A 162722-nucleotide genomic window follows, 5' to 3' on the forward strand; every position below is an offset into this window, starting at 1 on the left:
GGTAAACTCCGTACCGATCCCTGCACCAATGGCAGATACAATTGCTCGGTATTCATCATTCTTCAGGATGTCGGCCAGCTTCGATTTCTCCGGATTCATCGGTTTCCCTTTAAGAGGCAGTATAGCCTGGATTTTCGAATCCCGTCCCTGCTTCGCAGAACCGCCAGCGGAGTCCCCTTCGACTATAAACAATTCGGTTCTCGTAAAGTCCTTGGACTGCGCAGGTGTCAGCTTGCCGCCCAGATTGGAGCTTTCGCTTCGCTTCTTGCCGCTGCGCATCTCGTCCCTTGCTTTACGGGCCGCTTCACGCGCTTTGGAAGCCTGGATGGCCTTCTTCAGCAGCGTTTGTGCGATCTGCGGATTCTCCTCGAGGAAGATTTGCATCTTCTCGGTGACAATGCTGTCAACCGCACTGCGTGCAGAAGCACTTCCCAGCTGGTCCTTGGTCTGTCCGACAAATTCGACCTCAGCCATCTTGACGCTGATCACGGTCATCATGCCTTCCCGAAGATCATTGCCTTCCAGGTTCTTGTCCTTTTCCTTCAAAAGATTGTTCTTGCGGGCATAATCATTCATGACACGGGTGTAAGCTGTCTTAAAACCCGTCTCATGCGTACCACCCCCGCGCGTCGGGATGGAGTTAACGAAAGAAGCCAACGTTTCGGTATATCCCGCATTATATTGAAGGGCGATTTCAACTTCGATATCATCCTTCTCCGCGTAAAAATGGATCACATCATGCAGCACGTCCTTGCCTTCATTCAGGAACTGAACGAACTGGCTTGCGCCGCCTTCATAGAAAAACTCTTCCCCGTTGCCGCTGCGCTCGTCTTTCAATACAATCCGGAGTCCGGAGTTCAGGAAGGCAATTTCCTGTAAGCGCTCTGCAAGCGTGTCGTAGTTCAGATGCGTTCCCGCGGTAAACACGCGCGCATCCGGTTTAAACGTAATCTTCGTCCCTGTTTTGTTCGTATTGCCAAGCACCTCAAGACCCGTTACAGGTTCCCCGACATGCTCTTTTCCTTTTTTGTCCTGCCAGTATTCAAATCGTTGGCGATGAATTTTACCGTCACGGTAAATTTCAACCTCCAGCCACTCGGACAGCGCATTGGTTACGGATGCGCCAACGCCATGAAGACCGCCGGACTTCTTATATCCGGAACCACCGAATTTACCGCCGGCATGCAAAATCGTAAATACAACCTGCGGGGTGGGGATGCCTGTCTTGTGCATTCCGGTTGGAATACCGCGTCCGTTGTCGTATACCGTCGCGGATCCGTCTTTATGCAATGTAATTTCAATTCTCGAGCAGTACTTGGCCAAATGCTCGTCTACGGCGTTGTCCACAATTTCCCATACCAGATGATGCAAGCCTGACGAGCTTGTGCTCCCTATGTACATGCCTGGCCGTTTGCGCACCGCAACGAGGCCTTCGAGCACTTGAATGTCGTCAGCATCGTATCCTGAACGGTTGTTACCGCCGTTCTTCGATGACTCTGCAAACATATCGATCTGTTCGACCATTCATGCTCCTCCTTCAATTTCACGTATCTCGTGTATTTCTATTTCTACATTTCAATATTTTAGAAGAACGCTGTTCCCTAAAAAATGCAAACAAATGTTTCATGCTTTGTCCATTTTAATTCAAGATATCCCTTCTCGTAAAGACACTGAATGAAACAATAACCGCACAAGTGGCCCAGACGGCCAATACGGCAAGGGAAAAATTCAAAGTCATCCCCTCAATTGGCGGCAAATTGCCTGCTAAATAATTCGTTAAATTGAGGTTTACCATGAACAAATATTTCGCGCTGCTCCAGGCCGATGCCATATTCGTCAGAATATTTCCGGCAATCAATGCGGCCATCATGATCACAATGCTCGCCGCCGTGCTTCGAACCAATACGGACACCATAAAAGCCAGCATACCGACGCATACGCCGACAAACCACACCAATCCACCCTGCATCAGCAAATACTTCCACTGTGGAACAGCATGAACGCCGGACATATCCACATCAGACCCAACAATTTGGAATCCCGTGAATACCGGTATATCAAATCCCTTGTATCCGAAGGCTAGGCCGGAGATCAGATAGGCTATGACAAAGGTGGAAACGACAATAAGAGACGTAAACATGATCAAGGCGATCAGTTTGCTGAGCAGCACCTTCCATCGCTTCACAGGCCTTGTCAGCAGCATTTTGATGGTACCGGTCGTCCGTTCACCGGAGACGATATCCGAGGCGATAGCCATAATGAGCAGCGGGATAAACAGGGATATCGCATTATTCAAAAATTCCCGTGTAAACGTAACCCCGTTTGGTTGATTAGGATTCACATCATGCTGCAAATAATACTGCATTTGCTGAATAAAGATTTGCCTATATCGTTTCCATTCATCCGGCACCCTGTCACTGCTAAGCGAATTCTCATTATCCGTGATTCGCTGCTGAAGTTCAAGCCGCCAATCACTGTTGAACTTCTCCCGGCTCCGTTCAGCTGACTTCATCTGCGCATAAGTAAACATAGGAACCAGAACAAGAAGAACGAGAAGGACAACATAAAACCGCTTTCGTTTGATAATTTTGATGCACTCGTTTTTGATCAGGGGCAACAGGTTACTCAATACTCTCACCCTCCGTCATCTGCAGGAACAGCTGCTCCAGCGTAGGATTGATCCGATGAACCTCCCGGACCTGTACTCCTGCGGCCACCAGCCGTTCCACAGCTCTTGACGTGTATGTAGTGCTCATGCGGGTCACAACAGCGTCCGGAGACATGCCTGCGAGCAAATTATCGTCGAGCACGTCCTCGGGGCGTTCGACGATGTGGCAATAATCCAGCTTTTGCAATATCCGTTTCCCTTGCACGGCGGGATTCAGATCCCATATCACATGATCGCTGTTGCCGGCAATCAATTCTTCGACCTCGCCAACCGCAAGCACTCTTCCGCTGCTGATGATCGCCACGCGATCGCATAACAGCTGGATTTCGCTCAGCAGATGACTCGAGACAAAAACAGCCAACCCTTCCTCGGCTAACCGATGGATGAACTGCCGCATCTCTTTGATCCCTTTCGGATCAAGACCGTTTGTCGGCTCGTCAAGAATGAGCAGCCTCGGTCTGCCGAGCAGGGCTTGGGCTATCCCGAGCCGCTGCCGCATTCCCAGAGAATACGTGCTCACCTTGTCATGAATTCTTCGATCCAATCTCACCGTATCCACAACTTCCTGTATTCGCTGCTGGTCAATGCCGGGCTGCATTCGCGCAAAATGCTCAAGATTTTCCCACCCCGTCATATATGAATACATTTCAGGATTCTCCACGATGGAACCGATATAACGCAGCGCCTGCTCCTGCTGGCGGTTCACATCATAACCGCAGACCTCGATCTTGCCGGAGGTCGGTTTGATCAGATCAACCAGCATCCGGATCGTGGTCGTCTTTCCTGCCCCGTTCGGCCCCAAGAACCCGAAAATTTCGCCTGCGCGCACGTCGAACGACACATCATGTATAATCCATTTTCGACCGATTTTCTTTTTTACATGCTGGACAGATAACACGATTTCTTGAGCTTGTTCATTCATCGTTTTCCAACTCCCCATATGACATCCTCATCATGCCTAGAGCATACCCTCTACAATTCGATCCGCTATAGCCTGATATCCTTCCCCGTTCGGATGAAAATGGTCCGAGGACAGATACTCGCCCAGCTTGTGCTGAAACAGATCAAACGTAGGGACCAATGTCATATTGGGATCCCGGTTCACAATCTCCATGACCGAATGATTCCAGGCAGAGACCACGATATTGCCGGGTATGAGCAAATCCTCCAAATCGGAAAAAGGATGATAGAGACCGATATAAACGATTCGGGCATCCGGATTAATGGCGCGAATCTTCTCCAGAATCGCCTGCAGGCGTTCAGAGGCCTGCGGCAATGCGGCCATCAGCTTGGCAGGTTCAAGCTCCAGCTCATCGGAATCCGCCGCCCCGTCCATCAGCCCGCTGCCTTGAAATATATCATTGCCTCCGATCGAAAGCATAATCACATTGGCTTGCTTCAAGGCATACTGTATTCCCTTGTCATCCAGCTTGGGAAGCAGTGCTTCGGTAGTCATTCCGTTTATGGCCAGATTTGCCAGCAGGCTCGCTGTTCGTCCATCGCCATTTAATTGATCCACGCTTCGGCGGACAAAACCGCTCCCGGTGTTGTCCCCTGTTCCCTTGGCCAGTGAATCTCCAATCGCAGTTACCTTTAAATCATGGGGCAAAACCGGTTGTGACGGATCGCTCCCCGGCTGTTCCGGCGCTGTCTCTTCATCGGACGCCTCGGATCCGCCACCGGTCAGCAAGGGCTGTCCTTGCGGATCATTAATATCTTTGAACGCATACATAAAACCGATAATGAGCACAATCGTTACAATAACCGACACGGAGGCAGTGATTCGCCATATCCATGCAGATGATTTCATGACATTCCCCCTACAAAACTCCTCATTACATTACCTTAAGACTTCTATATAAAATTTGCAAATCAAAACACGCAAAGAAGACTGCCCCGGACGCAATCTTTCGATGCGTGACCGGGGCAGCCTCTTCATATGAAACAAGATAAGTGCTTATTGACTGATGAATTCTTGAACCCAATATCCGTTATAATATCCAACACCGATCATGGTGAAATTCGGAGACAGGATGTTTTCACGATGACCTTGGCTATTCATCCAGGAGTTCATTACTTCTTGAGGCGTACGTTGCCCTTTAGCAATATTCTCGCCGGCATAGCCGTAAGAAATACCGTAAGCTTTCATCATATCAAATGGCGAACCATGTGTCGGTGAAGTGTGGCTGAAGTAATTGTTATTACTCATATCCTTCGCTTTATCCAGCGCTACGGTTGTTAGCTTAGCATGGACCGTGAGCGGCTTCAGACCTGCATTCGCACGTTCTTTGTTCACCAATGTGACAACCTCGGAAGCAAAATTCGATTGTTCCGTTGTACCCGCCGGCTCGGAAGGCTGGGACGGTTTTGTAGTTGGAGTGCTAGTCTCAGGCTTGCTTGTTTCCGGTTTGCTGGTTTCAGGTTGCGTCGCTTCTGGTTTAGTGGTTTCTGGCTTGCTGGTTTGCGGAGTTTCAACAGGTTTGTCTGCCTGAGGTTTTTCCGTTTGCGGCTTCTGAACCACCCATTTAAACTGGGATTCAAAACCTTGGCTTTCCAGGAACTTCTGGATCTTTTGCTGCCAATTTACATAATTATTACTCTCAGCAGGTGCTGCGGATGCCGTAGTGGGCAGCATGATACCGACAGCCAGTACAGCAGCAATGCTGCCGCCTGCGATTTTCTTTATCCAATGGTTGTTCATAAATGCTCATCTCCTATGCTCATAGTTGTGAGTTTGCTTGACCGCCCGTTCTAAGATGAATTTCAAAGGTGCTGGACGATCAAACAATAGTTACATTTTTGTAATCTCGTACGAACACATTGTAACACATTTGATACCTTGAGCAATCCTACAATTGTTGGAAAAGCGCCCTTGAATTCCTACCTATACATAGGTGATCAAGTCGACATTAGTCCCAGATCATATGTAGTGATTAATGCCTGATTCAAGCGATGAATCTCTTTTTATATCGGTGGTCTTTCAATCGATTTTTAGGTCATAACAAGAAAAAACCCATCCCAAAAATGGGATGGGTTCATGAAAAGCCCCTGGATTACAGCTTTTTACTAAACTGATATCCAGCCTTTTCAAATCCAATATGCTCATAAAATGCATGTGCGGGAGCAAGTTCTTCCCGGTTGCCGCTTGTGAGAAACAAGAGGTGGCTACCATGCTGTCTTCCCCATGTCTCTGCACCGCGAATCAATCTTTTGCCAATTCCTTGGCCGCGGTAGCTTGAGGTTACAATAACCGAAGTAATTTGAGTGACCGGTTCGGTCATAGTGAAGGATTTGACTTGACGAAGCATGATCATACCAACAACAACACCATCAACTTCAGCAATCAGATTGCCGTACAAAGGATTGTCGTTCATCGCTTCCATCCGTTCACGCATGACATTCAGCGTGGTCGGATAATTCAGTTCGCGCATCAAGGATGTGACAGCTTCCAAATCATTCTTCTCAAAGTTTCGAATCAGCAGTGCAGGCGCAGATAATACGCTTTCGATGCTCATTATACCCTCATGCTTCCCTTCTTCTATGAATTCTGAGTAAACTCTACTTCTATTTTGTAAGTTTATGAAGAAGATTGCAAGTATCGAGCGACATTTTTTTTACATTTGTGTCGGTTTTGTTAAACCTTTGTTAAGCCGTTTTTACAAAAATCGGTATTGTGCTTCAATCAACCCATGGTACGTACCCTGCTTCTGCATAAGCTGGCTGTGATTTCCTTCTTCGATAATCTTACCGTGATCCAGCACAACGATATGATCGGCATGGCGGATCGTTGATAAACGGTGCGCCACGATGAAGGAGGTTCGGCCCTGAAGCAGCACTTTAAGAGCTTCCTGAATTTTTAACTCCGTCTCGGTATCGATACTCGCCGTTGCTTCATCCAGAATCAGAATCCGCGGATCGGCAAGGAGCGCCCTGGCAAAGGACAGCAGCTGCCGCTGACCCATAGACAGCATATTCCCGCGTTCTTCAACCTCGGTATCGTAACCGCCCGGCATCTGAACGATGAATTCATGGGCGCCGACCGCCTTGGCTACATCCTCAATCTCCTCATTGGTCGCATCCAGACGGCCAAACCGGATATTATCGCGAATCGTGCCGGAGAATATAAAGGTATCCTGCAGCACGATGCCAATCTGATTGCGGAGGCTTTCCACCGTCACCGATTGGATATCGTATCCGTCAATCGTTAGCTTACCTTCGGTAATATCATAGAATCGGCTGAGCAGATTAATGATAGTACTCTTGCCTGATCCGGTATGACCGACAAGCGCAATCGACTGGCCTGCCTTTACATTCAGATTGATCCCTTTGAGAGCCTGACGTCCTTTTTCGTATTCGAACACCACATTCTCCAGCTTGATGTCCCCTTTAATCGTTGGCAATTTCTTCGCCCCAGGCTGATCATCAATGCTCGGCTTCTCGTCAATAAACTCAAAAATACGTTCAGAGGAAGCCATGGCGACAAGCAATTGGTTATACATTTGGCCAAGCCGGTTGATCGGCTCCCAGAAGTTTCCGACATATTGGGTGAAGGCAATTAACAGACCGATGGTGAGCTCGCCTTGCTGGATCAACACGGCACCGAGCCAGAACAAGATCAATGAACCRAAACCGCCGGTAATTTCGATAAGAGGCCCAAACCCTTGGTTCATGGCAGACGCTTTATCCCAGGACTTTTTGCTGTCCATGTTCATGTTATCAAAGAACTTCATATTCTCTTCTTCTTGCGTGTAAGCTTGGGTTACGCGGATCCCCTGAATCGATTCATTCAAGTGAGAGTTAATCCGCGAGTTCCGAATCCGTACATCCTGCCATGCACGCCGGATGCGTACACGGAGTTTCGTCGAGATGAAGAACATGATCGGTACCGTGACAATAACAGCAAGACCGAGCTTCCAGTTTATTAACAAAAGAATAACGACAATACCTACTAACTGCACGCAGTCGATGATCAGGTTGACAACCCCGTTGGTAAACAAATCCTGCAGGGAGTTAACATCATTCGTAACCCGGACCAGCACAGATCCAGCCGGACGCTTGTCGAAGAAATTGAAGGATAAGCGCTGAATGTGCTGGAACAGATCTGCTCGCAGGTCATAAATGACCCGCTGACCGATGATATTCGTAAATCTGATACGAAATATTCCTGCAACCCATTGAATGATATACATCGCAAGAACCGCGATTGTAATCTGATACAATAGGGTTAAGCTCGGGTTGCCATCCCTCGGGTCTATGGCCTGGTCGATTGCCAAACTGGTCAAGAACGGAATGGCCAGCTTCGTTATGGTACCGATGACCATCATAAGGCCGATCAACGGGAGAATCTGTTTGGCGTAAGGTTTCATATACGAGATCAGACGCGTCAGCTGCGCCCAATTAAACGGCTTTTCAATCGCATCGTCGTCCTTGTATACAAAACGTTCATTCGTTTCTTCCGAAGGCTTCCGCGGCCTCGGAATCTTTTGCTTTTGATGCGGTTCAGTATTTACATTGGCGTTCATGCTTGCACCTGCCCTTGCGTGCCTCCTGCTTGAGCTTGCTTCGCAATAAGGTCCGCATATTGTATTTTGTATACATCCTGATAAGGCCCCGGCACTGCAATCAAATCGTTATGCTTGCCGCGCTGCACAACTCTTCCCTCATCCAGAACGAGAATTTCATCCGCATGACGCAAAGAAGAAATCCGGTGAGCGATAATAAATGTCGTTCTGCCGTTCATGACTTCCTGGAAGCCGGACTGAATTTCATGCTCGGTTTCCATATCTACAGCACTGGTGGCATCATCCAGGATCAGGATTTTCGGATCTTTCAGAAGGGCTCGTGCAATCGCAATCCGCTGCTTCTGTCCGCCGGAAAGTCCCATCCCCCGTTCGCCGACAATGGTATCGTAACCATCCTTCATTTCCATAATAAAGTCATGGGCTTTGGCCAGCTTTGCAACACGGATAATTTCTTCCATGCTAACGTCCTTCATGCCGTAAGAAATATTGTTGCGGATGCTGGACGAGAACAAGAAGGTCTCCTGAAAGACCGTGGCAATCTGGCTGCGCAGACTCCGGATCTTTATATCATTAATGTTCATGCCGTCTAGTTTGATGCTGCCCTGATTCACATTGTAGGCATGCATCAAGAGCTGGATAATGGTCGATTTACCAGACCCCGTTCCCCCAAGCAGTCCAATCACGGAGCCGGGACGAGCATCCAGATTAATATCTTTGACGGCCGCCATCTTGTTACCGTAAGCAAAGGTGACATTATCAAATACGACATGACCCTTCACCTCGCTTGGCACCAAATCTACCGCACGCTCACGGTCTTCGACATCGATCGGCTGATTCAGCAGCTCCAATACCCGTTCACCCGATGCCTTGGACTGCGTGTAGTTATTAATGTGAAACCCGATTCCCCAAAGCGGGCCGATTATGTACCAGATCAAAGTAAAGAAAGCTGCCAGTTCCCCTACCGTCATGGAACCTTGGATGACCATCGCTCCGCCGACGGCTAGCAAAATGACGACACTGATATTCGCGAAGAGCTCCATCATCGGGAAGTAACGGGCCCATAGGGAAGAGGCAAATATCTGGTTGGTTTTGTAACGCTCATTCCGTTCGGAGAATTTCTCCACTTCGTGAGGCTCGCGAGCAAAAGACTTTACGGTACGAACACCCGTGATATTCTCCTGAACCGCGGTCGTCAGCGAGCTTAGTGCCAGACGCATCTCCTGGAACGCCGGATGGATCTTGGATTCGAACTTTAGAGCCGCCACAACCAAAAATGGCATCGCTACCAAAGTTACGAGCGTCAATTTCCAGCTAATGGTAAACATCATAATGGAACCGAAAGTCACCATCAATACCAGATTGAGCAGCTGAGCAAAACCGAAGCCGATAAACATTCGAATCGCTTCCAAATCGCCCGTCAGCCGTGACATCAAATCCCCGGTCCGAGCCGTGTCATAGTAACGGAACGATAGAAATTGCAATTTTTCATAGCAGGCGTTTCGTAGCGCATAAGCCAGGTAGTTCCCCAGCCTCCCTCCAAAAAATCCGTGCAAAAACTGCATGAAAGCTTTAAGGATGACCACACCCAGTACAGTGAGTGCCAGCTGCGGTACGATACCGTAATTCTCCAGCTTGATTGCATCGTCAATCAGCACTTTTAACAGATGCGGATAGACAAGTCCTAAAGCGGTTGCAATCGCCAGACACAGCATGGAAAGAAAAAGATAACTTCGTTTCTCCCAAAAGAAGCCCTGCAGTTGCCTGAGAACATTCATGTTTATCCTCCTTTGGATTATTTTCGTTCAGGTTATGTAGCATTTATGAAGTTTATCATCGACCTGAACCCGCGGMAAAGAGGRAAAACCGCCATAAATGAGCCAAAAGGACCTAAAGGGGGCAAATAGTATAACTTATCTTTGTTTCATAATGAAATCATCGGAAATTCTCATTAATACTAGGGGATATAATCACATTGTCAGTCCCTTCAACCATCAGGCTTCATCCACGATTTCCGACTTTTTTGAACATGCTTGAAAAAGGGTAAAATCCTAAGCCGTTTTCACCCCAGTGCGAACGTTGTAACGGATTAAAATATGTCATACCATCCTCTTGACCTTATCCACCCGAACGAGCATAGGAAAAAAGGCGCCCCGCCAGGATGGCATTTGGGACGCCCTTTGATGGAAAAGTATGCGATTGGAGTTTAGACCTGCATAACATCGTTATTCGTATGGAAGCTTCAGACTCCAACATCTACACCTTTCGTTGTGTGCACATGTTATGGCATAAGATCCGCCATTACCGAGCCGCCTGAATCATAGCTTCCAGCTCATTCGCCAGCTTACTCCACAACAACGGAGACTGACCGTCCTGCAGCGAACCGAGGATGGCAGCCATGGATTCCTTCAGCTGTTCCTCCAACACCGATACATGATGCTGCAATGAACGTACACTCATCCGAACATAGTGGTCCGTCAGCTGCTCTTCCCGAATGCTCACCACACTCGCCACGGCTTCCTTCACCTTCGGCTCTGCCGCTTCTCGAAGCTTGGAGCTTCCGCTGCCCTCAAAGAAATGCTTCGGGTTCTTAAATGTCGACCAGAAGGCCAACCAATCCCCTTGTATTTGCAATTCCGTTTCTTCCAGCTCCGGCGATGACCAGTCCTTATCCCGCCGGATGGCAAGGGACAAGCCCTCGGCCATACCGTTGATATCCGCTGCTGCTTTAAGCGCTGCGTCTTCGGTTAATTTGCGGCCGGCCATCTCTAATCGAAGCGTTGTTGCCCATAACTCCTGATCCAGCTCCGTGGACATCGTCCGCATCAAATCACGCCCGCAAGCCGCAAAGGCCGATTTCAGGTGACCTGCGTCCTCCCGAAGCACGGAAGGATTAAACGACTCCTGAAAGAAACGGTTCATGGCATAATCCAGCCGCTGCCGTACATGAAACAGCAGCTCGCTGCTTTCCTGCGCGATATCACGGGACATGTTAATCTCCGTTAAAGCCGCAAGACGGGATAGGGCTCGTTTGTGAACCTCTTCCAGCTCCACGATTTTACGCTCACGCGTGGTCTCATCCTGGGCTGCCATATCGGCCCAAGCTCTGATTCGATCCCTCACCGAAGCCAGTTCATCATAACCGGCGCGCTCTGAAAGCCTTGGCAGCTCTTCAACCGCAAAACGGCTAAGCGCATCTTCGAATACCGGGAACCCCGATTCCTGCAATTTCGCTTCATCCCCATACAGCTTACTATCCAGCGCTGCCAAACTGGAAACAGGGAAGATATGCGGGCTGCCTACCCCGCTGGACGTCAGGTTGGTACGAACATGCTTCACCACCTCATCCAGTTCCTCTTCGGATTGTGCAAGATCTGCGGCATTGACGATAAAAAACATTTTATCCAGCGCAAAGCTGTCTTTAACCCTGCCCAGCTGGGACAGGAATTGCCGATCCGCTTTGGAGAAAGCATGGTTGTAATACGTTACGTATACGATAGCGTCCGCATTTTTAATATAATTGAACGTTACGCCGGTGTGCCGGGCATGAAGGGAATCGGCTCCAGGCGTATCCACCAGCACGATCCCCTGCTCTGTCATCGGACAGCTGTAATACAGATCTATCCCGTCAACAAAACAGGATTTGGTTTCGTCGGCCACATAGCCCCGATATTCCGCCAGCTCTACGGTTTCTGTCATACCCAGTTTGGTCTCCATCATGTCAAAGCCGGCTGCCGCAGCCTTCAGAAACCCATAATGCGGCAATCCTGCCGGATGAATACCGGCCGGATTCAATGCTTCTGCCGCGCTTCGCCAATTGCTCGGAGTTGGTTCTTGGAGACCCAGCACGCTGAAGGAGTACTTCAAATCGTCCCACCACATCTCGCGGCTCTTCATGCGCACGTCTGCGGTACCATGGGTTTTCCCTTCTGCTGGTGCCACAATCCGGTTCACCGCCGCCGTTGTCGGGTGCGGTGATACCGGCAATACCGACTCGCCAAGCAGAGCATTGGCGAAGGAGGACTTCCCGGCGCTGAACGCGCCGAACAGCGCCAAAGTGAACGAGCCGCCCGCAAGCGCATCCGCGCGGGCGGTTATATCCCGCGCGGCCGATGCCAGCGCGGGATGCGGCGCCAGCAGCGCGGCCGCCGCGCGCAGCTCGGCTGCCGCGGCATCCAGCCGCTGGCGCCGCTGCGGTGCCGCCGCCTGCGTCCCGGCGGCGCGGGGCGCCGTGCGCCCGTGCCCCGGCTGCGCCGCCGGGGCACCGCCCTGGGCAGCCGCTGGCGCGGGCTGCCCTTCCGGCTCCCTCACCTCCGGCAGGAGGCCGGGGGTGAGGGAGGTGCGCGGCGGGAGCAGCTGCGCCAGCTCGGCCGCACGGGCGGCTTCCGCCTGCTGCAGGGCTGCATAGCTGGCGGAAGCCGCAGATTGCGCCAGGAGCTCGGCACCCTGGCGCTCCAGGTCCTGCAGACGGACGGCCGCAGCGTCCGTCAATACCGCCTTCAGCCGGTCGGCCAGCACCAACACGGCCCTGCGGTAGCTGCCCTTGATTTCCTCGGCCAGCTCCCGGTTATAGTTCAGTACGTATTCGCCGGACACCGTCGCTTCCGGATTCACGATCCGCGTAATCATATCCTCCCGCACACCGGGAAGCTCAGCGTCCATCAGGCTCTCCCATTCGGTATTCCACTCCGTATGCTGTTCCACGCTTTTACGGAACAGCGAACGCAGATGCCAATCGATCTGCGATGCGGTCTGTTCCTCCAATCGATGATAGAAAGCCTCGAGACGGCGCCGACGCTCCTCTTCCGTCTTGCCGCCTGTGAACAGAAACCCGACTTTAAAACCGCTTTTGCGGCTTTCCAGAAAAGCCAGACTTAAATCCCGAACATCCGCCGGCGTCAGATTGGCGTTTGCCAGAAGGGCATCCGCTTCTTTGCGCAGCTCAGAGCGAACGGTCTCTGGCAGCAGCTGGACGGTTCTTTTTTGATCCTCCAGCTCCTGCAGCCGCGCTTTCATCGCCGCTGCGGCCTCCTCGCCGCCCATTTCCTCCAGCAGCCGCTCCTTCTCTTCCTGATGGCTTCTGGTATAGGCCTCCACATGCTGATCGGCAGCATGACGAATGGAGCAGGATACGCTGTAGCGCAGCAACGGCTCCTTATGAGATATCAGTTCACCGATCAAGGACTTTAGAAGCCCCCATTGATTATAGGGATGATCCTGAGCTTTAAGCGAAGTGCATAGCAGCCCCTTATACGTGATCTTCCACTGGGCGAACGCCTTCTTCACGTCATTCAGATAAGCAGAAAGCGTCAACTCGTCATCACGATGCTTGTCGATCTGATTGACGATCAGATACAGCGGTTTGCCCCAATCGGACAAACTCTTGGCAAACATCAGATTACTCTCGGACTGCACATGATTATAATCCATGACGTAAAAAACGATGTCAGCCATATGGAGGGCAGAATGCGTGGCAAGCCGGTGCCCGTCATCCGTTGAGTCAACCCCGGGGGTATCCATCAAGACGCCATCTTCTCCAAGCAGCGGCACATCATCCCACACTTCAATCGCGGAATACTCCCGGCCCTCCTTGCAGTATTCGGCAAGTTCGTCGATTGTTACCGTTAAAGGCTCTCCAGGCTCCGCAGCAGATCGGTGAATCAACGCCCGTGGCTCGCCGCTTCGGATTGTAACCACATTCGCACTTGTCGGTACCGGACCCGAGGGCAGTACCTTTTTGCCGCAAAGCGCATTAATCATGCTCGACTTCCCTGCGGAAAAATGTCCGCAGAAGGCCAGCGTCAGCTCACCACCTGTACCCTTGCGTATTAAATCCTCCGTCAAAGCAGAGGAAGATTCGTCATTCCACTCCAAAAAACGGTCCCGAACTCTGGTTAGTTCCGTAACACTGTATCCGATTTCATGCTCAGCCATCAACTTCAATGTCATTTCTCGCTCCTGTCCATTGATCTCTCAATTTCTGACACATTCTATTCACATCATTTTATTTTATCACCGCTTGCACTGTAAAGGAATCATTGCATTTCATTTTCGGCCGTTGTCTTGATATAACAGTCCTTTATCTATGCAAAATGGCAGGTCAAGGAAGTGATCTTCCTTGCCTGCCATGGGTCCAAACCTTCTTGATGCCGGCACATACAGGAGGTATGAGCTGATAATACACACTCGATTACCCTGTAAGAACCAGGTTTATCTCATATTTTAAAACATCAAATTTGAAGAACTTAAGATACAACGGTGTTTTCTTCTGCCGGAATTAAAATTTCGAAGACATTTCCGTGCTGCAGAATGGTTAACCCGCGTGATTTATCGCGCATGACCACCACTTCAGGCTTCTGCGACATACGCTCCAGATAATGCTCGGGAGCATCCCCGGAATGACTGAACGTCACGCCTTCGACTTCTTGCTCTTCATTCTCACTCAGCTGGCTTTGGCTCTCCACCACATGTTCAAAAATATCTGAGAACAATTCAAAATTGTCGGTGTAAACAGAGATGCATTTCATGTGTAATCCCATCCTCTTTTAAATTTAGCTCATGCCGATCCAGGATACCGTCTCTTTTACCTCGCGAAAAACCGACTTTTGATCACTGTTGTTTCCAGATTTCCATTCACCCATGCGGCTAAAGATAGAAATCCGGAGACAAAGGCAAGCATTGCGCTTGCTTGCAATTATGTCCATTTCGCTAGCTATTCATTAAAGTACCGTGTTCCCAACGAATCAGATGAACCTCTTTTTTGTCTATTTCTTGCTGTTTTACAGTTGTTCCTTATTCTTCCTGACTGCTAAGGTTTTCATACGTTTCTTTCCTTCACGGCAAACATCCAGCAATGGGCATACCGGGCATTGCGGATTTTGAGCCTTGCAGTGATACCGTCCGAAAAAAATGATCCGATGATGGGTCAGCGTCCATTCTTCACGCGGTACCCGCTTCATCAGCTTTTTCTCCACTTCCAGCACGGAATCTTTCCAGGCGGCCAGTCCAAGTCGCTTGGAAACCCGCTCCACATGCGTGTCTACCGCGATGGCAGGCACACCAAAGGCATTGGAAACGACGACATTGGCTGTCTTACGTCCAACCCCAGGTAATTTGACCAGCTCATCATGAGCTTCCGGTACCTCACCGCCATACTGTTCGATCAGAATCCTGCACAAATTCTGAATATGTTTGGCCTTATTCCGGTATAATCCGATCCGCCTAATATCCTGCTCAAGTTCCTCGATCGGTACCGATACATAATCCAGAGGCGTTTTGTATTTCTGAAACAGATCCCTTGTCACTTTATTAACCGTTTCATCCGTGCACTGGGCGGACAGCAGCACGGCGATGGTCAGCTCAAACGCATTGCTGTGATGCAGTTCGCAATGTGCATCCGGAAACATGCTCTCCATCGTGTCCAAAATATGCCGTACCGTTGCCGCATTCATATGATTTCCCTCCCGCAAAAAAAAATCTTGATGCGGAAATCCCCGCATCAAGACGGTGTTTCTCGAGCAATCCCAGGTCGATAATTTACTGTTTTACGATCTCAACAACGACACCGTTGTTTAAGTACAGTACAATATTATCATTTTCCTTAAGGGATTGCACGGACAAAGTAGTGTCACCTTGATGAACAAATACTTTATCCGATAATACATACCGGAAATTATCGTTAATCGATTTGCGTTTTACTTGAATTTCCGTATTGCTTGCCTGCCAGAATGCACGTTCAACCTTCTCCAGAACCTGGATAATGGTAACGCCCTGAATGTCTTTTCGAATCTCTACGCGATCTCCTGAGGTCAATGCGCTTAAATTCGAAGCCGTTGAACCATTCTTAACGACTTTAACTCCGCCGCTTACACCTAACGTCTGGCTATTGCCTGAATAATCCTTCGTGGTCAATGCATTTGCGGAAGCATCAACGCTTGTCACTTCGCCAAGCGTCAATTTAACTTCAGCTACCGCTACAGGCGTTAAGCCTTGGAACGTTATATTAACGAGTGCTCCCGGACGCAAATCAGCGAGCAGAATTACTTGTCCGGTTTCGCCGGTCAATATGGATTTATCGGTATAAATATCGCTTGTGGAGCCGTTTGCTTTCACTCGAATACGGTTCCTTGTGGGTTCCGTTGAAACAACCTCAAATTGTGCGGAAGTTTTGAGTTTTAAGCTCTGTAAGTAATCCTGATTGTTCGACAGCTGGGCTAACACTTCGTCACCAATCCGCAAATCTGCCAGGGATGCGCCTGATCTGCCGAAGATTTCCACAATCGGACTATTGTAGTAAGAGATTTCTTCCGCTTTACCGTTAGCGGTCATAATCGAAATCACTTGCTTGGATGTATTAATGCTGTTAATTTTACCTTCTACTTTGTATACCACTTCTAATGAGAGTACGCGGGTACCAATCAGGGAGACACTTACCTTGCGTCCCGAGACAAGCAGTGGTCCAACTTTATCCAGCGTGGTTCCGTAGCTCGAGTCCAGCTTCGTCTTGTCATCCAAGACGATTACACGAGGCTGGTTGTTCGCATCCTTGACGGTCAGCCAGTGCGTCTTCCCGTCGTAATTTACGACGGTAACGGCATCCAACTGCTCGATTTGACGACCCGTTACTTCGATTCTCGAAATTTTTTCCTCAGCGTTAATGGTCAGTGTTACCTGGTCACCGGATACGGCATCAGCGAGTAAATCGGACAGAACAGGTTTAGCCACGCCGTTAATAAAGATTTCCGGCTTCTCTGCCAGATACTTCGTTTCGAGCTGTGTACTTCCACTTCGCTTGTATGTGATGGTCTTCCCGTTCTCTTCAATGGAATAAAGCATTGCCTGCACGGTACGATCGACGCTTTGCGTAACTTCCATCGTCTGCAGAACGCTGTTTTCTACCGAAAAGTTCACGGTGTAGCCGCTCTTCAATTCAGCCGGAGCCAAAATCTGATTCTGATATCGAATGACGGTGGCATCATCCCACGTGTACGTATCCTCATAACCGGTGCTATCCTTAAGGGTTACTCTTTTGTTTACCGTATCCACGTTCTGAACGACGCCTGCTCCCGTCTTGTTAACCAAGCCGCTCTTCACCCGGATTGACACGATTTTCTTCTGCGGGCTGTATGTTTCGCGTTCAATCGTAAGCAGACTGCCGGCAGCAAGCGTCTTCGGATCGATCTTGGTTCCGTTCTGATCCAGGAACACCGTGCTTGGCTCGTAACTCAACTCTTCAAAGGTGCTGCCAGTATCCAGCCAAATGACGTTGTTCGGCGACAAACGTGCATATGTGCGGTCAAGCCGCTCCACTTGCTGGGTCGAATCCGTAATTTCTACGTAAGCAGCCGTTCCGTTATTCACGATGACCACTGCTTGTGTGTAAGGATTGATCTCCGAGAATTGCAATCTCTTCTCCGAATCCGAGGTGAAATACGCTGTCGAATTATCCAGCTTGAATGAATTCAGCTTGCCATCGGCATAAAGCTCCAGCTTGCCGTTCTCGATCGAAGCGATAGAACCTTTGTATTGGTTCTCGTAATTTGTGGTAATGTAGGCCTGGGCACGGCTGAGGAACGTTGCAAGCTGGGCACGGGTAACGGCCCCTTGCGGATCGAACTTGTTGCCGTTCAAGCCTTTTGCAAGACCTAACTCAACGGCTACATTGACATATCCCAGACGATCCGGGGATATCTTGGCGTTATCCGCAAAGCCTGTCGCTTTATTTTTAGCTGCATCAGCCTCCGCCGTACGTCCAATGGAACGGACAAGGACTTCGGTTATCCATTCCCGGGATGCTTTCTGCGCGCCCCAAATGACTTTCTCGTCCGTATATCCGGATTCTTTTTGCTTGTCGAGCAGGTTTTGCTGAAAAGCCAGTTCAACATACTTCGTAAAATAATCATTCACTTTAATATTTGTCGGTAATGTCGCAGCGCCGTTGCTTAATTGATCCTGCATGCTTAAGAACCGGATCGCCATCGTTACGGCTTCCTGCTGCGTTACGGGATCGTTCGGACGAAACTTTCCGTTATTCCCGGTCACGATCCCCTGTGCTGCTAACTGATAAATATACTTTTCTCCCCAATATCCGGCATTAACGTCACTGAATGCGTTTATGGCCGTTTGGGATGCATTTGCCGTTGTCGCATTTGACGCTTCTTCATCTGCCGAGACGATCGAAGCCCCGCCTCCGAATGCTATAAGTCCGGCCATGACGGCGGAGACCACTTTTTTGGAATGAACATGTTTGCTGTGTCTAAGTACCATTTTCTTTCCCCTCTCAATAACTACTGCTTCATCATATACTAATATTCGACAGCAGATCGTGATCTCCTTCAACCATCATTACCGAGTCATCGGATTTTCCATATCGACATGACCCATTAACGATTCGGTCTGCTGACCATCCACCAGAATTTGAAGTGATTTCACTTCGTCAAACTGGAAAAAGGTTTTTTTGATCGCATCGATGGCAAACGACTCGCCGCCTGCACCCAGGTTAGCTTCGTCCGGAACCGTCACATCGAGCGTCAGAGCTCCGTTTTCAAATTTCAACGAATTCAGTCCGATTTTCTCCCACAGGGGAACCATATCGGCCTTATCGCTCTTTTGCAATGCTTGATACGCCGCTTCGTATTTTTCTTGATCTTCCTTATACGAAATTTCGGCCGTACCTTCTACCAGCTCCATCAAATCTGGATCCGTGTAATAGGCTTTGATGCTCTCTGTTTTTGCTTCCGGCGTTGTCACTTCGCTGCCGCTGCCCGTAGACGATCCGCCTGATCCGTTCGACGCTCCACTATGATCCTGTCCTGTCTGATCATCAGGTGCAGGCGTTACTTGCCCAGGCGTATTGTCCGGAGCTGCTCCGGGTTTCTGCCCGCAACCGGCACCAATCAGCATTACGGCTGCCAGTAGGCCAGCCGACCATATTTTTTTATTCAAAAGTAGCCACCTCCTGCAATCACGATCCCTGTCGTATCGTTAATCAACCTTCAAATAATTTTTGATCCCTCTGACAATGGCCTCGGCTACCCGATCCTGCGTTGCCGGATCAAAAAGCTTGCTCTCATCGGTCTTGTTGCTCAGGAACCCGACTTCCAGCAGAGCGCCAGGCATTTTGGTCTCGCGAATGACATGGAAATTGCCGTATCTCACTCCGCGATCCTTTAAGCCCATAGCCTTTACGATCTCTTTATGGAGTGCATTCGCCAGCGCTTTGTCAGATTCATGGTAGTAATAGGTTTCGGTTCCGCTTGCAGTGGAAGGGCCGCTATTAGCATGTATCGATATGAAAACATCAGCCTTCAGATCATTCGCAATTTTTGCGCGATCCTTCAGCTCGAGGAAAGTATCGTTACTGCGAGTCAAAACGACTTCGATATTTTGTTCTTTGGCCAACAATTTCTCAACTTTCAGCGCCATCGCGAGGTTGAAATCCTTCTCCCTCTTCTTCGTTACCCCGATTGCTCCCGGATCGTGGTCTCCATGACCCGCATCTATGACCACAAGCTTCTTCCCGCCTGTACCAGGTGTAGGGTTGGAGCCCGTATTCAAATCCACAATGAATAGGCCCGATCCGTTCTCAAGGCCTGAAACGGTGTAATTTTTGCCATAGTTGAGATCAATGACAATGCGCACGGTCATCGGGTTGCTGTTGTACAAGGAATAACGTACGGATTTGACATCCGGATATCCCGTTACGTCCATCTGACCGGTCTTCATCACGTCATCAAAGCTGGCATTGCTGCTGAACGTATCCGAGAAATTCGTGTTCACCATATCGATGACGATACGGTCCGGATTACTAAGCTTTGATACATTCGGCTTGGCATTGCCCGTAACGGCGACCATCAGCCTGTTTTCACTGAAACTGATGCCGTCCACAGTCGACGTAGTTACGCCAGGCTCTTCACTAGGGTTACTCCCGTCGTAGGACGAGGTCAGATAGACTGACTTCTGCGCGTTATCCCATCTTACTTGAAGGCCCATCTGCTCACTTACAAACCGGATGGGAACCAGTGTTGTTCCACCGCGTAGAACAGGTGCCTTGGTCATTTGTACGCGCTGACCGTTGATGTCAGCTTGCTGACTTCCAATCACCATCGTTACTGTCTGCGAGCCGTCTTGGACAGTTACCGTCTTGGTCGCCTTGTTCCAGTACACGTCAAATCCCAGATTCTCGGATATGACACGGATCGGAACCATGACGGTGCCGTTATTGTTCTCGACCTTCACGCCAGATGACAGATTGATTTGTTGGCCATCCAGGTAAATCTTTGCGCTGTACGAACTCGCATCCGCCATTTTAGGAAACGCAATCATGATGACAACCAGAAACATTAAAAAACCGAACTTCTTCATCCTTCACCCCTACCATCCTATTATTTTGCCACAGATTGGCGTTTCTGCACTCAGCCTGTCCGACATTACCTGACAACCTATAGACGCAAAGTCACGATGAAAGTTGCGAAATTGTTCCCTTTTTACCAAAAAAACACCTATTTCAAAAACTGAAATAGGTGTTTAGTCCTTCATTTGAATTTCGTTAATAGTACCTTATAACTACTTCCGAGTCATTGGATGCTCCAGCTCAACATGTCCCATTAAACTTTCGATCTGATTACCATCTACTAGCAATTCCAGGGACTGCACCTCATCGAACTGGAAGAAGGTTTTCTGCAAGGCATCAATCGCAAACATTTCCCCTCCGGATCCGAGGTTGGCTTCGGCTGGTTTGGTGATATCCAGCGTCAAAGCTCCTTTATCAAACTTAAGTGACTTCAGCGTAATCTTATCCGACCATAGTGGACTTAGTTCGGCATCACTGCTCGTTTGAAGTCCTTCAAAGGCTTTCTTATATTTATCTTCTTCACCCGAGTACGTGATCTCTTTGCTTGCCTCTTTCAGATCGATCATCTCAGGGTCCGTATAATAGAGTTTAATATTGGCCTTCTTCGCTTGGTCCTCCGTTGCATTCACATCCTTTGTATCCACAGGGGTCCCAGTGCTTTCACCGGTTGTGCTCTGCGGTGGTGTGCTTGTTCCCTCGCCTGCGTTTACAGGTATTGCTTCATCTTCCTTATGATCATCAGCCGCCGTTTCTTCCGGATTATCCTGCGGCGTTTGTACTTCTTCTGTTGCGGTCTCCGGATTTGTCTCGGCAGGGGCTGCAGTCGGCTTCTGTCCACAGCCGGCACTAAATGCAAGCAGCAGCGCCAGCAATCCTGTCATCCAATATTTTTTGTTCATGACTTTCGTCCCCCTCTAAGTTCATCAAATCTTGTACACATTATTGTACTTGAAGATATTCTTTAATACCCGCTACAATACCTTGTGCAACACGATTCTGGAAATCGTCTTCAAACAACTGGGCTTCGTCACCCTTGTTGCTCAAAAAGCCAATCTCGAGCAGGACAGCCGGCATCGTCGTTTCTCTCGTCACATGAAGACTGCTATATTTGACTCCCCGATCCATGAGTTCAGTCGCCTTGACAAGATGTTTATGCATCACGTTCGCCAAAGGTTTGCTGGCATCTCTCGTGAAGTAAGTCTCTGTGCCGTGCGGACTGCTGGAATTGTTGCTGTTTCCGTGAATCGATACAAATATATCGGCCTTTATGGAATTCGCCACTTTCACGCGATCGCTAAGACCCAGCGTTGAATCGTCGCTCCGCGTCATCACAACATTAATGTTCTTTTCTGTTTTCAGCAAGGCTTCCACTTTCAAAGCAATATTAAGATTAAGAACCTTCTCTTGATTACCGTTTGCGCTGATCGCGCCCGGCTGACTGCCGCCGTGACCGGCATCAATAACAACCGTCTTCTTGCCGTTGCCGGTCACCGGGGGAACGGGCGGTACGAGGATTTCTCCCTCTGCGTTCAGGTCAACAATAATGAGCCCCGCTTCTTGGGTTACTCCATAATTTGTAGGTCCTGTCAGGTCGATGACAATACGCACAGTTGACGGATTGTCACTGAACATGGCATATCGTACTTTCATAACATCTGGATAATCCGTGATTTCCATCTCGCCGCCGCTTTGCGGATTCACAGCATGTCCAGCCAGGAATGCAGAAGAGAATACGGTATCGGGAAGATCGATAACAATCCGATCGGGTCCTGTCACTTTAAAGACATTTGGCGTAACCGCACCTTCTGTAGCAATCATCAACCGGTTGTCGCTAAAGCTGAGCCCCGTCATGGCTGCCTGGTTCCCTGTTTCGACAGGCGGAGGTGTTTGACTGCCCGGATTGTTTCCGGCACCTGAATCGACCTCTCCTTCAGAGACCGGTGGTAGGGAGCTGGAGAGGAACACTGCCTTCGTCTGGTTGTCCCATTTCACATCAAGCCCCATCTGTTCACTAACAAACCGAAGCGGCACAAGCGTGCTCTTCCCATTCAAGACAGGTGGTAAATTCAGATCAACCTGAGCACCATTCAATTCTGCCTGATGGCTGCCGACCACCATGCGGACCGTCTTCTCGCTGTTCTCAACGGTAACGGTTTGGCTGGCCTTCTCCCAACCTACCTTGAAGCCGAGATTCTCGGATACCACGCGGATCGGAATCATCACGTTACCTTTCATGTTGGCTACCTGGACGCCCGAAGACAAATTCAATGGTTCCCCGTCAAGAAAAATGGCCGCATTTGAAGAACTGGCTTCACCACTTTTCGGAAACGCCAGCAAGAAGACTATCAACATCATTACAAACCCTAACTTCTTCATGAATCCACCTCGATCATCCCATGATTAAATTTGAAAAGCAAATCTAGCAATAAAACTAAAAATATGTAAATCAGCACATTCCCGACAGACGCTGCCGGACAAATACTGACATAAAACAATGATTCCTCTTGGCTGCCGCTGCATATTAATTCCATAATACCAAAAAAAACTTCCATTTCCTACACAGGAAATGGAAGTTTAATAATCTTGTAACCTTTTGCAGTGGAATTACGAGATTAAGCGAACAGACGCTCCCCATGCTTCTTCTCGTATGCATCGATTGCACTTTCATGCTGCAGCGTCAAACCGATGTCATCCAGCCCTTGAAGCAGGAATTGACGGCGGTGCTCGTCAAGATCAAAGTCAATATGGAGTCCTTGATCATCCGTTATCGTTTTGCTCTCCAGATCGACGTTCAGCTTATATTCTTCATTACCTTCTGTGCGCTGGAACAATTCTTCCACCTGCTCCTCCGACAGTTTGATCGGAAGAATCCCGTTCTTAAAGCAGTTATTGTAGAAAATGTCAGCAAACGATGGAGCGATGACCACGCGGAATCCGTAATCGAGAATCGCCCAAGGGGCATGCTCACGGGAAGAACCACAGCCAAAGTTGGCACGGGAAATCAGAATGGTCGAGCCTTGGTAACGAGGCTGGTTCAGCGAGAAGGTGTCGATATTGCCTCCCTCTTCATCAAACCGCCACTCGTAAAACAGAAACTGTCCAAATCCTGTACGTTCAATCCGTTTCAAAAACTGTTTCGGAATAATGGCGTCCGTATCTACATTCACCCGGTCTACAGGTGCGACAATACCGTGTAATTTCGTAAATGCTTGCATAAACTTCTCCTCCGTCCTTCTTAGCTCACAACTTCTTCGGCTGCAAAGTTCCAGTCACGTACATCCACAAAGCGTCCTTTAACCGCAGCTGCCGCTGCCATTGCCGGCGACACGAGATGCGTTCTGCCGCCGCGGCCTTGGCGTCCTTCGAAGTTACGATTGGACGTGGATGCGCAGCGTTGTCCCGGCTTCAGTACATCCGGATTCATCGCGAGACACATACTGCAGCCTGCTTCACGCCATTCGAAACCCGCTTCAACAAAAATTTTGTCGAGCCCTTCTTGTTCAGCCTGGATCTTCACTCGGCCTGATCCGGGAACAACGATGGCTGTCACATTGCTGGACACTTTATGGCCCTTCGCTACGGCTGCTGCCGCACGCAAATCTTCAATGCGTCCATTCGTGCAAGAACCGATAAAGACATAATCGATCGGAATTTCGGACATTGGCGTCCCTGGCACAAGCGCCATATACTCCAGCGCTTTCTCCGCTGCCTTGCGCTCATTCTCGGTCTTGAAATCCGCAGGGTTAGGAACCGTCGAGGAAATGTCAGTACCCATACCCGGGCTCGTTCCCCAAGTTACTTGCGGGATCAGAGATTCTACATCGAACTCAACCACCACGTCGAACTCGGCGCCTTCGTCTGTCACAAGCTCTTTCCAAGCGGCTACTGCAGCATCAAAAGCTTCGCCTTGCGGAACATATTGACGTCCGCGCAAGTATTCAAACGTCGTTTCATCCGGAGCGATCATGCCCGCTCTGGCTCCGCCTTCGATGGACATGTTGCACACGGTCATGCGCTCTTCCATCGACAATTCGCGGATCGCTTCACCCGTATACTCAATAACATAGCCTGTTGCAAAATCCGTTCCGTATTTCGCAATTACGCCAAGGATCATATCCTTGGCCGTTACGCCCGGATTGCGGCGACCGACAAAGCGCACTTCCATGGTCTTTGCTTTGGCCTGCTGCAAACATTGGGTTGCCAGAACATGCTCAACCTCGCTTGTTCCGATACCGAACGCAAGGGCGCCGAATGCACCGTGTGTGGATGTATGGCTGTCGCCGCATACAATCGTTTTGCCCGGATGCGTTAAGCCAAGTTCCGGCCCCATGACGTGCACAACGCCTTGATCAATCGTATCGAGATCATACAGGGTAACGCCAAAATCCTGACAGTTCTTGGTCAGTGTATCGATTTGCTGCTTCGAAATCGGATCCGTAATGTTAAAACGGTCTTTCGTTGGAACGTTGTGATCCATCGTTGCGAAGGTCAGTTCAGGACGGCGTACTTTACGGCCGCTAAGACGCAAACCCTCAAATGCTTGCGGTGAAGTTACCTCGTGAACCAAATGCAGGTCAATGTACAAAATACCCGGCTTGCCTTCTTCTTGATGAATAACGTGGTTATCCCAAATTTTTTCGAACATTGTCTTCTTACTCATCATCATCACCCCATTGTTCTTTACGTCCATGAGAAGATATTTGCTTGTCATCTTCTTTAAATATAAGGAAGATCTACAACGCATCATCTTTACGTTGATAGTAATATATCATTTCCTTCTTCATTGTTCCAAGATATAATATCTATAAAAGTAATAGGATTCAGCTATAACGGAGTGATGCTTAAATGGAACTGAGACAACTGCAATATACGCTGCAAATTGCGGCGGATAAAAATTTTTCCCGAGCCGCGGAGAAGCTTCATATCGCCCAGCCTTCCTTGAGCCAGCAGCTCTCCAAGCTGGAGAAAGAGCTCGGCGTGCTGCTGTTCCAGCGCAATACGAGCAACGTTGAGCTTACCCATGCCGGAGCCAACTTCGTCGAGCATGCCCAGAAGATCATGGACGCCGTCGAGCAGCTGAAACAGGAGATGTCGGACATCTCCCAGCTTCGAAAGGGTAAAGTCGTAGTCGGCAGCATGCCGATTACAGGTTCTCACCTGCTGCCACGGGTTTTGCCTGCCTTTAAAAAGGGATATCCGGATATTGAGATCACCCTGTTGGAAGACTCCTCCATGAACCTGGAGAAGCTGACGGCCAGCGGCAAGGCCGATCTTAGCCTCCTGGCGCTGCCGCTGGCCGAGCCGTCGCTGTCCTGGATTCCCATCGGTGAGGAAATGATCGATTTGGCTGTTCCTCCGCAGCATCCGCTTGCGCTGCGGGCAGCCTCCGATCCCGTACGGCCCATCACAATCGATGAAATCCGGAACGAAGCGTTTGTTGTCCTCAAAAAAGGACAGGGCTTCCGGAAGCTCACCTTTGATATATGTCGGGAGGCAGGCTTTGAACCGAACGTTGTATTCGAGAGCAGCAACATCGAGACGCTCCAATCGCTGGTCGCAACCGGAATGGGCATAACGCTGGTGCCTCGTTTTATCGCCCGTGCGAAACGCAGCGAGTTTATTCCGGTCTACTTGCCGCTCGCTGATCCGGTTCCGAGCCGCACGCTGGTTGTGGCTTACCGCAACGGCCGCTATTTGTCCAAAGCGGCGGATGCGTTCATCGACACTTTTAAGCAGGTCATGGACAAGCTGGTTGTGGAGAGCGTTCAGGACTAGTGCACGCTGCCCCATGAATAAAGAGAAGAAGCTCAGCCAAGGTCAACGAACAAGACCAAGCTGAGCTTCTTCTCAACGTGAAATTATAGCACTCCCATTTCGTTTTAAACGGAATTTTATTTACGCAAATTATGCTGGTCAATCAATCGGTTCTGTTCATCCGCAGTACGGGACTGATCTTGAATCGACTCGTTCTTTCCGTTGCCGCCCCCGGCAACGTTTTCCACAAAGTTGCGGAACTGTTGTTTCTGCTCTTCTTCCTGCTCATGGTTTTGGCTGTCGAATTGGTTGTTGTCTGCCATCATTCAAAGCCTCCTCTCAGACGGATTACCCATAGTATACCCGCCTCTGCCCAGATGAAACTTCATTTTTTAGAGGAGTTTAACCATCATCACTTTTATTGAAAATACAAATTCGGACGGCGGTCTTCAAAAACCGGAATGCGTCCTCTCACTTCATCCGTAAGACCGCAATCCAGCGTACCGGTCAGGATCATTTCCTGCTCATCCCCTTCGGCAATGACCTCCCCCCATGGATCGATGATCATGGAGTGGCCGAAAAAGCCCGTTTCTCCGCTGGTTCCAACTCGATTACACGCAACGACGTACATTTGGTTCTCGATCGCTCTGGCCATGAGCAGCGTTCTCCAATGATGCAGTCGCGGATGCGGCCACTCCGCTGGCACAAACAGCACTTGAGCGCCGCCGAGTGCGAGGGTGCGGGACAGCTCGGGGAACCGTATATCGTAACAGATCGACGCGCCCGCTTTTAATTGTTCCAGCTCAAAGGTTACGGGCTGCTGCCCAGCTTGCAGAAACTTCTCTTCATCCATCAGGCGGAACAGGTGAATTTTGGAATATTTGGCGATCTGCTCCCCGCTCCGGTTAAATACATACATGCTGTTATAAATCCGATCTTCGATTCGTTCGGCTACAGACCCGCCTACGACTTGAATACGATGTTTTCGTGCAAATTCGCTCAGCATGCGAGAGGTTTCCTGTCCCATGGGATCGGCAAGCTCTTGAATTCGGTCCAGCGCATACCCCGTATTCCACATTTCCGGCAGCACGATGACGTCCGGCTTCCTATCAGCCGCTGCGGCCTGCTCCATCATGCCGAGCATTTTACTCATATTGGCCTTTACGTTTCCTATTTCAATATCGGCTTGGATAAGTGCGATATTCAATTGAGCCTTTGCTTCTCCAGTCATCTTGCAGCCTCCTGTTATTCCGGTTGAATCCAGCACCAGCGCCGATGTAATCATGAAATCCATGATCGGGCTCTTTTTCAGGAATTCATCCGTTCTCTATATGTCATCATCATAGCCTCCCCCGCCCTGTTGCTGCAACACCCAAGCACCATTTCCCTCTATACACCCCTGATAAATCGTGTTAAATTAATCCTAATTGTTTTCAATATCAGCTGTATTCGAGCGTAATTAGATAACGGAGTGATGAAACTGCAATGAACAACAAATTAAACGAATTCCAAATAGAGCTGGCCGAGATGATGTCCCAGCTGCCCACGCAATTTTTCGCGACCTTGGTCTCCAAGGTAAACCGCCAAGTGGCGCAGGGACATGATGTGATCAATCTCGGACAGGGAAATCCCGATCAGCCCACACCGCCTCATATCGTATCCAGCTTGAAGGAAGCGGCCGACAATCCGCAGTTTCACAAATATTCGCCTTTTACCGGCTTTTCCTTTCTTAAAGAAGCCATTGCGCATCGATATAAGGAAGACTACAACGTGGATCTGGATCCGGAGACGGAGGTAGCGATTCTGTTTGGAGGAAAAACAGGGCTTGTACAGCTTCCGCAAGTGCTTCTGAATCCGGGCGATGTATGTCTTGTCCCGGACCCCGGTTATCCGGATTACTGGTCCGGCGTTGCACTGGCCCGTGCCCAGATGAAATTCATGCCGTTAACCGCTGCGAACCGGTTTCTTCCCGACTATGGCGCGATCACACCAGCAGACAGAGAAAAAGCGAAGCTGATGTTCTTAAATTACCCGAATAATCCGACATCCGTCGTCGCTCCCCTGTCCTTCTACGAGGATACGGTAGCATTCGCCGCCGAACACGGGATCGTTGTAGCCAGCGATTTTGCTTATGGAGCGATCGGATTTGATGGAGATCGTCCAGTCAGCTTTTTGCAGGCAGAAGGAGCCAAAGAAGTTGGCGTGGAATTTTACACGCTCTCCAAAACCTATAATATGGCCGGATGGCGCGTTGGCTTTGCCCTGGGGAACAAAAAAATCATCTCGCTGATCAATATGCTGCAGGACCACATCTATGTCAGCCTGTTCGGCGGCATTCAGGCAGCAGCGGCCACGGCTCTCACCTCGCCGCAAGACTGCGTTGAGGAGTTGGTGGCACGCTACCAATCGAGAAGGGATGCCTTCTATGGCACCCTGTCCGAAATCGGCTGGGAAGCTCAAAAACCGGCTGGCTCCTTTTTCAGCTGGCTGCCGGTACCGAAGGGCTTTACTTCGGTATCCTTTGCCGATCTGCTGCTTGAGGAGGCCAAGGTCGCGGTTGCGCCTGGTGTCGGCTTTGGCGATCACGGCGAAGGATATGTCCGCGTCGGCCTGTTAAGCAGCGAAGAGCGAATGCAGGAAGCCGCCTACCGAATCGGCAAGCTGAACCTGTTCGGTTAACCTTTTTCCTTTTGAAAAAACAAAAACGATGTGCTATTCTTGCAATAACAATTGAATGCAGTTTTCACAAACGCAATGACGGGACCAGTACGAAAGCATATGGCACGATGACCAGAGAGCGAATTCCATGGGCTGAAAGAATTTGCCGTGACCCCCTTTCCGAAACCTACCCCCGAGCGGCCTGGCTTGCCAGGACAGTGCCTTCTGTTACAGGGTTAAAGCCGGATGAGCTGCGCTCATCAACAAAGGTGGTACCGCGGAAGTCAAACTTTCGTCCTTTTTCATACAGGACGAAAGTTTTTTTGTTTTCAGGAAATGGATTCGTTACAGCTATACCTACCCATCATAAATACAAGGAAGTGATCACGATGCTATCGCGCATCGTCGTAAAAATCGGAAGCAGCTCCCTTACGACAGACGAGGGCGGACTTAATCTTGATTCCATCGCCTTCTTTGCCGGAGAGCTTGCCGCTCTCCGCAAAGCCGGTCATGAGGTTCTGCTCGTGACATCCGGCGCCGTCGCAGCAGGGTTTCGAGAGATCGGCTACGAGAGCAGACCGAAGCTGCTGCATGAGAAGCAAGCATCCGCCGCACTGGGCCAAGCGCTGCTGATGCGTGCTTACCAGAATGCGCTGGCCACCCATCAATTGAAGGCCGCGCAAATTCTATTGACGAGAGGCGACTTCGCGAACCGCAAACGCATGAATAATGCCAACATGACGATTACGGAGCTTCTGAAGCAAGGCGTTATTCCGATTATTAATGAGAACGACACCGTTTCCATTGACGAACTGAAATTTGGCGATAACGATACGTTATCCGCTCTGGTTGCGAACTTGGTCCGCGCCCAGCAATTAATCATCCTGACCGATACGGATGGTTTGTACACGGCTGATCCACGCAAGTCGCCGGATGCAACGAAATATGAGGAAATTGATGAAATTACCGATGAGATTTACAGCATGGCAGGAGGCGCTGGTTCCAGCGTAGGTACAGGCGGCATGCGATCGAAAATCGATGCTGCCAAAATCGCCACCCGCGGCGGTGTCCCCGTCTTCGTTGGCAAAGCCAGCGAGACCGGCGATTTGCTTAAGGCGCTTGAGCATGCAGGTAAAGGCACCTATTTTGCTACCCACCTATCCTCTCTGCCGATGAAAAAGCAGTGGCTCGGCTTTATGTCCTCGCCGCTAGGCCGGATCGTTGTCGATCCGGGCGCCGAGAAGGCGCTGATTCACGGAGGCCACAGCCTCCTTCCCGTTGGCATTAAACGGATCGAAGGCAGCTTCCATGCCGGAGACGTGGTGGAAGTCGTTAATATGAACAACGAAAGGCTCGGCAGGGGGATCGTCAATTACGATGAGGACCAGTTGCAAGCCGTGCTCGGTTTGCCGAGCAGTCAAGTGATCGGCATCATCGGGGAAATCCATCGGCTTGAGGTCATTCACCGAGATGAATGGATCACGTTAAAATAATCTGGTTCCCATAACCAATAATGCTTTTCCTAATCATCCATTTAAGGAGGAATTATTATGAGTGAGGTTCGCAATAAAGCCAAGCTGGCCAAACAGGCCGCATTCGGTCTTGGCAGACTGAGCACCGAGGAGAAAAATCAGGCTCTGCTCATCATGGCAGACGCACTGATCCAACGGACAGCTGATATTATGGAAGCAAACGCGGAGGATCTACGTCGTGGGAAGGAGCTTGGCACCTCCGCCTCCCTCCTGGACCGATTGGCACTGAATGAAACCAGAATCGAGGGCATTGCCGAAGGCTTACGCCAAATCGTGAAGCTGCCGGACCCAATCGGCGACACCTTGGAAACGATCGATCGCCCGAACGGACTGAACATCGTCAAGAAACGTGTTCCCCTTGGCGTGATCGGCATCATTTATGAAGCACGTCCAAATGTGACGGTCGATGCAGCCGGACTGTGCTTGAAGACAGGCAACGCGGTCGTACTCCGCGGGGGTTCTTCCGCCCTCTCCTCCAACCGCAAAATCATCGAGGTGCTTCACGAAGCTATGGAACGCACCGCACTGCCTAAGGATGCGCTTCAGCTTATCGAGGACCCGAACCGTTCCTCCGTGGATGAAATGCTGAAGCTCAACGGACTGCTGGATGTCATTATCCCTCGCGGCGGGAGCTCGCTGATCCAGAACGTTGTGTTAAATGCCACGGTGCCCGTGATCGAAACCGGAGCCGGGATATGTCATACCTATATAGATGCATCGGCAGAGCCGGACATGGCAGTTGCCATCAGTCTCAATGCCAAGGTGCAGCGCCCTTCGGTCTGCAATTCCATGGAAACCCTGCTCGTCCATGCTGATTATGCCAAATCACATCTGACCGTGCTGGCTGAAGCATTCCGCGAGCGTAACGTCGAGCTGCGAGGATGTCAGCGTACCCTGGATTACGTTCCTTGGGCTGTAAAAGCGACGTCTGAGGATTACGCTACCGAGTACAACGACTATATCTTAAACATCAAAATCGTGGATCACCTGGATGAGGCCATTGAGCATATTTCGATTAATGGCACAAAGCATTCGGAATGTATCGTTACGGAGGATAAGGATCATGCGCAGCGCTTCTTGCAGGAAGTAGACGCAGCTGCTGTTTATCATAACGCTTCGACCCGTTTCACCGATGGCTTTGAATTTGGCTTCGGCGCCGAAATCGGGATCAGCACCCAGAAGCTGCATGCCAGAGGTCCTATGGGATTACCCGCGCTTACTTCCTCCAAATATGTTATTATCGGTAGTGGTCAAATACGCGAATAAATCATTCATCTAAAGCCATAAAGGAGGAAATAACGATGTGCCAATCCCCGCAGAACCGACCTTTAATAGATAAAGCAATCACCTTCTACGGCGCCGGCTCGATGGCCGAAGCGATCGTACGAGGATTAGTCAGCCGTTCTGTCGTGCTTCCTGAAAATATTACGATGCTTAATCGGAGCAATGTTCAGCGCCTTCAGGAACTGAGTGAGCGCTATGGTGTCCAGATCAATAACGACGATGCCGCTAAAATCGAAATTCTGAAAACTTCACCGGTGATCGTGCTTGCCATGAAACCGAAGGATGCTGCTAAAGCGTTAAAAGAACTGGGACCGAAGCTCTCAAGCGATCAATTGATCATCTCCGTGATTGCCGGACTTTCGATTTATACGACGCAGACGCTGCTTGGAACCCAGCAGCCCATTGCACGTACGATGCCGAATACATCCGCCTCCATCGGGCTTGGTTCCACAGGAATCGCGTTCTCGAAGGAAATCAGCGAAGAACAGCGCCAACTGGTCATGACCTTGTTCGAAGCTGTTGGTAATGTAACGGTCATTGAAGAAGAGAAGATGGATATCCTGACCGGTATATCCGGCAGTGGTCCGGCTTACTTCTATTACATGATGGAAGCCATGACTGCCGCAGGGATCCGCGGCGGCTTGACGCCGGAACAAAGCCGCGAGCTGACACTCCAAACCATTCTGGGCGCCGCCCGGATGGTGCAGCAGACCGGGGAACAGCCTTCATCGCTTCGTGCGAAAATTACATCGCCGAACGGATCAACGCAAGCGGCCCTCGAAACGCTCGATAAAGGCGATTTCTTCGAAACCATCATTGCCGCCGTGAACCGCTGTGCTGAGCGTTCCAAAGAAATGGGCGCCATGCTGAAGGAGCAGATCTCATGAGCCGCTGTATCGCAACGTACCGAATCTATGACGACCAGGCGGATTTTTGTAAGAAGGCGACTTCCATCGCAATTGGCATGACGGTCGGCAGCTGGACCGAGCTGCCGCAAGCCAAGCGTGAAGCGATGCAGAAGCATCTTGGCGAAGTTGTTGACATTCAGGTTCACGAGGGCTGGGAGCCAGGCAGCCGGTATGCGGACGTCAGCATTGCTTATCCGGACATTAATTTCAGCCGGGATATCCCAGCCCTGCTGGTGACCGTGTTCGGCAAAATTTCCATGGACGGGCGCATCAAACTGACTTCCCTGGATTTGTCTCCCGACTTCTTGAGTGCGTTTCCCGGACCGAAATATGGCATCGACGGAGTCCGCGATCTACTCGGCGTCCATGACCGCCCTCTGCTCATGAGCATATTCAAGTCAGTAATCGGACTGAATGCGGACGAGCTTAGAGCCCAATTTATCCGTCAGGCGCTTGGTGGGGTGGATCTTATCAAAGATGATGAAATCCTGTTCGAGAACGACCTCACCCCAATCGAAAAACGGGTCAGCATGTGCATCCAGGCTGCTGCCGACGTGGAACAACAGACAGGCAAAAAACTGCTGTATGCAGCCAATCTGACCGGACGGACGTCGAGGCTGCGTGAGCAAGCGCTGCGTGCGATTGATGCCGGCGCTAACGCCCTGCTCTTTAATGTGCTGTCCTATGGGTATGACGTTTTGCAAGAGTTAAGCAGTGATCCGGATATCACCGTGCCTATTGCGGCTCACCCTGCGCTTGCCGGGGCCATTTATCCTTCTCCGTACTATGGGATAACGGCTCCGCTGCTGCTCGGCCAGCTGATGCGGATTGCCGGCGCGGATCTGGTGCTCTTCCCTTCTCCTTACGGATCGGTAACGATGCCGAGAGAAGAGAATCTCGCGATACGCGACGAGCTGCACAGCGCTAAACTTGGCGTGAAACGAAGCATGCCGGTACCATCCGCAGGAATTCATCCTGGACTCGTTCCCCGCATCATCCGGGACTTTGGCACCGATGTGGTCGTTAACGCTGGCGGCGGAATCCACGGACATCCGATGGGAACCGAAGCGGGCGGCAAAGCCTTTGTACAAGCGATCGAGGCGACGATGAAATCCGTGCCACTCGCCCACTTTGCCGAGGAACACGAAGAGCTGAAAGCCGCATTGGACATCTGGGGAGGAGAAGTATGACATCAGGAGATAAACAGCCGATCATTTTTTGCGATTTCGACGGAACCATCACAAACAACGATAACATCGTCGCCATTATGAAGCACTTCAAACCGGAAGGCTTTGAGTCGATCATGCAGGACACGCTTGACCGCACCATTTCAATTCGGGAAGGCGTAGGCCGCATGTTCGCGCTCTTCCCTTCCTCCATGAGAGAAGAAATTACCGAATATGTTCTAAACCATGCAGGGATTCGGGAAGGCTTCAGTGCATTCCTGGATTATTTAAAATCCGAACAGATTGAATTCTACGTTACAAGCGGCGGCATCGATTTCTTTGTCGATCCTCTGCTGAAGCCTTTTGGCATCCCGGCAGACCATATCTTCTGCAACGGCTCCAATTTCGAAGGGGATCACATTGAGATTACCTGGCCTCATCCTTGCAAGGAATCCTGCCATAACGACTGCGGCATGTGCAAGGTCACGGTGATGGGCCGTTTTCCGGCCGACCGGTATTACCGCATTCTGATCGGTGACAGCCTGACCGATTTTGAAGGTGCCAAGCAAGCGGATCTGGTTTATTCCCGCTCCTCGCTCACCGAGCAATGCAGGAAGCTAGGCGTACATCATGTACCCTTCGAGACATTTACCGATATCCAGAACGACATGAAAGACAAGTTTAAACAGGAGGTGCTGTAAGTGGCATTTTCAGATATCCAGCTTGAACAGAAACAAGCTGCCCTGCAGGATCTTAGAGGGATCAAGGAACTGTTCGCTTCTAGAAACTGGTTCCCCGGCACCAGCGGTAATCTATCTGTCCGTGTTGGCGAGTTCAACCCGGAGCAGTTTTATTTTGCGGTGACAGCCAGCGGAAAAGACAAGTCGGTACATACGCCTGAAGATTATCTTTTTGTGGATCAGAACGGCGTGCCTTGCGAAGCAACCGGCTTAAAACCTAGCGCGGAAACCTTGATTCACTGCGAAATTTATCGCAAGACCGGCTGCGGTGCCATTTTCCATGTGCACACCATTGATAACAATCTGATCAGCGATTGGTATGGGGAACAAGGTTATGTCCCTGCCCAAGGAATCGAGCTGATCAAAGCCTTTAATATTTGGGAAGAGGACGCCGCGATTCGCATTCCGATCCTGCCGAACTACGCAGAGATTCCACGGATTGCAGAGCTCGTTCCGGATGCGCTCGATCCGGCGGTACCCGGCATATTGCTGCGTAACCACGGCATCTATGCCTGGGGCAAAAATGCATTCGAAGCCAAGAAACATCTGGAGGCATTTGAGTTTATATTCGAATACGCCTACCGTCGTCTGCTTCTGAATGCAGCCGGATCCAAGTAATATATTCATATTTGCAGATATAGGGCTTGAACAGCCGGATGCTCCCTTATCCAGCGTTCTTGGGGTGCATCCGGCGTTATATTTCCGTTAGGAGTGTGTAGGGATGCTCGAAAGTTTAGCCATTGGCATCGTATTTGTTTTGTATGGTTTGGTCCTCTTTTTGATTCCGCCCAAAAGTTCCAAGAGTTTTTATGCTTATAAAACTACGTCATCTCTCAAAAATGAACGGAACTTTAAAGTTGCCAACGCCTATGTCAGTCTGCTGCTGATGATTTTTGGAGTCATCCTGCTGCTGATCGCCAGGCTTACCGGCCATTTCATGACGACAGGCATTGCTACCGTGATCGTTTTTATCCTGATATACATACTCGTTGAACGAAAATTAAAAAACCTGTAAAACGATTCAAAATCGTTTACAGGTTTTTTCTTTATATAAACTATAGGCGATTCTGCTCATGCTCCGTTAAAGAGATCGAAGGCGCAGGTACCTGATCCGGTGATGCATAAGCATTGAAGATAAACAAACAAGTCACAACAAATAGAGCAATATACAACAGATAATACAGATTCTTGGCCACGATATCTCCCTCCATATCTCGTTCATATCTATTTTTGGTTCTGTGCAGAAGGTCAGAAACCCGATGAGAAGAATGCTGAATATATACCGGGTACGAGCAAGGATAGTCCCCTGGAGAGTGTACCTACTCGCCATTGCCGCTCAGACTTCGATGAATGTTTCCCAAATCATGAATGGACATCTCATTCGATGTCGGTATCATAATATGAGCGCTCTCCCCTTAACGAATCCTTATTCGAGCCAGTCATCAGCTTGATTCCTCCTCCGATAAGAAGAACGGCGATAATCGCGGTCTTCAAGTAGGAACGAATGCGGTAATCCAGCTGCAGATGAGGAAAATGTGTATCGATATAAGGCATCACAACACTGCTAAATACGAAATAGATTCCGAGTACAAGCAGTCCAAGTCCGAGCCAGCGCTGCTGATTCCCAAGTCCCGAGATGATTGGTCGATCGCGCAGCGGCTCCCTGCCGTAACGGCTTACTTGCTGCAGACCGTCAAAGAATGCATAAAACCAGATCAACGGAATCAAGAACAGGAACAGCGACAGCTTGAGTACATCCAACACATAAATGCTGCCAAGAAATAGGACCATGAGCTGCAGTCCGCGTTTTTGCAATCCCAAATACATTTGACCCGCTCCGGGAAACGCCGATAACAAGGTGGCAAACACTTTACTCCGGCGTCCGCTCTCTCTGCCACTCTCGAGCTCATCAAACAGCGTGCGATCGATAAGAAATTCTCCAGCTTGCTTACGGTGAACCAGCTGAACCACATCAAACATGCAGTAGAGCCAAATAATAGGCAGCATGCCCAGAAACAGCAGGAATACCGATTCGTGAGTCAAACCCGTCAAGAACAGCAGAATCGTTCCAAGTCCGAAGAATGCGATCAGGAATGACAACCCTCGCTGCATCAATCCCAGTTGAAAATGCCCCAAACCGGGTATGAAGGACAGCAATATGGTATAAAAGCGTTCTGACTCATCACTCTTTTCCTGACGAATCTCCATCGGACGTCCATATTCATCGTGGATAATCGTTACAGGCGTATACCGGATCAAAGCAATTAGCAGGTCAAGCATGCTGATTCCCCAGATCATTAAGGCTCCGATAATTCCCAGCGCAAAAACCGCGTCGGAAGCCGTCATGATCCCAAGCACAAATCCACCGAACAGGCTTCCGAAGAACAAGAACGGATATAGCAGGGCGCGTCCCTTTCTCCCCCAATAATAATGGCCGAGGCCCGGAAGGATATTTAATATAAAGGCAAACCCTTTACTTTTTTGCGGTTGCACTTGGCATCTTCCTTTCTTTTTCTTATCTGGACAATAGCTGGTCAAGCCAGCCCGTTGTTTTTTCTACCCATTGCTCACTGTAGGAAGGTGTTTCGGATAATGGAACATCATGATTCATTTCGCCGGGAAGAAGTCGGTCAAAAGCCCCGGTGAAGAGAAACAGCATGGTAATGGAGGCGGCAATGGTGTAGTGAACGATCGCGCGTTCGTACCATCGCTTCGGGCGTTCCTGAATCCGCAGAGGTGCTCTATGGTTGTATGGCTTAATTTGTTCGTGTTCCACCACCTGCTGCGTAAAAGCTTCCGGGTCTGACAGGCCAGGGAGTTCGGAATCCAGCTCCGCCAGTACCTGCATGTAGATCTCCAGCACGCTGTCATCCGATAACATGAGCTCTTCATAAGAAGACCGTTCTTCTGCCGAGCCTTCTCCTCTAACATATCGTGCCGTCAGCATCTTAAGCTCGTTATCCTTTACGTTCATTTCCATTCCTCCTCCTTCCATGATTTCCGAATCCACTGTCTGGCCCGGTATAATTTCGATTCCACCGTCTTGACCGTGACATCCAGCTCGGCTGCAATTTGTTCGTAGTTTTTCTCTTCCAAATAAAAAGCCGTTATAATGGCGCGGTGATTGTCCGGCAATTGTTTAATTTTCTCTCGAAGTTCCTCTCTTCTCTCCTTATGTACGAGCAGAGAAACCACGTCTTCGTCCCGGGAAGGGAGTTTATCCAGCACTTCATCATGTTCGCCATGCAGCTGCTCCGGCGGTTTACGGGAAAGCTTCCTCTTCATATCAATCGCTTTATTTAGCGTGATGCGTGTAATCCAGGTTTTAAAGCCTTCAGATCGGTACTGGGGGAGAGCTTTGTATACTTGAATAAACACTTCCTGCGACGCATCTTCCGCTTCCTTGGCATCCCGCAGGACCGAGTATGCCGTATGGAACACGTGCTGGCTGTAATGGTTCACCAGTTCCCGAAAGGCTTCTTGATCACCTTGCAGGATACGCGTGATTAACGTTTCAGCATCAATAACTCTCCCCTCCTTCCCAAATACATAGACGTCAGCTCTGAAAGCTGCCCCTGCACTTTTTTTAAAAAAATTTTTAATAAATATAAAGCAAGCGCAAAATTGCTCGTCCCATAGTCTACCCATACCGGTCAAAACAAAAAAAGAACGTCTATCGACGCCCTTCTTAGGAAGTTACAGGATCATGCCGCTAAGAACAAATAAAACATTCATCACAAAATGCATAACCATCACGGGAATCAACCCTTTGGAACGAATAGCCACGCCACCCATCATGATCCCAAAGATTGAAAACAGCAGACAAACCGGCCATGAAAAACCAAGGTGGTAGTGGTATAAACCAAAGGTAACTCCGGCGATGACGAGCCCTTTCAGCTCACCAAATCCACTTACAAAATGACTAAGTATGTATCCCCGCCACAGCAGCTCCTCAAGGACGGCATTGATCAGCGCAAATGATAGTGCATAACCGATAAGAACGAGAAAATGCGGCTGTCCCCAGTCAATAAAGAATGAAAAAATGGAACAGACGACAACCAGGAAAATGAGCATGAAACGCCAGATCGGGTCTTGTACCGGGCCTTTGAATATCCATGGAAAATAAATCGTTGTTCCCCATGAACCCGTGGCAAGGTATAACGGTTTTTTCTTCGTTAACATGGCCGCCAGTGCAAAGGGTAATCCAAATAATATCAGGCTTAACCTCGATAGGATGATGGCCCAGGCATCGTCCCCCGCTAATCCATGTTTGATGATTTCACCAGAAGAATGATAGAGCATATAACCTATCACCATGATAAGGGCCACGATGGCCGTGTCCTTTATCTGAGTCGATATCTTGCGTACGCTTCTTAGCTTGCACAATGTATATATTAACAGGATCAGTCCGATTCCCCACGCCGCGGATAGAAGGAATGATGTCCATTGAACCCATACGATGGTGGCAATCATGATGATCAAGCAGGTGATATGTTCACCTGGGCGGTTCGTAACTTGCAAGCAATTCTCTCCCATTCTGTAACACGTATTATGATATCATGATACCCTTCTATTATGGCCGGATCAACTAGAGATTGGTGCATCGTCTATTTCTATGGGCTCTACCACATTCAGCAGAAACGGGCGTCCGTGCAAATATTCATGAATATAAGCTAGCGCATAGATTTGCTCACCCTTTATACTTTCTGTCTCTCTTGGATTGGAGGCATGGTGGCTATAATTCTCCATCATGATCATGATGAAAAAACACTCCAGAGACTGAAAATAATCCGATCCCAACAATCGTATGCTTTCATATCCTTGAAGCACTTTAAATCTTTGGTACGGAACAAGTGATAACATAACCGCCGCCAGATCGTAAAGAAAAAAACCGTAGCCACATCTACCAAAATCAATCGGATGAGGAACTTCCCCTTCAAATACTACATTCCCCAAATGTAAATCGGCATGAATGAGACCGTAGTTGCAATCATCAGCCTTCATATGATCAAGCTGGGATATAACTTTTTCAGCTGCGAGTTGATACAGTGACCATGAGACTTCCGACAAAAAAGTTCCCGCATATCGTTCCAGCTTGGCGAGCGCTTCTTTATAACTGTTCATCCCCCATACGGGCTTACGAAGATCAGAAGAACTTTTGAAGTCAAGTGCAGTTTCATGCATTCTGGCCATCAAGACACCTACCTGATAAGCTTGATCTTCTGTAAGTGCTTCATGGGCATGCACACCCTCCACCCATTTCATCACGGTGACATGGGTGAAGGTGAATCCATCCTCCGTACCGATTTTCAACCATCTTAACCCACTTGGAGTGGTTATACCTGTCGGCACTTTGATACCTGCTGTAATAAGGGCATCCAGGAATTGAAGCTCTAAGTCTATTTCATGACTGCACCGTCGATCCGAATGGATTCTCAACAAGTATGTTTTATCTAAGCTCGTCCGAACTCGATATGTAATCGTGTCCGAAATACCGATATATTCAATCTCAACCCATCTCAGGTTATATTGCTGAAGTGCCGATATTGCAACCCTTTTGGCTTTATCGAGCAGCGCACATCGTTGTTCTTCTGTTACAAATTGAAAAAAATCATTCATATACTCACCTCTGCTCCATGGTTTGAACGTTCTTGAATGATTATAATTGCTCAGCAACTGTACTTCCTATATAACGGTTGGTTTAAAATGACTTTTATACATAAGAAAAAGCCACATCAGAATCAGTTCCAATGTGACTTTGCATTACTTGTTTTTGGTATATACAATTTTTTTGATGGAATCGCAGGATAAACAAAATTGAGAAGAAAGCTGGTCAATGGTAGCGCCCGACGCAAACAACTGCCGGATCTCCAGGTTTCTTTTTTTCAAATACACCCGGCTTCCCGAGTTTTCTCCCCATTTCTTGCGTAACCCTTCAGGTTTCGGGATATACACCATCCCGCCCTGTACATATTTCTGTACTTCCTTCAACAATTCCTCTGGAAGGATAATATCCGCGTTTATATATTTCATGGTAGCTCTGCTCCTTAAAATTAAAATAAGGTTTTAAGGATGCAAAGTCCATTAGATAAACGGCCTCTCTACACGAGGTAATCAGGCGGTAACTTTCTCATCGCTCCATGCAAACAACCGCCGTTGTTCATCATATAGACTTTGCATAGAGCACATCTGCAATCTTCCCATCATGATCTTACCCCTCCCTTCACAAATTATGACATTCCGACTGGTTATGACCATTATAACCGATGTTAGGCGAAAATCGAAGGGCTCAGTCTCATCCTGATAAGCCGATATTAAACCGCTAAGCTTGCAAACGACCGAAGCATTTCCTCCACGGTTTTAAAATGATAAGTGGGCTCGCATGCCGCCAGCTCCTCTTCGGAACCATACCCATACCCTGCAGCAATGCTGTGTATCCCGCAGTTCCGCGCTCCAATCAGATCATGCTTCCGGTCTCCAATCATAACGGCTGCAGGTGGTTGAATCCGGCATGTATCCAGAACGTGCTGAATGATTTCAGTCTTGGCGGACCGGGAACCGTCCAGTTCGCTCCCGCACACCATGGAAAAATAAGCGGTTAGCTGAAAATGCTCAAGGACTGTCTCGGCAAAAACCGTAGGTTTGGAGGTAGCGACATACAAGCGGCGCCCTTGGGATAACAGCAAACCCAATAACTCACGTATTCCACCATACACCTCATTTTCATAAAGACCGGTGTCCTTATAATATTCACGGTAGCTCAATACGGCGCCCCAAGCCTCGGCTTCACTAAATTGATATTTTTCGATAAAGGTCGCCTGGAGCGGAGGACCGATAAAACATTCCAGCTCGGATAGATCGTTTACGATAATCCCATGCTGACCGAGTGCATAACTTACGGCTTTCGTAATGCCTTCACGCGGATCAGTCAAGGTGCCATCCAAATCAAATAAAATATGATTGTATCTCATTAGATCATCCTCCTCCATGCATGATTCCTAAGCCAGATCCTTGATCTCCAGGAGATCCCTGATCACATAAGCAGGACGATGATGATCACTTAAAGGGGTACCCCGGCGATTATAATAACAAAAATCAATTCCGGCTCTCGTTGCTCCTTCATAATCATCCGTAAGCGAATCCCCTATGTATAACACCTCGCCTGGACCTACCGCCAATTCCTGCAATGCGAGTTCAAAGATCTGCGGGTCCGGCTTCCAGCACTTCACCTCATCCGAAATGATGAAGGAGTCAAAATAATGAAACAATCCTCCTGTTGTCAGGCGTTTACGCTGTGCTTCGCCAATGCCGTTGGATATGACCCCTAGCGCAAAGTCACCATGCAGATGCTCCAAAATAAGGTCGGCATTAGGCTCCATATGGTTGGAACTGCAAAACAACCCCCAGTAAGTTTCCGATATCTCCCGGAAGTGATTGAACCCCCGCTTCAACCTTAGGAAGGTATCCGTGAAGGAATGCTCCAGCACCTGCCTAATATCGTGATTGTTCTGAATTCGGTTCACCCAATAATTAAAATTAATCGGTCCGAACGTGCTCCAGAATTCCTCCCACGTCAGATCCTCATGCAGCCGGTAGTGCTCCAGCGCTTGCTGCATGCATATCCTTTCACTCTGACTATAGTCTAATAACGTGTTATCCAGATCAAAAATAATGGCCTTGTATCTCATCTCCAACTCCCCTCACATCCATCGGCTGTAAATAATTGAATTCGCTAAAGTGGGAATATTCTCCTGCCCTTGGAAGCTCGTGGCTGCACATACCTGCCCCAACCAACCATAAAAAAAACAATCCCTAGAGCCAAAAAAACAGACTCTGTGGGATAGATATTAATTAATTAATTAAACTCTCTGCAATTTCAAGAACTTCCTCTTTCTTAAGAGCAACTTTATTATTTAACGATATATGATAATAAAGGTCATGCTGCTCATCTACCCAAGCCAGTCCCTGATTAAAATAAGCGTCCGCGTATTTTACGTAAATCATCTCGTGGCCCTTAACGAGCACTTTTTCCACATGATCTTCTTCGGAAAAATGGATCTCCTGCTTGGGGTTCATTCCGCTGCGTTTGGTCGCGAACACGGTGATCGAAGACTCTATTTCTTTGCCTTTTATATAGGACAGAGAAATGCTACTCACGCTTGGGGGGTTAATCTCCTTAACAAAAACTTTTCTGTTGTTCGTTGAAGCTTCAGCCTGTCGGATTAACTCATTTTGGATATCGTAATAAACTTCCGTCGGTTCTCCATCATGAAATAAATCAGATAAATCCGGATTGAAGGATAGGAATCCTTGACTAAATGAATACTCATTAAGTAATCGGGAGGGATATTCCACATTAGGCATCCCGCGCTTTATAGCTTCCTCTTGAAGCACATTGAGCGCACCCAGATAAATTGAACCTGTTTGAAATTCGAGTAATGTATCCTTTCCGTATAACTCTTTCTTCATGTCATTCATCTCTTGGTTATGGATATAATAAGCGATTGCTTGGCCCGGCAAAGCCGAGCGCCAGGCTAAGCTTGAGGACGGTATATCGATAGAATGTAACCTGTCCCATTTTTCTTGTAAATCCTTAGACACTTCAAGTTTAGGTTTGGTCTCCAGCACCACTTTTCCGTCTTTGCTGCGAATCTGTATCAGTTCGGTTGCAGCGTAAACCGTCACTGACAGCGAAGTCACTAGCAGCAACGACGCTGCTATTACGAGCGGTCTTCTTAACATGTTGGGCTGAGGTTTCTTTGCGGGTAGGCAAGCAATCCGTTCCATGACTGTATCCCTGACATCAATAATATAATGGCTCTTTGGGTTCTGCTCTATCAGCTTTTCTTCCACGTCATTTCGTTTAACTTCCACTGTAGATCCCCCTCTCTGTCAACCATCCACTTTTTTATTTTTTGTATCAGGCGGCTGTAGCGTTTCTTGACCGATCCCTTGGTTTTATCGAGAATTAATCCGATTTCCGCAAAGCTTTTTTCCTCAAAAACCCGCAAAATTAGCAGGTTCCGCTCCTCCGGGGACAGCCTACGAAGAGCACGCTCCATGGACTCGCCAATGATATATTTTTGGGCCTCCTGCTCTGCGCTTACCGCTTGCTCCTTATCCTCTCTCAACAAAGGTGCAATGCTATAGAAGAAACGTTTCCTTCGCAGCATATTTAGACAATGGTGATAAGCAATCTTGTATAACCATGAAGAAAAAGAGGTTCTTGGCTCATATGTCTCCAGCTTCTGATAAGCCTTGACCAGAATGTCCTGCACGGCATCTTCCGCATCCTGCCGCTGGTTCAACAGTCTCCAGCAATACATGAAAATCTGCTGTTGATACGCCTCAACGATATGTACAAAGGCTTGCCGATCCCCGTTTAAAACTTGTTCTATGGATTCTTCTAGGCGCAAGTCTCTAGGCTCTGAATTCATTGGTTGAAAGCTCACTCCCTTACTCCCCCTTTCATCAGCAATCCATTGTTCAGGTGCCTTCATGAGCTATAACACATGGCAGCGGAATAAAGGGACATCTTTTTTTAATACGGATTGTAGTTATTTTTGAATAACTGCTTCTAATGCACCTTCCATCATGAACCAGTTAGCTTGCAAAGGGAATACAGATCATGCACACAAAAAAGCACGCCCGTAGCGGACGTGCTTCTGATCTATCTTCCGATATTTCTAAATTTCTGCGTATAGGCTTTGGCATCCTGTGCGGTACGCACCCGGTTGCGGCTCCATTCAAGCAGGATCCGGTCAATGTAGCGGAAATGCAGTTTGCCCGCAAATACCGCTTCTTTCAGAGCCAATAGGATTAACTCGTCCGGATAGCGATCCGCATCAACCCAGCCGGAGATCGTTTCCAGCTCCATGGGCGACAGCGGGCGGCCAAACTCTTTTTCGAAAATGGTGAACAAATTCCGCTCTTCCTTCTCAGGAACAGAATTCCCCGAAACAGCTGATTTGCTGGTAGCAGGGCGGGCATTCAAAAGCGGAGACGCAAACTTGGTTCCTTCTGGGGTCTTTGCTTTGTGCTCTTCAGCCAGGCACGAAGCGAGCTTTTCATACAATCCGTGGAGATTGTAGCGCTCGTAATGAATCCCCTGGGTTTCGTCCACATACTCATCAATCCCGATCAGCCCTACCTTCATCAAGCGCTGCAAGCTGGTAGCGATGAATTCGGTGGGAGCCCCCGTCACTTCCGCAAGCTCCTCCAGCGAAGGAAACGCCTTGAACTCCACCTGCTGATAACCAATCAAATGAATGACCAGCATGGCTTCACGGTCGCTTAAACCAAGTGACCGGTAATGCTTGAGCAAGGCATAAGGAATGATCGCCATTCCTTGACTCATGCCGGCAGCGGCGCCGGCCGTCCACCCATTCACGCCTGTGTCCACGTTACCGTCGTGGTCCATAGACTCACCTCTCACGGCTTACGGGTACAACCGGTACAGAGTACGTGGGAACGGAATCGTTTCACGCACATGGTCCAAACCGCAAATCCAGGCAACGGTACGCTCAAGACCTAGACCGAAGCCGGAATGAGGAACGGTGCCGTATTTACGCAAATCCATATACCATTGATAGGTTTCCATCGACAGATCATGCTCCTTGAAGCGCTCTTCAAGCAGCTGCGGATCGTCGATCCGCTGCGATCCGCCAATAATCTCGCCATAACCTTCCGGAGCGATCATATCCGCACACAGAACGACTTCCGGACGATTCGGATCCGGCTTCATGTAGAAAGCCTTGATTCCCGCTGGGTAATGGGTAATAAAGACCGGCTTGTCATACTTCTCGGCAATGGCCGTTTCATGAGGCGCGCCAAAATCCTCACCCCAAGGAATATCAAAATCTTGCGTATGCAGGAATTCAATGGCCTCATCGTACGTGATCCGCGGGAATGGTGCCTGGATCGCCTCCAGCTTCGAAATATCGCGACCGATCGTTTCAAGCTCCTGGCGGCAGTTTTTAACCACGGACTGCACCACATGACTAATGAACTGCTCCTGTACCTGAAGGCTCTCCTCATGGTCCGTGAAGGCCATCTCAGGCTCAATCATCCAGAACTCGATCAGGTGACGGCGAGTTTTGGACTTCTCGGCACGGAACGTCGGACCGAAGGAGTATACCTTACCGAGCGCCATAGCGGCAGCTTCCATGTATAACTGCCCACTCTGGGTCAAATAAGCATCTTCATCAAAATACTTCGTGTGGAACAGATTCGTTGTACCCTCCGCGGAAGTTGGGGTCAAAATCGGCGGATCCACCAGCGTAAATCCGTTGGAATCAAAGTAATCTTGAACCGCGCGGATAATTTCAGCACGGATTACCATGATCGCACGTTGTTTCTGGGTACGAAGCCACAGATGACGATGGTCCATTAAGTAATCGACGCCATGCTCTTTAGGCGTAATCGGATAGTTTTCCGTAAGATGTATGATTTCAATGCCGGTAACCGTCATCTCGTAACCCGATTGGCTCCGCGGCTCTTCACGTATAACACCCGTCACATACAACGAGCTTTCCTGTGTCAGGCTTTTCGCGTCATCCCATACCTGTTCGGATACTTCGCTCTTCACAACAACACCCTGGATATATCCGGATCCATCGCGAAGCTGCAGGAATTGGATCTTGCCGCTGGAACGCTTGTTGTTAATCCAGGCGCCGATCGTGACGGTCTCACCGACATGCTGGTTGACGTTACGAATCACACTTTTGGTGGCCATGCTTAAATCTCTCCCTTATATCACTACTATTTAACGGTTGGAAGCTTGTACGATACGATGCGTATCCCGAGCAATAACCAGTTCTTCGTTGGTAGGGATCACTAGTACCTCGACCTTCGAATTCGCCGCAGAAATACGGCGCGGCTCGCCGGAACGAATGCTGTTCAGCTCCTCATCCAATTCTACTCCGAGATAGGTAAGCTGCTCAAGCACTCTTTGACGAAGAACGACCGAATTCTCGCCGACGCCCGCAGTAAATACAATGACATCCACGCCATTCATGACGGCAGCGTAAGATCCGATGTATTTACGAAGGCGATACTCATACATTTCAAAGGCCAATGTGGAGTTCGGATCGCCTTTTTCCATGCCTTCCGTAATCTCACGCATATCACTGCTGATTCCGGAAATCGCCAGCAAGCCGCTGTGCTTGTTCAGCATGGAGTTCACTTCATTGACGGTCAGCTCTTCCTTATTCATGACAAACGGTACGATTGCAGGGTCCAAATCACCGCTGCGCGTACCCATCATGAGCCCTTCCAGCGGGGTCATCCCCATGGAGGTATCGATGGATTTCCCGCCTTTTACTGCTGTCAGGGAAGCACCGTTACCGATATGGCAGGTTATGATCTTCAGATCCTCCAGCGGCCGGTTCAGAAATTCTGCCGCTGCCTGGCTGACATAGGCGTGGGACGTGCCGTGCGCACCGTAACGACGTACTTTATATTTATTATAAAGTACTCTCGGAATAGCGTACAGGTATGATTTCTCCGGCATCGTCTGATGGAACGCCGTATCAAATACAACGACCTGCGGGACGCCCGGCATATTGGTTTCTGCTGCCTTAATCCCCATCATCGATGCAGGATTGTGAAGCGGAGCCAAATCGAACAAGCGGCGGATTTCCGCTTTGGCGTCACTGTCAACGAGCGCGGATTCTTTAAAAGACTCCCCGCCGTGCACGACGCGGTGTCCAACGGCCTGAATGCTGTCGATGGAATCGATCACGCCGTGCTCCTCGTTCGTGAGCATGCCCAGCACTTTGCGGATGGCCGTGGTATGCTCCAGAATTTCGCTGACTTCGGTTACATCCTGTTTTCCCGTCGGCTTATGCGTCAGAATCGAGGAATCCATGCCGATCCGTTCGACCAAGCCCTTTGCCAGCACGGATTCATCCGTCATGTTGTACAGTTGATACTTCAGTGAAGAACTACCTGCATTAATTACGAGAATATTCATACCCGGTCACCATCCTTATCGTACTTGAAAAAGCCTTCTCCGGTTTTAACGCCCAGTTGCCCTGCGCGGACCAGTTTCTTCAAGACAATCGATGGACGGTATTTCAGTTCGCCGTACTCGCGGAACATGCGCTCCAGCGCAGCGAGAATGGAATCCAAACCGAAACGGTCGGCCATCTCAAGCGGTCCATGCTGGAAGTTATATCCGATTCTCATTGCGTCATCGATATCCTCCGCCGAAGCCACGCCCTCTTGCAGCAAGTGCATCGCTTCATTGATCATGAGGGTAATCATGCGGGTTGTAACGAAACCTGGAGACTCATATACCATGATGCCTTTTTTATCCGAAACTTCTTCAACAAAGCGCTTCGTTTCCGTAAACGTATGATCGGAAGTTTTCAGACCGCGGATGATTTCAACAAGGTCTACCTTGGAAACAGGATGAATGAAGTGCATGCCAATAACACGCTCAGGATATTTGGTGGAGCTGGCGAGCTCCGTCAAACTAAGCGTGGATGTATTACTTGCTAATATCACATGGCTCGGACATACTTGATCAAGCTGTGTAAAGACCTCTTTCTTCGCTTCCAAGTCCTCTATAATGGTCTCAATCACCATATCGCAGGTGCTAAGCTCGGCAAAATGAGTTACTTTTTGAATCCGGTTCAGTATCAATTTCTTCTCTGCCTGGGTAATTCCCCACTTCTCCAATTGTTTATCTAGACTGGTCTCGATCATTCGGTATGAATAGTCCAGTTTCTCTGGAGTTTTCTCTACGAGCAGTACGTCAAGACCTTTGGCTGCCAGCATCTCCGCAATGCCCTGCCCCATAGTCCCGCCGCCTACGACGCCGATTTTTTTGAAGTACATGGTTTCTACTCCACCCTTTCCTTATCTCTATACTTTATTGTACCCCATTTGTCGAAAAATACATTTTCAGAGCACAAAGTATAATAATATCTTAGCACGACAAAAAAGTAAAAAAAAATAACCAGCATAACAATTTATGCTGGTAAAAGCGCGTTTTCACGAAATTGACAACGAAATTGTTCCCCCGAGAGAATTTCTTCCTTCAACAGGATATCAAGTGAATTGTCGAATATTGGCCGTTTCTGTTCCAAGAGATTCTTGGTGCGGTTCATTAACTCTTCCAAAATCACATTATTCTCTCTCATTAACTCTTCAGTTGTTACCATGTTCATGTTAACAATGCCCAGCGACGTCAAACCTGACTTCATCATCGTCTCCACGATGTTCAGCGATTGCTCAAAGTCATTGCTTGAGCCTGTGCTTCGGCCTCCGTAAAAGATCTCTTCGGCGGCCGCACCGCCAAGCGCAATCATAATTTGCTCTTCCAGGAAGGTTTTCGTGTATAGATATTGTTCCTCCTGCGGATTATGACGAACATAACCTAGCGCTTTACCACGCGGGCTGAGTGCAACTTGCTTCACACTGCCGGGACGCACAAGCTCTGCCATAATAGCATGTCCCAATTCATGTATGGCAACGCGCTTCTTCTCTTCCAAATTCGATTCACGGTCGGAACGCTCACCCATCATTACCTTGTCAATCGCCATGGACAAATGACGCTGATGGATAAACTGTTCATTCTCGCGCATCGTGTAAATGGCCGCTTCATTCATGACGCTCTCGAGTTGTGCGCCCGAGAAGCCGTATGCTTCTTCGGCGATTTTCTCCAAGTCGACATCTTCATGCAGCGGCTTATTGCCCGCATGCAGATTCAAAATATGAGTGCGTCCCTTCTTATCCGGCAGATCGACCTGAATGTGACGGTCGAAACGCCCTGGACGCAGCAGTGCGCTATCCAGCATTTCTTTCCGGTTTGTCGCGGCAATTACCAGAATACGAGGAGTATCCTGCGAATAGATGCCATCCATCTCGGTTAGCAGCTGATTCAGCGTCTGGTCGTACTCGCGCTGCTGGCCGCCTTCGCGTTTACCGCCAATGACATCGATCTCATCGATGAAGATAATGGCGTTTTGCTTGTTTTCCTTTGCCGCACGGTTACGGGCATCCTTGAACAAATCCCGGATGCGCCCTGCACCAACACCGACATACATCTCAACAAATTCACTGCCGGATGCAGCGACAAAGATCGAATCGGTGTAATGGGCAGCGGCTTTAGCCATCAACGTCTTCCCTGTTCCCGGAGGCCCGGTGAGAAGAATGCCCTTCAATGGACGAATCCCGAATTTCTTAATGTCTTCATGACGAATCAGAAAATCCAGTGCTTCACGCAGCTCTTGCTTCGCATTATCCTGCCCGCCGATTTCTTCGAACGTCAGCTTGGCAGGTCCGCTCTTTTTCCGCTTCCGCTCATTCGCTGCGCCTACTGCGATGCCGCCCTTCATCTTCGCGATAAACAACAAGCCGCCTACAAGTGCTGCAGCGATGAGCAGGGGCACGATGTTCACGCCGACAAACACAAGGAATACCAGCAAAACCGGAATAAAGCCTAACATGATTTCTTTAGCTAATTTAGGCATGATTCCACACCTCCATGTTGCCAGACTGACGCGGCAAGATTATAAATTTACCAGACTTGCCGTCTGACAAGCTGACATAGACGTTGGTGTCATCAATCGTTGCTTTAGCTTTCAAATTCGGAGACTGGGCAGCAAGCTGCTCGAGCGATGATTGAATATCGGTATACTGCTTATTATCCATCGCTTCAGCGACTGACAGCATCGCCTTCTCCCACCATTGATCCAGTGCTTCCGAGGAATGATCCTCCACCTGGATTTTCAATTCCCGATTGCCAATCACAGACTTGCCTTCCTTCTTAATATGCTGGACCAAGCCTTGCAAATTTGTATCCGGAGCCAAATCAAGATTCAAAGTAACGGTATTCTGTTTAATATCTATATGTGAATCCTTAACGCCGTCATATTGTGACACAACATTGGCCAGCGGATTTTGCAAAGCCATCTGCCGATACAGAAACCATCCGCCAAAGAGAACCGATGCTGAGATCACGACAGTCAGCACGATAGGTACAATGCGTAGTTTCATGAAGTTCCTCCTTCATTTCTGTATGATATTTTGTCTATCATGTTGCAATACAATAATACATATAACAACGATATATAGGGATGCATGTAGTTTATATGCTCATTTTGTACAAGTATGAGTATATCACATCTTATATACTTTTTCATGCATGTCTGTGAAAATATTTAGAACAGTTTTTCCATATTATTTCTGAATACGCTTACAATTATAGAGAAAATAAGAGAGGAACCCGCGAATATTAAAGGGCCCCTCTCTACTTCTTATTTATTGATTTGGAAGAATAATGTCATTACCGATGGTGTTACCGTCTTGAAAACGATAAAACCGATAACCGCGCTGACCGTTGTGTTCATACTGCAGCTGCCAGGCATACTCGCCCTCATACATTCCAGGCAGCAGCCGCTTAATTTCTGCGCCAGGCAATTCGTTATAAATCTGCTCCCGCATCTGGTCTTCTGACAACCCCGTATTCAACAAAACGGATTGGACAGCGTCGGCACCTTCAACAGGTACGTTGTCATCCGTAAATTTCACCCATACCATACGATCTTGATTGTCCTGATCCTTCCCGCTTATCACCCAATAGTTATTGTCCTCGCCCCACACCGATTTATAGGTCTTCCCGGACGTAACCAATTGGCCATGCTGTTTGGCGGCAGCAATTGCCATTCTTTCTTCATTCCAAGCATCTTTCATCACATATGAATAATAGAGCTGTAAACCAAGCAGTAACAGCAGCACGCCGGATACACTCAGCAATATCCACTTCGTTTTTTTCTTCAAATCCGTCTTCCTCGCTCCCCTTGATTATTCCCTAGAGGGTTGTAAGACGCTCAAAGGCACGCTGCGCTTCCCGGCGGATACGTTCCTCATCGAGAGTGAGACTCGCGCCATTCTTCACTACCTGCTTGCCGTCAACCCATACATGCTCTACATCCTTCGCACTGGCGGAGTAGATAGCATGAGAAATGTAATCCGTCTTCGGAAGGAAGTGCGCCTGATCCGTGTTCAGTGCGATCATATCTGCCTTCATGCCTACCGCAAGCGTACCAATATCCGTAAGGAAGGCTGACTTGGCTCCATATTCTGTACCCATCCGAAGCGCTTCGGATGCTGGAATTGCGGTTGGATCCCCGCTTACTCCTTTATGGATCAGTGCGGCGAGCCGCATCTCTTCAAACATATCCAGATTATTATTGCTGGCAGGTCCATCGGTACCCAAAGACACGGTGACCCCGGCTTTCAGCAGTGCAGGCACGCGAGCGATGCCGCTGGCAAGCTTCAAATTGCTGCCTGGATTATGCGAAACCATAACTTGATGTTTGGCCAGAATTTCGATTTCTTCATCGGTCAGATGGACGGCATGCGCAAGCAGCGTTGGACGGGAGAACATGCCAAGCTTCTCTAGATGGGCAACAGGGCGAAGTCCGTAGTCATTTACGTTCTGAGCTACTTCCGTTTCCGTTTCGGACATATGCGTATGCAAAGGCAGATTCAAATCATGTGACGCTTGCACGAATTTTTCGATGAAATCCGGCGGGCACGTATAGGGTGCATGCGGTGAGATCATCGTCGTAATTCTACCGTCAGCCTGACCATGCCAGTCTTTCGCGAATGCAACCGCCTCTTCCAGCTTCTGCTGCTGCACCTCAGGCGGACATAATCCGATGACACCGCGCGTCAGAACGCCGCGCATGCCTGAGTCCTCCACTACCTTTGCAACCTGATCCATATGATCATACATATCCACAAATGTCGTGGTTCCGCCTTTAATCATCTCCAGCACGGAGAGCGAGGTTCCCCAGTATACATCGTCGGCCGTGAATTTGGCTTCCATCGGCCACATTTTTTCCTGAAGCCATACTTGCAGTGCCAGATCGTCGCCATACCCGCGAAGAAGCGACATGGCCGCATGTCCGTGCGTATTCACCAATCCAGGCAGGAAAAACAGATGGGTTCCGTCGATGATTTCTGTTCCCTCTTGGACAGTCGGCTCTTCTTCACCCAGGTAAGTGATCCGGTCGTTCTCCACGACCATATATCCGTGTAACACGGATCTGCCTTCCTCTAGTACCGCAAACGTTCCGTTTTTAACCATCCACTTCGTTGTCGTCATGTGCTGCATCCTCCTTGCCGTTATCCAAATAATAGGCCAAACTCTGCAAATCCGTAGTAAAATCTGCCGTATGGATACGGATATGGGGTGGAGCTTTCAGGATGGTCGGCGCAAAATTCAGGATAGCCTCGATGCCTGCCGCGATAAGTTGATTCGCTACATTCTGCGCCTCAAAATCCGGAACGGTGATAATCCCGATACGAATGCCGTACTCATGAACCGTCTTCTCCAGTTCCTCCATCGGCTGTACGACCAAATTGTTAATTTTCATACCAACTTTGGGAGAATACGAATCGAAAACCGCCACAATCTTCATATTGTCCTTCAGAAATGCATTGTAATTCGATAATGCATGTCCAAGATTACCGGCCCCAATCAATGCGACATTGATCTTCTGGTCCAGCTTTAGAATCTGGCGAATTTTCTCGATCAGATAAGATACGTCATATCCGATCCCTTTCCGTCCAAAATCACCGAAATACGCTAGGTCCTTACGAATTTGAGCAGGATTGAGGTCCAGTTTCTGCCCCAGTTCCTGGGAGGAAACCGTGGAGACCTCCCTTTTCTGAAGCTCATTCAAATAGCGCAAGTATACAGGTAATCTGCGGACCACGGCTTCCGAAATTTTTTCCGATTTCATGCATGCTCCCCCTAATAATAGGTTAATAACTACATTTGTTTGTGCTCGTTCATGGTTTCACTTTATTCAGCTTGGTTCCCTATGCCTGCCTCTTCCTGCAGCCATTTCGAAATTCGGGGAACGATCCCCTCTGTCGGCATGTGCTCCATCTTCGGTCCAGGCAAGGAATATAAGAAATACTTCCCGTAATAGGATTCAATGACCCGAGTATCGTAAACGATGACAATCCCCTTATCCTGCGCGGTCCGTACCAGTCGGCCAAATCCCTGTTTGAAGCGAATGACCGCTTGCGGAACCGAAAGCTTCATGAACGGGTTCTTCTTCTGCTGCTGCAGAAGCTCGCTCTTGGCTTCGACCAGAGGGTGATTCGGCGGCTGGAACGGCAGCCGGACGATGGCAAGGCAGGTGAGCGCCTCACCGGGTATATCTACTCCTTCCCAGAAGGAGCTGGTGCCAAGCAGAACCGAAGCGCTGCTATCCTGGAATCTCCGGATTAACTTGGTACGGCTGGTTCCGTCCATCCCTTGTCCCAGTACCGTAATATCGCTGGATCCCAGCGCCTCCTTCAAGGGCTCATGCACCTGACGCAGCATGCGGTACGAGGTGAACAGGACAAGCATGCGACCATGCGTTGCGATGGCCGTATCAGCCAATGATTGCACAAGTGTATTCACAAAGAGTGCATCCCCGACCGAGCCCTTCAAGCTCGGAAAATCGCGCGGCACAACAAGGAGAGCCTGCTCCCTGTAATTAAACGGGGACGGCAGCAGGACCGTGTTCAGGTTGCCGTTATCTGCCGCTTCCTGAAGACCCAAGTTCTCGATCATGAACTGAAACGATTTGTCCACCGACAAGGTCGCCGATGTCAGGATCACGCTTTGTTTTTTGTCAAAAAACAATTCCTTTAAGTGGGTGCTGACGTCGACAGGCACCGCATAAAGCTGCAGCGATTTGCCGCGGAAGTTGCCGTTCGCCTCCATCCAGTATACCGTGCCCTCATCGTTCAGGGACATGAAGGTCCTCAGGTCCTCGCGGTGTGCCGCCAGGTCCTTAAATAGACCCGATAGGTCTGTTAACAGACTGTCCGCGCTGTAATCATCCAGATCTTCCTTCATTTCGGCAATCAGCTTGTCACCCTTGCGAACGACATCGCCGAGCGCCAGATGAATTTGATGCTCCAGCTCGGCCAGCGAATTCCAATCCTTCGGCTTCTTCAGAGGCGATAAGCGAAGCGAGAATTGACCGGCATCCCCCGGAGTCGCGTCTCCGCGCTCCGGAAGCAGTCCGAACAATTGATCGCTGAGCCGGTCCCAATTCTCTTTGACGGTGATCAGATCCGGATAAATCCGGTCGATGATGGAAGACCACTCAACAGCCTTCTCATGGGACGACGCTTGCAGCAGCTGGCGAAGAGCCGGAAGCTGACCGCTTCGGCTGTCTTTGTACATACGGGTCAACGTATGGACAACCGAAAAATATTTCATCTGCAAGCCTAGGTGCTTGCCCGCGACGTCCTCCAGATGATGCGCTTCATCGATGACGAGACGCTCATAACTCGGAAGCAGCTGGTGATTCGCTTTCACGTCGGTGAACAGCTTCGAATGGTTCGTAATGACAACATCCGCGATGCCCGCTTCATGTTTGGCCCTGTGATAATAGCATTTGCGGAACCATGGGCAGGCACGGCCCAGGCAGGAATCCGAATCGCTGGAGATGGTCTCCCAGAAATCCCCTCCACGGCCGCCAAGGTTCAGCTCCTCATCATCCCCGTTCTCCGTCTGGGTCAACCAAACCAGCATTTGCGCTGCGGTGATCACATCTTCCTTCGGGGAATGAAAATCTCTTCTATTTATTTTATGTTCAAATTTTCTCAAACACAAATAATGGCCTCTTCCCTTGAAAATAGCCGCTTTAAAAGGAAAAGGAACAACCTGGGTGAGCAGGGGAATATCCCGGTCACGCAGCTGTTCTTGAAGGTTGATCGTATGCGTGCTCACCATAACCTTCTGTTCCTGCTTCACGCTTTGATAAATCGAGGGCAGCAAATACCCGAGGGATTTGCCTGTTCCCGTGCCGGCTTCAATCAATAGATGTTTATTATTATCGAGTGCCTGCATCACTTCCTGAAACATCATGTCCTGGGCATCCCTGCTCTCGTAATGAGGCAGCGTTTCCTTTAGACGTTCACGGACATCATTCATGTATTGCTCAAAGCTTACATCAGCCAAAGGATTAGGCTCCGTCTCATCCCTGGCAGGCGTTATATCGTTCCAATCGTCAACGGCCAGGGCGAATTGGCGATAGTACGTATGGGTGTCTCCGGCTTGTACGGCCTGGAGCTCCCTGTCGGCACGGATGCCGTCAAAGAACCAGGCCAAGTCGCTGTCCTCGTCGGCAAACAGGTCGCTTAACCGCTGCACGGTAAGCAGAGGAAGCTCATCGATCTCCTCCAGGCATTTCAGCAGCGCATAGGCTGTGGCAAGTGCATCGCTGTCCGCCTGATGCGGACGGTCATGCTCCAGGCCGAAATGAGAGGACACCATCCCAAGCTGATAAGAAGGCAGCGAGGGAAAACATATTTTTAAGAAGTGCATCGTATCTAGAATTCGGCCGCTGAACGGCAAATAGCCGCAGCGATCGAGTGCATTTTGCAAAAAGTTAAAATCAAAAGCGACATTATGCCCAACCAATACAACATCGTCGAGCATGGGCACGAGTTCCATCATCATTTCTTCCAATGACGGAGCATCCGCTACATCACTGTCGGAAATGCCGGTCAAACCGGTAATAAAAGGAGGGATCGGAATCCCGGGATTGACATAGGTGCCGTATACGCGGGAGATGCTTCGATCCTCTTCGATGATGGCCAGTCCAACCTGAATGATCTCATCTGCTGACTGGTTGCCCGTGGTTTCAAAATCCAATACGGCAAATTTCATTTCGATAAAATCCCTTTCCTCCAGACTAATTAACAGCATACCAGAAGTTGCGGGTTTTGAACATTCCGGGTAAAAAATCCCCGCTCTCCTCCATAAGCTCCATACGGCAAAAAGCGATACCAAAGTCTCAAGGATGAGCTCTGACATCGCTTCTTGTTTTGGCTTGATTTTTACAGCAAAGAGATCAATTGGCTGCCGTACTGGAGTTCCCCGCGATTCTGCTTGCAGACCTCCAAATTGATAATGGGGTCAGGAAGCGTCGGGTCGCTGTGTATCGCCAGTGCGAAATGCTCCTCGGCCTTCCCTTGCTGTCCATTCAACACCTCGATGCATCCAAGCGCATTGTAAATCATCGCCCGCATCTTCTTGTTGTCTGCCAGGGGCAGGATGGACACCAATACTTCGGATGCTGGTATGGTTTGCCCCAAATAAAGAAGGGACATCGCAATATACAGCTTGATCAGAAGGCTATCCGGAAATACGGTGGCGGCCGCCTCAAACTGCTGTATGGCCGGCTGGAACATCAACAACTTGTAATAACCTTGACCGCGAATAAATGCATCAAGCTGCAATTCAGGCGCTTCGGTCGGTGGAAAAACAGGAGGCGAGGCGGCACTCTCGCGGAAGATGGCCATCTTCTCTTCAAAATGGAGCCATTCCTCGATAATGCCCTCGCTCATGCTTTTGAGCATGTTCCAGTTTTGTACCAGCGCCTGTTTTTGGGGACCTTGAGCAGAAGGGTAATGCTTCACAATTTCATCTAACATGTTGTTCATTTCAGCGAATACATGTTGAAACATAGCTGCATCCCACCCTTAGCGGAAAAATGAGATCAGTGCGTCGACCTGCACTCATTTTCTGTAGAAGACGGTCTTTTCATCCCTTTAAGGTCCCGACACATTTTGGTTCTTAGGAGACCTTTAGAGAACCGCGGCGTGAACCTCACGGTATTCCGTGTTTACCGGCTTATTCAATTCGTCAACGATCACGACCGTCGGGGTGTGATTGTCGTATTCCTCTTTGGACATCATGGCGTAAGAAATGATGATGACGTTGTCGCCAGGCTGTACAAGCCTTGCAGCTGCCCCGTTCAGGCAAATCACGCCGCTGCCGCGTTCGCCTTTGATCACGTACGTTTCCAAACGGGCGCCATTGTTATTGTTCACGATTTGAACTTTTTCATTCTCCAGAAGGTCTGCAGCCTCCATTAGATCCTCATCAATGGTAATGCTGCCCACATAGTTCAGATTGGCTTCCGTCACCGTCGCGCGGTGGATTTTGGATTTCATCATTGTTCTAAACATGGGATCCCCCTACTTTTGGTTGAAGTAACGCATTGTCAATGAGGCGGGTACGGCCAAATCGTACGGCCAGCGCCATAATGACGGTTCTGCCTTCATCCGCAATGCGATATGAATCTTCCACAGGAACAAGTTCCGGGAAAGTGAGCAATTCTGCATAATCAATGTCTGCGAGCGGGGACCGGGATATATAATCCCGAAGAAACACACGGATCTCTCCTGCCGTCGTCGCTTGTCCCTGCCGGATTGCCTCCTGAGCCGTCCGTAATGAGCCCGACAGCACAAGTGCCTGTTCCCGCTCTTCCGGCTTCAAATACACGTTGCGCGAGCTTAGAGCAAGGCCGTCAGCTTCGCGAATGATCGGACAAGGCACGATGGTCACGTCCATGTTCAAGTCCTGTACCATTTGCTCAATCACGGCCACCTGCTGGGCATCCTTCATTCCGAAGAATGCATAGTCAGGTTTTACGATATTAAACAATTTATTAACAACCGTGGTAACACCGTCAAAATGCCCGGGACGGGAGGCCCCGCACAACAATGACGTAATTTCCGATACGGCAATCTTCGTTTTGGTCGGCTGGGGATACATTTCCTGAACCGTGGGAATAAAAACCACATTCACCCCTTCGGATTCGGCCAACGCCAGATCGCGTGCCTCATCCCGAGGGTAGGTCTCATAATCCTCGCCCGGTCCGAATTGAATCGGATTGACAAAGATACTGACGACCACCGTACCTGCCATTTCCCGCGCCTTGCGCATCAGGCTTGCGTGACCTTCATGCAAATAACCCATCGTAGGCACAAGTCCTACCGGACCACTGCCGGATTCTCGGCGGTCCTTAAGTTCTGATCTTAATTCCGCAATGGTGCGAATCACTTTCATGATGTCGTGCCCACCTTCTCCTTTTGACTCCCATATAATGTGGTTGTCGTTTCGGAACCTGCATCATTCTCGGCCTTAAAGACATGCTCCTCTGCCGGGAATGAGCGGTCCTTCACTTCCTTTACGTACTGCGTGATGCCTTCTCGAATGATGGAGCCGACATCGGCGTAGGTTTTCACGAAACGTTTGTCCCGATAAGGGGACGCGTACTTCAATATATCATGGAATACCAGCACCTGACCGTCACAGTAGCGGCCCGCTCCGATGCCAATCGTCGGTATGCTCAGCGCTTTGGAAATTTCCGCCGCTGCCTCTTCCGTAACCAGCTCCAATACAATGGCAAATGCTCCAGCCGCTTCAAGTGCCTTCGCATCATTCATGAGCCGCTGCGCGTCTTGGGCATCCTTGCCCTGTATGCGGTAGCCGCCAATCTGATTCACCGACTGAGGCGTCAGCCCGATATGGCCCAGCACCGGTACGCCGGACTGTACAATCCGTTTCACGGTGCCGGCGATTTCTTCTCCGCCCTCCATTTTCACGGCATGCGCATGGCCTTCCTGCATCAATCTCCGCACCCCGCGAAGACTTTCATCAATATCTCCGTGATAGGTCATAAACGGCATATCCGCTACGATGAACGTATCTTCCGCTCCACGAGCGACTGCACGGGTATGGTATACCATGTCGTCAAGCGTTACCGGAATGGTGGAGTTATAGCCAAGCACGACATTACCGAGGGAATCGCCTACCAATATCATATCAATATCCGCTTCCTCCGCCAGCTTGGCGGAAGGATAATCATACGCGGTCAGCATGGTGATCGGTACACCCTTCTTCTTCATGTTCTTCATCTTTACGATGTTCAGTGGTTGTTTGCCTGCCATTGTGACACAGCCTCCTTTGTGTAAATAAGTTAGACACAATAAAAAAACCTTTTAGCACATACTTGCTAAAAAGTCCGAAAGGCAAAAAAGAGTCACTCGCGATCGTCCCTTCTGTCTCGGTCCTTTCGGCTCAGAGCAGAATCCAACGTAACCGGCATAACAGTTATGAAGGTGTTCTAAAAAATAATACTGTTCATTGCTATTTGCTGAAGAGTGCAATTCGCTTATGACGATACCGCCTCTTGGTCATAGTATAACAAATTTGAGCCACGATTTCACCATGTTTCATTTACCTGGTATCAAAAAGAATTTCACCGGAATATACGGGGATTAGCTCATCATCATGATTGCGAACCAGCAGCGCGCCGTCTCGGTTGAGTCCTGTGGCAATCCCGCTAAAACGGTCACGGGCCGTCTGCACTTGAACTTCCCTGCCCACCGTGCCGGATAATGCTTCCCAGAGAGAGGCAATAGGCTCGAAGCCCTGCTCGTTGTACAATTCATATAAAACCTCCATCTCCGCCATAATGGACTGGATCAGCCCTGTCCGGTTGACGGTTGCTCCGCCAGCCATGCGAATCGAAGTCGCAACGCCGCGCAGTTCCTCCGGAAAATCCGATTCCTTCAGATTGGCACTGATTCCGATACCGGCTATGCAGTAGCGCACCCTTTCGTCTTCTGTTGCAGACTCCAGCAGAATGCCGCAAACCTTTTTTCCCTGAAACAGAATGTCGTTTGGCCATTTAATATCGGTCTGCACACCGGCGCATTTCGTAATCGCACGGCACACCGCTACGCCTGTCAATAAGGTCAGCTGCTGGGTTAAATGCAGCGGCTGCTTCGGTCTGAGCACCAAGCTCATCCATATGCCTTTACCTCTGGGAGAATGGAATTTCCTTCCCATCCTTCCGCGACCGCCTGTCTGCTCTTCCGAGATCACAAGCGTGCCTTCGGCTGCCCCTTCCTCCGCCAATTGCCGGGCATCTTCCTGAGTGGATGTCGTTTTGTCAAGCAGCTTCAGCGTTTTACCGAAGGTTTGACTGGTCATCCCCGCTGTCAATTGCTCCACGCTCAGTTTGTCCGGTTCATCGATCATGCGGTAGCCAAGCCGCGGAACGGCCTCAAAATCATATCCCCATTGACGGAGCTTATTGATCTGCTTCCATACGGCCGTCCGGCTGATGGACAATTTACGACTGATCTCTTCTCCGGACAAAAATTGCCCGGAATGCTCCTGGAACATTTTCAGAAGCGTATTGTCTTGATCATAATCCTTCATTATGAATTACCACCCGCTTTGCTTCTTCAATCAACGATTCCTTATCGTTGTTAATTAAACCGGCCGCCGCTTTCTCCAGCAATTGCCCGAGAAGTTCTCCTAGCCATGGGCCTCCACGCTTGTCCAGCGTTTCAAGCAGTTCGTTTCCGGTAATGGCCAAATCCTTCAAACTCCGAATTCGGAGTTCCCGAAGCCAACCGTCAAGCTGTCCAATTACGCTTAATGAAGCTGAGGCCGCTCCCGTTTGGTTCAACGCCTTCTGCAGCTGCAACCAGCCTTGAGCAGCCTCGGCTCCGTGGACGAGGACCAGCTTAATCCATCGGTGCCTGGCGCTCTCGGTAGCTTCCACTTCCTGCTTTTGCCGATAGGACTCATGAAGCGCGAGCAGCTTAACGATGGCTTCCCGCTGCTTATTGGAGAACGTCCACGATCGTAGCAGCTCCTCTGCTTCCTGGACTGAAATGCCGCAGGCAAGCAGCAGCAGCGCCCAGCGGATCGTAGCGTGCTCCGCCTTGATCCCATTCATGGCTTCGATCGCTTTCGTATCATGCCCGGTATATGGAAAGGGCGCTTTCATTCGGGCGTACAAGCCGCTGCGGACAAACAGCTCCAATCCGCGTAAGGGGGCCGGACTTGTTAAAATCTTTTCAAATTCACTGCGAATGCGTTCCATCGCAATCCAGCTTAAGGTGTCTCTCTCCGAGAGAATCCCTCTCCATGTATGCACAGCGATGGAGAACCCGAATACGGAAGCGAAACGGATGCAGCGAACCATGCGCAGGGCGTCTTCGCGGAAACGGAGGCGTGCATCGCCCACGCAGCGGATCACCTGCCTGTCAATATCCGCCCGTCCGCCAAACGGATCCACCCAGGAGCCATCAATCCCTCGGGCCATTGCGTTCATCGTAAAATCACGCCGTCGCAAATCCTCCGTTACTTCTTCGACGAAAGCAACCTCCGTTGGATGACGGTGGTCCTCATAACCGCTCTCCACACGATACGTCGTCACTTCAAAAGACTGGCCTTCCATCAGCACCGTCACGGTCCCATGCTTGATTCCTGTAGGAATAACCTTGGGAAAGATGGAACAGGTGACTTCGGGCAAGGCGGAGGTCGTTATATCCATATCATTAACCCTGCGTCCCATGTATTCATCACGGACACAGCCTCCGACCCAATACGCTTCATGTCCATGCCGAAGCAGAGTCCGGACCACGTCCGCACTCCGCTCAGCCATATCAGAATCCGCGTTGCGCCATCGTATTGAATTAAACATATCTGCCATAGTTTCCCGTTCCTTTATCCGAAAAACAACGAGAGGGTCGAGCTTAGCCGCAGACCGGCTTCAGCTCGCTAACCTCCCGTCCCAATACTCGGTAATATATTTCTTCGTACTTGCCCCGTATCAATTCATTGCAGAACATCGTCTTAGAACGATGGAGACAAGCCTTGCGAAGCCGCTCACTAAGCGCTTCATCCTTTAGTATTTCAAGCACATGCTGGGCCATTGAATAGGTGTCTCCGATGGGAGCCAAATATCCGGTTTCGCCATGTGTAATCAACTCGGGAATCCCGCCTGCCGTGGAGCCGACGGTAGGCACTCCGCAGGCCATCGCTTCCAGAGCGACCAGTCCAAAGCTTTCTTTCTCGGAAGGAAGCAGCAGCACATCGGCCATCGATATCACGTGCGCAATTTCATCTTGTTTGCCTAGAAAATGCACCTTGCTGCCGAGTCCCAGCTCATTGATCCGGCATTGGATTTTCGGAAGCTCCGGCCCTTCCCCGACAAGCAGCAGTTTCGCCGGTACCTGTTCCTGGACCTGCGCGAATATTTCCAGGACGTCTGCTACCCGTTTTACCGGACGGAAGTTGGAAATATGCATCAAAATCTTTTCATTCTCATCTGCATAGTCTTTACGCAGCGATTTCGAATCCCGCGGATAATACACCCGGGGATCCACAAAATTGTAGGTAAGGTCAATATCCCGGCTAATATCCAGCAGCTCCCGCGTTTCTCGAATGAGATCCTGGGAGACAGCCGTAACGGCATCACTTTCGTTAATTGCGAGCCGAATCAGGTCCTTCAGCGATTCATCCTGCGCCAGAACCGTAATATCGGTTCCGTGCAGCGTCGTGACGACCTTCAGTTGATCTCCGACCATCTGCTTTGCCAAGAAGGCACACACGGCATGCGGCACCGCATAGTGCACATGAAGCACATCAAGCTGCTGCATTTTGGCTACTTGAGCCATCTTTGTCGCTAGCGACAAATCATATGGCGGGTATCGGAACACATAGTAGTCATTCACTTCAACTTCATGATAAAAAATATTTTTATGGAAAGTTCCTAACCGGAACGGAATGCTGTGAGCAATAAAATGAACCTGGTGGCCTTGCTCGGCCAGGAGTTTCCCCAGCTCTGTCGCCACCACGCCCGACCCGCCCAATGAAGGGTAACAGGTAATGCCGATTTTTAATGGTTGTTGATTCATGTCAGGCCTCCTTTACGTACGCCTCTATATATTATGCCTGCTTGGAGCCGAATAGATGAACAACATACGGACTTTTACAAGCGAAACCTTCTGCATAAGGAATAAGCCTGCGCGCTCCAAGCAGTGAATCCCTGGCCCGCACACGCTCTATGTACCCCTCGGTCAGCGGGGTAGAGACTGCATCTTCTTCAGCCTTTTGGAACTGGGAACGGTAGCAAGACAGGGCCTGCTCCTTAACAGCGTAATGATCCGTAACGTCAACGACCAGGTCCGTTCTTCCGATATCATTAATGAAATAAAAATAAAGCTCGTCCACCTTAACCGGCGGCTGCTCGGGCATGTAACGACGAAGCTTGGCATTAAATACCGCTTCCTCAACCAATCGGCTGCAAGCCACATGGTCCGGATGGCGATCCTCCCAGTAAGGAGCAAACACAATCGAGGGAGCAAACTTGCGAATCTCGGCTGTGACCGTCTCAATGTTCTCCGGCGTCACAAATAAGCCGCGGTCCGGCAGTCCCAGATTCGTACGGACCTTGAGATCCAGAATACGGGCAGCCTGGTCTGCCTCCTTCTTGCGAAGGTCGACCGTGCCGTTGGACGACATCTCGGCCTGCGTCAGATCACAGATCCCGACCGACAGTCCCGCTGCCGTATGCTTCGCAATCGTTCCTGCCATTCCGATCTCGGCATCGTCTGCGTGTGCTCCGAAAATTAAAATATCCAGTTGGCTGTTCATTAGCTATCCACACCCGGTTTGTATTTATGAACGAGTTCCCGCCATGCAAAATCGCCACGGTCCAGCGCTTTAACAAGAATCTCGGCCGTTGCCACATTGGTAGCAAGCGGAATTCCCTGCACGTCGCACAAACGAAGAAGTGCGTTAATGTCCGGTTCATGAGGCTGTGCCATCAAAGGATCCCGCAAAAAAATGATCAGATCCATCTCATTGTCCGCAACGAGTGCGCCAATCTGCTGGTCGCCGCCAAGCGGCCCTGAAGCAAAACGGTGAATGCTAAGCTTGGTTTGCTCCATAATACGGGTTCCCGTCGTTCCCGTTGAGTAAAGATTATGATCTTCGAATACATTTTCATACGCGATTACGAAATTGACCATTTCCTCTTTTTTACGGTCATGAGCGATAAATGCAATATTCATAGTAATTTCTCCCCTATGTTAGTCGATAAAATGATCAAATCCATAGACCAAGCCAGTGTACCCCATTACCTTCTCTATAGCCATCTTCACGCCTGGCATATAAGCTGCACGCTCATAGGAATCATGTCGAATCTTCAAGCTCTGCCCGTAACCGCCAAATATAACTTCCTGCTGGGCAAATACACCCGGCAGACGAACACTGTGAATACGGAAGCCGTTATAATACCCGCCTCTGGCGCCCTCGATGACCTCTTCTTCCTTCGGATTGCCCTGCCGGATCTCCTCGCGGTTTGCGGCAATCATTTCCGCTGTTTTGATCGATGTTCCGGAAGGCGCATCAAGCTTCTGGTCGCCATGAGTTTCAATGATTTCAACATGAGGCAAATATTTGGCAGCCGCAGCGGCAAACTTCATCATCAGGATCGCTCCGATGGAGAAGTTCGGAGCGATCAAACCGCCGATATTCTGCTCCGCACACTGCTTGTCCAACTCTTCGATTTGCTCTGGCGTGAAGCCGGTTGTGCCCATGATCGGACGCACGCCGTGCTTAATGGCCAGAGCCGTGTTGGTATAGGCAAACTGCGGTGCTGTAAAATCAACCATGACATCCGGTTTCGATTCGACCAGCGCCATCTCCAGATCGGAAGTCACCGTAATGCCGCAGGCAGGAAGACCCACAAGCGTCCCTGCATCAGCACCTGCATCCGATCGGCCGACAGCGGCAACCAGTTCCAGTTCATCATCGCCCAAAACAAGCTTCACTACTTCTTTACCCATACGGCCGCCGGCACCGACGACCGCAACTGTCCATTTGTTTGCCATTTTTACATGTCCTCACTTTCAATCCGATGCTGTATCCTGCATATATGATTTCAAGCGCTGTTTGAGTTCCTCCATAATATGCTGAAGCCCACTCTCCTGCGGGTACAATGAAATGACCTCTTTTAGCGTGGAAATGGCGCGCGCATGCTCATCAAGTTCGCTGTAGACCAGAGCAAGCCATACGTAGGCCTGGGCGTATAAAGGGTCCATCGCAACGGCTGATTTCAGATGAGACACGGCCTGATAGAGCTCGGACTTGGTTACATCCTTGCGATTCTCGACCATTTTTCTGGCACGCTGCACCAGCTCCGCCGCCTTGATATGCTGTAAGTGAAGCGCATATTCCGGTTTGTCCGGCTGCAGCCTGACGGCTTCTTCCGCGTGAGTAATCGCCATCTCGAGTTTGTTGCTTCTGCCGTAGGTAATGGAGCATCGGTAATGCACTTCCGCATCTCCCGGATTCGCAATGATCGCTTGCTCAAACCAACGTAACGCCTCTTCGAAATCATTCTGAAGTATGCATCGATATGCTTTTTGTATATAACTTTCAGGTTTCACGGGCTGTCCCTCCCCACAGCGGGTTTGGTACAGCATATGTAGCAACAGCCTAATCGGTGTTTATTTTCGTCCAACGATCGGCATCACGCGTCGCAAATTTATGCATGACTTTCGAATGCGCTTCCGCGAGATCAATGCCAAGGGAATTGGCAAAACAAATCGTAATAAACAATATATCTCCAAGTTCCATTTCGATGGAATTGTCTGCTTCATCCGCTTTCTTCGGTTTTTCTCCGAACTGATGATTAACCTCTCTGGCGAGCTCGCCCACCTCTTCCGACATCCGGGCCATCATGGATAAAGGACTGAAATAACCTTCCTTGAATTGTGATATGTATTGATCGACTTCCTGCTGCATTTCAGCCATTGATTTTCCCAAGATTCTATAACTCCCTTCACTGCACAGTCTGCCTCAACTTGTAAATCCAAGCTGAAGCAGCATTCTCTCATGACAAGCGATTGGTTTTAAACCTATGTTATCGTAAAGCGGATTTGAAAACAAATAATTTTTTATGGCTGGGACATGATCGGCACATACTAGGTAGGTGTACGAGCAACCCAGACATACGGGTAATATCCACCATCGGGAATGCGAGGGGTCTTATGAAAACGTCCAAATGGCTTCATCAGCTTCAAACGATCATTCCGATCATCGCCGGCTCCGCCATTTACGCATTCGGCCTTATGTATTTCATCATTCCGAATGAGCTCATGGAGGGGGGCGTCACCGGCATTACCGTACTGCTTAACTATGCCTTTAACATATCGCCGTCCATCTCAACCATGGCGCTCAATATCCCGCTATTCTTGGTCGGCATGAAAATTCTCGGTAAACGCCAGTCTATATACACAGGTCTCGGCATTGCCTCATTAACCCTGTTTCTGTGGCTGTTTGAAGCGTTGATCGACCGCGGTTATGTTGTGCCGTTTCACACCGAACAGGATTATATTCTTGCTGCGCTCTACGCAGGTGTCACATTGGGGGCTGGGCTCGGCATTGTGTTCCGGTTTGGCGGTACGACGGGCGGTTCAGACATTATTGCCAGAATCATTAACCGGAAATTCGGCTTCAGCATGGGCCAAATTATTCTATCCCTGGATATCTTGATCATCGGGCTTTCCTTATTCTTTATCCCGCTCGAGCGGATATTGTATACCCTCGTCGCCGTATTCATCGCTTCCAAGGTCATCGATTTCATTCAGGAAGGCGCTTATGCCGCCAAAGCCTTCACCATCATCAGTGATCAGGGGCCCGAACTCGCCCATCGCATATCAACCGAGATGGATCGTGGGGTTACGCTAATCCCCGCCATCGGCGCGTACTCCAAGCAAGCCAAGCATATGGTATACTGCGTCGTATCCCGGCAGGAAATTCGCCGTTTAACGGGAATCGCCAAATCGTTGGACCCTCGGGCATTTATTATCATTAATGATGTCAATGATGTGCATGGCGAAGGGTTTAAAGAGGAATAGCCCGGTTCGCACCGGGCCACAATCGGAACTGCTATGGATTCCCGCCTACATTTTGCGAGGGAACATTGGTTTTGAGCTATACAGCTGACCACGGTATTTGCGGTATCCCGCAAACGTTAATGCCGCCAAAATGAAAGCGCCGATGACCAGCTGCCAGGTCCATGGCTCCTTGACCTCTCCCAGCGGAGCTAGGGCAGGTTCATCCTTTTTCTTGCCAAACAACGTGTTGATCATTTCCTCGCCCTGCGAAACCACTTTTTGCACCTGTGCCGTGTCCCCCGATGACACCAGACCCCCTGCATAGGATATCCAGGACTCCATCATGTTGACATCCTCAGGCTTTCGCTGTATGACAACGGAAGGACGGATGAGTTCATAATGTTCACTGAGGCTGGCATACGCTCGTCTCATGCCAGCCTGATCCTGCTGAGCAGCATATTCCCCCATGACCCTCAAATCTTCACGTATGACCTTGTAATATTGCAGCCATAACGCATCTTTGACATGGATCAGGCTATCGGTTGCCATACGGAGTTTACCTGCGGACACCATCCAGTGCTGCGGCTCCTGCGTAGCCCGTGCCGTGGCTTCTTTCATCTCCAAAATACTCGCAGCCAAGACATGAATACCTTCTACACCGGTCAACCCCTGAAATGACGAAGCCTCAAACAACCCGGATACCCGGCGAATATCCTCCAGCACGGCTTGTACATTGCCTTCCTCCACATGACGGTATAGCTGCTCTACTTCCTTGTTCAGCGCCTTGGCCTGTATGGATGCGGCGGGCGAAGTCTCCGACTGTTCATTTGCCGGGGTAGCCCATACAGAATCACCCATGCTGACGGTAACCAGCATAAGCAGTGCAGACAGACACAGCAGGAGCTTCGGAAAGGTTCGAAACATGGGACATCCCTCCTACCGTATATGTATGGCAGAAGGGATGCTCATAGAACCGCGTTGCCTACACGGCTAACGGTGTTTGGAATTCCCGTATTTCATGAAGATCCAGCCGGCAAAACCGCTGAAGAGAGTCAAAAGATAGGTGAACAACTCGACTGCTGAAAGGTCATCATATAATTGACCCGGCAGCCAAGGAAATACGCCGTACGTATAATCTACGGTGTCATTCAACAGTGTCCATGCAATGGCCCCGGTGAGCGCTGTCCAGCGATAATGAAACAATCGTACGAACAATAACGCTTCCACCGCCATCGCCGTATGTGAAGCAACGAGCATCCAATCCTGCCATGCCAGCACATCCCCTTGGGCTTGTCCGGCAAATATGATAGCAACAGCCCATATTCCATACTTTACCGAAGTAACGACCGCCAGCGCCTCAATGAATTGCTGAAATAAAGAGCCCCCAAGCCCCCGAGGCGGGTAAAGGAGCAGCAGAAGCGCTAAACTGAAGAATAAACTGGCCGTCGGGCTGTCCGGTACGAATATGACCTGCCATAGCAAGCCATGATCCACGGTATCGACCATTTGACCACCATACCATATGTATCCATAAATCGTTCCAAGGATGTTGCATATGAGCAGCAACCAGAGAATCGATCGCTTGCTTAGAAATTCCCGGCTCCAAAAATACGAAATCGACAAGCTCCGTCCTCCTGTCCTGTTCCTTGTATTGTTCATTTTACGACTAATGCCGATTATACCTAATCCCCACATACATTTCATCTATATTTAACATTTAAAAAAACCTGACCGCCATGCGGTCAGGTTCGTCTGTGCATCTTACTCTGCAGCTGCTTCTGCCTTTTGGCTTGCAAGCCAATCAGCCAGCTGATCGAGTTGTTCTTCGGTTACTCCAGCACCAAGAGCTATGTCTTTCATAGCCGGCATGCCGCCTTGGCCATTTTCAATAATAGCCATGATCTCTTCTTTTGTGTGGGTATCCCCGACACCGCGAAGCGACGGACCGGATGCCCCTTTCAAATCTGCAGCATGACAAGAGATACAGGTAGCTGTCTTAAAGGTTTCCATCGCGGGATTATCCTTATCAACGATCGCTACAATGCTGTCTTCTGGCTGCTTCGCATTTGAGGTCGGAAGACCGGCTGCACGTTTCTCGTGAGCTTCTTCTTCACGCTGAATATGCTCAGGCTTCTGTCCAGTAGCTTCCAGCTCATGCACATAGTGCGTCCAGGCTGCGTTCGTCAGATAGATGACTGCAAATAACGACAGAATCATAAGGGCCGAAGTAATAGGCCGCTTGTAGAACCGCCGCTCTTTCCCCGTATCAAGGAAAGGAACAAGGAGCAATGCGCCGAAGGCAACACCCGAAACACCAATCGTACCCAGTACTACATAATCACCGGAAGCGTATGGAAGCTTCAGGTATTCATACAGGAACAGGAAGTACCAGTCCGGCATCGGGATTACTGAAGCTCCCGGATCCGCCGGATAACCGAGCGGAGCCGGCTCCGAGATGGTCAGCACAAGGAAACCGACCAGTACAACTACACCAACCATCCATTCCTTCAACAAGAAGTTAGGAATGAACGCTTCTGATTTGCCGGGATAAGCGGTGTAATCCGGCGGCGTAACCCAACCGCTGCCTTTTTTCACACGTGAATCGCCGACATAAACTACTTTCTCATCAGATTTATGACCATGTGCCATAAATATGCGCCTCCCTTCTTCTTATAGTGGACCGGAAATACCTTGTCTGCGGATCATGATAAAGTGTCCTACCAGTAGAGCAAGAAGGACAGCCGGAAGGAAGAATACGTGAATCGCGAAGAAACGCGTCAACGTTTCGGCGCCTACGATCGTACCGCCTTGCAGCAATTCTTTAATGATAGGTCCAAGCCAAGGTACGGAGTTCGCAATCTCCAATGTAACTTTTGTAGCGAAGTAAGCTTTGTTATCCCATGGCAGCAGGTAACCTGTCAAACCAAGACCGAGCATAACAAAGAAAATGAGCATACCAACAACCCAGTTCATTTCACGCGGCGCTTTGTAAGAGCCGGTGAAGAACACGCGCATCGTATGCAAGAACATCATCACGATTACCAAGCTTGCGCCCCAGTGGTGCATACCGCGGACAATCTGTCCGAAAGCAACCTGCGTTTGCAGGTACTCAACACTGTTGTAAGCGTTTATGATATCCGGTACATAATACATCGTCAGGAACATCCCCGACAGAATCTGGATGACTGTGATAAAAAACGTCAAGCCGCCGAAACAGTACACAAACGCGGAGAAATGATGCGCCGGGTTTACGTGTTCCGGTACCTCGTGGTCTGCAACGTCTCTCCAAATCGGCGTGATATCGAGACGTTCATCAATCCAGTTGTAGACATTCTTCAACATCTGAATCTACGCCTCCTATTTAACTACGGTATTTGGCACGATGGCGCCGAGGTAAATCCAGCCGTTCTCGATTTTCGTCTCGTACTGGTCAAGCGGCTTCGGCGCTACTGCCAGGTTCTTACCATCCGGTGTATAACGCGCACCGTGGCAAGGGCAGTGGTATTCATCAGGGAAATTTTTGTTGTTATTCCATCCAACAAGGCATCCCAAATGCTTACAGATCGGTGAAAGCGCTACAATTTCACCCTGATCGTTCTTACGAATCCACGCCGTCAAAGTAGCTGTACTGTTGTACCAGCCGTCCTGCTGTTTGAGCTCGAAATGGAATTCCTGTGGATCGTTGGTAATTTTGCTCTCTTCCGCGACCTTTACAAAAGACCCTTCTTCTTTATTTTGAAGAATCGGATCAACGGCAAAGCGAAGCATTGGCAAAACTACTCCAGCAGCCATATAAGCTGTGGCACCGCCCAACGTGTATGTAAGAAATTGTCTGCGGGACATCTCTTTCTGTCGGGGTGGATTGTGCGATTCTTCATGCTCGTCATTGTGGTTGCTGCTCATTCTGTGTTCAACCCCCTTTGTCAACCGTTCTTAAGTGTCATCAATGATTAAAATCACACGACTTACTAGGACATACTAATAATATCTTAGGCTCCCAAGACCGTCAAGAATTTGAACCCCAAATTTGGGTTCGCTTCCAATAGCCCTTTCATAAATTGTTGGTTTTTTGTCACATTTAGACTCAGCTTTCCTGCTGCCACATTTCACTGATTTGCCCGGCAACGATGGCTGACAGTGGGATGCCTTCGCTGCCTTCCAACCTGCGCCGGGACAGGACCAGCGTGCTATCAGGCACATCCTCTTTGGAGAGCTCAACATCCGCAGTCATAATAACAACAAATTTAAACCCGCTGGATTTGACATTGTGACAAACTTCATTTAGAAGCTTTATATCTTCAGTATTTCCATATTGTACAGCAGGATATGTAACCAATCTTCCCTTAAACGGAATTTCAGCCAAATCCATAAAATCCCGCAGCCGTTCAAGCGCAGCTGTCGCCTCCCATGGCGTTTCCATACCCGATAATCCGGTAAACGGAATCAGGCAGGTATCAAAAAAAGGTTTAAGTTCCGGCCAAGTCTGCTCGTCCACTTCACTAAATTTCATGCAAGGTACATCCTTTCTGCTCACTCATCATCATTTCGTTATCATTATACGAGTGCAAGGGCGGGTAAAGCAAAAAAAAGAAGAAATGCGCTAAAGCATTTCTTCAATTCAAAGTCCTCAGTTCATCCGTCAGGTTTCGGAAAGCCACTTCGTCGCCGGAAGCCAGCGCTTCGTCAATTTCTTTATACAGCTCTTCACTCCGATGCTTGCGCAATGCTTCGTCCCACACCATTTCGGCCGCCAGACCTAACATAACCTCGTAAGTAACCTTCATCTTATCCATTAGGATGCACCTCCAAACTAAATTTGCGTATACCTTATATTCTTTCCCTTTAAATGCTTCTACTTCCAAAACTTTTTGCGGCTGCTGCGAATGTAACCAAACAACCTAGAGAATCAAATCATTCGAATCGCTGATATGTAAGCCGGCTTCCGCGGCCTTCAAGCCAAGCGCCGTCATTTTGTACGTAGTCCCCATAGTCTGGCTCTCTCCTATTCTGAGCATCCCCAAATGCATCAGCATGCGGATAATCCGCTGCTCCAAAATATTTTGTGGACTGTCATAATAGAAAGGACGGATTAGCCAGCCCAGCGATTCGTAAAGAGAGGCTGCGGTGACCCAATCTCTTGCGCATTGACTGATCCAGTATACAAGAGAATTGATATTGGGAATTGCGCCTTTATAAAGTCTTAACCAAAAGCGGAATATCTGTATCACGCTAACTTGATTTCCTTCTTCCATAAGCGCAGTTCCGCTTTCAGTCAGGATCAACCGGGCGTTGTTTTCCCTGATCCATTTTTTAGCGTAAGCATAATCGTACAGCAGCGCAAAGCGATCGGGATATTCAATGCACGAGCGTCCATACCCGAACCTCCACGCTCCCTTGGTAATCAATGGCTCGGAAATATGCAGTGTACTCATGAGCTGCTGCTGATTTCGCCTATACATGAATCCTTCCTGATTCAACTCGATATCATGTCTGCCGACGTATTTAAGAATCAGCATGAGATCTTCTGCGGCGAGCCCCTGCTCATCCCGGTACACTTCCGGGTCATCACTTAATCGCTCCAGATTTTGATGAAGCCGTTCACGCAGCACGTCACGAAACCGCTCCTTCATATCCGAAGGCACTTGAAACAAGTACTTGGTGGAATGGGTAAAGCCGTTAAACAACCAGCCGCTTCGGCGATAACGTGCGACCGCCTCACGCGGACTTTCCGTTTTGGCGGCGGCAGCTTTCTTGTTTGAAGAAGCTTGTTCCTCTTTCTCCTCCAATTCCGCCGAATGACGGATCGCAGCCGTCAATTCTTCCAGGCTATAGCCTGTTCGGGTGTCAAATGCCAGGTTGTTCAGAAAACGCAAATCGCTTGGTGACAAGCTGCTGACCTGCTCCTCGAAAAACTCTCTGCGTCCGAGCTTGGACAGAATACTCTGGATCAGTTCATGCTTTGAATTCCGCTTAGCGTCACAATCATAGTGATTCGCTATATTGCTAAGCTGTCCAATATCGGCATATGTGAGCATATCCGCTAGATTCATCTTCCATCGCCTCGCCGTTTTACAACCATTATGGGAAGGTTTTGGACATTTGATACCTGATACACTTCGGTTTAACGAAATATTTTTTATTTTTTTTGTATATAGAAATGACTATGCTCTCTTATTAAATGATAGAATACTTACTGATTGCTGCAGAGATTTCGCTTATGATGAATTACTTCTAAATAAAATGAAAAAACCGCTTAATATGAAGGAAATGATTGAATCACTACAGGAGGATAGGATCATGAGAACCCCAGAACATGAAATATAACTAGGTGCGAATCGAATCCGTGGACCTCCATTAAGAGCTTTTCAACAATGAAACAACACTCTTAATAAAAGCTTGGAGGTTATGTGAAATGATAAAAGATACAGCGTTTATGGCCTTAATTCAAGATATCGATCAACATTTTTCAGGATGGGACTTCTCGCGAATTACAGCATCAGGCCGCATGCAGTCCCATGCCCTCCCCTGGTCTTTAGGCAGCATGGTCATTCCGTTCATGCGAGATGCCGCTACGATGCTGGATATGGGGACAGGCGGAGGAGAGTTCCTATCCTCCCTTCATCCACTGCCGAAAACGGTTTATGCCACTGAAGGGTATAAACCAAACGTACCGATTGCACGACAAAGACTTGAGCCGCTTGGCGTAAAGGTCGTCTATTTTGAAGAGGATTCCTCGCTGCCCTTGAAGGATCATTTTTTTGATTTGATCATCAATCAGCACGAGTCCTATTCCGTAGCGGAAATCCAAAGAATTCTTAACGATCAGGGCGTGTTCATAACCCAGCAATCTGGGGGAACCGACTGTTATGGAATCAACGAATGGTTTGGCGTTCCGTTAAATGAAGAGTTCGCGCATTGGGATCTGGCAACCGCTGTCCAAGAACTGCAGGATCACCGTTTCAACGTCACCTTCAGCCAGGAAGCCTTTTCACCGCAGCGGTTTTATGACATCGGTGCACTGGTCTATTACCTGCAAGCGATTCCCTGGCAGATTCCCGATTTCACGGTGGAACGGTACCTTGAGCCTTCATATCAGATTCATCAGGAAATCCGGACCAAGGGCTATTTCGAGGTGCAGCAGCATCGGTTTATTTTAATAGCGCAATCGTAGACTTCATCCTAATACCAAAAAAGAGCCTTCCCGCGGGGAAGGCTCTTACTTCATTCATGAATCTCCTTGTTACGACTGTTTTGTCAACAGATGCTTGGTACAGTTAAACAGCAGGGGCGACCAGTCATCATCTTTTCTCTCGAGGACGGTGAGCGACAAATTGCCGATCCGCTCGCTTAGAACGCCGCGGCACACCAGCTTGTAGAGCTGCGCTAAAAAACCACCGTGGCTGACAACCAGAATATTAGCGTTTGGGTGTTTATGCCACATATCATCCAAAAAGACAAGCCCCCTGGATTGAAGCTCCAGATCCGTCTCCTGTCCCAAATCGAGCAGGTGCCAATCGGCACCGAACCGGGATTCACGTTCTTCCGCTGTCAGACCTTCCACCTGACCGTACTTGCGCTCGCGCAAACGGTCATCGGGCGGCATCAATGGAATGTTCAGCATGGACGAGATGATCCTAGCGGTTTCTTCAGCACGGGAAAGTCCGCTGCTAACGGCAAAGTCCCACCGGTATGGCTCCTGCAGTAGTCGATCCCCAAGCAAACGGGCTTGACGACGACCTTCCTCATTCAGTGGAATGTCCGTTTGACCTTGGATTTTGCCTAACGCATTCCAATCCGTTAAACCATGACGAACCAAGCCGATTTGCATGCCGCATCTCCCCCATCCTAACCTCTTTTTTATCTTCTGACTCGATTTAATTTTTTCAGGAAAAACATGGCGAATCCAATGCCCAATAGGGATAGTATCATCCAATATTCTGGCTGGGTCGGGCTCATATCAACCACAAAAGGATCAATAATGCCGCTGTTGGTTTTCGGAATCTTGTAATCGTCCTGAGAGTTCAGGGTTTGGGCCGTATCAGCCACCCCCGTAGGAATGATCCCTGTCGTTACCGTTTCCGGAACTGGCTCCGGCTGATTGCCGGTTGCTGCAAAATAAACGAAGCTGCATACAAACAGAGCCAAAAAACCGGCAATCATAAGTGTCAGCCGCTTGCGGAACACTCGGCTTACCGCCCGACTCTTAGACGTTTCCTCCACCAGCCATGGGAAATCCCGATAGATGCGGTCCATCACGTTGCGGTTGATCTGTTCAGCGTCCATGTCGGGGATCTCATGTTCCAGAACATGAACCATGTTCTGGCTTTCCACCCACATTTCGTACTCCGCTGCACACGAGCTGCAGGTTTGAACATGTGCTATCAGCCGTTGTCGCCGCAGATCATTGTCCGGCAAATCCCAGACAGTTTCCATCAGCTCTTGGGCTTCATCGCAAGTCATCTGTTCTTCATCCCTCTCAGATCCTCAATAACCGGCTCATAAAAATAGGGTTCGAGCTGAATTTTGACACTGCCGCGAGCTCTGAACAACAATGACTTAACCGAACTGACGCTTTGACCTAAAATATCCGCGATTTCCTGATAATCCAGTTGATCATATTCCCGCAGAATCAGCGCCGATCTCTGTTTCTCCGGCAAATTATTAATTGCTTCCCTTACCATATGTACTCGTTCACTGCGTAGGATTGCCTGCTCCGGAGCAACCTCCAGCGGAGCCACAGGCACGACCCCGCTCTCCTCCAGCGGCAATGTGCCGCTCCGATGCTTGCGCAGTTCGCTGAGAACGGTGTTGCGGGCTATGGTATAGAGCCAGGTCGAGAAGGATGCATCCACTTCCCGGAATGAGTGCAAACTCCGGAATGCCTTATAAAATGTTTCCGAGCATAAATCTTCAGCCATAAGCTCCATGTGCGAACTTTTTAACATATGATAGACAAATGCTAATATTTTTCTCTGATAACGCCGCATTAATTCGGAATAAAGTTCGGTATTGCCTTGCTTAATTTCTTGGATTAGTTGGGAATCCGTCATATGATTTTTCGTTCCTCCTTCACCATCCGGTGCCTCTTCCCTGTCCATTACATCTCCCTCCGAATGCAATGTTCAAGGATTTGTGCAAAAGTACCGTCAAACCATATATAGTTACGCCACAAGATGTCTGACTATTCTATGTATTTGGCAATTTCCCCAAATCTTCTACACTAGCACTCTAGCATTATAGCACATATTGGAGAAAAGTTCAGGTTTGTGGCAGCAGCTTTGCCACGGATAGGAAAAAAGACAAAAAAAATCCGCCTTCAACATTGAAGGCGGTTGCACACAGTGCAATATTTTGGATAGGAGTGGAGAGAAACCATACTGTACTTTTATTATATGTATACGTTTTCATTTTGTCAACACTGAAAACGCATTTATTTCCGGTTGTTTAAAAACAACCGGAAAATTACTGGTACACCGAGTGTCCTTGCGACAGCAGAAGCTCTTTCGCCCGCTCCTGTTCGATTTCATTGCGGAAGGAAAGCCTCATCACACCAGGCACATCTTCCCGACTCTCGATAATCTGCATGTTGCTGAGGTTGATGCTGTTCGTCCCCAAATCCGTTGCTATGCGGCCAATGATACCCGGATGGTCAGGCACGTCCAGATACAAATCATATTGGGGAACGATCATTCCCTTCCTTCGCTCCGGCAGCACACTGCGGAATTCCCCCGCTCTGCGGAAAGCCTCTTCAATAGCAGCCCCGTCCTTCGACTCCAGCATGTCCATAAATCGCTGGATTCCTTCGTTCCAGTCTCGTAACAGCGGCAGCATGACATTGCGATTATTTAATAGAATGTCCCGCCAAACGACCGGGTCGCTGGACGCGATACGGGTAATATCCCGAAAGCCCCCTGCAGCCAGCGTACGGTACAACGGATTATCGTCATTGTAGGAGCTGATCTGGTTCACCAAGGCCACTGCGATCACATGAGGCAGATGACTGATGGCTCCAACAATCTCATCGTGCAGCCTTGGCTCCACTTTTACAATGTGAGCACGCGTATATGACAGAAGCTCCACAAGGATGTCTAGCTTCTCCTGAGGGACATCATCCGGCGGAGTAAGCACATAATATGCATTCTCGAATAAGACGGTGGAGGCAGCGCCGACACCGGATCTTTCCGAGCCGGCCATCGGATGTCCACCGATAAAATAGGCATCCTTAAGGGCAAGTTGGGATGCGCATTCGGCAATACTTGCTTTGGTACTGCCTACATCCGTAATAATGCATCCGGGTTTAAGCCGCAATTCACTCAGACGTTTTATGTACATCTCGAGACTTCCTACCGGAACGCACAAAAATATGACGTCCGCGTCCTGGGCAGCTTCTTCCACCGAAAGCGTAACCTTATCGACAACGCCCTTGGCGATTACCTGGTCGGCATATTCCTGCGTGTGGGCATAACCGGTAACGGTTATGCCTGGTTTACCTTTGAAGTTTAATGCTAACGAACCGCCGATCAAGCCGACGCCGAAAATAGAAATTTGCATGGTCATGTTCTCTCTCACTCGTTTCAAGCTGTGATTATTGTTATGTTATTAGATCAAGCTGGAGCATTCACTTCTTGGAGCACTTGTTCCAATGCGCCGATGAAAGCCTTGTTTTGTTCTTCAGAGCCAACGGTTACGCGAATATAGTTCGGGTAAACCTCAAAACCCGGACGTACGATGATGCCTTTGCTCAGCAGGGATTTGAACACTTCGGTGCCTGGTCTCTTCACATCCACCATGATGAAGTTCCCGTTCGCAGGAAAATAGGATAATCCAAGACGATCAAACTCCCGCTGCACATAAGTGATTCCCTCAGCATTCAATTGACGGCATTTAGCTACGAATTCCTGATCTTTCAAGGCGGCCTTCGCGGCCACTTGGGCCAGGCGTCCTGTATTAAACGGCTCACGCACTCGGTTAATCAAGGAGATAACCTCAGGTTGCCCGATGCCGTAGCCGATGCGAAGAGCAGCCAGGCCGTATATTTTGGAGAAGGTACGCAGAACGACTAGATTCGGATAACGTTCCATTAACTTGATGCTGGCCGGATACGAAGCGTCCGTTACATATTCATAATAAGCTTCATCAAGCACAACCATCACGTGAGCAGGGATTTCATCCAGGAAAGATACCAGCTCGTTCTCGGAAACGATGGTTCCGGTCGGATTATTCGGATTGCACACCCAAATGATTTTGGTTTTGTCCGTAACGATTTTTGCCATGCCCGGCAGATCATGCTTCCCGTTAACCAGTGGCACCTCAATGCTTGTCGCACCTTCAATATCCGCATTCGTTTTATACACCGAGAAGGTCTGATCGGCCATAATGGTTTCGTCTCCCGGCTCCAGGAACGCACGAATAATGAGGGCGATGATTTCATCGGATCCGCATCCGAAAATAATCTGATTGCGTTCAATACCAAGCTGATCAGCAAGCTCCGCCGTTAAATCGGCCGAACTTCCATCCGGATACAGGCTGAGCGTTGCCAGCTCAGCGGTAATGGCTTCGGTTGCGCGCGGTGAGCAGCCATACGGATTCTCGTTGGAGGCCAGCTTAATGACCACATCCAGGCCTAGTTCTTTTTTGACTTCTTCGATGGGCTTCCCGGGTTGATATACAGGAAGATTAACAATTTGCGCTTTCGGTTTCATTCGATATTCGCCTCACCTTTCATAACTGCTTAAACACAACACTATCCCTTTAATTGTGCCACAAACTCCCTGATTTGCAAAAGTCCCTGCTGTCTTGTCTCTTCCTTCTCAAGGAGGGGAATAGTAGACTCGATCTGACGTACTATGGCACTGCCAACAACGACGCCGTCGCAGATTTTAGAGAATCTGGCAACCTGTTCGCCGGACGAAATGCCAAAACCAATCGCGATGGGCACATTGCTGTACTGCTTCACCGTTTCAAGGAATGACTCCACTCCTGCATAAAAATCGTTGCGCTCGCCTGTCACGCCAAGCGAGGATACGCAATACACAAAGCCGGTCGCTTCCGAAGCGATGCTCGCAATCCGCTCATGGGAAGTAGGTGCCACCAGTGGAATCAGGTGAACGCCCGCAGCATGAGCCCGTTTCCGAACCTCTTCGGATTCTTCCACCGGCAGATCTGGAATAATCAGCCCGCTGATATCATGCCTTACCACTTCTTCGAAGAACACATCCAGTCCGGTCTGCAGAACCGGATTGTAATAGGTGAACAGAATGAACGGCAGCTTACTGCCTCGTTCTCTCGCCAGGCGCGCGGTCTCCATGCAAGTGCGGATGTTCACCTTGCTCTTCAGGGCACGCTCGGAAGCACGCTGGATGACCGGGCCATCGGCGAGGGGATCAGAATAAGGAACGCCGAGTTCGATAATGTCGGCTCCCGCCATTTCAAGCTCATGTATGATATCCAGCGTCGCTTTCACATCCGGATCCCCAACGGTCAGATAAGGAATCAGGGCCGTCTTGTTTTGTTGATTCAACAACGCAAAGGTCTGGTCAATTCGGTTCATTCGGATTTCCCTCCCGTGTAAGCCATGATGGACTCCACGTCCTTGTCACCGCGACCGGACAAATTAATGACGACGATATCGTCCTCAGTCCACGCGGAGGCCATTTTTACGGCTTGCGCCACGGCATGCGCCGATTCCAGCGCAGGAATGATGCCTTCCGTTCGGCATAAGAGCTGCAAGGCATCCAATGCCTCTTGGTCGGTTATAGGCACATACTGCACGCGCTCAATATCTTTTAAGTAGGAATGCTCTGGCCCAACGCCGGGGTAATCCAAACCGGCAGAAATGGAATGTGCCTCCTGAACCTGTCCATACTCATCCTGAAGCAAATAACTCATCGATCCCTGGAATACGCCTTGGGTCCCTTTGGACATGGTGGCCGCATGATAATCGGTATCGATCCCTTTCCCGGCCGCTTCGACACCGATTAGACCGACTTCCTTATCTTCCAGGAACGGGTAGAACATGCCGATCGCGTTGCTTCCTCCCCCGATTGGTGCAAGAATCGCGTTTGGAAGTCTTCCTTCCGTCTCCAGAATCTGCTTGCGGGTCTCGTCACCGATGATCCGCTGGAAGTTCCGGACCATCATCGGATACGGATGCGGACCTACTGCGGAACCAAGCACATAGAAGGTATCCTCAACGTTGCTGACCCAGTAGCGAAGCGCCTCGTTGCCGGCATCCTTCAGCGTTCGGCTTCCCGACGTCACCGGAATCACTTCGGCTCCGAGCATTTTCATGCGGAATACATTCAACTGCTGCCGCTTGGTATCCTCTTCGCCCATGAACACCTTGCATTCGAGACCGAGCAGAGCGGCTACGGTTGCAGTGGCAACTCCATGCTGCCCGGCGCCCGTTTCGGCAATGACCTTGCCTTTGCCCATACGCTTGGCTAGCACGCCTTGAGCAATGGCGTTGTTGATTTTGTGGGCGCCTGTGTGGTTCAAATCCTCCCGCTTCAGATAAATTTTAGCCTTGCCGAGGTGTTTGCTGAGTCGTTCAGCATAATATAAGGGCGTTTCCCGTCCGGAATACTGTTTAAGCAAATAAGCGATCTCCTCTTTGAAGGCAGGATCCTCCGAAAAGCGAATATACTCTTGTTCAAGCTCTATTAAAGCGTTCATGAGCGTTTCCGGCACAAACCGGCCACCAAACACTCCAAAACGTCCATTACGGTCAGGAAGTTGTGTCATTTCCCCTTCACCCTTTCTATGAATGCCATCACTTTGTTTATGTCCTTCACGCCAGGCTCGCTCTCAACGCCGCTGGATACATCCACGCCGTAGGGAGCGTATTGGCCTATTAAATGCGATACATTATCCGAATCCAATCCGCCGGCTACAAACAAGGGGATCCCTTGCCGTTTCGCCCATTGCTGGTAAGGTGGGATGAGATCCCAGGCAAATGTCTTGCCAGAACCTCCGCCATACACCGGATCATACGTATCGATCAGCAATCCGTCGATGCAGCCCGCATACGGATCCAGTGCTGACAGACGTTCCGATTCCGGGCGGTCACTCCCGATCGATATCGCCTTAAAAACGGAAACCGGGAAGCGCTCCTTCACTTCCCGGCAAAATTGTGGCGATTCCTGACCATGCAGCTGCACGATGTCGAGCGCTGCTTCTCGTAGAAGCTCTTCCAGCTCATTCAAATCAGGGTTAACCAAGACGCCGACAGCGGCGGGAATCTTGTTATGATCCCATTCCCGCAATACTTGCATAAGCTGTGCAGCCTGCTGCGGAGATACCTTCCGCCGGCTCTTGGCAAATACGAATCCGATATAATCCACAGGTAAGTTTATCATAGATTTTAGCACTTCAACGCTTTGAAGTCCACATATTTTTAGCGCTGTACTCATCACCCAATATCCCCTTTATTCTACGTCTGCAGCGATCGGCAAGGGTCCCATTAGATCGTTTACCGCGCGGAACACGTCCTGCTGGCGCATGAAATGCTCCCCTACCAGAACACCATGTGCCCCAACATAATGCAAGTAGGAAATATCGGCTGGACCTGATATTCCGCTTTCGCTGATCAAGGTAATTCCCTGCGGTACTTGTGCCGCGATATCGGCTGTTGTCTGCAGCGATGTTTCAAAGGTCCGCAGATTGCGGTTATTTATTCCGATCAGCTGAGCTGTTCCCAGCCCAAGAACCGATTCCAGCTCCTGTCCATCATGGACCTCAATCAGGCTATCCAAGCCAATCGAGCCGGCGATGTCTATAAACTCCGCAATCCGCTCAGGCTCCAGTATGCTCGCTATTAAGAGAACCGCGTCCGCACCTAACAGTCGCGCCTCGTAAATCTGAGTCTCGTCGATAATGAAATCCTTCCGCAGCAAAGGAATGTTGACGGCCGCCCTTACCGCTTTCAAATACTCTCCACTACCCTGAAAATAGTCCTTGTCGGTCAGCACGGAAAGACAGTCGGCATCGGCTGCCTCATATGCTTTGGCGATCATAACCGGATCAAAGTCCGGACGAATTAGCCCTTTGGACGGCGAAGCCTTCTTCACCTCGGCAATTAACCCCATGCTGCGTTTACGCCCCGTCGACAACGCCTTCCCAAAGCCGAGAGTCGGCGGTAAATCCGCTATTTGCCTCTCTGCCTCCGAGATGCTGAATGTATCTCGCAGCTGAGCAACTTCTCTACGTTTCGTTTCTACTATTCGATCAAGATACATAACTCATTTCCCCCGTTCTTGAGATCAGCTGCTCCAGCTTGGACTGAGCCAGCCCTGAATCGATCGCTCCCGCAGCGCGCTGCACACCTTCGGCCAAACTATCCGCAAGCCCAGACACATAGATGCAGGCACCGGCATTGGCAAGCACGATATCCCGATAAGCACTGCGCTCACCGCGCAGCACGGATCCGATGATAGCCGCGTTCTCTTTTGCATCGCCGCCCAGAATATCGCTCATCGGATGAACCGACAGTCCCAGGTCATGCGGATGAATGTCATACGTTCGGACTTCTCCGCCACGAAGCTCGGATACGCGCGTAGGTGCAGAGATGCTAATTTCATCCAAGCCGTCATGGCTGGTTACCACCATGGCCCGCTTTAAACCAAGCTCTTTAAGCACCTGTGCGATGGTTTCCGTTTTGTTCATATCGTATATCCCGAGCATCTGCCGATCTGCGCCGGCCGGGTTTGTCAAAGGCCCCAGCATGTTAAATACGGTTCGAACCCCGAGCTCTTTGCGAGGAGCTGCGGCATATTTCATCGAAGGGTGATAGATCTGGGCAAACAGGAAACAAATTCCGATATCATTCAGACAGGCTGTCGCTTGCTCTGCCGTCAAGTGGATATTCACGCCCAGCGCCTCGAGCACATCGGCGCTGCCCGCCCGTCCCGATGCCGAGCGGTTGCCGTGTTTGGCCACTCTGACCGAAACCGAGGAGGAGATAATGGCGGATACGGTAGAAATGTTAAACTTATGAATCCCGGATCCTCCGGTGCCGCATGTATCCAGCAGCTGGTTTCGCTCGGTAACGACGCGCCCGCCCGCACCACGCATCGCCTCGGCGAAGCCGGTGATCTCTTCGACCGTCTCCCCCTTCATTCTCATGGCCGTAAGCAGCGCCCCGATTTGGGAATGGGTTGCCTGGCCTTCCATAATGGACTGCATGACCCCGCGCGCTTCCTCCCGGCTCAGATCTTGACCTTGAATCAGCTTCGTAAGGCTGGATTGCATCGTTTCCATGACGTTCATTACGTTCTCCTCCTTCGGTTTAAGGTGTGTATTGGTACAGGTAATCCTGATTAATTAAATCGTTAGCCCCCGTGCTGGACGGAAACATCGCTTCCGCGACGCGGATCGCCTTCAGCATCCCTTTGGCTTTGTTGATGGTTTCTTCATATTCCTTCTCCGGTACCGAATCCCATACGATGCCGGCCCCCGCCTGGACATAAGCTTTGCCCTGACGAAAAATGATCGTACGGATCGTAATGCAGGAATCCATATTGCCGCCGAAGCCGAGATAACCGATGGCGCCCGCATACGCGCCTCTTGCTTCCCGTTCCAGCTCCGCAATAATTTCCATGGCCCTTAGCTTCGGAGCACCGGATACCGTTCCTGCCGGCAAGCAGGACAGAAAAGCATCGAAGAAATCCTTATCCTCTCTCAGCTGACCGGAAACGCTGGATACCATATGCATCACGTGGGAATACTTTTCAATTTCCATGAACGTGTCGCACTTCACTGTGCCGAACTCTGACACGCGGCCCAGATCATTGCGGCCCAGGTCCACCAGCATCAAATGCTCGGCTCGTTCCTTCTCGTCCTGCAGCAGATCTTCGGCTAGCGCCTGATCTTCGGCCTCATCGCTGCCTCTAGGTCTGGTACCTGCAATCGGTCTTGTTTCCAATCTTCTTCCATCCACCTTCACCAGGGCTTCCGGGGAGGTTCCTACGATAATGTCGTCGTCCATCTTGAGGTAGTACATATACGGTGAAGGATTTAGCGTTCTCAGCACCCGGTATACGTGAAGCGGCGATACTTCGGTCTCAATATGGAAGCGCTGGGACAATACCACCTGAAAAATATCACCAGCACGAATGTATTCCTTTGCTTGCTCCACATTGGAGAGGTACTTCTCTTTTGTCATATTGGATTTAATGTCGCCCATATCAACATCCGCCGGAATGCCTTTGGAGTTCACGTTCTCCCGCGGTCCCTGTTCTTGCAGCTGCTCGGCTGCGGCTTCCAAGGTACGGCATACATCCCGATAGCTTTGCCGGATGGTTTCGTCCGAATCCCCCGGCTTCACATGTACGTTGCCAACCAGCATGATCTGCTGCTTCACATGGTCGAAGACAATGACTTGATCGCAAAACATGAACCGGATATCATCCATTCCGAGATCGTCCATCGCATGTGCCGGAAGCTTCTCATAATATTGGAGCAGGTCATATCCAAAAAATCCGATAGCCCCTCCGGTAAAAGGTGGCATCTCCTTCAGCTGCGGGCTGCGGTACGTTCGCAGCAGCGCCTTTAACTCCTCGACAGGCTTTCCTTTCAGCAGGGAACGCTCTCCGTTCCTTTCAATTTCGATCTTTCCTTTTTTACCCGTAATCATTAAGAAGGGGTCTGTTCCAATAAACGAATACCGTGCCCACTGTACTCCGCCTTCAACGCTTTCAAGTAAAAATGCCCGCTTCCGTTCCGCATATCGTTGAAAAATGCGAATCGGGGTTTCCATGTCGGCTAACAGTCTGATCGCTACCGGAATCAGGTTATATTCACCTGCCATAGCCACCACTTGCTCCATTGATGGATTCGCCATGTCAATCCCTCCTTAATTGATGGTATACAACAAAAAAACCTCTACCGAAGTAGAGGTTAACGTTCAGAATAAGTCTATGAAAAAAGAGCGCGGTCAAGGAATTCAGAGCCCATTCAACAACGAACTACAGCGGCTATTGTTCCATTGACGGATACAAGAAATAGGCTTGTAACCAGCCGTGAACATGCTGTACTATTCATCATGAAATCAAGTTCATCCTTAATCCCGATTATGTTATTGCCTAAAATGCCTCAGCTCTTCTCAACTCAACTCATCTGTAAAACCTAACTCTACTCAGCTATTCTGATATCACTATACAGGATGAAGCCCTGTTACTGCAACCCTAAATTTCTACATCAGGCGTTGGAGCCTGATAAATCCGGTCGCAGCCGCTTGGCTTCATTCAAATACACATGCTTAATCTCGCTCTGGCTTTTATCCGTATTGACCTGAATCATAAACCGGATGCAGCGCGGCAGACTGCCTTGAACCGGTATTTCAACCGAACACATCAATGGGACCAGATCCCAGCCTTCCAGCTGGCGTATCGCTTTGGCCGGAAACGTCGCGTCCAGATCCTGTGTCATCGTAATCCATATATTGCTGATATACTCCGGCTGAAGCTCGTTGCGTCTCACCATCTCTTCAAGGAGCCGCAGCGTTTCCTGTACAATCTCCTGCTCATCGTTGCGGGTGACGGTTGTCGCCCCCCGGATTCCCCGATTCATCATGAACTATCCCTCTCCCTTCAACTGTTCAACCACGGATCGAACAGCTTCTACCGGTACATCCTTAACGATGCTGACGGAGCCGATGGATTCCGGTACGATAAATACCATATTTCCCTCGGCAAACTTTTTATCATGCTGCATAGCGTCCATAATTCGCTCAACCGAGACGTCACCCGGCAAGGTTACCGGCAGATTCACCGCCTGGAGCATGCTCACCGTCTCATTGTGCAGATCCGCCGGTCTGCCAAGCTTTTCGGCAAGGCGGGCCGAGCCTGCCATGCCGATGGCAATCGCCTCGCCGTGCAAGAAGCGTCCGTAGCCGCCAACGGCTTCAATGGCATGACCGATGGTATGCCCGAGATTAAGGATGGCACGCAAACCGCCTTCCCGCTCATCCTGGGATACGACGTTCGCCTTGATCGCGCAGCCGCGCTCCAGGCCATATATCAACGTATCAGGATCCAGGCTCAGCAGCCTTTGCCCATTCTCCCGGCACCAATAGGCAAAATCACGGTCCAGGATCAAACCATGCTTCACCATCTCTGCAAGACCAGAAGACACCTCGCGCGGAGGCAATGACATCAACGTGTTCACATCGTAAACCACCATAACGGGTTGATGGAACGCGCCGATCATATTTTTGGCTAACGGATGGTTGACCGCCACTTTGCCGCCAACGCTGCTGTCATGGGCCAGGATGGTGGTCGGGATCTGAACAAACGTCACGCCGCGCATATACGTTGCCGCGACGAATCCGGCCAAATCACCAACAACGCCTCCACCCAGCGCAAATACTGCCGAGCTGCGATCCAGCTTGCCGTTGATTGCTGTAGTCATTACCTCTTCATAGACCTGAAGCGATTTGGAGGATTCACCGGAAGGGACAATATGGGAAATAACCGCGTATCCTTCCGATTTTAACTGCTCCTCCACTTGAGACAAATAATGAGGCGCTACTTTATCATCCGTTACAATCAAATGCGGGCTCTTGCGTGTAATTCCATGCTTCGCGCTCAGCTCGCCGATGGTATCCAAAATGCCAGCTCCGATATAAATCGGATAGGAACGCTCTCCCAGCTCTACCTGAAGTGTTCTCATATTAGTAGTTCTCCAGCTGCTTCAGGTAGTTCTGGTAATTCGCATGAATTTCTTCCATCGAATCACCGCCAAACTTCTCAAGGAAAGCCTTCGCTACTTCCCAGGTCACAACATGCTCCATGACAACGCTGGCGGCCGGAACCGCACAGGCATCCGAGCGTTCAACCTGAGCTGTGAAAGCTTCCTTTGTATCGATATCCACGCTTTGGAGCGGCTTGTACAGCGTCGGAATCGGCTTCATGACGCCGCGAACGACGATCGGCATGCCGTTGGTCATCCCGCCTTCAAATCCGCCCAGGCGATTGGTTGCACGGTGGTATCCGCGCTCTTCGCTGTACATAATCTCGTCATGTACCTGGGAACCGGGCAATTGGCCCGCTTCAAATCCGATTCCGACCTCAACGCCCTTGAAGGCATTAATCGACATCACGCCCTGTGCGATGCGGCCATCCAGCTTGCGGTCATATTGGACATGGCTGCCCAATCCGACCGGCACGCCTTCGATGATGCATTCCACGATGCCGCCGATGGAGTCGCCTTCTTTTTTGATCTGGTCTATGTAGGCTTCCATTTTCTTCTCTGTCTCTTCGTCCACCACGCGAACCGAGGAGGCTTCCGTACGCTCGATCAGCTCATCGATCGAAAGATTGTGCGGGGGAGCTTCGATCTCGCCAATCCGGATGACCTGGCCTGCCACTTTAACGCCGAATTGTGCCAGGAATTGTCTCGCGATAGCACCTACCGCTACGCGAACTGTGGTTTCACGTGCACTGGAGCGTTCCAGCACGTTACGCAGATCCTTCAAATTGTATTTCAAACCGCCGTTTAAGTCGGCATGTCCCGGTCTTGGACGGTGTACCCGTCTTTTCACCTCGTCGTTGCCCTCAATCGGCTCCACGTTCATAATGTTCTGCCAATGCTTCCAGTCATTATTCTGCACGACCAACGCGATGGGCGCACCGGTTGTATAGCCGTGACGCACACCTCCTAGGATTTGCGCGGTATCCTTCTCGATCTGCATGCGGCGTCCCCGGCCGTATCCCTTCTGTCTCCGATGAAGCTGAAAGTTCAATGCTTCGAAATCAAGCTCCAAATTACTTGGAAGTCCTTCGATTATAGTTGTCAGCTGAGGACCGTGCGTTTCCCCGGCAGTTAAAAAGCGTAAGCTCATGATGCTTTTCCCCCTTTAAACTTTTAAGCGTTAAACCGCTAAATTCCGTAAATATCTTCTGCTCATTATAGTATAGGTCTAACGCTTTGACAAGAATGCCTCAAGACAAGCAAAAGCGCCTCTCATCCTTCGGATTGAAAAGCGCTTATGCGTTATGATTAGCTGTCTCTATTGAATTTTTCGGTAGAAAAAGGTCTCGTTGCTCTCCAGGCCATATTGTCCCGGATTAAAGATCTGTTCCGTGCTGCCCACAAACAAGAATCCGCCTGGCTTTAGGCTTGAGGCAAACTTCTGGTACAGCTTGTGCTTGGCGCCTTCCGTGAAATAAATCATCACGTTTCGGCAAACAATCAGATCATATCCCGTCTCGAAGCGGTCCGTCAGCAGATTCTGCTTATGAAAGGTTACTTCCTTCTTCAAATGCTCACTGAAGCGATACACGGAACCTTCTTCCTTAAAATAGCGGGCGGCTACATCCGGAGGCACATCCTTCAATGACCTCTCGACATATAGGCCCTCCTTCGCTTTATGTAATGCGCCGTCATCAATATCTGTCGCCGCGATGCGCGCACGGCTCAGCATCTTCTGTTCGGACAGTATCATAGCAAGCGTGTAAGGCTCCTCACCCGTGGAGCAGGCGGCGCTCCATATTTTCAACACCCCGGGATTCTGCTGGGATATCTCCGGCAATATTTTGTCACGGAGAACCTCCCACCGGTTGGGATTGCGCCAAAACTCCGAGACGTTAATTGTCATCCGGTCTAAAAACTCATGAAATAATGGCTTGTCCTTCATCATTGCGTCGTAGAAGGCCGAAAAGGTTTCAAACCCCTTCTTCAAACGCAGCGTTGTCAGCCTTCGCTTCATCTGCGCCTCTTTATAATCTGCGAGATTGATCCCCGTGCTTCGTTCGATGCTGCGAACAAAGCCGATATAATCCGGATCATCCAGCACAGGTTCATGTTCCGTCATCGTATCATCCTGTTTAATCAGATTATTCCGCTTCCTTAGCTTACAGCCAAGGGGACAGCGTTTTGTTATATTCAACCAATTCCTTCTCTTCAAAGAAATTGGCAATTTCGCGTTGCGCGCTCTCCGGTGAATCCGATCCATGAATCAGATTGTGCGGCGTATGAGCTGAAAAATCCCCTCGGATCGTCCCGGGCAGCGCATCCTTCACATTCGTTTTGCCAATCACTTGGCGGGACAAAGCAATGATGTCGTCCCCTTCCCAAACCATCGCAAACACCGGTCCGGACGTTATAAACCCGACCAGGTTTTCAAAAAAATCTTTGCCTTCATGTTCCGCATAATGGCGCTTGGCCTGCTCGTCTGAAATCTGCAGGAACTTGCCTGCAACCAGCTTGAATCCTTTATCCTCCAAACGTCCGACGATTCGGCCGATCAGCCCACGTTGTACACCATCCGGTTTAATCATTAAAAAAGTACGTTCCATTGGCCTCATCACGCTTCCCCTCATTCTAGGATATTGAACAATCATTCCATGCTCAGGTGATGTTACATGTTTGTACCCGTATTTTAACAGAAAGCAACCTCATGGTTAAGGCTAATATGACCGCTTTGTAATAAAATTTGCGATATCTCTAAGCTGTTTTTTGGTCTTGATGTCAGGCAATGTATCCAATGCGGCCAATGCTTTACGGATATACCGATCAGCGAGCGCCTCAGATCTCGATATACCATCGCTTGAGGTTACAAGCTTCACGGCGTCAGTCACATCACACTGGCCATTCAGTGCATGAATCCGATCCAGCTCTTGCAGCAGCGGCTCCCTCCGTTTGCTATCTTCGAGAGCAAATATAACGGGCAGCGTAATATTCCCCTGCCTCATATCGCTCCCCGGCGGTTTGCCAATCTGCTTCTCCGTCCCGCACAGATCCAGAAGATCATCCTGAATCTGAAAGGCCATGCCGACGTTATATCCGAATCGATACAGGCTGTTTGCGACCTTGCGGTCCGCATCCGCAGCCAGTGCTCCGAGCTGGCAGCTGACGGCAATCAAGAGCGACGTTTTGCGGCGAATACGCAGAAGGTACCTTCTGACGTCCTGATCGGTATTAAAGAAATCACGAATCTGCTCCATTTCCCCGATGGACATCTCGACCATGGCCTTGGCGAGAATTTGATGAATCTCTGGCTGCTTCAGTTGGGTCGTCAACTCCAGCGCCTTGCCGTATATATAGTCGCCGGTATACATGGCAATCCGGTTGTCCCACTTCGCCTTTACCGTTGGCTTACCTCGCCGCGTGTCCGCATCATCGATCACGTCATCATGAACGAGCGATGCACTGTGAATCATCTCGAGCGGGACGGCCACATGCTTCAGCTTGTCAATGTCATAGTCGCCGAACTTACCGCCCATCAGCACAAAAACAGGACGGAGTCGCTTGCCTCCTGCTCTAAGCAGATGCAAGGAAGTCTCGGTTAGCTCGGGGCTGTCGCCTTCGACGCTGAGATAGAGTTCCTTCTCAATAACGTCCATATCTTTTTTTAAGGTTCCGAATATGTCAAATCGTTTCATCTTTTCACCCGTATGCTTAGATTCTCATTCCATCACTCCGGCACTACCTTGCGATCTTAGCAGGCCTAGCTCACCTACGAACTTGAAATATAAGCGTAACCCTTCTTTGTTGTCGTTCGTCCAAATCGTAGCACAGGTTCGTTAAGTCGTCATAACAACAGCGCTAGCTCCTTGGATGCGGCCCGGCCTGCTATTCTCCCCATCTCGTATACAATTGATGATCAATGCGCAAGCTGTCCAATACCTTGCCGACCAGAAAATTCACGATATCATCAATGGTCTTCGGTCCGTAATAGAACGCAGGCATCGCGGGAATGATTTTGACGCCAAGTTTGGCCAGCGCCAGCATGTTCTCCAGGTGAATCGCATGCAGAGGCGTTTCTCTCGGGACAAGCACCAGAGGACGGCCTTCTTTCATCATCACATCCGCGGCGCGTCCCATCAGATTGTCGGAAGAGCCGTGAGCGACCGAGGATAATGTCCCCATAGAGCATGGCATGATGATCATGCCTTCCACAAGGTAAGATCCACTGGCTATCGTTGCCCCGATGTCGGAGATCGGATGGTAGATGACACTCCCCTCATATCCGCCGAATTTCTCGGCCAGCACTTCTTCGCGGTTGCCTGCCTGAAAGCCCATTTCCTCCTTCAGAACACGCCATCCCGCATTGGAAATGATCAACTGCACATCATAGCCCAGCGAGAGCAGGCTCTCCGTAAGGCGAACTCCGTATATGCTGCCGCTGGCTCCCGTTATCCCGACAACCCAGCTTTTTCTGCGCAAGGATTTCATCAGATATACCGCACCACCAAATCAATCAGAGTGAATACAAACAGAATGATGCTCAGTGTACTGTTCATCGTAAAAAAGGCGGTTTGCAGACGGCTCATATCGTTTGGCGACAAGATGTAATGCTGATAGAACAAAATTCCGCAGGCGATGACCATGCCGATCAGATACCACCAGCCAACCGGTGTGACAAAGAAAAGAATGATAAAGCCGATAGCCGTTACTACGTGAAAACCGCGTGCGAACCACAACGCTTTATGCAAACCGAACCGGGAAGGAATCGAGTACAGCTTTTCTTTTGCATCAAACTTCTCATCCTGGCACGCGTAAACAATATCAAATCCCGCCGTCCAGAACGCAAGCGCGATATAGAATACAATGGCCTTCCAGTCGATTTGACCGGTTACCGCAACCCATCCGCCAAGCGGAGCAAGCGCCGTTGTAAGCCCGAGCACCAGATGGCAAAGCCAAGTAAACCGTTTGGTATATGAATAAATAATAAGCATAAAAATAGCGATAGGCAGCAAACGGAATGCAAACGGATCCAGCATGTAAGTGGCCCAGAAAAACACCGCGAAAGACAGAATAATGAATAAGATAACTTCCAGCGGTTTTAGCAGGCCTGCCGGAATGGCGCGACTTGCGGTGCGGGGGTTCTTGGCATCGATATGCTGATCCGTGAGCCGATTCAATCCGAACGCAGCGCTGCGTGCACCGAACATGGCAAGAAAGATCCATCCGATATCTCCCCAGGATGGTAGCTGGTCAAACACGACGGCCGATCCTAGAATCGCCCCCATAAAAGCGAAAGGCAGAGCAAACAGTGTATGCTCCACTTTAATCATTTCAAGATAAGTTCCTATTTTCTTAAACATCCAGATTCTCCTTGATCCCAATATGTAAGGCTGCTATGCCACCAGTCAAGGGATAGGCCTGAACCTGTTGAAGTCCGGTCTGACGGAAAGCTTCGGCAAGCTCCTCTCGTCCTGGGAACAACGCCAGCGATTCCGGCAGCCACTTATACTGCTCGTAACGCTTGGCTACCAGTTTCCCCATCCGAGGCAGCACTTGTTGAAAGTAGAAATAATAAATGCCTTTGAACGGCTGCCAAGTCGGCTTGGACAGTTCCAAACATACAACCATCCCGCCAGGCTTAACCACGCGTTTCATCTCATGCAGAACCTGCATGTAATCCGGTACATTGCGAAGACCGAAACCGATCGTCGCGTAGTCGAACTGATTGTCTTCGAACGGCAGGCTCATGGCGTTTCCCTGAACCAGCTCCACCTGTTGGTCCAGCCCATGTTTGGCAACCTTGCCCCGGCCGACATTCAGCATCCCCTCACTGAAATCGAGTCCAACTATGTGTCCGGATTCACTTGCCTGTGCCATACTAATCGTCCAGTCGCAAGTACCGCAGCATAGATCGATGGCCGTATCGCCATGGCGCATGTTCATCTTCTTCATCGTAAACTTGCGCCAAGCTTTATGTCTTCGAAAGCTGAGAATATCATTCATCATATCATATTTTCCCGAAATGCTTTCAAAGACGGAATGGACGTATTGCTCTTTTGGATTTTTGCCGTCATGCTTACTCATGTCTAACTTGGTTGTTTGATTATCCACAGCATCCCCCTACCCTTCACTTACGACGGACCGGTACGTGCTTAGCCGTTTCAGGAACGGGTCCAGCATACCGGCGTACGGGCTCTCTCCTACACGGTTTGCCAGCAGCAGCTGTACGGCATTTACGGACTCGCGCAGCTTGTCCAGCAGTTTCTCCGAAACCTTGTGCTTCAGGATCAGCTTCCTCCAGTCCTTCATATCCGTTTTCTTGCCAACCAGCATCTTCCGTTCCTCGTCGCTTCCTGACTCGATCAGATGCCAGTACACGTAACCACATCTGCCGACTTCAGGCGTCGCACAGCGTTCCATCTCCTGCACAAGCGTCTCACATTCCGTAATTTCCTTGAGCAGCTTCTCCCATGTTTCTTGTACGGACACTTCAAGCAGCGGAGTAAAAGAAAGAAACAGCTGCATATTCAGCTGTACCGTTAGCCGTAGATATTCTTCAGAAGGCAGCAGCGTTTTTTTCATTTTGCCGTATAATCTCATCTTCATCACGTTAACATCGCTGACAGCCTTGCTAAGAAGCGAGATGACAGCAATTTCGCCCTTTAAGGCAAGGAGTTGATAAAAACGGCTGCTGAAATAATCCCCTGCAAGCACTTTTAACTGCCGGGATCGCATCATCGCCTCTCCTTGATTGCCCTCCGTAACGTCGATGCTCTCATGCGTATCGAGTCCCACCTGAACCAGTGAGGTAACCAGTGCGTACAATTCTTCATGTCCGGCAAGATTTCGTCCCGAATCCTTTAAAAATATGTATAGCAAATGAACACGGGCATCCGGAAAATTCGGAAGTTCCGTGTGGTTCTGAATCATATCATAATTTAAATATTTCTCTGCCAGTTCTGGTACGCGATACGATTTCATTCTCAGCCTCCGTGCACTTGATGTTCTTTTGTCCAATTGAGCCCACAATCCAATCTATTATAACACATGTTCAAGGCACGTACATGCCCTGTCATCTACTATTTTACCCCTTTCAAGGCCTGCTGAACTGCTTTAGCCAAAGATTCGTAAATGTCAGGTTAAGAGGGGCCGCAACGGATGGCGGAACATCGCCGTTCTCAAGCTGGGTTAGAGCTTCTGCATTGCGCAAGTCCCAGGCATCCTTGCTCATGTTCGAAGCCAGCAGCAGATACCGCTTCCCTCCCCAGCGATCGATGGCTACCACCCTTAGATACAACTGCTGCACATTATCCGTTCCTTCGAAGGTAAATGACATAATGCTGGCGATATCCTCATATACCTCGGCGGCCGTTTCCGGGGGGTCGCTTAATTTGATATCCAGCGTCAGGGCGCCTTCATCATAATCTGCCCGGCTTATTTTCAGATGAAGAGGAAGATTCATTAGGGAGTCCACGAGTTTGGCATCGCTTAACTCCCGACTGTGATAGGGAATCGCCGCTGCCACAGCGCCGACCTTATAACGGGCTTGCGATTGAAGCCCCATTAACATTGCGAGCATGATAAATGCTATCGCCGCGGGCAGGAGTACGGCTCGTACGGATTGCCAGTGCTTCATGTCCTAAACCTCCTCTATTCCTAGTTTCTTCTGCTCCTCATGAGTCCATACCTCATTGTATAAAGAAAAAAAGCAGGCTATGCCTGCTTCAGGTAAAACGAGCCGATTCGGTTTAGAATAACGATCGAGATGTCCATGCCACGGCTACTCCCAGCGCAGCGATCCTCGCCAGATTCATGAGGACGAAATTTTGCACCGCGATCACAAATGTCTTCTCTTTGGAAGGATGGGCGGTGAACAGTGCGCTTTTTTTATAAACCGGGACAAGGGTGACGAACACCAGAAGAATTAACACGGGATGCACCTTCATCAGGAGAAGAGCCACCAGATCCAGATAAGCAAGGCAGTACAGAATTCGGAACAGCTTTAGAGATGGCCTGAATCCTATATATACGGGCAGCGTATACCGCTTGTTCTCCATATCCTCATCCATGTCGCAGATGTTGTTGGCCAGCATGATGTTGGCAATCCCCAGAATGGCCGGCAGTGATACCACCAGCAGCAGCAGTACCTCGGGAAGGTTCACCTGAAGGGACAGAACGCCGCCCTGGAGATCCAGAACCGCCAGATGGCCACCCTCGGCATGGATCCATGCCGAAATAAATAGGATGACAAATCCCATAAACAATCCGGAGAACAGCTCGCCTAGCGGCATCCGCGAGATCGGAATCGGTCCGAACGAATATAATATCCCTACGGCAAAAGACAATCCCCCCAGCAGCAGGATTAACCAGCCCGTAGATAAGAACAGCGCAATCCCTGCACCAACGGCTGTCAATAGCAGTACGATGATGACGGAGACGACCGCAGGCTCCTTGAGGTTATAACGTACAATGGCATTGTGCTGCTCGTAACCGAACCCGTTCTTTTTAATCGCTTTTTTATAGTCGTAATAGTTATTGATGGCCGTCGTTGCCATATCAAACGACAGCAATGATGCCAGCATCAGGGCAAAATGATACCCATCGAACTGCTGAAAACGAAACAACGCATACAAAGTGCCGAACAGGAACGGAATCATGCTGGCTACCTTTGTCTGTATTTCCACCAGTTTAAAAAAAGCCCGGATTCCCATGACCATCATCCTTTATCCAATTGATCTGATTTCAGATTAAAGGATTTCATGGCCGTGGTCTGTTGGAATTGTACTTGACAAACGAGTTTACAAATGTGACGAATGTTACTTTTGGAGCAAGATCACATTTATTCCGGGATGTTCTGATCCTTCCGCCTGCGGCTCCAAGGCGTACCCAGCAGCGGCAGCGCCCAGCGGTCCAGACCATACCAGCCCGCCACTTTCCAGGCCATTACGAGCCAGGTAGCCAGGATAAACAATAATGGATTGGAGCTTACCGTGCCCGCGAATAAAAAGCTGGCATTCATTAATCCGCCGAAAAACGCGGCAATCCCCGTCAGCAGACCCAATATCAGCCCGAGTCCGACCAATACCTCACCGAAGGCCACCATATACGAAAACAGCTTGGCGTTAGGGAGCACAAATCCTTCGAGAAAAGAAGCATACCATCCCGTGACGTCCTTCCCCTCTTCCGCCTTAGCCAGCGCTCCCCCGACAAATCCCTGAATGGCCGCTCCGGCTTCGCTTCCCGTCCAGGCTTCAGCCGTCAGCTTTTTCAATCCCGACGTTAACCAGGCGTATCCGAGATACAGCCTCACAAGCAGCCATATCCACGCCGAGCGCGTACTGCTGAACAAAAACATGGATACCGGATTTTCAGGGACCACGATATACTGTCCGTCTCTGTATTGTTTAGCCATGATTTCTTCAAACATCCTTTCGTATTTTTATTCATTTCCGCTAGTATATACAACGTTCTCGTATCCAACAAGGATACCTTTAACAATTCGTTAACACACAATTCATCCATAGAAACATCAAACATAAAAAAGCCCCACCAATTTGGTGGGGCTTAGCCATAGATATTAATCCTATTCAGATGCCGGATTCAATTTTCCCGTGCTTGGTCATGACCTCTGCTTTGCCGCGTATTTTCACCGCAGACGTATGATCCGTGAACTGTGCGATAATGACCTCGCCTTTGTCCAGCTTCTCGGTATGATGAAACCGGGTGTCCTGACCGCGGGTAAGGCCGATCACCTGCACGCCATGGTCCAGCGCTTTGACGATAAAATAATCCCCGTTTTGAACGTTTTCCATTTTTCAGACCTCCTCACCGTAAGCTAAAAGAAAAGGCCGTGAACGAATTCACGACCTGTGCTCTTAGGTAATATGTAGAAATCTTTATTTGATTCCGTCTTTGAGCGCTTTACCAGGTTTAAATGCAGGAATTTTGCTCGCAGGGATTTCGATTTCTTCACCTGTTTGCGGGTTGCGGCCTTTGCGTGCGGAACGCTCGCGAACCTCGAAGTTGCCAAAGCCGACCAGCTGTACCTTATCTCCACTTTGCAATGCTTCGGAGATTGCATCGAAAACGGCATCAACCGCTTTAGTTGCATCCTTCTTGGAAAGCTCAGTAGATTCAGCTACTTGTGTAATCAGATCCGATTTATTCATTCTTTCACCTCCCTAACAAGGAATGTGCTCCACTTGCTATTCACTGTTTCCGTTTTACCGCAAATTATACGTGCAATCGGGTATTTTACCCCTATCTCGCGTTTAGAATGCATGACGCGGAACAAATTTATAGTAATACAGCCATCTCATAATTTCAAGCGTTTTGCTTTGCCAGACCAAAGAAAACACGAAAAACAGCCGCTAATCGGGACTTTAGACCCGTTAGCGACTGCGTATTCAACACCTTACCTGCACTCACTTAAAGAATAATCGCGATCAAACCGCCGGAACCTTCGTTGATGATGCGACCCAAAGTTTCTTGCAATTTATATCTTGCATTGTCAGGCATCATCGCGATTTTGCCTTGAATTCCTTCACGAACGATCGAGTGCAGCGAGCGTCCGAAGATGTCGGATTCCCAAATTTTGATCGGATCGTTCTCGAAATCCTGCATCAGATAGCGCACAAGCTCTTCGCTCTGCTTCTCTGTGCCGATAATCGGCGAGAACTCGGATTCCACGTCGACTCTAATCATATGGATGGAAGGCGCGGTCGCTTTCAATCTTACCCCGAAGCGAGTGCCTTGACGGATAAGCTCAGGCTCATCCAGCGCCATCTCAGCCAGGGAAGGAGCAGCAATACCGTAACCTGTCGTTTTAACCATTTCAAGCGCTTCAGCGAAGCGGTCGTATTCCCGTTTGGCATGGGAGAACTCCTGCATCAGCTGCAGCAAATGATCTTTACCGCGAATCTCGACACCCACAACCTCCATCAAGATCCGGTCATACAGTTCGTCAGGTGCAAAGAGATCAATCTCGGCAACGCCCTGACCCATATTCATGCCGCTAAGGCCGGCATGGTTGATGAAGTCATACTCCATGAACTGGCTGACCACCCGATCCACGTCACGCAGACGGCGGATATCTTTCACGGTATCTCTGACCGAGTTCTCATAGTTGCTGCGCAGCCAGTGGTTCTCGTTAAGCACCATAACCCAGCTAGGAAGATTAACGTTCACTTCATGCACTGGGAACTCATATAATACTTCACGAAGAACGCCGGTTACATCATCTTCGGTCATCGTGGCTGCACTCAGTGTCATCACCGGAATGTCGTATTTCTCTGCCAGCTCATTGCGCAGCTGAAGCGCTTCTTCGCTGCGTGGACGCGTCGAGTTAATGACCACCACGAATGGCTTGCCGACTTCCTTCAGTTCCTCGATGACGCGCTCCTCAGCCTCAACATAAGAGCTGCGCGGAATTTCCGCAATGCTTCCGTCTGTGGTGACAACGACGCCAAGCGTGGAGTGTTCCTGAATGACTTTGCGGGTTCCGATTTCTGCCGCCTCCTGAAACGGAATCGGCTCTTCGAACCATGGCGTCGAGATCATTCTCGGACCATTCTCATCTTCATAGCCCTTAGCACCTTCAACGGCGTAGCCTACACAATCCACCAGTCTGACGTTGACCTCAAGACCTTCCGTAACTTTGATCTGTACCGCGTTGTTCGGCACGAATTTCGGCTCGGTTGTCATGATTGTTTTCCCAGCAGCACTTTGAGGCAGCTCATCGACAGCTCTTACTCGATCCGCCTCGTTCGTAATGTTCGGGAGAACAACCGTCTCCATAAACCGCTTGATGAAGGTTGATTTTCCCGTACGGACGGCACCGACAACACCTAAGTAAATGTCCCCTCCGGTCCGTTCGGCAATGTCCTTAAAAATGTCCACTTTTTCCAAAAGAGATCCCCTCCTCAAATTACTCCGAAGGAAAAATGCTTTAAGAGCATCCGCTTCGTGTTCCACTCATAGCCAAAGCCATTGCAACAGATGAGCAGCCTTTACAATGTCGCCAGCATCCCGCCGCCGGTATTCCATGAGTTTTGATGGAAACGGCAAAGCGGCGTAACTCGTACATGCATTTGGACTAGTAACATCATATGTACCGGGTTCAAAAATATGACGGTTGCCCCTTAAAGTCCGTCCAGTTTTTTTTAAGATATCGAATAGGCCTATACCAACTAGACACCGCAATCGAATACCGTAAAGAAAAACTACCGCTGGGGCGCGGGTTTGTCTTCATGCTGCGCGCCTTCAGACGTTTTCGTATGCCTCATGATGTGGGCAACCGGCTCTTGCCCGCACTACTCTTTCAGATTATGAATATGCGCGCACTTTAATAGATATTCCAAAGAGATTCAACCATTTTCAAAAATATCTATCGAAGAAGGTTCTCAAGGAAAAAATGCAAACCGCCTCTATGCTTTCGTGTGCTCGTTCTTCAGGCATATATCGGTAACCATGCAGGGTCAACAAAAATACCCGCCGATAACGGCGGGTATAGGTTTAGGATAGCGGCTGAGCAACGGGCTGCCCATCCTTCCATGTATAAGGTACGGATTTTACCGGGACATAATAGGATTCCTTCTCCAGAAACACCCGCAAATCCTCTCCTTCTTGCGGATCGGAACCGTTCTTCTGGATCGCCTGCATAATATCAAAGGCATAATCGGCGTACACCGTTCCCTCTTCATCCATCATAAAGGTCATCTCCTGACCTGAGTATACACTCATTAATCTAACGGATTTGGCTTCGGTCTTGGACAGGTCCACCGCGGTATAGCCCGGGTAGAGGGCTTCCCCTGCGGGAAGCGCGTTGTCATGCGCCATTTTGTACAAATTAACCGCTCTCTGAACGTCATTCACCTTCTGGGCCGTGTTCAAGTCCATAACCTTCACGGTTGGCTCCGTTTCCTCATTAATAATGAGAAAATATCCACTGCCGCCCTTCTCAAATGCCGTATCCGGGATTTGGTCAATGTATCCCCGGTTCTTCAGCTGATCAAGGTCGACCCGGTATTTCTCATACCGTGGAATTTCCGGACCTGCCGTAATCATCGGCAAAATGCCCTGTTCTTTATAAAAATCATCTACGGCCGATTGTATCCGCTTGACACTTTCCCTATATGAAACCTTGTTCTCCTGCAATTTCTCGTCAGGATATAGACAGCCTGTCAGCAACATCGGAAACAGCACCAGGACTAAGACGGCAGACATCCGCTTCGAACGGCATGCCGCTTGGGTCATCCAAGTGTTCATACTCAACTAACATCATCCTTCGCTATAAGAGGTTGTTCAAAAAGTCGGATTTTGATTAGAAAACCAATCGAGGCAAATTCAAGGCAGAGCGACCGCGATTCAGAAGTAGGTTTTCTTGCGATATAGAATTTCATCAACTCCGTTGATAACTTATAAATCCTATATCTAACACGAAGTGAATCAAGAAGCCACTCGGCATCGAATCTTGAATTCAGCCGGGCCTACGCAGATGCTTTCGAAGTATGTTTCCTGCGGAAACATTTCAGGTGCTCACGTACAAACAACGTACGCTCCGCTCCTGACGTCCCTAGCTTCACTCAACTGAAGCGTTTTGAAAAAACGCTCATCGGAAGCATAAGGCTCGGTGCTGAAAACCGATCTTTTTGAACTCGCGCTTTAAATAAAGTCATCGGACTCCCGATTTCTCGCCGCTTCCAGCTGTTTGCGTATCGCAGCTTTGAGCGGATCCTCGGGAATCATTACCTTGATATGATTCGTGATCCTCGTCTRGCAGGATAGCCGGTAGCCGTGTTCAATCATCGATGTCCCCAGCTTCCTGATTTCATTGGGCTCCGGTGCGGAGCAATGATCGCGTTCCTCGCTCGGAACGATGATCTTGCACATCAAACAACCGGCCTTGCCTCCGCAGCGGGTAGGAATACGTACACCGGCCCGACGCGAGGCATCCAGAACGTTTGTGTGCGGACGAACCTTGACCTTTTTCTGATCCGGTTGAAATATTACCTCGTAGTCCAACGATAAACGCGCTCCTTATCTTATGTACACCTTCTGCCATATTCCTTGGCTGCTTTTACTCAGTACTCCGGTTAAAGTCCGGTTAATCGTTTCAAAACCATTCGATGTTCCCCATGCAGCTGGTTCCGGCTTAATAACTGCTGAAGAAGCGGCATATGATGGTCCATGTCCCGCAGAATCACTTCCGCAATGGCGTCGTATCGATCCGGCCTGTCCCGAAGCACATTAAACACCAGTTCATGGGATAACGGCATCAGCCGTACCGTGGCGCTCTGTATTTGACTCTCTGGTGCTGCAGGATACAGCAATTGATCGATCTCAACACAGTAGGAGGATCCGTTTGATTTCACTTCAAATCCGCCGACCAGTTCAATCGGGACTTTCTCTATTTCATAGTGGCTCAGAATCGAAGAATATATCCCTTCTTGGTCCAAGCGGGGAGCATCCACGGCCATAGAAGCCAGCGACTCATGCAAAGGCTGTACGCCCCCTGTATCGGTATATATATCGATATCTCTCGGCGGTTTGTCCAAAGTTACATCCTGAAGGAGCAAGCTGCAGCTTCCACCGAGCAGCCAAGCCATAGGTACCTGATTCAGCTTGTGAATGGCGGNCCGGATTGGCTTCCTACGTTATATGATGGAGGCCAATCCAATAATAAAACCGAAAATCATCATCATAAAGGCCACGAATGACAGCGCGCCGCGCAGAAACCCCTTGGTCTTGCTTCGCGCAAGCGTAACTACTATGACGGACAGTGCCATAATCAATAACGCGACTAGGGACAGCCACATCTTTTGCATCGGATCCATGTCACGAAACTCTCCAATCTCTCATCAATTTCAACCTATTATATCACGAAAATGATAGCGCCTCACCTCAGGTATGTCGAAAAAAAGAACAAAAGCCGCTATCCAATCCGGAGCGTCTTTTGTTCAACATCATCATCCTATCTTATTTGTTCATCATCATTTTCATCAAGGCTTCCATATTGCTCGGATTCATGCCACTCTTCTTCACCGCGCCGACAATCTCCTGGATCGTGTCCTCACTAACAGGTATGTTCGCCATCGAAGATACCTGCTTGATCAGCTGGCGGAGCTGGGCTTCATTTTGCATTGTAGACGGCTTAACCGTGCTAGCCAGCTTATTGACAGCCCCTGAAGAAATTTTCTTGCCGCTTTTCTTGTTAATCGCATTGAGTACATCCTTGTGAAAGCTTTTGCTCATTTCCACCCCTCCTCCGACATCCTCACATCAATATATGAGTCAATCATCGGAATGGTGAATAAGCTAGGTGTGCCATTGCTCCCAAGTTTCAAGCGGCATCATTTCCATCTCTGTTTTGGGATCCCGGCCCATCAAGGCTTCTACGGCGATCCGGGGATTCCGGTCTTTAAACAACACATGGTACAGTTGGTCGGCAATCGGCATCTGTACGCCGTATTTCTCGGAAATGGCATGTGCGGCTTGGGTCGTGCGTATTCCTTCTACAACCATACCCATGGAGCCCAGAACCTCATCTAACTTCTTCCCCTGACCGAGCATCGAACCAGCTCGCCAGTTTCGGCTGTGCTGGCTGGTGGCGGTAACCACGAGGTCACCGATTCCCGCAAGCCCGGCAAACGTCAGCGGATTCGCGCCCATTTCCATGCCGATTCGCAAAATTTCTGCCAAACCTCTCGTAATAAGCGCTGCCTTGGCGTTGTCACCAAAACCGAGTCCGTCGGACATCCCGGCCCCTAAAGCTATGATATTCTTCAAAGCCCCGGCCAGCTCTACACCGATCATATCCCGGTTCGTGTACACTCTGAAATACGTGTTCATGAACAAATCCTGAGCGGCTACTGCCGCCTCGGCATCCAAAGACGCCACAACAACCGTTGTCGGGCAGCGTCTGACCACTTCCTCCGCATGGCTTGGTCCTGATAATACCACTACGCGGCCTTCCTCGCAGCCAAGCTCCTCGGATATGACCGTGGACATCCGCTTCAAGGATTCGATCTCAAATCCTTTGGTTGCGTGAATCACCAGCATGTCTTCGGTCCAGTACTGCTTCAGCTGGCCCGTCACCTCCCGCATCGCGGACGAAGGCGCAACAATAACTACGGCTGCAGCCGAAGAGACTGCCTCTTTCATATCGGTTGTAGCGCGAATATTCGGTGGTAGCTCCACTCCGGGTAAATAACGGGTGTTGGTATGCGACTCGTTGATTTCACGAGTCTGTTCCTCCGTTCTTGTCCAGACGACCACATCCAGATCATTTGAAGCGAGAACACTTGCCAAAGCGGTTCCCCAACTGCCTGCCACCAGAACAGCGACTTTGTCAGACAACGCGCTTCCCTCCTTTGTCCTTTCCTTTTCCGGAACCCAGCTTGTTTTCACGCCCCTGCACAAGCTTCACGATGTTCGAGCGATGCCGCCAGAAGGCGAATATGCATATGATCAAGCTCGTCCAAAAGATCGGCCACGAATAATCCGCGATCAATAGAAAAACAGGGGTAAGCACTACAAATATAAGGGAACCCAAAGATACATAACGGGTAAAAACAATGGATAGAATTGCGATAATGCCTGCTATAAACGCTGGTATAAAGCAAAGCGTAGCAAGCACCCCAATGGCTGTTGCAATCCCTTTGCCGCCTCGAAAGCGGAAGTATAGAGGCCAGTTATGACCGATAATGGCCGCAATACCGCACAATCCCGGCAGCCACGCATTGTCTCCCCCGAGCCATCGTCCGATCCAAACCGCAGCGATGCCCTTAATTACATCCAAAGCCAATACCAGTATGGCAGGTCCCTTTCCCAGGACGCGAAGGGTATTGGTTGCCCCGGCGTTGCCGCTGCCATGCTGACGAATGTCAATCCCTTTCAGGATTTTGGCAAGCAGTACGCTGAAGCTTACTGATCCGAGTAAATAACTCACTACTATCGCTACGATCTCCAAAATCAAGCTATTCTCCCCTAACTCTCATCAGACTTTCTTCGAGTAAATATCCTGATGGGTGTACCTTCAAAGTCAAACGCGGCCCGAATCTTGTTCTCAAGGTAACGCTCGTATGAGAAGTGCATCAATTCCGGATCGTTGACGAATACGACCATGGTCGGCGGCTTGACTGCAACCTGTGTCGAATAGTTAATACGCAATCTTCTTCCCTTATCCGTTGGAGGTGGATTGATGGCAATCGCATCGGATATGACATCGTTAAGGAGATGCGTCTGCACGCGCAGCGAATGCTGATCAGCCACATGCTTAACGACAGGGAGCAGCTTCTGCAAACGCTGCTTCGTTTTGGCCGACAGGAAAACAACCGGCGCATAGGTCATGAACAAGAAATGATCGCGGATCTTTTTCTCGAACTGCTGCATCGTTTTGTCATCCTTCTCGACCATATCCCATTTGTTCACAACGAACAAAGAGGCTTTACCGGCCTCATAGGCATAACCGGCAATATGCTTGTCCTGCTCGATGATGCCTTCTTCCCCGTTGATGAGGACGAGAACGACATCCGCACGCTCGATGGCACGCATGGCGCGCATGACACTGTATTTCTCCGTGGTCTCATAAACTTTCCCGCGTTTGCGCATACCAGCCGTATCGATGAGCACATACCGCTGCCCATCCTTCTCGAACGGCGTGTCAATAGCATCGCGAGTGGTACCGGCTACGTCACTGACAATGACGCGCTCTTCTCCCAAAATGGCATTGACCAGAGAGGACTTGCCCACATTCGGTCTGCCAATCAGGGCAACTCGAATAACATCCTCGTCATATCCATCGTCTTCGAGTTCCGGCAGATTCTCGACCACAACGTCCAGCAGGTCGCCGATCCCTGTGCCGTGACTGCCCGATATTCCGACAGGATCGCCAAATCCGAGGGAATAGAACTCATAGATATCATCAACACGCTTCAAATTATCCACTTTGTTTACGCTTAGTATGACAGGTTTACCTGAACGGAACAGAATCTGTGCAACTTCCTCGTCCGATTGGGTAACCCCTGTCTTGGCATCGCACATAAATACGATGACGTCCGCTTCTTCAATTGCAAGCTCGGCCTGCATGCGGATGGATTTCAATATCATGTCATCGCCGTCGATTTCGATACCGCCGGTATCAATGACGCTGAACGCTTTACCATTCCATTCGGCACTACCGTAAATCCGGTCACGGGTAATACCCGGTTTATCTTCAACGATGGCTAATCTGTCGCCAATCAATCGGTTAAATATGGTGGATTTACCGACGTTAGGCCGTCCAACGATAGCCACTACGGGTCTTGCCATAGTCACTCCTCCTGTCAATTCTTACGATTATCATCATAGCAAAAAACGTTACAATTGGCTAACCTTTCATCTTTATTTCTATTATGCTCTACCCCATGTTACAACATCCGTAAACGTTCGTCCCCTAAAAAAACAAATGGCGAACCCAGATTTCTGGGTTCGCCGACTTCGTTATGATAGGTCAATAGACCGAACAAAACTGTTCCCGGGCTTACTTGAATTTGCTCAGCTTATCGCCGAAACGCTCTCCAAGCGTAACGCTCATGCCTTGATTGTTCAAAGAAACGTTCGGGTTGTCTTTCAGGTCGATTTTAGGACCTTTGGACGGTTTTTCAGCGCGTGGAGCTTGAGCAGGCGCTTCTTCCGTTTCTTTGATGCTCAGGCTGATACGCTGCTCAGAAGTGTTGATATCAAGCACTTTAACCTGAACTTCTTGGCCTTCTTTCAATACTTCTTGCGGTGTACCGATATGCTTGTGGGAGATTTGGGAGATATGAACCAAACCTTCAACACCTGGTGCCAGTTCAACGAAAGCACCGAAAGTAACCAAACGTTTAACAACGCCTGTTACAATGTCGCCCGTGTTGAATTGCTCGCCGGCTGTTTCCCAAGGACCTGGAGCGGCTGCTTTGATACTGAGGCTGATTTTGCCTTTTTCAGGATCTACTTTCAGTACCTTCACACGCACTTGATCGCCTTCGGACAGTACATCGGCAGGCTTGTCGACGTGGCTCCAAGCGATCTCGGATACGTGAACCAAACCGTCTACCCCGCCAACATCAACAAATGCTCCGAATTGCGTAAGGCGTTGTACTGTACCTTCCAGCACTTGGCCATCTTGAAGTTCGGACATCACTTTTTGTTTGTTGGCTTCGAACTCTTCTTCAAGAACATCCTTCTGGGAAAGGATCACTTTGTTGTTCTCGCGGTCCAGTTCCTTCACTTTCACGCGAAGCGTGCGGCCTTTGTAGTCGCTGAAATCTTCAACGAAATGACGCTCTACCATGGATGCAGGAATAAATCCGCGTGCACCCACATCGGCTACGAGTCCGCCTTTAACAACGTCAGCCACCGTTACTTCGAATACGTCCTGATCCGCAAAATGCTTCTCAAGCTCTTCCCACGAATTCTCAGTGTCGATCGCGCGCTTGGAAAGAACGAGGCTTTCCTTGTCGTCGTTAATGCTAACGACTTTGCACTCTACCTCTTGGCCAACCTGAACCGCATCAGATGCGTTATCAAGCTGCACAGAAGACAGTTCGCGAACAGGAATTACGCCGTCATATTTATATCCAATGCTTACATAAGCTTGGTTGTCCTCCAGTTTGACGATCGTCCCTTTCACGGTGTCCCCTTTTTTCAAGGATACGATTTGGTCCAGCTGCTCTTGGTTTTCTACAGCCTCTTCATTTCTTGTTTCTTCCGACATGTCAAATAACCTCCTCAATTCAAACCCCATTTATTTAAACTCGCATTCGCGAAGTTCAAAACATAATTGCTGTAGTATCTTTCCAATCTCCCCATGCTTTTTATGCATGGAACGAAATAAATCAGTTCACGGTTGGCTTGCCGCTTGCGCGCATTTCGTGAATCTTGGCCATGATCAACTCGGTTGCTGCATCCAGCGCTTCCGGTGACTTGTCACCTTCAAACCGTGATAGATCCACAGGGGCACCATAGATGATTTTCACTTTGCGAAAAAGCTTGTAATCTCCAATGATCGCAGCCGGTATGACCGTCGCCCCGCTGCGGAGAGCGAAACTAGCTGCACCCCGTTTGGCCGCAGTTGAATCGGAATTGCGCGTACCCTCAGGAAAGATACCCATGATCTCGCCCGTACGCAGAATCGTGAGGGCGGTTTTGATCGAATCTTTGCTTACTCCCCCGCGCTTGACCGGAAATGCTCCAAGCTGACGAACCAGCCATCCGAACACCGGAATGTTGAACAGTTCCGCTTTGGCCATGAACTTAACCTGGCGCTTGACGTGAATGCCCACAGATATCGGATCTCGAATGCTAATATGATTGCTACAGATTAGCACGCCGCCTTCTGAAGGAATGTTATGTACGCCGACAGATTCAAATCTGTAGAGAATAGCGAACAAACCGCGGACCACCGCTCTGCAAAAAACATAAATCATGCCCATTTCTCCCCATCCCACTTAAGTTTCGCAATATGAAAGAATTGCCTCCACAACCTGATTGATATCCATATGTGTCGTATCCAGTATGATGGCATCCTCTGCGCATCGGAGGGGCGACACTTCACGTTCCTGGTCAAGCCTGTCACGTTCTGCGATATCTCTTTCCAGTTGTTCCAGCGATATGCCTTCATCACTCAACTCATTGAAGCGGCGGAGAGCTCGTTCCTTGACACTGGCCGTCATGAAAATCTTCACCTCAGCATCCGGCAAAACGGTTGTGCCGATGTCACGTCCATCCATGACAACGCCCTTATCTTCCGCCATTTGCTGCTGTAAACGGACAAGCTTTATCCGCAAACCCTCGATTCGTGCATATTGGGATACCACTGCACTAACCTGATGTGAACGAATATACGGCGTGACGTCTTCCCCGTTCAGCCAGACCATTTGACCATTTTCATGCGGTTTTAATTCAATCACCATATTTTGTGCATGTTGAAGCACTTTTTCGGGATTTTCTGGAGAAATCCCTTGGTTCAGCATGAACCAGGTGACTGCCCTGTACATGGCTCCGGTATCCACGTAGATGTTAACCAACGGGGCATTCCTCCTCAAACATCTACCTCGAAATCGAAAGGGCTTACCATCCGTTGCGGACGGGATCACCGTTTCTCTAGTGAAAATATATAAGACAGCGCAGATGAAACTAAGGCGTAATCTTATATTTCAAGAAAAAAGCAGGCGCCCGCCTGCGACGTGAAAATTATACCACACTAGCTAGAGTGATGCAAAAGAGAAGGGGTGTTTTCCCCCATCCAATCGTTTACATTTGGCTCGTTAACGGGAACACCCTCCATCTGCTGAATTGGCGAGATATAGGGCCGGCTAGGCTCATAATGCAATAGGAGCTGGGTGATCACCAAAGCAAGCACTAGTCCGATTAGCAGCTTAAGCAGCATGTGCCCGTAGCGGTCATGCAGGGCTTGTCCCTGCTCGGATTCCTTAACTTCCAGTCCTGTTTTTTCGAGCAGTTGGTCGTGATCGTTTACGACTTCTGACATGGCTGACAGTTCCTCCCGCACAAAATTTTCGGATAGTGTGCCACCGGCTTGTCCCTTTTATGCATTAACGGTTGCGAAAATCAAATTGTCTCTCAAAACAATAACGAATCAGCTTCTGGCGTTCCATATCTGCAATCTGATTAAACTTCAGCATAACGATGCTTCGGTTGGTTGGGAGCTCCTTCACCCTTACAACCTCGCCTTCAAACGGGACATGCTCCACGGATCCGTTCTTAAACGGGATGAGGATCCAGCAAGACAATATACTCCCTTCCGCAAACGTTTGATCCGGCTGCAGATGAAAGGATACGCCACCGCCGCCAACATCGTCGGTTTTGGCTAAAAACTGGCCGCCGTCTTTGGTCATAACGGCTACCTCGAGCTCGGCTTGCACCCGTAGGAAGCTTCTTCTCTGCACCTTCGTAATTTGATCCTGCTCCGGCTTCTTGATGCGAACCAGACGGATAATATCCTCATGGTGGCTAAGGACGTGGGAATTGAAGAAATTCTTGACTCCGCCTTCCGTTAAAAAAAATGCGGACAGCTCGTCCCCGATATACAGCTTTTTCAGCTTGCCCGTCCCTTCCTGCAGCGGAACCTCCATATACATCGATTCGTCATCCATGTCGGAAATGCGGGATTTATAAACAATATTAGCTTCCTTCTCATCCCCCGTATCCAACTGGATATAGAGGACATCGTTAATCTTTGGATACAATGCGCTCACCCACTAATTCATCATAATCATTATGTTCCATTATATCACGGGATCCCACGGCCCATAGGACAAAATCTTCAAATCAAGGTCGATTCATGTCCATCCTCGGGAACTCGGGACTCTCCACCTTGCTTTTAGTTACTTCATCCAAACAAAAAAAGCCGGTTCAGGAAATCTCCTGAACCCGGCTTGCATCATACAGTGCTTTACTTATTTAATTCCTGACTGTGCATCCTTCACGACCTCGACCGTTTCCTCAAGACCGGTATCCGAGTTAATGTAAATCCGATACTGGGCTCCATTAATCCGCCCGCCGAATTCATAACACAGAGTATCCTCGGAGCGGTCGTTTTTGATTAAGGCTTTACGGTGATAGAGCACTTTATACTCAGGATTCAAGACCTTCTCCGCTTCGGCAAGACTAAGTTTCGGCTGCGGGATTTCTCGCTTGATCTGATGCTCGTATACAAAGTCGCTGGCCTGGAATCCAATGACATCCCCATTGTCCATAGCCGAACGAACCGTGATTTTCTCAGGATAAATCAGCACGCCATCCTCTTCACGAACAAAGGAAAAGTTAGCCAGGTTGTCATATTGGTCCGCCGAAACCACCGTCATGTCGGAATAGCCTTTTTTCGTCAGAAATTGCTGGGCTTTGTCGATTGCAGTTTGAACGGACGCTTGCTTGGCACCCACATTCCGCTCATCCGTATAGGAGATCAGCTGGCCGCCTTTTTCGGTAAAGTCCATGCTGAGCATATGACCATTCGGATGCTGTACCTTTGCTGTATACGATACCCACTCGGTGCCGTTTCCGTTCTTCGTCACTTGCACTTTGGCATCATTGCCTACATCCGAGAACTTCAGCGCTTTGCGTTTCACATCCTCTTCCGATATCGGCATGCCTGCCAATTGCTTCACGGAGCGGCGGTTATAGATGCTGCTTACCGATGGTCCCCAGTCAAGCTCAGGGTAGGACTCCACCTTCTTATCCACCGTTTTGAAGCCGTCAATAATGGAATTATCTTCGACTTTATTGGTAGCCAGTGCCGTCTCTACATCCATCCAGCGCAAACTGTTTGTGATAACCTTGTTTTGCACATGCTGCAAATCCTTCGTGATTTCGCCGGAGTTGGCGTACAAGGATTTCAACGTTTTGACCTCATTCTCACTGAGCGGCTCCTTCGTTAAATCACGCACACCTGTTTTGTAAGCAAAATTAGAAATTCGGGAAAGGAACTCTTCGGTCTTGTTGAAGGGAAGGAGCGTAAGCGGCAGCTGGCTGATCTCATTTTGAGCCTCGCTGGTTAGGCGCCATACATTCATCAAGCCCTTGCGATGCATCCCTTGGGAGGTAGAGCTCACCGCGAGCGTATTGCCGAGCTCGGCATGAATCCTGTCCATATTGTACGACAAGTCATGGAATGCCCGTTGGTATTGGTTCTCGGCATTAATCAATATGGCGTTTTTCTCTTTATTCTCTTGATAACCCCACACCAAAGCCCCGATCAATAAAATTGTGGCCACAGGAAACAGGATAGCGCTTAATCGTTTGTACATGATGCGATAGTCTCCTTTCTTCTACTCACTGCCGTTAGTTTGACTAGAAGAAAGAAGTCTTATGCATTTCTGTATAATTCCTTCATCCCTCAGAAATCTTCCTCAATCTCGAAGTGATCGCGGTTGTTGCACAGACACTGCTTAAATCCGGTTTCGATCCGGCCCTGTTCCTTTTTTCCCCGCAGCACAAAACGTTCACCGCAATCTTTGCAAAGAATTTTCACTTTTACACGCAAAAAAAGACACCTCCCTTTCTATGATTCCCTGGCTGTCAGCCGAGGTCTATAGAATGAAGTGTGCCCTGATTTGTTAAGTGTTAACCTCTTCCTCCCGCTTAATGAATCGGAAAGGAGAACGGTTGTTAGCTCTAGAGATTTTGCCCATGCCGCCATACCATAGCAGCACCATAAGCGGTACGATGAACCATACCCATGTGTGGGTCAGCAGACTCAGAATCAGGTCGTACAAACCATGCCACATCCAAGGCAGGAACAAGGATAGAACGAGGAAGAACCTTCTTCGTTTTCCTTCCGTGAATCTCGCATGTCCCATGTAGTATCCCATGATGACGCCAAACATCGCGTGTCCCGATACGGGCAGCAGTGCCCGCAGGAACATCGGTCCAAAGGCTGCCTGGCTGTACCAAGCGTAAAGCAAATTCTCTACCGTAGCAAATCCAAGCGATATCGCCACTGCATAAAGGATGCCGTCATAAGGCTCGTCAAATTCCGTATGGTTAAAAATAATATGATACATTACGAACCATTTCAGAAATTCCTCAACACCCGCCGAAACGAGCAATGAGTTGACTACCGGATTGTCGCCAAGCCATAGTATCATTCCCCGCTGCAAAATCATAACCGGGAAAACGATCAGAACCCCTAACATGAACACCTTGATCACCATGTGCAGGGGCTCTTGATCATACCTATCTTTCAGGTAAAAATACGTGAGCAATGCGATTCCCGGCGCCAAAGCTGACGCAATTACCGAGAACACCAGCACTAAAATTCCCCTTCCGTTAGTTGCGGGCCTGAAGTCCGGCACGCACGCCCACCTTAATTATTGCTGACGCTGGAAGTGTGTACAGATAACCTCAATCGCGTGCTGAGGCATTACTTTCTTACCGTATTCATCCAGCATAGCCTCCGTTACTGAAGAGGATTCACCGAATTCAGCCAGCATTGCAATAACCGCCGGCAGCTTCTCGCTATCCAATTCCTCAGGATCGAAGTACAAAAACCATTTATCCATATAGTGATAGAGCTTACCCGCTCCGCCTACAAGGTCCTTCAACATATGCGATGCTTCAATGAGCACTTCAAAATCCTGAAAAACATAGACGATAGTATCACTTTGATCCAGCGTTACTTCCATTTCATAAATCTCGTCCGGCATATCTTCTTCGGACAAGCCGCCGAAATGATGATCGTATTTCCCTCTCGTCACAATAACCACCATGCCCTGGGCAGGCAGTGCAAACACCTCAACGGCAAGAGGTCCGGTGGCATCAAATCCGAGCTCACTGTATGCCTGATCCATCATCTCCGTAAACAGGTCATAAACTTTCGGTATTTCCTGCCACATCTCTTCCTTCTGGATCCCACGCTCACTCAGATCGTCAAACGTGAGGAAAATCCGTATCTTATCTTGACTCAAACGCTCTATTTTCATGACAGGATCCTCCTTACGTAAACAAAAGTTTATAACAAATTATGATGTCTGGATTATGACGTGATAAAAATGGTTTTATATAATTGATTTTATCATTTAATACCCACAAATGCACGTAAATATGTAACTGAAGAAAAAAGAATCATTCACAGGGATTCGTGTGGCCGGTCCCCGAGAATGATTCAAAATGGTTCATGCCGTTTACAAACCCGGTATGACGGTGTGGGTTTCTTTCAAAATCTGTTCGACTTCGTTCTTGACATCAGGGTTGTTTCGGATAAAATCCTTGACTTGCTTCAGGTTGGCAGCCTTCGAATGAGTCGATGTCTGTACCCCTGCAGTTCCATTGGAATGAGTGGAATCATGTCGGCCTGAACTGGGAGACACGCTTTCTTGGCTCGAGCCGGAATACTGCTGGCTCTTCGTGCCCTGAATTTTACTCATCGCGGTATCCGCGAATCGACCAAGATTCGCATCTTTCATCATTGAGGAGAAGAACCTGCTGTTATTACGGGAAATCATCCGGCATGCAACGGCGCCGATAATGACACCATATAGAAATGACGAAGTCTTCACAAATGATACCTCCTTCTATGATAAACTCGAGATTATTGTTCTCGCACCGCCAGGAACTCATGCTACATAAATACAGGAAAGTGAGATGGAATCATGGTTAGAACACGAACAGTACTTCTGCTGGCTTGCTGCCTTATGCTCAGCGCTTGCGGCAACAACGGAGTTGATCAGAAGCAAGGCACGGCCACGGAAGTCGGTAATGACAGAGCAACGCAGCAAAATGAAACCTCTGGACAGGCGTCCGCTCCGAAAGTAGGTACCGACAAGTCAACCGACAGGGACAAGCCTGAAGCCGAGCCTGAAGTAGATACTCCCGCGGACCCATCGGATGAAGCTGTCAAGAGTCCCGATGCCGAGGCGCCGACTGAACCGAAGTATCACATGAATAAGGTGTATCGCATCGTCCCCAATGATGATACCGTACCCGAAAAAGTGGTGCTGCTCACATTTGACGACGGTCCCAAGGAAGAAAAAATGATCAGCCAAATGATCGATACGCTCGACAAACATAACGCCAAAGCGATTTTCTTCGTGAATGGATACCGCGCAAAGGAACATCCTGAACTGCTGAAGCTGATCCATGACCGCGGTCAAATCATTGGGAATCATTCCTGGGACCATATCGACCTGAAAAAAGAAAATAAACAGACGGTAAAGAAACAGATCGGCGATGTGCAGCAAATCGTCAAGGAAGCGACCGGATCGGAACCGAAGTTTTTCCGTCCTCCGTTCGGCTCAGGCGGAGATATCGTCAAGGAAGTTGCCCTTAGTCATGACCTGCTGTTCATGACCTGGTCCAACGGTTCGCTGGATTGGGAAAGCAAAAGCAAAAACAAGCCCGAAGCCGTAGTCAGCAATGTGCTCGAGCAGCTTCACCCCGGCAGCAACATTCTGATGCACGAGCTTCCGTGGACCGTAGAGGCCCTCGATACCTTACTTACCAAGCTTGAAGCCAAAGGATATGGCTTCGTGGATCCGCGACAAATCGAACCTAAAATAAGATAATCCGGGAAAACACAAAAACCTTAATTCTGCCGTCACCATCTGACGGTCGAATTAAGGTTTTTTGCGTAATGTAATCACATGGTATTCTGCGGGACATTGCAAGCGCAGCGGGATATGGGAAGTACCGAATCCCCGGCTGATCAGCATCCTGGAAGAATGTTCGGTTTCGCCCGTCTTTCTCGGCAGTGCATACCATCCGGATTTAAACTTCTTGTAGAAGCGCGTCAGACGAACGGCTCCGGCCAACGGCAGCACGATCTGTCCCCCATGGGTATGTCCTGCAAGCACCAGATCCCCATGCACCACATCCTTGTCCTTGATCCATATCGGATCATGCACCAGAATGATGTGATACTGGTCTTCGGCTGCATTCCCCCGAAATCTTGTGTAAGGGTGTTTCCGGCTGGCTGGCTGCCTTACACCGCTGAGAACAATTAACTCGTTACTCCGTTGTAACGTAACGGTCTTGTCATTCAGCAGCATAACGCCGCTCTCCCGCAACGCTTTACGGACAGCGTCCTTACCTGCATTGAGATCATGATTCCCCAGGACGGCATAGACGGGTGCGATACGGACCAGCACCGACATGTTATGCCTCAACCGCTGAAGGGGCACTCCTCTTTCCGTGATATCTCCGCCAAGCAGTACGCAATCCACCGATGAAAGATTGGATAATAGCTTCTCTTCTGACAATTGTCTGCGATGTATATCGGTGATGAACAATATCCGAAACCCGTCAAACGAGTGAGGGATACGTTCGGATACGACTTCTTCCTCACGCACCCGATAGCCCCTGGCCTCAGCCCTCATCCAGCCGATAGCGCCTGCACCGAGTGCCGCAGCACCTGCTATCCACATCAACACACTCATAATAACTCCTTTAACAATTCCTTTAATGGAGGTGCTCCGATAAGTCCCCACCACAGAAGACCTACCATTAACAATATGAAAATGACGATCAATGAGTTCACAAACCATTTGCTCATTCTTACGCGGTACGAGGAATATGTATTCGTGCGTTTAGGAGCAGACGCTTCTTCCTCTGTTTGACGCTGACGTGACCGGGTCGATCTCGAACGGCTCAAGCCGTCCGCTGTTGTGCTGCTCTGGGGCTTTTGCTCCACGGAGCTTGCTCGGGGTGGCGATTTAGATCGACTCCGCGTTTCATCCGCTTGTTGCGGCTTCGCTGCCGTTCTTTTTTCTGATTGAGCCGTTGACTTGTTTTTGCGGCTTTTATTTCGGCTCTGATGTCGCTGCATTCTACTAAGTTCGTTCATGTTCCTCTTTCCTCCGAAACCGAATCAACATTCCTGATATGAAATCAATCAGAAAATGGCACAGGATTGGTGCCCAAATGGTACCCGTTTGAATATAGACGTAGCCCAGACCGTAACTGCTTAGGAAAACCCACCCGGTTGGAAGCCAATGCTTTAAATATCTGACATGAATAAGCGCGAACAAAATACTTGTCCAGTACGGTCCGAACGCATGCTGGATAGCTCCTCGAAACAATAACTCCTCGCAGATGGATACAACCAAAGCTATAACAAAAATATGCCAAACCGGCCTTTTTCGGAAGAGCATTTCATTGATTCCGCCATCGTCCATACTATCCTCTGATACAAACCGGGATAAAACAAAATCCACTACCAGCATGGCGGCAGCAAGTCCGAGCCCCCAATAAACGAACTCGATATCCTTCGGAATGACAAAGAGCCCAAACGGATTCCTCTGCTGAAACAGGATCCAGATCAACCCTGCAATAAGTGTCAATGCTTGGGTAAGATACAGATTAATAAGCAGCAGCCGATCGTTTAATTGGTGGGCTTCGATTCTTTTTACGCGTATTTTAAATTTTTTCATAGAAGATGGGCCTGTCTTTCATCTTGATTTTTAAGATTATCATCGAATACAACCATAGTAATTTCAGAATCATTGAATCATAGGCGGGCATATGCATCATAGCAAATTAACGGCATGACATTCAAGGCTATCCCTTGTTTCTTCCCCTACTTTAAGGCCTATGAGCGAAATAAACACCTATTGACACAATGTTAGAGCCATGATACATTATGAAAAAATTAATCTGTGAAAACCGATGATGGAAAAGAGATGCTGTAACGTCCTCAGAGAGCCGATGGTTGGTGTAAATCGGTGGCGTAAAAGTATTCTTGAGCGTTCCTGAGATATTTCGCTGAAACTTGGAGTAGGCGCAAATCGGATGATATCCGTTACCAATCATGGTCTGAACAGACCGCTTGAGGCTGCCGCAACATGGCAGCGAATAAGGGTGGCACCACGAATAACTCTCGTCCCTTACTACAGAGGTAGTATGCGGATTGGGAGTTTTTTTATGTTCCTGTCTCTTTGCCACGACACCGCGTCAAACCTGTATAGACCTCTTGCAGCTTTATTGGAATCTTTGGTGTATAACGGAATACGCCCCGCGTAATCCTTATTCAATATTGCAGTACCGCATTTTATAGAGGATTTTAAGGAGGAAGAGAAACCATGTTTAAAGTATTGGTATCGGATCCGATCAGTGATTTGGGGATCCAGCAGTTAATGGATGCCGCCGATGTGCAGGTAGACAAAAAAACCGGGCTCAACGAGGATGAGCTCACTGCCATTATCGGTGAATACGACGGACTCCTCGTACGGAGTCAGACACGTGTGACAGAACGCATTATGAATGCAGGAACCAATCTCAAGGTTGTCGGCCGTGCTGGCGTTGGCGTTGACAACATTGATCTTGAGGCTGCTACGAAGCGCGGGATCGTTGTTATCAATGCGCCAGACGGTAACACCATTACAACAGCAGAGCATACGTTTGCCATGATGATTGCCCTCGCCCGTCACATCCCTCAGGCCTATGCCAAAACGGTGGGCGGATCCTGGGACCGCAAATCCTTCCTCGGCGTTGAGCTTCGTAACAAAACGCTGGGAGTCATGGGAATGGGCCGAATCGGCAGCGAGGTGGCTAAACGCGCCAAGGCTTTCGGCATGAACATTCTTGCTTTCGATCCGTTCCTGACGGAAGAGCGTGCGGACAAACTGGGCGTGACACTCTCCTCGGTGGATAACATTATCCGCAGCGCAGACTTCATTACCGTCCATACTCCGCTTACGCCGGAAACCCGCCATATGATCGCAAGACCGCAATTCGAAGTGATGAAGCGCGGCATGCGGATCGTGAACTGCGCCCGCGGCGGCATCATCGACGAACGCGCCCTTGTGGAAGCGATCGATGAAGGCATCGTTGCCGGAGCCGCATTTGACGTATTCGAACATGAGCCACCTGAAAGCGATCATCCATTCCTGAACCATCCAAAGGTTATCGTGACCCCGCATTTGGGTGCATCTACCGTTGAAGCTCAGGAGAACGTTGCGATTGACGTGTCGGAACAAGTGCTTCATATCCTGCGCAACGAGCCGTTTAAAAATGCGGTCAACTTCCCGCTTGTAGCGGCCAGCGTAATGAACAAGCTGCAGCCTTACTTCTCGCTCGGCGAGAAATTGGGTAGTGTAGCGGCTCAGATCACCGCACACGCGGTGAAGGAGATTCACGTTGACTATGCAGGCGAGCTGGCTGAAGTCGATACGCAGGCCCTTACCCGATACATCGTGAAGGGTGTGCTGGAACGCCATCTCGGAAGCGAAGTGAATATCGTAAACTCCATGCATTTGGCAAAAAGCCGTGATCTTCACGTCGTTGTGTCCCAGACACCAAAAACCAAAGACTTCACCAACCTCGTTACCGTTACGCTTAAAACGCAAAACGGTTTGGAGCGAATTGTCGCAGGTACACTCCTGCTGGGTTACGGCGAACGGATTGTCCGTCTGGATAAATTCCCGGTCGATATCTCTCCGGAAGGTCATCTGATTCTGATCTCCCATAACGACAAACCGGGCATTATTGGTCGTGTCGGAACCCTGCTCGGCGAGAACGATGTCAATATCGCCTCCATGCAGGTTGGACGTAAAGTCATCGGCGGTGAAGCCATCATGCTTCTGACGGTCGATAAAGACGTTCCTAAAGACGTTCTGGTCAAGCTTGCCGGGCTGTCGGAACTGAACACCGCGCAGCAAATCGCGCTGGGCTAAATCCAGGCCAGATATAAGTCATAAAGAGGTTAATCATTGTTCCACGTAGAACAAGATTAACCCCTTTATTTCAACAAAAAAACACGCTCCTTGCGAGCGTGTTTTGTCTTTTGCGGAGACATTCCCTAAGATTCTGCCGATTTTGTAGGAATGATCATCGTAAACACCGTTCCTTCGCCTACTTCACTTGTTGCGTTAATCGTGCCATGATGCGCTGTCACGATATTTTTCACGATGGCGAGGCCTATGCCGGTTCCCACCGTCTCCCCCCGCACACGCGCTTTGTCGGCCTTGTAGAATCGCTCAAAAACAAAAGGCAGATCTTCAGGCGGAATACCGACGCCTTGGTCGCTAATCTTCACCTGGAGCGCCTCTGTATTCGATACGGTAATCCGATCGGCAATGATTCGGATCTGCTTGCCTGAAGGCGTATGACGAAAAGCATTGTCCAGCAGATTGGTCAGCACCTGTTCAAGCTTATCTTCATCCGCTGCTTCGAGCAGAAGATTCGGGTGAAGTTTGTTGAGCTGAAGATCAATATCGCGTTCCTTGGCACGAACGGTGAACTTCCGGTATACCCTTTCACACAATTCACCTGCATCCATCTCCCGCAGGGACAACTCTGCGTGCCCTGCTTCCATACGTGTTAAATCAAGCAGATCCTTCACCAGCCGGCCCATCCGCAGGGATTCCTCATGAATCACCTGTATCAGCTCCCTGCTCTCCTCCGGTGAAGCCGCCATCCCGTCAAGCAGCGCTTCACTGTAGCCCTGCATCATGGACAGCGGCGTCCGGATTTCATGCGACACGTTGGCAATGAAATCCGTACGCATCTTTTCCAGCGTGACCTGCTCGGTAATATCTCTTAATACAACAACGGCGCCGCGGATCACTTCATCCGAATATAAGGGAGCCATATGTGCTGACCAAATTCCCTGCTTCACATGCAGGTCAGCGCTTTGGTCCTTCCCTTCGTTCACGGTGGCATAATAGAGCTCACTGAGCGGTTTCGGCATGACATCGGCCGCCCAGCCTCCGCCCTGCAGCTCATCATCCCACTCCAGCCCTTTCCAGGTTTTCATGATTTCCTGCCCTGGCGGGTTCACCAGAATGACCTGACCGTGATTATCAAAAGTAATCACCGCGTCGCTCATGCTTCTCAGCACACTGGACAGATGCTCCTTCTCATGGTTCAAGTTGCGGATATTCGTTTCCAGCTCTGCTGCCATATGGTTGAACGTATTGGCCAGCTCGCCAATCTCGTCACTGGTCACAAGATTTAGCCGAGTGCCATATTTCCCTTTACGGATGTCATTGGCGGCCTCAATGAGCTGCTGCATGGGCTGGGTAATCTTCGTTAACAGAAACAACCCGAAAAAGGTGGTCATCGAAAAACCGATAATGGCTACATAAGTAAATAAACGTTTGATGGCATCCGAATTCGCAAACGTGGTATCGATATAGGGGAGCAAAAATAATCCGAGCGTCAGCAGCACGCACGCGACTAAACAGGTTATCGTAATCCACAGCTTGCCGACGAGTGATCTCCAGAAACTCACGTTACTTCGGGACCTCCAGCTTGTAGCCTACTCCCCATACGGTAGTAATCATCGCTGCGGACTCTGCGGATACCTTATTTAACTTCTCGCGCAGCCGCTTCACGTGAGTATCGACTGTGCGAAGATCGCCGAAAAATTCATAATTCCATACGTCCTTAAGCAGTTCTTCCCGGGAGAATACTTTGTCCGGGGACGAGGCCAGGTAGTGCAGAAGCTCATACTCCTTCGGCGTCAAACTGATTTCATGCCCGCCGGCCGTCACGCGGTGAGCATCATGTTCAATGATCAAATGCGGGAAAACAATGCTGTTGCTTGGGTTTGGTTCCTTGCTCAAATAGGCCGTAGCGGATGAGCGGCGCAAAATCGCCTTCACGCGGTAGATCACCTCGCGCGGGCTGAACGGCTTCACAACATAATCGTCGGCTCCCACTTCAAATCCCTGTACGCGGTTTATCTCCTCACCCTTGGCAGTCAGCATGAGAATGGGGGTAGACTTCACCTGGCGGAGACGGGTGCACACTTCGACGCCGTCCATGCCGGGCAGCATGACGTCCAGAATAACGAGCCCGTAATCTTCCGAGCTTGCTTTGCGAAGTGCAGTTTCTCCATCTTCCGCCTCTTCGATTTCATAACCTTCCTTCTCCAAATACATTTTTAACAAGCGGCGAATCCGTTCTTCATCATCAACAACAAGAATACGATTTCCGTGCTCTGACATTGGCGGCCAACTCCTTCATTTTTATAGGGAAAATCAGAAGTGGCCCTCTTGGTTAAGAAAGGGCCCTTCTGATTGATCATTCACTGCTATTCTATTGACAATTAATCGGTTCCCGCATAGGAATGCAGACCCGCGATAATCAAGTTGACGCCGACCAGCGTAAACATGACCACGATAAAGCCGATAACGGACAGCCAGGACGAGTGTTTCCCCTGCCAGCCGCGCGATAGCCGTAGATGAAGGTACACGCTGTAGAACAACCATGTAATAAGCGCCCACACTTCCTTCGGATCCCAGCCCCAGAACCGGCCCCATGCAATTTCTGCCCAGATCATGGCGAATATGAGACCACCCAGCGTAAATACCGGGAAACCAATCGCAATGGCGCGATAGCTGATTTCATCCAGATCGTCCGGATCTAATCTATTCAGTGCAGGCTGAATGAATTTTGCCAGCGGCTTACGCAGAATCAGGCGGAGCAATCCGTACAGGATCACCCCCGTGATCAGCGACCATATCACCGTATTCAGCTTACGCCCCGCATTCACGCCGTGCATCCAGGACGGAGCTTCCATGAGTGGAGATTTCATGCCCAAGAAGGACTGCATGCTCTCCGTCTCGCTTTTATAAGGTGCAACAAGCGGTGGCATGTTATATTCCACTTTTACTATTGTACTATTTTCTGTCTTCGGGTCAACCAAAGTCTGGTTAAACTCAGCCTGATATCCGCTTGCACGGAAGCTGTACACCGACAAAATAAATCCGATCAGTATCACGATGGCAAACATGCAGAGTTCAAGCCAGCGCTGTTCTTTGCGTGCGCCCTTGTCTGTCCCGCTAAAGTTAACGGTACGGAGCAGGTGCATTAAGCCGGCAATAAAACCGACCGCAAAAAATGCATCGCCCAGCGCAGCCAAGGTTACGTGAATCCCCAGCCAATAAGACTGAAGCGATGGAATCAGCGGCTGCACCTCCTGCGGAAACACGGCTGCATATGCCATGATCAGAATCGCCAGCGGAAGGGCAAACAATCCGAGCAGCGATTTTTTGTAGATAAAATAAAGTACGAGGAAGGCAATCATGATTGCCATCGACAAGAAGGTCATAAACTCATACATATTGCTGACAGGCACATGACCAGAGCCCGCCCATCTCGTAAAGAAGTAAAGCAGATGTCCGATCAAACCGATCGATGCCGTAACAAATGCGATCTTCCCCCATTTAGCCAAATGGGCTTCAGGGTCCCGCTTGCGGAACCGTCGTCCCATAACGGCAAGTGCATACATGATAAATGCCGCACAGTACAAGGTAAAGGCAACGATAAATGCGTTGCCGCTAAAATCAATTAGATTCATCCTTAGTCCCCCTGTTATTCTCCAATGACTTTTCATCGACTTCGATATTCATTTGCTTGAGGATCGCGGAGACCTCCTTGCGAATCCCAAACCAGTTCTTGTTCGTATGTGCGCCAAGTGTCAGCGTTCCGTTATCAATACGCAGCCAGATCCGGCGATGGGTGAAATAAAAGCCCATGATCAGGCCGAGCATACCGATAAAACAACCAATCCAAATGAACGGCATGGCTTTATCCACACGAATATTCAGATAAGTCGTAGATTCCGAAAAGTCCACATCGTCCATGCTGAGAACATCCAGTTGTACGAGCGCTTCCCCACCCGCCAGCTGTGCATTGATCGCTTCCTGGTTAAAGCGTTCCTTATCGATCTGCTTCGGGAAGTAGAAATATTGAATGCCTTCCTTCGGCAGTTCAGGTCCCTTAATCAGAAATAAGAATGCAGGCGCATTCGGGTTAGGTGACAGATTTACCGGCTTGCCGTTATCGCCAAGTCCAAAATCGGTAAAGGATTGTGTAAGCGTTAACGTATATTCTCCCGCCTGATACTCTCTTTGAGGATCGTCGATCGACAATGTAATTTTGCCGTATTCCTTCCCGCTCTTACTGTCAACCAGCACCGGCGAAACCGAACGGAGAATCGGGGTCAGATCATAATCGAATTGATAAGCTTTTAACCCTTTGTAATTGAGTGGATGATTCACCTCGATGTTATGACGCGTCACTTCCACGAGCTCGGGCTCTTTACCGAGATCGTCACAATTGGCCTCGCACATATACAGAATCGCCTGCGTTTGGAACTCCTTCGGCAGTACTTTATTCTTGCCTTTAAATTCCTCCGGCATATCGTCCTCGGTATAGAACTCCACCTTAAAGCCATCGTTCAATAAATAATAACTCGTGTTCTTGATGCGCACAGGCTCATCTTGAGGGAAGGCCATGTGCTCGTCCATATGCAGTCCAGGAAGATTCCGTCCAAGAACGGCAAGCAGGAAAATAATCAGGCCGATATGAAGAACATAGGGGCCCCAGCGGCTGAACCGCTGCTTCTCCGCCAGTAGGGTTCCGCCATCCGTTCGCACGCGGTAGCCCTTTTTCTTAATGATCGGTTTCACCCGTTCAACCCAGTCAGCACCTTCCTCTTCGACTTGTCCTTGGTATACCACCTTTTGGCGGGTAAGGAAGGACATATGCTTCGGAATCCGCTGTCTGCTTAGCGCTTTGTACAGTGGAAGGACCCGGTCCAGACTGCAAATGACAAGCGATGCGCCGATCATGACAAGCAGCAGCACGAACCACCATGACGTGTATGTATGAGACAGCCCGAGCAAGTAATAAATATGCCCCAGCTGCCCGTACTCCTCTTTGTAATAGACCGAGGGGTCAATATTAAGGAATGTGCTTTCCTGCGGGAAGATGGTCCCTAACGAGGAGCCAATCAGTGTAAGCAATATCAGATATATTGCTACTTTTACCGAAGAAAAGAAATTCCATACCCGATCGATAATACCGGGATTTTCTTTCTGTGATCGACGAGCAACGCCGTCATACCGCATTTCCAGAATCGGCTGGGCCTCTGCTTCCTCGGTCAGCGGCTTGCCGCATGCCTCGCAGAGGACCGTCCCCGTTGGATTCTGGTGTCCGCAATCACACTTCGAATTCTGGATCAACGGCTTGGAACCTTGACTCATTTCGCATTCACCAACTGTTCAATTTGTTTGTCAAGGGTGTTCAAATCCAGTTCGCCTATACGGATATGATCAATTTTGCCAGAGGCCGTAACAAAAAAGGTGGTCGGCATCGGGCCAACCCCGAAGCTGGCAACAGCATCCCGTTTAGGATCCATCAGTATGGGGAACTTCACGCCGGTTTGAGCAACAAAATTCTCAACGGTCATTTTGTTCTCGCCCACATTAATTCCGATGATCTCAACGCCTTGACTGCTCCATTTCTCCCACTGGGCTTGAAGAGCCGGCATTTCCCGCACGCATGGCGGACAGTAGGTGCCCCAGAAATTAATCACCCTGGCCTTGCCTTCGTATTCGCTCATGGTATGTACGCTGCCATCCATGCCTAGAAGTTCAAAGTCCGCTGCCTTTTGACCCACTTTGGGAACCTTATCAGAGCCGAATACAACAGTTGCAACGGCGTAAACTCCGACCAGGATGATGGCAAGCAGAATCACAATCTGTACGCTTTTCTTTGATTTGCCCATAAAGCAGCAGCTTCCTTTCTATGACATTCATCATATCGTTTACTACGGGTGTGAACATCCTATGAACAATTATAACGAATTTTGTCATAAACGCCGCTCGCCATTTTGAATATTATGTGTCGGGTTTAACGTTTTCTCTTCGGTTTCCCGCCCGGCTTAGCGGCTTTCGCCATATGCAAAAGCTGGTTGATTTCATCCGCTGTCAAATGGCGGTACAAACCTCGTTTTAAATTTTGCAGCAGCAGATCTCCATAAGATATCCGCTTCAAACGCGTTACCGGATGGGAAATCGCTTCGAACATTCTTCTCACTTGACGGTTTCGGCCTTCATGGATGGTAATCGATATGACGGATTGTTTATTATCCGGGTCCACATCCTTATATTCCACTTCGGCAGGAGACGTCATTCCGTCCTCCAGCATGATCCCTTGGCGAAGCTTGTCCAGCTCGGTGCCATGAGGCACCCCTTTCACGGTAGCCAAGTATGTTTTGGGGACATGATATTTAGGGTGGCTGAGCAGATTGGCAAACTCGCCGTCATTGGTTAGCAGCAGGAGTCCTTCCGTATCGTAGTCCAAACGTCCAATCGGATATACCCGCTCTTTGATGCCCTTAAGATAATCCGATACAATTTTTCGGCCTTCGGGATCAGAAGCGCTTGTAATAACTCCCTTCGGCTTGTTCAGCATAATGTATACCTTTTTCTCATTCTTAATCGGTTTGCCTGAAACCGTAATGATATCCTGAGCTGGATCGGCCTTCGTGCCGAGTTCGGTAACGGTCTCTCCGTTTACCTGCACCTTGCCTTCAAGAATCAATTCCTCGCACTTGCGGCGGGAAGCGACTCCGGCCTGTGCCATAATTTTCTGTAATCTCTCCATGTTCGTTAGGTCACCTCATTCCTAATGATAACCATCGACAGGATAAATCACAAGCGCGTTCCATGGAAAATGTGTCCCAGGGCAGGAGTCGGAGTGAGGAAACAAGTATAACGGGGAAATATCATGGAGTCTGGATAGCTCCAAAATGATTTTACTGGCGGTAAACAGCTGTGTTTTCTGGTCCAGCGACATGGACTCGTAGCCGGTATTAAAGTCGCCCTCCAGACAGATGTGAATCTGGCCCGGGTGAACCAGCACGGATGAAGAAGAAACCGAGCCGTCCGGATGGATTTTAAAATCCCAGTTCCGCGGTTCCCGCTCGCACACGGTATGATGAATAACAAAACCCTCGAATTCCATTTCATCACCCCTACTACAATTTGTAATTGCAGCAGTATATGACGCGAGGGAATCGAGGGTATGGGCACACGTCCCGTTACATACAAAAAACGCTCCGTCTTACTCAGACCGTCCGAATGATCTCAATTAACCGAACACCAGCAGGCAGACGGCGATCGCCGCAATAAAACCGATCACATCAGAGAACAGCCCCACCTTCAGCGCATACCGGCCATTGCGGATTCCGACGGCGCCAAAGTAGACGGTCAGCACGTACAAAGTCGTATCCGTGCTTCCTTGTATGGTCGAAGCGATTCGGCCAATCATGGAATCCGGACCGTATGCCCGGATCAGTTCCGTTGTATAAGCGAGAGAGCCTGTACCTGTCAGCGGCCTGAGAATTCCCAAAGGCAAAATCTCGCTCGGCACGCCTAGCGATTGCAGAAAGGGGCCCGTCCACCCCACAAAAAACTCCAGCGCGCCGGAAGACCGGAACACGCTAATGGCGACCATCATGCCCACCAAGTGCGGGATGATCCCAATCGCCGTGGAGAAGCCGTCCTTGGCTCCATCCACAAACGATTCATATACAGGCACTTTGCGGGTATAAGCATAAAGCGGAATGAATGCGATAATAATGGGAATAGACCAGGCGGAAACGAGATTAATCCATGACAGCAAGATTCATCACCCCTTCACATCCGGGTTCAGGCTTGTACCGACTCTCGGCGGCTTCTGGCGGCGTATCGTCCTTCTTCGATACCATCGGTCAGCCATAATGGCGGCCGCCGTCGCAATCGCAGTGGCCAAAAGCGTGGTCCCAACGATTTCCGAAGGATTAGCGGACTCATAATTCAGCCTGATCGCGATTAGGGTTGTCGGTATGAGCGTAATGCTGGCCGTATTTAATGCCAGCAGGGTACACATCGCCGGAGACGCTGTTTCTTTATCCGGGTTTAACTTCTGCAGCTCCTGCATCGCCTTAATCCCCATCGGAGTCGCCGCATTCCCCAGACCGAACAAATTGGCGCTCATGTTGGACAATATATAACCCATAGCGGGATGATTCTTCGGTACATCCGGGAACAGGAAGCGGACAACCGGGCCCAGCAGCTTGGCAACCTTCTTCAGCAGGCCCGCGTCCTCTGCCAGGCGCATCATGCCTAGCCAGAATACCAGTATGCTGATGAGACCGAAGGAGACGGTTACTCCCGTCTGGGCTCCGTCAAATGCGGCTTTTGTAACACTTTCGATGTTCCCGTTAACTGCAGCAAAGATAAAGCCGATCAGTATCATCCCCATCCAAATCAAATTGATCATCTCTTCGCCCCCGTTTGCTGCCTCGCTCGCGTGAGAATACACGATCTCTTTAGCGAAGGCTAGTTATGATTTGGCCCTGAACAGATGCCTTAGCACTTCTCCTGCAGACTGCCAAAGCGACAACGAACCGATGGGTCCGGATGTGCTTCTGGACTTCTGCAAAACCTCAGGGACTTCAGGTAACTTGCTTCCTTCGGCATAGACCGGAACTTTGCCGATGCTGACATTATCGAGCAGCAGTTCAATATGACCCCGGAGCCCGAAAGACAAGTCGGGTGTGCTCGCTTTATGCAGGACCAGCCTCTTCACCAGGCGCGCTTCCTCATCATGCGCGAACGCATACGTAAAGGAACTGCCCGTGACCAGTGGATAGCCCTGGATCTTCTGCCCTTTCTCCGTAACCTTTTTCAGTGGAAAATGGTTAAATCCGTAATCCAGCATCTTGGAATGATCATTCCAATCGTTGCCGTCATTCAGCGTAACCGCCGCAATCTGCTGACCGTTTCGGGTGGCAGAGCTTACCAGGCAGCGGAATGCTTTTTTGGTGTAACCGGTTTTGACGCCGTCCGCCCCCTCGTAGAAACGAAGCATCTTGTTTTTGTTATCCCATTTGTAGTCCCACGCTTCGTTCGGATTCGGTGCTTTCTTGGTCGGCGTTTTGACAATCTCGCTAAAGACAGGGTTCTTGAGAGCATAAGCCGTCAGTTTGGCAACGTCATTAGCGGAAGAATAATGATCATCATGATCCAAACCATGAGGATTCATAAAATGCGAGTTCGTCAAACCGAGTCCGGCCGCCTTCTCGTTCATCAGCAGCACAAAGCCTTCTTCCGTCCCCCCGACATGCTCGGCAATGGCCGTCGCAGCGTCGTTGCCTGATCGCAGCATTAAGCCGTACAGCAGATTCTCAAGTGTCATCTCCTCACCTAGCTTCAGGAAGAGAGAGGAGCCCTCTTTGGCAAACGCATTCTTGGAGACCTTAACGCGATCGTCCAGCTTGCCGTGTTCAATCGCCACAATGGCTGTCATGATCTTGGTCAGGCTTGCGATTCTTAAACGCTCGTCCCCGTTTTTACTGTAGAGCATTCTACCGGAAGTGACATCAATCAGTGCAGCTGCCTGCGCATGGTTGGCGGGGCCATTCTCATGATCTGCATGCACGGGGACAGCCGTGACCAGCAAGCAGCTTATGGCAATCAGCATGGATAACAAAGACTTGCAGTTCGTCCATTTCATTTTCATCATTTTATCCTCCGGTGTTCAGAAATCTTGTACAAGTATATGTCGTCCGCGCTAAAGGTATGTCCATTTCATAATTATCGAATGAGTTCAGCTTCGCTGAATGCTCATATATCCACTTCTCTTTACAGCAAAAATCCCTTCCGTTATGAACGAAAGGGATTTGCTTGCTCCAATCAGTACGCAGGCGGAGGCGTGGTGCTGTTCGCGGCATTGCTTCCTGATTGAAACATCGACTGGATTTGATCGAGTAAATACGGGGTAGCATCAATAATCCGTTCAAACAGATGGGTTTGATTGTCCAGCGGCACGATGTGCACGCCTTCTTTACCCACGACCAGGAAAGCAATCGGTCGAATGGACACACCACCGCCGCTGCCGCCGCCAAAAGGAAGGGCACTATGATCGTTGTGCGTCCCGTTAGCGGTGGTAGATGAGTGTGTGCCTCCCGCCTCAACGTTGTAGTCGCTACCGCCGGCCGCGAAACCAAACGCCACTTTACTGATTGGCAAGATAACGCTGCCGTCCGGCGTATTCACCGGATCGCCCACAATCGTATTAACGTCCACCATTCCCTTGATGTTTTCCATAGCCGTTTGCATCAAGCCTTGAATAGGGTGTTCTGCCATGATCTAATTCCTCCTTTCACCTTTAACACGCGAACTATAAGTACCAGTCCAGCATACATAGCTTTTCCGCAAGAGATTTTCGCTATGCAGTTAAGCTCTGTGGAAATTTGCGGCGGACCGTTAAAGAGCGGCACCACGTCAATTCGGGGCAGGTCTTCCATGACCAGGCGATACGACATCCATCCAAGTAACGTATGCTTGATGCCATGCAGCAGCCCTGTCGCTACCGCCGTATCGGCCGCGTGCTCCAGAGCAATCCGGGTTGACCAGCGCACATCCATGAGATGAACGGCCGACATCGTCTGTCTCAACCACTTTTTGAAACCTTTTGTTGAAAGCGTGGCCCGCCCGTAGTCCTTAAATCTGATCGTTCTGCTCGAAGCTTTTTCCTCTTTTGAATCGGGTGCAGTTCCCTGTTCTCCGTCTCCACCAACGGTTTCCTTCTTAAACTCGATCCCACCGTTCGCCAGGTGAAAGGGGACTGCATACTTGCGCTTAATCAATCCAAAGATCATTTTGATTTCCGCCAACACTTTATATTCATCTTTTTTTAGAACCACATCCAGCTTAATCGTTACCTTGGAGCTCAGCACAACGATCAGCAATACGATGAGGAGAACGACCAGACCAGCCGCCAGAAAGATCCATATCCTCACGAAGTAACCCCCAGCACGAACTTAGTCAAATGTAATCCGCTTGGCTTAGTATGGCAAAAGCGCCTCCAAATGATGCGAAATTGTTCCAAGTCCTTCAATTCAAATTTTCGCTAGCCGCATAAAAAAATCCCGGACGATGGATTTCACCATGCCCAGGATCAACTTTCTGCTGCAACCTATAATATTGTATGGCTAGCTTTCCTCTACATCATCAAACGTAAGCTGACGACCGTCAAGCTTATCGAACAACAGCTGCGTTTCCTCTTCTAAACTATCGTTATCCTCGAATTGCGACGGCTCCGGCAAATCCTTGATATTGGCAAGCCCGAAATATTCCAGGAAGGACTTGGTCGTTCCATACAGAATCGGTCTGCCAATCGCCTCGGCGCGTCCGACTTCCTCGATCAATCCTTTGCTTACCAGCGTATGGATAGCCCGTTCGGACTTGACGCCGCGGATGTCTTCAATCTCTACGCGCGTAATCGGTTGACGATAGGCCACGATGGAAAGTGTTTCGAGTGCGGCTTGCGACAAGGAGGAGCGGGAAGGCGAATACGCCAGGCGCTCAAAATAGGGAGCGTGCTCGGCCAGCGTCGCGATTTTGTAACTCCCCGCAATCTGTACGATCTGAATCCCGCGCTCATGGCGCTCCCATTCCTCCTTCATGTCCTCAAGCGCTTCGCCAACCAGGCCATCCGACTGCTCGGTGATCTCAGCAATTTGCCTAACCGACAAGCCCTCTTCTCCCGACAGGAACAGAAGCCCCTCAATAATCGATTTCAGCTTCGGATAATCCATCAATGCGTCCTTCCCCTCTCCACTCCATGACGATATCTTCAAACAACTTCTCTTGGTAGCACAAAATTTGCTTCATTTTCATCAGCTCCAAAATGGCCAGGAAGGTCACCACGATTTCATGCCGTACCATCTCTTCGTGTAGCAGCTTGGAGAACAGGATTCTGCCTCCAGGCCCAACCTCCTCCAAAGCATTCATGACCTGACGAATCCGGTCCTTAACCGATATTTCATCCCGCTGAATGCGGGCATACGATGTACGTTTGACTGCTTTGCTTAACGCTTTTTGAAAAGCAGCGATCAAATCCGAAATATGTAATCCCTGCACCGGATTCTCTTCCACTTCCGGCATGTAAGGCGTCAGGTCTTCCGCTTCCTTGGAATAAATCAGACTGCGCTCCCATTCCTTCTCATGCAGGTGGCGTGCGATGCCTTTGTACTTACGGTATTCGATCAGCTTCGCAATGAGCTCTGCTCGGGGATCCATGTCATCCTCTTCATAAAAATCGAACTCGTCCATTTCGATAACCGGAGGCTTCGGAAGCAATAGCTTGCTCTTTATAGACAGCAGCGTTGCAGCCATGACCAGAAATTCGCTCGTAATTTCCAGCTCCAGCTCCTGCATGTTGTGCAAATAGGCCATGTATTGTTCGGTAATCTCGCTGACGGGAATATCCTGGATGTCGATTTCCGCTTTATCAATCAAATGCAGCAGCAGATCGAGCGGTCCTTCAAACGTTTCCAGCTTGTATAATACGGTCACGGTGAATCCTCCCGCCAAAAAAATAAAATGCAGTGCTCCAAAAAAAGAGCACTACATTAAATAAGCACTATTTTAGGCTTTTCGTCAAGTTCGCCATTTCGATGGCTGCCATGGCGGAATCCCAGCCTTTATTGCCAGCCTTCGTTCCCGCACGCTCCACGGCTTGTTCGATATTCTCCGTCGTCACGACACCGAAGATCGTTGGTACACCGGTCTTCAGGTTAATTGCGGATACCCCTTTGGCCACTTCGTTGCATACATAATCATAGTGCGTGGTGGATCCGCGAATGACGGTTCCCAAGGTGATGATGGCATCGTATTTGCCGCTCTCTGCCATTTTTTGGGCAATCAGCGGGATTTCAAACGCACCCGGCACCCAGGCCACATCGATTTCGTTCTCCTGTGCGCCGTGACGCTTCAGTGCGTCCAGTGCGCCGCTCAGCAGCTTGCTGGTGATGAATTCGTTGAATCGACCTACGACGATCCCGTACTTTAGACCCTCGGATACTAATTTACCTTCAAATATTGTTGTCATGATGAATGACTTCCTTTCGGTTTGGAGTTTATATAAGGTCTTAAGGTGATCATAGTCATTGCTTCGCAACAAGTCGCTGCCGGATCAAATCGTTCTTCCGATCGCTGTTAAATCCTGATTTCATGATCTATTTTTTCAAGGTGGAAATCAGGATTTAAAGGCGACCGCTACCGCTTCTCCAGAACTGATTTGCTCCTCTGCTTATTATGCTCAGGCAAATCCGTCTTCTCAAATAAGACCTTTTGTTATATGGTGATTAGTTGGCACTCTCGTTCTGCTCGATATCGCTGAATTTCAGCATATGACCGAGCTTGGCTTGCTTGGTATGCAGGTAGCCCGTGTTATCCTCGTTCTCCGGCATTTGGATCGGAACGCGCTCCACAACCTCAAGACCGTAACCCTCGAGGCCTTTGATTTTGCGCGGATTGTTTGTCAGCAAGCGGATTTTTCTGATCCCCAGATCCTTCAGGATCTGGGCTCCGATGCCGTAATCGCGCAGATCCGCCGCAAAACCGAGCTTCAGGTTCGCGTCCACGGTGTCGAGTCCCTCTTCCTGCAGCTTGTAGGCTTTCAATTTGTTGATTAAGCCGATGCCCCGCCCCTCCTGGCGCATGTAGAGAAGAACGCCTCTGCCTGCTTCATCGATTTGGCGGAGTGCCGCCTCGAACTGGGGACCGCAATCGCAGCGATGGGAGTGAAACACATCTCCTGTCAGACACTCGGAATGCACGCGCACGAGGACAGGCTCATTCCCGTCGATCTCCCCTTTTACCAAGGCAACATGCTCTTTATTGTCCACGTCGTTGGTGTAGGCTACGGCCTGAAACACGCCGAAGTCGGTCGGCATCCGCACAGCTACCTCTCGCTGGACAAGCTTTTCTTTTTCATTGCGGTAATGAATCAGATCCTTGATGCTAATCAGCTTCAGCTCATGCTTCTTCGCAATCTCCACAAGGTCCGGCAGCCGTGCCATTGTGCCGTCTTCCTTGATTACCTCGCAGATGACGCCGGCCGGATAGGAGCCGCTCAATCTGGCAAGATCGACAGCGGCCTCCGTATGTCCTGCCCGGCGCAGGACGCCTCCATCTTTTGCGATCAACGGGAACATATGACCTGGTCTTCGGAAATCGGACGCAGATGCATTCGAATCCAAAATGCCTTTGACGGTGATGGACCGCTCATAGGCCGATATGCCTGTCGTAGTGTCCTTATGATCAATGGAAACCGTAAAGGCCGTTCCATGAAAGTCCGTATTTTGGGTAACCATCGGTTTGAGGTCGAGCTCCTGGGCTCTGGCCTGCGTCATGGGCAAACATACGAGCCCACGGCCTTCGGTGATCATAAAATTAATGACCTCCGGGGTTGCCTTATCTGCTAATGCGATAAAATCACCCTCATTCTCACGGTCTTCATCATCGACGACAATGACGACCTTGCCTTCCTTCAAATCGGTTAACGCCTCTTCGATTGTATGAAATGAAAAGCGCTCATCCATCGCTACTCCTCCTTCTTCCTCATGGAGACTCTATGTGAATCACCAGGCTTAGGCAAATCCGTGTTCCGCAAGATAATCCCTGCTGATCCCCGGTTTTGTTCCGCCTTTGCTGCCGGCCCCTTCTGAGCCGTAATGCAGCAGGTGATCTACATATTTCCCTAAAATGTCGCATTCGATATTAATCGTATCGCCCGCTTTTTTATAAGCCAGCACCGTCTCCGCCAGCGTATGGGGGATGATGGATACCGTAAAGGAGGAATCTGTCGTTTTGACAACGGTCAAGCTGATTCCATCCAGGGTGACGGAGCCTTTCGGAATGATATATTTGAATATGTCCCCATTCGCGGGCGCAATCTCGTATACCACAGCATTCTGATCTGCCTGCACGCTGCGAATGACGCCTACGCCATCCACATGCCCCTGAACGATATGGCCTCCGAATCTGCCTCCGGCCGCCATCGCCCGTTCCAGATTCACCTTTCCGCCTGGCTGCAGTTCCTTAAGATTGGTATTTCTATAGGTTTCCGGCATCACGTCTACCGTAAATATACCTTTGTCAATGGTTGTAGCTGTCAAGCAAACGCCATTAACGGATACGCTGTCCCCCAGCTTTAAATCATCCATAATCCGGCTCGCGGAAATGCTCAGCAGCATGGCTTCGCCCTTCCGTCCGATCCGCCTCATCTCGCCGATCTCCTCAACCAATCCAGTAAACACAGGCTTCCCTCCTTTCTTTCTCCTTATTTCCAGACCGGAATCCCGGTGACGTAAATATTGTCGCCAAGTCTTTCGGTCTCAAGTCCTGTCAGCTGAATCGCTTGATTCATCTGCTCATACCCGCTGAACATGTAATTTCCCGGGGAATCGTATCCACCAATAATCTTAGGGGCGATCAACTGGATGAGCCGATCCACCAGCTTCTGTTCCAGCATTGAGCCATTCAGCGTGCCCCCGCCCTCCAGCAAAATGGAGGCAATCCCCTTTTGCCCCAGTTTCACCAGTGCAGCCTTCAGATCCACACGCGGTCCTGGCCCGCAGGGGATAACCTGAATTCCTTGCTCTTCCAGCACGGACCGGTTCTTCTCATCCGCCTGCTCCGTCGTCAAGACCCATGTCGGCGCCAAACCGTCTGTCACGACATGGCTGTGGAGCGGGATTCGCAAGCTGGAATCCACAATGATCCTAACCGGATGCAAGCCTTCCACGCCAAGTCTTGTCGTCAGGCTTGGATTATCCGCGATTACGGTAGACACGCCTACCATGATGCCCTGGTGACGATGACGCAGCGTATGCACAAGCTCTCTTGATTCCTCATTGGATATCCACTTGCTATCACCGGTTTTCGATGCGATCTTGCCGTCCAGCGTGCTGGCTGTCTTTAACGTTACGAAAGGCTGACCCGTCGTAATGAATTTAATGAAGGTTTCGTTCAAGCGAAGAGCACGTTCCTTAAGGACACCGATCTCAACCCTGATTCCCGCTGCGCGCAGCATTTGGATCCCATTGCCCGCAACAAGAGGATTGGGGTCCTCGCAAGCAACAACCACTCGCTGAACACCTTCGGCAATCAGCCTCTCGCTGCATGGCGGCGTCGTACCGTAGTGACTGCAGGGCTCCAGTGTCACGTACACCGTACTGCCCGCTGCTTTGCTGCCAGCCATATTCAGAGCATGAACTTCAGCGTGCGGTGTTCCGCGCTCCAGATGTGTTCCCACCCCTGCAAGCGCGCCATCCTTAACGACGACACAGCCCACAACCGGATTAATCCCGGTTTGGCCCTGCGCACGTTCAGCCAGGTCCAGCGCAAGTGACATATAGAATTCATCGTTGACGATATCCATGCTAAACATGCCCCTTTCTCAACGTCCACACAAAAAAGCCCTGCCAAAGATTCGGGGAATCCTTAACAGGGCTTGATGGAAGTTAATAATCGACACACTAAATAACCGTTATGATCGCAGGTTTTGCCTATAACAAACGATTCAAATCCGTTACCGACGACATCTAATCATCGCAAGCACAGGTTTGAATTGCATGTGAAAACCTGCACATAACGCATAGCGCGTTGTGTGCACAGACACAAATAGCACTTGTTGCTTATGTGTCTTTCACTCCTTCTCCCATCCAGACTATACTGTCGGTCCCGGATTTTCACCAGGTCCACCGCATACGGTGTGTAACAACACACGCGTATCCGGGTCACGGACTAAGACGCAGCCATCTGCTTTCTAAAGCTCAATCACTGCGTTCATCACCGCCGGTAGGGAATTTCACCCTGCCCCGAAGGATTAAACATATGAAATTGTTTGATCTTATGAAGAATCTTATCACCACCTTTTGAAAATTGCAAGAAAAACAACTAACTTTTTTAAAGCCTATAACTTAATGCCAATATGTGTATTGAATGTAGAAGGAGAATTCTTCCCCAAGGGAGAACAGTTAGATTAGGATAAACACAGGAACTAGATACAGTTGAAAAGGAGCACGCAACGATGAAAACATCGCTGGACATTGTCGTCCGTCCTACGGAGATCGACGTCAACGGACATGTAAACAACGCCAAATACCTGGAATATCTGGAGTGGGGCCGTGAGGAATGGTACGAAGCAGGAAATCTTCAATATGACCTATTGAAACGGCTCGGTGTCCAGACCGTTACCGTCAATATCAATATTAATTACCGCAAGGAGTGCGGCCAGGGCGAACGGCTGACGATCGTGACCGAACCGCAGACTATGGGTCGTACGAGTTATGTGCTGATTCAGACGATATACAACGAACAGGGAGAGCTGTGCGCGGATGCCGCCGTTACCAGTGTGGCGATGGATATACATACTCGAAAAAGCCGGCCTGTTCCGGAGGAGCTCCGCCAATTATTCCCTGACCCTGCCTAACCCCTCCCCGGAATATTAAAAACAGGCTCACCCTTATGAGTGAGCCTGTCCTGACCAGAAGCTAATGGTTACGCTTCGTATACTTCTACTTTTTCCATTTTGTCGCGGCCTTTGAATGCATCCACATACTCCATGCCCTCTACAACTTTACCGAACACCGTATGTTGTCCGTCCAAATGCGGCTGCGGCTCGTAGCATACATAGAACTGGCTTCCGCCCGTGTTGCGGCCGGCATGCGCCATGGCCAAGCTTCCACGCTCATGCTTGTTAGGATTGATCTCGCAGTTGATGGTATAGCCAGGACCGCCGGTTCCCGTTCCCTGTGGGCAGCCGCCTTGAGCAACGAACCCAGGAATTACGCGGTGAAATACAAGACCGTTATAAAAACCGGAGTTCGCCAATTTCTCAAAATTAGCTACCGTATTCGGTGCATCATTCTCGAACAGATCAAGCACTACCTCTTTGCCGTTCTCTAATGTGATCTTCGCTTTTTTAGCCATATGTGTTATCTCCTTCCGTTATTAGAACGCTTTAATCGATTTTTTACAATGCATTCTATAGTTTACTATGAATTGAGCTTCGAAGCAAAAACGATCTTGTCCCCCGTTTACACATCCTATATCAAGTCCAAGGCAAACCAAAGAGCCCTGACCGCAGCCGGAGGCAGTGGCGGGCCCTCTTGGGTTTTAGAGCCGTAAAACAAACTTCAGTTTAATTGGTTACGGTTTCTTTGGTTACACTTGCCGGCACCACATCATGACTGATGATGTCCGCAAGCGACTCACGGCGTACGACCAGCTTGCTCTGTCCGTCCTTCACGAACACGACTGCAGGTTTGCGGATGCGGTTGTAATTGCTAGCCATGGAATAGTTGTATGCGCCTGTGCAGGATACGGCCAGCAAATCGCCTGTTGCTACCTTCGGAAGCTCCAAGTCCCAGATGAGCATGTCTCCGCTCTCACAGCACTTGCCGGCAATGGATACCGTTTCTTCCGGTTTCTCATTCGCCCGGTTCGCCAGCAGCGCTTCATATTTCGACTCGTACAGCGCCGGGCGCGGGTTGTCCGTCATTCCGCCGTCTACGGCAACGTATTTACGCACTCCGGGAATATCCTTGCTTGTGCCCACCGTATACAGGGTGGTGCCTGCATCACCAACAATGCTCCGGCCCGGTTCCACCCAAATTTCAGGAAGTTCGGAGCCAAGGCCCGCAAAATGGGTCTTCACGGCATCCGTGATCGCTTTTACATACTGGGATACTTGAAGCGGCGTATCGCCATCCACGTAACGGATACCGAAACCACCCCCAAGGTTTACAACCTTGAACACAACCCCCAAACCTTCTTTAACGGAAGCCGCGAATTCAGCTACGCGCTGAACAGCCATCTGAAAGCCTTCCACCTCAAAAATCTGGGAGCCGATATGGGAATGAATACCCATCAGATGAATGTTCGCTTGAGCCTCGGCAAGCTTCACCGCTTCATAAGCAGAGCCGTTGCCGATATCAAAGCCAAATTTCGAATCCGTTTGGCCTGTTGAGATATACTCATGCGTATGAGCCTCAACACCCGGTGTCACGCGTAGCAGAATGTTGACCTTCCGATTCTTCTCGGCAGCAATCGCTTGCAGCATATGCAGTTCAACTACGTTATCGACAACGAAACAGCCAATTTCCGCATCCAGCGCCATCTCAATTTCTTCCGGGGTTTTATTATTTCCGTGGAAATGAATCCGGTCTGCCGGGAATCCGGCCTCAAGTGCGGTGTACAGCTCTCCGTCTGATACGACGTCAAGCGACATACCTTCCTGGTCGGCCAATTGGCACATGGCCATCACGCAAAACGCCTTACTTGCATACGCGACTTGGAACTTCAAGCCGGACGCCTTGAAGGCCTCGATGTATTCCCGACAACGATTGCGAACCGACTGCTCGTCTACAATATATAATGGTGTTCCATATTGAGCTTTCAAATCGGATGTGTCACACCCGCCGATTTCCAAATGCCCCTGATCGTTAATCTTGCTTGTACCGTGTAAAAACATGCTTACAATTCCTCCGATCCATTGATTCAAAATAGGGTAATCGAATAATTGTTCACAGTATAGCAGACAACGGAAGGTAATCAAAATGGATTTTTCAACACAACATTTGTGTTATTGTTATTGCTCGCCTCTCGGATTCATTTCAGGGCCCATTTTGGTGTTGTCGCGTGTTTTATTGTGGGCCGGGCGTCTTCTAGATAGAAGCAGCGGTTTGCGGAACAAAATTTCGCCCATCGCTTTTGCACTAAATGGTATAAATGGCCACAAATAAGAGGAATTGTAGGAACGGTGTGTCGTCAGGAGCAGAATCAGAAGCGTCGTCCCGATGACAAAACCCTTCACCCCGAACAGGGCTGTTGCAAGCAGAAGGAGCAGCCTGACCATCCGGTTGGCAAGTCCCAACTCATAACTCGGAGTTGCATACATCCCGATGGATGCAACCGCCATATACAAGACGACCTCGTTGACAAACAATCCGGTCTTAACGGCGATGTCGCCGATCAAGATCGCGGCGATCAGCCCCATCGCCGACGCAAGCGGTGTCGGCGTATGAACGGCAGCCAAGCGGAGCAAATCCACGCCGAATTCAACGATCAGAAACTGCAGGATAATCGGAATTTTAGCATTCTCCTGCGGACCGATGATATCGAGTCCCGGCGGCTTCAGTTCAGGATGGACAACAAGCAGCATCCACAGCGGGAGCAGGAACATGGATGCAAAAATGCCTATAAAACGTATCCAGCGGAGATATGTCCCCATAAATGGGGTTTGGCGATTCTCCTCGGCATGCTGACACAGATCCAAAAACGTGGTTGGCATAATCATCACGCTCGGTGAAGTATCTACCATGACAACTACTCGGCCTTCGAGCAGATGGGAGGATACAACATCCGGCCGTTCCGAATATCGGACCAGCGGAAATGGGTGCCAGCCTTTGTTCACGATTGCTTCTTCGAGCTGTTTATCTCCAAGTGGAAGCCCTTCTAAATCCACTTCCTTGATTTTATCGCGAATCGCCTCAACCTGCGTACGGTCCACGATGTCATCTATGAAAACCAGGCACACATCCGTTCTCGTCCGCCTTCCGACCTTCATGACCTCAACGTGAAGTCCCGGATCACGAACCCGTCTTCGCACCAGGTTCACGTTGGTAACGAGTGTCTCCGTAAAACCATCCCTTGCGCCGCGAACGACACGTTCCACCGCAGGCTCCTCGAGCCCGCGCACAGGATATTTCCGGGTATCCAACAAGATAGCGGAATGCGCATCCTCAATGAACAGCGCACATATACCGGAGAGCACTTCGTTAATCACTTTGCTGAGCCTTGTATCCCGCTCCACTTGGACATGGGGAATATAGCGGGTCATCATCTCGGTAAGTGCCTGATTGCTCACATCCTCCGGTGTCAGATACGTCAGCCTTGTCAGTATATCCGTCACCACGGCATCATTCGTGAAGCCGTTTAAGAAGAGAAGTCCCGCGTTTCTGCCGGCAAAGTTCATTTCACGGAATACCACATCAAAAGAAACTCCAAGACCGATAACTTCCTTAAGCACTTTTTTCAGATCACTCAGCTTTGCGGGGACATGGTCTGTATGCTGCCAGTAGATGACGGATTCCTCGGTGCTGTTGGAGGTCTCGGCCTCCCTCTTCTCAGCCAGCTCCTGTTCCTCCAATGCTTTGATCTCCGATGGTGAAATGATCGGAATATCGGTCTCCCGTTCGCCGTTATATGTTGTTTTCTCGTCCATAACCTACCTCCTAGCCTTAACTATCACTTGCTGTAAACAAACCAGTCGAACAGAGAGCCCGCTACCTTGCCTGCGACCATGGCCATAAGAAGACCGAACAAATACCCCGTCAACCGGAGCCGCTTGGCCAGAATCGGCAATACATTCAATACTTCGGTCAATGCGGCTGCCAGCATGCCGATGAATATCCCGCACATCAATCCGATCACGGTACTCACAACCGGTCCCAAAGGAACGGACCATCGCCAGAAATCGGCCACCGTGCCGATAAAAGATCCGGCAATTAAAGCCCCTTCATACCAATGGACCCGGTTGTACGTTGCCGTCAGCTGGGACAATCTCGGAATGATGTCCAGCACGATGATGAGCGCAATGACTCCGCCGCCGACGGCGATGCCCCCAGCTACGCCAAGAACACAGGTGAATATCCCTTGCAGAATGGACATCATCATGGTTCCTTACCTGTCGTATCCGCTCCGGCGTTCATTTTCCGATATTCTTCGGCGACCACGAACTGATCCAGATTTTCCTGATAGAGGTACATTTCCACCTCGAGCGGGGTCGGTTCTTCATTCCATTTTTTCTTGAATAAGTGATTGAAGAACACCGTCATTCCGAATCCGAGCCCGAGCGAGTATGCAATCTGGAACAAATAGGGATGCTCGTCTCTTTTCCCCGTCACCATCTCGACGATTCGGATCTGTACCTCGAGCATGTTGACGTCGGCATGGAAATTCATAATGGTCAGCGCCGAACCGAAAAACAAGAGCAGCCAAATGAGCGGGAACCACAATTTGGACCGCTTGCTCTCCGGACCAATAAGCTCCACCAGGGTATGATGGTTTCCCATCGGTTCAATATGGGCGCCAGGAATCAAGGCTTGAATCTTCGGGATGATTTGTATCAGATCCATGACAAGGCGGTTGCCATCGATATCCTTCGGCTGTGTAAGCGGCAGGGCTCTAAGCCGCTTCTCCCATTCGGGCTCGCAGACAATGAAGGCGACATCACCTAGTTTGACGGTCTGGTTTCTTGGTAACCGTATGCGGCTCCTTAGCTGCAGAAACACCGTCGGAGTGGGATTAACCTTCATCCGAAACACTCCTTTACTGCTAAATTACCGTTAGTATGGGAAATGTCTCTCCTTTCTACTCGGATTTACCATACTTTCTTTATCCGGCACATCAACAAGGAGGTTGTTAAAAAATGAAAAGACGCCGTCCCCTAAGGGCGGCGTCAGTTTGAGCATTTCTTTAGAATAACGGCTGCGAGCCGCTACTGCGCGATCTCGTTCCGTATGCTCTGCAATATTTTTTTCTCAAGTCGCGATACCTGTACTTGGGATATGCCCAGCCGGCTGGCAACCTCCGACTGCGTCTGATCCCGGTAATACCGCAGATATACAATGAGCCGCTCCCGTTCGGTCAAGCCGCCTATCGCTTCATTCAAGGCCAGCTTGTCGAACCATCGTTCCTGCGATTCATCAGCTATCTGATCCATTAGCGTTATGGGATCCCCGTCATTTTCAAATACGGTCTCATGAATCGAGGTTGGCGGTTTGTTCGCCTCTTGGGCAAACACCACTTCCTCGGGGGTTACCCCAAGCTCTTCGGCAACCTCTTTCACCGTTGGAAGCCGATCGAGCTGCTTGGACAGCTCGTCCCGCTTCTTCCTGACTTTGTTGGCCATTTCCTTAAGCGAACGGCTGACCTTCAGGGTCCCGTCGTCCCTTAAGAAGCGCTGAATTTCTCCGATGATCATCGGTACGGCATAGGTCGAGAACTTTACGTCATAACTGAGATCGAACTTGTCCACGGATTTGAGGAGACCGATACAGCCGATCTGAAACAGATCATCAGGCTCATACCCCCGGTTCATAAACCGCTGAACGACAGACCAGACAAGACGAATATTACAGTTGACGAGCGTGTCCCGGGCGACATTATCCCCGCTTTGGCTAAGTGCAATGAGTCGTTTGACCTCCGCGTCGTCCAAATAAGTCTGCGAAGTTTTCTTCACATCGGCATCCATTTGTCCAACCCCTAATTATATAAAGCTTTCTTAGATTCGATCCTCTTTTTCATTTTGATCGACGTACCGCTGCCTGGTTCGCTGACCACTTCAAATTCGTCCATGAAATTTTCCATGATGGTGAATCCCATGCCGGATCGCTCCAGCTCTGGCTTTGATGTATAAAGCGGCTGCTTGGCCATCTCCAAGTCTTCGATCCCATGGCCGGAATCTTCAATGCACAGCGTGATCATATCCCCGTCTATGGAGGCTTCAATCTTGACAACCCCATCCGGATCACTATCGTAACCGTGGATAATGCAGTTTGTGACGGCTTCGGAGACTACCGTTTTCAGGTCACTCAGCTCATCCATGTTGGGATCCATCTGGGAGATGAACGCAGCCACGGCGACACGGGCAAAGGATTCGTTTTCCGACTTTGCGGCAAACTGCAGAGTCATAAAATTATGCTGTGCTTTTCCTTCACTCATGACACTACCTCCAAACCCGAGAGTGCCGTGCTCTCGTTCTCATATATCGGCATGATCTTGAACAGCCCCGACATTTCAAGCAAGCGGTAAACCTGCGGCTTGACATCGCATACCGCCATCTTTCCGCCTTTTTGCTTGATGAATTTATAGCGTCCCAGGATGACCCCAAGTCCCGAGCTGTCCATAAAGTCCAAGTCCTTTAAGCTCAGCACCAAGTGCTCTGTTTGACGTCTCTGAATAGCTTCATCCAGCTGCATCCGGACATGATCGGCCGTATGATGATCCAGTTCCCCGGACAGACGGACAATCAGTACATGCCTGTGATGCTCCATATCAACATGCAGATTCATGTTTGCTCACTCTCCTCCCTGACATGAACAAAGATTTCTACATTTGAAAAAGACATTCCTGCATCCCGACAAAACTAGAAGAAAACTCCTATTAATCTACATGAAACAACTTGCCGGTTGTCCGTTTGAACAGCTTCCAGAATCCGGCCTTCTTCACCTCGACAGGAGATGTCAGCTCGAACTCCTTCACTACCCGATCGCCTTGATACACCGTTAGCTTGCCGACGACTTGTCCGGCGGCTACCGGCGCCTTCAAATTCGGGTCCATCTGAATTTCATGACGGATATCCGGACTTTTTACGCCCTTCTTAACCAGCACGCTGTAATCTTTATCCGCTTGAATCGAGATCTCTGGCACGGTCCCCTTCTGGACCTTCACGATACCTAACACTTCACCCGGCTTATAGATGGAATGCATCGCATACTGGGAGAAGGCATAGTCAAACATGCGAGATACTTCATTATTCCGAGTCTTTGTATCCGGAGCTCCCATGACAACGGCTACAGCGCGCAGTCCGTCCCGTTTGGCCGTTGCCGATAAACAGAATTTGGCCTCTGACGTGTATCCGGTTTTCAATCCGTCAGCACCCGTGTAGAATCGAACCAGCTTGTTTGTGTTGACCAGCCAGAACGGTTTTTCTGAATCTTTACGTAAATAATCCTGATATGCTCCCGTATATTTGGTGATCTGGTCATATTTCAGCAGCTCCCGGCTCATGACCGCAATGTCGTGGGCCGAAGTATAGTGATTCTCTGCAGGAAGTCCGTTGCAGTTCACAAAATGTGTATCCTTCATTCCCAGCTCGGCCGCTTTCTCGTTCATCAGCTTCACAAACGCTTCCTCTGAGCCGGCAATTTTCTCCGCCACCGCGACGGAGGCATCATTGCCTGATGCCATGGCTATGCCTTTGAGCATCTCATCCACCGTCATCTCTTCGCCGGGCTCAAGAAAGATCTGCGACCCGCCCATGGAGGCCGCATAGTCGCTGGTACGCACTTTATCCGTCCACTGCAATTGTCCTTCATCGATGGCCTCCATCGTAAGCAGCATCGTCATGATCTTGGTGATGCTCGCCGGAGGCAGCTTATCATGGCTGTTTTTCTCGTAAATAATGGTTCCGGTATCCGCATCCAGCAATATAGCAGAACGAGCACCTGGTGCCAGTTCCTCTTGAGATGATCCTTCGCCGGGTTTGCTTTTTTCTTCTGCATAACTTGGTACAGCCGCACTGGACAACCCTACAAATAGAACCAGCAATCCAGCGATTAACGCTTTTTTCACTTCCATCCCCTCCTGACATTCGTAATGGCATCCCGAAAAATAACGGGTCTGCTATTCATTGTCGTCAGGATGAAAACAAATTATTCCAGTATTTTACGGAAATATTATCACCTTGATCTTAAAGGAACACAGAATAACCCCACAAAGTGGAGCCTATGCTTCGATGCTTATTCCAAATCCTTTGCGGGGACCCCAAACACGTATAAATGCGAATACAGAATGGTTCAGCTTCGCTGAAAACTTATAGCAAAAAAGCTGGACTCGGCAGATATAAATCCGCCGGAGCCCAGCCCCTTGCTAAAATGGGTTATTACATTTTTGGAATAATGGCCATGACAAGCGCAAGGAATTTCTCCCGGACCTTCTCGGCAGTCTCCATAACCTCGTCATGGGATAGCGGCTGATCCAATATTCCGGCTGCCATGTTGCTGATGCAGGAGATGCCCAGCACTTCAAGACCGGCATGTCTGGCCACAATGACCTCAGACACCGTGGACATGCCTACCGCATCCGCACCGAGCGTACGCAGCATGACGATCTCGGCAGGCGTTTCATAGGTTGGTCCGAGCAAACCTGCATAGACCCCTTCTCTCAGCGCAATGCCCTGACCCACCGCGACTTCTTTTGCCAATTGGCGAAGCTGACGGCTGTAAGCCTGGGACATGTCCGGGAACCGAACGCCAAGCTCCGGATCATTCGGCCCGATTAACGGGTTGGTGCCTGTCATGTTCAGATGATCGGAGATCAGCATGAGGTCACCCGGCTCGAAGGACGTGTTGATGCCGCCCGCCGCATTGGTAACCAGCAGACTTATCACACCCAGCTCTTTCATGACGCGCACTGGGAAAGCCGTCACTTCCGGACCATAGCCTTCATACATATGGAAACGGCCCTTCATCAGAACGACAGGTCGATCGTGAATCGTGCCCAGCAGCAGTTCTCCTTCATGGCCCTCTACTGTGGACACGGGAAAATGAGGAATGTCCGTGTACGGGATGGAAACCGGGTTCTCAATTAATTCTGCCAGCACGCCGAGTCCTGAACCCAAAATCAGGCCGACCTGGGGCTCGACACCCTTCTGCCCGCGTATGTATGCCGCTGCTTCCTTAATGCTTTCCTGATGAATTGAACTCATGTTCATACCTCTCCTAACTGAGAATAAGTTGTAGATCTTAGTCGAGCAGGTCCCACTAAGATCTCGGGTGAAAATGATCATATACTTCCTTCATGCTTTTCTTGGTGGATTGATACATGCCGGTGGTGGATAATGCCGAGTGACCCAGCATCTCCTGAACCGAACGCAAGTCGGCGCCGTTCTGCAGCAAATGAATGGCAAACGAATGGCGAAGTGTATGCGGCGTGATCTCCTCATCGATATCGGCCAATTTGCCATACTTTTTAATGATTTTCCAAAATCCCTGCCGTGTCAAGCGCGTACCGAGTGAATTCAGGAATAATGCATCCTCATCCGCATCACGAATCAGCTTGTCCCGCATGTCTTGCATATAAATAGCCACGCTCTCGGCTGCGATCTGGGTAATTGGAAGAATTCGCTCCTTCCCTCCGGAAACGGCACAGCGAAGAAATCGCATCTCCATATTTATGTCATGCGTATTCAAATTCACCAATTCCGACACCTTAATACCTGAAGCATATAGCAGCTCCAGCATTGCTTTGTCCCGGGCCCCCTGAGGGGTGCCGGAATCCGGGGCCGACAGCAGCTTGTCCACCTGCTCAATGGTTAGCGACTTGGGCGGCTTCCGTTCCGGCTTCGGATTATCCAGCAGCTGGGTCGGATCTTGTCCTATAACGGCTTGACGCACCAAATATTGAAAAAAGGAACGCAAGGAAGCCGTACAGCGAAGCTGGCTTGATGCCGCCTTGCCCTGCTGCCTCAGTCTTCCCATGTATAATCCAAGCATGGTGCGTGTAACTTCCTGCGGATTGATAACGTCTCTTTCCTCTGCAAAAGCAATGAATCCTAGTAAGTCGGCCCGGTACGATTCAATCGTACTTCGGGACAATCCCTTCACGTCTTCCAGATAGGTTACATATTCGTCCAGATATTGTTTCATGATCTTTTTGCTCCTATTCCCGTGTGCCCGTTACAAGCACGATCACTCCCCATACCAGTAGTACAATCGCAGACGTTCCGCCGGCGAAAATCGGGAGTCCATGGTGCTTTCAGGCTGAAAAGCCTTAACCGCTTGACCGGAAGGCGCACGGTAAGGATCCACTGGGGTCAGCCAATCTCCCACCCAACCCAGCACAAAGTAAAAAAACATCGTCAGAACGGCAAACATCGTAATAAATCGGATCATTGAGCCTATTTTTCGGATCGATATAATCACTGGCAGCGCCTCTCTTTCATCTTTGCTTGATCACCAAGTGAAAGTGGGTATTACAGGTATACTTCACGTATATCCTATGATACAAGCTGCTGGATTATGACGCTTTCCTCTGATGTTCTTTAGTTATTGGACTTGGCGGTTATTGGGATAGAATAAAAAAAACGTCTTATCGACGTACATGGATGATGTAGAATGATAGATTGTTCTTGCGTGAACGATACGAACTCGTGCATGTTCCATATATATTTTGGTTACCATCTAAAAAACCCTCCCGGCTTACCGCCGTAGAGGGCTTGCCGTGATGGTCATCACTGCGGTTTGTTGAATGATATAAAATTATGATTTGTCCTGGTCATTCTTGCCCTTCTCTTTGCAACGGTAGCATATGCCATGGAAATCAAGCCGATGGTCATGAACGGTAAAGTTAAACTCTCGCTCTAACCGCTCTTCCAATGGACCGAGCCAATCCTCGCGTATCTCATCCATGCTTCCACATTGAGTACATATCAAATGATGATGGTGATGCTTCGAAGTATCCGTCCGCAAGTCATAACGGGCGACACCATCGCCAAAATTTATCTTCTCGACAACATGAAGCTCACTGAGCAGCTCTAGGGTACGGTACACGGTTGCCAGACCGATCTCCGGAGCCTTCTCTTTCACGAGCATAAATACATCCTCTGCGCTAAGGTGGTCGTCTTCATTTTCCAACAATACGCTTACCGTGGCTTCCCGTTGGGGCGTTAATTTGTATCCTTGGGATTGTAGCTGCTGCTTAATTTTGTCGATCCGCGCTTCCATCGTTTCCCTCCCCCTTGGAAATCACTGCACGTTATTGTTCACTTCCTTCATTATAGGGGGATTTGACAAACAAAGTCAAACGGTTTTGCTTTATGGAAAAATTCGCGGATTATAGCAACATTGGCGTGACCCAGCGCATCATGACCGGGGTTACCCAGGTTTCAAAAGAAGCGACTCCGAGCGTTAACAGGATCATGAAAAAGGTCAGCATCGCATACGAAGCAAAGGGCTTTACCATGCTCCCGCCGCGATTCATAATAAACCGGTCCCTGATGATGTATAGGGAGAAGGTTATCGCCGCTACGCTGCACATCATGAGCACGGGGATGATGAACAAATTTTGCGGCGCAATCGATACCAAGGCGAACAGCAGTCCTTTCCAAGAATACTGTCCGACCAAGTAACCGACCGTAAACCCAATAAGCACTCCTTTTAAGAAGTCCAATATCAATATTCCCGGAAGCCCGATAACGGACAATCCCAGAATCCATATCAAACCGATCCATTTCAGATGAAGGGCTGCGATGCTCCAGTAAGAAGACTGACTCATGGTTTCTCCACCGTCCTGCACGTTTACAAAAAAGTGGTTTAAATATCGGGCCATCTCCTGCTGCTGCTCCAATGAAAGTGCATTGACCATCAACGCTCCAAACAGGACGCCAACTAAAAACAAGACGCCCACGAACACATAGAGCATGGTCTGATCCTTAAAGGCTTGGCGGAATGATTGCATAGAATAGAGTCTCCTTTCTGTGTCTCTACTCTACTCTATGACCATCACCCTTCTTGTATGACCTAGCGATTGAAAGAGTTGATCGATTTAGCGGAGAACCTTCCCGTAAGAGCCTCCCCCGCCATCCGATAAGGACAATGTCCCGTTTCTAGCCATCACAATGCTGGCAGCGAGCCCTTCTCCAGCAACAGCGGCAAGCTCTGCTTCCGTAGCCTGGTGAAGGATGTGCATTTCGGTGCCGAAAGCCCCCAGCAGCTTCGACATCGACGATTTGCCAAGGCCCGGGATGAACTCTAGCGGAACCTGATAGTGATATGCCGGCCGGCTTTGCGGTACCATGGGCTCTTTGCGGTCAGCGATGTTCAGAATCCGATCAAACACGCCCTGCACCAGCTTGGTACTCCCGCAGTAAGGACAGCGCACCAATTCATGAATATCGCTGCCCTCCTCCAGAATGCTGTCACAGCCGCCGCAGTAAGTACGATGGTATTTTCCGAGTCTGGGATTAAGCCCGTAGTTCGCGCTGATTCTTCGACCGTTACTTGTTCCAAGCGCCTGGCGAAATTCGGTAAATGAAGGCTTCGCCATATCAATCCGGTTGTATTCCCTGCCGATTTTTCCAAGCGAATGCGCATCCGAATTTGTCAGAAAGGAGTAGGCGTCCAGTTCGCTTATCCGCCCCGCCATCGAGGAATCAGCACTGAGTCCAAGCTCTATTCCCGCAATCCCGTTCAGGTCCAGCACCTCGCTCATACGATCCGCCATGCTGCCGTACAGCCCTTTATGAGGCGTAAAGACGTGTGCAGGTATCAGCAGCCCGCCGCGATCCAAAATCTCCTGATGCAGCTCACGAGGGCTGACATAGATGCGCTGCGAACTAAGCTGCACATTCTTCATGTATTTTGCCATCCAGACAGAAAACTCCTGAATGGTGTTCAGGTCAGGGAAATAGGCCAGCACATGGGCTGCCCCACGGCCGCTTTCGCGAATTTCAATCTCGCTTCCAAGCAGGATCACCGTATCCTGATACGCGATGCCGCCTCCATCTATCTCCTGCATGACGCCGCTGTCCAAACATTGGAGAATATCCTGCTGTACCGAAGGAGAATGGCAATCGATGATACCGATCATTTGGATGCCTTTGCGCTCCGAGGCCTCCACGGCTATATTCTCAAAGGTCAAATTGTTACTTGCGCTAATTTTCACAGCTTGTCCGCTGCTTGTGCGCCCTATGTGAATGTGCATGTCGCAGTAATAGGACTGAAGCTCCTCCCCGGTTGACATGTTCTTTTCAGGCTGCAGCATATCAGATTTTTCCTGTCAGGCTATACATATTCCAAGCATAAACGGCGAGAATGGTCTTCGCATCGCTGATTCTTTCTTCTTGTATGAGTGAATACGCCTCTTCCAGCGAGATTTCCATCATCTCTATAAATTCATCCTCATCCGGGTTCATGTCGCCGCTGACCAGATCCTCTGCCAGATATAAGTGAATGATCTCATCTGCAAATCCCGGGGAGGTATAAAAGGAATGCAGTTTACGAATGGAACCGCATGAATAACCCGTTTCTTCCTGTAGTTCGCGCTTCGCCGCTTCCAGCGGATCTTCCCCCCGCTCCAGCTTGCCTGCAGGGATTTCAACCTCACAGCGCCCAAGCGGCTGACGAAATTGATTGACGGCCAACATTTTGTCGCCTTTTATAGCAAGCACTGCTACTGCTCCGGGGTGTCTGACAACTTCACGTTTCGCAGTCTCCCCATTTGGCAGTTTCACCGTATCGACCTGCAGTGAAATAATCTTCCCTTCAAAAATCGATTGGGTAGATAGGGTGGTTTCTTCCAGCAATTTATCCGAGGCTTCTCGGTTCTTACTGCCGATATCGCTCACAAAATGACCTCCTTTGTTTAAAAACGGCATGACTGACCATGCTATTGCATAAGGTGTATTATATCAAAATTTACAAGAAAGAAGGAACCTGCCCATGAAAAGCTACAAAGGGGATCATTCCGTACATATGGTAGGACAGGCTTGGCAGATACGGATCATGCTGAAACAGTGGCAACAGCAATGGGGCTCGGAAACGAAAATCATGGATATAATTTCTAAGTCTTCTAAAAATATTTACGAAAACAAGGGGTGAAATTAGGTCTTACGACCTGATTTTCGACTTTTTTCTATTTTTTTCGAATACGGACCATGACCTTTACACCTATATGGGTGTTATAACATTGGGAGGCTTCGACATGCGACATATACCTATTATTGAAACCGAACCAAACACTAATCCACCTTCAACTGAATATGAGCGCGGTAAGTGGTACAAAAGACGCGGGTATCTTGAGAAGGCGTTAAAGAGCTTCAAGGAAGCTGCGCAATCCGCCCCGACCGACAAGACGAGCTCGGGCTGGAAGGAAGTTGATCTAAGCTGGCTCGAATACGGGTTATTGAGCATGCGGTTGCGTTCCTTCGGCAAATCGGAGGAAGCTTTCAGAACCGTCGTACAGCATTCCGGTACCTACGTCCAAGAGGCTCTGAACCAGTGGGCTGCACTCCTGCACATGCAGGGGATTTCAGACCACACGATTTGTGAACGACTCCTGGACGAAACAAGGAGCTTTCCGGCTTCCAACATCATGGTTGGCAGATCACTATTCTACATCGGAGCTTATCCGCAAGCTGCCCATTGTTTTGCTAAACAGGGGAGTTTATATCCAGATACCTGTATCCAGTATGTGGCTTGCCTGATCATGACGGGTCAAGTATCTGAAGCCATGCAGCTCATCGACAGTTACCTTCGCGATTCGACTCACCACCTGCGCGAACTGCCTCGTCCAAGAACGTCTGAAGGGGCTCAGCTGGCCAGAATCAGGCAGCTCTGCGAGTGGAACATAAACCATTCGATCCCTGACCGATTTATCGCCATGTCGGATACTTTAGAATTAGCACGTGCTGCCGTTACGCTTAATATGATATCCCTAGCCGAACATCTGCTTACCCATAGCGGCGAGCATGCTTATTATGCTCTGATCTGTTTTCTTTATGAAGAAGGCTACAGAGGACTCGCAATTTCAAAATTAAACCAATTGGAAGCGCTGCCGCTTCAAGAGCAGGACAGCAACTGTATGAAAGTATGCTTTATAGCGGCAGAGCATTTATATGATCAAGGAAAATATGATGAGGCTGCATCCCTGTTCGAGCAGCTTAGAGTGGTTTATCCCGGGCGTACAGAGATACGATTCGGCGAAGCTGCTTGTTATTTGCAGTCGGCCTTGATCTCCCTCTCTGCCCGGCTTGAGGAACAGTATTCCTCGGCAGTGGCGAGGAAAGAGATTGAACCATACTTAGACAACATCAATGCCGCATTGCATGTGGTCGAGAACACGAACTGGCATACCACTTGGTCGCCTGCCCAAAAAAGACGGGAGAACCAATCGCCCATGGCAACCTTGAATTAACAGACAAATCTAAAAGCCCGCAGGGACGTCAAATGTCCGCCGCGGGCTTTATTCTTTTCTTCTGCCTGTTTGTCGACTAAGCCTTAGCTGTTTCCTGGATGATCCCCACAACGATCTGCGCCGCCTTGACCAAATCTGCAGCTTGAATGCGCTCCTGCGTCGTATGAATATCTTGATATCCAATCGCCAAATTGACGGTTGGAATTCCAAGACCGTTAAAAATGTTGGCGTCACTACCGCCTCCGGAGCGGAACGTGCGGGTGGGCAAGCCCAAACCGCCGATGGCACGCTGCGCAAGCTGAACGACCTCATCATGTTCATTAAAACTGAAAGCCGGGTAGACTATCTCGCTAATGAACTCACAATTGGCATTGTACTCCCGCACGGTAGTTTCGAGCGCCTCACGCATATCATTTACTTGCTTATCCACTTTCTCTTGAACGATACTGCGTGCTTCAGCATCAATCTGAACATGGTCACAGACGATGTTGGTTGCGCCTCCACCCTGGAACTTGCCAATATTTGCCGTGGTTTCTTTGTCGATGCGTCCCAGCTTCATTTTGGCTATCGCTTTTGAAGCGACTTGAATGGCACTGATGCCATCCTCCGGGTTCACTCCGGCGTGAGCCGACTTGCCCTTGATAATCATTTTGATTTTTGCTTGGGTCGGTGCGGCAACTGCAATGGAGCCTAATTCACCGTTGGAATCCAGGGCAAAGCCGAGATCGGCATCCAAAACATCAGGGTCAAGCGCACGAGCTCCCACCAAACCCGATTCCTCACCTACCGTAATGACAAACTGGACTTGTCCGTGGGGAATGTTATTTTCCCGGATAACCCGAATACCTTCCAGCAGTGCGGCGATGCCCGCTTTGTCATCAGCACCGAGGATAGTCGTTCCATCACTTCGAATCCAGCCATCATCACCCAAGGTCGGCTTAATGCCTTTACCGGGCGTTACGGTGTCCATATGGCAGGTGAATAGCAGTTTAGGTGCTTGCGAGGCCGCCTCGTCCGCTTTCCAGGTAATAATCAGATTTCCTGCTCCGTGCCCTGTCTTCTCTTTGGCATCATCTTCGATGACGTCAAAGCCAAGAACGGAAAATTTATGTTTGAGAACCTTGGAGATCTCTTCTTCATGCTTGGTTTCACTATCGACACGAACCAATTCCATAAACTCTTGGATGATACGCTCTTCTGAGATCACTGGACTTCCCTCTCTTTCGCAGATACGATACAATGTCTTTATATCTATATCACAATGAATGATGCTGCTGCATGTATGTTCATCATTAAACCTATTTCAAAGGAGTTACACAATGCAACGTAAAAAGTGGTTTCGAATTGTTATCTACCTCATGCTGATTGCGATGATCGGATCAACACTGCTGGTTATCCTTGAGCCATTGTTCCTTCGCTGACACCCTGCATTTACGAGCGCCTGCTGTTACAACCAACGAGCCTCATATGGAAATACCCGGGTGAAGAACGGCACGATCTCCCGGGCTACTTCCTCAACTTCAAACCCCCGCCCCGTACAGTCTTCCAATGAAGTTACACCATATTCCTGTATACCGCATGGAATGATTCCAGCGAATCCCGCGTCTGCGATCCCGGATTTAATATTAAACGCAAAACCATGGCTTGTCACAAATCCGCGATGCTGGCGGGCTTTATTGAATTTAACGCCGATGGCGCAAATTTTCAGATCCCCTACCCATACCCCGGTGTACTCGGGTTTGCGGCCGGCTTCGATGTTGTATGATGCCAAGTAATCGATGATGACCTGTTCCACATCGCGCAGAAAACCGTGCAGATTCAAATTCTTGCCGCCGTCCAGCAGTAACAGCGGATACCCGACAAGCTGTCCAGGACCATGATATGTAATGTCACCGCCACGATCTATTTCAAACAAGCCGATGCCCTGCTTCTCCAATTCCTCTTTGCTTAAGAGCAAGTGCTCCGGATGACGCTGCGACCCCATGGTATAGGTCGGAGGATGTTGAAGGAGCATCAAGCATTCATGCTGCTCCCCCTGATCGATGGCGGAAACATGTTGTTTTTGAAGCTCCCAAGCCATGCCATAATCTACAACCGGCGTATACGATACATCTAACGGTTTATTCATGTGCTAACGCCTTCTTTCATAGGGTTCCCACTAACCAATGAATGTTCCTGTAATTGACTTTGGTATGAGTGGCGTCTGCGAACTTCTTCCGAAGAATCAGTCCGCAGATGCATAGAAGAACATTAATACAGCTTCGTATCCAGGGTATAACCTTCCAGGTTATCCTTAACCCGCTGCAGGAACCTTCCGCAGATAACCCCATCCAAAATCCGATGATCGAGGGATAGACACAGGTTCGCCGTTGAACGAACAGCGATCATATCATTGATGACCACAGGCTTTTTAACAATGGATTCAAACGTTAGAATCGCAGCCTGCGGATAGTTGATGATCGGATAAGACAGAATCGAACCGAAGGATCCCGTATTGTTCACCGTAAAGGTACCGCCCTGCATGTCGTCTAGCTTCAGCTTGCCTTCACGGGTCTTGCGTGCAAGCTCTTCGATCTCTCTAGCCAATCCGGCAATATTCTTCTGATCGGCACGGTGGATGACCGGCGTCAGCACGGAATCCTCTGTTCCGACGGCCAGGGACAGATTGATATCGCGCTTCACCACGATTTTATCCACGGCCCAGAACGAATTCATGATCGGATAATCTTTAATTGCGTTCACAACGGCTTTCAGCAAAAAGGCCAGGTAGGTCAGATTAACCCCTTCCTTACGCTTGAACTCGTCCTTCAGCTGATTACGCAGCAATACGATATTGGTCACGTCGACCTCAATCATCGTCCACGCGTGCGGAATCTCCGTCACGCTTTGACGCATATTTCTGGCGATCGCATTACGCATCGGCGTAACATCGATAAAGTATTCCGATCTGCCGCCTTCCATTCCTTCCACTTCGATGGTTGGAATTTTCGGCGATTCCGTCAAATGCAGCCCGGAATGACGCACATCCGGAATAGCTGTGCCAAGTGGAGGCGACGGTTCCGCAGGCGTCTGATGCTGCAGCCCTTGAAACGGCGAAGTCCCGCTAGGCTGTATCGTTTCTTTCGGTGCCTGGGCGCTCTGGGCTGGTGCTGCTCCGGCAGGAGCGCCTTGGCCTTGGGCTGCTCCTCCCTTTTCAATATAAGCCAGTACGTCTTTACGAGTGATTCTGCCGCCCATGCCTGATCCCTGTACTCGCGAAAGATCAATCTGATGCTCGGCTGCCAGTGTTTGCACAGCTGGGGAATACCGGAAACGCATCGAACCTTCTTCGCTGCCGCTTCCCTGATGCTGACTCACGGGAGCACTTGCAGCCGGCTGGGGAGAAGGATCTGCCCCTTGACCGGAAGCGACAGAGATCCGGCAAATGATCTCGCCAACATTGACGGTCTGGCCCTCCTGGGCAAGAATCTCTCCCATGACGCCGTCCAAGGTGGATGGAATCTCGGCATTGACTTTGTCGGTAATGACTTCACAGATCGGTTCGTACTGCTCGATGGCATCCCCCGGCTTCTTCAGCCACTTGGCAATGGTCGCCGAAACAAGGGATTCCGCCAGCTGAGGCATTGTAACATCGGTCAATTTCTGATTTTGTGACATGCTCACACTCCCTGTTCTTAATAAAGCGCCAATTGACGCATGGATTCTTTGACTTTGTCCTTGTTAAGCATGAAGAATTTCTCCATCGGCGGACTGATTGGCATAGCTGGTACATCCGGACCGCACAAGCGCATGATCGGGGCATCCAGATCATAGAGGCAGTGCTCCGCAATAATCGCGGCTACTTCCCCGCCGACGCCGCCGGTCTTATTATCTTCATGAACGATCAGCACTTTACCCGTTGCACGGGCCGCTTCAATAATCGCTTCCCGGTCAAGCGGCTGTATCGTACGCAAATCCAGAACATGCGCGCTGATGCCTTCTTCCTGCTCAAGCTCTTCGGCAGCCTGCATGGCAAAGTGCAGCGGCAGACTGTAGCTGATCACCGTAATATCCGACCCTTCGCGCAGCAATTTCGCTTTGCCGATCGGTACAACGTAATCATCTTCCGGTACATCGCCAGTAATCAGCTTGTAGCATTTTTTGTTCTCAAAGAACAGTACCGGATCCGGGTCGCGTATCGCAGCTTTCAGCAGCCCCTTCGCATCATAGGCCGAGTACGGCGCAACGATTTTCAATCCCGGCGTTCCGAAGAAAACCGATTCCGGGCACTGGGAATGATACAATCCCCCGAATATTCCGCCGCCGATCGGCGCACGAATCACGACGGGACAGCTCCAATCGTTATTGGAACGATAGCGGATTTTCGCTGCTTCACTAATAATCTGATTGGTTGCCGGGAACATGAAGTCCGAATATTGCATCTCGGCAATCGGCTTCATGCCATACATGGCCGCTCCGATAGCGACACCGGCAATCGCGGACTCCGCGAGCGGGGTATCAAGCACCCTCATTTCGCCGAACTGATCCAACAAACCCTTGGTTGTTGTAAACACGCCGCCTTTGACGCCTACGTCCTCGCCTAACACGAATACGGACTCGTCACGCTCCATCTCTTCCTTCATGGCCAGGCGAATTGCATCGATATATTCCATTACCGCCATCTTTTACACGCCCCCTTCATCATCGGCATATACGTGAAGAAGCGTATCTTCAGGCTTCGGAAATGGAGCCAAGTCTGCAGATTCCGTCGCTTCTTTGATCTCCAGGTTTAATTGCGCAATCAGATCCTGATCGCGTGCTTCGTCCCATAGCCCGCAGTCGACCAAATAGTTCTTAAAGCGGGCGACGCCGTCTTTCTTCCAGTTCTCTTCGACCTCTTCTTTTGTCCGGTACGCCAAATCGTTATCCGATGTGGAGTGCGGAGACAAACGGTACATCATGGATTCGATCAGTGTTGGACCTTCTCCGCGAATCGCACGCTCACGCGCTTCCTTTACGGCTGCATAGACCTCGAGCGCATCGTTGCCGTCCACTCGAATGCCGGGGAATCCATAACCGAGCGCGCGGTCGCTTACCTTCCCGCTAATCTGTTTATGAAGCGGCACCGAAATGGCATATTGGTTATTCTCGCACATGATAATGACAGGAAGTTTGTGAACGCCCGCAAAGTTGCAGCCCTCGTGAAAATCCCCCTGATTGCTTGAGCCTTCGCCAAACGTAACAAACGATACAAAATCCTTCTTCTGCATCTTCGCCGCCAGTGCGATACCCACCGCATGCGGAAGCTGTGTGGTTACAGGGCTGGAGCCCGTCACAATTCGCAGGCGTTTACTGCCAAAGTGTCCAGGCATCTGCCGTCCGCCGCTGTTCGGATCCTCGGCCTTGGCAAAAGCCGACAGCATCAGTTCGCGAGGCGTCATGCCCACTGCCATTACAAATCCATAGTCGCGGTAATAGGGTAAAAAGTAATCTTTCTCCCGGTCGAGGGCAAACGCAGCAGCAACCTGACACGTCTCCTGCCCGATCCCGGATACGTGAAAATTAATTTTGCCCGCACGCTGCAGCAGCAGGTTGCGCTCATCGAATTTTCGCGCCAGCACCATATATTTGTACATGTCTAGCACTTGTCCGTCGCTCAGTCCAAGCTGCTCATGCCTATTGTTGTTTGCCATAACCGTTTCATGTTCTTTCATGGAGATCCCTCCTTTATGTGAGCCATGACTTCAGGCTTGATCCTTCGCGCCTTGTAACCTAAGTTTAAAGGCGTATTTGATCAAGTATTAAAACCTGGTACTAAGACTTGGCTTAATGTTATTATAATCCCTTTCTCGGCAAAAAGAAATGAGGGATTCCACAAAAGGATGTACTTATCCTTATAATCCAATGGCTCGTCCATCCACCGCAAGCATCGCTTCACCGATGATTTCGGATAAGGATGGATGGGCATGCACCGCCGCTCCCACTTCCCATGGAGTCGCATCCAGTACTTGCGCCAGTGCCGCTTCGCCGATCAGCTCCGTAACATGCGGACCCATCATATGCACGCCCAGAATATCCTGCGTCTTCTGATCGGCAATAACCTTCACGAAACCCTCCTTCGTTCCGTGGATCAAAGATTTGCCTATCGCCGAGAACGGGAATTTTCCGATCCTGATCTCATGTCCGCGTTCTTTGGCCTGCTTCTCCGTTAGTCCGACGCTGGCTACCTCATGACGGGTATAGATGCAGCGAGGGATCCATTCGCTTCTGTAGGCTTCCGTCTTCTCGCCTGCCAGATGGTTCACCGCGGCTATCCCTTCGTGGCTTGCTGCATGGGCTAGCTGAAGACCCCCGATGCAATCGCCGATTGCGTAAATATGGGGTTCTGTTGTTTGCATATTGGCATTCACCACGATGACGCCGTTCGCAACCCGAACGTCGGTATTTTCAAGCCCGATATTTTCAGTGTTACCGATTCTCCCGACAGAGAGGAGCAGCTTGTCCGCTGACAATGTTCTGGTATCGTCCTTTTGCTCAATCGTGATGGACACGCTTTGATTCCGGATCTCACAGCTATCGGTTTGAATGGAAACGTTGGTGATAACCTCTACGCCTCTGGCGGTGAGCATCTTTGTCAGCTCCCGTCCAACTTCCTCGTCTTCGGCTGGCAGCAGATGGGACGAAGCTTCAACAATCGTGACCTGAACGCCAAAATCATTCAGCATCGAGGCCCATTCCACGCCGATTACGCCGCCTCCTACGATGATAATGGATGCAGGGAGCTCATCCAGTTGAAGCGCATGGTCGCTTGTCAGTATATGTATGCCGTCAGGCTCTAGCCCCGGTAAGTGACGCGGACGCGAACCGGTTGCGATGATCAGATGAGTGGGAACCACGGTTTCCATCTCGCCGTCCGGAAGCTCAACCGCCACTGCCCCGCTGCGCGGAGAGAAAATGGACGGGCCGATAACTCTCCCTTTGCCCTGCACGACGATAATTTTATTTTTGCGCATCAAATATTGAACGCCCTGGTGCAGCTGAGCGACGATACCGTCTTTGCGCTTCTGTACTTTGTCAAACGCTAGCCGGACCCCGTCCGTCTCGATTCCATAGCTCTCGCTATCCTTCATTTCTGCATACAGCTCGGCACTTCGAAGCAAAGATTTGCTCGGAATACAGCCGCGGTGCAAGCAGGTCCCCCCCAGTTTGTCCTGCTCGATGATGACCACATTTTTACCAAGCTGGGCTGCGCGGATGGCCGCAACATATCCACCGGTTCCCCCGCCAAGAATTGCTACATCACATGTTATAGCCACAAACGGCACCTCCATAATAAGTCCAGTTTTACACTTTCATTGTACTCTCTTTTTTTCGGATTACAAAATCAGCATCCATAATGGAAATAGACATTGCCCTATGAAAAAGGTATGATAAACGGTAGTTCATTACATCAGTCGCAGGAAGGAATCTTCTATGAAAATGTTAATTTCCCGCTTTATTGCCATCTTGATTTTGGTTATCCCGGGTTTTATGGCAATGAAGGGTTTCTTAATGATGAAAGATGCGGTTTTTCTATATATTTCCGTTCATGGGGATGACAGTGTGGCAAACCCCGCTTTCGGTTGGCTATCTTTTCTAGGCGGGCTGGCTCTGTTTGTCATTGGTATCGGATTCTTGGGCGGCTGGATTCTGTTCCGGGACCGCAAGCGAAATTACGTTGGACCAAGATTCAAAAAGAAGCGCCAAGCGCCGAAATCAGGAACGCCATCCAAAAGCTAATCCTATCAAAAAAACACCGGGGAGCCCTCCCCGGTGTTTATCATATGTTCTGAACTCCGCCGTTTATTCCATCAATGCATCCTTCAGTTTACTCGACATTCTCGTTTCTCTGGACGTCGCTTTCAGCGCGGTTTTCCGCAGATTGAAATTTTGCTTCGTTAAAACTTCCAATTCGTCATACATCGCATGGATTAACGTCAGGGCTTCCGGAGATAAGCCTTCCATGGCTTCTACCTCTCGAATACGCTCTTTCCATGCTGCCATCTTGTCGCTCATGCTGATCTTCCTTTCAGGGCACTTCCCTCTATCTTTCTTCTAAATGATAATGATCCTGCCGCTTTCGCTAGCGAACCTTCAAATCGGCGGACAATTCAGCAATCAATTTCGGCATCCAATCGTGCAAATCCCAAAATTTAAAGCCGGCAGCTGCCGCTCTGGCATGATCCATCGTCCAATCTCCCGGAATTCCGAACGGGGACATGTGGTCAGGTGCTGCGGAAGACTGCAGCGGTGCCGACCTTCCAACTTCCTGCTGGATCAGGCTCATCAATTCCCGGACCGAAATCGTTCCGCTGGAGCAAGCATTGACTGGGCCCTCCAATTGAACTTGACCTGCCCATTCCAGGAACGCTGCCGCTTCCTCGGCATGCACAAACGAGATTTGCGCGTCAGGATCAGGCAAACCAATAGCTTCTCCGCCCGCTGCATGCTCAATATGAAAATGCAGTCTTCGCGTATAATCATCCGGTCCCAGCACAATCGGCAGCCGGACAGCGGTAACGTTCAGGTTGTGGCAGCCGAATAATACCGCCTCCGCCTGGCGCTTGCCTTCCTTATAGCTGTAGTCCCTGCTTTCGTTCATCATGACAGGGTATCTGTAAGGATCAAAGTCCTCTTCCCTCACCGGATGATCCGCAAAATCATAGACCGATAACGTAGAGGTCAGCACGTATTGTCCAATCCGTCCGGCAAAGATGTCTGCAGCTTGTCCCGCTTCTTCCGGAGTATAACATATATTATCATACACGATATCAAAGTCCTGGCTTCCCACTGCCTGTTTTAAACCTTCCGGATCCTTTCGATCCACGGTAAGCCGCGCAACGGCACCCCCGAATGAATCCTGGTGATGTCCGCGCGTTAAAATCGTAACGGCATCGCCTTTAGCCAGCAGCCGGTTAACCAGCCTTTTACCGAAAAAGCGGGTACCGCCCAATACTAATATCTTTGCCATTTATAATTCCTCCTTACCGGGAAATAAGAATATCATTAATAGTACCGTACTTTATACATCCTTAACCATTGCATAAAACGATCAGTCCTCTTTTCTCCATCCATATCGAAGACTCCTTCTTTTTTCCTATTTTATATTATGCTGCTTATCTCCTGTAATGTAAAAAACCGACCAAGCTGTTAAGCTCAGTCGGTCTGATGTTTGTAAATCGATTCGTTCTATAACCCCAATTACAAATTGCATCATAGCTTGGAGACCGGTTCATCATCCGCTCTCGGCACCCCGAAATTCGGCGTCCCGTCCTCGTTCCACCGGATGACCTGTACGCGCGTATGCCGATTCGGATCGTATAGTGGATCGCCCACGATCTCCTTGTAACTTCTTGCATGGTACACCAGAATGTCCTGCGAGCCATCCTCGGAAATCGTGAAGCTGTTATGCCCTGGCCCATATTGGCCATTGGCTTCCGAAGTCGTAAACACGGGTACCGGCGACTTGACCCAGGAGCTCGGATTCAGCAGATCACTGTCCTCATCGGCTGTCAGAAGCCCCATCGCATAATTGTGGTCCGTGGCGCTCGCGGAATAGGTCATGAATATTCGCCCGTTTCGCTTCAGAACGGCGGCTCCTTCGTTCACAAGATACCCGATCTTCTCCCAATCGTACTCAGGAACCGATATGCATACCTGTTCCCCTGTCAGGGTCCATGGATTTTCCATCAATGAAATGTACAGATTGGAATTGCCTGGAATGCCCGGATCCTTCTGAGCCCATACATAATATCGTTTGCCTCTATGCTCAAACGTTGTTGCGTCCAAGGCAAACATTCCCCTTCGAGCGGGTTCGCCGAAACGTTCTCCAGTACGAACATGCGATGATCAAACAATCCGTCCCTCGTTTCTGAAGTATGGGCAGCGGCGAAGTACACATACCATTTGCCATCCATATAATGAATCTCGGGTGCCCATATGTTGGCACTCATCAGGCCTGACTCATGCTTGCGCCAGATCGTAATTCCTTCAGCATCCGCAAGCCCATGTATCGTTTGCGAGCGTCTAAGCTCAATACGGTCATACTCCGGCACGGAACCGGTAAAGTAATAATAACCATCGGTATGTTTATAGATCCAGGGATCAGCTCTTTGTTCAATCAGGGGATTTTTTATATATAATTCAGACATGGTGACGACTCCTATACCTTATAGTTTGACTTCCGCTAGCTTTCTATTTTTAAATGTTTCTTTGAATCCAATCTTCTTGCTATCCTTTGATGCCTGCGTTTAAGTTAATCGACTGCACAAAGTATTTCTGGGCAAACAGGAACAACAGCAGCGTCGGAATGATGGCCAGGATCGCAGAACCCATCAATTGTCCGATCATGCGGTAATTGCCGTAAATATCCTGTAACAACAGCAAACCTGCTGTGACCGGCATCTTCTCCACATCGGTATACACGATGACGGGCCAGAGGAAATCATTCCAGGAACCCGTAAATGAAAACAGGCCGCATACAATCAGTACAGGTTTCATGAGCGGCAAAATAATAGAGTAATAGATTCTAAAATCTCCCGCTCCATCCACGCGTGCCGATTCATCCAAATCCTTGGGAACGCCCATCATGAATTGTCTGACCAAAAAAATGTTCCCCATCCCGGCCAAACCGGGAATGATCATTGCCCAAGATGTATTTACCCATCCCAGCGCATCAATGATTTTATAAGACGGGATCAGATTCACTACCCCAGGAAAGAAGGAAATTCCAAGCAAGGTAAAGAACAAGGTATCTCTTCCCTTAAAGTTCATGCGCGAGTATCCATAACCTGTAATGGAAATGACAACGATCACGAGCAGCGTATGCATCGTTGCAATAAACACGGAGTTCATCAACCAGCGCAGAATGGGCGCGGTCGACGTGTTTTGCAGAATCGTGACATAATTATCAAAAATCCAGCTATCGGGCAGCAGTCTGAAACCGCTGGAAACCACCTCAGCCTGGGACCGAAAAGATGTGGTAATGCCAAATATGACCGGAATTGCCCATATCACACACAGGATGATCAGAAATGCGTAAGCTATATATTTTGACACGCTTATGTTGGATGAAGCCTTCTTCGGACCAGAGCGACCAAGCTTGGAATCCGCGTTTACTTCATGTAGTACCGGGTTCGACATTGCACAGTACACCTACCTTTTATCGTTTCCGTCGTTTGCAAGCTGATCATGCCGCTAGGACGCGTTTCGGTTCATCACATAATACTGTAGGGCTGAAATGACGAGAATGACCAGTCCGAGCAAAACCGCCATCGCGGATGCCATACCCGCAATCGATTCCCCGTGACCGAAGGCCAGCTGCCGGATATACATCATCAATACCGTCGTGCTCTGTCTGGGTCCTCCATCCGTCATCATTAATGGCTGACCGAATACGTTAAAGGCTCCGGCTGTCGTCATAACAAAGGTATAGATCAGCGGAAAACGAATGGAAGGCAGAGTAATGCTTGAAAATCTGCGGACAGGCCCCGCTCCATCTATCTCGGCCGATTCATACAAATCCTTCGACACTCCGCTTATGGAAGCCCGGTAGATAATCATGTTGCCACCGACTCCGCCCCACACCGTAATGACAATGATAATCAGCCAGGCATAGGGCTGGTTGGCCGCCCAGACCGTTTCTGAGCCGAAAATATTATTCGTAATCCCGAGCTGCTTATTGAAGATTAAAGACCAGATCAGTGCCGCTGCGGAAATCGAGATGAGTCCGGGAATATAGAGGATGGACTGAATCACATTTTTCATTTTCACTTTTTTGTGTTCCAGCGATACGGCAATCATTAACGGAATGATGATTAATATAGGGACGCTTAGCACAACAAAGATGAGCGTATTTTTTAATCCATTCATAAATTGGGTATAGAAGGTAGACTCCGTGTCAAACAGAATCGTTTTATAGTTGGCCAAGCCAACCCATACAGGGTCATTAATCAGATTCCATTGCGTAAAGGAAGCATAGATCCCGTATAGGGTCGGCAATAGAATAAATACGATAAAAAGTATCAGATGGGGACCTACAAAGAAATAAGGCGTCAACGACTTCTTATTCATACCCTTTCATTTCTCCTTTGG

The 162722-nt window shown here is 49.6% G+C and carries 171 protein-coding genes, 1 pseudogene, 1 riboswitch and 1 other annotated feature; of the genes and pseudogenes, 18 read left to right on the plus strand and 154 right to left on the minus strand.

Annotated elements, in window-relative coordinates; translation table 11 throughout:
• From ACPV3A_RS05030 to leuC, 18 genes are all read right to left on the minus strand, one after another.
• On the minus strand, nt 1–1524 hold a 1524-nt coding region (locus ACPV3A_RS05030; protein ID WP_426198382.1), incomplete at its 3' end, for a DNA gyrase/topoisomerase IV subunit B.
• A gap of 115 nt (nt 1525–1639) precedes the next feature.
• Entirely contained in the window at nt 1640–2629 is a 990-nt protein-coding gene (locus ACPV3A_RS05035; RefSeq protein WP_426198383.1) for an ABC transporter permease, read from the minus strand.
• Nucleotides 2622–3590, minus strand: a complete 969-nt coding sequence (locus ACPV3A_RS05040) for an ABC transporter ATP-binding protein (protein ID WP_194545132.1) — start codon at nt 3588–3590, stop codon at nt 2622–2624. Before ACPV3A_RS05040 ends, ACPV3A_RS05035 begins: the two co-directional genes overlap by 8 nt.
• Nucleotides 3591–3626: 36 nt before the next feature.
• Nucleotides 3627–4478 (minus strand): GDSL-type esterase/lipase family protein, encoded by an 852-nt coding sequence (locus tag ACPV3A_RS05045; protein WP_339223133.1) that lies wholly within the window; start codon nt 4476–4478, stop codon nt 3627–3629.
• Between the two features lie 147 nt (nt 4479–4625).
• A complete protein-coding gene (locus ACPV3A_RS05050) occupies nt 4626–5369 on the minus strand; it encodes a CAP domain-containing protein (protein WP_339223131.1) in 744 nt (247 codons plus the stop codon).
• A gap of 352 nt (nt 5370–5721) precedes the next feature.
• The gene (locus ACPV3A_RS05055) at nt 5722–6183 is read right to left on the minus strand and encodes a GNAT family N-acetyltransferase (RefSeq protein ID WP_071218337.1); all 462 of its coding nucleotides are present in this window, start codon (nt 6181–6183) and stop codon (nt 5722–5724) included.
• 141 nt (nt 6184–6324) lie between these two features.
• The gene (locus ACPV3A_RS05060) at nt 6325–8190 is read right to left on the minus strand and encodes an ABC transporter ATP-binding protein (RefSeq protein ID WP_233354817.1); all 1866 of its coding nucleotides are present in this window, start codon (nt 8188–8190) and stop codon (nt 6325–6327) included.
• Nucleotides 8187–9965, minus strand: a complete 1779-nt coding sequence (locus tag ACPV3A_RS05065) for an ABC transporter ATP-binding protein (RefSeq protein ID WP_194541990.1) — start codon at nt 9963–9965, stop codon at nt 8187–8189. The genes ACPV3A_RS05060 and ACPV3A_RS05065 overlap by 4 nt, the downstream gene beginning before the upstream one ends.
• 523 nt (nt 9966–10488) lie before the next feature.
• On the minus strand, nt 10489–14136 hold the full coding sequence (locus tag ACPV3A_RS05070; RefSeq protein ID WP_426198384.1) for a dynamin family protein: 3648 nt from the start codon (nt 14134–14136) through the stop codon (nt 10489–10491).
• 296 nt (nt 14137–14432) lie between these two features.
• A complete protein-coding gene (locus ACPV3A_RS05075) occupies nt 14433–14714 on the minus strand; it encodes a hypothetical protein (RefSeq protein WP_006209564.1) in 282 nt (93 codons plus the stop codon).
• A gap of 252 nt (nt 14715–14966) precedes the next feature.
• Complete coding sequence (gene nth / locus ACPV3A_RS05080) at nt 14967–15638, minus strand: endonuclease III (RefSeq protein ID WP_220685808.1); 672 nt, start codon at nt 15636–15638, stop codon at nt 14967–14969.
• Nucleotides 15639–15723: 85 nt separating this feature from the next.
• Nucleotides 15724–18453, minus strand: a complete 2730-nt coding sequence (locus ACPV3A_RS05085; RefSeq protein WP_426198385.1) for an S-layer homology domain-containing protein — start codon at nt 18451–18453, stop codon at nt 15724–15726.
• A 78-nt stretch (nt 18454–18531) separates the two neighbouring features.
• Nucleotides 18532–19131, minus strand: a complete 600-nt coding sequence (locus tag ACPV3A_RS05090; protein WP_220685810.1) for a GerMN domain-containing protein — start codon at nt 19129–19131, stop codon at nt 18532–18534.
• A 39-nt stretch (nt 19132–19170) separates the two neighbouring features.
• On the minus strand, nt 19171–20550 hold the full coding sequence (locus ACPV3A_RS05095; RefSeq protein WP_194541986.1) for an N-acetylmuramoyl-L-alanine amidase family protein: 1380 nt from the start codon (nt 20548–20550) through the stop codon (nt 19171–19173).
• Nucleotides 20551–20751: 201 nt separating this feature from the next.
• Entirely contained in the window at nt 20752–21438 is a 687-nt protein-coding gene (locus ACPV3A_RS05100; RefSeq protein WP_194541985.1) for a GerMN domain-containing protein, read from the minus strand.
• A 40-nt stretch (nt 21439–21478) separates the two neighbouring features.
• Entirely contained in the window at nt 21479–22915 is a 1437-nt protein-coding gene (locus ACPV3A_RS05105; RefSeq protein WP_426198386.1) for an N-acetylmuramoyl-L-alanine amidase, read from the minus strand.
• 236 nt (nt 22916–23151) lie between these two features.
• A complete protein-coding gene (gene leuD / locus ACPV3A_RS05110) occupies nt 23152–23754 on the minus strand; it encodes a 3-isopropylmalate dehydratase small subunit (RefSeq protein ID WP_426198387.1) in 603 nt (200 codons plus the stop codon).
• Nucleotides 23755–23774: 20 nt separating this feature from the next.
• Nucleotides 23775–25199 (minus strand): 3-isopropylmalate dehydratase large subunit, encoded by a 1425-nt coding sequence (gene leuC, locus ACPV3A_RS05115; protein WP_071218348.1) that lies wholly within the window; start codon nt 25197–25199, stop codon nt 23775–23777.
• 185 nt (nt 25200–25384) lie between these two features.
• Between leuC and ACPV3A_RS05120 the strand changes: the two genes are divergently transcribed.
• A complete protein-coding gene (locus ACPV3A_RS05120; protein ID WP_426198388.1) occupies nt 25385–26314 on the plus strand; it encodes a LysR family transcriptional regulator in 930 nt (309 codons plus the stop codon).
• Between the two features lie 116 nt (nt 26315–26430).
• On the opposite strand, the gene ACPV3A_RS05125 is transcribed toward ACPV3A_RS05120, so the two are convergent.
• Entirely contained in the window at nt 26431–26619 is a 189-nt protein-coding gene (locus tag ACPV3A_RS05125) for a hypothetical protein (RefSeq protein WP_233354816.1), read from the minus strand.
• Nucleotides 26620–26711: 92 nt separating this feature from the next.
• Complete coding sequence (locus ACPV3A_RS05130; RefSeq protein ID WP_194545130.1) at nt 26712–27524, minus strand: carbon-nitrogen family hydrolase; 813 nt, start codon at nt 27522–27524, stop codon at nt 26712–26714.
• Between the two features lie 254 nt (nt 27525–27778).
• Here ACPV3A_RS05130 and ACPV3A_RS05135 point away from each other — a divergent pair, with 254 nt between their 5' ends.
• The 8 genes from ACPV3A_RS05135 (at nt 27779) to ACPV3A_RS05170 (ending at nt 35596) form a co-directional block, all read left to right on the plus strand.
• Nucleotides 27779–28972 (plus strand): pyridoxal phosphate-dependent aminotransferase, encoded by a 1194-nt coding sequence (locus tag ACPV3A_RS05135; RefSeq protein WP_426198389.1) that lies wholly within the window; start codon nt 27779–27781, stop codon nt 28970–28972.
• Nucleotides 28973–29340: 368 nt separating this feature from the next.
• Nucleotides 29341–30444 carry a glutamate 5-kinase gene (gene proB / locus ACPV3A_RS05140; protein WP_220685815.1) on the plus strand — a complete coding sequence of 368 codons (1104 nt, stop codon included), beginning with the start codon at nt 29341–29343 and terminating at the stop codon, nt 30442–30444.
• A 57-nt stretch (nt 30445–30501) separates the two neighbouring features.
• Nucleotides 30502–31749: a glutamate-5-semialdehyde dehydrogenase gene (locus tag ACPV3A_RS05145; RefSeq protein ID WP_194541979.1), complete on the plus strand. Its 1248-nt coding sequence runs from the start codon at nt 30502–30504 to the stop codon at nt 31747–31749.
• 35 nt (nt 31750–31784) lie between these two features.
• Nucleotides 31785–32654 carry a pyrroline-5-carboxylate reductase gene (gene proC / locus ACPV3A_RS05150; protein ID WP_426198390.1) on the plus strand — a complete coding sequence of 290 codons (870 nt, stop codon included), beginning with the start codon at nt 31785–31787 and terminating at the stop codon, nt 32652–32654.
• On the plus strand, nt 32651–33865 hold the full coding sequence (locus ACPV3A_RS05155) for a 2,3-diketo-5-methylthiopentyl-1-phosphate enolase (protein ID WP_426198391.1): 1215 nt from the start codon (nt 32651–32653) through the stop codon (nt 33863–33865). The genes proC and ACPV3A_RS05155 overlap by 4 nt, the downstream gene beginning before the upstream one ends.
• Nucleotides 33862–34542 (plus strand): 2-hydroxy-3-keto-5-methylthiopentenyl-1-phosphate phosphatase, encoded by a 681-nt coding sequence (locus ACPV3A_RS05160; RefSeq protein ID WP_426198392.1) that lies wholly within the window; start codon nt 33862–33864, stop codon nt 34540–34542. Before ACPV3A_RS05155 ends, ACPV3A_RS05160 begins: the two co-directional genes overlap by 4 nt.
• Nucleotides 34543–35199 carry a methylthioribulose 1-phosphate dehydratase gene (locus ACPV3A_RS05165; RefSeq protein WP_194541976.1) on the plus strand — a complete coding sequence of 219 codons (657 nt, stop codon included), beginning with the start codon at nt 34543–34545 and terminating at the stop codon, nt 35197–35199.
• 103 nt (nt 35200–35302) lie between these two features.
• The gene (locus ACPV3A_RS05170; protein WP_071218358.1) at nt 35303–35596 is read left to right on the plus strand and encodes an SdpI family protein; all 294 of its coding nucleotides are present in this window, start codon (nt 35303–35305) and stop codon (nt 35594–35596) included.
• 40 nt (nt 35597–35636) lie between these two features.
• Here ACPV3A_RS05170 and ACPV3A_RS05175 read toward each other — a convergent pair whose 3' ends face one another.
• The 33 genes from ACPV3A_RS05175 to ACPV3A_RS05335 all read right to left on the minus strand — a co-directional run bounded on the left by ACPV3A_RS05175 (nt 35637) and on the right by ACPV3A_RS05335 (nt 66040).
• Nucleotides 35637–35777, minus strand: coding sequence for a hypothetical protein (locus ACPV3A_RS05175; RefSeq protein WP_194541975.1), 141 nt, complete (start codon nt 35775–35777; stop codon nt 35637–35639).
• Nucleotides 35778–35958: 181 nt separating this feature from the next.
• Entirely contained in the window at nt 35959–37074 is a 1116-nt protein-coding gene (locus ACPV3A_RS05180) for a hypothetical protein (protein ID WP_426198393.1), read from the minus strand.
• A gap of 22 nt (nt 37075–37096) precedes the next feature.
• Nucleotides 37097–37555: a hypothetical protein gene (locus ACPV3A_RS05185; protein ID WP_426198394.1), complete on the minus strand. Its 459-nt coding sequence runs from the start codon at nt 37553–37555 to the stop codon at nt 37097–37099.
• Nucleotides 37552–38043 carry an RNA polymerase sigma factor gene (locus tag ACPV3A_RS05190; protein ID WP_071218426.1) on the minus strand — a complete coding sequence of 164 codons (492 nt, stop codon included), beginning with the start codon at nt 38041–38043 and terminating at the stop codon, nt 37552–37554. The genes ACPV3A_RS05185 and ACPV3A_RS05190 overlap by 4 nt, the downstream gene beginning before the upstream one ends.
• Before the next feature lie 234 nt (nt 38044–38277).
• Nucleotides 38278–39102 (minus strand): CPBP family intramembrane glutamic endopeptidase, encoded by an 825-nt coding sequence (locus ACPV3A_RS05195; protein ID WP_426198395.1) that lies wholly within the window; start codon nt 39100–39102, stop codon nt 38278–38280.
• 63 nt (nt 39103–39165) lie between these two features.
• Nucleotides 39166–40200 carry a phosphotransferase enzyme family protein gene (locus ACPV3A_RS05200; protein WP_426198396.1) on the minus strand — a complete coding sequence of 345 codons (1035 nt, stop codon included), beginning with the start codon at nt 40198–40200 and terminating at the stop codon, nt 39166–39168.
• Nucleotides 40201–40344: 144 nt separating this feature from the next.
• Entirely contained in the window at nt 40345–40614 is a 270-nt protein-coding gene (locus tag ACPV3A_RS05205) for a CD3324 family protein (protein ID WP_071218363.1), read from the minus strand.
• A gap of 281 nt (nt 40615–40895) precedes the next feature.
• Entirely contained in the window at nt 40896–41552 is a 657-nt protein-coding gene (locus ACPV3A_RS05210) for an HAD family hydrolase (protein ID WP_426198397.1), read from the minus strand.
• A 27-nt stretch (nt 41553–41579) separates the two neighbouring features.
• A complete protein-coding gene (locus ACPV3A_RS05215; protein ID WP_426198398.1) occupies nt 41580–42269 on the minus strand; it encodes an HAD family hydrolase in 690 nt (229 codons plus the stop codon).
• 163 nt (nt 42270–42432) lie between these two features.
• A complete protein-coding gene (locus ACPV3A_RS05220) occupies nt 42433–43455 on the minus strand; it encodes a DUF4367 domain-containing protein (RefSeq protein WP_426198399.1) in 1023 nt (340 codons plus the stop codon).
• A complete protein-coding gene (locus tag ACPV3A_RS05225) occupies nt 43419–44033 on the minus strand; it encodes an RNA polymerase sigma factor (RefSeq protein WP_220685824.1) in 615 nt (204 codons plus the stop codon). The genes ACPV3A_RS05220 and ACPV3A_RS05225 overlap by 37 nt, the downstream gene beginning before the upstream one ends.
• 218 nt (nt 44034–44251) lie before the next feature.
• Nucleotides 44252–45001 carry a DnaD domain-containing protein gene (locus ACPV3A_RS05230; RefSeq protein WP_220685825.1) on the minus strand — a complete coding sequence of 250 codons (750 nt, stop codon included), beginning with the start codon at nt 44999–45001 and terminating at the stop codon, nt 44252–44254.
• A gap of 18 nt (nt 45002–45019) precedes the next feature.
• On the minus strand, nt 45020–46315 hold the full coding sequence (gene asnS, locus ACPV3A_RS05235) for an asparagine--tRNA ligase (RefSeq protein ID WP_194541967.1): 1296 nt from the start codon (nt 46313–46315) through the stop codon (nt 45020–45022).
• A gap of 30 nt (nt 46316–46345) precedes the next feature.
• The gene (locus ACPV3A_RS05240; protein ID WP_194541966.1) at nt 46346–47554 is read right to left on the minus strand and encodes an acetate/propionate family kinase; all 1209 of its coding nucleotides are present in this window, start codon (nt 47552–47554) and stop codon (nt 46346–46348) included.
• Nucleotides 47551–48423: a 3-hydroxyacyl-CoA dehydrogenase family protein gene (locus tag ACPV3A_RS05245; protein ID WP_071218369.1), complete on the minus strand. Its 873-nt coding sequence runs from the start codon at nt 48421–48423 to the stop codon at nt 47551–47553. Before ACPV3A_RS05245 ends, ACPV3A_RS05240 begins: the two co-directional genes overlap by 4 nt.
• A 134-nt stretch (nt 48424–48557) precedes the next feature.
• Nucleotides 48558–50060: an AAA family ATPase gene (locus ACPV3A_RS05250; protein ID WP_426198400.1), complete on the minus strand. Its 1503-nt coding sequence runs from the start codon at nt 50058–50060 to the stop codon at nt 48558–48560.
• Nucleotides 50053–50586: a hypothetical protein gene (locus ACPV3A_RS05255; protein ID WP_071218371.1), complete on the minus strand. Its 534-nt coding sequence runs from the start codon at nt 50584–50586 to the stop codon at nt 50053–50055. The genes ACPV3A_RS05250 and ACPV3A_RS05255 overlap by 8 nt, the downstream gene beginning before the upstream one ends.
• 264 nt (nt 50587–50850) lie before the next feature.
• Nucleotides 50851–51369, minus strand: coding sequence for a DUF5590 domain-containing protein (locus tag ACPV3A_RS05260; RefSeq protein ID WP_194541965.1), 519 nt, complete (start codon nt 51367–51369; stop codon nt 50851–50853).
• A 31-nt stretch (nt 51370–51400) separates the two neighbouring features.
• Nucleotides 51401–52702 (minus strand): amidohydrolase, encoded by a 1302-nt coding sequence (locus ACPV3A_RS05265; protein ID WP_194541964.1) that lies wholly within the window; start codon nt 52700–52702, stop codon nt 51401–51403.
• Nucleotides 52677–53342 (minus strand): redox-sensing transcriptional repressor Rex, encoded by a 666-nt coding sequence (locus ACPV3A_RS05270; RefSeq protein WP_194541963.1) that lies wholly within the window; start codon nt 53340–53342, stop codon nt 52677–52679. The genes ACPV3A_RS05265 and ACPV3A_RS05270 overlap by 26 nt, the downstream gene beginning before the upstream one ends.
• A 62-nt stretch (nt 53343–53404) precedes the next feature.
• Entirely contained in the window at nt 53405–56281 is a 2877-nt protein-coding gene (gene dinG, locus ACPV3A_RS05275; protein ID WP_426198401.1) for an ATP-dependent DNA helicase DinG, read from the minus strand.
• Nucleotides 56282–56451: 170 nt separating this feature from the next.
• The gene (locus tag ACPV3A_RS05280; protein WP_426198402.1) at nt 56452–57081 is read right to left on the minus strand and encodes a hypothetical protein; all 630 of its coding nucleotides are present in this window, start codon (nt 57079–57081) and stop codon (nt 56452–56454) included.
• A gap of 120 nt (nt 57082–57201) precedes the next feature.
• Nucleotides 57202–57585, minus strand: a complete 384-nt coding sequence (panD, locus tag ACPV3A_RS05285; RefSeq protein WP_071218377.1) for an aspartate 1-decarboxylase — start codon at nt 57583–57585, stop codon at nt 57202–57204.
• The gene (panC, locus tag ACPV3A_RS05290; RefSeq protein ID WP_426198403.1) at nt 57578–58468 is read right to left on the minus strand and encodes a pantoate--beta-alanine ligase; all 891 of its coding nucleotides are present in this window, start codon (nt 58466–58468) and stop codon (nt 57578–57580) included. The genes panD and panC overlap by 8 nt, the downstream gene beginning before the upstream one ends.
• Nucleotides 58465–59352 carry a 3-methyl-2-oxobutanoate hydroxymethyltransferase gene (panB, locus tag ACPV3A_RS05295; protein ID WP_426198404.1) on the minus strand — a complete coding sequence of 296 codons (888 nt, stop codon included), beginning with the start codon at nt 59350–59352 and terminating at the stop codon, nt 58465–58467. The genes panC and panB overlap by 4 nt, the downstream gene beginning before the upstream one ends.
• A 289-nt stretch (nt 59353–59641) precedes the next feature.
• On the minus strand, nt 59642–60631 hold the full coding sequence (locus ACPV3A_RS05300) for a biotin--[acetyl-CoA-carboxylase] ligase (RefSeq protein ID WP_426198405.1): 990 nt from the start codon (nt 60629–60631) through the stop codon (nt 59642–59644).
• Nucleotides 60618–61916 carry a CCA tRNA nucleotidyltransferase gene (locus ACPV3A_RS05305; protein WP_426198406.1) on the minus strand — a complete coding sequence of 433 codons (1299 nt, stop codon included), beginning with the start codon at nt 61914–61916 and terminating at the stop codon, nt 60618–60620. The genes ACPV3A_RS05300 and ACPV3A_RS05305 overlap by 14 nt, the downstream gene beginning before the upstream one ends.
• Before the next feature lie 43 nt (nt 61917–61959).
• Nucleotides 61960–63123: an N-acetyl-alpha-D-glucosaminyl L-malate synthase BshA gene (bshA, locus tag ACPV3A_RS05310; RefSeq protein ID WP_194541956.1), complete on the minus strand. Its 1164-nt coding sequence runs from the start codon at nt 63121–63123 to the stop codon at nt 61960–61962.
• A gap of 31 nt (nt 63124–63154) precedes the next feature.
• Nucleotides 63155–63862 carry a bacillithiol biosynthesis deacetylase BshB1 gene (gene bshB1, locus ACPV3A_RS05315; protein WP_426198407.1) on the minus strand — a complete coding sequence of 236 codons (708 nt, stop codon included), beginning with the start codon at nt 63860–63862 and terminating at the stop codon, nt 63155–63157.
• Nucleotides 63862–64281, minus strand: coding sequence for a methylglyoxal synthase (gene mgsA, locus ACPV3A_RS05320; RefSeq protein ID WP_071218384.1), 420 nt, complete (start codon nt 64279–64281; stop codon nt 63862–63864). The genes bshB1 and mgsA overlap by 1 nt, the downstream gene beginning before the upstream one ends.
• A gap of 18 nt (nt 64282–64299) precedes the next feature.
• Nucleotides 64300–65103, minus strand: a complete 804-nt coding sequence (gene dapB, locus ACPV3A_RS05325) for a 4-hydroxy-tetrahydrodipicolinate reductase (protein ID WP_426198408.1) — start codon at nt 65101–65103, stop codon at nt 64300–64302.
• 18 nt (nt 65104–65121) lie between these two features.
• A complete protein-coding gene (locus ACPV3A_RS05330; protein WP_071218386.1) occupies nt 65122–65661 on the minus strand; it encodes a tetratricopeptide repeat protein in 540 nt (179 codons plus the stop codon).
• A gap of 49 nt (nt 65662–65710) precedes the next feature.
• Entirely contained in the window at nt 65711–66040 is a 330-nt protein-coding gene (locus ACPV3A_RS05335) for a nucleotide pyrophosphohydrolase (protein WP_426198409.1), read from the minus strand.
• A gap of 224 nt (nt 66041–66264) precedes the next feature.
• Between ACPV3A_RS05335 and ACPV3A_RS05340 the strand changes: the two genes are divergently transcribed.
• Complete coding sequence (locus tag ACPV3A_RS05340; protein WP_426198410.1) at nt 66265–67134, plus strand: YitT family protein; 870 nt, start codon at nt 66265–66267, stop codon at nt 67132–67134.
• A gap of 45 nt (nt 67135–67179) precedes the next feature.
• Here the strand turns inward: ACPV3A_RS05340 and ACPV3A_RS05345 are convergent, their stop codons facing one another.
• The 8 genes from ACPV3A_RS05345 to ACPV3A_RS05380 form a co-directional block, all read right to left on the minus strand.
• On the minus strand, nt 67180–68037 hold the full coding sequence (locus ACPV3A_RS05345; RefSeq protein ID WP_426198411.1) for a sporulation protein YpjB: 858 nt from the start codon (nt 68035–68037) through the stop codon (nt 67180–67182).
• 66 nt (nt 68038–68103) lie between these two features.
• A complete protein-coding gene (locus ACPV3A_RS05350; protein WP_194541952.1) occupies nt 68104–68736 on the minus strand; it encodes a DUF1405 domain-containing protein in 633 nt (210 codons plus the stop codon).
• 138 nt (nt 68737–68874) lie between these two features.
• Nucleotides 68875–69762, minus strand: a complete 888-nt coding sequence (locus ACPV3A_RS05355; RefSeq protein ID WP_194541951.1) for a menaquinol-cytochrome c reductase cytochrome b/c subunit — start codon at nt 69760–69762, stop codon at nt 68875–68877.
• Nucleotides 69763–69783: 21 nt separating this feature from the next.
• Nucleotides 69784–70455, minus strand: a complete 672-nt coding sequence (gene qcrB / locus ACPV3A_RS05360) for a menaquinol-cytochrome c reductase cytochrome b subunit (RefSeq protein WP_006209500.1) — start codon at nt 70453–70455, stop codon at nt 69784–69786.
• A gap of 15 nt (nt 70456–70470) precedes the next feature.
• The gene (locus ACPV3A_RS05365; RefSeq protein WP_015734548.1) at nt 70471–71016 is read right to left on the minus strand and encodes a ubiquinol-cytochrome c reductase iron-sulfur subunit; all 546 of its coding nucleotides are present in this window, start codon (nt 71014–71016) and stop codon (nt 70471–70473) included.
• A gap of 181 nt (nt 71017–71197) precedes the next feature.
• Nucleotides 71198–71623, minus strand: a complete 426-nt coding sequence (locus ACPV3A_RS05370) for a DUF2487 family protein (RefSeq protein WP_220685833.1) — start codon at nt 71621–71623, stop codon at nt 71198–71200.
• Nucleotides 71624–71726: 103 nt separating this feature from the next.
• Nucleotides 71727–71906 carry an IDEAL domain-containing protein gene (locus tag ACPV3A_RS05375; protein WP_006209497.1) on the minus strand — a complete coding sequence of 60 codons (180 nt, stop codon included), beginning with the start codon at nt 71904–71906 and terminating at the stop codon, nt 71727–71729.
• Nucleotides 71907–72011: 105 nt separating this feature from the next.
• On the minus strand, nt 72012–73163 hold the full coding sequence (locus tag ACPV3A_RS05380; protein WP_194541949.1) for a hypothetical protein: 1152 nt from the start codon (nt 73161–73163) through the stop codon (nt 72012–72014).
• A 362-nt stretch (nt 73164–73525) separates the two neighbouring features.
• Between ACPV3A_RS05380 and ACPV3A_RS05385 the strand changes: the two genes are divergently transcribed.
• A complete protein-coding gene (locus ACPV3A_RS05385; RefSeq protein ID WP_426198412.1) occupies nt 73526–74284 on the plus strand; it encodes a methyltransferase domain-containing protein in 759 nt (252 codons plus the stop codon).
• 69 nt (nt 74285–74353) lie between these two features.
• Here ACPV3A_RS05385 and ACPV3A_RS05390 read toward each other — a convergent pair whose 3' ends face one another.
• The 45 genes from ACPV3A_RS05390 to ACPV3A_RS05610 form a co-directional block, all read right to left on the minus strand.
• Entirely contained in the window at nt 74354–74941 is a 588-nt protein-coding gene (locus ACPV3A_RS05390; protein ID WP_339296123.1) for a histidine phosphatase family protein, read from the minus strand.
• A gap of 29 nt (nt 74942–74970) precedes the next feature.
• The gene (locus tag ACPV3A_RS05395; RefSeq protein WP_426198413.1) at nt 74971–75573 is read right to left on the minus strand and encodes an anti-sigma factor family protein; all 603 of its coding nucleotides are present in this window, start codon (nt 75571–75573) and stop codon (nt 74971–74973) included.
• Nucleotides 75570–76163 carry an RNA polymerase sigma factor gene (locus ACPV3A_RS05400; RefSeq protein ID WP_194545129.1) on the minus strand — a complete coding sequence of 198 codons (594 nt, stop codon included), beginning with the start codon at nt 76161–76163 and terminating at the stop codon, nt 75570–75572. Before ACPV3A_RS05400 ends, ACPV3A_RS05395 begins: the two co-directional genes overlap by 4 nt.
• A 412-nt stretch (nt 76164–76575) precedes the next feature.
• Complete coding sequence (locus ACPV3A_RS05405) at nt 76576–77664, minus strand: prephenate dehydrogenase (protein ID WP_374198246.1); 1089 nt, start codon at nt 77662–77664, stop codon at nt 76576–76578.
• Nucleotides 77665–77717: 53 nt separating this feature from the next.
• A complete protein-coding gene (hisC, locus tag ACPV3A_RS05410) occupies nt 77718–78815 on the minus strand; it encodes a histidinol-phosphate transaminase (RefSeq protein ID WP_194541944.1) in 1098 nt (365 codons plus the stop codon).
• A 41-nt stretch (nt 78816–78856) separates the two neighbouring features.
• Entirely contained in the window at nt 78857–79663 is an 807-nt protein-coding gene (gene trpA, locus ACPV3A_RS05415; protein WP_194541943.1) for a tryptophan synthase subunit alpha, read from the minus strand.
• A complete protein-coding gene (gene trpB, locus ACPV3A_RS05420) occupies nt 79660–80856 on the minus strand; it encodes a tryptophan synthase subunit beta (protein WP_071218400.1) in 1197 nt (398 codons plus the stop codon). Before trpB ends, trpA begins: the two co-directional genes overlap by 4 nt.
• Entirely contained in the window at nt 80853–81527 is a 675-nt protein-coding gene (locus tag ACPV3A_RS05425; RefSeq protein ID WP_194541942.1) for a phosphoribosylanthranilate isomerase, read from the minus strand. Before ACPV3A_RS05425 ends, trpB begins: the two co-directional genes overlap by 4 nt.
• A gap of 12 nt (nt 81528–81539) precedes the next feature.
• Nucleotides 81540–82349, minus strand: coding sequence for an indole-3-glycerol phosphate synthase TrpC (gene trpC, locus ACPV3A_RS05430; protein ID WP_194541941.1), 810 nt, complete (start codon nt 82347–82349; stop codon nt 81540–81542).
• Complete coding sequence (trpD, locus tag ACPV3A_RS05435) at nt 82339–83379, minus strand: anthranilate phosphoribosyltransferase (protein ID WP_194541940.1); 1041 nt, start codon at nt 83377–83379, stop codon at nt 82339–82341. Before trpD ends, trpC begins: the two co-directional genes overlap by 11 nt.
• A 19-nt stretch (nt 83380–83398) precedes the next feature.
• On the minus strand, nt 83399–84952 hold the full coding sequence (trpE, locus tag ACPV3A_RS05440) for an anthranilate synthase component I (RefSeq protein WP_194541939.1): 1554 nt from the start codon (nt 84950–84952) through the stop codon (nt 83399–83401).
• A 356-nt stretch (nt 84953–85308) separates the two neighbouring features.
• Complete coding sequence (gene aroH, locus ACPV3A_RS05445; RefSeq protein ID WP_194541938.1) at nt 85309–85683, minus strand: chorismate mutase; 375 nt, start codon at nt 85681–85683, stop codon at nt 85309–85311.
• Between the two features lie 3 nt (nt 85684–85686).
• Nucleotides 85687–86781, minus strand: a complete 1095-nt coding sequence (gene aroB / locus ACPV3A_RS05450; RefSeq protein WP_426198414.1) for a 3-dehydroquinate synthase — start codon at nt 86779–86781, stop codon at nt 85687–85689.
• A gap of 1 nt (nt 86782) precedes the next feature.
• Nucleotides 86783–87952: a chorismate synthase gene (gene aroC, locus ACPV3A_RS05455; protein WP_194541936.1), complete on the minus strand. Its 1170-nt coding sequence runs from the start codon at nt 87950–87952 to the stop codon at nt 86783–86785.
• A 168-nt stretch (nt 87953–88120) separates the two neighbouring features.
• Nucleotides 88121–88924 (minus strand): CheR family methyltransferase, encoded by an 804-nt coding sequence (locus tag ACPV3A_RS05460; protein WP_071218407.1) that lies wholly within the window; start codon nt 88922–88924, stop codon nt 88121–88123.
• A 40-nt stretch (nt 88925–88964) separates the two neighbouring features.
• Complete coding sequence (gene ndk, locus ACPV3A_RS05465) at nt 88965–89408, minus strand: nucleoside-diphosphate kinase (protein WP_098743022.1); 444 nt, start codon at nt 89406–89408, stop codon at nt 88965–88967.
• 111 nt (nt 89409–89519) lie between these two features.
• A complete protein-coding gene (locus ACPV3A_RS05470) occupies nt 89520–90494 on the minus strand; it encodes a polyprenyl synthetase family protein (protein WP_216530970.1) in 975 nt (324 codons plus the stop codon).
• 190 nt (nt 90495–90684) lie between these two features.
• Complete coding sequence (locus ACPV3A_RS05475) at nt 90685–91287, minus strand: UbiX family flavin prenyltransferase (RefSeq protein ID WP_194541933.1); 603 nt, start codon at nt 91285–91287, stop codon at nt 90685–90687.
• A complete protein-coding gene (locus ACPV3A_RS05480; protein WP_194541932.1) occupies nt 91287–92159 on the minus strand; it encodes a UbiA-like polyprenyltransferase in 873 nt (290 codons plus the stop codon). The genes ACPV3A_RS05475 and ACPV3A_RS05480 overlap by 1 nt, the downstream gene beginning before the upstream one ends.
• Nucleotides 92152–92883, minus strand: a complete 732-nt coding sequence (locus tag ACPV3A_RS05485; protein WP_194541931.1) for a demethylmenaquinone methyltransferase — start codon at nt 92881–92883, stop codon at nt 92152–92154. The genes ACPV3A_RS05480 and ACPV3A_RS05485 overlap by 8 nt, the downstream gene beginning before the upstream one ends.
• Nucleotides 92884–92919: 36 nt before the next feature.
• On the minus strand, nt 92920–93780 hold the full coding sequence (locus ACPV3A_RS05490) for a heptaprenyl diphosphate synthase component 1 (RefSeq protein WP_216530968.1): 861 nt from the start codon (nt 93778–93780) through the stop codon (nt 92920–92922).
• A 112-nt stretch (nt 93781–93892) separates the two neighbouring features.
• A complete protein-coding gene (locus ACPV3A_RS05495) occupies nt 93893–94435 on the minus strand; it encodes a hypothetical protein (protein WP_220685883.1) in 543 nt (180 codons plus the stop codon).
• A gap of 112 nt (nt 94436–94547) precedes the next feature.
• Entirely contained in the window at nt 94548–95510 is a 963-nt protein-coding gene (locus tag ACPV3A_RS05500) for a 1,4-dihydroxy-2-naphthoate polyprenyltransferase (RefSeq protein ID WP_194541928.1), read from the minus strand.
• A 128-nt stretch (nt 95511–95638) separates the two neighbouring features.
• The gene (locus ACPV3A_RS05505; RefSeq protein WP_194541927.1) at nt 95639–96211 is read right to left on the minus strand and encodes a DoxX family membrane protein; all 573 of its coding nucleotides are present in this window, start codon (nt 96209–96211) and stop codon (nt 95639–95641) included.
• Nucleotides 96212–96386: 175 nt separating this feature from the next.
• A complete protein-coding gene (gene mtrB, locus ACPV3A_RS05510; RefSeq protein WP_071223937.1) occupies nt 96387–96611 on the minus strand; it encodes a trp RNA-binding attenuation protein MtrB in 225 nt (74 codons plus the stop codon).
• Nucleotides 96612–96695: 84 nt separating this feature from the next.
• A complete protein-coding gene (locus ACPV3A_RS05515; protein ID WP_006209463.1) occupies nt 96696–96968 on the minus strand; it encodes an HU family DNA-binding protein in 273 nt (90 codons plus the stop codon).
• A 259-nt stretch (nt 96969–97227) separates the two neighbouring features.
• Complete coding sequence (gene spoIVA / locus ACPV3A_RS05520; protein ID WP_071223935.1) at nt 97228–98706, minus strand: stage IV sporulation protein A; 1479 nt, start codon at nt 98704–98706, stop codon at nt 97228–97230.
• Nucleotides 98707–99312: 606 nt separating this feature from the next.
• Nucleotides 99313–100065 carry a hypothetical protein gene (locus tag ACPV3A_RS05525; protein ID WP_339224407.1) on the minus strand — a complete coding sequence of 251 codons (753 nt, stop codon included), beginning with the start codon at nt 100063–100065 and terminating at the stop codon, nt 99313–99315.
• A gap of 396 nt (nt 100066–100461) precedes the next feature.
• Nucleotides 100462–100821, minus strand: a complete 360-nt coding sequence (locus tag ACPV3A_RS05530) for a 2Fe-2S iron-sulfur cluster-binding protein (RefSeq protein ID WP_426198415.1) — start codon at nt 100819–100821, stop codon at nt 100462–100464.
• Nucleotides 100822–100892: 71 nt separating this feature from the next.
• Nucleotides 100893–101354, minus strand: coding sequence for a hypothetical protein (locus ACPV3A_RS05535; RefSeq protein WP_426198416.1), 462 nt, complete (start codon nt 101352–101354; stop codon nt 100893–100895).
• 99 nt (nt 101355–101453) lie between these two features.
• Nucleotides 101454–101633 (minus strand): DUF2768 family protein, encoded by a 180-nt coding sequence (locus tag ACPV3A_RS05540; protein ID WP_071223929.1) that lies wholly within the window; start codon nt 101631–101633, stop codon nt 101454–101456.
• 142 nt (nt 101634–101775) lie between these two features.
• The gene (locus tag ACPV3A_RS05545) at nt 101776–102051 is read right to left on the minus strand and encodes a stage VI sporulation protein F (RefSeq protein ID WP_006209456.1); all 276 of its coding nucleotides are present in this window, start codon (nt 102049–102051) and stop codon (nt 101776–101778) included.
• A gap of 63 nt (nt 102052–102114) precedes the next feature.
• Entirely contained in the window at nt 102115–103155 is a 1041-nt protein-coding gene (locus tag ACPV3A_RS05550; protein ID WP_194541924.1) for an NAD(P)H-dependent glycerol-3-phosphate dehydrogenase, read from the minus strand.
• On the minus strand, nt 103148–103774 hold the full coding sequence (gene plsY / locus ACPV3A_RS05555) for a glycerol-3-phosphate 1-O-acyltransferase PlsY (RefSeq protein ID WP_071223926.1): 627 nt from the start codon (nt 103772–103774) through the stop codon (nt 103148–103150). Before plsY ends, ACPV3A_RS05550 begins: the two co-directional genes overlap by 8 nt.
• Nucleotides 103775–103785: 11 nt before the next feature.
• On the minus strand, nt 103786–105108 hold the full coding sequence (gene der / locus ACPV3A_RS05560) for a ribosome biogenesis GTPase Der (protein WP_071223925.1): 1323 nt from the start codon (nt 105106–105108) through the stop codon (nt 103786–103788).
• Between the two features lie 211 nt (nt 105109–105319).
• Nucleotides 105320–106537, minus strand: coding sequence for a 30S ribosomal protein S1 (gene rpsA / locus ACPV3A_RS05565; RefSeq protein ID WP_071223924.1), 1218 nt, complete (start codon nt 106535–106537; stop codon nt 105320–105322).
• A 121-nt stretch (nt 106538–106658) separates the two neighbouring features.
• On the minus strand, nt 106659–107249 hold the full coding sequence (locus ACPV3A_RS05570; RefSeq protein ID WP_127594155.1) for a lysophospholipid acyltransferase family protein: 591 nt from the start codon (nt 107247–107249) through the stop codon (nt 106659–106661).
• A gap of 21 nt (nt 107250–107270) precedes the next feature.
• On the minus strand, nt 107271–107849 hold the full coding sequence (gene cmk, locus ACPV3A_RS05575) for a (d)CMP kinase (RefSeq protein ID WP_426198417.1): 579 nt from the start codon (nt 107847–107849) through the stop codon (nt 107271–107273).
• Nucleotides 107850–108025: 176 nt separating this feature from the next.
• The gene (locus tag ACPV3A_RS05580) at nt 108026–108313 is read right to left on the minus strand and encodes a DUF5359 family protein (RefSeq protein WP_194541923.1); all 288 of its coding nucleotides are present in this window, start codon (nt 108311–108313) and stop codon (nt 108026–108028) included.
• A gap of 64 nt (nt 108314–108377) precedes the next feature.
• A complete protein-coding gene (locus tag ACPV3A_RS05585; protein WP_233354810.1) occupies nt 108378–109040 on the minus strand; it encodes a flagellar brake protein in 663 nt (220 codons plus the stop codon).
• A 201-nt stretch (nt 109041–109241) separates the two neighbouring features.
• Nucleotides 109242–110591, minus strand: coding sequence for a germination protein YpeB (ypeB, locus tag ACPV3A_RS05590; protein ID WP_220685888.1), 1350 nt, complete (start codon nt 110589–110591; stop codon nt 109242–109244).
• Between the two features lie 89 nt (nt 110592–110680).
• Nucleotides 110681–110827, minus strand: a complete 147-nt coding sequence (locus tag ACPV3A_RS05595) for a hypothetical protein (protein WP_181469710.1) — start codon at nt 110825–110827, stop codon at nt 110681–110683.
• A gap of 73 nt (nt 110828–110900) precedes the next feature.
• The gene (gene prsW / locus ACPV3A_RS05600) at nt 110901–111596 is read right to left on the minus strand and encodes a glutamic-type intramembrane protease PrsW (RefSeq protein WP_194545126.1); all 696 of its coding nucleotides are present in this window, start codon (nt 111594–111596) and stop codon (nt 110901–110903) included.
• 57 nt (nt 111597–111653) lie between these two features.
• Nucleotides 111654–112265, minus strand: a complete 612-nt coding sequence (locus tag ACPV3A_RS05605; RefSeq protein ID WP_194541921.1) for a genetic competence negative regulator — start codon at nt 112263–112265, stop codon at nt 111654–111656.
• Between the two features lie 201 nt (nt 112266–112466).
• A complete protein-coding gene (locus ACPV3A_RS05610; protein ID WP_194541920.1) occupies nt 112467–112841 on the minus strand; it encodes a hypothetical protein in 375 nt (124 codons plus the stop codon).
• A 93-nt stretch (nt 112842–112934) separates the two neighbouring features.
• Between ACPV3A_RS05610 and ACPV3A_RS05615 the strand changes: the two genes are divergently transcribed.
• A complete protein-coding gene (locus ACPV3A_RS05615; RefSeq protein WP_220685889.1) occupies nt 112935–113846 on the plus strand; it encodes a polysaccharide deacetylase family protein in 912 nt (303 codons plus the stop codon).
• Between the two features lie 51 nt (nt 113847–113897).
• Here the strand turns inward: ACPV3A_RS05615 and ACPV3A_RS05620 are convergent, their stop codons facing one another.
• From ACPV3A_RS05620 to ACPV3A_RS05630, 3 genes are read right to left on the minus strand one after another with little or no spacing between them, the layout of a single operon-like run.
• Complete coding sequence (locus tag ACPV3A_RS05620) at nt 113898–114716, minus strand: metallophosphoesterase (RefSeq protein WP_220685890.1); 819 nt, start codon at nt 114714–114716, stop codon at nt 113898–113900.
• A complete protein-coding gene (locus tag ACPV3A_RS05625) occupies nt 114713–115123 on the minus strand; it encodes a hypothetical protein (RefSeq protein ID WP_220685891.1) in 411 nt (136 codons plus the stop codon). The genes ACPV3A_RS05620 and ACPV3A_RS05625 overlap by 4 nt, the downstream gene beginning before the upstream one ends.
• On the minus strand, nt 115110–115709 hold the full coding sequence (locus ACPV3A_RS05630) for a CPBP family intramembrane glutamic endopeptidase (protein WP_071223912.1): 600 nt from the start codon (nt 115707–115709) through the stop codon (nt 115110–115112). Before ACPV3A_RS05630 ends, ACPV3A_RS05625 begins: the two co-directional genes overlap by 14 nt.
• Before the next feature lie 226 nt (nt 115710–115935).
• Nucleotides 115936–116166, plus strand: a binding site (T-box leader).
• Nucleotides 116167–116357: 191 nt separating this feature from the next.
• Here ACPV3A_RS05630 and serA point away from each other — a divergent pair.
• Nucleotides 116358–117950: a phosphoglycerate dehydrogenase gene (gene serA, locus ACPV3A_RS05635; protein ID WP_071223911.1), complete on the plus strand. Its 1593-nt coding sequence runs from the start codon at nt 116358–116360 to the stop codon at nt 117948–117950.
• Between the two features lie 125 nt (nt 117951–118075).
• On the opposite strand, the gene ACPV3A_RS05640 is transcribed toward serA, so the two are convergent.
• The 18 genes from ACPV3A_RS05640 to ribD all read right to left on the minus strand — a co-directional run bounded on the left by ACPV3A_RS05640 (nt 118076) and on the right by ribD (nt 134289).
• Nucleotides 118076–119509 (minus strand): HAMP domain-containing sensor histidine kinase, encoded by a 1434-nt coding sequence (locus tag ACPV3A_RS05640; RefSeq protein WP_220685892.1) that lies wholly within the window; start codon nt 119507–119509, stop codon nt 118076–118078.
• A 1-nt stretch (nt 119510) separates the two neighbouring features.
• The gene (locus ACPV3A_RS05645; RefSeq protein WP_009595176.1) at nt 119511–120227 is read right to left on the minus strand and encodes a response regulator transcription factor; all 717 of its coding nucleotides are present in this window, start codon (nt 120225–120227) and stop codon (nt 119511–119513) included.
• Between the two features lie 101 nt (nt 120228–120328).
• Nucleotides 120329–121582, minus strand: coding sequence for a c-type cytochrome biogenesis protein CcsB (gene ccsB / locus ACPV3A_RS05650; RefSeq protein ID WP_426198418.1), 1254 nt, complete (start codon nt 121580–121582; stop codon nt 120329–120331).
• Entirely contained in the window at nt 121569–123272 is a 1704-nt protein-coding gene (gene resB, locus ACPV3A_RS05655; RefSeq protein WP_426198419.1) for a cytochrome c biogenesis protein ResB, read from the minus strand. Before resB ends, ccsB begins: the two co-directional genes overlap by 14 nt.
• Nucleotides 123269–123796, minus strand: coding sequence for a redoxin domain-containing protein (locus ACPV3A_RS05660; RefSeq protein WP_071223907.1), 528 nt, complete (start codon nt 123794–123796; stop codon nt 123269–123271). Before ACPV3A_RS05660 ends, resB begins: the two co-directional genes overlap by 4 nt.
• Before the next feature lie 125 nt (nt 123797–123921).
• A complete protein-coding gene (locus ACPV3A_RS05665) occupies nt 123922–124677 on the minus strand; it encodes a pseudouridine synthase (RefSeq protein ID WP_426198420.1) in 756 nt (251 codons plus the stop codon).
• A 21-nt stretch (nt 124678–124698) separates the two neighbouring features.
• The gene (locus ACPV3A_RS05670; RefSeq protein WP_220685895.1) at nt 124699–125037 is read right to left on the minus strand and encodes an N-acetylmuramoyl-L-alanine amidase; all 339 of its coding nucleotides are present in this window, start codon (nt 125035–125037) and stop codon (nt 124699–124701) included.
• Nucleotides 125038–125163: 126 nt separating this feature from the next.
• Nucleotides 125164–125697, minus strand: a complete 534-nt coding sequence (locus ACPV3A_RS05675; RefSeq protein ID WP_071223904.1) for a spore maturation protein — start codon at nt 125695–125697, stop codon at nt 125164–125166.
• A gap of 6 nt (nt 125698–125703) precedes the next feature.
• The gene (locus ACPV3A_RS05680) at nt 125704–126336 is read right to left on the minus strand and encodes a nucleoside recognition domain-containing protein (protein WP_426198421.1); all 633 of its coding nucleotides are present in this window, start codon (nt 126334–126336) and stop codon (nt 125704–125706) included.
• A 63-nt stretch (nt 126337–126399) separates the two neighbouring features.
• Entirely contained in the window at nt 126400–127581 is a 1182-nt protein-coding gene (locus ACPV3A_RS05685; protein ID WP_220685897.1) for a D-alanyl-D-alanine carboxypeptidase family protein, read from the minus strand.
• 170 nt (nt 127582–127751) lie between these two features.
• Complete coding sequence (gene ytfJ / locus ACPV3A_RS05690) at nt 127752–128204, minus strand: GerW family sporulation protein (RefSeq protein WP_426198422.1); 453 nt, start codon at nt 128202–128204, stop codon at nt 127752–127754.
• On the minus strand, nt 128177–128860 hold the full coding sequence (locus ACPV3A_RS05695; protein ID WP_426198423.1) for a DUF2953 domain-containing protein: 684 nt from the start codon (nt 128858–128860) through the stop codon (nt 128177–128179). Before ACPV3A_RS05695 ends, ytfJ begins: the two co-directional genes overlap by 28 nt.
• A gap of 192 nt (nt 128861–129052) precedes the next feature.
• The gene (scpB, locus tag ACPV3A_RS05700) at nt 129053–129658 is read right to left on the minus strand and encodes an SMC-Scp complex subunit ScpB (protein WP_071223899.1); all 606 of its coding nucleotides are present in this window, start codon (nt 129656–129658) and stop codon (nt 129053–129055) included.
• Nucleotides 129627–130418 (minus strand): segregation and condensation protein A, encoded by a 792-nt coding sequence (locus tag ACPV3A_RS05705; protein ID WP_213645147.1) that lies wholly within the window; start codon nt 130416–130418, stop codon nt 129627–129629. Before ACPV3A_RS05705 ends, scpB begins: the two co-directional genes overlap by 32 nt.
• Before the next feature lie 67 nt (nt 130419–130485).
• Nucleotides 130486–130953 carry a 6,7-dimethyl-8-ribityllumazine synthase gene (ribH, locus tag ACPV3A_RS05710; RefSeq protein ID WP_220685900.1) on the minus strand — a complete coding sequence of 156 codons (468 nt, stop codon included), beginning with the start codon at nt 130951–130953 and terminating at the stop codon, nt 130486–130488.
• A gap of 256 nt (nt 130954–131209) precedes the next feature.
• Nucleotides 131210–132448, minus strand: coding sequence for a bifunctional 3,4-dihydroxy-2-butanone-4-phosphate synthase/GTP cyclohydrolase II (locus ACPV3A_RS05715; protein ID WP_194541905.1), 1239 nt, complete (start codon nt 132446–132448; stop codon nt 131210–131212).
• 48 nt (nt 132449–132496) lie between these two features.
• A complete protein-coding gene (gene ribE, locus ACPV3A_RS05720; protein WP_194541904.1) occupies nt 132497–133165 on the minus strand; it encodes a riboflavin synthase in 669 nt (222 codons plus the stop codon).
• 23 nt (nt 133166–133188) lie between these two features.
• Nucleotides 133189–134289, minus strand: coding sequence for a bifunctional diaminohydroxyphosphoribosylaminopyrimidine deaminase/5-amino-6-(5-phosphoribosylamino)uracil reductase RibD (gene ribD, locus ACPV3A_RS05725; RefSeq protein WP_426198424.1), 1101 nt, complete (start codon nt 134287–134289; stop codon nt 133189–133191).
• Between the two features lie 267 nt (nt 134290–134556).
• Nucleotides 134557–134740, minus strand: a riboswitch (FMN riboswitch).
• A gap of 200 nt (nt 134741–134940) precedes the next feature.
• Between ribD and ACPV3A_RS05730 the strand changes: the two genes are divergently transcribed.
• The gene (locus tag ACPV3A_RS05730) at nt 134941–135342 is read left to right on the plus strand and encodes an acyl-CoA thioesterase (protein ID WP_426198425.1); all 402 of its coding nucleotides are present in this window, start codon (nt 134941–134943) and stop codon (nt 135340–135342) included.
• A gap of 68 nt (nt 135343–135410) precedes the next feature.
• Here the strand turns inward: ACPV3A_RS05730 and ACPV3A_RS05735 are convergent, their stop codons facing one another.
• The 16 genes from ACPV3A_RS05735 to ACPV3A_RS05810 all read right to left on the minus strand — a co-directional run bounded on the left by ACPV3A_RS05735 (nt 135411) and on the right by ACPV3A_RS05810 (nt 149043).
• Nucleotides 135411–135842: a peptidylprolyl isomerase gene (locus ACPV3A_RS05735; RefSeq protein WP_009595227.1), complete on the minus strand. Its 432-nt coding sequence runs from the start codon at nt 135840–135842 to the stop codon at nt 135411–135413.
• Nucleotides 135843–136053: 211 nt separating this feature from the next.
• The gene (gene lysA / locus ACPV3A_RS05740; protein ID WP_194541901.1) at nt 136054–137385 is read right to left on the minus strand and encodes a diaminopimelate decarboxylase; all 1332 of its coding nucleotides are present in this window, start codon (nt 137383–137385) and stop codon (nt 136054–136056) included.
• A 117-nt stretch (nt 137386–137502) separates the two neighbouring features.
• Nucleotides 137503–139137, minus strand: coding sequence for a spore germination protein (locus ACPV3A_RS05745; protein WP_426198426.1), 1635 nt, complete (start codon nt 139135–139137; stop codon nt 137503–137505).
• 23 nt (nt 139138–139160) lie between these two features.
• Nucleotides 139161–139589: a stage V sporulation protein AB gene (locus ACPV3A_RS05750; RefSeq protein ID WP_194541899.1), complete on the minus strand. Its 429-nt coding sequence runs from the start codon at nt 139587–139589 to the stop codon at nt 139161–139163.
• A complete protein-coding gene (locus ACPV3A_RS05755) occupies nt 139586–140230 on the minus strand; it encodes a stage V sporulation protein AA (RefSeq protein WP_194541898.1) in 645 nt (214 codons plus the stop codon). Before ACPV3A_RS05755 ends, ACPV3A_RS05750 begins: the two co-directional genes overlap by 4 nt.
• A 182-nt stretch (nt 140231–140412) precedes the next feature.
• Nucleotides 140413–141168: an RNA polymerase sporulation sigma factor SigF gene (sigF, locus tag ACPV3A_RS05760; protein WP_006209412.1), complete on the minus strand. Its 756-nt coding sequence runs from the start codon at nt 141166–141168 to the stop codon at nt 140413–140415.
• 11 nt (nt 141169–141179) lie between these two features.
• Nucleotides 141180–141638 carry an anti-sigma F factor gene (spoIIAB, locus tag ACPV3A_RS05765; protein WP_426198427.1) on the minus strand — a complete coding sequence of 153 codons (459 nt, stop codon included), beginning with the start codon at nt 141636–141638 and terminating at the stop codon, nt 141180–141182.
• Nucleotides 141635–141988: an anti-sigma F factor antagonist gene (gene spoIIAA / locus ACPV3A_RS05770; RefSeq protein ID WP_071223887.1), complete on the minus strand. Its 354-nt coding sequence runs from the start codon at nt 141986–141988 to the stop codon at nt 141635–141637. The genes spoIIAB and spoIIAA overlap by 4 nt, the downstream gene beginning before the upstream one ends.
• A 91-nt stretch (nt 141989–142079) precedes the next feature.
• A complete protein-coding gene (locus ACPV3A_RS05775) occupies nt 142080–143270 on the minus strand; it encodes a D-alanyl-D-alanine carboxypeptidase family protein (protein ID WP_426198428.1) in 1191 nt (396 codons plus the stop codon).
• A gap of 310 nt (nt 143271–143580) precedes the next feature.
• On the minus strand, nt 143581–144405 hold the full coding sequence (locus tag ACPV3A_RS05780; RefSeq protein ID WP_426198429.1) for a purine-nucleoside phosphorylase: 825 nt from the start codon (nt 144403–144405) through the stop codon (nt 143581–143583).
• A 55-nt stretch (nt 144406–144460) separates the two neighbouring features.
• Nucleotides 144461–145345, minus strand: a complete 885-nt coding sequence (locus tag ACPV3A_RS05785) for a site-specific tyrosine recombinase (protein ID WP_426198430.1) — start codon at nt 145343–145345, stop codon at nt 144461–144463.
• Between the two features lie 42 nt (nt 145346–145387).
• Nucleotides 145388–145621, minus strand: a complete 234-nt coding sequence (locus ACPV3A_RS05790) for a YqzK family protein (protein WP_194541895.1) — start codon at nt 145619–145621, stop codon at nt 145388–145390.
• Between the two features lie 336 nt (nt 145622–145957).
• Entirely contained in the window at nt 145958–146422 is a 465-nt protein-coding gene (locus ACPV3A_RS05795; protein WP_006209405.1) for a Fur family transcriptional regulator, read from the minus strand.
• Between the two features lie 109 nt (nt 146423–146531).
• Nucleotides 146532–147155, minus strand: coding sequence for a stage II sporulation protein M (spoIIM, locus tag ACPV3A_RS05800; protein WP_426198431.1), 624 nt, complete (start codon nt 147153–147155; stop codon nt 146532–146534).
• Between the two features lie 87 nt (nt 147156–147242).
• Nucleotides 147243–148460 carry an endonuclease Q family protein gene (locus tag ACPV3A_RS05805; RefSeq protein ID WP_426198432.1) on the minus strand — a complete coding sequence of 406 codons (1218 nt, stop codon included), beginning with the start codon at nt 148458–148460 and terminating at the stop codon, nt 147243–147245.
• A 1-nt stretch (nt 148461) separates the two neighbouring features.
• The gene (locus tag ACPV3A_RS05810) at nt 148462–149043 is read right to left on the minus strand and encodes an NUDIX domain-containing protein (protein WP_071223880.1); all 582 of its coding nucleotides are present in this window, start codon (nt 149041–149043) and stop codon (nt 148462–148464) included.
• 94 nt (nt 149044–149137) lie between these two features.
• Here ACPV3A_RS05810 and mciZ point away from each other — a divergent pair, with 94 nt between their 5' ends.
• On the plus strand, nt 149138–149296 hold the full coding sequence (gene mciZ / locus ACPV3A_RS05815) for a Z-ring formation inhibitor MciZ (protein ID WP_194541891.1): 159 nt from the start codon (nt 149138–149140) through the stop codon (nt 149294–149296).
• A 103-nt stretch (nt 149297–149399) separates the two neighbouring features.
• A complete protein-coding gene (locus ACPV3A_RS05820) occupies nt 149400–150611 on the plus strand; it encodes a tetratricopeptide repeat protein (protein ID WP_426198433.1) in 1212 nt (403 codons plus the stop codon).
• A 76-nt stretch (nt 150612–150687) separates the two neighbouring features.
• On the opposite strand, the gene ACPV3A_RS05825 is transcribed toward ACPV3A_RS05820, so the two are convergent.
• Entirely contained in the window at nt 150688–151818 is a 1131-nt protein-coding gene (locus tag ACPV3A_RS05825) for a tripeptidase T (protein WP_220687471.1), read from the minus strand.
• Between the two features lie 112 nt (nt 151819–151930).
• On the opposite strand from ACPV3A_RS05825, the gene prli42 reads away from it, so the two are divergent.
• Nucleotides 151931–152032, plus strand: a complete 102-nt coding sequence (gene prli42, locus ACPV3A_RS05830) for a stressosome-associated protein Prli42 (RefSeq protein WP_162487679.1) — start codon at nt 151931–151933, stop codon at nt 152030–152032.
• A 26-nt stretch (nt 152033–152058) separates the two neighbouring features.
• Here the strand turns inward: prli42 and lipB are convergent, their stop codons facing one another.
• The 5 genes from lipB to lpdA form a co-directional block, all read right to left on the minus strand.
• Nucleotides 152059–152739, minus strand: coding sequence for a lipoyl(octanoyl) transferase LipB (gene lipB / locus ACPV3A_RS05835; RefSeq protein ID WP_194541888.1), 681 nt, complete (start codon nt 152737–152739; stop codon nt 152059–152061).
• 122 nt (nt 152740–152861) lie between these two features.
• Entirely contained in the window at nt 152862–154268 is a 1407-nt protein-coding gene (locus ACPV3A_RS05840) for a dihydrolipoamide acetyltransferase family protein (RefSeq protein ID WP_426198434.1), read from the minus strand.
• 17 nt (nt 154269–154285) lie between these two features.
• Entirely contained in the window at nt 154286–155272 is a 987-nt protein-coding gene (locus tag ACPV3A_RS05845; RefSeq protein ID WP_194541886.1) for an alpha-ketoacid dehydrogenase subunit beta, read from the minus strand.
• A gap of 3 nt (nt 155273–155275) precedes the next feature.
• A complete protein-coding gene (locus ACPV3A_RS05850; protein WP_426198435.1) occupies nt 155276–156304 on the minus strand; it encodes a thiamine pyrophosphate-dependent dehydrogenase E1 component subunit alpha in 1029 nt (342 codons plus the stop codon).
• A gap of 180 nt (nt 156305–156484) precedes the next feature.
• Nucleotides 156485–157906: a dihydrolipoyl dehydrogenase gene (lpdA, locus tag ACPV3A_RS05855; RefSeq protein ID WP_426198436.1), complete on the minus strand. Its 1422-nt coding sequence runs from the start codon at nt 157904–157906 to the stop codon at nt 156485–156487.
• 157 nt (nt 157907–158063) lie between these two features.
• Here lpdA and ACPV3A_RS05860 point away from each other — a divergent pair, with 157 nt between their 5' ends.
• A complete protein-coding gene (locus tag ACPV3A_RS05860) occupies nt 158064–158369 on the plus strand; it encodes a DUF2627 domain-containing protein (RefSeq protein ID WP_071223872.1) in 306 nt (101 codons plus the stop codon).
• A 63-nt stretch (nt 158370–158432) separates the two neighbouring features.
• Here the strand turns inward: ACPV3A_RS05860 and ACPV3A_RS05865 are convergent, their stop codons facing one another.
• The 5 genes and pseudogenes from ACPV3A_RS05865 to ACPV3A_RS05885 form a co-directional block, all read right to left on the minus strand.
• On the minus strand, nt 158433–158645 hold the full coding sequence (locus ACPV3A_RS05865; RefSeq protein WP_194541883.1) for a hypothetical protein: 213 nt from the start codon (nt 158643–158645) through the stop codon (nt 158433–158435).
• A 67-nt stretch (nt 158646–158712) separates the two neighbouring features.
• Nucleotides 158713–159600, minus strand: a complete 888-nt coding sequence (locus ACPV3A_RS05870; protein WP_426198437.1) for an NAD-dependent epimerase/dehydratase family protein — start codon at nt 159598–159600, stop codon at nt 158713–158715.
• A gap of 242 nt (nt 159601–159842) precedes the next feature.
• A pseudogene (locus ACPV3A_RS05875) lies at nt 159843–160780 on the minus strand (glycoside hydrolase family 43 protein).
• A 79-nt stretch (nt 160781–160859) separates the two neighbouring features.
• Nucleotides 160860–161771: a carbohydrate ABC transporter permease gene (locus ACPV3A_RS05880; RefSeq protein WP_194541880.1), complete on the minus strand. Its 912-nt coding sequence runs from the start codon at nt 161769–161771 to the stop codon at nt 160860–160862.
• Nucleotides 161772–161825: 54 nt separating this feature from the next.
• The gene (locus tag ACPV3A_RS05885) at nt 161826–162701 is read right to left on the minus strand and encodes a carbohydrate ABC transporter permease (RefSeq protein ID WP_194541879.1); all 876 of its coding nucleotides are present in this window, start codon (nt 162699–162701) and stop codon (nt 161826–161828) included.
• Between the last annotated feature and the right edge of the window lie 21 nt (nt 162702–162722).

Origin of the sequence: Paenibacillus sp. Dod16 (assembly GCF_049893405.1) — a bacterium.
In the GTDB taxonomy this organism is placed as follows: domain Bacteria; phylum Bacillota; class Bacilli; order Paenibacillales; family Paenibacillaceae; genus Paenibacillus_AQ.

Bases quoted from the DNA above. Each gene is read 5' to 3' on its own strand.
- ACPV3A_RS05040 (WP_194545132.1), bottom strand. From the start codon at position 3,590: ATGAATGAACAAGCTCAAGAAATCGTGTTATCTGTCCAGCATGTAAAA.
- ACPV3A_RS05045 (WP_339223133.1), bottom strand. From the start codon at position 4,478: ATGAAATCATCTGCATGGATATGGCGAATCACTGCCTCCGTGTCGGTT.
- ACPV3A_RS05050 (WP_339223131.1), bottom strand. From the start codon at position 5,369: ATGAACAACCATTGGATAAAGAAAATCGCAGGCGGCAGCATTGCTGCT.
- ACPV3A_RS05055 (WP_071218337.1), bottom strand. From the start codon at position 6,183: ATGAGCATCGAAAGCGTATTATCTGCGCCTGCACTGCTGATTCGAAAC.
- ACPV3A_RS05065 (WP_194541990.1), bottom strand. From the start codon at position 9,965: ATGAATGTTCTCAGGCAACTGCAGGGCTTCTTTTGGGAGAAACGAAGT.
- ACPV3A_RS05070 (WP_426198384.1), bottom strand. From the start codon at position 14,136: ATGACATTGAAGTTGATGGCTGAGCATGAAATCGGATACAGTGTTACG.
- ACPV3A_RS05075 (WP_006209564.1), bottom strand. From the start codon at position 14,714: ATGAAATGCATCTCTGTTTACACCGACAATTTTGAATTGTTCTCAGAT.
- nth (WP_220685808.1), bottom strand. From the start codon at position 15,638: ATGAATGCGGCAACGGTACGGCATATTTTGGACACGATGGAGAGCATG.
- ACPV3A_RS05085 (WP_426198385.1), bottom strand. From the start codon at position 18,453: ATGGTACTTAGACACAGCAAACATGTTCATTCCAAAAAAGTGGTCTCC.
- ACPV3A_RS05095 (WP_194541986.1), bottom strand. From the start codon at position 20,550: ATGAAGAAGTTCGGTTTTTTAATGTTTCTGGTTGTCATCATGATTGCG.
- ACPV3A_RS05100 (WP_194541985.1), bottom strand. From the start codon at position 21,438: ATGAACAAAAAATATTGGATGACAGGATTGCTGGCGCTGCTGCTTGCA.
- ACPV3A_RS05105 (WP_426198386.1), bottom strand. From the start codon at position 22,915: ATGAAGAAGTTAGGGTTTGTAATGATGTTGATAGTCTTCTTGCTGGCG.
- leuD (WP_426198387.1), bottom strand. From the start codon at position 23,754: ATGCAAGCATTTACGAAATTACACGGTATTGTCGCACCTGTAGACCGG.
- leuC (WP_071218348.1), bottom strand. From the start codon at position 25,199: ATGAGTAAGAAGACAATGTTCGAAAAAATTTGGGATAACCACGTTATT.
- ACPV3A_RS05120 (WP_426198388.1), top strand. From the start codon at position 25,385: ATGGAACTGAGACAACTGCAATATACGCTGCAAATTGCGGCGGATAAA.
- ACPV3A_RS05125 (WP_233354816.1), bottom strand. From the start codon at position 26,619: ATGATGGCAGACAACAACCAATTCGACAGCCAAAACCATGAGCAGGAA.
- ACPV3A_RS05130 (WP_194545130.1), bottom strand. From the start codon at position 27,524: ATGACTGGAGAAGCAAAGGCTCAATTGAATATCGCACTTATCCAAGCC.
- ACPV3A_RS05135 (WP_426198389.1), top strand. From the start codon at position 27,779: ATGAACAACAAATTAAACGAATTCCAAATAGAGCTGGCCGAGATGATG.
- proB (WP_220685815.1), top strand. From the start codon at position 29,341: ATGCTATCGCGCATCGTCGTAAAAATCGGAAGCAGCTCCCTTACGACA.
- ACPV3A_RS05145 (WP_194541979.1), top strand. From the start codon at position 30,502: ATGAGTGAGGTTCGCAATAAAGCCAAGCTGGCCAAACAGGCCGCATTC.
- proC (WP_426198390.1), top strand. From the start codon at position 31,785: ATGTGCCAATCCCCGCAGAACCGACCTTTAATAGATAAAGCAATCACC.
- ACPV3A_RS05155 (WP_426198391.1), top strand. From the start codon at position 32,651: ATGAGCCGCTGTATCGCAACGTACCGAATCTATGACGACCAGGCGGAT.
- ACPV3A_RS05160 (WP_426198392.1), top strand. From the start codon at position 33,862: ATGACATCAGGAGATAAACAGCCGATCATTTTTTGCGATTTCGACGGA.
- ACPV3A_RS05170 (WP_071218358.1), top strand. From the start codon at position 35,303: ATGCTCGAAAGTTTAGCCATTGGCATCGTATTTGTTTTGTATGGTTTG.
- ACPV3A_RS05185 (WP_426198394.1), bottom strand. From the start codon at position 37,555: ATGAACGTAAAGGATAACGAGCTTAAGATGCTGACGGCACGATATGTT.
- ACPV3A_RS05200 (WP_426198396.1), bottom strand. From the start codon at position 40,200: ATGAATGATTTTTTTCAATTTGTAACAGAAGAACAACGATGTGCGCTG.
- ACPV3A_RS05205 (WP_071218363.1), bottom strand. From the start codon at position 40,614: ATGAAATATATAAACGCGGATATTATCCTTCCAGAGGAATTGTTGAAG.
- ACPV3A_RS05210 (WP_426198397.1), bottom strand. From the start codon at position 41,552: ATGAGATACAATCATATTTTATTTGATTTGGATGGCACCTTGACTGAT.
- ACPV3A_RS05215 (WP_426198398.1), bottom strand. From the start codon at position 42,269: ATGAGATACAAGGCCATTATTTTTGATCTGGATAACACGTTATTAGAC.
- ACPV3A_RS05230 (WP_220685825.1), bottom strand. From the start codon at position 45,001: ATGGACCACGACGGTAACGTGGACACAGGCGTGAATGGGTGGACGGCC.
- asnS (WP_194541967.1), bottom strand. From the start codon at position 46,315: ATGGCCACCAAAAGTGTGATTCGTAACGTCAACCAGCATGTCGGTGAG.
- ACPV3A_RS05240 (WP_194541966.1), bottom strand. From the start codon at position 47,554: ATGAATATTCTCGTAATTAATGCAGGTAGTTCTTCACTGAAGTATCAA.
- ACPV3A_RS05245 (WP_071218369.1), bottom strand. From the start codon at position 48,423: ATGTACTTCAAAAAAATCGGCGTCGTAGGCGGCGGGACTATGGGGCAG.
- ACPV3A_RS05250 (WP_426198400.1), bottom strand. From the start codon at position 50,060: ATGCCTAAATTAGCTAAAGAAATCATGTTAGGCTTTATTCCGGTTTTG.
- ACPV3A_RS05255 (WP_071218371.1), bottom strand. From the start codon at position 50,586: ATGAAACTACGCATTGTACCTATCGTGCTGACTGTCGTGATCTCAGCA.
- ACPV3A_RS05265 (WP_194541964.1), bottom strand. From the start codon at position 52,702: ATGACGACAACGAAGTGGATGGTTAAAAACGGAACGTTTGCGGTACTA.
- ACPV3A_RS05270 (WP_194541963.1), bottom strand. From the start codon at position 53,342: ATGAAATCGGAAAAAATTTCGGAAGCCGTGGTCCGCAGATTACCTGTA.
- dinG (WP_426198401.1), bottom strand. From the start codon at position 56,281: ATGAAATTTGCCGTATTGGATTTTGAAACCACGGGCAACCAGTCAGCA.
- ACPV3A_RS05280 (WP_426198402.1), bottom strand. From the start codon at position 57,081: ATGTTTCAACATGTATTCGCTGAAATGAACAACATGTTAGATGAAATT.
- panD (WP_071218377.1), bottom strand. From the start codon at position 57,585: ATGTTTAGAACAATGATGAAATCCAAAATCCACCGCGCGACGGTGACG.
- panC (WP_426198403.1), bottom strand. From the start codon at position 58,468: ATGAAAGTGATTCGCACCATTGCGGAATTAAGATCAGAACTTAAGGAC.
- panB (WP_426198404.1), bottom strand. From the start codon at position 59,352: ATGGCAGGCAAACAACCACTGAACATCGTAAAGATGAAGAACATGAAG.
- ACPV3A_RS05300 (WP_426198405.1), bottom strand. From the start codon at position 60,631: ATGAAGGATTATGATCAAGACAATACGCTTCTGAAAATGTTCCAGGAG.
- ACPV3A_RS05305 (WP_426198406.1), bottom strand. From the start codon at position 61,916: ATGGCAGATATGTTTAATTCAATACGATGGCGCAACGCGGATTCTGAT.
- bshA (WP_194541956.1), bottom strand. From the start codon at position 63,123: ATGAATCAACAACCATTAAAAATCGGCATTACCTGTTACCCTTCATTG.
- bshB1 (WP_426198407.1), bottom strand. From the start codon at position 63,862: ATGAACAGCCAACTGGATATTTTAATTTTCGGAGCACACGCAGACGAT.
- mgsA (WP_071218384.1), bottom strand. From the start codon at position 64,281: ATGAATATTGCATTTATCGCTCATGACCGTAAAAAAGAGGAAATGGTC.
- dapB (WP_426198408.1), bottom strand. From the start codon at position 65,103: ATGGCAAACAAATGGACAGTTGCGGTCGTCGGTGCCGGCGGCCGTATG.
- ACPV3A_RS05340 (WP_426198410.1), top strand. From the start codon at position 66,265: ATGAAAACGTCCAAATGGCTTCATCAGCTTCAAACGATCATTCCGATC.
- ACPV3A_RS05345 (WP_426198411.1), bottom strand. From the start codon at position 68,037: ATGTTTCGAACCTTTCCGAAGCTCCTGCTGTGTCTGTCTGCACTGCTT.
- ACPV3A_RS05355 (WP_194541951.1), bottom strand. From the start codon at position 69,762: ATGGCACATGGTCATAAATCTGATGAGAAAGTAGTTTATGTCGGCGAT.
- qcrB (WP_006209500.1), bottom strand. From the start codon at position 70,455: ATGTTGAAGAATGTCTACAACTGGATTGATGAACGTCTCGATATCACG.
- ACPV3A_RS05365 (WP_015734548.1), bottom strand. From the start codon at position 71,016: ATGAGCAGCAACCACAATGACGAGCATGAAGAATCGCACAATCCACCC.
- ACPV3A_RS05370 (WP_220685833.1), bottom strand. From the start codon at position 71,623: ATGAAATTTAGTGAAGTGGACGAGCAGACTTGGCCGGAACTTAAACCT.
- ACPV3A_RS05375 (WP_006209497.1), bottom strand. From the start codon at position 71,906: ATGGATAAGATGAAGGTTACTTACGAGGTTATGTTAGGTCTGGCGGCC.
- ACPV3A_RS05380 (WP_194541949.1), bottom strand. From the start codon at position 73,163: ATGAATCTAGCGGATATGCTCACATATGCCGATATTGGACAGCTTAGC.
- ACPV3A_RS05385 (WP_426198412.1), top strand. From the start codon at position 73,526: ATGATAAAAGATACAGCGTTTATGGCCTTAATTCAAGATATCGATCAA.
- ACPV3A_RS05390 (WP_339296123.1), bottom strand. From the start codon at position 74,941: ATGCAAATCGGCTTGGTTCGTCATGGTTTAACGGATTGGAATGCGTTA.
- ACPV3A_RS05395 (WP_426198413.1), bottom strand. From the start codon at position 75,573: ATGACTTGCGATGAAGCCCAAGAGCTGATGGAAACTGTCTGGGATTTG.
- ACPV3A_RS05400 (WP_194545129.1), bottom strand. From the start codon at position 76,163: ATGACGGATTCCCAACTAATCCAAGAAATTAAGCAAGGCAATACCGAA.
- ACPV3A_RS05405 (WP_374198246.1), bottom strand. From the start codon at position 77,664: ATGCAAATTTCTATTTTCGGCGTCGGCTTGATCGGCGGTTCGTTAGCA.
- hisC (WP_194541944.1), bottom strand. From the start codon at position 78,815: ATGAAACCGAAAGCGCAAATTGTTAATCTTCCTGTATATCAACCCGGG.
- trpA (WP_194541943.1), bottom strand. From the start codon at position 79,663: ATGAACCGAATTGACCAGACCTTTGCGTTGTTGAATCAACAAAACAAG.
- trpB (WP_071218400.1), bottom strand. From the start codon at position 80,856: ATGACACAACTTCCTGACCGTAATGGACGTTTTGGAGTGTTTGGTGGC.
- trpC (WP_194541941.1), bottom strand. From the start codon at position 82,349: ATGTATCTTGATCGAATAGTAGAAACGAAACGTAGAGAAGTTGCTCAG.
- trpD (WP_194541940.1), bottom strand. From the start codon at position 83,379: ATGAACGTCATGGAAACGATGCAATCCAGCCTTACGAAGCTGATTCAA.
- trpE (WP_194541939.1), bottom strand. From the start codon at position 84,952: ATGGCGAATCCATCAATGGAGCAAGTGGTGGCTATGGCAGGTGAATAT.
- aroH (WP_194541938.1), bottom strand. From the start codon at position 85,683: ATGATGAATCGGGGAATCCGGGGGGCGACAACCGTCACCCGCAACGAT.
- aroB (WP_426198414.1), bottom strand. From the start codon at position 86,781: ATGAGAACACTTCAGGTAGAGCTGGGAGAGCGTTCCTATCCGATTTAT.
- aroC (WP_194541936.1), bottom strand. From the start codon at position 87,952: ATGAGCTTACGCTTTTTAACTGCCGGGGAAACGCACGGTCCTCAGCTG.
- ACPV3A_RS05460 (WP_071218407.1), bottom strand. From the start codon at position 88,924: ATGACGGAACATGAACCTGTGCTGGATGATCCGGATTATATCGGCTTT.
- ndk (WP_098743022.1), bottom strand. From the start codon at position 89,408: ATGGAACGTACTTTTTTAATGATTAAACCGGATGGTGTACAACGTGGG.
- ACPV3A_RS05470 (WP_216530970.1), bottom strand. From the start codon at position 90,494: ATGAAACGATTTGACATATTCGGAACCTTAAAAAAAGATATGGACGTT.
- ACPV3A_RS05475 (WP_194541933.1), bottom strand. From the start codon at position 91,287: ATGAAATCCTTGCGCAGAAAAAGCTGGGTTGTCGGGATAACGGGAGCC.
- ACPV3A_RS05480 (WP_194541932.1), bottom strand. From the start codon at position 92,159: ATGTTTAAGAAAATAGGAACTTATCTTGAAATGATTAAAGTGGAGCAT.
- ACPV3A_RS05485 (WP_194541931.1), bottom strand. From the start codon at position 92,883: ATGAGTAAGCATGACGGCAAAAATCCAAAAGAGCAATACGTCCATTCC.
- ACPV3A_RS05490 (WP_216530968.1), bottom strand. From the start codon at position 93,780: ATGAAATCGTATCGCGTACCAGAACTGGCAGAGAAATATTTAAATTAT.
- ACPV3A_RS05495 (WP_220685883.1), bottom strand. From the start codon at position 94,435: ATGAAGCACTGGCAATCCGTACGAGCCGTACTCCTGCCCGCGGCGATA.
- ACPV3A_RS05500 (WP_194541928.1), bottom strand. From the start codon at position 95,510: ATGGGAATCCGGGCTTTTTTTAAACTGGTGGAAATACAGACAAAGGTA.
- ACPV3A_RS05505 (WP_194541927.1), bottom strand. From the start codon at position 96,211: ATGGCTAAACAATACAGAGACGGACAGTATATCGTGGTCCCTGAAAAT.
- mtrB (WP_071223937.1), bottom strand. From the start codon at position 96,611: ATGGAAAACGTTCAAAACGGGGATTATTTTATCGTCAAAGCGCTGGAC.
- ACPV3A_RS05515 (WP_006209463.1), bottom strand. From the start codon at position 96,968: ATGAATAAATCGGATCTGATTACACAAGTAGCTGAATCTACTGAGCTT.
- ACPV3A_RS05525 (WP_339224407.1), bottom strand. From the start codon at position 100,065: ATGAACACTTGGATGACCCAAGCGGCATGCCGTTCGAAGCGGATGTCT.
- ACPV3A_RS05540 (WP_071223929.1), bottom strand. From the start codon at position 101,633: ATGGATCCGATGCAAAAGATGTGGCTGTCCCTAGTCGCGTTATTGATT.
- ACPV3A_RS05545 (WP_006209456.1), bottom strand. From the start codon at position 102,051: ATGAGCAAAAGCTTTCACAAGGATGTACTCAATGCGATTAACAAGAAA.
- der (WP_071223925.1), bottom strand. From the start codon at position 105,108: ATGGCAAGACCCGTAGTGGCTATCGTTGGACGGCCTAACGTCGGTAAA.
- rpsA (WP_071223924.1), bottom strand. From the start codon at position 106,537: ATGTCGGAAGAAACAAGAAATGAAGAGGCTGTAGAAAACCAAGAGCAG.
- ACPV3A_RS05570 (WP_127594155.1), bottom strand. From the start codon at position 107,249: ATGATTTATGTTTTTTGCAGAGCGGTGGTCCGCGGTTTGTTCGCTATT.
- ACPV3A_RS05580 (WP_194541923.1), bottom strand. From the start codon at position 108,313: ATGTCAGAAGTCGTAAACGATCACGACCAACTGCTCGAAAAAACAGGA.
- ypeB (WP_220685888.1), bottom strand. From the start codon at position 110,591: ATGTACAAACGATTAAGCGCTATCCTGTTTCCTGTGGCCACAATTTTA.
- ACPV3A_RS05605 (WP_194541921.1), bottom strand. From the start codon at position 112,265: ATGAAAATAGAGCGTTTGAGTCAAGATAAGATACGGATTTTCCTCACG.
- ACPV3A_RS05615 (WP_220685889.1), top strand. From the start codon at position 112,935: ATGGTTAGAACACGAACAGTACTTCTGCTGGCTTGCTGCCTTATGCTC.
- ACPV3A_RS05620 (WP_220685890.1), bottom strand. From the start codon at position 114,716: ATGAGTGTGTTGATGTGGATAGCAGGTGCTGCGGCACTCGGTGCAGGC.
- ACPV3A_RS05625 (WP_220685891.1), bottom strand. From the start codon at position 115,123: ATGAACGAACTTAGTAGAATGCAGCGACATCAGAGCCGAAATAAAAGC.
- ACPV3A_RS05630 (WP_071223912.1), bottom strand. From the start codon at position 115,709: ATGAAAAAATTTAAAATACGCGTAAAAAGAATCGAAGCCCACCAATTA.
- serA (WP_071223911.1), top strand. From the start codon at position 116,358: ATGTTTAAAGTATTGGTATCGGATCCGATCAGTGATTTGGGGATCCAG.
- ACPV3A_RS05645 (WP_009595176.1), bottom strand. From the start codon at position 120,227: ATGTCAGAGCACGGAAATCGTATTCTTGTTGTTGATGATGAAGAACGG.
- ccsB (WP_426198418.1), bottom strand. From the start codon at position 121,582: ATGAATCTAATTGATTTTAGCGGCAACGCATTTATCGTTGCCTTTACC.
- resB (WP_426198419.1), bottom strand. From the start codon at position 123,272: ATGAGTCAAGGTTCCAAGCCGTTGATCCAGAATTCGAAGTGTGATTGC.
- ACPV3A_RS05660 (WP_071223907.1), bottom strand. From the start codon at position 123,796: ATGGGCAAATCAAAGAAAAGCGTACAGATTGTGATTCTGCTTGCCATC.
- ACPV3A_RS05665 (WP_426198420.1), bottom strand. From the start codon at position 124,677: ATGGAGAGATTACAGAAAATTATGGCACAGGCCGGAGTCGCTTCCCGC.
- ACPV3A_RS05670 (WP_220685895.1), bottom strand. From the start codon at position 125,037: ATGGAATTCGAGGGTTTTGTTATTCATCATACCGTGTGCGAGCGGGAA.
- ACPV3A_RS05680 (WP_426198421.1), bottom strand. From the start codon at position 126,336: ATGATCAATTTGATTTGGATGGGGATGATACTGATCGGCTTTATCTTT.
- ACPV3A_RS05685 (WP_220685897.1), bottom strand. From the start codon at position 127,581: ATGATGAAAATGAAATGGACGAACTGCAAGTCTTTGTTATCCATGCTG.
- ytfJ (WP_426198422.1), bottom strand. From the start codon at position 128,204: ATGGCAGAACACCCTATTCAAGGCTTGATGCAAACGGCTATGGAAAAC.
- scpB (WP_071223899.1), bottom strand. From the start codon at position 129,658: ATGGATTATCCGAAGCTGAAATCGATTATTGAGGGGCTTCTGTTCCTG.
- ribH (WP_220685900.1), bottom strand. From the start codon at position 130,953: ATGACAACAATATTTGAAGGTAAATTAGTATCCGAGGGTCTAAAGTAC.
- ACPV3A_RS05715 (WP_194541905.1), bottom strand. From the start codon at position 132,448: ATGGATGAGCGCTTTTCATTTCATACAATCGAAGAGGCGTTAACCGAT.
- ribD (WP_426198424.1), bottom strand. From the start codon at position 134,289: ATGGATATCGTCAACGATGAATTCTATATGTCACTTGCGCTGGACCTG.
- ACPV3A_RS05730 (WP_426198425.1), top strand. From the start codon at position 134,941: ATGAAAACATCGCTGGACATTGTCGTCCGTCCTACGGAGATCGACGTC.
- ACPV3A_RS05735 (WP_009595227.1), bottom strand. From the start codon at position 135,842: ATGGCTAAAAAAGCGAAGATCACATTAGAGAACGGCAAAGAGGTAGTG.
- lysA (WP_194541901.1), bottom strand. From the start codon at position 137,385: ATGTTTTTACACGGTACAAGCAAGATTAACGATCAGGGGCATTTGGAA.
- ACPV3A_RS05745 (WP_426198426.1), bottom strand. From the start codon at position 139,137: ATGGACGAGAAAACAACATATAACGGCGAACGGGAGACCGATATTCCG.
- ACPV3A_RS05750 (WP_194541899.1), bottom strand. From the start codon at position 139,589: ATGATGATGTCCATTCTGCAAGGGATATTCACCTGTGTTCTTGGCGTA.
- ACPV3A_RS05755 (WP_194541898.1), bottom strand. From the start codon at position 140,230: ATGAAGGTTAATCCCACTCCGACGGTGTTTCTGCAGCTAAGGAGCCGC.
- sigF (WP_006209412.1), bottom strand. From the start codon at position 141,168: ATGGATGCCGATGTGAAGAAAACTTCGCAGACTTATTTGGACGACGCG.
- spoIIAB (WP_426198427.1), bottom strand. From the start codon at position 141,638: ATGAGTGAAGGAAAAGCACAGCATAATTTTATGACTCTGCAGTTTGCC.
- spoIIAA (WP_071223887.1), bottom strand. From the start codon at position 141,988: ATGAATCTGCATGTTGATATGGAGCATCACAGGCATGTACTGATTGTC.
- ACPV3A_RS05780 (WP_426198429.1), bottom strand. From the start codon at position 144,405: ATGAGTTCAATTCATCAGGAAAGCATTAAGGAAGCAGCGGCATACATA.
- ACPV3A_RS05785 (WP_426198430.1), bottom strand. From the start codon at position 145,345: ATGAAACAATATCTGGACGAATATGTAACCTATCTGGAAGACGTGAAG.
- ACPV3A_RS05795 (WP_006209405.1), bottom strand. From the start codon at position 146,422: ATGGAAGCGCGGATCGACAAAATTAAGCAGCAGCTACAATCCCAAGGA.
- spoIIM (WP_426198431.1), bottom strand. From the start codon at position 147,155: ATGCAATCATTCCGCCAAGCCTTTAAGGATCAGACCATGCTCTATGTG.
- ACPV3A_RS05805 (WP_426198432.1), bottom strand. From the start codon at position 148,460: ATGCTGCAGCCTGAAAAGAACATGTCAACCGGGGAGGAGCTTCAGTCC.
- mciZ (WP_194541891.1), top strand. From the start codon at position 149,138: ATGAAAAGCTACAAAGGGGATCATTCCGTACATATGGTAGGACAGGCT.
- ACPV3A_RS05820 (WP_426198433.1), top strand. From the start codon at position 149,400: ATGCGACATATACCTATTATTGAAACCGAACCAAACACTAATCCACCT.
- prli42 (WP_162487679.1), top strand. From the start codon at position 151,931: ATGCAACGTAAAAAGTGGTTTCGAATTGTTATCTACCTCATGCTGATT.
- lipB (WP_194541888.1), bottom strand. From the start codon at position 152,739: ATGAATAAACCGTTAGATGTATCGTATACGCCGGTTGTAGATTATGGC.
- ACPV3A_RS05840 (WP_426198434.1), bottom strand. From the start codon at position 154,268: ATGTCACAAAATCAGAAATTGACCGATGTTACAATGCCTCAGCTGGCG.
- ACPV3A_RS05845 (WP_194541886.1), bottom strand. From the start codon at position 155,272: ATGGCGGTAATGGAATATATCGATGCAATTCGCCTGGCCATGAAGGAA.
- ACPV3A_RS05850 (WP_426198435.1), bottom strand. From the start codon at position 156,304: ATGAAAGAACATGAAACGGTTATGGCAAACAACAATAGGCATGAGCAG.
- ACPV3A_RS05860 (WP_071223872.1), top strand. From the start codon at position 158,064: ATGAAAATGTTAATTTCCCGCTTTATTGCCATCTTGATTTTGGTTATC.
- ACPV3A_RS05865 (WP_194541883.1), bottom strand. From the start codon at position 158,645: ATGAGCGACAAGATGGCAGCATGGAAAGAGCGTATTCGAGAGGTAGAA.
- ACPV3A_RS05870 (WP_426198437.1), bottom strand. From the start codon at position 159,600: ATGGCAAAGATATTAGTATTGGGCGGTACCCGCTTTTTCGGTAAAAGG.
- ACPV3A_RS05880 (WP_194541880.1), bottom strand. From the start codon at position 161,771: ATGTCGAACCCGGTACTACATGAAGTAAACGCGGATTCCAAGCTTGGT.
- ACPV3A_RS05885 (WP_194541879.1), bottom strand. From the start codon at position 162,701: ATGAATAAGAAGTCGTTGACGCCTTATTTCTTTGTAGGTCCCCATCTG.